The 221,895-nt window shown below is 66.1% G+C and carries 205 protein-coding genes, 3 tRNA genes, 3 rRNA genes and 4 pseudogenes (1 of these 215 cut by a window edge); 109 read left to right on the top strand and 106 right to left on the bottom strand.

All coding sequences use genetic code 11. The annotated features are described in order from the left end of the window. Nucleotides 1-373, top strand: the 3' portion of a protein-coding gene (locus tag ACZ5KP_RS07350; protein ID WP_460923013.1) for a LiaF transmembrane domain-containing protein. It extends 329 nt beyond the left edge of the window; 373 of the gene's 702 nt are visible here — the last part of the coding sequence; its start codon lies beyond the left edge, outside the window; it ends in the stop codon at nucleotides 371-373. Between the two features lie 31 nt (nucleotides 374-404). On the opposite strand, the gene pheT is transcribed toward ACZ5KP_RS07350, so the two are convergent. From pheT to ACZ5KP_RS07310, 8 genes are all read right to left on the bottom strand, one after another. Continuing rightward, nucleotides 405-2,273, bottom strand: a complete 1,869-nt coding sequence (gene pheT / locus ACZ5KP_RS07345; RefSeq protein ID WP_460923015.1) for a phenylalanine--tRNA ligase subunit beta — start codon at nucleotides 2,271-2,273, stop codon at nucleotides 405-407. Beyond that, nucleotides 2,274-3,806 carry a phenylalanine--tRNA ligase subunit alpha gene (gene pheS / locus ACZ5KP_RS07340; RefSeq protein ID WP_460923017.1) on the bottom strand — a complete coding sequence of 511 codons (1,533 nt, stop codon included), beginning with the start codon at nucleotides 3,804-3,806 and terminating at the stop codon, nucleotides 2,274-2,276. A 306-nt stretch (nucleotides 3,807-4,112) separates the two neighbouring features. Beyond that, complete coding sequence (locus ACZ5KP_RS07335; protein ID WP_460923019.1) at nucleotides 4,113-4,541, bottom strand: hypothetical protein; 429 nt, start codon at nucleotides 4,539-4,541, stop codon at nucleotides 4,113-4,115. 190 nt (nucleotides 4,542-4,731) lie between these two features. Further along, nucleotides 4,732-6,495, bottom strand: a complete 1,764-nt coding sequence (locus ACZ5KP_RS07330; protein ID WP_460923021.1) for a tryptophan--tRNA ligase — start codon at nucleotides 6,493-6,495, stop codon at nucleotides 4,732-4,734. Nucleotides 6,496-6,635: 140 nt separating this feature from the next. Further along, nucleotides 6,636-7,334 (bottom strand): YIP1 family protein, encoded by a 699-nt coding sequence (locus tag ACZ5KP_RS07325; protein WP_460923023.1) that lies wholly within the window; start codon nucleotides 7,332-7,334, stop codon nucleotides 6,636-6,638. A 65-nt stretch (nucleotides 7,335-7,399) separates the two neighbouring features. Next, nucleotides 7,400-8,104 (bottom strand): YIP1 family protein, encoded by a 705-nt coding sequence (locus ACZ5KP_RS07320; RefSeq protein WP_460923025.1) that lies wholly within the window; start codon nucleotides 8,102-8,104, stop codon nucleotides 7,400-7,402. 95 nt (nucleotides 8,105-8,199) lie between these two features. Next, nucleotides 8,200-8,898, bottom strand: coding sequence for a ribose-5-phosphate isomerase RpiA (gene rpiA, locus ACZ5KP_RS07315; RefSeq protein WP_460923027.1), 699 nt, complete (start codon nucleotides 8,896-8,898; stop codon nucleotides 8,200-8,202). 449 nt (nucleotides 8,899-9,347) lie between these two features. Beyond that, the gene (locus ACZ5KP_RS07310) at nucleotides 9,348-11,615 is read right to left on the bottom strand and encodes an NADP-dependent malic enzyme (protein ID WP_460923029.1); all 2,268 of its coding nucleotides are present in this window, start codon (nucleotides 11,613-11,615) and stop codon (nucleotides 9,348-9,350) included. A gap of 275 nt (nucleotides 11,616-11,890) precedes the next feature. On the opposite strand from ACZ5KP_RS07310, the gene hisI reads away from it, so the two are divergent. The 3 genes and pseudogenes from hisI to ACZ5KP_RS07295 all read left to right on the top strand — a co-directional run. Further along, nucleotides 11,891-12,286 (top strand): phosphoribosyl-AMP cyclohydrolase, encoded by a 396-nt coding sequence (gene hisI / locus ACZ5KP_RS07305; RefSeq protein ID WP_460923031.1) that lies wholly within the window; start codon nucleotides 11,891-11,893, stop codon nucleotides 12,284-12,286. A gap of 22 nt (nucleotides 12,287-12,308) precedes the next feature. Then, nucleotides 12,309-13,493, top strand: a complete 1,185-nt coding sequence (locus ACZ5KP_RS07300; protein WP_460923033.1) for a DUF7118 family protein — start codon at nucleotides 12,309-12,311, stop codon at nucleotides 13,491-13,493. Between the two features lie 73 nt (nucleotides 13,494-13,566). After that, nucleotides 13,567-13,761, top strand: a pseudogene (locus ACZ5KP_RS07295) (DUF7561 family protein); the annotation flags it as partial. A gap of 278 nt (nucleotides 13,762-14,039) precedes the next feature. Here ACZ5KP_RS07295 and ACZ5KP_RS07290 read toward each other — a convergent pair. Both ACZ5KP_RS07290 and ACZ5KP_RS07285 read right to left on the bottom strand, forming a co-directional pair. Beyond that, complete coding sequence (locus ACZ5KP_RS07290) at nucleotides 14,040-15,218, bottom strand: aspartate kinase (RefSeq protein WP_460923035.1); 1,179 nt, start codon at nucleotides 15,216-15,218, stop codon at nucleotides 14,040-14,042. A 114-nt stretch (nucleotides 15,219-15,332) separates the two neighbouring features. Then, nucleotides 15,333-16,568, bottom strand: coding sequence for an ATPase domain-containing protein (locus ACZ5KP_RS07285; protein ID WP_460923037.1), 1,236 nt, complete (start codon nucleotides 16,566-16,568; stop codon nucleotides 15,333-15,335). 165 nt (nucleotides 16,569-16,733) lie between these two features. Between ACZ5KP_RS07285 and ACZ5KP_RS07280 the strand changes: the two genes are divergently transcribed. After that, complete coding sequence (locus tag ACZ5KP_RS07280) at nucleotides 16,734-17,159, top strand: hypothetical protein (RefSeq protein WP_460923039.1); 426 nt, start codon at nucleotides 16,734-16,736, stop codon at nucleotides 17,157-17,159. 79 nt (nucleotides 17,160-17,238) lie between these two features. Here the strand turns inward: ACZ5KP_RS07280 and ACZ5KP_RS07275 are convergent, their stop codons facing one another. The 5 genes from ACZ5KP_RS07275 to ACZ5KP_RS07255 all read right to left on the bottom strand — a co-directional run bounded on the left by ACZ5KP_RS07275 (nucleotide 17,239) and on the right by ACZ5KP_RS07255 (nucleotide 23,362). Next, entirely contained in the window at nucleotides 17,239-17,898 is a 660-nt protein-coding gene (locus tag ACZ5KP_RS07275; RefSeq protein WP_460923041.1) for a CRISPR-associated protein Cas4, read from the bottom strand. A gap of 251 nt (nucleotides 17,899-18,149) precedes the next feature. Further along, complete coding sequence (locus ACZ5KP_RS07270) at nucleotides 18,150-18,752, bottom strand: conditioned medium-induced protein 4 (protein WP_460923043.1); 603 nt, start codon at nucleotides 18,750-18,752, stop codon at nucleotides 18,150-18,152. A 175-nt stretch (nucleotides 18,753-18,927) separates the two neighbouring features. Further along, nucleotides 18,928-21,246, bottom strand: coding sequence for a heterodisulfide reductase-related iron-sulfur binding cluster (locus tag ACZ5KP_RS07265; protein WP_460923438.1), 2,319 nt, complete (start codon nucleotides 21,244-21,246; stop codon nucleotides 18,928-18,930). A 199-nt stretch (nucleotides 21,247-21,445) separates the two neighbouring features. Continuing rightward, the gene (locus ACZ5KP_RS07260) at nucleotides 21,446-22,198 is read right to left on the bottom strand and encodes a MogA/MoaB family molybdenum cofactor biosynthesis protein (protein WP_460923045.1); all 753 of its coding nucleotides are present in this window, start codon (nucleotides 22,196-22,198) and stop codon (nucleotides 21,446-21,448) included. Between the two features lie 123 nt (nucleotides 22,199-22,321). Continuing rightward, a complete protein-coding gene (locus tag ACZ5KP_RS07255; RefSeq protein ID WP_460923047.1) occupies nucleotides 22,322-23,362 on the bottom strand; it encodes an A24 family peptidase in 1,041 nt (346 codons plus the stop codon). Nucleotides 23,363-23,791: 429 nt separating this feature from the next. Here ACZ5KP_RS07255 and ACZ5KP_RS07250 point away from each other — a divergent pair, with 429 nt between their 5' ends. The 3 genes from ACZ5KP_RS07250 to ACZ5KP_RS07240 all read left to right on the top strand — a co-directional run bounded on the left by ACZ5KP_RS07250 (nucleotide 23,792) and on the right by ACZ5KP_RS07240 (nucleotide 27,732). Then, nucleotides 23,792-25,189: a cytochrome ubiquinol oxidase subunit I gene (locus ACZ5KP_RS07250; RefSeq protein WP_460923440.1), complete on the top strand. Its 1,398-nt coding sequence runs from the start codon at nucleotides 23,792-23,794 to the stop codon at nucleotides 25,187-25,189. Beyond that, nucleotides 25,186-26,226: a cytochrome d ubiquinol oxidase subunit II gene (locus ACZ5KP_RS07245; RefSeq protein WP_460923049.1), complete on the top strand. Its 1,041-nt coding sequence runs from the start codon at nucleotides 25,186-25,188 to the stop codon at nucleotides 26,224-26,226. Before ACZ5KP_RS07250 ends, ACZ5KP_RS07245 begins: the two co-directional genes overlap by 4 nt. A gap of 96 nt (nucleotides 26,227-26,322) precedes the next feature. After that, nucleotides 26,323-27,732 carry a glycerate kinase type-2 family protein gene (locus ACZ5KP_RS07240; protein WP_460923051.1) on the top strand — a complete coding sequence of 470 codons (1,410 nt, stop codon included), beginning with the start codon at nucleotides 26,323-26,325 and terminating at the stop codon, nucleotides 27,730-27,732. 110 nt (nucleotides 27,733-27,842) lie between these two features. On the opposite strand, the gene fer is transcribed toward ACZ5KP_RS07240, so the two are convergent. From fer to twy1, 6 genes are all read right to left on the bottom strand, one after another. Further along, nucleotides 27,843-28,232, bottom strand: a complete 390-nt coding sequence (gene fer, locus ACZ5KP_RS07235) for a ferredoxin Fer (protein WP_460923053.1) — start codon at nucleotides 28,230-28,232, stop codon at nucleotides 27,843-27,845. A gap of 147 nt (nucleotides 28,233-28,379) precedes the next feature. Beyond that, nucleotides 28,380-29,306: a D-2-hydroxyacid dehydrogenase gene (gene ddh, locus ACZ5KP_RS07230; protein WP_460923055.1), complete on the bottom strand. Its 927-nt coding sequence runs from the start codon at nucleotides 29,304-29,306 to the stop codon at nucleotides 28,380-28,382. Nucleotides 29,307-29,997: 691 nt separating this feature from the next. Next, nucleotides 29,998-30,411, bottom strand: coding sequence for a DUF5809 family protein (locus ACZ5KP_RS07225; RefSeq protein WP_460923057.1), 414 nt, complete (start codon nucleotides 30,409-30,411; stop codon nucleotides 29,998-30,000). 21 nt (nucleotides 30,412-30,432) lie between these two features. After that, nucleotides 30,433-30,927: a DUF5810 domain-containing protein gene (locus ACZ5KP_RS07220; RefSeq protein ID WP_460923059.1), complete on the bottom strand. Its 495-nt coding sequence runs from the start codon at nucleotides 30,925-30,927 to the stop codon at nucleotides 30,433-30,435. 31 nt (nucleotides 30,928-30,958) lie between these two features. After that, the gene (locus tag ACZ5KP_RS07215; protein ID WP_460923061.1) at nucleotides 30,959-31,525 is read right to left on the bottom strand and encodes a GNAT family N-acetyltransferase; all 567 of its coding nucleotides are present in this window, start codon (nucleotides 31,523-31,525) and stop codon (nucleotides 30,959-30,961) included. Between the two features lie 116 nt (nucleotides 31,526-31,641). Beyond that, nucleotides 31,642-32,637 (bottom strand): 4-demethylwyosine synthase TYW1, encoded by a 996-nt coding sequence (gene twy1 / locus ACZ5KP_RS07210; protein ID WP_460923063.1) that lies wholly within the window; start codon nucleotides 32,635-32,637, stop codon nucleotides 31,642-31,644. Nucleotides 32,638-32,731: 94 nt separating this feature from the next. On the opposite strand from twy1, the gene ACZ5KP_RS07205 reads away from it, so the two are divergent. Beyond that, a complete protein-coding gene (locus tag ACZ5KP_RS07205; protein WP_460923065.1) occupies nucleotides 32,732-33,154 on the top strand; it encodes a universal stress protein in 423 nt (140 codons plus the stop codon). Nucleotides 33,155-33,205: 51 nt separating this feature from the next. Here ACZ5KP_RS07205 and ACZ5KP_RS07200 read toward each other — a convergent pair whose 3' ends face one another. Beyond that, nucleotides 33,206-34,411, bottom strand: coding sequence for an outer membrane protein assembly factor BamB family protein (locus ACZ5KP_RS07200; protein ID WP_460923067.1), 1,206 nt, complete (start codon nucleotides 34,409-34,411; stop codon nucleotides 33,206-33,208). 161 nt (nucleotides 34,412-34,572) lie between these two features. Between ACZ5KP_RS07200 and argS the strand changes: the two genes are divergently transcribed. Beyond that, complete coding sequence (gene argS, locus ACZ5KP_RS07195; protein WP_460923069.1) at nucleotides 34,573-36,381, top strand: arginine--tRNA ligase; 1,809 nt, start codon at nucleotides 34,573-34,575, stop codon at nucleotides 36,379-36,381. A 105-nt stretch (nucleotides 36,382-36,486) separates the two neighbouring features. Here the strand turns inward: argS and ACZ5KP_RS07190 are convergent, their stop codons facing one another. From ACZ5KP_RS07190 to ACZ5KP_RS07180, 3 genes are all read right to left on the bottom strand, one after another. After that, entirely contained in the window at nucleotides 36,487-37,251 is a 765-nt protein-coding gene (locus ACZ5KP_RS07190; protein ID WP_460923071.1) for a P-loop NTPase, read from the bottom strand. Nucleotides 37,252-37,480: 229 nt separating this feature from the next. After that, nucleotides 37,481-38,659, bottom strand: coding sequence for an inorganic phosphate transporter (locus ACZ5KP_RS07185; protein WP_460923073.1), 1,179 nt, complete (start codon nucleotides 38,657-38,659; stop codon nucleotides 37,481-37,483). Between the two features lie 123 nt (nucleotides 38,660-38,782). Next, nucleotides 38,783-39,028 (bottom strand): ferredoxin, encoded by a 246-nt coding sequence (locus ACZ5KP_RS07180; RefSeq protein ID WP_460923075.1) that lies wholly within the window; start codon nucleotides 39,026-39,028, stop codon nucleotides 38,783-38,785. A gap of 123 nt (nucleotides 39,029-39,151) precedes the next feature. Here ACZ5KP_RS07180 and ACZ5KP_RS07175 point away from each other — a divergent pair, with 123 nt between their 5' ends. Next, nucleotides 39,152-39,532 (top strand): Rid family detoxifying hydrolase, encoded by a 381-nt coding sequence (locus tag ACZ5KP_RS07175; RefSeq protein WP_460923077.1) that lies wholly within the window; start codon nucleotides 39,152-39,154, stop codon nucleotides 39,530-39,532. Continuing rightward, nucleotides 39,532-39,732, top strand: coding sequence for a hypothetical protein (locus ACZ5KP_RS07170; protein ID WP_460923079.1), 201 nt, complete (start codon nucleotides 39,532-39,534; stop codon nucleotides 39,730-39,732). The genes ACZ5KP_RS07175 and ACZ5KP_RS07170 overlap by 1 nt, the downstream gene beginning before the upstream one ends. 62 nt (nucleotides 39,733-39,794) lie before the next feature. On the opposite strand, the gene ACZ5KP_RS07165 is transcribed toward ACZ5KP_RS07170, so the two are convergent. Next, nucleotides 39,795-40,793 carry a PhoU domain-containing protein gene (locus ACZ5KP_RS07165; protein WP_460923081.1) on the bottom strand — a complete coding sequence of 333 codons (999 nt, stop codon included), beginning with the start codon at nucleotides 40,791-40,793 and terminating at the stop codon, nucleotides 39,795-39,797. A 241-nt stretch (nucleotides 40,794-41,034) separates the two neighbouring features. Between ACZ5KP_RS07165 and pstB (ACZ5KP_RS07160) the strand changes: the two genes are divergently transcribed. Then, a complete protein-coding gene (pstB, locus tag ACZ5KP_RS07160) occupies nucleotides 41,035-41,931 on the top strand; it encodes a phosphate ABC transporter ATP-binding protein PstB (protein WP_460923442.1) in 897 nt (298 codons plus the stop codon). A gap of 62 nt (nucleotides 41,932-41,993) precedes the next feature. Here the strand turns inward: pstB (ACZ5KP_RS07160) and ACZ5KP_RS07155 are convergent, their stop codons facing one another. Then, complete coding sequence (locus ACZ5KP_RS07155; RefSeq protein ID WP_460923083.1) at nucleotides 41,994-43,031, bottom strand: PhoU domain-containing protein; 1,038 nt, start codon at nucleotides 43,029-43,031, stop codon at nucleotides 41,994-41,996. Nucleotides 43,032-43,225: 194 nt separating this feature from the next. On the opposite strand from ACZ5KP_RS07155, the gene ACZ5KP_RS07150 reads away from it, so the two are divergent. Then, complete coding sequence (locus ACZ5KP_RS07150) at nucleotides 43,226-44,179, top strand: winged helix-turn-helix domain-containing protein (protein ID WP_460923085.1); 954 nt, start codon at nucleotides 43,226-43,228, stop codon at nucleotides 44,177-44,179. 87 nt (nucleotides 44,180-44,266) lie between these two features. Here ACZ5KP_RS07150 and ACZ5KP_RS07145 read toward each other — a convergent pair whose 3' ends face one another. Next, a complete protein-coding gene (locus ACZ5KP_RS07145) occupies nucleotides 44,267-44,620 on the bottom strand; it encodes an HVO_A0114 family putative DNA-binding protein (RefSeq protein WP_460923087.1) in 354 nt (117 codons plus the stop codon). Nucleotides 44,621-44,794: 174 nt separating this feature from the next. Here ACZ5KP_RS07145 and ACZ5KP_RS07140 point away from each other — a divergent pair, with 174 nt between their 5' ends. Continuing rightward, on the top strand, nucleotides 44,795-45,151 hold the full coding sequence (locus ACZ5KP_RS07140; RefSeq protein ID WP_460923089.1) for a DUF7718 family protein: 357 nt from the start codon (nucleotides 44,795-44,797) through the stop codon (nucleotides 45,149-45,151). Between the two features lie 46 nt (nucleotides 45,152-45,197). Here ACZ5KP_RS07140 and ACZ5KP_RS07135 read toward each other — a convergent pair whose 3' ends face one another. The 4 genes from ACZ5KP_RS07135 to ACZ5KP_RS07120 are packed head-to-tail and all read right to left on the bottom strand — an operon-like array spanning nucleotide 45,198 to nucleotide 48,891. After that, on the bottom strand, nucleotides 45,198-45,872 hold the full coding sequence (locus ACZ5KP_RS07135; RefSeq protein ID WP_460923091.1) for a DapH/DapD/GlmU-related protein: 675 nt from the start codon (nucleotides 45,870-45,872) through the stop codon (nucleotides 45,198-45,200). A gap of 23 nt (nucleotides 45,873-45,895) precedes the next feature. Continuing rightward, nucleotides 45,896-46,975 carry a phosphonate ABC transporter, permease protein PhnE gene (gene phnE, locus ACZ5KP_RS07130; RefSeq protein WP_460923093.1) on the bottom strand — a complete coding sequence of 360 codons (1,080 nt, stop codon included), beginning with the start codon at nucleotides 46,973-46,975 and terminating at the stop codon, nucleotides 45,896-45,898. After that, nucleotides 46,972-47,835 (bottom strand): phosphonate ABC transporter ATP-binding protein, encoded by an 864-nt coding sequence (locus ACZ5KP_RS07125; protein ID WP_460923095.1) that lies wholly within the window; start codon nucleotides 47,833-47,835, stop codon nucleotides 46,972-46,974. The genes phnE and ACZ5KP_RS07125 overlap by 4 nt, the downstream gene beginning before the upstream one ends. Nucleotides 47,836-47,862: 27 nt before the next feature. Further along, entirely contained in the window at nucleotides 47,863-48,891 is a 1,029-nt protein-coding gene (locus ACZ5KP_RS07120) for a PhnD/SsuA/transferrin family substrate-binding protein (RefSeq protein ID WP_460923097.1), read from the bottom strand. 234 nt (nucleotides 48,892-49,125) lie between these two features. On the opposite strand from ACZ5KP_RS07120, the gene phnG reads away from it, so the two are divergent. From phnG to phoU (ACZ5KP_RS07075), 9 genes are all read left to right on the top strand, one after another. Continuing rightward, nucleotides 49,126-49,569, top strand: coding sequence for a phosphonate C-P lyase system protein PhnG (phnG, locus tag ACZ5KP_RS07115; RefSeq protein WP_460923099.1), 444 nt, complete (start codon nucleotides 49,126-49,128; stop codon nucleotides 49,567-49,569). Next, on the top strand, nucleotides 49,566-50,141 hold the full coding sequence (gene phnH, locus ACZ5KP_RS07110) for a phosphonate C-P lyase system protein PhnH (protein WP_460923101.1): 576 nt from the start codon (nucleotides 49,566-49,568) through the stop codon (nucleotides 50,139-50,141). Before phnG ends, phnH begins: the two co-directional genes overlap by 4 nt. A 1-nt stretch (nucleotide 50,142) precedes the next feature. Then, complete coding sequence (locus tag ACZ5KP_RS07105; RefSeq protein ID WP_460923103.1) at nucleotides 50,143-51,438, top strand: carbon-phosphorus lyase complex subunit PhnI; 1,296 nt, start codon at nucleotides 50,143-50,145, stop codon at nucleotides 51,436-51,438. Further along, the gene (locus ACZ5KP_RS07100) at nucleotides 51,431-52,528 is read left to right on the top strand and encodes an alpha-D-ribose 1-methylphosphonate 5-phosphate C-P-lyase PhnJ (RefSeq protein WP_460923105.1); all 1,098 of its coding nucleotides are present in this window, start codon (nucleotides 51,431-51,433) and stop codon (nucleotides 52,526-52,528) included. Before ACZ5KP_RS07105 ends, ACZ5KP_RS07100 begins: the two co-directional genes overlap by 8 nt. After that, nucleotides 52,525-53,355, top strand: a complete 831-nt coding sequence (locus ACZ5KP_RS07095; RefSeq protein ID WP_460923107.1) for an ATP-binding cassette domain-containing protein — start codon at nucleotides 52,525-52,527, stop codon at nucleotides 53,353-53,355. The genes ACZ5KP_RS07100 and ACZ5KP_RS07095 overlap by 4 nt, the downstream gene beginning before the upstream one ends. Next, complete coding sequence (locus ACZ5KP_RS07090) at nucleotides 53,352-54,083, top strand: phosphonate C-P lyase system protein PhnL (RefSeq protein ID WP_460923109.1); 732 nt, start codon at nucleotides 53,352-53,354, stop codon at nucleotides 54,081-54,083. Before ACZ5KP_RS07095 ends, ACZ5KP_RS07090 begins: the two co-directional genes overlap by 4 nt. Then, complete coding sequence (locus ACZ5KP_RS07085) at nucleotides 54,080-55,339, top strand: alpha-D-ribose 1-methylphosphonate 5-triphosphate diphosphatase (RefSeq protein ID WP_460923111.1); 1,260 nt, start codon at nucleotides 54,080-54,082, stop codon at nucleotides 55,337-55,339. Before ACZ5KP_RS07090 ends, ACZ5KP_RS07085 begins: the two co-directional genes overlap by 4 nt. Continuing rightward, nucleotides 55,336-56,238, top strand: coding sequence for a sugar phosphate isomerase/epimerase family protein (locus ACZ5KP_RS07080; RefSeq protein WP_460923113.1), 903 nt, complete (start codon nucleotides 55,336-55,338; stop codon nucleotides 56,236-56,238). Before ACZ5KP_RS07085 ends, ACZ5KP_RS07080 begins: the two co-directional genes overlap by 4 nt. 120 nt (nucleotides 56,239-56,358) lie before the next feature. Beyond that, entirely contained in the window at nucleotides 56,359-57,039 is a 681-nt protein-coding gene (phoU, locus tag ACZ5KP_RS07075) for a phosphate signaling complex protein PhoU (protein WP_460923115.1), read from the top strand. A gap of 266 nt (nucleotides 57,040-57,305) precedes the next feature. Here phoU (ACZ5KP_RS07075) and ACZ5KP_RS07070 read toward each other — a convergent pair whose 3' ends face one another. Further along, nucleotides 57,306-60,467 (bottom strand): adenosylcobalamin-dependent ribonucleoside-diphosphate reductase, encoded by a 3,162-nt coding sequence (locus ACZ5KP_RS07070; RefSeq protein ID WP_460923117.1) that lies wholly within the window; start codon nucleotides 60,465-60,467, stop codon nucleotides 57,306-57,308. A 515-nt stretch (nucleotides 60,468-60,982) separates the two neighbouring features. Here ACZ5KP_RS07070 and ACZ5KP_RS07065 point away from each other — a divergent pair. Continuing rightward, nucleotides 60,983-61,180 carry a hypothetical protein gene (locus ACZ5KP_RS07065; protein WP_460923119.1) on the top strand — a complete coding sequence of 66 codons (198 nt, stop codon included), beginning with the start codon at nucleotides 60,983-60,985 and terminating at the stop codon, nucleotides 61,178-61,180. A gap of 65 nt (nucleotides 61,181-61,245) precedes the next feature. Here the strand turns inward: ACZ5KP_RS07065 and trpG are convergent, their stop codons facing one another. The 4 genes from trpG to trpD are packed head-to-tail and all read right to left on the bottom strand — an operon-like array spanning nucleotide 61,246 to nucleotide 65,409. After that, on the bottom strand, nucleotides 61,246-61,938 hold the full coding sequence (trpG, locus tag ACZ5KP_RS07060) for an anthranilate synthase component II (RefSeq protein ID WP_460923121.1): 693 nt from the start codon (nucleotides 61,936-61,938) through the stop codon (nucleotides 61,246-61,248). After that, nucleotides 61,935-63,707, bottom strand: coding sequence for an anthranilate synthase component I (gene trpE, locus ACZ5KP_RS07055; protein WP_460923123.1), 1,773 nt, complete (start codon nucleotides 63,705-63,707; stop codon nucleotides 61,935-61,937). Before trpE ends, trpG begins: the two co-directional genes overlap by 4 nt. After that, nucleotides 63,704-64,405, bottom strand: a complete 702-nt coding sequence (locus tag ACZ5KP_RS07050; protein WP_460923125.1) for a phosphoribosylanthranilate isomerase — start codon at nucleotides 64,403-64,405, stop codon at nucleotides 63,704-63,706. Before ACZ5KP_RS07050 ends, trpE begins: the two co-directional genes overlap by 4 nt. A gap of 5 nt (nucleotides 64,406-64,410) precedes the next feature. Beyond that, nucleotides 64,411-65,409 (bottom strand): anthranilate phosphoribosyltransferase, encoded by a 999-nt coding sequence (gene trpD / locus ACZ5KP_RS07045; RefSeq protein ID WP_460923127.1) that lies wholly within the window; start codon nucleotides 65,407-65,409, stop codon nucleotides 64,411-64,413. Between the two features lie 141 nt (nucleotides 65,410-65,550). On the opposite strand from trpD, the gene ACZ5KP_RS07040 reads away from it, so the two are divergent. Both ACZ5KP_RS07040 and ACZ5KP_RS07035 read left to right on the top strand, forming a co-directional pair. Beyond that, on the top strand, nucleotides 65,551-66,030 hold the full coding sequence (locus ACZ5KP_RS07040) for a hypothetical protein (RefSeq protein ID WP_460923129.1): 480 nt from the start codon (nucleotides 65,551-65,553) through the stop codon (nucleotides 66,028-66,030). A gap of 23 nt (nucleotides 66,031-66,053) precedes the next feature. Continuing rightward, nucleotides 66,054-66,182, top strand: coding sequence for a hypothetical protein (locus ACZ5KP_RS07035; RefSeq protein ID WP_460923131.1), 129 nt, complete (start codon nucleotides 66,054-66,056; stop codon nucleotides 66,180-66,182). Nucleotides 66,183-66,225: 43 nt separating this feature from the next. Here ACZ5KP_RS07035 and glmM read toward each other — a convergent pair whose 3' ends face one another. The 9 genes from glmM to ACZ5KP_RS06990 form a co-directional block, all read right to left on the bottom strand. After that, nucleotides 66,226-67,578: a phosphoglucosamine mutase gene (gene glmM / locus ACZ5KP_RS07030; RefSeq protein ID WP_460923133.1), complete on the bottom strand. Its 1,353-nt coding sequence runs from the start codon at nucleotides 67,576-67,578 to the stop codon at nucleotides 66,226-66,228. Nucleotides 67,579-67,652: 74 nt separating this feature from the next. Then, a tRNA-Arg gene (locus tag ACZ5KP_RS07025) sits at nucleotides 67,653-67,727 on the bottom strand. A gap of 534 nt (nucleotides 67,728-68,261) precedes the next feature. Next, nucleotides 68,262-69,413, bottom strand: a complete 1,152-nt coding sequence (citZ, locus tag ACZ5KP_RS07020; RefSeq protein ID WP_460923135.1) for a citrate synthase — start codon at nucleotides 69,411-69,413, stop codon at nucleotides 68,262-68,264. 199 nt (nucleotides 69,414-69,612) lie between these two features. Further along, nucleotides 69,613-70,599 (bottom strand): DUF7536 family protein, encoded by a 987-nt coding sequence (locus ACZ5KP_RS07015; protein WP_460923137.1) that lies wholly within the window; start codon nucleotides 70,597-70,599, stop codon nucleotides 69,613-69,615. A gap of 142 nt (nucleotides 70,600-70,741) precedes the next feature. Beyond that, entirely contained in the window at nucleotides 70,742-71,239 is a 498-nt protein-coding gene (hjc, locus tag ACZ5KP_RS07010) for a Holliday junction resolvase Hjc (RefSeq protein ID WP_460923139.1), read from the bottom strand. A 197-nt stretch (nucleotides 71,240-71,436) separates the two neighbouring features. Next, a complete protein-coding gene (gene eif1A / locus ACZ5KP_RS07005) occupies nucleotides 71,437-71,730 on the bottom strand; it encodes a translation initiation factor eIF-1A (RefSeq protein ID WP_259370403.1) in 294 nt (97 codons plus the stop codon). A gap of 139 nt (nucleotides 71,731-71,869) precedes the next feature. After that, nucleotides 71,870-73,033: a signal peptidase I gene (locus ACZ5KP_RS07000; protein WP_460923141.1), complete on the bottom strand. Its 1,164-nt coding sequence runs from the start codon at nucleotides 73,031-73,033 to the stop codon at nucleotides 71,870-71,872. Between the two features lie 192 nt (nucleotides 73,034-73,225). Further along, a complete protein-coding gene (locus ACZ5KP_RS06995; RefSeq protein WP_460923143.1) occupies nucleotides 73,226-74,131 on the bottom strand; it encodes a creatininase family protein in 906 nt (301 codons plus the stop codon). Between the two features lie 140 nt (nucleotides 74,132-74,271). Next, nucleotides 74,272-77,103 carry a methyl-accepting chemotaxis protein gene (locus ACZ5KP_RS06990; RefSeq protein WP_460923145.1) on the bottom strand — a complete coding sequence of 944 codons (2,832 nt, stop codon included), beginning with the start codon at nucleotides 77,101-77,103 and terminating at the stop codon, nucleotides 74,272-74,274. Between the two features lie 346 nt (nucleotides 77,104-77,449). On the opposite strand from ACZ5KP_RS06990, the gene ACZ5KP_RS06985 reads away from it, so the two are divergent. Both ACZ5KP_RS06985 and ACZ5KP_RS06980 read left to right on the top strand, forming a co-directional pair. Next, a complete protein-coding gene (locus tag ACZ5KP_RS06985) occupies nucleotides 77,450-77,773 on the top strand; it encodes a hypothetical protein (RefSeq protein WP_460923147.1) in 324 nt (107 codons plus the stop codon). Between the two features lie 143 nt (nucleotides 77,774-77,916). Continuing rightward, nucleotides 77,917-79,275 carry a DUF7405 family protein gene (locus ACZ5KP_RS06980; protein WP_460923149.1) on the top strand — a complete coding sequence of 453 codons (1,359 nt, stop codon included), beginning with the start codon at nucleotides 77,917-77,919 and terminating at the stop codon, nucleotides 79,273-79,275. Between the two features lie 27 nt (nucleotides 79,276-79,302). Here ACZ5KP_RS06980 and ACZ5KP_RS06975 read toward each other — a convergent pair whose 3' ends face one another. Further along, nucleotides 79,303-80,985, bottom strand: a complete 1,683-nt coding sequence (locus ACZ5KP_RS06975; RefSeq protein WP_460923151.1) for a CRTAC1 family protein — start codon at nucleotides 80,983-80,985, stop codon at nucleotides 79,303-79,305. A 234-nt stretch (nucleotides 80,986-81,219) separates the two neighbouring features. Between ACZ5KP_RS06975 and ACZ5KP_RS06970 the strand changes: the two genes are divergently transcribed. Beyond that, a complete protein-coding gene (locus ACZ5KP_RS06970; RefSeq protein WP_460923153.1) occupies nucleotides 81,220-82,158 on the top strand; it encodes a hypothetical protein in 939 nt (312 codons plus the stop codon). Nucleotides 82,159-82,456: 298 nt separating this feature from the next. Beyond that, nucleotides 82,457-83,218 (top strand): ThuA domain-containing protein, encoded by a 762-nt coding sequence (locus ACZ5KP_RS06965; protein WP_460923155.1) that lies wholly within the window; start codon nucleotides 82,457-82,459, stop codon nucleotides 83,216-83,218. Between the two features lie 54 nt (nucleotides 83,219-83,272). Here the strand turns inward: ACZ5KP_RS06965 and ACZ5KP_RS06960 are convergent, their stop codons facing one another. Next, complete coding sequence (locus tag ACZ5KP_RS06960) at nucleotides 83,273-84,373, bottom strand: Gfo/Idh/MocA family protein (RefSeq protein ID WP_460923157.1); 1,101 nt, start codon at nucleotides 84,371-84,373, stop codon at nucleotides 83,273-83,275. Nucleotides 84,374-84,890: 517 nt separating this feature from the next. Between ACZ5KP_RS06960 and ACZ5KP_RS06955 the strand changes: the two genes are divergently transcribed. Genes ACZ5KP_RS06955 through ACZ5KP_RS06935 form a run of 5 tightly spaced genes read left to right on the top strand, consistent with a single transcriptional unit; the run spans nucleotide 84,891 to nucleotide 91,050 of the window. Then, the gene (locus ACZ5KP_RS06955; protein ID WP_460923159.1) at nucleotides 84,891-86,678 is read left to right on the top strand and encodes an ABC transporter substrate-binding protein; all 1,788 of its coding nucleotides are present in this window, start codon (nucleotides 84,891-84,893) and stop codon (nucleotides 86,676-86,678) included. 27 nt (nucleotides 86,679-86,705) lie between these two features. Next, nucleotides 86,706-87,725, top strand: a complete 1,020-nt coding sequence (locus ACZ5KP_RS06950) for an ABC transporter permease (protein WP_460923161.1) — start codon at nucleotides 86,706-86,708, stop codon at nucleotides 87,723-87,725. Continuing rightward, nucleotides 87,706-88,845 carry an ABC transporter permease gene (locus tag ACZ5KP_RS06945; protein ID WP_460923163.1) on the top strand — a complete coding sequence of 380 codons (1,140 nt, stop codon included), beginning with the start codon at nucleotides 87,706-87,708 and terminating at the stop codon, nucleotides 88,843-88,845. Before ACZ5KP_RS06950 ends, ACZ5KP_RS06945 begins: the two co-directional genes overlap by 20 nt. Nucleotide 88,846: 1 nt before the next feature. Further along, nucleotides 88,847-89,926: an ABC transporter ATP-binding protein gene (locus ACZ5KP_RS06940; RefSeq protein WP_460923165.1), complete on the top strand. Its 1,080-nt coding sequence runs from the start codon at nucleotides 88,847-88,849 to the stop codon at nucleotides 89,924-89,926. Further along, complete coding sequence (locus tag ACZ5KP_RS06935; protein ID WP_460923167.1) at nucleotides 89,923-91,050, top strand: ABC transporter ATP-binding protein; 1,128 nt, start codon at nucleotides 89,923-89,925, stop codon at nucleotides 91,048-91,050. The genes ACZ5KP_RS06940 and ACZ5KP_RS06935 overlap by 4 nt, the downstream gene beginning before the upstream one ends. Nucleotides 91,051-91,188: 138 nt before the next feature. Here ACZ5KP_RS06935 and ACZ5KP_RS06930 read toward each other — a convergent pair whose 3' ends face one another. Further along, nucleotides 91,189-92,148 carry an AAA family ATPase gene (locus ACZ5KP_RS06930; RefSeq protein WP_460923169.1) on the bottom strand — a complete coding sequence of 320 codons (960 nt, stop codon included), beginning with the start codon at nucleotides 92,146-92,148 and terminating at the stop codon, nucleotides 91,189-91,191. Between the two features lie 95 nt (nucleotides 92,149-92,243). Between ACZ5KP_RS06930 and ACZ5KP_RS06925 the strand changes: the two genes are divergently transcribed. The 7 genes from ACZ5KP_RS06925 (at nucleotide 92,244) to ACZ5KP_RS06895 (ending at nucleotide 97,735) form a co-directional block, all read left to right on the top strand. After that, a tRNA-Ser gene (locus ACZ5KP_RS06925) sits at nucleotides 92,244-92,328 on the top strand. Between the two features lie 372 nt (nucleotides 92,329-92,700). After that, nucleotides 92,701-93,819 (top strand): ABC transporter substrate-binding protein, encoded by a 1,119-nt coding sequence (locus ACZ5KP_RS06920; RefSeq protein WP_460923171.1) that lies wholly within the window; start codon nucleotides 92,701-92,703, stop codon nucleotides 93,817-93,819. A gap of 2 nt (nucleotides 93,820-93,821) precedes the next feature. Next, nucleotides 93,822-94,823, top strand: a complete 1,002-nt coding sequence (locus ACZ5KP_RS06915; protein WP_460923173.1) for an FAD-dependent oxidoreductase — start codon at nucleotides 93,822-93,824, stop codon at nucleotides 94,821-94,823. Beyond that, nucleotides 94,816-96,012, top strand: coding sequence for a FecCD family ABC transporter permease (locus ACZ5KP_RS06910; RefSeq protein ID WP_460923175.1), 1,197 nt, complete (start codon nucleotides 94,816-94,818; stop codon nucleotides 96,010-96,012). The genes ACZ5KP_RS06915 and ACZ5KP_RS06910 overlap by 8 nt, the downstream gene beginning before the upstream one ends. Next, complete coding sequence (locus tag ACZ5KP_RS06905; protein WP_460923177.1) at nucleotides 96,012-96,974, top strand: ABC transporter ATP-binding protein; 963 nt, start codon at nucleotides 96,012-96,014, stop codon at nucleotides 96,972-96,974. Before ACZ5KP_RS06910 ends, ACZ5KP_RS06905 begins: the two co-directional genes overlap by 1 nt. 269 nt (nucleotides 96,975-97,243) lie before the next feature. Beyond that, complete coding sequence (locus tag ACZ5KP_RS06900; protein WP_460923179.1) at nucleotides 97,244-97,486, top strand: hypothetical protein; 243 nt, start codon at nucleotides 97,244-97,246, stop codon at nucleotides 97,484-97,486. 57 nt (nucleotides 97,487-97,543) lie between these two features. Next, complete coding sequence (locus ACZ5KP_RS06895) at nucleotides 97,544-97,735, top strand: hypothetical protein (protein ID WP_460923181.1); 192 nt, start codon at nucleotides 97,544-97,546, stop codon at nucleotides 97,733-97,735. 37 nt (nucleotides 97,736-97,772) lie between these two features. Here the strand turns inward: ACZ5KP_RS06895 and ACZ5KP_RS06890 are convergent, their stop codons facing one another. Both ACZ5KP_RS06890 and ACZ5KP_RS06885 read right to left on the bottom strand, forming a co-directional pair. Then, nucleotides 97,773-99,296: a 2-isopropylmalate synthase gene (locus ACZ5KP_RS06890; RefSeq protein ID WP_460923183.1), complete on the bottom strand. Its 1,524-nt coding sequence runs from the start codon at nucleotides 99,294-99,296 to the stop codon at nucleotides 97,773-97,775. An 850-nt stretch (nucleotides 99,297-100,146) separates the two neighbouring features. Beyond that, nucleotides 100,147-100,497 carry a DUF192 domain-containing protein gene (locus ACZ5KP_RS06885; protein ID WP_460923185.1) on the bottom strand — a complete coding sequence of 117 codons (351 nt, stop codon included), beginning with the start codon at nucleotides 100,495-100,497 and terminating at the stop codon, nucleotides 100,147-100,149. A 175-nt stretch (nucleotides 100,498-100,672) separates the two neighbouring features. Here ACZ5KP_RS06885 and ACZ5KP_RS06880 point away from each other — a divergent pair, with 175 nt between their 5' ends. Then, a complete protein-coding gene (locus ACZ5KP_RS06880) occupies nucleotides 100,673-101,854 on the top strand; it encodes a hypothetical protein (RefSeq protein WP_460923187.1) in 1,182 nt (393 codons plus the stop codon). A gap of 175 nt (nucleotides 101,855-102,029) precedes the next feature. Here ACZ5KP_RS06880 and ACZ5KP_RS06875 read toward each other — a convergent pair whose 3' ends face one another. The 4 genes and pseudogenes from ACZ5KP_RS06875 to ACZ5KP_RS06860 form a co-directional block, all read right to left on the bottom strand. After that, nucleotides 102,030-102,179 (bottom strand): UPF0175 family protein, encoded by a 150-nt coding sequence (locus ACZ5KP_RS06875; RefSeq protein WP_460923189.1) that lies wholly within the window; start codon nucleotides 102,177-102,179, stop codon nucleotides 102,030-102,032. After that, on the bottom strand, nucleotides 102,176-102,604 hold the full coding sequence (locus ACZ5KP_RS06870; protein WP_460923191.1) for an HVO_A0114 family putative DNA-binding protein: 429 nt from the start codon (nucleotides 102,602-102,604) through the stop codon (nucleotides 102,176-102,178). The genes ACZ5KP_RS06875 and ACZ5KP_RS06870 overlap by 4 nt, the downstream gene beginning before the upstream one ends. Beyond that, complete coding sequence (locus ACZ5KP_RS06865) at nucleotides 102,601-102,882, bottom strand: toxin-antitoxin system TumE family protein (protein ID WP_460923444.1); 282 nt, start codon at nucleotides 102,880-102,882, stop codon at nucleotides 102,601-102,603. The genes ACZ5KP_RS06870 and ACZ5KP_RS06865 overlap by 4 nt, the downstream gene beginning before the upstream one ends. Before the next feature lie 178 nt (nucleotides 102,883-103,060). Then, nucleotides 103,061-103,297, bottom strand: a pseudogene (locus ACZ5KP_RS06860) (hypothetical protein); the annotation flags it as partial. A gap of 82 nt (nucleotides 103,298-103,379) precedes the next feature. Here ACZ5KP_RS06860 and ACZ5KP_RS06855 point away from each other — a divergent pair. The 7 genes and pseudogenes from ACZ5KP_RS06855 (at nucleotide 103,380) to ACZ5KP_RS06825 (ending at nucleotide 108,369) form a co-directional block, all read left to right on the top strand. Continuing rightward, the gene (locus ACZ5KP_RS06855) at nucleotides 103,380-103,613 is read left to right on the top strand and encodes an antitoxin VapB family protein (protein WP_460923193.1); all 234 of its coding nucleotides are present in this window, start codon (nucleotides 103,380-103,382) and stop codon (nucleotides 103,611-103,613) included. Between the two features lie 2 nt (nucleotides 103,614-103,615). Further along, entirely contained in the window at nucleotides 103,616-104,008 is a 393-nt protein-coding gene (locus ACZ5KP_RS06850) for a type II toxin-antitoxin system VapC family toxin (RefSeq protein WP_460923195.1), read from the top strand. A 350-nt stretch (nucleotides 104,009-104,358) separates the two neighbouring features. Next, nucleotides 104,359-104,433 (top strand): annotated as a pseudogene (locus ACZ5KP_RS06845) (surface glycoprotein); the annotation flags it as partial. Between the two features lie 186 nt (nucleotides 104,434-104,619). Further along, complete coding sequence (locus ACZ5KP_RS06840; RefSeq protein ID WP_464761897.1) at nucleotides 104,620-106,659, top strand: BGTF surface domain-containing protein; 2,040 nt, start codon at nucleotides 104,620-104,622, stop codon at nucleotides 106,657-106,659. A gap of 153 nt (nucleotides 106,660-106,812) precedes the next feature. Continuing rightward, nucleotides 106,813-107,352, top strand: coding sequence for a cupredoxin domain-containing protein (locus tag ACZ5KP_RS06835; protein ID WP_460923197.1), 540 nt, complete (start codon nucleotides 106,813-106,815; stop codon nucleotides 107,350-107,352). A gap of 248 nt (nucleotides 107,353-107,600) precedes the next feature. After that, nucleotides 107,601-107,903 (top strand): toxin-antitoxin system TumE family protein, encoded by a 303-nt coding sequence (locus ACZ5KP_RS06830; RefSeq protein ID WP_460923199.1) that lies wholly within the window; start codon nucleotides 107,601-107,603, stop codon nucleotides 107,901-107,903. Further along, nucleotides 107,884-108,369 carry an HVO_A0114 family putative DNA-binding protein gene (locus ACZ5KP_RS06825; RefSeq protein ID WP_460923201.1) on the top strand — a complete coding sequence of 162 codons (486 nt, stop codon included), beginning with the start codon at nucleotides 107,884-107,886 and terminating at the stop codon, nucleotides 108,367-108,369. Before ACZ5KP_RS06830 ends, ACZ5KP_RS06825 begins: the two co-directional genes overlap by 20 nt. Before the next feature lie 13 nt (nucleotides 108,370-108,382). On the opposite strand, the gene ACZ5KP_RS06820 is transcribed toward ACZ5KP_RS06825, so the two are convergent. The 4 genes from ACZ5KP_RS06820 to ACZ5KP_RS06805 form a co-directional block, all read right to left on the bottom strand. Next, a complete protein-coding gene (locus tag ACZ5KP_RS06820; RefSeq protein WP_460923203.1) occupies nucleotides 108,383-108,913 on the bottom strand; it encodes an SRPBCC family protein in 531 nt (176 codons plus the stop codon). Nucleotides 108,914-108,976: 63 nt separating this feature from the next. Beyond that, nucleotides 108,977-109,804, bottom strand: coding sequence for an undecaprenyl-diphosphate phosphatase (locus tag ACZ5KP_RS06815; RefSeq protein WP_460923205.1), 828 nt, complete (start codon nucleotides 109,802-109,804; stop codon nucleotides 108,977-108,979). 502 nt (nucleotides 109,805-110,306) lie between these two features. Continuing rightward, nucleotides 110,307-110,633 (bottom strand): DUF5615 family PIN-like protein, encoded by a 327-nt coding sequence (locus ACZ5KP_RS06810; protein WP_460923207.1) that lies wholly within the window; start codon nucleotides 110,631-110,633, stop codon nucleotides 110,307-110,309. Continuing rightward, nucleotides 110,630-110,860 carry a DUF433 domain-containing protein gene (locus ACZ5KP_RS06805; RefSeq protein WP_460923209.1) on the bottom strand — a complete coding sequence of 77 codons (231 nt, stop codon included), beginning with the start codon at nucleotides 110,858-110,860 and terminating at the stop codon, nucleotides 110,630-110,632. Before ACZ5KP_RS06805 ends, ACZ5KP_RS06810 begins: the two co-directional genes overlap by 4 nt. A gap of 1,705 nt (nucleotides 110,861-112,565) precedes the next feature. Here ACZ5KP_RS06805 and ACZ5KP_RS06800 point away from each other — a divergent pair. After that, nucleotides 112,566-113,468 carry a hypothetical protein gene (locus ACZ5KP_RS06800; protein ID WP_460923211.1) on the top strand — a complete coding sequence of 301 codons (903 nt, stop codon included), beginning with the start codon at nucleotides 112,566-112,568 and terminating at the stop codon, nucleotides 113,466-113,468. A gap of 34 nt (nucleotides 113,469-113,502) precedes the next feature. Here the strand turns inward: ACZ5KP_RS06800 and ACZ5KP_RS06795 are convergent, their stop codons facing one another. Continuing rightward, entirely contained in the window at nucleotides 113,503-116,019 is a 2,517-nt protein-coding gene (locus ACZ5KP_RS06795) for a hypothetical protein (protein ID WP_460923213.1), read from the bottom strand. 147 nt (nucleotides 116,020-116,166) lie between these two features. Here ACZ5KP_RS06795 and ACZ5KP_RS06790 point away from each other — a divergent pair, with 147 nt between their 5' ends. Next, nucleotides 116,167-117,975 (top strand): ABC transporter ATP-binding protein, encoded by a 1,809-nt coding sequence (locus tag ACZ5KP_RS06790; RefSeq protein WP_460923214.1) that lies wholly within the window; start codon nucleotides 116,167-116,169, stop codon nucleotides 117,973-117,975. Between the two features lie 2 nt (nucleotides 117,976-117,977). Continuing rightward, complete coding sequence (locus tag ACZ5KP_RS06785; RefSeq protein WP_460923216.1) at nucleotides 117,978-118,979, top strand: alkaline phosphatase family protein; 1,002 nt, start codon at nucleotides 117,978-117,980, stop codon at nucleotides 118,977-118,979. A gap of 26 nt (nucleotides 118,980-119,005) precedes the next feature. Here ACZ5KP_RS06785 and ACZ5KP_RS06780 read toward each other — a convergent pair whose 3' ends face one another. The 5 genes from ACZ5KP_RS06780 to ACZ5KP_RS06760 form a co-directional block, all read right to left on the bottom strand. After that, entirely contained in the window at nucleotides 119,006-119,932 is a 927-nt protein-coding gene (locus ACZ5KP_RS06780) for a glycosyltransferase family 2 protein (RefSeq protein ID WP_460923218.1), read from the bottom strand. Between the two features lie 39 nt (nucleotides 119,933-119,971). After that, nucleotides 119,972-120,832, bottom strand: coding sequence for an O-fucosyltransferase family protein (locus tag ACZ5KP_RS06775; protein ID WP_464761892.1), 861 nt, complete (start codon nucleotides 120,830-120,832; stop codon nucleotides 119,972-119,974). 422 nt (nucleotides 120,833-121,254) lie between these two features. After that, a complete protein-coding gene (locus ACZ5KP_RS06770; protein WP_460923222.1) occupies nucleotides 121,255-121,743 on the bottom strand; it encodes an NUDIX domain-containing protein in 489 nt (162 codons plus the stop codon). 2 nt (nucleotides 121,744-121,745) lie between these two features. Next, nucleotides 121,746-122,705, bottom strand: a complete 960-nt coding sequence (locus ACZ5KP_RS06765) for a GDP-L-fucose synthase family protein (protein ID WP_460923224.1) — start codon at nucleotides 122,703-122,705, stop codon at nucleotides 121,746-121,748. After that, nucleotides 122,702-123,763: a GDP-mannose 4,6-dehydratase gene (locus ACZ5KP_RS06760; protein WP_460923226.1), complete on the bottom strand. Its 1,062-nt coding sequence runs from the start codon at nucleotides 123,761-123,763 to the stop codon at nucleotides 122,702-122,704. The genes ACZ5KP_RS06765 and ACZ5KP_RS06760 overlap by 4 nt, the downstream gene beginning before the upstream one ends. Before the next feature lie 432 nt (nucleotides 123,764-124,195). Here ACZ5KP_RS06760 and ACZ5KP_RS06755 point away from each other — a divergent pair, with 432 nt between their 5' ends. After that, complete coding sequence (locus ACZ5KP_RS06755; protein ID WP_460923228.1) at nucleotides 124,196-125,293, top strand: glycosyltransferase family protein; 1,098 nt, start codon at nucleotides 124,196-124,198, stop codon at nucleotides 125,291-125,293. A gap of 10 nt (nucleotides 125,294-125,303) precedes the next feature. After that, the gene (locus ACZ5KP_RS06750) at nucleotides 125,304-126,581 is read left to right on the top strand and encodes an O-antigen ligase family protein (protein ID WP_460923230.1); all 1,278 of its coding nucleotides are present in this window, start codon (nucleotides 125,304-125,306) and stop codon (nucleotides 126,579-126,581) included. Nucleotides 126,582-126,588: 7 nt separating this feature from the next. Here ACZ5KP_RS06750 and ACZ5KP_RS06745 read toward each other — a convergent pair whose 3' ends face one another. The 3 genes from ACZ5KP_RS06745 to ACZ5KP_RS06735 all read right to left on the bottom strand — a co-directional run bounded on the left by ACZ5KP_RS06745 (nucleotide 126,589) and on the right by ACZ5KP_RS06735 (nucleotide 130,457). Next, nucleotides 126,589-127,641, bottom strand: a complete 1,053-nt coding sequence (locus tag ACZ5KP_RS06745; protein ID WP_464761891.1) for a glycosyltransferase — start codon at nucleotides 127,639-127,641, stop codon at nucleotides 126,589-126,591. Between the two features lie 222 nt (nucleotides 127,642-127,863). Next, nucleotides 127,864-128,946, bottom strand: coding sequence for a glycosyltransferase family 4 protein (locus ACZ5KP_RS06740; RefSeq protein ID WP_460923234.1), 1,083 nt, complete (start codon nucleotides 128,944-128,946; stop codon nucleotides 127,864-127,866). Between the two features lie 65 nt (nucleotides 128,947-129,011). Further along, the gene (locus tag ACZ5KP_RS06735) at nucleotides 129,012-130,457 is read right to left on the bottom strand and encodes a sugar transferase (protein WP_460923448.1); all 1,446 of its coding nucleotides are present in this window, start codon (nucleotides 130,455-130,457) and stop codon (nucleotides 129,012-129,014) included. A gap of 189 nt (nucleotides 130,458-130,646) precedes the next feature. Here ACZ5KP_RS06735 and ACZ5KP_RS06730 point away from each other — a divergent pair, with 189 nt between their 5' ends. Genes ACZ5KP_RS06730 through ACZ5KP_RS06720 form a run of 3 tightly spaced genes read left to right on the top strand, consistent with a single transcriptional unit; the run spans nucleotide 130,647 to nucleotide 133,081 of the window. Beyond that, nucleotides 130,647-131,777, top strand: coding sequence for a DUF4330 family protein (locus tag ACZ5KP_RS06730; protein ID WP_460923236.1), 1,131 nt, complete (start codon nucleotides 130,647-130,649; stop codon nucleotides 131,775-131,777). Between the two features lies 1 nt (nucleotide 131,778). Next, on the top strand, nucleotides 131,779-132,621 hold the full coding sequence (locus tag ACZ5KP_RS06725; RefSeq protein WP_460923238.1) for a hypothetical protein: 843 nt from the start codon (nucleotides 131,779-131,781) through the stop codon (nucleotides 132,619-132,621). Nucleotides 132,622-132,625: 4 nt separating this feature from the next. Continuing rightward, entirely contained in the window at nucleotides 132,626-133,081 is a 456-nt protein-coding gene (locus ACZ5KP_RS06720; RefSeq protein WP_460923240.1) for a VanZ family protein, read from the top strand. A gap of 33 nt (nucleotides 133,082-133,114) precedes the next feature. On the opposite strand, the gene ACZ5KP_RS06715 is transcribed toward ACZ5KP_RS06720, so the two are convergent. Next, nucleotides 133,115-133,831, bottom strand: a complete 717-nt coding sequence (locus ACZ5KP_RS06715; protein ID WP_460923242.1) for a type 1 glutamine amidotransferase — start codon at nucleotides 133,829-133,831, stop codon at nucleotides 133,115-133,117. 91 nt (nucleotides 133,832-133,922) lie between these two features. Further along, the gene (locus ACZ5KP_RS06710) at nucleotides 133,923-134,135 is read right to left on the bottom strand and encodes a hypothetical protein (RefSeq protein WP_460923244.1); all 213 of its coding nucleotides are present in this window, start codon (nucleotides 134,133-134,135) and stop codon (nucleotides 133,923-133,925) included. Between the two features lie 148 nt (nucleotides 134,136-134,283). Between ACZ5KP_RS06710 and ACZ5KP_RS06705 the strand changes: the two genes are divergently transcribed. After that, nucleotides 134,284-135,408, top strand: a complete 1,125-nt coding sequence (locus ACZ5KP_RS06705) for a tRNA (guanine(26)-N(2))-dimethyltransferase (protein ID WP_460923245.1) — start codon at nucleotides 134,284-134,286, stop codon at nucleotides 135,406-135,408. 171 nt (nucleotides 135,409-135,579) lie between these two features. Continuing rightward, nucleotides 135,580-136,881: a YihY/virulence factor BrkB family protein gene (locus ACZ5KP_RS06700; RefSeq protein ID WP_464761890.1), complete on the top strand. Its 1,302-nt coding sequence runs from the start codon at nucleotides 135,580-135,582 to the stop codon at nucleotides 136,879-136,881. Between the two features lie 487 nt (nucleotides 136,882-137,368). Here the strand turns inward: ACZ5KP_RS06700 and glnA (ACZ5KP_RS06695) are convergent, their stop codons facing one another. Then, nucleotides 137,369-138,721 carry a type I glutamate--ammonia ligase gene (glnA, locus tag ACZ5KP_RS06695; RefSeq protein WP_460923248.1) on the bottom strand — a complete coding sequence of 451 codons (1,353 nt, stop codon included), beginning with the start codon at nucleotides 138,719-138,721 and terminating at the stop codon, nucleotides 137,369-137,371. Between the two features lie 475 nt (nucleotides 138,722-139,196). Then, a complete protein-coding gene (gene glnA / locus ACZ5KP_RS06690) occupies nucleotides 139,197-140,549 on the bottom strand; it encodes a type I glutamate--ammonia ligase (protein WP_460923250.1) in 1,353 nt (450 codons plus the stop codon). A gap of 119 nt (nucleotides 140,550-140,668) precedes the next feature. On the opposite strand from glnA (ACZ5KP_RS06690), the gene lrp reads away from it, so the two are divergent. Continuing rightward, a complete protein-coding gene (gene lrp, locus ACZ5KP_RS06685) occupies nucleotides 140,669-141,124 on the top strand; it encodes an HTH-type transcriptional regulator Lrp (protein WP_460923252.1) in 456 nt (151 codons plus the stop codon). Nucleotides 141,125-141,257: 133 nt separating this feature from the next. Here lrp and ACZ5KP_RS06680 read toward each other — a convergent pair whose 3' ends face one another. Together ACZ5KP_RS06680 and ACZ5KP_RS06675 are read right to left on the bottom strand one after the other, a co-directional pair. Beyond that, nucleotides 141,258-141,629 (bottom strand): 30S ribosomal protein S8e, encoded by a 372-nt coding sequence (locus ACZ5KP_RS06680; RefSeq protein WP_460923254.1) that lies wholly within the window; start codon nucleotides 141,627-141,629, stop codon nucleotides 141,258-141,260. Between the two features lie 102 nt (nucleotides 141,630-141,731). Next, nucleotides 141,732-142,592, bottom strand: coding sequence for a TatD family hydrolase (locus tag ACZ5KP_RS06675; protein WP_460923256.1), 861 nt, complete (start codon nucleotides 142,590-142,592; stop codon nucleotides 141,732-141,734). A gap of 169 nt (nucleotides 142,593-142,761) precedes the next feature. On the opposite strand from ACZ5KP_RS06675, the gene ACZ5KP_RS06670 reads away from it, so the two are divergent. Next, a complete protein-coding gene (locus tag ACZ5KP_RS06670) occupies nucleotides 142,762-143,202 on the top strand; it encodes an RDD family protein (protein ID WP_460923258.1) in 441 nt (146 codons plus the stop codon). Between the two features lie 114 nt (nucleotides 143,203-143,316). Then, nucleotides 143,317-143,766 (top strand): RDD family protein, encoded by a 450-nt coding sequence (locus tag ACZ5KP_RS06665; RefSeq protein WP_460923260.1) that lies wholly within the window; start codon nucleotides 143,317-143,319, stop codon nucleotides 143,764-143,766. An 8-nt stretch (nucleotides 143,767-143,774) separates the two neighbouring features. Here the strand turns inward: ACZ5KP_RS06665 and ACZ5KP_RS06660 are convergent, their stop codons facing one another. After that, nucleotides 143,775-144,281, bottom strand: a complete 507-nt coding sequence (locus ACZ5KP_RS06660; protein WP_460923262.1) for an NYN domain-containing protein — start codon at nucleotides 144,279-144,281, stop codon at nucleotides 143,775-143,777. 146 nt (nucleotides 144,282-144,427) lie between these two features. Between ACZ5KP_RS06660 and gcvT the strand changes: the two genes are divergently transcribed. Together gcvT and gcvH are read left to right on the top strand one after the other, a co-directional pair. Then, nucleotides 144,428-145,516, top strand: a complete 1,089-nt coding sequence (gcvT, locus tag ACZ5KP_RS06655) for a glycine cleavage system aminomethyltransferase GcvT (RefSeq protein WP_460923264.1) — start codon at nucleotides 144,428-144,430, stop codon at nucleotides 145,514-145,516. Between the two features lie 74 nt (nucleotides 145,517-145,590). Next, the gene (gene gcvH / locus ACZ5KP_RS06650) at nucleotides 145,591-145,974 is read left to right on the top strand and encodes a glycine cleavage system protein GcvH (protein ID WP_460923266.1); all 384 of its coding nucleotides are present in this window, start codon (nucleotides 145,591-145,593) and stop codon (nucleotides 145,972-145,974) included. 65 nt (nucleotides 145,975-146,039) lie between these two features. Here gcvH and ACZ5KP_RS06645 read toward each other — a convergent pair whose 3' ends face one another. Beyond that, nucleotides 146,040-146,393, bottom strand: a complete 354-nt coding sequence (locus ACZ5KP_RS06645; protein WP_460923268.1) for a winged helix-turn-helix domain-containing protein — start codon at nucleotides 146,391-146,393, stop codon at nucleotides 146,040-146,042. A 167-nt stretch (nucleotides 146,394-146,560) separates the two neighbouring features. Between ACZ5KP_RS06645 and ACZ5KP_RS06640 the strand changes: the two genes are divergently transcribed. Beyond that, complete coding sequence (locus ACZ5KP_RS06640; protein ID WP_460923270.1) at nucleotides 146,561-146,899, top strand: hypothetical protein; 339 nt, start codon at nucleotides 146,561-146,563, stop codon at nucleotides 146,897-146,899. A 65-nt stretch (nucleotides 146,900-146,964) separates the two neighbouring features. Beyond that, a complete protein-coding gene (locus tag ACZ5KP_RS06635) occupies nucleotides 146,965-147,291 on the top strand; it encodes a DUF7126 family protein (RefSeq protein ID WP_460923272.1) in 327 nt (108 codons plus the stop codon). Between the two features lie 630 nt (nucleotides 147,292-147,921). Here ACZ5KP_RS06635 and ACZ5KP_RS06630 read toward each other — a convergent pair. After that, nucleotides 147,922-149,613, bottom strand: coding sequence for an amidase (locus ACZ5KP_RS06630; protein WP_460923274.1), 1,692 nt, complete (start codon nucleotides 149,611-149,613; stop codon nucleotides 147,922-147,924). A 215-nt stretch (nucleotides 149,614-149,828) separates the two neighbouring features. Here ACZ5KP_RS06630 and ACZ5KP_RS06625 point away from each other — a divergent pair, with 215 nt between their 5' ends. After that, nucleotides 149,829-150,341: a DUF7126 family protein gene (locus ACZ5KP_RS06625; protein ID WP_464761896.1), complete on the top strand. Its 513-nt coding sequence runs from the start codon at nucleotides 149,829-149,831 to the stop codon at nucleotides 150,339-150,341. Nucleotides 150,342-150,409: 68 nt separating this feature from the next. Here ACZ5KP_RS06625 and ACZ5KP_RS06620 read toward each other — a convergent pair whose 3' ends face one another. Both ACZ5KP_RS06620 and ACZ5KP_RS06615 read right to left on the bottom strand, forming a co-directional pair. Next, on the bottom strand, nucleotides 150,410-150,874 hold the full coding sequence (locus ACZ5KP_RS06620) for a low molecular weight phosphatase family protein (RefSeq protein ID WP_460923276.1): 465 nt from the start codon (nucleotides 150,872-150,874) through the stop codon (nucleotides 150,410-150,412). 341 nt (nucleotides 150,875-151,215) lie between these two features. After that, complete coding sequence (locus ACZ5KP_RS06615) at nucleotides 151,216-152,121, bottom strand: YkgJ family cysteine cluster protein (protein WP_460923278.1); 906 nt, start codon at nucleotides 152,119-152,121, stop codon at nucleotides 151,216-151,218. 280 nt (nucleotides 152,122-152,401) lie between these two features. Here ACZ5KP_RS06615 and ACZ5KP_RS06610 point away from each other — a divergent pair, with 280 nt between their 5' ends. The 6 genes from ACZ5KP_RS06610 (at nucleotide 152,402) to ACZ5KP_RS06585 (ending at nucleotide 159,309) form a co-directional block, all read left to right on the top strand. Further along, nucleotides 152,402-153,544, top strand: a complete 1,143-nt coding sequence (locus tag ACZ5KP_RS06610) for a PstS family phosphate ABC transporter substrate-binding protein (protein ID WP_460923280.1) — start codon at nucleotides 152,402-152,404, stop codon at nucleotides 153,542-153,544. A 64-nt stretch (nucleotides 153,545-153,608) separates the two neighbouring features. Next, a complete protein-coding gene (gene pstC / locus ACZ5KP_RS06605) occupies nucleotides 153,609-154,661 on the top strand; it encodes a phosphate ABC transporter permease subunit PstC (RefSeq protein ID WP_460923282.1) in 1,053 nt (350 codons plus the stop codon). Beyond that, the gene (gene pstA / locus ACZ5KP_RS06600) at nucleotides 154,658-156,307 is read left to right on the top strand and encodes a phosphate ABC transporter permease PstA (protein WP_460923284.1); all 1,650 of its coding nucleotides are present in this window, start codon (nucleotides 154,658-154,660) and stop codon (nucleotides 156,305-156,307) included. The genes pstC and pstA overlap by 4 nt, the downstream gene beginning before the upstream one ends. A 6-nt stretch (nucleotides 156,308-156,313) precedes the next feature. Further along, complete coding sequence (pstB, locus tag ACZ5KP_RS06595) at nucleotides 156,314-157,213, top strand: phosphate ABC transporter ATP-binding protein PstB (RefSeq protein ID WP_460923286.1); 900 nt, start codon at nucleotides 156,314-156,316, stop codon at nucleotides 157,211-157,213. Nucleotides 157,214-157,220: 7 nt separating this feature from the next. Then, nucleotides 157,221-157,964 (top strand): phosphate signaling complex protein PhoU, encoded by a 744-nt coding sequence (gene phoU / locus ACZ5KP_RS06590; protein WP_460923288.1) that lies wholly within the window; start codon nucleotides 157,221-157,223, stop codon nucleotides 157,962-157,964. Between the two features lie 43 nt (nucleotides 157,965-158,007). Beyond that, nucleotides 158,008-159,309, top strand: coding sequence for an AbrB/MazE/SpoVT family DNA-binding domain-containing protein (locus ACZ5KP_RS06585; RefSeq protein WP_460923290.1), 1,302 nt, complete (start codon nucleotides 158,008-158,010; stop codon nucleotides 159,307-159,309). On the opposite strand, the gene ACZ5KP_RS06580 is transcribed toward ACZ5KP_RS06585, so the two are convergent. Further along, nucleotides 159,306-160,031 carry an enoyl-CoA hydratase/isomerase family protein gene (locus tag ACZ5KP_RS06580; RefSeq protein ID WP_460923292.1) on the bottom strand — a complete coding sequence of 242 codons (726 nt, stop codon included), beginning with the start codon at nucleotides 160,029-160,031 and terminating at the stop codon, nucleotides 159,306-159,308. The two genes, ACZ5KP_RS06585 and ACZ5KP_RS06580, sit on opposite strands and share 4 nt — an antisense overlap. Nucleotides 160,032-160,141: 110 nt before the next feature. On the opposite strand from ACZ5KP_RS06580, the gene ACZ5KP_RS06575 reads away from it, so the two are divergent. From ACZ5KP_RS06575 to ACZ5KP_RS06560, 4 genes are all read left to right on the top strand, one after another. Beyond that, nucleotides 160,142-160,558, top strand: a complete 417-nt coding sequence (locus ACZ5KP_RS06575; RefSeq protein WP_460923294.1) for an SRPBCC family protein — start codon at nucleotides 160,142-160,144, stop codon at nucleotides 160,556-160,558. A gap of 77 nt (nucleotides 160,559-160,635) precedes the next feature. Further along, entirely contained in the window at nucleotides 160,636-161,844 is a 1,209-nt protein-coding gene (locus ACZ5KP_RS06570; RefSeq protein WP_460923296.1) for a pyridoxal-phosphate-dependent aminotransferase family protein, read from the top strand. 352 nt (nucleotides 161,845-162,196) lie between these two features. Next, a complete protein-coding gene (locus tag ACZ5KP_RS06565; RefSeq protein WP_460923298.1) occupies nucleotides 162,197-162,865 on the top strand; it encodes a DUF7114 family protein in 669 nt (222 codons plus the stop codon). Nucleotides 162,866-163,037: 172 nt separating this feature from the next. Then, nucleotides 163,038-163,787 (top strand): PspA/IM30 family protein, encoded by a 750-nt coding sequence (locus ACZ5KP_RS06560; protein ID WP_460923300.1) that lies wholly within the window; start codon nucleotides 163,038-163,040, stop codon nucleotides 163,785-163,787. Between the two features lie 170 nt (nucleotides 163,788-163,957). On the opposite strand, the gene ACZ5KP_RS06555 is transcribed toward ACZ5KP_RS06560, so the two are convergent. Together ACZ5KP_RS06555 and ACZ5KP_RS06550 are read right to left on the bottom strand one after the other, a co-directional pair. After that, nucleotides 163,958-164,113, bottom strand: a complete 156-nt coding sequence (locus ACZ5KP_RS06555) for a hypothetical protein (protein WP_460923302.1) — start codon at nucleotides 164,111-164,113, stop codon at nucleotides 163,958-163,960. Next, the gene (locus ACZ5KP_RS06550) at nucleotides 164,110-164,424 is read right to left on the bottom strand and encodes a HalOD1 output domain-containing protein (protein WP_460923304.1); all 315 of its coding nucleotides are present in this window, start codon (nucleotides 164,422-164,424) and stop codon (nucleotides 164,110-164,112) included. The genes ACZ5KP_RS06555 and ACZ5KP_RS06550 overlap by 4 nt, the downstream gene beginning before the upstream one ends. Before the next feature lie 315 nt (nucleotides 164,425-164,739). Between ACZ5KP_RS06550 and ACZ5KP_RS06545 the strand changes: the two genes are divergently transcribed. The 3 genes from ACZ5KP_RS06545 (at nucleotide 164,740) to ACZ5KP_RS06535 (ending at nucleotide 169,892) form a co-directional block, all read left to right on the top strand. Next, nucleotides 164,740-167,658 (top strand): bacterio-opsin activator domain-containing protein, encoded by a 2,919-nt coding sequence (locus ACZ5KP_RS06545; RefSeq protein WP_460923306.1) that lies wholly within the window; start codon nucleotides 164,740-164,742, stop codon nucleotides 167,656-167,658. Nucleotides 167,659-167,742: 84 nt separating this feature from the next. Beyond that, a complete protein-coding gene (locus ACZ5KP_RS06540) occupies nucleotides 167,743-168,849 on the top strand; it encodes a DHH family phosphoesterase (RefSeq protein WP_460923308.1) in 1,107 nt (368 codons plus the stop codon). A gap of 365 nt (nucleotides 168,850-169,214) precedes the next feature. Further along, a complete protein-coding gene (locus ACZ5KP_RS06535; RefSeq protein ID WP_460923310.1) occupies nucleotides 169,215-169,892 on the top strand; it encodes a hypothetical protein in 678 nt (225 codons plus the stop codon). A gap of 14 nt (nucleotides 169,893-169,906) precedes the next feature. On the opposite strand, the gene ACZ5KP_RS06530 is transcribed toward ACZ5KP_RS06535, so the two are convergent. Both ACZ5KP_RS06530 and ACZ5KP_RS06525 read right to left on the bottom strand, forming a co-directional pair. Then, a complete protein-coding gene (locus ACZ5KP_RS06530; RefSeq protein ID WP_460923312.1) occupies nucleotides 169,907-170,272 on the bottom strand; it encodes a type II toxin-antitoxin system VapC family toxin in 366 nt (121 codons plus the stop codon). Further along, nucleotides 170,272-170,496, bottom strand: a complete 225-nt coding sequence (locus tag ACZ5KP_RS06525) for an AbrB/MazE/SpoVT family DNA-binding domain-containing protein (RefSeq protein ID WP_460923314.1) — start codon at nucleotides 170,494-170,496, stop codon at nucleotides 170,272-170,274. Before ACZ5KP_RS06525 ends, ACZ5KP_RS06530 begins: the two co-directional genes overlap by 1 nt. A gap of 500 nt (nucleotides 170,497-170,996) precedes the next feature. On the opposite strand from ACZ5KP_RS06525, the gene ACZ5KP_RS06520 reads away from it, so the two are divergent. Further along, a complete protein-coding gene (locus ACZ5KP_RS06520) occupies nucleotides 170,997-171,455 on the top strand; it encodes a hypothetical protein (protein ID WP_460923316.1) in 459 nt (152 codons plus the stop codon). Nucleotides 171,456-171,583: 128 nt separating this feature from the next. Here the strand turns inward: ACZ5KP_RS06520 and mdh are convergent, their stop codons facing one another. Beyond that, a complete protein-coding gene (gene mdh, locus ACZ5KP_RS06515; protein ID WP_460923318.1) occupies nucleotides 171,584-172,498 on the bottom strand; it encodes a malate dehydrogenase in 915 nt (304 codons plus the stop codon). Nucleotides 172,499-172,666: 168 nt separating this feature from the next. Here mdh and ACZ5KP_RS06510 point away from each other — a divergent pair, with 168 nt between their 5' ends. Then, complete coding sequence (locus ACZ5KP_RS06510; protein WP_460923320.1) at nucleotides 172,667-173,395, top strand: Sjogren's syndrome/scleroderma autoantigen 1 family protein; 729 nt, start codon at nucleotides 172,667-172,669, stop codon at nucleotides 173,393-173,395. A gap of 325 nt (nucleotides 173,396-173,720) precedes the next feature. Here ACZ5KP_RS06510 and ACZ5KP_RS06505 read toward each other — a convergent pair whose 3' ends face one another. From ACZ5KP_RS06505 to ACZ5KP_RS06495, 3 genes are all read right to left on the bottom strand, one after another. Then, the gene (locus ACZ5KP_RS06505) at nucleotides 173,721-176,483 is read right to left on the bottom strand and encodes an ERCC4 domain-containing protein (RefSeq protein ID WP_460923322.1); all 2,763 of its coding nucleotides are present in this window, start codon (nucleotides 176,481-176,483) and stop codon (nucleotides 173,721-173,723) included. Nucleotides 176,484-176,581: 98 nt separating this feature from the next. Further along, on the bottom strand, nucleotides 176,582-176,818 hold the full coding sequence (locus ACZ5KP_RS06500; RefSeq protein WP_460923324.1) for a hypothetical protein: 237 nt from the start codon (nucleotides 176,816-176,818) through the stop codon (nucleotides 176,582-176,584). Beyond that, on the bottom strand, nucleotides 176,796-177,407 hold the full coding sequence (locus tag ACZ5KP_RS06495) for a hypothetical protein (protein WP_460923326.1): 612 nt from the start codon (nucleotides 177,405-177,407) through the stop codon (nucleotides 176,796-176,798). The genes ACZ5KP_RS06500 and ACZ5KP_RS06495 overlap by 23 nt, the downstream gene beginning before the upstream one ends. Before the next feature lie 214 nt (nucleotides 177,408-177,621). Here ACZ5KP_RS06495 and ACZ5KP_RS06490 point away from each other — a divergent pair, with 214 nt between their 5' ends. Then, complete coding sequence (locus ACZ5KP_RS06490) at nucleotides 177,622-178,044, top strand: universal stress protein (protein WP_460923328.1); 423 nt, start codon at nucleotides 177,622-177,624, stop codon at nucleotides 178,042-178,044. A 52-nt stretch (nucleotides 178,045-178,096) separates the two neighbouring features. On the opposite strand, the gene ACZ5KP_RS06485 is transcribed toward ACZ5KP_RS06490, so the two are convergent. From ACZ5KP_RS06485 to hisH, 5 genes are all read right to left on the bottom strand, one after another. Then, a complete protein-coding gene (locus ACZ5KP_RS06485; protein WP_460923330.1) occupies nucleotides 178,097-179,305 on the bottom strand; it encodes an inorganic phosphate transporter in 1,209 nt (402 codons plus the stop codon). Nucleotides 179,306-179,450: 145 nt separating this feature from the next. Then, a complete protein-coding gene (locus ACZ5KP_RS06480) occupies nucleotides 179,451-180,098 on the bottom strand; it encodes a dolichol kinase (protein ID WP_460923332.1) in 648 nt (215 codons plus the stop codon). 73 nt (nucleotides 180,099-180,171) lie between these two features. Next, nucleotides 180,172-181,977 (bottom strand): glycine--tRNA ligase, encoded by a 1,806-nt coding sequence (gene glyS, locus ACZ5KP_RS06475; protein WP_460923334.1) that lies wholly within the window; start codon nucleotides 181,975-181,977, stop codon nucleotides 180,172-180,174. Nucleotides 181,978-181,994: 17 nt separating this feature from the next. Continuing rightward, nucleotides 181,995-182,849 (bottom strand): CBS domain-containing protein, encoded by an 855-nt coding sequence (locus ACZ5KP_RS06470; RefSeq protein ID WP_460923336.1) that lies wholly within the window; start codon nucleotides 182,847-182,849, stop codon nucleotides 181,995-181,997. Nucleotides 182,850-183,489: 640 nt separating this feature from the next. After that, nucleotides 183,490-184,161 (bottom strand): imidazole glycerol phosphate synthase subunit HisH, encoded by a 672-nt coding sequence (hisH, locus tag ACZ5KP_RS06465; protein ID WP_460923338.1) that lies wholly within the window; start codon nucleotides 184,159-184,161, stop codon nucleotides 183,490-183,492. Between the two features lie 158 nt (nucleotides 184,162-184,319). Between hisH and ACZ5KP_RS06460 the strand changes: the two genes are divergently transcribed. Both ACZ5KP_RS06460 and ACZ5KP_RS06455 read left to right on the top strand, forming a co-directional pair. Further along, nucleotides 184,320-185,048 (top strand): metal-dependent hydrolase, encoded by a 729-nt coding sequence (locus ACZ5KP_RS06460; RefSeq protein ID WP_460923452.1) that lies wholly within the window; start codon nucleotides 184,320-184,322, stop codon nucleotides 185,046-185,048. Beyond that, complete coding sequence (locus ACZ5KP_RS06455) at nucleotides 185,048-185,722, top strand: metal-dependent hydrolase (protein WP_460923340.1); 675 nt, start codon at nucleotides 185,048-185,050, stop codon at nucleotides 185,720-185,722. Before ACZ5KP_RS06460 ends, ACZ5KP_RS06455 begins: the two co-directional genes overlap by 1 nt. 49 nt (nucleotides 185,723-185,771) lie before the next feature. Here ACZ5KP_RS06455 and ACZ5KP_RS06450 read toward each other — a convergent pair whose 3' ends face one another. Together ACZ5KP_RS06450 and ACZ5KP_RS06445 are read right to left on the bottom strand one after the other, a co-directional pair. After that, complete coding sequence (locus ACZ5KP_RS06450) at nucleotides 185,772-186,026, bottom strand: glutaredoxin family protein (RefSeq protein WP_460923342.1); 255 nt, start codon at nucleotides 186,024-186,026, stop codon at nucleotides 185,772-185,774. A 73-nt stretch (nucleotides 186,027-186,099) separates the two neighbouring features. After that, nucleotides 186,100-186,333, bottom strand: a complete 234-nt coding sequence (locus ACZ5KP_RS06445; protein ID WP_460923344.1) for a DUF2061 domain-containing protein — start codon at nucleotides 186,331-186,333, stop codon at nucleotides 186,100-186,102. Between the two features lie 473 nt (nucleotides 186,334-186,806). Between ACZ5KP_RS06445 and ACZ5KP_RS06440 the strand changes: the two genes are divergently transcribed. The 4 genes from ACZ5KP_RS06440 to ACZ5KP_RS06425 all read left to right on the top strand — a co-directional run bounded on the left by ACZ5KP_RS06440 (nucleotide 186,807) and on the right by ACZ5KP_RS06425 (nucleotide 188,243). After that, nucleotides 186,807-186,974, top strand: coding sequence for a DUF7556 family protein (locus ACZ5KP_RS06440; RefSeq protein ID WP_460923346.1), 168 nt, complete (start codon nucleotides 186,807-186,809; stop codon nucleotides 186,972-186,974). Between the two features lie 165 nt (nucleotides 186,975-187,139). Further along, nucleotides 187,140-187,292 (top strand): 50S ribosomal protein L39e, encoded by a 153-nt coding sequence (locus tag ACZ5KP_RS06435; protein ID WP_248518094.1) that lies wholly within the window; start codon nucleotides 187,140-187,142, stop codon nucleotides 187,290-187,292. Continuing rightward, a complete protein-coding gene (locus tag ACZ5KP_RS06430) occupies nucleotides 187,289-187,567 on the top strand; it encodes a 50S ribosomal protein L31e (RefSeq protein WP_460923348.1) in 279 nt (92 codons plus the stop codon). Before ACZ5KP_RS06435 ends, ACZ5KP_RS06430 begins: the two co-directional genes overlap by 4 nt. 10 nt (nucleotides 187,568-187,577) lie before the next feature. Next, on the top strand, nucleotides 187,578-188,243 hold the full coding sequence (locus tag ACZ5KP_RS06425; RefSeq protein ID WP_460923350.1) for a translation initiation factor IF-6: 666 nt from the start codon (nucleotides 187,578-187,580) through the stop codon (nucleotides 188,241-188,243). Between the two features lie 115 nt (nucleotides 188,244-188,358). Here ACZ5KP_RS06425 and ACZ5KP_RS06420 read toward each other — a convergent pair whose 3' ends face one another. Beyond that, a complete protein-coding gene (locus tag ACZ5KP_RS06420) occupies nucleotides 188,359-188,868 on the bottom strand; it encodes a DUF8173 domain-containing protein (protein ID WP_460923352.1) in 510 nt (169 codons plus the stop codon). 130 nt (nucleotides 188,869-188,998) lie between these two features. On the opposite strand from ACZ5KP_RS06420, the gene ACZ5KP_RS06415 reads away from it, so the two are divergent. Continuing rightward, nucleotides 188,999-189,934 carry a winged helix-turn-helix domain-containing protein gene (locus tag ACZ5KP_RS06415; RefSeq protein ID WP_460923354.1) on the top strand — a complete coding sequence of 312 codons (936 nt, stop codon included), beginning with the start codon at nucleotides 188,999-189,001 and terminating at the stop codon, nucleotides 189,932-189,934. A 125-nt stretch (nucleotides 189,935-190,059) separates the two neighbouring features. Here the strand turns inward: ACZ5KP_RS06415 and ACZ5KP_RS06410 are convergent, their stop codons facing one another. Next, complete coding sequence (locus ACZ5KP_RS06410) at nucleotides 190,060-190,248, bottom strand: hypothetical protein (protein WP_460923356.1); 189 nt, start codon at nucleotides 190,246-190,248, stop codon at nucleotides 190,060-190,062. 176 nt (nucleotides 190,249-190,424) lie between these two features. On the opposite strand from ACZ5KP_RS06410, the gene ACZ5KP_RS06405 reads away from it, so the two are divergent. Further along, entirely contained in the window at nucleotides 190,425-191,276 is an 852-nt protein-coding gene (locus ACZ5KP_RS06405) for a 23S rRNA (uridine(2552)-2'-O)-methyltransferase (RefSeq protein ID WP_460923358.1), read from the top strand. Nucleotides 191,277-191,358: 82 nt separating this feature from the next. On the opposite strand, the gene ACZ5KP_RS06400 is transcribed toward ACZ5KP_RS06405, so the two are convergent. Beyond that, nucleotides 191,359-194,085 (bottom strand): twin-arginine translocase subunit TatC, encoded by a 2,727-nt coding sequence (locus ACZ5KP_RS06400; protein WP_460923360.1) that lies wholly within the window; start codon nucleotides 194,083-194,085, stop codon nucleotides 191,359-191,361. Nucleotides 194,086-194,196: 111 nt separating this feature from the next. On the opposite strand from ACZ5KP_RS06400, the gene tatC reads away from it, so the two are divergent. Beyond that, complete coding sequence (tatC, locus tag ACZ5KP_RS06395; protein WP_460923362.1) at nucleotides 194,197-195,477, top strand: twin-arginine translocase subunit TatC; 1,281 nt, start codon at nucleotides 194,197-194,199, stop codon at nucleotides 195,475-195,477. A 78-nt stretch (nucleotides 195,478-195,555) separates the two neighbouring features. On the opposite strand, the gene ACZ5KP_RS06390 is transcribed toward tatC, so the two are convergent. Together ACZ5KP_RS06390 and ACZ5KP_RS06385 are read right to left on the bottom strand one after the other, a co-directional pair. Further along, nucleotides 195,556-196,611 (bottom strand): quinone-dependent dihydroorotate dehydrogenase, encoded by a 1,056-nt coding sequence (locus ACZ5KP_RS06390; RefSeq protein WP_460923364.1) that lies wholly within the window; start codon nucleotides 196,609-196,611, stop codon nucleotides 195,556-195,558. 99 nt (nucleotides 196,612-196,710) lie between these two features. Then, nucleotides 196,711-196,908 carry a hypothetical protein gene (locus ACZ5KP_RS06385; protein WP_460923366.1) on the bottom strand — a complete coding sequence of 66 codons (198 nt, stop codon included), beginning with the start codon at nucleotides 196,906-196,908 and terminating at the stop codon, nucleotides 196,711-196,713. 274 nt (nucleotides 196,909-197,182) lie between these two features. On the opposite strand from ACZ5KP_RS06385, the gene ACZ5KP_RS06380 reads away from it, so the two are divergent. The 6 genes from ACZ5KP_RS06380 to ACZ5KP_RS06355 all read left to right on the top strand — a co-directional run bounded on the left by ACZ5KP_RS06380 (nucleotide 197,183) and on the right by ACZ5KP_RS06355 (nucleotide 203,938). Beyond that, nucleotides 197,183-197,488 (top strand): non-histone chromosomal MC1 family protein, encoded by a 306-nt coding sequence (locus tag ACZ5KP_RS06380; protein ID WP_460923368.1) that lies wholly within the window; start codon nucleotides 197,183-197,185, stop codon nucleotides 197,486-197,488. A gap of 1,052 nt (nucleotides 197,489-198,540) precedes the next feature. Then, nucleotides 198,541-200,011, top strand: a 16S ribosomal RNA gene (locus tag ACZ5KP_RS06375). 108 nt (nucleotides 200,012-200,119) lie between these two features. Then, nucleotides 200,120-200,191: transfer RNA gene (locus ACZ5KP_RS06370), tRNA-Ala, on the top strand. Nucleotides 200,192-200,399: 208 nt separating this feature from the next. Continuing rightward, nucleotides 200,400-203,322 (top strand): 23S ribosomal RNA (locus ACZ5KP_RS06365). A 126-nt stretch (nucleotides 203,323-203,448) separates the two neighbouring features. Further along, nucleotides 203,449-203,570: ribosomal RNA gene (rrf, locus tag ACZ5KP_RS06360) — 5S ribosomal RNA — on the top strand. The 16S, 23S and 5S rRNA genes sit together here with 1 tRNA gene alongside, the layout of an rRNA operon. A gap of 113 nt (nucleotides 203,571-203,683) precedes the next feature. Then, the gene (locus tag ACZ5KP_RS06355) at nucleotides 203,684-203,938 is read left to right on the top strand and encodes a DUF5789 family protein (protein WP_460923370.1); all 255 of its coding nucleotides are present in this window, start codon (nucleotides 203,684-203,686) and stop codon (nucleotides 203,936-203,938) included. Between the two features lie 416 nt (nucleotides 203,939-204,354). On the opposite strand, the gene ACZ5KP_RS06350 is transcribed toward ACZ5KP_RS06355, so the two are convergent. After that, a complete protein-coding gene (locus ACZ5KP_RS06350; RefSeq protein ID WP_460923372.1) occupies nucleotides 204,355-205,095 on the bottom strand; it encodes an ArsR family transcriptional regulator in 741 nt (246 codons plus the stop codon). Between the two features lie 181 nt (nucleotides 205,096-205,276). After that, entirely contained in the window at nucleotides 205,277-206,365 is a 1,089-nt protein-coding gene (locus ACZ5KP_RS06345) for a DUF7972 family membrane protein (protein ID WP_460923374.1), read from the bottom strand. 413 nt (nucleotides 206,366-206,778) lie between these two features. Here ACZ5KP_RS06345 and ACZ5KP_RS06340 point away from each other — a divergent pair, with 413 nt between their 5' ends. Further along, entirely contained in the window at nucleotides 206,779-207,624 is an 846-nt protein-coding gene (locus ACZ5KP_RS06340) for a M14 family metallopeptidase (protein ID WP_460923376.1), read from the top strand. A gap of 812 nt (nucleotides 207,625-208,436) precedes the next feature. Continuing rightward, on the top strand, nucleotides 208,437-209,366 hold the full coding sequence (locus ACZ5KP_RS06335) for an endonuclease/exonuclease/phosphatase family protein (protein WP_460923377.1): 930 nt from the start codon (nucleotides 208,437-208,439) through the stop codon (nucleotides 209,364-209,366). Between the two features lie 115 nt (nucleotides 209,367-209,481). Here the strand turns inward: ACZ5KP_RS06335 and ACZ5KP_RS06330 are convergent, their stop codons facing one another. Next, the gene (locus ACZ5KP_RS06330; protein ID WP_460923379.1) at nucleotides 209,482-210,240 is read right to left on the bottom strand and encodes an Lrp/AsnC family transcriptional regulator; all 759 of its coding nucleotides are present in this window, start codon (nucleotides 210,238-210,240) and stop codon (nucleotides 209,482-209,484) included. A gap of 301 nt (nucleotides 210,241-210,541) precedes the next feature. Between ACZ5KP_RS06330 and ACZ5KP_RS06325 the strand changes: the two genes are divergently transcribed. The 5 genes and pseudogenes from ACZ5KP_RS06325 to ACZ5KP_RS06305 all read left to right on the top strand — a co-directional run bounded on the left by ACZ5KP_RS06325 (nucleotide 210,542) and on the right by ACZ5KP_RS06305 (nucleotide 215,779). Continuing rightward, on the top strand, nucleotides 210,542-210,979 hold the full coding sequence (locus tag ACZ5KP_RS06325; RefSeq protein WP_460923381.1) for a universal stress protein: 438 nt from the start codon (nucleotides 210,542-210,544) through the stop codon (nucleotides 210,977-210,979). Beyond that, a complete protein-coding gene (locus ACZ5KP_RS06320; protein ID WP_460923383.1) occupies nucleotides 210,976-213,240 on the top strand; it encodes an amino acid permease in 2,265 nt (754 codons plus the stop codon). The genes ACZ5KP_RS06325 and ACZ5KP_RS06320 overlap by 4 nt, the downstream gene beginning before the upstream one ends. Nucleotides 213,241-213,638: 398 nt before the next feature. Beyond that, nucleotides 213,639-213,986 carry a helix-turn-helix transcriptional regulator gene (locus ACZ5KP_RS06315; protein WP_460923385.1) on the top strand — a complete coding sequence of 116 codons (348 nt, stop codon included), beginning with the start codon at nucleotides 213,639-213,641 and terminating at the stop codon, nucleotides 213,984-213,986. A gap of 100 nt (nucleotides 213,987-214,086) precedes the next feature. Then, entirely contained in the window at nucleotides 214,087-215,367 is a 1,281-nt protein-coding gene (locus ACZ5KP_RS06310) for an RNA-guided endonuclease InsQ/TnpB family protein (protein ID WP_460923387.1), read from the top strand. Between the two features lie 72 nt (nucleotides 215,368-215,439). Then, nucleotides 215,440-215,779, top strand: a pseudogene (locus ACZ5KP_RS06305) (hypothetical protein). Nucleotides 215,780-215,864: 85 nt separating this feature from the next. Here the strand turns inward: ACZ5KP_RS06305 and ACZ5KP_RS06300 are convergent. Then, the gene (locus ACZ5KP_RS06300; protein WP_460923389.1) at nucleotides 215,865-216,182 is read right to left on the bottom strand and encodes an RPA12/RPB9/RPC11 RNA polymerase family protein; all 318 of its coding nucleotides are present in this window, start codon (nucleotides 216,180-216,182) and stop codon (nucleotides 215,865-215,867) included. 308 nt (nucleotides 216,183-216,490) lie between these two features. Between ACZ5KP_RS06300 and ACZ5KP_RS06295 the strand changes: the two genes are divergently transcribed. Both ACZ5KP_RS06295 and ACZ5KP_RS06290 read left to right on the top strand, forming a co-directional pair. Then, nucleotides 216,491-216,685: a hypothetical protein gene (locus tag ACZ5KP_RS06295; RefSeq protein ID WP_460923391.1), complete on the top strand. Its 195-nt coding sequence runs from the start codon at nucleotides 216,491-216,493 to the stop codon at nucleotides 216,683-216,685. Between the two features lie 361 nt (nucleotides 216,686-217,046). After that, on the top strand, nucleotides 217,047-218,375 hold the full coding sequence (locus ACZ5KP_RS06290) for a hemolysin family protein (protein ID WP_460923393.1): 1,329 nt from the start codon (nucleotides 217,047-217,049) through the stop codon (nucleotides 218,373-218,375). A gap of 187 nt (nucleotides 218,376-218,562) precedes the next feature. Here the strand turns inward: ACZ5KP_RS06290 and ACZ5KP_RS06285 are convergent, their stop codons facing one another. Together ACZ5KP_RS06285 and ACZ5KP_RS06280 are read right to left on the bottom strand one after the other, a co-directional pair. After that, on the bottom strand, nucleotides 218,563-220,143 hold the full coding sequence (locus tag ACZ5KP_RS06285; RefSeq protein WP_464761889.1) for an acetolactate synthase large subunit: 1,581 nt from the start codon (nucleotides 220,141-220,143) through the stop codon (nucleotides 218,563-218,565). After that, complete coding sequence (locus ACZ5KP_RS06280; protein WP_464761888.1) at nucleotides 220,143-221,504, bottom strand: NAD-dependent succinate-semialdehyde dehydrogenase; 1,362 nt, start codon at nucleotides 221,502-221,504, stop codon at nucleotides 220,143-220,145. The genes ACZ5KP_RS06285 and ACZ5KP_RS06280 overlap by 1 nt, the downstream gene beginning before the upstream one ends. Nucleotides 221,505-221,895 lie beyond the last annotated feature (391 nt).

The raw sequence follows: 221,895 nt of genomic DNA, 5'->3' as shown, positions 1-221,895 counted from the left end.
CCGTGAAACCGGGGCCGGCGGGGATGGCGAGCTGACCGCGATCGCGCTGTTCGGCGGTGCCGAGCGCCGGATCACGACCGATCACTTCCTCGGCGGCGAGGTCGTCGTCGCCTTCGGCGGTGCCGAGATCGACCTCCGGGACGCCGCGATCGATCACCCGCCGGCGACGCTCGAGACGGTCGTCCTCTTCGGCGGCGCGGAGGTCCGCGTGCCCGAGCACTGGTCCGTCGAACTCGACGTCCTGCCGCTGTTCGGCGGCGCGAGCGACGAGCGGTCGCGGCGCTCGGAGGCGTCCTCTGCCCAGCGCAGCGACGGTACCGATCTGGTCGTGACTGGCGTGGCGCTGTTCGGTGGCGTCGAAGTGACCGACTGAGCGACCGACTGCGAGGAACGCGGCCGCCCGTTTACGCCAGGGCGTCCCGGCGGAGCTCGAAGGCGGCGACGGGCACTTCGAGGTCGTGCTCGACGAGCACCGCGGGGTCGATCTCGCCGATGACGCCGACGACCTCCCCGTCGATCACGACGTCGGCACACCGGCCGTCGAGGAAGCTCGGGTGCTCGGTCGGCGGCGTCTCCAGGCCGACGTCGAACGCGGACGTGAGCGCCTGCAGGCGGCCGCGGGCGTCTTCGTAGGAAGCGTCGTGGCCGGCGACGACGGCGGCGACGGAGCGGGACTCCGCGACGCCAGTCGGCTCGCTCGGATCGACGTCCGCGACGAAGCCGACCTCGGCGAGGTTCTGGGGATACTCGCGGTGGGTGTTGCCCTCCAGCACCTGTAGCAGGGAGGGAAGCGCCCAGGTCCGGAGGATCGTGTAGTCCTCGCTGTAAGGGGTCGCGATGGTGGGCGGGGCCGCGAAGCCGACCGCGTCGTCCGAGACGTCGCGGTCGGCGTGCTCGCCGCTGCGTTCGTCGATTTCGACGGTTCCGCCGGCCTCGAGATCCGTCGGATCCGCCGATTCGGCGACGGGGATCGGCAGCCCCATCCGCTCGAAGGTCTCGGCCTCGTTGGTCATGTGGAAGTTCAGCATGTCCTCGAAGCCGATGCCGACGAGCGCGTCGCGGACCGCCCGCTCGTGCCGGGAGCGCTCGTGGCGCCCGCCGAGCGTCGAGACGTCGGGGTAGCTGGCCTCGAGTTCGTTGAAGCCGAAGGCGCGACCGACGTCGTCGATCAGGTCCTGTGGGTGGAGCACGTCGACGCGGTAGGCCGGGATCCCGACCTCGTAGCCGACCGCGACGTCGCCCTCCTCGCCAGCGTCGCCGCGCTGGAGTTCGATTTGCTGGGCGTCAAGCCCCGACCGCTCCAGCAGATCGATCACCTCCGAGGGATCGAAGTCCAAGCCGATGACGGACTCGACGCGGTCGTGGGCGACGGTCTTCCGGTCGAGCGCGAGGTCGGGCCGCTCGATCGTCGAGCCCGCGTACTCGCCCGACGCGTCCGCTGCGTACTCCACGCGGACCGATTCGATCGTCGCGCCGCGCGCGTCCATCGCGTAGCAGCAGATCGCCAGCATCCGGTCGATCGTCCACTGGTCGGTGCCGGTCATCTCGACGAAGAGGTTTCGGGAATTCGCGGTCACCTCCGTCCGGCGGCCGTTGATCACCGGCGGGAAGGAGAAGAGTCCGAGATCGTCGTAGATCGCGGGCATGCGCTCGTAGTCGGCGACGAGGTCGGCGTACTCGCTGGCCATGTGGTGAGAGGAAAGCGCCTCGCCGGGGGTCATCTCCGCGTCACCCTCCAGTGGAACGAACGTGTCTCCATCGGGCTCGATACCGGTGTACTGGACGGTCTTCGTGGGCTCGGACGCGTCGTCGGTCGCCGCGGCGCCACCCTTGAGCATCGTCAGGTCGTGGACGCCGATGGCGCCCTTCGCGCGGCCCCGTCCCATCGTCGCGTGGAGCTTCTCCTGGAGCTGGATGAGCGAGTCGAGCGCGTCCTGATCGAGGTTGACGTCCCGGAGCACCGCGCCGGTGACGTAGGGGCGCTCCTCGGGCACCTCGCCGTCGACCTCGATGGTCCAGTCGGGATCGGTCGTGTTCGGGACGTGCGCGCCGCGATCGTCGCCGAACTGGTAGCGTAGCGAGCGGGCGATCCCCTCGACGGAGAGGCGATCGAGCCGGTCGGGGGCGAACTCGAGTTCGAGCTCGCCGTCCTCGGTGCGGCCCTCCAGCTCGAGGCCGAGCGCGAACAGGTCCTCGATCAGTTCGTCTTCGGGCTTGTCCTCGTGCCCCGCGAGGGTTAGCAGCTCGTCGGGGTCGATCTCGACGACGGGCATCTAATAGATCACCTCCGCGTTCCGCAGGAACTCCAGATCGGTCAGCGTCCCATGGATGTCACGGATGTCCTCCGCGCCGGTGACGAGCATCGCGAGGCGCTCGCCGGCCAGCCCCCAGGCCATCACGTCGGCCTCGACGCCGAGCGGTTCGAGCATCTCCTCGCGGAAGATCCCGGAGTTGCCGATCTCGATGAGCTCGCCCGTTTCGGGGTGCTCGCCGAACAGCTCGAAGCTCGGCTCCGTGTAGGGGTTGTAGTGGGGTTTGAACTGGACGTCCGTGATCCCGAACTGCGCGTAGAACTCCTCGAAGGTCCCCATGAGGTCGCGCGCGGAGAGCTCCTCGGCCATCACCCAGCCCTCGATCTGGAAGAACTCGAGCAGGTGGGTCGCGTCGAGCGTGTCGTTGCGGTAGCCCTTCTCGACGCTGAAGAAGCGCTGTGGCGGTTCGAGGTCGCCCATCGCCTCGCCGGCGAGGTGCCGTGCGGTGAGCGACGTCGTGTGCCCGCGCAGTGCGAGCGCGCGAGCGAAGTCCTCGTCCCACGGTGAGTGGTAACCGTCGCCGTACTCGCCGACGCCCTCGCGGTGGGCGCGTTCGACGTCCCCGACGAGCTCCTCGGGGAGGGACTCGATCTCCGCGGGCGTCTCCATCGCGAAGCGGTCCCAGTGGGTTCGCGCCGGGTGGTCCTGAGGCATGAACAGCGCGTCGTTGATCCAGAAGTCCGCGTCGACGTGTGGCCCCTGCATCTCTTCGAATCCCATCCCGACGAGCACGTCCTTCACGCGCTCGATGGTCTGCCGGAGGACGTGGGTTCGCCCCGCGGGCGGCGTCTCGGCCTCGGCCTCGACGTTGTACTCCGCGAACTCGACGGACTCCCACTCGCCGCTGGTCAGGAGCTCCGGCGTGACCTGCCCGACCGTCTCGGCCTCCTCGACGCCCTCCATCAGCGCGGTGACGCCGTCGTCGGTGAGCGTGACGGTACGCTCGGTCGCCTCGGAGCGCTCGAGCAGTCCGCGCCGTTCGAGGTCGTCCACGGTGTCGGCCTCGACGTCGAGATCGCGGACGTCGACGACGTCGTCGGCCGTCGCCGCCACAGCCGCCAGGCCCTTTGCCTCCTGATCGGCGTCGGGATCCGCGTCGGGATCGGCGCTCACCGCGCCGTCGTCGATCGAGCCGTAGCCCTTCCGTGCGAAGTTGGCGAGCGCGATGTCGACGGCGTTGCCGTCCAGGCCCGCAGCGCCGATGACCTCCCCGAGCGAGACGGAGTCTTCGGCGGCACCGGCGTCGATCGCGGCGCGGTAGAGCGCCACTTCGGGCAGCCCGTTCTCGAGGTAGGTCTCGCCCTCCTCGGTCGGCGCGACGCGTTCGCGCTCGACGCTCTCGACGGCGACGAGCCCGGCCTCCTCGAGGGCGAACGCGGCGCCCGTCACCGTCTCGAACGCGAGGTCGGTCTCGGCGGCGAGTGATTCGATCGACTGTGCTTCGTTCGCGCTCGCGGCGTTCAGTACCGCGACCTGTGCTGCTGGGAGTTCCATTGGTTGTGGTTCGTGGCTGCTGAGATCGCTCGGAAGCTGTGCCGGCACGCGCCGCGCGGGTCCTGCGTGCCCGTCGCGGCCGGAATCGGTCCCGGTCGGTTTCGTCCGGGCAGGCCGAGGAGGCCGTCCCGGAGTCCGCCGGCCGTCAGGCCGGCCCGAAAAAGACGAACCCCGTGGCCGCAGTCGCTGGGCGTACTGAACGCCGGTCCGTGGGGTTCGACGGCATACTCGTGGCCTCGAAACGCCGACGCAAAAGCGTTACGCGTCGGCTCCACACCGGCACCGGTGGCGGCGCTCGACGAGCCGTCACTCGCCCCGCCAGGCCTCGGGGACGGATTCGGGCAGTTCGCCCTCCTCCAGTTCCTCTGCGGCCGCGAGCGCGTCGGCGACGTCGCCGTCGTCGAGCGCGTCGAGATCCTCCGCGGAGAGCGTAGCGGGATCGTCGCTCTCGCTGGCCTCGATCGCTCGCTCGAGCTCACCGAGGACTGCTGGCGTCGTGGTGGACTCGCCGACCCGGGCCGTTCCGGACCGCTCGATTTCGTCGGCGGAGCGCCGTTCCGGCCGGTCGAGGCCGCCCTCGAACAGTCGGATCACCGCGCGATCGCTCCCGGCGTCCCGCTCGGGGGATCCGTCGCTGGCGACCAGCTCGTCGACCGAATCCGCGCCGTGTGCGTCGAAGACGGCGCCTGGATCGGCCTCGACGTTGCGGGCCGCGTCGGGGAGTCCGCGCTGCATGCCCACGCGTTCGTCGGGAGGGTGGTTAATATTTTTGGTCGTCAGACGTTGTTTTCTACATGATCGAAGAGGAATTTGCAAGCCTGCCGTCAGACGGATGGCTGACGTGGCGCTCTGGATTGGATCGTTCGGCTCGACGATCCCTCGAAAGATCGGCGGGTTGTGGGCTGAAACGACCCGATTCGACCGCTCAGGCGCGCTTGCGCGGGCTGTCCAGTTCGATCTCCAGCTCGTCGAGCTTCTCCTCCCACTCCGCGCGCTTCTCCTGGTGGTCCTCGAGGAACGACTCCATCAGCTCGGCTGCCTGTTCCTTGCAGCCCCCACAGAGGCGCTCGCCGCCGACGCACTCCTCGTAGACCTCGGTGGCGAGTTCGTCGTCGTCACCGGCCAGCAGGTACGCGTAGAGCTCGTAGACGGGACACTCGTCGGCTTCGCCACCGAGCTCCCGTTGCTCCTCGGCGGTCTCGCGGCCGCCAGTCGTCGCGGACTTGACCTTGTCGTAGCCCTCCTCGGGGTCGTCGAGCAGGCTGATGTGCGATGCGGGGACGGACGAGGACATCTTCCCGCCCGTCAACCCGGTCATGAACCGGTGGTAGATCGAGGAGGGAAGCTGGAACCCGTAGCCGCCGTGGTCGAGTTCGACCTCGCGGGAGACGTCCTCGGCCTCGGCGCGAGTGAGTTCGAAGGCGTCGACGTGCTCGTCGTACACGCGCTTCTCGCCCTCGATTTCCTCGATCAGCGCGTCGAACGCCTCGTCGGTGGCGTTGCGATCGAGGATCCGGACGCGCGGGCGGAGCGGCTCCTTGCCGGCGTTGTCCAGTTTCTCGACGGTGGACTCGAGGACCGCGGCCTCGCCGGTGCTGCCTGCGTCGTCTGCGCTCCCGTAGGCCAGCGCCGCGGCGTCGAGATCGCCCGCCGCGTTGGCGGCTTCGAGCCACGCCGCGGCCTCACCGCAGCGCGGTCGCTCGGGCTCCTCGGCGTAGGACTCCCGGGCCGCCCACGCGCGATCGAGCAGCTCCCGCTCTGCCGGGTCTGCCTCGAAGCTCGCGTAGGCCTCCGTGACGCCGAAGTACCGGACTCGCGCGGCGAGATCTCTGGCCAGGCGCATGTGGGGGTCCTGGTCGGGCCCGACCGGGATCACGGTCGGCTTCGGGCCGTCCACGAGCTGCGGGTACAGGATGTCCGCCATCTGGGTGACGACGGACTGCATGTGTGAGACGTCCGTGCCGCCGTGGAAGTCGTAGATCGCCTGGAGCTCCGAGAAGTTCGCCTCCGCGCCGAGTTCGAAGGCGAGATCCTGGACCTCGCGGTTCTCGGACTGGCGATAGAGGGTGCCCGCCTCGGGGTCGAACCCGAGCGCCAGGAGCGACAGGACGTAGTCCGTCGCGTGCTGGTCGATCTCGTCCCAGGGAATCTCCCGGGCGCTGTGGGCCTCGAGGTCGGCGATGAGGCCGTAGGCGTCGCCGCCCTGCTGCTGATGCCAGACGATCTCGTCGAAGACGAGCTTGTGGCCGATGTGGGGCTCGCCGGTGGGCATGAACCCCGAGAGCGCGGCGAATGGCTCGTCGTTCCGCATGGCGTCGGCGACGGCGTCGTAGTCGCGGTGGCCGAAGATGACGCCACGGCGCATCAGGTAGTGGGGATGCGGGACGGAGTCGAGGATCTCGTCGAACTCTTCGATGCCGAACTGGTCGAACAGCTTCCGGTAGTCCGAGACCGTCGCCGAGCCCCACGGATCGAGCGTGGTCTCGTCGGCGCCTTCGGCGGTCCCACCGTCGGAGCGAAGCTCCGACGAGGATCGCCTCGCCTCGCTCGGCTCACCACCGTCAGTGAGGATCGTCGGCGAGTCCGGCCCGCCCTCGGCGTCGGCTGTCCCCCGCCACCACGCCGGAGCGGTGGCGTCGCTCCGGTCGTCGCGCTGTGCGTCCGTCGAGTCGGGGGACCCGCGGTGCATATCCAAGTGGTGGCGGTGGATCGGCTAAAAGGGGTTCGCTTCCTCGCGCCGCGTTCACACGGTCTCGATCGCTGTTGGCCGACTTCGGCAGGCGCGGCGACCATCCGAGCGCCCGATCGTCGGCGGTGCGCTGCCGCCAGTCAGTGCGTCAGCACGGTGAGGATCATCCGAAGGAGCGGCGGCGTCAGCGCCAGCGTGAGCAGGAGGACGACCCCGCCGATCAGCGCCGCGGCGCGCCGGGAGAGCCCCCGAACCGTCCGGAGCCCCTCCATCCACACCCAGGCGCTCCAGACGACGGTGAGCGCGCCGAACACCTCGACGGCGACCCAGGGACTTCGGGCGGTCTCGACCGGCGCGACGACCCTGGCGGGAAACGTGATCCCGATCCCGGTGTCGAACCCCGCGATCGGGTACGCGAGGTAGAGCAGTGCGACCACCGCGAGGTTTCCGAGCGTCTGTGGCAGGAGTCCCACGCCCACGAGCGCCGCCGTCTCGCGGACGGATCCGGCGTCCGCGACCGGCCAGGTGAGGCCGTGGAAGAGGAGCCCGTAGATCGCCAGCGCCAGAAGGGGCGTCCCGACGGCGAGACCGACGATCACGGCGAAGTAGCCTGGAACCGCGATCGAGCTCTCGCCGGCCGCGTAGACGAGCGTGGGGACGCCACCCGGCACGCCGGCGTCGGTGGCGGTCCGCTCGATCAGCACGAAGACCAGCGGGATCGGCGCGAGCACGGAGAGGCCGGTCAGTCCCAGGACTGCGGCGGTCACTCGGCGGGACGGACCGTCCCCGGCGAAGAAGCTCGCGGGATCGAACAGCGCCTGGCGGAGCCCCGTTCGCATTGGGAGGCGATTCCCGCCGCCAGTATTTATCACTGGCTGGAAGCCGCTCGGACCCGCTGGGGTCCCTACAGTGCGCCGACGAGCCACCGGATCGCCATCTGGACCCCGATGGTCGTCAGTAGCGTCCACCCGAGCGGGAGCGCGACGACGGCCACCGCCTGCCGGGTCGATAGGTCACGGACGGCGGCCAGCCCCTTCGTCCAGACGTAGCCGGTCCAGAGGAGCGAGGCCGAGACGAAGAAATCGAGCAGGAGCCACGGCGAGTCCAGGGAGAGCGGCGCGACGACCACCCGCGCGGGGAAATTGATCCCGGTCACGACGGGGCGCGGTCCGAAGACGCCGAAGGCGGCGTAGCACACCGCGAGCGCGATCGCGCCCGCGGCCGTCAGCGGCAGGAGTCCCCAGACGGTGACGACGGCGGTCTCGCGGTACGATCCCTCGGAGGCGATCGGCCAGGACAGCGCGTGAAAGAAGCCGGCGTAGATGGCGACGGCGAGCGGCGGTACCACCAGCCCGACGACCAGCAGCGCGCCGTAGAGTCCCGGGACGCCGACGGAGGCGTCGCGGGCGGCGTAGACGAACTGCGGGTAGGAGCCGATGACGTCCCAGTCCACCGCGTCCGAACGGAAGGCCGCGACCTTCAGCGGCGCCGGGAGCAAGCAGACGACGATCGTGGCCGCGAGCAGCGCGGCGGTACGCCTCGGGGTGGCCTCTCCCTCGGCGAGAAACGCCGCGGGCTCGAACAGCGCACGGCGTAGCGGCTCCCACATCGTTGTCGTCAGTTTTCGAGGGCCCTACCTATCGTTTTCTGCTCGCGGCTGGCCCGCTGCGGGGCTGGGATCGTCTGCTGGCCGATGGCTCCCGCTCAGTGTTCCAGCTCCTCGACGCCGTCTTCTCGCCCGACGAGCACACGGTCCGCGAGCCCCACGAAGATGCCGTGTTCGAGGACGCCTGGGATCTCTGCGAGGTCGGTGGTCAGTTCGGACGGGGAGTCGATCTCACCGAACTCGGCGTCCAGAATGAGGTTCCCGTTGTCGGTGACGACGGGGCCGCTCTTGGCGCTCGCTTCGCGGAGCGTCGGTTCGGCGCCCAGTTCGCGTAGCCGCTCGGCGACGACGGTCCGCGCGGCGGGCAGAACCTCGACCGGCACCGCGGTGTCGAGCGTCGGGGAGAGCTTCGAGGGATCGACGACGACCACGAACTCCTCCGCTGCCGCGTCGACGAGCTTCTCGCGGGCGTGAGCCCCGCCGCCGCCCTTGATCATCGGCGGGGCGGTGGCAGGGGTGTCGGCGTCCGGTGCGATCTGGTCCGCGCCGTCGATCGCGAGGTCGACGCGTTCGACCTGGTCGAGATCGACGACCGGGATCCCCGCGTCGAGCGCGACCTCGCGGGACTGGTGCGACGTGGGTATTCCCCGGAGGTCGAGGCCGGCGTCGACCCGCTCGCCGATTGCGCGGATCGCGGCAGCGGCCGTCGAGCCCGAGCCCAACCCGACGACGTCGCCGTCGTCGACGAGGTCGGCGGCGCGCTCGCCGGCGCGACGCTTCAGCGTAGCTGCGTCCATGTGGCGGGGATGAACGGCGGCCTACATAGACGTTGGCTCCTGGGGGCTGGTTCTGGTGTAGAACGTGGGGATGCCGAATTGAACGACGCCTCCGAAAGCCCCAGGCCGCTCCAGTCGCGCGGCTCGCTGCGCTCCTCGCCCTTCGGGCTGCGGTGCTTGGGTCGCCGGGCTTCCCGGAGCGACCTGCCCCTTTCGATGCCCCGCCCACTGCACCTCGATCCTCCCCAACCTCTTGCGCTGCTCACTCAGTCGCTGACGCTCCCTCACTGCGCTGCTCATCCCTCGCGCGCTGGCTCGTTTGGCTGCTCGGCCGCAAAGGCCTCGCAGCCGCACGAGCGCGCGCCAACGTGGTTCACCCGGGTTTCGTGATTGATGAAAATCCAACCCGGGTATGAGCGGGAGGGGGATTCCGTGGGCGGCTGAAGAAGAAACAGCTCCGTTCTAGTCCCTCATTCCTCCTGCGCGTCCACCACAGCAACTCCGGCCAGGTTCACGATGTCTTTGACCTCGTCGCCGCGCTGGAGCACGTGGACGGGCTGGTCCATGCCGACGAGCATCGGCCCGACGGCCTCCGCCCCGCCGAGCCGCTGCAGCAGCTTGTAGCCGATGTTCCCCGCTTCGAGATTGGGGAAGACGAGCACGTTCGCGGGCTCGTCCAGTTCGGAGAACTCGTAGGTGCCCTCCAGGAGCTCCTCCACCACGGCCGTGTCCGCCTGCATCTCGCCGTCGACGGGGAAGTCGACGCTTGGATCCTCGCGGAGCTGCTTCGCGGCCCGGCGTGGCTTGACCGTGCCCTCCGTATCGACGGAGCCGAAGTTCGAGTAGGAGAGGAGCGCCGCGCGGGGCTCGACGTTGAACCGCCGTGCGAGCTCCGCGGTGTGGCGAGTGATCTCCTCGAGGACGGCCTCGTCGGGATCCTGATTGACGGTGGCGTCGGCGACGAACACGACCTTGTTCCGGAAAGTCAGCAGGTAGACCCCGGCGGCGTAGTCTGCGTCGGGCGCCGTGCCGATGATCTGCAGCGGCGGGCGGAGCGCCGATGGGTAGTGATGCGTGAGGCCGGTGAGCATCGCGTCGGCGTCGCCGGCGTCGACCATCACCGAAGCGAAGTAGTTCGAGTCCTCGATCAGCTCCTCGGCCTCGCTGCGGGTGACGCCCTTGCGTCGGCGTGCCTCGTAGAGCTTCTCGGCGTACGCCGCCTTCCGCTCGCCAGCCGCCTCGCTCTCGGGATCGACGACCTCCGGATCGTAGCGGAGGCCGAGTTCCCGGCAGGTGGCGTCGATGCGCTCCTCGTCGCCGATGAGGACGGGCTCGGCGATCCCCTGTTCCTCGAGCTGTGCGGCGGCACGGATGATCTTGTCGTCGCCGCCCTCCGCGAGCGCGACCCGTTTGGGATCGCTCTTGGCCTTGTTGAGCACGACGCGCATCATCTCGCGGGACTTGCCCAGCCGGGCTTCGAGGCGCTCTTCGTAGGCCTCGGCGTCGATCGACTCCGCGCGGGCCGCGCCGGACTCGATGGCCGCCTCCGCGACGGCAGGCGCGACTTCGAAGAGCACCCGCGGATCCAGCGGCTTCGGGATGATGTAGTCAGGCCCGAACTGGAGTGGCTGGTCGCCGTAGGCCTTCCGCACGGCGTCGGGGACGTCGGTTCTGGCGAGCTCCGCGAGCGCCTCCGCCGCCGCGACCTTCATCGGCTCGTTGATGTCCGTCGCCCGGACGTCGAGCGCGCCGCGGAAGATGAAGGGGAAGCCCAGGACGTTGTTGACCTGGTTCGGGTAGTCCGAGCGGCCGGTCGCGACGACGACCGTGTCGTCGCGGGCCGCCTTCGCTTCCTCGTAGCCGATCTCGGGGTCGGGGTTCGCCATCGCGAAGACGATCGGATCCCGCGCCATCGACTGGACCATCGCCTCGTCGACGATCCCGCCGACCGACAGGCCGACGAACGCGTCCGCGTCCGCCATCGCGTCGGCGAGGTCGCCGCCCTCCCCTTCCGTCGCGAACTCGGCCTTGTACTCGTTGCCGTCGCCGGCCGCGATGCGCTCCTCGGTGATGATCCCCGAGGAGTCACACATCGTGATCCGGTCGGGATCGACCCCCAGCGAGACGAAGAAGCGGGCAGTCGCGATTGCGCTCGCGCCCGCGCCGGAGAAGACGACGTCGAGCTCGGCCAGCTCCTTGTCGACGACCTGCGCGGCGTTGACCAGCGCCGCACCGGAGATGATCGCCGTCCCGTGCTGGTCGTCGTGGAACACCGGGACGTCCATCCGATCGCGGAGGGTCTCCTCGAGTTCGAAACAGGCCGGCGCGGCGATGTCCTCGAGGTTGATCCCCCCGAACGTCGGCTCCATCGCCGCGATCGCCTCGATCATCGCCTCGGGATCGTCGAGGTCCAGTTCCAGGTCGAACACGTCGATGTCGGCGAAGCGCTTGAACAGAACGCCCTTGCCCTCCATGACGGGCTTGGACGCCGCCGCGCCGATGTCGCCCAGCCCCAGGACGGCGGAGCCGTTCGAGACGACGCCGACCATGTTGCCCTTCGCGGTGTAGGTGTAGGCCTCTTCGACGTCGTCGTCGATCGCGCGGCAGGGCCCCGCGACGCCGGGCGAGTACGCGAGACTCAGATCGCGCTGTGTGTTGGTCGGCTTCGTCGTCGCGATCTCGACCTTGCCCGGCGGGTCGCTGCGGTGGTACTCCAACGAGTCGTCTTCGAGGGTCATGCCGGTAGGTCGTGGGCGGGTGTGAAAAATCCCCGACCGCACCTCGATTCGCGAGTAAATTCTCGACGAACGGAGGAACTGTCGGTTCGGGGTACTCCGAAAGCCCCAGAGCGCTCGGTACACCGTCGATCGAAGATCGACGGACCCTCGCTCGCTCCACTCGCGAGGACACCGTCGGAGCAAGCTACCTGCCGTCGGTGAGAAATCACGCCGTCACCGTCCCCGCCCGACGATCGAGGAAAAGACCTATTCCCGGCACACCCCTGCCTGCGAGCATGAGCGAGGACGCCCTCCAGATCGACGCCGACGGCGAGCCCGAACTCGACTTCGGGGAGTCGGGTCGGATCCCCGCGATCGCACAGGACGCCGACTCCGGCGACGTCCTGATGCTCGCTTACGTCACGCCGGAGGCCCTGGATCGGACCTGCGAGACCGGCCGGGCGCACTACTACTCGCGCAGCCGCGACGAGCTCTGGGAGAAGGGCGCCACCAGCGGCCACGTCCAGGAAATCGAGGAGGTCCGCGTGGACTGCGACGGCGACGCGCTCCTCTACCTCGTCGACCAGTCCGGGGGTGCCTGCCACACCGGCTACGAGTCCTGTTTCCACCGCACCGTCGACGGCGAGGTCGTCGGTGAGCAGGTGTTCGACCCTGACGAGGCCTACGAGTGACCACGCTCCAGCTACCCACGCCATGAGCGGACGCGATCACGCCGGCGACGCCGGCACGGCGGGTGCGGTCGAGCGCACGGGAAGTAGCGACGACGCCGTCGCAGAGCTCGAAGCGGCCGCCGAGGACTACCGCGCCGCCCAGGCCGCGATCGAGGAGGTGGGCCGCGAGACGCTGGAGACGCTCGACGAGCGCTACCGGACCGCCCGGAACCTCCTCGTCGAGTACCAGGACAAGGCGACCGACACCGGTGCACAGGAGTTCCTCAACTTCGCGCAGTTCGAGCAGCGCTTCTCCAGCCACGTCGAGGGGCTGGACGACGACCTCCCGCGCCGCGAGGCGTTCGAGGCGGCCATGGAGGCCGTCGACAAGACCCGGCTCAGCGAGGACGACTTCGATCGCGCACTCGACGCGCTCGATCCCGCGGCCGCGCTCGTCGAGCGGCTCGACGAGGAGGAGGCCGCCCGCGACCGGCTCGTTTCAGCACTCACGGCGGCCAGAAAGGCCAGACAGGACCACGAGGACGCGATCGACCGCTGCGAGCGGCTGCTCGAACTCGGCGAGGCGGACCTCGATGCGCCAATCGAGGAGCTCCGCGACCCGATCGAAACGTGGAACGACGCCGTTCGCGACGCGATCGACGATCTCCGGACCGACGCGTCGGCCCGGGAGCTGTTCGCCGTCCTCGAACGCGCAAATCGCTACCCGCTCGTCGACCTCGACGCACCGCCGGAGCCCCTCGCGGAGTACGTCGAACGCGAGCCGCCGGGCGACGAGTCCGTCGCCAGACTGCTCGAGTACGCCGACTTCTCGCGCTCGAAGCTCGAGCACTACGTCGACGATCCCGGCGCGTTCCGCAGCGCGATCGCGACCGAGCGCACCTACCTCGAACGGCTCGACGCGGACGGACTGACGATCGACTGGCCGCCGCCACCGGCCGCCGAAATTCCGTGGCTCGTCCGGGAGCTCCGCGGCGTCGCGGCCGGCCTCGTCGACGACGAGGCGATGGCTGCGCTGCGCGAGGTCGCGGCGCTCGCCCGCGAGGAGGACCGCTACGCCCGGCTCCGCGACGCCGCCGTCGCCAGGGACCAGCTCGACGACGACGCCCGCGAACGCCTCGCATCCGGTTCGGTCGAGGCCGAGCTGGCCGACCATCGCGAAGCCGTCGCACGGATCGACGACGCGATCGCGGCCGCGCCGGATCCCTGAATCTCGCCGAAGCCATCCGGCGACCTGCCGCCGGACCACAACGCATTTTCGCGGTCGCCCCTCCACTCCGACCATGGCGACGACGCCCTGCGACGGCTGCACTCGGCGGGTCTCCGTCGCTGGCGGCATCGCGAACCTCTGGAGCTTCGAGAAGGACACCACCGACGGGCTCACGCTCGAATTCGAGGACGGCAGCGAGCATTTCCTCTGTTTCGAGTGCATGGACGACCTTCCCGAGGAGCCGACGGCGGCCGACGTCGCCGCGCTCCCCGACAAACCACAGGACGAGCCGATCGACCGGGGCGACGCGGTGCCCGACGACCGTGGTGGGATGCAGTACGTCGGCATCGGAATCGCCATCGGGGCCGGCGTCGGCGTCGCGGTCGGCGTGGCGATCGGCGACCTCGAGTACGGGCTGACGACCGGCGCGGCGCTGGGCATCATCGTCGCGCTGGCGATCGAACGATACCGGGACTGAGCCGTCGGTTCTGGCGGCGATTCGACGCGAAACGAAGGGGTCCAGGTAGCGACGCGAAGACGACTCTCTCAGAACTGCTGCTGGACGATCTCGAGGGTTTCCTCGCGATCGTCCCAGTCGACGAAGATCGCGACGGAGGTCGCGGAGGTGATCAGGTCGCGGATGTTGATGTGGGCCTCGCCGAGCGGGTTGACGATGTCCGTCAGGACGCCGGGCTGGTTCGGGAGCTGTCCGCCGGTCACCCGGATGACGGCGACGTCGTTGGAGACGGTCACGCTCGAGAGGGGTTCCTGGGAGACGACCTCGTCGTGGAGCACCGCCTCGGCCGCTTCTGCCTGGGACTGGTCGACGTAGTACGTGATCGAGTCCATCCCGGAGGCGACCGCGTCGACGTTGATGCCGTTCTCGCCGAGTGCGGTCGAGAGCCGCTGGAGGATCCCGGGGCTGTTCCGGATCGCCCGCCCCGCAACGGTCATGCAGGAAAGCGCTTCCTCGCGCATGTCGACGAGGTTCCGGAACTCGCCCTCGATGCGGGTGCCACCGCGCAGGAGGTCGCCGTGCTGGTAGTGGGTCACGCGGACGTCCATCCGGTCGTCCTTGTAGGCCAGCGCGGAGGGCGCGACGACCTCCGCACCGCGGAAGGAGAGGTTCCGCAGCTCGTCGACGGTGATCTCGCCGACGTTCCGCGCGCCCTCGACGACCGTCGGGTCGCCGGTCATGACGCCCTCGACGTCGGTGACGATGACGACCTCGTCGGCGTCCATGTACTTGCCGAGCATGACGGCGGTCGTGTCCGAGCCGCCCCGGCCCAGCGTCGTGACGTCGCCGTCGTGAGTCTCCGCGAGGAAGCCAGTGATCACGGGGACGACGCCGTCCATGACGGCAGCGAGCGCCTGGGCGGCCTCGCGGGTCTTCTCGACGTCGAGCTCGCCGTGGACGTCGGTGATGACCGGCCAGAGCTCCGAGCCCGGCTCGAGGAACATCGCGTCGACCCCGCGGGATGCCAGCGCGGCCTTGAGCATCCGGACGGAGGTTCGCTCGCCCATGCTGACGATCTGTGCGCGGTCGGCCTGGTCGGTCTCGAAGGTGATGTCGTCGAGGAGGTCGTCGGTCGTGCTTCCCATCGCGCTCGCGACGACGGCCACCTCGTGGCCCTCCTCGACGGCGGCGGCGACCGTGTCCGCGGCTCGCTCGATCCGGTCGCCCGTGCCGAGACTGGTTCCGCCGAACTTCGCGACTAGGCGCATGCTACCACCGGAACCGTGCGTACCGTGCTCATGGGCTCTCGTATCCCGGGGGTCGGGATAACGCTGTCCATCCCGCGTCTCGACGGCGGCCGTCTCCACCGCTCGCGAGCCCGGTCATTCGTCGTCATCGGGTTTTCCACTCTCCTCCTCGTCGGACGCCGTCGGTCGTCCGGGCCCATCGCGTGGCGGTCCTCGCGGGTCGTCCGTACCGCTCGCGTCCGTCCCGTTCGCGTCCGTGCTGTCCGTGGCGGTCGCTTCCCGATCGGCACTCGCGTCGTCGGAATCCGTCGTCCCGGAGTCCGCTCCATCCTGGGCGTCGTCGCCCGCCTCGGCTCCTCGCTTCTTCTCGATCTCGGCCTGCGGATCGAAGGGGACGAGCCCCCGGCCGGCCGTGAACTCGTAGGCGATCCAGCGCTGGTAGCTCAGGACGCCGTCGAGTTTCCGCACGCGGAGCCGTTTGACGAGCCCGTCGTCGACGATCTCGCCGTCGAGCTTGCAGTCGACGAGCCCGTCGGCGACGTACGCCAGATCGTGGGGGAAGGCGTCGGCGTCGCCGCCGTAGGTCGCGCCGGCGAAGACTGGGACGAACCGCGCCTTGCAGACGTCCGCGCGGAGGTCCTTGACGAAGTCGTAGGCCTGGACGGGCTGGACGAGCGTGCCGAACTCCGTCAGCGAGTCGATCACGACGATGCCACACTCGACCATCCGCTCGGGGCCGGCGTCCCCGCCAGCGCTGGCGTCGCTCCGAACGGGCATATCGTCGCCGTCGAGGGCGCTCTCGAGCTTGTTGGTCACCTCCTCGGAGTCCGTGGGGTCCCGGACGCGCTCGGTCGCGGGCGCGACGGCTTCCGCGAGGTGCGCGTTCCACGAGCTCCCGTCCCCGTGGCGATCGCCTTTGTCGGCCATCCGGTAGCTGAAACAGTCCACGACCCGGAGCTGACCGGATTCGAGGTACGGCAACACGTTCCAGTCCAGCGTGACGAACCGCTCGACGACGGCGGCTGGCGGCTCCTGGAATGTCACCAGCACGGCGGGTTCCTCGCGCTGGAGCGCCCGCCAGACCAGCTCGGCCTGGAGCGCGCCGACGCGGGTGCCGGCCTGTGCCGAGCAAAGCAAGAACGCGTTCCGCGGACAGCCCTGTGGCAGCACCGCGTCGATCGCGGCGACGCCAGGATCGAACCGCCGGTGGCCGTGATAGCGGGTGAACACCCGGTCGGCGTCGAGCATCGACTCGCGGCAGTGCTCCGAGCAGAACACGTAGCGCTCCCCATCGATCTCGGCCTCGACCGTCCCCGACGATCGCGGGAGGCTGCAGAAGTCGCAGTACGCCGGCGTTGACTCGTCGCTCATGCCATTGTGCAACGCGGGGACGCACCAAAAACTGTGTGGCGTGCCATCGCACGACGCATCGCTGGGCCCGCTTCCCGCTCGACAGCCAGGTCGGGTCACTCCAGCTCTCTGTGGTGTGTCAAAGCAGCACAGACTTTTAGCCGCCTGACTCATTAGACTCGCGTAATGCAGGTTCGCGACGCCGTCGAGGACGACGCGACGGCGATGGCGGCCATCGCCGACGCACCGCAGGACGTCATGCGGAATCTGGTCCACGACCGGACGGTTCGCGTCGCCGAGCCCGACATCGTCGACGCGGATCCCAACGCCGACGCCGCGGGGACCGATCCCCAGCTGCTCGGGTTCGTGAGCTTCGACGCCAAACAGGACGCCGTCCACGTCACGCAGCTCGACGGCACCGCCGACGCCTGCGAGCGCCTGCTTTCGGAGCCCGTCCGCTTCGCCGAGCGCGAGCGGATGGCCGTCGAGTTGCTCGTCCCCGAGGCAGACGACGGCGTCGCGGCCGCGGCCAGGAGCCAGGGGTTCGACGACGTGGGCCCGGGGCCACGCTTTGAGGGCATCCAGACGACGCGCTACCGGCTGGATCCCTAGGCTGCCTGCTGCTGGCAGCTGAGCTTTCCCCCGCCGCTGTCGTCGGTACCATCCGTCCGCCGCTGCCAGCTCGCCCGACTCAATCTCCCAGCAGCGAGTGTAGCGACCGCGAGCGCACGCCGCACTCGCTGGCGTACTCGCAGGGCTCGCACTTGGCCTCGTTCTCGACGCGACTCGGCGGCCCTTCGAGCTCCGCAGCCGCTCGCAACGCGTCACGGTAAGCGGCCTTCCGCCGGGTCGTCAGCTCGATCTCCCGTATCGCGCCGTGGGCGGGGTACTCGACGACGGCGGACTCGACCGGTCGCTGACGCTCCCAGGCCAGCGACTTCGCCGCCGCGACCGCCTGCACGGAGTGGGGCTCCCAGACGCCGGCATCCGGGGGCTCACCCGGCGAGACGATCGCCGGCCGTGGCGGATCGCCGAGGATCTTGTGGGCGATCCCGTGGCAGTCCCGTCCCGCGAGGTAGACGTTCCGTGCAACGGGATCCACCACGTCTTCCCAGCAATCCAGGCGGTCGCGAGCACGCTCGAGTGCGCGCCGGTAGCGCGGCGGCGGTTCGTCGATCGGTAGCGTCGCGAGCGTCGCGTCGTCGGCAGCCAGGAGGTCGGGATAGCAGGTGGAAAGCTCGCGACGTTCGGCGACGCTCTCCGGCGGCTGGCGATCTGGCTCGCGCCGACGGTAGTACAGCTTGCGGGGACAGTAGGCGGCGACGCGGAGGTCGCTGAAGGCCACGGGCATGGGCCGGTTTCGCCGCGGAATCTGTCATAAAGGTGTGGCCGGCGCGGCGGTTGTGGTGTTGCCGCTGCTCGGCCGTACGGTGGTCTTGCAGTGGCTGTGTCGTAGACGTACGCGACCGAAGCGAGCGTTTCACCGTGCCGAACGAGCGTCGCGAGTGAGGTGCGGCCTTTTTTGGTCCAGATTTTTTCGAGGAGGGTTCCCGCAGGCCGCTCTACGAGCGGCCGAGGAAACCCGACGAGAAAAAAGGTGGGCTAAAAGGAAACGTCCGTCTCCATCCCCTCGGTCGCGTCGTCGAGGCCGTCCTGACGGGCCTCCTGCGTGAGGGGCCCGGCGAGGTCGGCGTCGCCGAGGATGGAGTCGAACTCGTCGCGGTAGCGGTCGTTCGCGCGGCGCGATTCGTCCTGGGCCGTCACGACCCGGCGATAGCGGCGGATCGTCGACTCGCTGACGTCGAACTCGTCGGCGAGGTCGCTGGTGGCGACGGTCTCCTCGCCAGCGATCCGGCGTCGGAACGACTCGACGTCGAAGGGTGCATCGAGGTCGCGATCCCGGAACAGGTGGAGGTCCAGCCGGGCGCGGAACACGGTGCGGCGCTCGACGTCGAGTTCGCGGGCGAGGTCGGCGTCGCTCGCGCCGTCGTAGAAGGACAGCGCGAGCTCGCACAGCTGCCCGTCGGAGAGATCGGTCTCGAACTCGTAGCGGTCGCGCATCTCGGCGACGAGATCGGCGAGGCGGTCGCGCGCCTGCTCGTCGTCGGTGAGGGAACCCTTGGTGGCGGCCTGGGACTCGGTGACGGTGTCGGAGTCCGTGACGTCCATGAAGATGTCACGGAGCTCCTCCGTTTTCTCGTCCATGGGGGTAGGCAGGTATCTGCGCCCGGCCACCTATATGTCTTCTGCAGCGGTAGCCGGTCCGCTGGGGATCGACGTTCACGAATGGGGATTTCTGCACGAGTTCGGCCCCGGAGAAACCGACATTGCACAGACGTCGCCCGGCGAGCAGCCGGCCCCGTCGATCCGGCCGCGTGGTTCAGTCGTCGTCGCCCTGGTCGGTGGCGTCGCTCCCGGCAGCGTCGTCGCCGTCGAGATCGAGCGCCTCGACCAGGAGCTCCGCGACGTCGACGACCTCGAGGTCGTCCTCGAAGTCGCCGGTCTTGCGGCCGTCCTCGAACATCGTCGTACAGAGCGGGCACGCGACGACGAACTTCTCGATCGCGTCGCCAGCGGCGGTGTCCTCCGTGGCCTCCCGCAGGCGCTCCTCGCTGGGTTTCGTTTCCTCCTCGAACTCCGTCCAGACGCCCCCACCGCCGCCGCCACAGCAGAAGGAATCCGAGCGATTCCGTGGCATCTCGTGAAGGTCGCAGCCGGCGGCGGTCAGCAGCTCCCGCGGGGGCTCGTAGACGCCGTTGTACCGCCCGAGGTGGCAGGGGTCGTGGAACGTGACGGTGTAGTCGAGCTCGTCGCCAGTCAGGCCGAGGTCGCCCCGCGCCTGGAGGTCCGCGAGCACTTGCGTCCAGTGTTTCACGTCGATCTCGCCGTCGGCGTTCCACTGGCCGTCGAACTCGAAGGGCATCACGGGGTCGTCGGCGAACTCGCCGAAGTCGACCTCCGGATACTCGTTCTTCATCGTGTTGAACGAGTGGGGATCGGTGCAGACGATCGTCTCGAACTCACACTCCTGGAACGTCTCGACGTGGTGGCCGGCGAGTTCGAGGAAGAGGAACTCCTCGCCGATCCGCCGGACGTCGTTGCCGTCCATCTTCTCGTCGTCGTAGAGGATACCCCACTCGACGCCGGCGGCATCGAACAGCTTCGCGAGCGAGCGGGCGATCTCCTTGTTACGGTCGTCGTAGCTCGGGAAGTCGCCGACGTACCAGAGGTACTCGACGGACTCCTCGCGGGCGTCCGTGGGCTCGACGTCGAGTGGGTCGGCCCAATCCCCGCGCTTGCTCTGGGACTCCCCGAAGCTGTTGCCCTTCTGCATGACGTCCTGGAAGACGTCCTGGACGTTCGGATCGACGGCGCCCTCGTCGACGAGCTGGCGGTTCATCCGCGTGAAGGAGGTGAGGTGCTCGATCTCGACGGGGCAGGCGTCCATGCAGGCCATGCAGGCCATGCAGGACTCCATCGCGTCGGCGTCGATCACGGCGTCGTCGGGGTCGGGCTCGACGGGCTCGCGGTTCGTGCCGGCCGTGGTCGGGCCGTCCGGGATCCCGGGAGCGGCGTCGCCGGTATCCGTTTCTCCGCTGGCGTCCGCGGCGACCGTGCCGCCGTCGGTCCGGAGCCCGCTCGCGTCGCCGACGATCGGGCGTTCGGGACCGCCCTCCTCGAGGGATTCGCGGTAAGCTTTCAGATCGAGGATCACGTTCCGCGGGTCGAGTGGGCGGCCCGAGGCGTTCGCCGGACAGACGGAGGAACAGCGCCCGCAGTTGGTGCAGGCATCCTGATCGAGCTGTTCCTTCCAGGTGAAGTGGTCGACGTCGGTGGCGTTCTCGTGGTCGAGATCGGCGGGGATCCCGGGCAGGCGACGTCCGGCGTCGTCGTCCTGGGCGACGACGTTCGCGAAGGAGGAGAGCATGTGGAACGCCTTGAAATAGGGAATCAGGGCGACGAAAGCGAGCGCGTGGATGGCGTGCAGCCACCAGATCGCGGGGTAGATCGCGGCAGCGTCGCTCGCGCTCATCCCCGCCGACTCGAAGGCCAGCGCGAGGCCGTAGCCGACGAAGCTCACGACCTCGAATTCGGGGATCCCGCGGCCGAGGATCCCCAGGCCCTCCAGCAGAAAGCCGCCGACGCCGAGGACGAACAGCGTCCAGATGAACGCGTCGTCAGCCAGGGAGACGCGGGGACCCCACAGACGCTCGCTTCGGACCCAGTAGCGCCGGTACATCGCCATCGCGACCCCGACGACGAACAGCAGGCCCATCGCGTCCATCACGACCTCGTAGGCCCGGTAGAAGTCGCCGACCCAGAACGAGGTGTCGAAGACGGTCCGCGCGATGTCCATGTCGATCGCGAGGATCGTCGTGCCGACGAACAACGTCAGGAACCCCCAGACGAGGAAGGCGTGCATCACGCCGGCGTAGGGATCGCGATCGAACAGCGGTGCGTTCGAGCCGACGGACTTCGCCGCCCGGAGGACCCGTCGCGGGAGTTCCGAGAGCCGATCCTGGGGGTCCGAGCGCCCGCGGCCGAAGCGCGCGACCCGCAGGTAGAGCCCCCGGAGAAAGATCGCGATCGACACCACCGCGAGCAGGTAGAACAGGATCTTGCCGACGGAGCTGATCTCGAAGAACGTCGGTCGCGTCACCTCGTCGCCGGACTGCAGGGGGATCGGTACTGCCCGCATCGCGTGAACGCTCGCTCCCGTCACTCCCCCAACCGCGTGCCCGACTGTCATGATTCCACACGCGGACCGGCGTGGCTTAAAAGTTCGCACCGAACTGCCAGAACCCCGCCACCATCCTGCGATAATTTACAATTTGTTTCGAGTTTTCGGGCGGCGCTGCCACCCCTCGGCCCCGTCGCGCTGGGGCGCTGTCGTCGCGTCACTCCTCGGTCTCGTGCGGGCGGGAGAGCCCGGCGAGGTGGCCGACCTCCGGCTCGATGATCTCCGCAGTGCCGAGCCGAGCACCGGCTTCGCTCCCGGGGAGACAGAACACCGGGACGCCGTCCGCGATCCCTGCCATTGCCCGGGTGGCGATCGCCCGCGTGCCGATCTCCTCTCGGGAGAGCGCGCGGAAGGTCTCGCCGAAGCCCGGCAGCGGCTTCTCGAAGAGCTGCCGGACGGCCTCCGGCGTCACGTCGTCCGGCGAGACGCCGGTGCCGCCGGTCGTGACCACCGCCTCCACGTCGCCGCGACTGACCAGCGAGTCCACGGCGGACTGCACGCCGTCGTAATCGTCGTTGACGAGCTCGCGGGTCGCGATCTCGTGACCCGCACCTTCGAGCACCTCGACGATCGCGTCCCCGGCGGCGTCCTCGTCGATCGTCCGGGTGCTCGAGACCGTGAGGATCGCCGCCGAGACCGTCTCGAGGTCGTCGGCGTGGTGATCGTGGGCGTGATCGTTCGACGGACCCTCGTCGACCCGACCGTCGGGAGCGCCGGACTCGTCGGCGTCGGGCGCCGCCTCCGCGTCTGCGTCCCCGGCCGCCTCGGCGTTCGCTGGTGCCGCTGCTCCGGGGTCCGTGGCCCCGTCGCTCTGGCCGTCGCTCTCCGCTCCGCTCTCGGAATCGCTCTCCGCTTCGCCCTCGTCGTCACCGAGCGAGCGTCGCGTGTCCCGCGACTGAAAGTCGACCATACACCGGGTTCCGCGGCCGTCGGGGTAAATGTCCGGACCGTCCGTGCCGGTGGCGACGGGTCGACGTTCTCGCCGTCACGTGAGTGATATGAATGCGAGCGGGAGCGAGCCTCGCCGTCGCGCTCAGGCCAGTCCCAGCGCGGAGAGCACGCCGAAGAGCAGGTCGCCGTAGCCGAGCGCGAGCAGGAGTCCGACACAGACGGGGACGATGAAGGGAATCCCCGGCGAGTACCAGACGGCATCGCGCTCGGCGACGACCTCGAGGCCGCCGCGGAGCGTCGCGGCGTCGGTGCCGTAGGCGTCGTTGCCGACGTCGTCGAGGAACGCCTGGGCGCCCCAGGGATCGTCGAAATCGGTCTCCGGCGGGGCCTCCGACTCGGCAGCGTCGCTGGCCCCAGTGCCGCCGTCGGGGAGCAGCGACTCCTCGGAGCGCACCGCCCCGTCGGTCGCCGGGTTGGGCTCCGCGGGGAGCGTCGCCGGATCGCGAAGCTCGTCGGCGTCGTCGCGAAGCTCCGCGATTCCGATACCGCGCCAGCGCAGGTACATCCGGAGTGCGTCGAGGTCGAGCCCGTTCCGGGTCCCTCCGTCCGGATCCTCCAGCAGGCGGCCGTGCGCCTCCGGGAGCGCCCGCCAGGATCGCTTCCGTCCGACGACCATCCAGCGCGAGTGGTTCCCCTGGAGGAGATTGAGGGCCCCGAGCGCGAGCGGGTAGCTCAACCCGACGAGCACCGCGTTCGTGAGGATCGTGAACGCGAACGCGCCGGCGGTCGTGTCGACGAGCGGGTAGACGGTGCCGCCGACGTGGTACTCGGGGAACGCCGGAAAGAGGATCGCGAGCGTCGCCAGCGCTTTGAAATCCGCGCCGCCGAACCCGCCGATCAGCCAGAAACCGTAGACCAGCGGGATCACGACGCCGATGCTCAGCGCCGTCCCGAGCAGGAACAGCCTGTAGGTGTTGCCACCCACGGCGCTGTAGTGGTGGAAATCGAGCGCGAGGAGGGCGGCCCCCAGCACCGCCAGCGGCGGCCAGAGGCGGTTGGGCACCCGCCGGACCTGGATGTCCGTCCACGCGGCCCAGACGAACGCCGGCACCGCGAGCAGGCGCAGCAGGTCCGTCGGTCGGGCGAGCACCGGCCCGACCTCGATCATCGACTCGTGGAACACGGCCGAAACGGTGGGTGGAAACCGTTTCAACGTTCCGGCTGTGGCGACGGCGATCAGGAGCCTCCGCCGGCGGCCGTCGCCACTGTCGCTGGAGCGTGCTGGCGCCGTCCCACTCGCGCCCCTCGTCCCCGAACATATTCCCGAACTGATTCTTACGGACCGGGAATCCCGGCACCGGTTAATGGTGCCCAGCCGAACGTCACGGTATGACGCGACGGCAGCTGGTCCCTCGCCGCGCGGCACCGCCCGGTCGCCCGCTGACGCATCCCCCGGCGTCTCGCTCGCCGATGGACGACGGTCGCTCCCTCCAGACCGATGGTTGATCCGACGCTCGCCCTCGCCGCCGACGCCACGCTCCCAGCGGTCGCGCCGCTGGCGACGGTCCTCGATGCGCTTCCCGCCTTCCTCTCGCCGGAGCTGGCGAGCCGGATGCAGTTCGGCTGGACGATCTCCGTCCACATCCTGTTCGCGTCGCTGTCGATCGGCCTGGCACCGTTCGTCGTCTACTTCACCTGGAAGGATGTCCGCACGGGCGCCGAGCAGTACGCCAGGCTGCGGGAGTTCTGGGTCGGTATCTTCGCGGTCGGCTTCGTGATGGGGACGGTGACGGGGATTCCGATGAGCTTCCAGTTCGGGACGAACTTCCCGCGCTTCGCGGAGGTCTCCGGCGAGCTGATCGGCGGCCCGCTGGCGTTCGAGGCGAAGATGGCGTTCTTCCTCGAGGCGGTGTTCCTGGGCGTCCTCCTGTTCGGTCGCGAGCGGGTCTCCGATCGCCAGTACGTGCTCTCTTCGGTGCTGGTCGGCGTCGGCGCGTGGCTCTCGGGCTTCTGGATCCTGGTCGTCAACGCCTGGATGCAGACGCCGCGGGGGTACGAGCTGGTCCAGCGGAACGGGATGCAGGTCGCCAAACTGACCGACCCCGCCGCGGCGTTCCTGAACCCGCGCTTCCCGTGGATGTACGTCCACATGATGAACGCCGCGGTGATCGCCGTCTCGCTGGCTGTCGCGGGCGTCGCGGCCTTCTTCCTCTGGCGACGGCGGGATTCTGAAGCCTGGGGGACGGCCCTGAAGATCGCGGTCGTCATCCTGCTCGTCTCCGCGCCGTTCCAGGCCGTCCACGGGGACGCCTACGCCCGCCACGTCGAGGACACCCAGCCCCAGAAGTTCGCGGCGATGGAGGCCCACTACGAGACCGGGCAGGCCGATCTGCACCTGATCGCGATCCCGAAGGACCCCGATGCGTTGACCGATCCGCGCGCGGAGAACCTCTGGACGGTGAGTTTGCCGGGGGTGGGATCGTACCTCGCCAGCGGCGGCGACTTCGACGCGGAGGTCCTCGGGTTGAACGAGTACGAGGAGAACCCGCCAGTGGCGATCGTCTTCTGGGCGTTCCGCTTCATGGTCGGGCTGGGCTTCCTGTTCATCGGGCTGGCGCTCTGGGGTGGCTATCTCGCGGTCAGGGGCCGGCTCACTGACAGCGATCGGTATCTCCAGGCCATGATGCTCGCCTCGCCGCTTGGCTTCGCCGCGATGCTCACCGGCTGGTACGTCACGGAGATCGGTCGCCAACCGTGGGTGGTCCAGGGCGTCCTGCGTACGGAGGACGCCGTCTCGACGAGCCTCGGATCGGCGGAGGCGACGGCGACGCTGCTGGGGTTCGTCGTCCTCTACGTGCTCCTGCTGGCCGCCTTCCTGTACGTCTGCAAGCTCCTCGTCGAAGCGGAGCTGGCGCGGGTCGAGGGCCGCGAGGGCCAGGACGCAGCCGCCGGCTCCGTCTGGTCTCGCGTCCCGATCCTCGGGACGGTCGCCGGGGGTGAGGACGAATGAACCCAGACGCCGTCGCCGACCTGTCCGTCGCGCCGCTCTCGCTCTTCGGCGACTCGTATCTCCACCCCGATCTCCCCGAGATCTGGTTCGGAATCGTGCTCGCCACGCTGACCCTGTACGTCGCCCTCGACGGGTTCGACTTCGGGATCGGGATGTGGTACGCGACCCGCGACAAGCACGACCGCGAGCAGTTCCTCGCCGCGTTCGGCCCCGTCTGGGACGCCAACGAGGTCTGGCTCGTCGCCTTCGGGACGACGCTCCTCGGCGCGTTTCCCGCGGCGTACGCGAACCTCCTGAGTCGGCACTACCTGCTCGCGATCGCGGCGGTGATGGCGCTGCTCCTGCGTGGCGTCGCCCCGGAGCTCCGCGAGCAACGCGACGACGAGGCCTGGCGCCGGAACTGCGACCGGCTGTTCGTCGCGGGCAGCACACTCTCCCCGCTCCTGCTCGGGACGCTCGTGGGTAGCTGGATCTTCGGCACCGGGACGCTCTCGCTCCCGGCGGTGCTGACCGCCCTGGTGGTGATCGCGCTCTCGCTGACGAGCGGGGCGGCCTACCTGGCCGCGAAGACCGAGGCGTCGCTCGCCCAGGAGCTCGCCCGCTACGGCCAGTTCGCGACGGGCGCGTACCTCGCGAGCGTGGTGGTCCTGCTTTGCACCGTGCTCGCGCTCGATCCTCGCGGTCTCCGCGGCGAGTTGCTCTCGGCGCCCGAGATCCTGCCCGTCGCTGCGATCGTCCTCGCGAGCGTCGGGCTGGCGGTCGGCGGCGTCGCCCTCTCGCGATCGGGACGCTACCGCTCCTGGTTCGCGAGCACTCTCGGGCTGGGCGCACTGCTCGGGAGCTTCGTCGGCGTGGTGCTCTACCCCGAGGTCTACCCGGCGACCGGGCTCACGATCACTGAGGCAACAGTCTCCCCGGTCGCGCTCAACCTCCTGACGATCCTTGGAGTGCCGGTGCTCGCCCTCGTCCTGGGCTACTTCGTCTACCTCTACTCGGTGTTCGGCGGCACGGTCGAGGGCGAGGGGTACGGCGAGTAGGGCGGTCAGCGGCGGGCACGACGCCCCAGTGGGCCAATTCCCGGGAGCGGAGGCAGGCATCCGTGCTTTCTTGGCCGCGTTCTCCGTGGTACCGGTATGCACGGCGAGGAGGCGACGACCGTCGAGGATCGGTCGGCACTCGACGGGTCGCCCGAGGCCGCGCTCGCCGTCGACTGCCTCCTCGCGGGGATCGACGCCGCGCGACCGGAGACGGTCCTCGCCGAGACCGTTCGCGTCGACGGCTCGACGCTCATCGTCGACGGCGAGTCCTACGACCTCGACGTCTTCGAGCGCGTGCTCGTCCTCGGCGGCGGCAACGCGGCCGGCCGGATGGCCGCTGCGCTCGAGGCGCGCCTCGGCGACCGCATCGACGACGGGATCGTGGTGACCGACGATCCCGTCCCGCTCGACGTCGTCGAGTCCGTGACCGGATCGCACCCCACGCCCGATCGCGCAGCGCTGGAGGGGACCGAACGCCTGCTGGCGCTCGCCGAGGACGCGGGCGAGGACGACCTGCTCCTGGGGGTCGTCACCGGCGGCGGGAGTGCGCTGTTGCCCGCTCCGGCGGGTGACGTCACGCTCGCGGACCTCCAGGCGCTGACCGAGTCGCTCGTCCGGAGCGGCGCCACCATCGACGAGATCAACGCGGTGCGAAAGCACGTTTCGGCCCTGAAGGGCGGTCGTCTCGCGCGAGCGGCTGCGCCCGCGACGACGGTCGCGACGGTGCTCAGCGACGTCGTCGGCGACGATCCCGCGACGGTCGCCAGCGGCCCGTTCTCGCCGGATTCGACGACGTACGAGGAGGCACGGGCCGTCCTCGATCGGTACGACGTCTCGGTGCCGGACTCCGTCGAGCGACTGATAGAACGTGGCGTCGCCGGGCGCGCTCCCGAGACGCCCGGTCCCGACGATCCAGCCTTCGATGCCGTCGACGTCCACGTGCTCGCCTCGAACGGAACAGCCGTCGAGGCTGCACGGGCCGTCGCCGAGCGAGCCGGCTACGATCCGCTCGTGCTCTCGACCCGGATTCGCGGGGAGGCCAGCGACGTGGGGACCGTCCACGGCGGCATCGCCGCAGAGGTGGCGGCGAGCGGGCGACCGGTGGAGCCCCCGGCCGTGCTGCTCTCCGGCGGCGAGACGACGGTGACGGTCGGCGACGCCGAGGGTCGCGGCGGTCCGAACCAGGAGTTCGCACTCACGAGCGCGCTGGAGCTGTCTTCCTCCTGTTCTCCCTTTTCGTCCGCTTCCGCCTCGGCGTCGGACTCGCCGGAGATCGTCGTAGCGGCTGTGGACACCGACGGCATCGACGGGAGCACCGACGCAGCGGGAGCGCTACTGTCGCCAGACCGTATCGCTGGCGGGAACGGTGGTCGTTCGGCTGCCCGGCGAGCCCTCGACGACCACGACGTCTACCCGTTTCTCGAGGACGCCGGTGCCTTGCTTCGGACCGGGCCGACGGGGACGAACGTGAACGATCTCCGGGTGATCGTGATCGGCGATTCGTGATTCCAGCGTGGCTCCGGCGTTGTGGCTGATCGATGGGTGGTGCTGCTATGCACGATCGGGAGAAACCGAGAAAATCGCTCCTGCCCGGAGAACGGGGCGGTGGAGCGCGCTCAGATGACGCGGTTCTGCAGGTAGTCGAGGTGCTTCGCGTTGTAGACGATCTTGACCTCGTCGGCAGCGGGGCTGCCGATGCAGGTCAGGCGGACGTTCTTCTCGTCGACCTCCTCGTCGGAGAGGATCTGCTGCATGTCCATGTCGATGTCGCCCTCGAGGACGATGGCGGCGCAGTTCGCACACGCGCCGGCACGACACGAGAACGGCCAGTCGTAGCCCTGGGCCTCGGCGGCCTCGAGGATGTACTCGCCTTCGTTGACGTCGAGGGTGCCGTAGTCCTCGTCGGAGAGGTCCATGTCGGCAGCCTCGCCGAACACGTCGTCGTCGTACATATCCCAGCCCTCGTCGTCCACCACGTCGTAGTTGAGGTATTCTACGGTAGGCATCAACCGGAAATTCTGCGCCCGCACTGTTCAACCTTGCTGTTCCGCGCTGTACGGCCGTCCAGATCCCTGGCAACACTTGTGATCGGGCTGGACGACCGGTAGCACCGGGCAGTTCGGCAGGCCACTGCCTGCGATCGCAGCACCGGCTCAGACGACCTGATTCCGGAGCGTCAGTCCCTCGCCCTGGCGCTCGACGTTGTCGATGACGATCTCGGCGACGTCCCGGAAGTAGTCCCGCGTCCGTGCTGCGGCGTGTGGCGTCACGATCACGTCGTCCATCCCCCAGAGCGGCGACTCCTTGGGCAGGGGCTCCTCCTGGAACACGTCGAGCGCCGCGCCGGCGATCTCCCCGTCTTCCAGCGCGCTCACGAGTGCGTCCTGGACGACGACGCCCCCGCGGGCGACGTTGATCAGGTAGGCGTCGTCGCGCATGGCGGCCAGCTCGGCGGGGCCGATCATCCGCCGCGTCGACGGCGTCAGCGGCACCGCGAGCACGACGAATTTCGCGTCCATGAGCGCGGTGTGGAGTCCCTCGTGCCCGTAGACCTCGTCGACGATCGGCACCGGATCCGGCGTGCGCCGCACGCCCCAGACGTCCATCCCCATCCAGGTCGCGCGCTCGGCGACGCCCTGGCCGATCGTCCCCAGCCCGACCACGCAGACGGACTCGTCCGCCAGCGTGAACGGGCGATCCCAGTCCGGGTCGGCCCACTCCTCACGATCTTGGGCGCTGCGGTACGCGTGGAGGTTCCGGGCGAGCGCGGTCATGTACCCAACGACCGTCTCGCCGACGCTCGCGCCGTGGATTCCCGTACTGTTCGTGAGGACGACGCCCTCGGCCTCGAACTCGTCCTGCGGGAAGCGATCGACGCCGGCCTGGATCGAGTGGACCCAGTCCACCGCGTCGAGGAAGTACTCGCGGTAGTCGAAGGTGACGACGCCGTCGCAGGCGCCCAGCGCGATGGGATCGTCGCCGATCTGCTCGGCCTCGACGCCGTCCGCGTCGTCGAGGAACGTCTCGAGCTCGGCGGGCGGGAACACCGCCTCGACGGACTCGTGGATACCCAGCTTCATCGTCCGGACGTGAGGCCGGGAACTATAAAATGGAACTGGCGGTTGAACGTCGTGGTTGGTTTTGGTAACTCTGGCATCAAGGCAGTGAGCTCCAAAAGCCCCAGAGCGCTCGATGACCCGGGCACCGAAAGACTTCGCTACGCTCGTCTTTCGAGGTCACACTCACTTCGTTCGCGTGACGCTCGCTGCGCGCTTCCCTCCTTCGCTACGCTCAGTCGGTGCAGTGCTTACGTCGCCCGGGGACAGCCGACCACCCTGCCCCTTTCGAAGCCCCACCCACCGCACCTCGATCCTCCCCAACCTCCTGCGCTGCTCACGTCGCTGGCGCTCGTTGCGCTGCTCGTCCCTCGCACGCTACGCGGCTGCTGACGCTTCCGTCGGAGCAAGCTCCGACGGCGTTCGCCTCGCTTCGCTCGGCTCACAGCCGCGAAACGCGCGCCACCGCGCCTTCCACCGAAATTAGACCACTCAAGAAACGATTCGGGTGGGACTCCGGAAGGGGCCGACCGCTCCGGGAAGCACGGCGACGTAAGCACCGCAGCCGACCGGAGGTCGGCAAGGAGCGCAGCGAGCCGCGCGACCGGAGCGGGAGGGGGCTTCCGTGGCTGTTCATAGCCCAAGTTCCACTCCAGCCAACGATCGCAGCCACACAACGACAAATCACAACCCCTCGCAGCCACCGATTCGACCGCTACTCGTCGGGATAGAACAGTGCCCGGTAGCACCGATTGAACGCCTGCCTGCGCACGGTCGCGACGGCGGCGTCCTGCTCCTCGTGGAAGGTCGCGGCGAGTGCGAGCCCGTCGAACTCGTGCCAGGCGACGTTGTCGACGTTCTCGTTGCCGGACTCGACGACCTCGCCGTCGTACTCGGCTCGCCAGTCCTCGAACTCCGCACTCGTGCCGACTGTCACGCTGAGGTTCGAGGCGAACATCGCGTCGCGAGTCGTCGCCACGACCTCCGGCGAGACGCGCTCGCGGAAGTCCTCGATCTCGAGCGCTCGCGCGACCTCCTTCGTCACCACGGAGGCCGGCGTCGCCAGCTCCTCGTAGGCGGCGCGGGCGTCGTCGGGATCGGCGGGTGCGAGCCGTCCGGTCGTCTCCATGGGCGATCCTGGCGCGTGGGGCTACTCGTCGCTGTCGGTTTCGGCTGCTCCGTTGCCGGGCGCGTCGCTGTCAGCTCCATCGTCGGGAGCCTGCTCGCTGTCAACGTCCCTCTCCGTAGCGTCGAGCATCTGCTCGGTGATCTCTCGGGCTTCGGCGAGCACTGCGGCCGCCTCGTCGCTAGTCCCCGCGGTGCGGCTGCCATCCCCGGATCGACCGCCACCGCCGCCGTGCTCGTGCCCGCCCTGGTGAGCGTGCCCGACGTCGGGGTGTTCGCCAGCGCTGTCGTCGACGAGGTCGTGTTCGACCTCCTCGGCGTGCTCGATCGCGACGGCGGCGATCTCGTCGGGGCTCGCCTCGTGCCAGTCCTCGCTCCCCTCGCCTGCGGCCGCTTCGGCGTGCTCGTCGAGCCAGTCCTCGTGCTCGCCGCCGCGGGTCATCGCGACGATCGCGAGGTGGTGAGCGAGATGCTCGCCGTCGGGCGTGAGCGTCTCACAGACCGGGCAGGCGTAGGCCATGCCCGAAAATCGGTCCGGCCGGGGAAAAATGCTACAGCTCCCGGGCGAGCACGAGTGCGTCCTCGCCGTCCTCGTAGTACCCTTCACGCCGGCGCATCGGCGAGAAGCCGAAGTCGCGATAGAGCGCTTGCGCCGGCTCGTTGTCCTCCCGGACCTCGAGTTTCACCGAAGCCGCGCCCTGGCCGGCGACCGTGACGATTGCTCGCTCCAAGAGCGTGCTCGCGATGCCACGGCGGCGGTGCTCGGGATGGACCGCGAGGTCCTTGACGTGGCCGAACGCCCGCCCGTGGTTCGGGGTCACTTCCGCGACGACGTAGCCGACGACGCCGCCGTCGTCGATCGGGTCGGTCCCGGTCCCTGCCGCTTGCTCTCCGTCCGCGTCACGTCCCGGAGATGCGCCGCCCTCGGCGCTCGCAGCCACGGCTCCCTCGGGCTCCTCGACGGCGACGAGAAAGCCCGGCGCGTCGACGAACCGCTCGAACGCCTCGAAGGGCCACGGCGTCGGGAACGCCGCTCGCTCGATGCGGTGGACGGCGAGCAGGTCCGCCCGCTCGACCTGGCGGACGTGGATGGCGTCGGTGTCGGGGGCGACCGTCACGTCGGAACCCTTCGCGGTCGCGAACTAAAGAGCCAGCGGTGAGTTCGTCGAGTGGCTCACTACGGCCTTCAGGCCTACGGCGGCGGCCGCTCGCCCATCGAGCCCGGTCCGACGCCTCAGTCGTCGGTCACCGCGGCACGGTCGCTCGGCCCAGGGGCGTCCCAGAACGCGGAGTCGGTCCGCAGCTTCGGTACCCAGGTGTCCTCCTCGCGGGCGAGCAGCGCGACGCGGGACGGTGGGCGGTCTTTCAGCACGTCGTGCTCGGGCAGATGCTCGCCGATCTCGCGAGTGAAGTCCACCACGTCCTCGTGCTCGGGCATGTTCGAGCGGTCGAGCCGGCCCCGCGAGTGCCCGACGTGCATGTAGGCTTTCAGCTCGATAAAGTCCGGATCCGCACGCTTGTAGAATGCGGCGTACCAGTCCGGATCGCGCATGTTGTGGCCGTCGACGAGCGTGGTCCGGAGGACGGTCCGCGTCTCGTCTTTCCGTGCGAGCACGTCCATCGTGTCGATCAGCTTCTCCCAGGCGCCGTCCTCGACGGCCTTCACCGTCTGGTCGAACGTCCAGCGATCCGGTGCGTCGACGGAGACGTACAGCTGCGTGGGATCACACTCCGCGAGCACCTCTGGCCGGGTGCCGTTCGAGACGAGGAACGTCGTCAGCCCCCGGTCGTGGAACGCCTCGATCAGTTCCGGGAGGTACGGGTACAGCGTGGGCTCGCCGTCGAGCGAGATCGCGACGTGGCGGGGTTCGACCGCCTCCTCGAAACGCTCCTGGGGCACGTTGTCGTTGCCCTTGTAGCCGCTGAGGAGCTCGCGCTGGAGCTCGATCGAGGCGTCGACGACCGCCTCGGGGTCGTCCCACTCGACGCCGTCGAGCTCGTAAGCGTGGCCGGCGTGGTCGCGCCAGCAGAACACGCAGCGTTCGTTGCACTTGACGACGGGCGTCATCTGGATGCAGCGGTGAGAGCGGATGCCGTAGAAGGCGTGCTTGTAGCAGGTCCCCTCGCCGTTGAGGGCGTTCTTGGTCCAGCCGCAGGTCTGGGCAGCGGTGTGGTTGACGCTGTGGTAGTCGGGGTCGTCGACCTGCTTGGGTCCGTCCGCGTCGCTCATACCCCAGCGTTGAGGGCGAGCGGGAAAAGCGGGCGGGTCCGCGGGCGGCCGTTCGGCAACCCCCTTTTTCACCCCTGCCCACATTCGTGCTAACATGTACCGCGTCCTGCTTCCCGTCGACGTGAACGAATCGCGGGCGCTCGCTCAGGCCGAGTACGTCGCCACACTCCCCGACGCCGCGAACGCCGTCGAGGCACTCCTCCTGTTCGTCTTCGACGAGACGTCGGACGACGTGCCCGACGAGCACAGGCGGTTCAACACGGCGACGCGCGTCGGCGCCGTCCGTCGGGCGAGCGAGCGTCTCGAGGAAGCGGGCGTCGACGTGAACGTCCTCGAGGAGAGCGGCGATCCCGTCGACCGGATCCTCGAGACCGCCGACGAACGTGCGGTCGAGTCGATCGTCGTCGGCGGGCGCAAGCGCTCCGCCGTCGGGAAGGCGGTCTTCGGCTCCGTCGCCCAGGACGTGCTTCGCGGGACGTCGCTGCCCGTCGTCGTTACCGGTTCCCGCGAGGAATGAGTCGGGCGGCCAGCCGACGAGCGGTGCCGATGCACTCGAACGCTCTCCCCCCTACTGGAGTGCGTAGAGCCGTTCCTCCTGCTTCGTGAAGATCGTCCCCGAGGCGATCGCGATACCGGAGTCGCCCGTCGCGGCGTCCGTCTTCCACCGGGGGGTCCCGTCCGTGTCGATGGCGTGAATGCCACTGCTCGAGCCGACGTACACCGTCTCGTCGGCGACGACTGGCGTACCGCAACTGTCGCCGAGTTGGACACGCCACTGTACGGTCCCATCGGACGCCGAACGGGCGGCGAGCCCGTCCGGATCGCTCATGTAGACGGTGTTCCCCACGACGGCAGCGTCGCTCGGATACGACTGCTCGAGTTCGTGGAACCACTGGACCGTTCCCGTCTGCGGGTCGAGGGCGTGGACGGTCCCCCGCTCCTCGCCAAAGCCGGCGAACGTCACTCCGACGACCCGCCCGTCCACGACGGCGTGTGACCCGCCGACTTGACGGTCGTCGTCAGTGCTCCAGACGGTGCTCCCATCGTCCGGTGAGAGTGCCCACGTCGTGTCGTGATTGCCAACGTAGAGCTGTTCCGGTCCCAGGGCCGGGGAGTACATGTGGCCCGGCGAGTCCGTTTCGAGCGTTCGGGTCCAGGCGGATTCCCCCGTCTCCCGTTCGATCGCGTACACCAGCCCGTTGGTATCGGTGACGATGACGAGTTCGTCGGTCAGCACCGGATCCGACGAGACCTCGAAGTCGGCGGCGTAGGTCCAGCGCTCGGTTCCGTCGGTGTGAAACGCGCGGACTCGAAAATCGTCACAGCCGAACGCGAGGAACTCCCCGTCGATCGCGGCGGTCGAGTGGATCCACTTGCCGGTCTCCACGGTCCAGTCCGTCTCACCGGAAGCAGCGTCGAGTGCGTAGAACGTACTGCCCCCGTTCCCCAAGAACACCTTCCCGTCCGCAATCACCGGCGTTGCCCCACCGTTTCCTGGCCCGATCTCACGCTCCCAGAGCAGCGACGGTCGTTGCTGCGGAGCGCTGACGTCGTCCGCTGCCCCGGAGTTTTGCCAGTCGTACTGCCAGGAGGGGTACCGCTCGGTGATCTCCGACCCGCTTCCACCGGTATCGTCGTCCTCCGACTCACTCCCTCCGGCATCGTCGATCTCCGGCTCACTTCCTCCGCCATCGTCGTCCCCTGATAGCCTGGAGCAGCCGGCAAGGAGACTACTGCCCGCAATCAGCAGTTCGCGTCGCCCGGGCCGTTGCATAGGTTCGACCGCCGTTCGAAAACCAATAAGCACACCGAAAGATCGGGGAACCGCCGAGCCGGATCGTCGCGCGGTCGTTGTCCGCTCCGCCGCCGGAACACCGGTGACGCCGTCGCGCCCATCCCGACAGCCTCAAACCGACCCCGAAAGTACCGCTCTCCATGTTCAGACAGCTTCGCGCGGAGGCCGCCGAGGCCATCGAGGCGGCCCTCGCCGCCGAGGGCTACCCGACTGGCGATCTCGGGTTGGAGGAGCCGCCCGAGGACGTCGACGCCGTGCTGGCCTCCAGCGTCGCCTTCCGGCTGGCGAGCGAGGCCGGCGCGCCGCCGCCACAGGTCGCCGGCGAGATCGTCGCTGAAATCGAGGCCCAGACCGACGACTGCGCCGACCTCGAGTTCGTCGATCGCGTCGAGGCTGCTGGCCCGTACGTGAACGTCTTCCCCGCGGACGCCTACCTCGCCGCGACCGTCGAGGCCGCGGCCGACGAGGCCTACGGGCACCTCCCCGATCGCGACACCTCGATGGTCGTCGAGCACACCTCCGCGAATCCGACGGGACCGGTCCACGTCGGGCGCGCACGAAATCCGATCATCGGCGACTCCGTCGCGCGGCTCATGGACTACGCCGGCTACGACGTCGACGTTCACTACTACGTCAACGACGCCGGCCGCCAGATCGCGACGTTCACCTGGGCGTACGAGACGTTCGACGAGGCGGATCTCGCCGACGCCGGCTACGCCGAGCCAGAACGCGACAAGCCGGACTACGACCTCGTCCGCTACTACCGGCTGGGCAACGCCTCCCTCGACGGCGAGCACCCCGACGCGGACGAGGCCGCCATCGAGGCCGCAGAGGACGAGATCCAGGCGATCATGCAGGGCCTGGAAGAAGGCGACGAGGCCACCTACGAGCGCACCACCGAGGTCGTCGATGCAGTGCTCTCGGGGATGCAGGACTCGCTCAACCGCCTTCCCGCGGAGTTCGACGAGTTCGTCAAGGAGACGCGGTTCATGTTCGACGGCTCCGTCGAGGCGCTGATGGAGCGGATGCAGAACCTCGAGGAGGCCGTCTACGAGGAGGAGGCCTGGCAGCTCGATCTCGCCGAGTTCGGCATCGAGAAGCAGTTCGTCTTCCAGCGCTCCGACGGCACCAGCCTCTACGCGACGCGGGACATCGCCCACCACGAGTGGAAGTTCGAGAACTACGACCGCGCGGTCACCGTCCTCGGCGAGGACCACAAGCTCCAGGCAAAGCAGCTCCAGGCGACGCTCGACCTGTTGGGCAACGACACGGACCGCCTCGACTCGATCCACTACTCGTGGGTGAACCTCCCCGGCGGCGAGGGGATGAGTACGCGAGAGGGCACTGGGATCGACCTCGACGACCTCCTCGACGAAGCCATCGAGCGCGCCCGCGCGGAGTACGAATCACGCGCCGCCGACCGCCTCCGCGACGACGACCTGAGCGAGGCCGACGTCGAGCGGATCGCCCGCCAGGTCGGCATCGGCGCGGTGCGCTACGACGTCGTCAGCAAGCAGCCCACGAAGGCGATCACCTTCGACTGGGAGCGCGCGCTGGACTTCGAGGCCCAGTCCGCGCCGTACCTCCAGTACGCCCACGCGCGTTGCTGTGGGATCCTCGACGAAGTGCGGTCCGCGGGCGTCGCAATCCCCGACGATGGCGGCGTCGACGCGGCGGCCCTGGAAGAAGACGCGGCCCGCGACCTGCTGCTCACGATCGGGCGGTTCCCGGCGGTCGTCGAGGACGCTGCCGAGGACCTCCAGCCCCACGTCGTCGCGACCTACGTCCGCACGCTCGCCGATCGATTCAACGCATTCTACCGCTCCTGCCCGGTGCTCGACGCCGACGGGGAGCTCCAGCAGGCCCGGATCGGCACGGTGCTCGCGGCGCGGACGACGCTCGCCAACGCGCTGGACGTGCTCGGCGTCGCCGCTCCGGAGTCGATGTAGGGTCGGGCGAAGGCGTCGGCGGTACGAGCCGGCCAACCGGGGAACGAATAGGAAACGAGAAACGGATCGAGGGTCGCGCAAATGGCGATCGATGCTGCGCCGCCGTCAGCCGTCGGTGGATTCTACGTCGTCCGGCACCGCTTCCGGTTTCGAGGCCCCGGTTCGATCCGCGAGCTGTGCGGCGATCCGGCGATAGCCGATGGATGCCTTGCTCTCGGGGTTCTGCACGACGAGTGGCACGCCGGCGTAGAGGCTGCCCCGCAGTGCAGCGTCTTCGGGCACCGTTCCGAGCAGGTCGATTCCGAGGTCCGCCGCCGCATCTTCGGGATCGATGGCGTCCGTGGCGCGGGTGCGCGTCACCACGAGACCGAGCACCTCGCCGTCGGCGCGCTCGACGAGGTCCATCGTCTTCCCCACGTCGTTGACGGCCGCCGGCTCGGGCGTCGCGATCAGGATGACGCCGTCGGCGACGCCGAGTGGAAGCACGGTCTCGTGGCTGATCCCCGCCCCGACGTCGAGGAAGACGTAGTCGAAGCGCCCGCGAAGGTCCTCGACGACGTCGCCGAGCCCGCGGGCGTCGGTCTTGGCGTAGCTGTCGAGCTCCTCGCCGGAGGGAATCGCGAAGATACCGCGAGCGACCTCGTATGTGGCCTCGGTCACGTCGGCCTCCTCGGCGAGCACGTCGTGGAGCGTCGCGTCGCCGGGATCCAGCGAGAGCAGCCCGGACATGTTGGCCATCCCGAGGTCGGCGTCGACGACCGCGACGCGAAAGCCGCCGCCGGCGATCGCCGTCGCGACGTTGACGGCCGTCGTGGTCTTCCCCACGCCGCCCTTTCCGCTCGCGACCGCGAAGACGTGCTGCTCGGACATCGGTTCTTCCTGAATTCGCGTGGGGCTGCCTAATAAATGCCGGCACGATCGGACGGGGAACCGTCGATCGTCGCGTTTGCCCTCCGAGCAGCGATGGGCTGGTCGGGGCGGAGGTACGTCGCTCGGAACGTCGACGCGTCGCTCGATGCGTCGATTCACCGATTGAGGAATCGCTACGTGCTCGGACAGCCAACGTGCCGATCGACAGTCGATCGAACGATCGGCCGCCTCACCACCAGAACGCGTACAGCACGGTGAACGCGGCGTAGGCACCGACCGTCGATATCACTGGAACGACGTTCTGCATGAGGATCACCCGGCCGGTGGTCTCGGGGTCGAACAGGTCCGACGCCTGCGGGATGTCGTCGGGTTCTTCTTCGCCCATCTCTGGCGCTGCCTCGCCGGGTTCGTCGGCGGCGAGCGCGCCGACGGAGACCCGCGGGGACTCTTCGCCCGTGCGAACGTCCGAGACGGTCACCGAGCGGGTCGCCCGCCCCCAGCCCAGCCCGATGATCGACATCGTCGCAATGACGACGAAGCTCGCGGGGATCCCCAGCAGCGAGAGCGCGACGACGATCGCCGAACTCACCGTCGCGACGACGATCGCCGCCGTCAGTGGCAGATCCGTGATGTCGTTGCCGAGCGTGTCGAGGGTCCGCCGCGCGATGGTGAACGCCCCGATACCGACCGCCACGCAGCCGATGATGATCCCGGGGTTCATCCCGAGTTCGCCGCTGCCGACCAGCGGCGCGATCGCGTTCGCCACGTTCGAGGTTCCCGAGGAGAAGGCCATCACGCAGCCGATGACGACGACGATGGTCGCCCCGGCGATCTCCTTGTCAGTGGTGTTCGGGCCGCGAACCGGCCGCGGGATCGTCCCCGACCGGTCCAGTTCGAGGAGTTCTCCCTCGGTGCTGTGGAGGGCGACCCACTGGTTGAGCGTCGGGTAGACGTAGCGGCCGATGACCCCGGAGACCCAGAACCCGACGACCGGCGCGACGATCCACCAGGTGACGATCTCGCCCATCACTTGCCACTGGAGCTCCCCGGTGGCCACGCCGAGCCCGGCGATCGAGCCCACGGCCGTCATCGACGTCGAGGCCGGCACGCCCGCGTAGTTCCCGATGAACAGCGCCAGCCCGATGAACAGCAAGACGACGATGCTGGCTTCCAGCGTGAACACGCCGGGGTCGCCGACGAGGTCGCTCCCGAGTGTGTCGACGACGCGCCGGCCGATCGTCCACGCGCCAACGAAGAAGAACACGGACATCAGCGCGGCCGCGGTCGCCTTCGAGATCACGTCCGCGCCCACAGCGGGGCCGAACGCTGGGCCGGTCGTCGAGCCGCCGATGTTGTACCCGACGAAGACGGCGACGATCAGCCCGACGATGAGGAGCGCTTCAGGCACGATAGATACCAGCCCCGGCGGGCTGTTAAGTGGTGCGTCTGCGAGCGGCCCGACGACCGACCGCGACCGCGCTTCCCCCGCACCGAGATCGGGCGAACGATTGCAGGGCCGGTTCGTGTCCGCTCAGGGAACGAGCTGCTCGCCGTCGTCGTCGTAGATCGCGATGGCGTCGACGGGGCAGGCCCGCGCCGCGAACTTCGCGTCGAGCTCCGACCCCTCGGGCACCTCGCGGACGAACAGGTCGTCCTCGGCCTCCTCGCTCTCCGCGAGGACGGCCTTGCCGGCGTCCTCGTCCTTCTCGAATGCGTCCCACTCCGCGACGCACTGGAACATGCCGATACAAACGTCGCGATCGTACTCGACGCGCATGAGCAGGGCTTGGCGGGAGGCGACCATAGGCGTGGCGACCGCCGCCGTTCGCGGTTCGATCGCCGTGCGAGCGCCACGGTTCCCCACGCCAGCGTTAAGGCCGAACCGGCCCGACAGCCGAGCATGAAGCGCATTATCGACACGAACGCGGCGCCGGAGGCCGTCGGCGCGTACAGCCAGGGTACCCGCACCGACGACATCGTCTTCACCGCCGGACAGATTCCCCTGACGCCGGACGGCGAACTCCTCGACGGCGAGCCCATCGCCGACCAGACGGAGCAGGCGCTGGACAACGTGGTCGCCGTGCTCGCCCAGGGCGGTGCCGAGCCCGAGGACGTGCTGAAGGTCACCGTCTATCTCGACGACATCGACGACTTCGACGCGATGAACGAGACGTACGCGGGCTACTTCGAGCGGGAGCCGCCGGCCCGGAGCGCCGTCGGCGTCGACGCGCTCCCGAAGGGCGTCGGCGTCGAAATCGAAGCGATCGCGGCGATCGAGTGATGGATCCCGCCCGAAAGAGCGCCCTCCTCTGGGGCGTGATCGGCGCGCTCGCCTTCGGCGTGCTCTACCAGGGGTACGGCATCGTCGGCGATGCGACCGTCGACTGGCCGGTGCTGTTCGGCGGGATGGTCGTCGTCGGTATCGTCTCGACGCTGCTCACCCCGCGAGCGGAGCGCCGGCTGCTCACAGTGCGGGAGTGACGGATACGCGCCGCAGGAATCGTCAGTAAGGTATCGAACGACGGTCGCGCCGGTCGGTCGGTTTAGGGCGGCTTCGGCGCGGCGTTCTGCAGTGCGGTCTCGGCGACGTTCCCCCCGTAGTCCGCGCTGCGGGAGAGGGAGTCGACGATCAGCCCGAGGTGCTGGGCCTCCTGGGGATCCTGCTCGCGCAGCAGGTCGTCGATGTGTCGGGCGTGCTGGTCGATGTCGAGGATCGAGTCCGTCGCGTCGCGGGCCAGCTCCGTGGATCGGTCGCTGTCCTCCTCCAAGAGCGCGTCCATCGCCGTGTCGATCACGTCGGCAGCGTCGTCGTGGAGCTCGGTGAGCGCGGTCGCGACGTCGTCGTCGATCTCCTCGAGCTGTTTCGAGAACTGGGCGATCTTGGCGGCGTGGTCGGCGATGCGTTCGAGCTGGCGAGCGCTCGAGTGGTAGTCGAAACAGACCTCGCGGGGCAGGCCGAGCTCCTCCGTTGCGCTCGGCGAGCGGAGCGTGGCGCGGAACACCCGCGAGACGACGAACCAGAGGCGATCGACGTCGTCGTCCCGGTCGACGACGCTCGCCGCGACGTCGTCGTCGTTCTCGAGGAGGCCACGGACGGCGTCCTCCAGCATGCCGAGCGCGATGAGGCGCATCCGCGTGACCGCGTTGTCGACGGACAGCTCCGAGGAGTCGAGCAGGTCCTGGACGACGACGCGGTCGCTCGTCTCCTCGATGACCTCGACGCCGACGAGCCCCTGGGCAGCGTCCCGGATCGCCTGGCGCTGGTCGGCAGAGATCGCGTCTCCCTGCAGCGTGATGACGTCGAACCCGCTGACGTACATCGTCATCACGGCGCGCGTGAGCCGCTCGCCTTCGAGCCCGCCGACGTCGAGCGTCCCCTCGGTGCGGCCGGACTCCCGGCGCGGCGTCAACACGAGTGCGTTGGATTCGTGGTGGAACTCGACCTCGCTCCCGGCCTCGACGCCGTTCTCGGTCGCCCACTCCTTGGGAAGTGACACCGTGAACGTCGACCCCCCGGTGAGCTGGACCTTTCGCGTCTCCATACCTGGGAGTTAGACTGGAGGTCCATAAGTCCACGCTATCATATATAGCGCCAGCTATTGCCTTCCTGTCACCAGAACGGGGCGCTACGCCTGTATTCGGTACGTCCCTTCCAGTAGCGGTATTTGTCTCTATATATGGATATGGAGCGATAATAGTAGGGTATTTAGACCAATGGCCGCAACCGTCGGGCGAGCGGACCGACTCCGCGGCGGGGCGGGCCATTCCGCGCTGGATCCAGTCATGACCGACACAGCACCACCGACGACCTCCGAGGCGGACGGGGACGGGGGAACGGATCGGGACGCGTCAGCCGGCGACGACGCCGATGACGACGTCCTCATCGACACCACGGTCTCGACGGCGGACGACGGCGGGACCGTCCACCGGGCCGACACCGTTCTCGCAACGCGCGAGCTCGAGGTCCACTACGGCGACGAACAGGCGCTCAAACCCACCACGATGGAGATCCCCGAGCGCCGCGTCACGGCGATCATCGGCCCATCGGGCTGTGGGAAGTCCACCTTCCTGCGGTGTATCAACCGCATGAACGACCTCATCGAGGGCTGTTCCGTCGACGGCGAGTTGCGGTTCCGCGGGAAGAACGTCTACGACGACGACGTCGATCCCGTCGCGCTCCGCCGGACGATCGGGATGGTATTCCAGAAGCCCAACCCGTTCCCGAAGTCGATCCGGGACAACGTTGCCTACGGCCTGGAGGTCCAGGGCAAGGAGGCCGACGACGAGAAGATCGAGCAGGCGCTCAAGCGGGCCGCGCTCTGGGACGAGGTCAAGGACCAGCTCGACTCCTCCGGCCTCGACCTCTCCGGTGGCCAGCAACAGCGCCTCTGTATCGCCCGGGCGATCGCGCCCGACCCCGAGGTCCTCCTGATGGACGAGCCCGCGAGCGCGCTCGATCCCGTCGCGACCTCGAAGGTCGAGGACCTCATCGAGGAGCTCTCCGAGGATTACACCGTCGTCGTCGTGACCCACAACATGCAGCAGGCGGCGCGGATCTCCGACCGCACCGCAGTCTTCCTCACCGGCGGCGAGCTCGTCGAGTACGACGACACCCAGAAGATCTTCGAGAACCCCGACGACGACCGCGTCGAGGACTACATCACGGGCAAGTTCGGGTAGCGCTCCGGGACCGACGACCGTTCCCGGGCGGCTGACGCGGTGCCAGCGTTCTTCTCCGATCCTCACCGATCGAGCGCTGGCGTCGGCGTCTCGTCGACCGACTGGCGCGAGACCTGCTGGATCGCGATCCCGCCCACGTTGGCGCCGTACTCGGCCGTCCGGCGGAGGCTGTCGAGTACCAGCCCGACGGTGTGGGCCTCGCCGGGAACGTCGTGATCGTAGAGTTCCCGATCCAGCGTCTCGATCTCCTCGACGAGGGCGTCCCGTCGCGCCAGCGCGTCGTTGGCCGTCTCGACGGCACCGTCGGCGAGCACCACGCTCGCCGCGTCGTCGACGATGCCGCGTGCGTCCGCACCGAACGTCTCGAGGCGGTCGTCGAAGCCGTCCGGGAGCCCGGCGTCGGGATCGAGTGCGAACCGGGCGATCTTCACCGCGTGATCGGCGACGCGCTCGAACTGCCTGCACGCGTAGTAGTACTCGAAGAGGTCGTCGCGGGAGTGATCGAGCTTCTCGACTTCCTGGAGGTCCGTCAACGCTCGTCGGAAGTGCCGGGTCACCATCGCGAAGAGCTTGTCCGCTTCGGCGTCGCGGGAGACGACGCGCTCTGCGAGTTCGCGGTCGTTCTCGACGACGGCGGCGACGGCGTCCCGGTGCATCGCCAGCATGACGAGCCGGAGTCTGAGCGCGCTCTTGCGAACGTCGACGTTCGTCGCGTCGATGAGGTTCGTGAGCTCGATTCGCGTGTCCGAGGCGTCGAGCAGTTCGAACCCGGAGAGCTCTGCGACGGTCGTCGCCACCGCTCGACGGCGCTCCTCGCCGTGCCCGGAGCGATCGAGCAGGACGACCTCGTCGAACCCGACGGCGTGGAGCGCGCGGATCCGCTCGCGGACGGCGTCCGTGCTGGTCGTCGAGACGTCGACCGTCGCAGACCGGTCCGTAGCGTCTGCGGTGCCCGAGGGCTCGACCAGCAGCGAGCCGTCTCCGTTGGGATGCAGAGCGAGGACCGAGCCGGCAGCGATCCCGTGTTCTTCCGCCCAGGCCTTCGGCAGCGAGACGGTGTAGGTCGTCCCTCCGGAGAGCTGGACCTTGCGGGTCTCCATGATCGAAGCATCTGCGGGACCCCCCGTTACCGTTGCTATGAGTGGAACGTGCCGGTGCTAACCGGTACATATCGGTACCGTGGCCTCGCTGATCGGGACGAACACGGGGAGCGCGTCGGTCTCCACGGACGAGTCCGGACCCGTCCGGACAGTCTGTGGGGCACACTCATGGACGGGCCCCTGCCACGAGCGCTATGTCCCGGCAAACGTGGCACCGTCCGCGGGACGCCACAACACAGGGCCGCGACGCGACGCTCGCGCAGGTGATCGAGACCGTCGATCGGACGGCACCGTCGACCAAGGCCGAGCTGGCCGAGGCCGTTGGCATCTCCGAGCAGTACTGCTCGGAGCTCCTCCAGGAACTCAAACGCGAGGCGGTCGTTCGGAAAGCCTACGTCGTCGACGACGCCGCAGTCTACGCGACAGCCGGCGGCGTTTCCCAGTTCTTCGACGGCGAAGCGGGGTCCAGCGACGAGTCCGACGGCGTCCACTCGCCAGTCGGTGCAGGAGCCGCCGGTGCTCCGACCGCGTCGGAGGTCCGACGTGGCCGCGCAGTGCTGGACCTCCTGGAGCGCCTGGACGAGGTGACTGCAACGCAGTACGAGGCCGTCCAGCAGTCATACGTCGGGGAGACGCCCGACGAGCCGCCGGGCGCTCTGGAGTCGCTCACGAACGAGCGCTACTTCGCCGTCATCGACGAGCTGAAATCCTACACGCTGACGACCGACTGGCCGGGAAACCGCGTGGCATCGGACCTCGCGACGATCGCGACCAACCTCGAGATCGTCGGGGATCGCGCCTGTTTCATCGCCGACGTCGTCGACGAACGCGACGTCACCGCGACGGGCGTCGTCGACGAGCGCGTTCGCTCGGTGTTCGACGCCGGCGCGGAGATCAACCGACTGTTCGGCAAGGTGTGCTTCGAGGCCGACCTCGACGCCTTCGAGCCGCTCCAGGCCACCGAGGAGGCCGTCCACCGCGACCTCGACGAGCTGTTCGAACTCGTCACCGCCTACGATCGGGACGTCTACGCCTACCTCGTCACGGTCACCCGCGCGCTCGAGCGAGCGATCTACTACTGGGTCGACGCCGCCGAGATCGCGGTGCGGCTCCACGCCGGCGTCCAGCCCGAGCACGCGCCGGTGTGAGCGGCCGTCGCGATTGTCGTCGAGGGACTCCGCGAATGGCTCCTTTCGGAGTGCCAAACGACGCGGCGACGGGCAACACTACAGCGTTCAGATCGGCTCGACGACGACGTGCTCCTGGACGAGAACGGGCCGTTTCGCACGTCCTGATTCCTCGTACTCGACGATTCCTCGCTCGGCGAGGGCAGCGAGATCTCGGCTCACCTGGCCTGGATCTCGCCCCACGCGACTGGCGAGGTCCCGGACCGATTCGACCGCCTCCGACCGGATCGTCTGGATCAGTTCGAGGCGTTTTGGCGTGAGAGCGAACGCAGCCGTCTCCAGGCTGACGACCTGCACGCCCTCCATCCCGCCGCGAGCGAGCGCCCGTGCGAGTTCGGCGCGGCGTTCGACCCGGTCGTCGCTCCGTGCTCCGTCGGCTGGCTGTGAATCTGGCGTCGACATCGTCTTTCTTCTTACTGTTGAGTTACAACCTCAACACTAAAAACGCTTTGCCGGTCTACGGGGGTTGCTGGTTCTCCAGCGAGCGATTCGCCGAACCGTCTCCCATTTGGCCACCGCAGGTTTATCCGCGATACCGCATCTACTGATCGTACAGCCGATCACGAGGCGCTCCCGATGCCAGACGCTCAGTTCACCTACGACTACGAACTCGGCGAACTTCGAGAGACCGTCTTTCGTATCGGTGCTCGTCACGAGCCCAGCACGAATGACGTGAAGTCCTTCGCAGTGGTTTGTTACTTCTCTCTGGACGACGGTACGCGAGTGGAAGTAGCCAAAATCGACGACACGCCTCACGACGACTTCGATATCCACCTCGATCGCTACTACCGAGAACTCGGTGCGACCGTGAAACACGACGATTTCGACGTCGAAAACTGCTGGGAAGCGGAGTCGTATCTCAGGGAACACTGGCGACGGTTCGCCAGAACGTACCTCGAGAACCACGGAAAACGCCTCCGGGCGGACGGATGAGATCCGAGTCGCGTCGAAGAATTGGGTGCTGTCGAGCCGTGGCTGACTAGTCGCTGTCGACCGTCTCCGCGACGGACTGCGCAGCCGGCGCGTAGCGATCGAGGAACGTCTCCAGCTCCCGGAACGCCTCGAGACGATCGCCGAGCGTCTCGTGGTCCCAGTCCCACCACTCGGTGGCCTCGATCCGGGCGGCCGTCTCGGGGTCGAAGCGACGCCCGATCGGCTCGGCGGGGACGCCGGCGACGATCTCGTAGGGAGCGACGTCGTGGGTCACGACAGCGCCGGCGCCGACGACGGCACCGTTACCGATCGTGACGTCCGGGAGGACGATCGCACCGTGGCCGAGCCAGACGTCGTGGCCGATCTCGACGGGCTGGTCGGCGCGCCACTCGAAGACCTCGCTGCCATCGGAGTCGGCGAGGTCGTACATCGCGGATCGGTAGGTGAAGTGGTGGGCGGTCGGGCGTTCGATCGGGTGGTTCGTCGGGCCGAGACGCACGTCGGCCGCGACGTTGCCGAACCGTCCGACGGTGGCGAAGTCCAGCTGGACCCGCTCCATCAGGTAGGTGTAGTCGCCGATTTCGGATTCGTTGAGTCGACAGCCAGCCCGGACCTCCGTCCACTGCCCCAGCTCGCTCTCGGAGATCGAGACGGGGTCGTGGATCGTCGGCTCCGGGCCGAGCGTGCGAACGCGGTCGGGGCCGTGGGATTCGACGTACATCGGTGGAAGGAGTCGGCGACGGATTAGCGCCGCCCCATCGTCGAGCCGACGATCTTCCGGGGCGCTTTGGCGAAGGTCTCGAGGATCCCGGTGGTCTCGACCTCCTCTTCCTCGCGGAGTGCCGAGCGGACCCGCTGGCTGATCAGCTCGACCGAGCCTGCCAGCAGGAAGACGAGGATGATGCAGGCCATGGTGTTCGCATAGTGGAACGTCATGCGCTGCGTATTGAGCACGTAGCCGAGCCCGCCGCCGCCGATGAGGCCGAGGCCGATGGCAGCGCGAACGTTGTGCTCCATGTCGAACGCGATCCACGCGATGAACTGCCGGAACACCTGGCTGAGCATCCCGAAAGAGATGACCTGTGAGCGGCTGGCGCCGGTACTCCTGATCCCCTCGATTGGCCCGTCGGCGATCTCCTCGAGCTCGTCGGTGAACAGCCGGCCGAGATAGCCGATCGTGTCGATGGTGATCGCGAGGACGGCGGTGAAGGGCGTCACCCCTGCCAGCGGAATCAGGATGATGAACCAGACGAGCCCGGGGATCGCCCGGATCAGGCTCATCGTCGCACGGAAGACGAAGTTGAATGGATAGGGAACGACGCGCTCGCTGGCCATGACGCCGAAGATGAGCGCGCCCGGCAGCCCGAAGACGGTGCCGGCGAAGGCGATCCCGAGGGTCACGAACGTCGCGCCCCAGACGATCTTGTACCCGGTCAGCTGGGCGCTGATCGTGCCGCCGCTACTCGCCCTCACGTCGAGCACCAGATTCTCTGCCCTGATGAACTCGTAGTACTGGACGACGTCGACGAAGGGGACGCCGAGTTCGGTTCCCGGAATCGCGTACGTCGTCGGTGGGAAGTACTCGGTGAGTGCCTCGGTGAACTGGGACCACTGCGCGACCAGCTCGGCGAGTGAGAAGCCGGTGATCGAGAGGCTGAAATAGAGCAGCCCGAGGCCGAACGAGATGCCGAGTAGCGTCCAGAGCCTGCGCCTGGTTTTGCGCCACTTGAGCTCCCGGAGCTTCCGGTCGATCGCGGAGTCGCCGATCGCCGCGAGCCCGAAGTACCGCCTGGCTCGCGTGATCGCGCCCGGCCGCGTGCTCACGCCTCGACCCTCCGTTCCTGCTCGGGCGCGTCGGAATCGTCGTCTGCACCGTCCGGATCGCCGACGACGCCGGCGTCCGCTGTAGCTCCGTCTTCGCCACCCACCATCGGGGCAGTCGCGTCCTCCATCTCCGCGAGTCCGACGGTCTCGACGCTACCGTAGAGTTCGTCGACGCGCTCGTCGGTCAGGTCCTCTCGGCGCACGTCGAAGGCGAGCTGGCCGTCCCGGAGGCCGATGAATCGCTCGCCGAAGTGGGCCGCGATGTTCACCTGGTGCAGGCTGACGAGCGCCGTCACCTGATGGACGGTCGCGGCCTTCTTCAGGTAGCCCATGACCGTCTCCGCGCTGGATGGATCGAGGCTCGCGACCGGTTCGTCCGCCAGCAGGAGCCGGGGATCCTGGACGAGCGCACGGGCGATCCCGACGCGCTGTTGCTGGCCGCCGCTCATCTGGGAGACGCGCTGGTGAGCCTCTTCGAGGAGCCCCACGGTCTCCAGCGCGGAGAGCGCTCGGCGTTTGTCCTCCCGGGGCTGCCACTGGAACAGGCTCCGAATCGTTCCCGTCCGTTCGAGGCCGCCGGTGAGCGCGTTCGCGTACGCGGAGACGCCCTCCACGAGGTTGTGCTGCTGGAAGATCATCCCGACGCCGGGCTGGGAGCCCGTGACCGGCTCGCCGTCGAGGAAGATCTCCCCGCTCGTGGGCTCGGTGAGTCCGTTGATACACCGGAGCAGCGTCGACTTGCCCGCGCCGGACTCGCCGAGCAGGACGACGAACTCGTCCTCGATCTCGAAGGAGACGTCCTCGAGCGCGACGACGTCTCCGTACTCCTTCGTCAGGTTCTCGACTGTTAGCGTGCTCATGAGTTGAAGGACTGTGTTGGCCAGCGACTACTCCGCGAGGTCGATGCCGACCGCGTCGAGGCGATCGATCACGGGCTGGTAGTCGTCGATCGTAGTGTCCTCGAGGGTCGTGAACGGCAGTTGCTCCTCGTTGTAGTCCTCGGGGTAGTACTGCTGGATCTGCTCGGCCGTGGAGTTGATGAGGATGTCACCGATCTCGCTCTTGTAGTCGGCGTCCCACGTCGCCCGAGCGTAGACCGGCTGTTTCGGGATCGGGAAGGAAAACCAGAACGGCCGGAACGTCGGACTCTCGTTGCCGATCGTGTCGAGTGCCGCGCTCTTGTCCTGGACGCGCTGGGGCAGTTCGGCGTCCTGTGAGATGTGTGGCATCCCGTTGCCGCCGTAGGTCACCGCGGCGTCGGCCTCGTTCTCGCCGAGCCGGATGAGCGCCTGCTCGTGGTTCGTCCACGTGCCACTGAAGTCGCCGTTGTCCTCCTCCGGGGCGTCGCCGATGTCGAGACCAGCCTCCATCAGCGCGTAGAGCGCGAAAATGGAGCCGCTGGTGGAGAGCCGGTCGGCGAAGGCCATCTCTTTCCCCTCGATGTCCGTTCGCTCGTCGATGCTCGAGTCCTGGTGAGTGAGCATCATCGAGAAGTAGAAGGCCGTGCCACCGGTGACGGTCGTGCCGTAGACGTCCATCAGGTCCGGATTCGAGATCAGCGTCACGTCGTCCATTCCGATCTCGGCCTGCTCGCTCTCGAGGGCGGGCCGGACCGCGGAGTAGTCCTGTGGCACCTGCATCTCGACGGAGACGCCATCGACCTGGTCCTCGACGAGTGCCCGCATCGGCTCGTAGCGCTGTCGAACGTCCGATGGCGTCCCCGGCGTGAGCACCATCGTGATCGTGTCCGAGCCGCTCGCCGATCCGAGAATGTCGGTACAGCCCGAGAGCGCGGTCAGGCCTGCGATCCCGGCCGTCCCGCCCACGACGAACTGCCGTCGGCTGAGATCGCCGCGGTTCGGTCCATCGTCTGCCCCCGATACCCCTGCGTCTGGTTCGCTGTTGTCGCCAAGCATCGGGTGGACGCTGCGAAAGGAGTGGAATAACCGTTGGCTGCGTAGAGTCCGGAGGGACCTTCCCTCGTACAGCGATCGGGGGTTCGACCCCACGAGCGGACTGCTGGGTCCGGACTGGTCCATATGCGTCCGGACTCCCGAGCGTGGCCGGTGGGTCTCGCAGTTGCTCCATGGAGGGGATAGAGAGTACCCAGCGAAGCCTTACGCTCCCCATCTGGCTGGGTCGAACCGAGCATGCACGACCCCCCAGACCGATCGAAGCGCTTCGAGCAGATCGCCGTCTGCGACGGCGACAGCCTCGAACGACTCGCAGACCAGGTCCTGTCCGACGACCCGTCCTTCCGGGTCCTCCAGGAACCGCGCCCGCAGCTCGTGATGCAGCGGATTCGCGAGCCCGTCGAACACCGCCCGTTCAATCTCGGCGAGGTCGTCGTGACGCCGGCCGAGGTGAGCCTCGACGGGACTCGCGGCTTCGCGATGGTTCCCGGCAAGGCCGAGCGGAGCGCGCTCTCCGGCGCCGTCGTCGACGCAGCGATCGCCGCCGGCCACCCGATCACGCCGGAGGCCGCGACGGCGCTGGCCGATGCCGAGCGAGAGCGGAACGCCGAACGCGAGCGTGAGTGGGCGGAGAGCAAGCACACCACCGTGACTTTCGACACGATGGAGGACGAGCTGTGAGAGCGCTCGGCCTCGATCCAGTTCACGACACGCAGACGACGTTCCGGGCGCTGTGCGACGCGACGAGCCGTCCTGGAACGGTCGTCGAGCTGGACGCCACCCCGGCGGATCACGCCGTCGTCGCGACGCTCGTCGACCACGAGGTGACGACGTGGACCGACGACGACCGACTCCGCTCCGCTCTCGAGAGCGAGGGCCGCTTGGAGGAAGCCCCCGCGACGGCGGCCGACGTCGTCCACACCCGCGGCGTCCCGGAGTGGGACGTACGTGACTGCGTGCGCGGAAGCCTCGTCGAACCCAGCCAGGGCGCGACAGTCGTCTACCGCGTCGAGACGATCGTCGCCGTCGACGACGCGCCGGTCGAATCGGCGCTCGACGCCGACCTGACGACGATCGAGCTGTCCGGTCCGGGCGTCGACGGCACCCGGCGAGTCGCGACGGACCTACCTGCCTCCGAGTTCGAGGCGCTCGCAGACGCACAGTCGACCTACCCGCGGGGCGTCGACGCCTATTTCGCGACAGCGGAGCAGCTGACCGCGATTCCTCGCTCCGGCGAGCTGGAGGTGGCGTAGCATGGGCTACGTCGCAGTCAAGGCCGGCGAGGAGCTCATCCAGCGCGCCGCCGACCTCTTCGAGAAGCAGCGCCTCGATGGCGAGACGGACGCGCTCTCCGTCGAGCAACTCGACGAACAGACTGGACGGCTCACCGCGCAGGCGATGAGCGAGGGCGGACTGTACGCACCGCGACTCGCCGCGCTCGCGGTCAAACAGGCCCAGGGCGACACCGTCGAGGCGTCGTTCCTCCTTCGGGCCTACCGCTCCACCCTCGAACGCTGGGACGAGACGGAACCGATCTCGCCCGACGAACTGTTCGCGACCCGCCGGGTCTCTCCAGCGTACAAGGACGTTCCCGGTGGCCAGATCCTCGGCCCGACGAAGGACTACACCCAGCGCCTGCTCGACTTCGACCTCGAGGGGGAGGGCGGCACCGACGGCGAGGACCCGACCGACCCCACAGCCGACTGGGACCTCCCCGACGAGGAGCCGACGACGGTCGAGAACGTGATGGCGGTGCTCCGCGAGGACGGGCTGGTACACGACCCCGAACCCCCCGACGACGTCGACGGGAGTACGCCGGACGAACGGGACGGAGACGACGACCGAGCCGGCTCGGGCTGGCCGGAACCGACCGATACCACGCGCGAGCCGGTGACCCACCCGGTGAGCCGCGACGCAGTCCTGCAGGAGCTTGCCCGGGGCGAGACCGGCGCGATCACCGCGCTCGGCTACTCCTCCCTGCGGGGCTACGGCCAGGTTCACCCGACGATCGCGGAGGTCCGGGTCGGACGGCTCCCCGTGCGGATCGAGCACCCCTACACCGGCGACCAGGTCCGCGTGACCGAGATCGAGGTCACCGAGTCGGAGGCGATCGTCCCGGTTTACGCCAAACGCGACGACCCGCAGTTCGCCTTCGGCTACGGGCTGACGTTCGGCCGGAACGAGCGGAAGGCGATCGCGACGACGATCCTCGACGCCGCGATCCAGCTCGACGGGGAGGACGAGCCCGCGGAGGACCCGGAGTTCGTGCTCGACGTCGTGAACGGGATGGACTCCTTCGGCTTCATCGAGCACCTGAAGCTCCCGCACTACGTCACCTTCCAGAGCACCCTGGATCGCATCCGCACCATCCGGGAACAGAAGGGGAGGTCGGAGGCAGCGAAATCGGCGTCGGCGTCTGCTTCCGAGCCCGAGGAATCGGACGTCGGAGCTGCGGAGGAGGTAGCGGAGGAAGTAGAGGAGGAGAAGGAGGAGGAGGAGGAGGAGGGGGAGGAGGCGGCCGCCGCACCGGAGGTGAGCGACGATGACTGACGGTGACGTGCCCAGCGGGGCACCCGAGCCGACCGCCAACGGCGGGACCGATGCGGACGGCACTGTCTCCACCGCGCACGCCGACGCTGGTACGTCCCTCGCCGCGGATTCGATCGACGCGGCGATCGACGACCTCGCCGACGACGGGCTCGCTGGCTACAACTACGCCTACCTCGACGAACACACGAAGCGCGAGGTGCGCCGCGCGATCCTCAAGGGAATCGCCGTTCCTGGCCACCAGGTGCCCTTCGCCTCGCGGCCGATGCCACTGGCCCGTGGCTGGGGTACCGGCGGTATCCAGGCCTCGCTCTCCTTGCTCGGCCCCGACGATTCGTTCAAGGTCATCGACCAGGGCTCCGACGAGAGCGTCAACGCCGCGAACATCCGCCGGCTCGCAGAACGGACCGCGTCGGTCGAGACGACGACGGATACGACCGACGCCGACGTGATCCAGACGCGCCACCGGATCCCCGAGGAGGTGCTCGACGACGACCAGATCCTCGTCCTCCAGGTGCCGATCACGGACGTCCTCCGGAAAGTCGACTCCTCGGACGCCGCGAACCGCCGCCGGCACGCCCACGCGAACTACGGCAAGATGTGGGTCCACCTCTACGAGAACGTCGTCGAGTGGGGCGAGATCCAGATCGCCAGTCGCTACCCGACGATGGTCGCCGGGCGCTACCTGATGGATCCCTCGCCGATTCCACGCTGGGACGTGCCGAAACTCGACGACGCGGACAACCTGTTCCTGTTCGCCGCGGGCCGGGAGGCGCGGATCTACGCTGTCCCGCCCCACACCGACGTCGAGCCGCTGGCCTTCGAGGACCAGTCGTTCCAGGTCGAGCGCTTCGACGAGGGCTGTCGATCCTGTGGTTCGACGGACACCTACCGCACGGAGATCGAATCCGACGGGACCGAGTCCGACGGTGGCGACCGATTCGTCGTCTGCAACGACACGAGCTTCTGCCAGAAACGCCAGGAGGACCCCGAGATCGCGAAGGACCACCACCTCGATCGCGACGGGGTCGAGTGGGGGCCGGGGACGGCGGATGGCTCTGGGGCCGAGAACGCAGGGGGTGAGTCCGAATGAGCCTCCTCGAAGCCGAGGATCTCGCCACCGTCTACGGCACGACCTGCGGGAACTGCGAGGCGCTCACTGGTGACGAGGCGGGCACGAACCAGTGCCCCGAGTGCGGCGCAGTCGTCGCTTGCGCCGACGTCTCGCTCGACGTCGAACCGGGTGAGGTGCTCGGGATCGTCGGCGAATCCGGTTCGGGGAAGTCAAGCGTCGCCGAACTGCTCGCCCTCGAACGGAACGACGCCGCCGAGACGGCCGGCGAGGTCCACCTCGACGGCCACGACGGCAATCTACTCGACGCAGACTACGAGACTCGCCACTGCCTCCGGACGAACGAGATCGGGCTCGTCCACCAGCACATCCGCGAGGGGCTGGAACTCGAGTTTACTGGCGGGGGCAACGTCGCCGAGAAGCTCCTCTCGGCGGGCGAGCGCAACTTCCGCGACGTCCGCGAGCGCGTCGAGGACCTGTTCACCGAGACCGAGGTCCCGGTCGACCGGATGGACGACCCGACGAACACCTACAGCGGCGGGATGCAACGGCGCGTCCAGATCGCCCGAGCGCTCGCAACCGATCCCGAGGTCGTCGTGCTCGACGAGCCGACGACGGGCCTCGACGTCTCCGTCCAGGCACGCGTGCTCGACATGTTCCGGCGCATCCAGCGCGAGCAGGACGTGGCGGCCGTCGTCGTCAGCCACGACCTCGGCGTCGTTCGTCTGCTCGCCGATCGCACGCTCGTCATGCGCCACGGGCGGGTCGTCGAGACCGGGCTCACGGACCGCGTGATGGAGGATCCACACCACGAGTACACCCAGACGCTCATCAACTCAGTCATATGACCGACGTCCTCACCGTCGAAGGGCTCTCGAAGACCTTCGACATGCACGTGCTCGACGACAAGCGGGTCGTCGGGCTCGACGACGTATCGTTCGCCGTCCGCGAGGGGGAGTTCCTCGCGATCGTCGGCGAGTCCGGCAGCGGGAAGTCCTCGCTGCTGAAGTGTCTCTACCGGACCTACGAGCCGAGCGGCGGCTCCGCGATCTACCACCCGACGGAGACCGATCTCGCGACCGCCGACGACCGGACCGTCATGCAGCTGCGCACCGAGTCCGTCGGCTACGCCTCACAGTTCCTCGAAGAGATCCCACGAGTCCCCGCTGTCGACGTCGTCTCGCGGCCGCTCCGCGAGCGCGGCGTCGATCCCGAGGCAGCCAGAGAGCGCTCTCGGGAACTCCTCGCCGCACTCGAACTGCCAGCCGAACTCTGGGACGCCTACCCGGCGACCTTTTCGGGGGGCGAACGCCAGCGCGTGAACCTCGCGGCCGCACTCGCTCCCGAGCCGGACCTCCTCCTGCTCGACGAGCCAACGAGCGCGCTCGACCCGGAGACCCGCGAGGCGGCGATCGAGCTGCTCTCGGAGGCGACCGACGCCGACACGACCGTCATCGGCGTCTTCCACGATCGCGACGTCGTCGAGCAGGTCGCCGACCGCGTGGCCGTGCTCGATCAGGGGGTTTGCCAGCGAATCGTCCCGGTCGAGACGTTCGCCGCGGAGGTGGTCGCATGAGTCAGCGCGGCCAGCAGTCGGCGACGCCAGACGCGGAGCGGGCGACCGACGTGCAGGACGCTCCCGACCGCGTCCTCACGATCACGAATGGCCGGATCGTCACGCCCGACGCCGTGATCGAGGGCAGCGTCCGGGTCGAAGGGCGCGAGATCGTCGCGATCGGCGACGCCGCTCCCGCCGACGCGGCCGCGGCCCACGAGGCCCCGGACGCCGCCGAGGCTCCAGACGGCGACGCCGCCACCACGATCGAGGCCGACGGCCGGTACGTGCTGCCGGGACTCGTCGACCTCCACGGCGACGACATCGAATCGCACCTCCACCCGCGCTCCGGCGCACGGATGGACACGCACATGGCGCTGGCCTCGGCGGATCGAGCGAACGTCGCGGCGGGGATCACGACGAAGTTCAACGCGATCTCCTTCGAACTCGATCCCGACGCGGATCGCTCGCCCGAACTCGGCGCGGAGCTGACCGAGGCCATCGATCTGGCCGACGATCTGCTGGCCGACCACCGGCTCCACGCGCGCTGTGAGGTGACACAGCAGGCCTGCGTCGAGGCCGTTCTCGAAGTCGTCGACGCCGGCCACGCGGATCTCGTCTCCGTGATGAGCCACGTGCCCGGCAAGGGCCAGTTTCGGGACGTCGACGCCTTCCTCGACTACTACCGGAACTCCAACGATCACACGCTCGAAGAGGCCGAGGAGAAGATCGAGCGCCGCGGTTCGATCGACATGGCGACGCTTCGGGATCGCGTCGAGACGGTCGTCGATCGCGCCCACGAGGCCGGCGCCGTCACCGCCTCCCACGACGACGAGAACCCCGAGGAGATCGCGTCGCTCGCCGAGGCGGGCGTCGACATCTCGGAGTACCCGATCACGCTCGAGACCGCCGAGCGCGCGACCGACGCGGGGATGGCAGTCGCGATGGGTGCGCCGAACCTCGTGCGCGGCGAAAGCCAGTGGGGGAATCTGAAATCCCGAGAGGCGATCGAGGCCGGCGTCGTCGACGCACTGGTGGCGGACTACCACCCGATGTCGATGCTCGCGGCGGCGTTCGTAGACACCGGCGAACCGCTCCCCGAACGCGTCGCCCGCGTGACCGCGAATCCCGCCAGGGCAGTGGGGCTGTCCGATCGCGGCCGAATCGAGCCCCGCGCTCGCGCCGATCTGCTCGTCGTCGATCCCGAGCCAACCCCGACCGTCGCCCGGGCGATCGTCGCGGGGGAGCCGGTCTACCGCGCGGAGGGGTCGCCGTGAAGCCCGACCGCGCTGGCCCCTCCCACGACGAGCCCGCCGGCTCCGCCGACGCGACTGCAGCCGGATCCGACGACACGACCGCAGCCGGATCCGCCACTGCGAATCTCGGGGCAGCGATGGACGTCCGCTTCGGTGCGTCCGTCGAGGAGTTCCTCGCCTACGTGACCGAGTTCGGCCTCTCCCACCTCGAACTGAAAGCGGAGTATCTCCACGGCCATCCGGACGCTCCCTCTCCGGAGCGCGTCGGCGAACTCGCCGACGCGTACGACGTGACGGTGACCTACCACGCGCCGTTCCGGGACTTGAACCCGGGTAGCTTCAACGACGCCGTCCGGGAGGCTTCCGTCGAGCAGGTCAAGCGAACCCTCGACGACGCCGTCGCGGCCGGCGCTGGCGCCGTGGTCGTTCACGGCGGCGCCGTCCCCGAACGCTATCCGCCGTGGGTCCGGGAGAAGGCGAAGCGCAACGCCAGGCTCTCGCTCGCGGAATGCGCCGAGTACGCCCAGCTCGTCGGGATGCCGCTGTGTCTCGAGAACCAGCCCGTCGACGAGGAGAAGCGCCGGTACACCACGTCGCCCCAGGATCTCGAAGCGATGCTCGCAGACGTCTCCGTTCCGCCGCGCTATCTCGGCGTCACGCTCGACGTCGGTCACGCGAAGGTCAACGGCCACGACTGGCGCGAGTTCGTCGATCGCTTCGGCGACCGCATCCACGTCTGCCACCTCCACGACAACGACGGCACCGGCGACCAGCACCGGCCCCTCTCGGAGTACGAGGAGATCCTCGAGACGGTGCCCGCGGCCTACTTCGCCTTCGAGATGAAGTCGCCTGCCGAGGTCGCCCAGTGCGTCGGCGTCGAGCACGACGCCGTCGACGCGGCGCTGGGAGCCCCGGAGTGAGGCTGCAGTCCCGGCGCGGGCTCGCTATCGGCAGCATCGCTTCGCCGGGGCGACACGGTTTCGGCTTTCCGGTGTCGCTTCCACGGAAAGGCTAACAAGGCCGACCGACGCAGGCGAGGTATGGCCAGAGAATCGTACCAGGAGAAACTGGACGACCTCCGCGACGACGTACTGTACATGAGCGAGCTCGTCCTCGAGCGGCTCCGCGACGGGCTCGACGCCCTCGACCGCAAGGACGAGGAGCTCGCGCGCGACGTGATCGAGGGCGACCACGAGATCAACCAGCTGTATCTCGATCTCGAACAGGACTGCATCGACCTGCTCGCACTCCAGCAGCCCGTCGCCGGCGACCTTCGGTTCATCGCCTCCTCCTTCAAGGTCATCACCGACCTCGAGCGCATCGGCGATCTCGCGACCAACCTCGCTGGCTACGCCGAGGACGCCGAGCAGGACCGCTACCCCGACGTCGACGTGCAGTCGCTCGGCGACGCCGTCATCTCGATGGTCGAGGACGCGATGATGGCCTACGCCGAGGAGGACACCGACGCCTGTTTCGAGATCTCCGACCGCGACGACGAGATCGACCGGCTGTGTGAGAGCGCCAGCCAGACCGTCGTTCGCGACCTCATCGAGCGGGAGGTCGGTCCCGATCCGCCCCAGGAAGAGATCGAGACCATCCTGCAGGACGTCTCCCGGCTCCTGCTGACGATTCGCGACCTCGAGCGGGTGGGCGACCACGCCGTCAACATCTCCGCGCGGACGCTCTACATGGTCGAGAGCGACGACGAACTGATCTACTAGAACCCACCTTTTTTGCGCTCGGGTGTCCTCGCTCGCTTCGCTCGCTGTGGGCACCACTCGCGCAAAAAATCTGGACCAAAAAAGGCGCGGACTCGTCGCTTCGCTCCTCGTCCGCGTGAACCGCTCGCGTCGCTACGCTCGCTCGCGGATGCTGGCGTAGTTTCCGGCGGCTTCGGATGTACCTCGAGATCGATCGGTCTCGCTCGTCGGCTACCGAGTGAAGCGAAGAGAAAACAGCTCGACGTTGTCCGCGTCAGTTCAGCCGTCTAGCACTCCGACCAGCCACAGGACTCGCAGGTCTTGCAGCCTTCGGAGTAGTAGAGTGAGAGTGCGCCGCAGTCGGGGCACTCCGGACTCTCACCGGCGTCGATGAGCTCCTGCTGGTCGCCGCCGGAATCGGCCTGGGCGCGCTCGACGCCCGCGGAGGCCTCGGTGGCTCCGGCACCGGCCGCCACAGCGCCACCGTCAGTTTCGGGCTCGGGCGCGGCGGCCTCCAACTCCTCGTCCGGCTCCTCTTCGCCGGCGGCCAGCTCCGTGAGGTTCTGCTGGTCGGGGTAGGCCTTGTCGATCTCGTCGTCGAGGTACCGGCGCATCGCGGTGCCGATCGCGTCGGGGATCGACTGGATCTGCTCGCCCTTGTCCCAGGCGACCTTCGGGCTGCGGATGCCCTGGAGCTCGTCGGCAATCTCCTCGGGGTCGACGCCGCTGCGCAGTGCCGTGGAGATCGTCTTCGCGAGCGCCTCGGTGAAGGAGGCCGTGAAGCCGCCGGAGTTGCCGATGTTGGCGAACAGCTCGAACGGCCGGCCGTCCTCGTCCTCGTTGATGTTGACGTAGAGCTTGCCGTAGCCCGTGTCGATGCGCTGGGTGACGCCGTGGAGGACGTCCGGGCGCGGGCGCTTCTCGGCGTACTGGTCGGCGAGGTCGGGCGAGGTGTCGAGGATCTCGGCGACGTCGGACTCGACGGCGTCGCGAACGGCGGGTTCCTCGAGGAACTCGCCGAGGTCGCCGAAGATCTCCTCGATCTGGGCGATGATCTCCTCGGCGTCCATGTCCGCGAACTCGGCGTTCTGGGCGCGCGTGGTGAGCACCTGCTTCGAGCGGGTGCCGTCGCGGTAGTAGGTGACGCCCTTGCCGCCGTGGTCGTAGATGTACTCGAAGACCTCCTTGGCGTCGTCGACGGTCGACTCCGGCGGCGCGTTGACCGTCTTCGAGATCGCGGAGTCGACGCCGGCCTGGCAGGCGCACTGGATCTCGGCGTGCTGCTTGGCCGAGAGCGCACCCGTCGTCACGAACAGCTCGCCGATGGCGTCGGGCACCGTCGTGAGCCCGGTGACGCCGTCGAACTCGTTTTCGGCCATCTGCTCCTGGGCCTCCTCCTTGACGGCCTCCACGTCGATGCCGTTCTCCTCCAGGACGCGCAGGAAGTAGTCGTCGAACTCGACGAGCATCTCGTCGCCCTGCACGTCGTCGGAGACGTTCTTGTAGTAGGCGACGTTGTAGATCGGCTCGCAGCCGCCGGTGGTGTTGCCGACCATCGAGGTCGTGCCGGTCGGCGCGATCGTCGTCGTGTTGTGGTTGCGGATCGGGAAGCCGTCGGCCCAGTCGTCGGCGTCGAGGCCGGTCTGGTGCTCGAACCACTCGCGGTACTCCGTCGGGTCCGCGAACTTCGAGTTGTCCCACTCCGCGAACGGCCCGCGCTGGGTGGCCAGCTCGTGGCTGGCCTCCTTCGAGCCGTGGTTGATCGACTTCATCAGCTGTCGGGCGACCTCGTTGGAGGCGTCGGAGCCGTACTCCATGCCCAGCTGGATGTACAGCTGCGCGAGCCCCATGACGCCCAGGCCGATCTTGCGCATCTCCCGGACCTTCTGCTCGATCTCGGGCACGGGGAAGTCGCTCATCGTCACGACGTTCTCGAGGAAGCGGGTGCCAAGCGCGATGCGGCGCTCGAACTCCTCCCAGTCGATGGACTCCTCGAGGAACGCCTCGATGGCCGCCGCCTCGGTGTCGAAGCGGTCGGCGTGTTGCTCGGACCAGACGCGCCAGTCCGGGGCGTCAGTCGCCGCGATCGTCGAGAGGTTGATGTGGCCGAGGTTGCAGGCCTCGTACTCCTCGAGGGGCTGCTCGCCGCAGGGGTTCGTCGCGAGGATGCGGTGGTCGGGGTGTTCCTCGACGTCGAAGGAGTGCTCCTCGTTGATCCGCTCGAGGTAGACGACGCCGGGTTCGCCGTTCTCGTGAGCGCCTTCGACGATGTCCGTCCAGAGTTCCTCGGCAGGGATCGACAGCTCCTCGCCGACCTCGACGTACTCGCCGAGACCGAACATGTCGTAGAGCTCCTTCGTCTCCGCCGTCGCGATGTGGGCTTCCCCCGTGCGGGGATTGGTGAAGGTGAACTCCTCGTCGTTCTGGAGCGCCTCCATGAAGCCGTCCGTGACGCCCACGGAGATATTGAAGTTCGAGAGGTGGCCCTCGACGGCGTTCCGGAGGTGCTCGGGCACGCGTCCCTCCTCGTCGATGAGCTCGCGGGCCTCGTCGAGCGCGTCCGCGAAGGAGTTGTGGGTGAAGTCGTCGGGGTCGTTCAGGCGCAGGGTGTTCGCCAGCGAGACGTCCTTGTTCTTCGCGTGGATGAACTGGATGACGTCGGGGTGGGAGACCCGCATGACGCCCATCTGCGCGCCGCGGCGGGCGCCTCCCTGGGCGATCGTCTCGCACATCTGGTCGAAGGTCCGCATGAAGGTGATCGGACCCGACGCGATACCGCCCGTCGAGCCGACCGCGTCGCCGTAGGGTCGCAGCCGCCAGAATGCATAGCCCATGCCGCCGCCGGACTGGAAGACCTGCGCGGCCTCCTTGGCCGTCTCGTGGATGTCGTCGATGTCGTCCTCCGGCGAGTCGACGAAACACGCGGAGAGCTGCTGGAGCTCGTCGCCGGCGTTCATCAGCGTCGGCGAGTTCGGCATGAAGGAGAGGTTCTCCATCGCGTCCTGGAAGGCGTTCGCCGTCGACTCGACGTGCTCCTGGATGGCCCCGGGAAGCTCGGGAACGAGCGTCTCGTAGGCGAACTTGTTGACGTTGTACTCGGTGAGCGTCGTCTCAGCGTCGCTCCCTGCCGTGGTGCCCTTGCCGAAGACCTCCGCGGCGAGCTCGTCGCGCCGGGGGTGGTCGGGTTTGAGCTGGTCGGGCGTGACCGTGACCTCGACGTCGCGCTTGCGCGCCTCGAAGACGGACTCCGCCAGCGCGACGTTCTTCGCGACGCGCTCGAAGAGGTCCTCCTGCTGCTCGATCAGCTCGCCGTCCGCGTCCTTGCGGAGGTAGCGAGCGGGCAGGATGTTGTGATAGGCGTTGCCGGTCAGGCGCTCCTCGAGGGTGTCGCCCTCGACGCGCTTGATCGGGAGCGTGACCTCGTCCGCGGAGTGGCCGGGCTGGCTCATGCCGAGCCTCCCGCGCGAGCGATCCGGTGTCGTCGGTCGGTTTTGGGTGGTGTTAGGGACATCATTCTGGGTGTCGTTGACGGAGACTTCCTTCTGGGGCATCCCACATAAAGTATGCGTACCGTATCGTGGCGCAAATCGCAGTACGGCGTGGGGTCTCGCAGATACTGGTGGTTAAGCGGTTCTGACCCCCTGCCCGCACCCCTGTCTGTCGTCGCCGCCGTCGCTGTATCGGTCGTACGTGAGCCCCGCACATAAGGCTCGGGAAAGGAGAGTGAAAGTGGACGTTGCTGGCAGGCACCCGATGAGGAAAGCGGAGAATCGCATGCGGGCGTCGAGGAATGCAAACGGGAGGAAAAACCTCTCGGTCGGCGAACGTGTGACAATTTGCCCCCTTCGTTTCTACTGGAGAACGCACCACGGCGACGGTGCAACTGCCCGGAACTGTGCGTGAACGTCCGGTATCGGTTCGAATCCCCACAAGATAGATGCCACGTCAGGTTGGACCCCTGGGTATGGAACCAGTCACACTGCTCCAGTCGATCCCCGGGCCGCTCGACTCACAGTTCGGCCGCCTGCTGATCGCGCTGGTCGTGGTCGCGCTCATCGTCGTGGTCGGGCGAACGGTGCTCTCCGTCGCCTGGAAGCTCCTCTGGATCGCGATCGTGGTGGTCGCGGCGCTGTTCGCGCTGAGTCTGCTCGGGCTGGTCTAACGCCACGCCCCGCGCGAGCGTCGACCCCCCGTCTGCGGGGAAGCTCCGTACGAACTCCCCCCGAGCTACAGTCCCTCGAGGAAGTTCTCGATGACGTCGTGCCCGGCAGCGGTGAGCACGCTCTCGGGATGGAACTGCACGCACTCGATGGGGAATTCGTGGTGGCGAATTCCCATCACCAGCTCCTCGCCGTCGGACGAGTCCGACGAGCAGCCGCTCGCGTCGCTCGCGGCGACGTCGTGGTCGGTCGTCGCGGTGATCTCGAACTCCGCTTCCGGCACCTCCGTCGCGACCAGCGAGTGGTAGCGCCCGCCGCGCATCCCCTGGTCGAGCCCCGCGAAGACGCCCTGATCGTCGTGGTCGATCGGGAACGCCTTGCCGTGGATGGGCTCGGGCGCGCGCCCCACGGTGCCGCCGTAGGCGTAGACCGCTGCCTCCAGTCCCAGGCAGACGCCGAGCGTGGGCACCTCGGGGCTGATCTCTGTGAGCACGTCGAGCGTGACGCCCACGTCCCGATCGTTCTTCGGGTGGCCCGGCCCGGGCGAGATGACGATCGCGTCGGGGTCGATCTCGCGGATCTCCGCGAGCGACGCGGTGTTCTTGACGACGGCGGTGTCGGCGTGCTCGCTGACGTACTCGACGAGGTTGTAGGTGAAGGAGTCGAAGTTGTCGACGAACAGGACGAGCGGTCGATCGGCGTCCTCGGCGGCGTCGGTCTCCGTGGCTGCGGACTGCTCGTTCCGGTCGCTCGTGCTCATCGTCCCACCTCCGGTTCGGTGGCGGGGCCATCCCCGTCGCCCCCGCCCTGCGCGGAATCGGTCCCGGTGTCGCTGTCCTCGGTCGCGTCGCCGTCGGGGTCCGGATCGGCGTCCTCGATGCGCTCGAGGGCGGCCAGCGTCCCGTCCATCTTGGACTCGGTCTCCTCGAACTCGGCGGTGGGATCGCTGTCGGCGACGATGCCGGCGCCGGCTTGCACCGTGATCCGGTCGAGCGGGTCGTCGCTGGCGGTCGCGTCCACGTCGAGTTCGGCCGCGGTCGGCACGTCGGCTGGATCGAGCCCCGACTCGACCGTCGCCGTGCGGATCACGATCGCGAAGTCGGCGTCGCCGCTCCAGGAGTAGTAGCCGACGCCGCCGCCGTAGGGCCCCCGGGGTGCGAGCTCCAGATCGTCGATGATCTCCATCGCGCGGATCTTCGGGGCACCGGAGAGCGTCCCCGCGGGGAAGGTCGCCCTGGTGGCATCGAAGGCGTCCGACTCGGGAGCGAGCGTCGCCGTGACGGTCGATTCGATGTGCTGGACGTGGCTGTACTTCAGCACGCTCATGAACTCGTCGACGCGCACGGAGCCGGGTTCGGCGACCCGCCGGACGTCGTTGCGTCCGAGGTCGACGAGCATCGTGTGTTCCGCGCGCTCCTTGTCGTCGGCGAGCATCTCGCCGGCCAGCCGCCGGTCGTCGACCGGTCCCGTTCCGCGCGGGCACGTGCCTGCGATCGGATTCACCATGACCTCCTGGCCCCGCACCGAGACCAGCGTCTCCGGGCTCGCGCCCACGATCGCGAGGTCGTCGTGGGCGAGCAGATACATGTACGGCGAGGGGTTGACCTCCCGGAGGGCAGCGTAGAACCCGATCGGATCCACCGAGCCGTACAGCTCCCGTTTCCGGGAGAGCACGCCCTGGTAGATGTCGCCATCGAGCACGTGTTCCTTGGCCGCCCGGACGGCGTCCTCGTACTCCGCCTGGGGCCCCGCGACCTCACCGGCGCGCTCGAACCCGCCCGTTTCGGGCGGTGCGGCGTCGGCGAGCAGCCCCTCCACGCGCTCGGCCTCCGCCGCGAGCGCGTCGTAGATAGCGCCAGCGTCGTCCTCTGGTCGGACGACGGGCGTGAACACGAGCTCGATCGTCCCCTCGACGTCGTCGAAGGCGAGCACCCGCGTCGCCAGCACGAACTCGGCGTCGGGGAAGCGCGACTCGGGCCGTTCCAGACCGACCTCCTCGAGCCACAGGTCGTAGACCGCGTCGTAGCCGAGGAAGCCGACGAGCCCGCCGTCGAGCCGCTGACGGTTCCCGTGTTCGAACCCGGCTTTCCGCACGTCGGGCATGGCGGCCCGCAGCTCGTCCACGGTATCGCCACCGTTCGTCTCGATCAGCTCCCCATAGCGCTCGTCGCCGAGCACGTCGACCTCTGTTCCGTCCGGGCCGACCGTCACGACCGCTTCTGGATCGTAGCCGACGAAGGAGTATCGAGCGTGGCGATCCGTCGTGGCGTGACTCGGGCGGAACGCGCCGTCGGGGTCGCTGGCAGCCGTCTTCCCGCCGCTCTCGAGCAGGAACGCGTGATCGGCGGTGTCCGCGTCGGTGGTTCGCCCGGTCAGCGCTGCGTAGGCCGCGAGGGGCGTGACGTCGGTGTCGAGGTCGGTCGCGACGCGGATCACTGCGGGTCGCTCCGCAGCACCGCTCTCCTCGCCGTCGGATCCCTCGCCCGCGGCGTGGGCCACGAACGTCTCGCGGTCCATCGAGAGCGTCATCGCGATCCCTCCGTCGCCGCGGCCGTCGCGTCGGGCACCGCCTCGCGAGCGTTCCGGACGAACGCGGACAGTGCGTCGTGGTCCTTGACTCCACCTGACGACTCGACCCCGGACGCCACGTCGACGCCGAAGGGTCGGACGGTCTCGATGGCGTCGGCGACGTTCTCCGGATCGAGGCCGCCGGCGAGGATCACTGGCACGTCCAGGTCAGCGGTCGCCTCGCGGGTCGCGTCCCAGTCGTGGGTCCGGCCGGTGCCGCCACCGCCGTCCGCAGCGGGGGTATCGACGAGCAGCGCGTCCGCGGCGTCGGCGTAGGCGGGCAGAGCTTCCTCGTCCGCGCCGATCGCGGCGATCACGTCGACGTGGACGCGCTCGCGGAGATCGGCGACTGCGTCGGGCTCCAGCGTGCCGTGGACCTGGATCGCGTCGGGACTCGTCCGGCCGATCAGCTCGACGGCGTCGCCGACGGTTTTCGGCATCGTCACGAGCACGCCCGTCGCCAGCGGCGGGACGCCAGCGAGCAGGTCGGCGGCGTGCCGGACGGTGACCTCGCGGGGCGTCTCGACGTCGACGTCCGTGATGACGCCGACGGCGTCCGCGCCCGCGGCGACGCTCGCGGCGAGGTCGTCGCCGTCGGTGTGGCCACAGATCTTGACGCGGGGCCGGGCGTTCTGCCCGGGAGCGGTCGATTCGTCCATCGCGTTCACGCGCCCCCACGGAGCGCGTCGAGGCGCGCCGCGGCCTCGCCGGAGTCGATGGCCTCGGCGGCGCGCTCGACGCCGGCCTCGATCGAGTCAGCCTCGCCGGCGACGTAGATCGCCGCGCCGGCGTTCGCGAGCACGACGTCCCGTTTCGGCCCGGTCACCTCTCCGGTGAGGATCCCCTCGAGGTCCTGTGCGTTGAGCTCGGGCGTGCTGCCGGCGATCTCCGAGACGGGTGCGCGCTCGAGCCCGATGTCCTCGGGCTCGATCGTGAACTCCGTGACGTCGCCGTCGCTGACCTCGGCTGCGACGGTTTCGTCGTGGATCCCGATCTCGTCGAGCCCCGCGCCGTGGACGACGAGCGCGCGCTCGACGTCGAGATTGGCGAGGGCGTTCGCGAGCACTGGCACCAGGTCGGGGTCGTAGACGCCGACGACCTGTGCGTCCGCGCCGGCGGGGTTGGTGAGCGGCCCGAGGACGTTGAAGATCGTCCGGACGCCAAGTTCCTTGCGCGGGCCGATGACGGCCTTCATCGCGGGGTGGAACGCGGGGGCGTGCATGTAGCCGATGTTCTCGGCCTCGATCAGGGCCTCGACGGCGTCGGGGTCGGTCTCCATCTCGACGCCGAGCTCCTCGAGCACGTCAGAGCTCCCCGAGGAGGAAGAGACCGAGTAGTTGCCGTGCTTGGCGACGGGGACGCCCGCGCCGGAGACGACGAACGTGCTCGTCGTCGAGACGTTGATCGTGTCGTAGTCGTCGCCGCCGGTGCCGCAGGTGTCGACGAGGGGCTCCCCGCCGGGATCGATCGTCTTCGCGGCGGCGCGCATCCCCTCCGCGAAGCCGGCGATCTCAGCCTCGGTCTCGCCCTTGGTTCGTAGCGCCGCCAGCAGGGCCCCGATCTGGGCCTCCGTGGCGTCCTCGAAGACGGCCGTGGCTGCTTCGCGGGCCTCGGCCTGTGTCAGATCCTCTCCGTTCGCGACGCGTTCGATGTAGTCTTCCATGAAAGGTCACCAGTGATAGTATCCGGCTTGTAATGGACAAATCAGTCCATTGGGTTAAGCGTGTCGGAGGGGCGTGAGGGAGTGGCGTGGGGGCGCCGGACGTCCGCAGATTTACGTGCGAAAGCGAGGCCATCGGTGTCCGTGACCGACGGCGACGACTGGGAGAGCGTCCGGCTCGAAGTGATCCATGGGGAGGCTCGGTCCGTGCTCGAGTCCCAGAACGAGACGATGGCCGACATCGACGACAAGGCGATGAAGAGCGTCCGGTTCAACGCGATATTGATCGGTCTTCTGCTAACCGCACAGCGGATCACAGGATCTGACGTCTTCAACCAGACGCTCCTCCACGCATCACTGGGATCGCTGGTCGTGTCGGCCGTCGTTGGGATCGTCACGTACGGTGAATCCAACCTCTACGTAGGACCCGGAGGGACGTACTTCGAGCAGGCACTCGAGGCGTCGGCGGCCGAGCGTGGATGGGACAGCGACCTCATCGAGGGATACGCCGGGATGATCTTCGAGAACGAGGAGACGATCGCCTGGAACTTCTGGCTCCTAACGGTAACACAAGCGACACTGGTAACGGGCGTCGCAACTGCAGTCCTCGCCACAGCTATTTAGGCGACCACGCACTATCTCGATTCATGAGCGAAGAGGCACGCGAGAAGGCCAAGCGGTGGGGCCTGAAGAGCGGGAAGGGGCGCCAGCTCCTCTCTCGGCTCCTCGGCCGGCTCGACGACGAGCCAGAGGAGCCGTCCGAGTCCGAGCACTAGTCGCTCGCGATTTATTTTTCCAGCTAGTGCCGGTCGCCGATGGCTACGCGGCCTCCAGCACCGCCACCGCCTCCTCCAGAAGCGTCTCCGCCCGCTCACGATCCCGCGCTTCCGCGTACGCCCGCACGAGTGGCTCCGTGCCGCTCTCCCGGACCAGCACCCAGGCGTCGCCGTAGTCGACGCGGTAGCCGTCCGTGGTGTCGAGCCGGCCGTCCTGGCCCTCCGCCCACGTCGTCGCCGCGGCGAGCATCCGGTCGCGCTCCTCGTCGCCCTCGTACTCGAGGTTCGCCTGCACGAACTGGTAGTCGTCGTAGGGCGCGACGATCTCGCTGGCAGGCCGCTCGACGACGAGTTCGAGGAAGCGCGCCGCGCCGTAGGCGCCGTCGCGGGCGAGCCGGTAGGGCGGGAAGAAGACGCCGCCGTTGCCCTCGCCAGCGATGGGCACCGAGCGGCCAGCCTCGCGGAGCGCCCGGACGCGACTCGAGAGGAAGGTCGCGCCGATCGGCGTCAGTTCGAGACTGGCGCCAGCGGCCTCGACGGCGTCGACGACGCGCTGGGAGACGTTCACCGCCGAGACCATGGCGTCGTCGGGCCCGAGCTCCGCCGAGGCGAGGGCCGCCAGCGACGCGTCGGCGTCGATGGGATTGCCGCGCTCGTCCACGAACACCGCGCGATCCGCGTCGCCATCGTGGGCGATGCCGAGGTCAGCGTCGGTGGCACGGACGAGCCGCGAGAGATCCCCCAGCTCCTCTGGGACCGGCTCCGGCGCTCGCCCGGGGAAGCAGCCGTCGTGTTGGGCGTGGACCGTCACGACCTCACAGCCAAGCTCCCGGAAGATCGCCGGGCTCGTCTCGCAGCCAGCGCCGTTGCCGGGGTCGATCGCGACGGTCAGGTCCGCCGCGGCGATCCGCTCGCGATCGACCGCGTCCACGACCGCCTCGACGTACCGGTTCGCGGCGTCGTCGGTCCGTCGCGACGCGCCGACGGCCTCCCAGCCGACCGGCTCGAACGTCTCCTCGATCAGCGTCCGCTCGACGGCCTCCAGCGTCTCGACGGTCAGCCCGCCGCCGTCCGCGGCGACGAGCTTCAGCCCGTTGAACGCCGGCGGGTTGTGCGAGGCCGTGACCAGCACGGTCGGCACCCCCTCGCGCTCGGCGTGGGCCTGCGCCGCCGGCGTCGGCACCACGCCGAGGCGCTCGACGTCGCAGCCGACGCTGGCGAGGCCAGCCGCGACCGCGTCCGCCAGCATCTCCCCGGAGAGTCGAGTGTCGCGTGCGATCGCGACGGTGTCGGCGTCCCAGACCGTGCCCGCGGCCTGGGCGACCTGCGTTGCGAATCCCGGATCCATCCCCTGGTTGACGACACCGCGTACGCCGCTGGATCCGAAGACGTCCATACGCGAGGGGTTCACCTCCGTGGGGAAAGCGGTTGCGACGAGAGACGGGGCGTGATACGCGAAGTAAGAATGAGCGGGCACGATGGGATTCGAACCCACGACCGTCCGGTTAGAAGCCGGACGCTCTGTCCGAACTGAGCTACGTGCCCTGGACGTGCGTTATCCGACCCGCTCAAAATGTGTTCCGCTCGAACCTTGTCAGAAGTCGAGCTGGTGAGGCCAGAACTCAGGAGACAGCGGACCCCACGGAAGCCCCCTCCCGCTCGCCGCACCTAACTCGCTGCGCTCCTCGCTCCCTTCGGTCGCTACGGTGCTTGCTTCGTTACGCGCGGCGAGCGGTCGGCCCCTTCCGGAGTCCCACCCGTTGTGGTTTGGGTCGGTCGTAGCTCGGTGGATCGTCCACCTGCTGTAGCGCGATGGACGATCCCCCCAGCTAAGCGGTGGCCGAACCCCACCGGGCTTCGCTCCTCCAAATTCGGCACCGGGTGGGACTGGAAGGGGCCGACCGCTCGGCGATCGTACCGACGTAAGGACCGCAAGGAGCGCAGCGACTGAGGACCGCAGCGAGGTAGGATCGTCGAGCGGGAGGGGGCTTCCAGGTAGTTCGTCGCAGGCAAGTCCGCGGAAGCGGTCGCTACGCTCCCAAATCCGTTAACAACAGAAAACCACGAAATACAGCCGCTCTACCGCTCCTCAATCGGCGTCCACTCGGCGTCGTCCGGGCCGATGTACCGACCACGCGGGCGGATCAGCCGATTGTCTTCCTGATACTCGAGCACGTGCCCGACCCAGCCACCGACGCGGCTCATCGCGAAGATGGGCGTGTACATGTCGACGGGAATCCCGAGCTGGTAGTACACCGTCCCGGAGTAGAAGTCGACGTTGGGGGCGATGCCCTTCTCGACGAGCCCCTGCTCCTCGGTGAGGTACTGCTCGATCGTGGTGGTGTAGTCGTACCACTTCTCGTCGCCGTTGGCCTCGGCGAGCTCCGCACAGCGCTCCTGGAGGATCTTCGCGCGGGGGTCCTTGACGTTGTAGACGCGGTGGCCGAAGCCGGGGATGCGCCGGCCCTCGTCGACGGCGTTTTTCACCCACGCCAGTGGGTCGCGGTCGCTCTCGTCGACCTCGATGAGGACCTCCATGACGTCCTGGTTGGCGCCGCCGTGGAGCGGGCCGGAGAGCGCGCCGATGCCGCCGGTGACGGCGGAGTAGACGTCGGCCATCGTCGAGGCGATCACCATCGCGGTGAACGTCGAGGCGTTGAGGCCGTGGTCGGCGTGGAGGATGAGCGCCTGGTCGATCGTCTCGGCGGCCACCTCGTCGGGCTCCTCGCCGGTCAGCATGTAGAGGAAGTTCGCGGCGAGGCCGAGGTCGGGATGGGGATCGACGGGTGACTCCTCGAGCCGGTAGCGTTCGAACGCCGCGAGGATCGTCGGGATCTTCGCGGTGATGCGGCGGCTCTTGCGGAGCGTGGCGTCGAGATCCTCCGGATCGGCGTCGTCCTCGGGCTCGCTCGCGGAGAGCGCGGAGACGGCGGTCCGCAGCGCGGCCATGGGCTCCTCGTCGGCGGCCGCCTGCCGGCGGACGATTTCGAGGACGTCGTCGTCGATCTCGCGTTCCTCCTTGATGGAGCCCGCGAACGACTCGAGCTCCTCGCTCGTCGGGAGCTCGCCGTGCCAGAGCAGGTACAGCACTTCCTCGTACGTCGCCTCCCGTGCGAGCGTCTCGATCTCGTAGCCCCGGTAGATCAGCCGCCCGGCGTCGCCGTCGATCGAGCTGAGCCCGGACTCGGCGACGAGCACGCCTTCGAGCCCTTTCTGCACGTCCTCGAGCATATGCCACCGATACCCGGTGGTTCCTGAAAAGGGTTGCCAATCCCGGCACGAACTGCACGTTCGTCGCCATTGTTCCCCGTTTCTGGCGGACGAACGGTCACCACTCTCTCCGATTCGTGGCGATCTCGGCTACCGAACGCCCTCGCCGCGACGAGACGTTGCCGATCGTCCAGTTCCGGCGGACGGCGGCCTCGCGGTGTTACTCCCGGGCTGGCTCCGCGTCGGCGTCCGCATCGATCTCGGTCGTCTCCCTGTGCTCGGCCGCTGCCCAGCAGCCCTGCCCCGCGATTACCCAGCCGAGTCCGGCGGGCACCAGTGCGACCGCGAGCCCGATGGCCACCGCGGAGGCGTCGATCGACGTCAGCCAGTCCCAGCCGCCGAGCGCGACGAGCCAGGCGACCCCGAGCGTCGAGCAGAGCCCCCCGACCGCGAGCGATCGGCTCCGCCAGCGCGGCAGGCGCCCCGACCGCGCCCCGATCGCGGCGAACGGAACGACCGCAGCCGTGGCGAGGACCGCACCGATCAGGAACGGCGTCACCGCCGCGTCGCCGTCGGTGGTCGTCATCGGCGCGGCGTCGCCGGTCGCGTTCGCAGCGGCGATCAGCAGGCCGATCAGGACGACCCAGTAGGCGGCCCGCTCGACGCGGCGCAGCCGATCGTCGAGCGCAGCCCCCGCAGACGTGATCGCTGCGTGGAGCCCGATCGTCCCAAGCAGGAGCGCGAGGCTCGCGAGGCTCGTCAGGTTCCGCAAGAAGATCACGTCGAGCCGTCCGCCGTCCACCAGCGCGGCGGCCACCGGTGCGAGGAGCCACCCTCCCCCGCCGAGCATCGCGAGCACGCCACCGCGGCGGAGCCACGCCGCCCCGTCGAGCACCGGCTCGAGGAAGGTCTTGATGCTCAGCGCCGCGGTGATCACCGCGGCCGTCGTCGCCGCCAGCACGAACGCGAGCCCGAGGTAGTAGCCGCGTGCGCCCGCGATCGACGCGTCGAACACCGGGTAGCGTGGGACGTAGAGGATCGCCGCGAGGCCCACCCCGACGGCGAGGCCGACGCGAGCGTGCCGCGTGACCCGGAGCGCCCCGAGGAGCGTCTCGTGCTCGCCCTCGGCGGCTCCGGCGGTTCCGTCGTCGCCGCTCACGTCGTCCGCGTCGCGGTCGGTCCGGCCCCCGGCGTCGGTTCCGCTCACTGGGGGGAGCTTTCGGTGGCACGCCCAAAGCGCCGTCGGAACCGAACGCACCGGCGGCCGTCGCCCCCGCCGATCTGGGGGTGCCGATCGGCAGATCGCTGGCGGCGGTCGATGGCCGCGTCGCCGATCGGGGCGATCCGGTTCAGTCGTCGATCATCGCCGCGCCCTCCTCGGGCTCCAGCGTCCCGTCCGCGACCGCCTGGAACACGTCGAGGACGTCCGGCGCCGGCTCGTCGTCGGTCGTCGGGCCGTGGGCGAGCAGATCGTCCATGGTCTCGCCGTCCTCGATGGCGGTCTCCTTCTTCACGCGTCGGTTCGCGCTGTCGGTGGCGTAGAGGTCCGCCGGGTGGAAGAAGTACCACTCTTCGCGGTCGAAACGCGCGGCCACGCGCGGGCGAGCGCCGAAGTTCTGTGCGAAGAAGATCAGCGCCTCGATCTCCTCGCCGGTGAGGTAGATCGGATCGCCCGCGCTGGATTTCGCCTCGATCGCGTAGAACGCCTCCCCGTCGCCGGCCAGCACGTCCGGGAGCTCCCGCTCCGTGGCGGAGCCCGACGCCGGCGCCCGCATGACGGCGAACCCGGCGGCGTCGAGCTCGTTGACGAGCTCACGCTCCCGGCGGTCGCCCTTCGCGTTTGACATGCCAGCAGGTCGCCGCCCTACGGGCATAAACCCGTGGTCAGCGCGGTGGAAGTGATGCAGGGGCGACGTCGGGAGAGCCGCCACCTCGGAGTCCGGGCGCGGGGCGGCGGCGCTACTCGTGCCTGGAAACGATCGTCCGATGGCTGCGAGATCGGCTAGCTGCGAGATCGCGTTTCGACGTTTTCGTCGCGGCCGCGTTACGCGATGTACCCCTCTTCCCGCAACGTCTCGGCCTGCGCCTTTTCGTAGCGCCAGGAGATGTCCGCCTTCTCGTCCTGCCAGTCCCAGGGCTCCACGAGCACGACGTCGTCCTCGCGGATCCAGATCCGCTTTTGCATCTTCCCCGGGATCCGTGCCGTCCGCTCGACGCCGTCCGCACACCGCACCCGCACCCGATTCGCACCCAGCATCTCGAGGACCTCCGCGAACACCTCGTCGTCGTCGGGCATTCGCACGTCCTCGACGCTGGCGGGGCCGTCCTCGTCGCTCATGGGGGTGCTTTCGCAGGCGGGCGATTTAACTCTTGATTCTACGACTGGGATTTTGTAGCGGTTCTATCGCCGAGATTCCGCGGGTCCGCTGGGCGTCGATTCACGGCTCGTTCCACCTGGCGACGGATCCACCCGCTCTCTAGAACCACCGGAAGACTGCCTGTCGCAGCCGGACGGTCAGCGGTCGTCCACCGGAACTCGGCCGCACCCGGATGTCGTCGGTCCCGAGCAACGCGACGCCCGCAAGCACGACCAGCCCGCCGATCACCAGATCGACGAGCACCAGCGCCAGCACCGGATGCACGTCGTGGGCCGCCTCGATCGCGCCCGGCGGGAGCACGAGCAAGTAGCGGTGCTCGGCGACGTGCCGGTAGTGGACGCCCGTTTCTTCGGGCGCCTGGATCCTCGCGGTCGCAGTCTCCGTCGAGCGCCCGCCGACGGTTACGCGGTCGGGTCGGACCCCGACGCCGTCGGAGCGGGGCTCCATCACGGCGACGGTCGGCACGAATCCCGCGTTGTTCACGTCGTACTCGACGGTCGCGGTCTCGCCGGGCTCGACGGAGAGCGGATCGTCGGACGGCTCCTCGGTGCTCTCGATGCCGAACTCCTGCACGCCGCCGGGAACGACCATCGCGGCCGTCGCGAGCAGGACGACGACGATCGCCACGAGGCCGACGGCCGACCACAGCTTGATCACGTTCTCGCGGTCCGTCCGCCGGTCTGTGATCCTCGCCCCTCGCCCGCCGCCTGCCGCGGCGAGCGCGACCAGCGCCAGTCCGGCACCGACGAGCAGGAAGCCGAAGCCGCGGGGACTCGTCGCCGCACCGAGCCCGAACGTGTCGGCGAGCGTCGTCCGAACGCCACCGGCGATCGAGCCGATCCCCTCGACGATCGTTCCGAGGAACGGAATCGTCACGACGGTCCCACCGGCCTGGAGCGCCTCGGCCTTGACCTGCTCGTCGGTGACGATCGGCTCGGGCCCGTCCTGATCGGTGAACGGGTTGTTGTCCCCTTTCGTGACGTAGCCGTCCTCGCGGACCTCGACGACGCGATGGGTCGTCAGTCCGCCGCCGTCGAGCTCGCGTGCCTCGTAGACGATGACGTCGCCCTCCTCGATATCACCCGCGAGCGGCTGCGGGATCGAGACGAAGGCGTCGCCCTCGTCGATCGTCGGCTCCATGCTGTCGGAGCTGACGTACCCCAGGAGGATCGGCGTCCCCAGCAGGTGCCCGACGACCAGGCAGAGGACGATCACCACGAGGACGACGGAGGCGATCCTCCCGGCCCACTCGCGAGCCGTCACGGCTGGATCCCCCGTCCTCGCGCCCCCACGCGACGCATTGGAGACAGCGTACGGGGGATTTGCTGTTATACCTGTTGGGCGAGCGACGCAAGGAAGTGGTGCGAATCGGTCGCACGCGAGCTGTGTGGCGATCACGCTGATCGAGCACAGCGAGCGAGTGAGAACGAACGGGAGCGAACCGGGCGACCGCTCCTACCGTGCGGTCTCGTGGAGCTCCGCGAGCAACGCCGCGAGCTCACCGGTGACCAGTTCGTAGATCGCCTCGCCCGTCTCCTCGCTCCCGACCTCGGGCTCGCCGATCGCGCCGCTGTCGGTGTACGCGTCGAACGACCGGTAGGAGCTCACGGGGCCACCTTGCAGGAGGTCGGCGCTGGAGCGGTCGTAGGCTGGCTCGAGCGGCGTCGCCGGCTGGTCGTCGCCGACGAGTTCGGGATGGAGATGCGCCATGAGCGAGGTTTCGAACTCGCCGCCGTGGGCCATCCCACCCGGGTCGCTCTCGCGGACGCCCTCGAGCAGCCCTGCGGCGAGCTGGAAGTAGGTCACGCCGACGACCTCCGCGTCGGGGTTCGCGACGCCGATCTCGCTCACCGCGCCCTCGATGAGCGCCGCGTTGCCGCCGTGGCCGTTGACCAGCAGGATCGCGTCGAACCCGCTGCCTGCAGCCCCGTCGTCCCCGGCGTCCGCGCCGGCAGCGGCTCCGCCGGCCGACGCACCATCCAGCGCGCTCTCGGCAACGTCCTCGAGCACGCCCAGCAGCCGCTCGAACCCGATCGTGAGCGTGCCGCCAAAGGGCAGGTGGTGTGGCGAGTACCCCGTCCAGACGACTGGCGCGACGAGCGCCGGGACGCCGCCGTCCCGATCGCGATCGGCGTCCGCGGCTCCAGTCGCCGTCTCGCCGTCCGCCGCTCCACTCGCTCGCTCGACGCCGCCGTGCGCGACGGCGTCCGCGAGCAGGCTATCCGTCGCGACGGGCAGGTGCTCGCCGTGTTGCTCGACGCTCCCGACGGGAACGACGAGGACCGATCCCGGCTCCTCGGCGACGGCCCGGATCGCGGGCGCCGGATTCGCCGCCAGGCTGGTCGCTGGATCGAGTTGCATAGCGGGGAACGGACGCTCTGGGGCAAAGACCTGCCGACGTGGACGGAGCCCCGCTACGAGAGGCGGTGGAACCGATCAGGTAGCGAAGCCAGGACGGACCCAGAAAGAATCGTCTCGAAAACGAACCGCGTCGCAGTCGGTTACTCGCTACCGACGTCGTCCTTGATCTCGACGGCCAGCGCGTCGCCGATGCCCTCGACCTGCGCGAGCTCGGCCTGGGTCGCCGCGCGGAGGTCGGCCACGGTCTCGTAGCCGGCCGCGCGGAGCGCGTCGGCCTTCGTCTCGCCGACGCCAGCGACGTCGGTGAGCGCGCCCGCTGCGTCCGCGGCAGCGTCGTCAGCGGCACCGTCGCCGTCCGCGGACTCCTCGTCGAGCCCGTCGACGACGTCGCTGCCCTCGGGGCCGCCGAACTCGAAGACGTCCTCATCCTCCGCCGCGTTGGCGTCGGAGTCGTCGGCGTCCGCGTCGTCGCCCGGTTCGTCACCTTCCTCGGGTTCGGCTGCCGGTGCGGCGGCAGGTTCGTCGACGCCACCTTCGGGCTCGGCCGCGGCGTCGGCACCGAACTCGTCGGCCTCGACGCCGGGCTGGAAGGCGTCGATGTCCTCCTCGACGTCCTCGATGTCCTCGTCGGTGCCGTCGTCGAGCCCGTCGCCCTCGGGGAGGTCACCCTCGAGCTGCTCGCCGTCGAGCATTCGGGTCTCGTCTGTCTCCGCGTCCGCGTCGGTGTCGAAGCGGTCGAGCGCCTCCGAGAGGCGAGCCGCCTGCTCGGAGAGGTCGCTCGCGGAGTTCGACACTTCCGTCAGCGCCGTGGTCTGCTCCTCGGCGGCTGCGGCCACGGACTCGGACTCCGCGGTCGTTTCCTCGCTGATCGTCGCGGCCTCGTCGACCATCGCGACGACCTCCTGGGTGGAGGCTGCCTGCTCCTCGGTCGCGGCGGAGATTTCCTGCACGCCGGTGTTCGTCTCGGCGGCGTACTCGGCAATCTCCTCCAGCGCCTCGACGGCGTTGGCGACCTGTTCGCTCGCCTCGTCGACGTCCGCGCTGGTCTGCTCGACCTCCTCGGCGGAGCGCCGGGTCTGCTCCCGGATGCCCTCGAGGCGGTCTTCGATCTCCTCGGCCGCGTCCTTCGCGTCCTGGGAGAGCTCCTTGACCTCCTGGGCCACCACGCCGAAGCCGCCGTCGCCCTCGCCGCTGGTGGACCGGGACGCCTCGATGTTCGCGTTGAGCGCGAGCATGTTCGTCTGGTCGGAGATCTCCTGAATCCGCTCGATCAGCTCGTCGATCTGGCCGACCTCCTGTTCGAGCTGGCCGATCTCGTCGACCGCCCGGCTCGACTCGTCTTCGATCTCGCGCATGCTCGCGATCGCGGCCTGTGCCGCGTCGCGACCTTCCTTCCCCGTCTCGGCGGTCCGCTCGGCGATGTCGGCGACCTCGTTGGAGGAGGCTGCGATCTCCTCGGTCGTCGTCGAGAGGTCGGACATCTCCTGGTTGACGGACTGCAGCGAGTCGTTCTGGCGTTCCGCACCGGCGGAAATCTCCTGGACGGAGTCGCTGATCTGCTCGCTGGCGGAGCGGACCTCCTCGCTGGAGGCGGTCACCTGCTCGGAGGCCGTCGCGACCTCCGCGGCGAAGGCGTTGAGCTCCTCGACCGTGCCCTCGATCTCCGCGAGCATCTCGTTGAACTCCTCGGCGATGTCCTCCATCGCCTCGTTCTCCGTCGATGCGTCCATGCGAGCGGTGAGGTTGCCCTCGGCAGCCCGCTGCATCACGTCGCTGTAGGAGTCCGCGGTCGCCTCCAGTTCCTCGTTGATGCGCTGGATGCGCTCGCGCTCTGCTTCGGCTTCTTCGCGTGCGGACTGGGCCTCCTGGATCTGCTCCCGGAGGGACAGGCGCATGCTGTCGAACGCCTGGTAGAGCTGGCCGATCTCGTCCTTGCGTCCGGACTCGAGGTCGACGTCGAGGTCGCCCTCCTCCATCGACTGGGCCTTCGACCGGAGCCGGCGGAGCGGCGTGACGGTCTGGCGACCGAGCACGACGCCCATGATACCGAGCGCCAGGAACGCGACGGCGACGATCAGCAGGACGTTCTGGCCGACGGTGTCGCGGACCGCGTAGGCGTCGCTCTTGGGAACGGTGGTCATCGCGACCCAGTTGTCGGCGTTCCCGGCGCCGTCGACCGGCGCGTACGCACGGAGCGCGTCACCGCCGCTGGTGAACTGCACCGTCCCGTCGTCGAGTGCGGTCTGGATCGCTTCGAGTCGGTTGCCGTCCTCGATCGACCCCTCCGCGGTTCCTCCGCGGGTGAGCACGTAGTTCCCCTCGCCGTCGACGATGTCGCTCGTCTGGGCGCTGTCACCTGCGCCGCCAGCGCCGCTCTGCTGGAGCTGCTCGACGCGCGTTCCCAGCGAGGCGTCCATCACGACGACGCGACTGGAGTTGGTCGGCGTCCGGGCGGCGAATCCGATCACCTGAGTGCCCGGGACGGAGCTGGACTCGTAGCTCGTCTGGGAGGTCCAGAGGGAACCGCCGCTGGTCTCGCTCTCGAGATCGGCGGAGCCCCACGGGTCCTCGACGCTCTCGATGGGCTGCCCTTCGATGTCGGGCGCCGTCGAGAACATCACCTCGCCAGTAGATAGATCGAGGACGTGTATCGCAGCGTACCCTTGCAAATTCGGCTGGTAAGCCGGTATCCGGGACGCGTCACCGTTCGGGACGGTCTCGAGGTTCGCGACCGAGCGCGTCTGGTAGCCCATCGCGCTGGTCCACTCGTCGAGCGAGTCCGCCTGCATCGACGCGCTCGTTTCGAGGTTCTCCTGCGTGCTGTCCTCGATAGTCGTGTTAACCTGTGCGTACCCCACGTACCCCACGATCCCGATCGCCAGCAGGACGAAGAGAATCGAGACGACGAACTTCGCCGTGTATCGACGCTGGATGAACGACGGGACGAGAAGCGAGGAGAGTTTCGGTGCCATGATTGCTCACGACCCTCCGGGAATTGGCATGTAGTAGGGAACGCTTTCGCCCGATATTAAAGGTGTTGGCTTGCTGAGTGCTGCCCGATCGTTTCTGCTCGAGTCGGTAGCACACCCCGCGCTCGCGTCCCCGCTAGCGATGTTGCAGTCCGGTGAAGGCGCGCGTACGCGTCCGTTTCACTGAACGGACGTGGAGTACCACGGCGGATCGGACGGACGACTCGGTAATATCAAATTTCTATTACGTGGGTGGCTTCGGTTCCGGAGCCCCGCCGGCGCCAGCACGAGGCCGATCGGGCTCGCCGGCGGTGCCCGAATTTATAACCGATCGCCGACGATGCCCGGTATGTCCAGCGACGGATCTCCCCGGGAGCACGATCCAGCCTCGGAGCCGCGGGATCGGATCGGACCGAGTCAGAGCGGGTTCTGGCCGCGCTTCTGGTTCAACGTGTGCCAGTTCTCGGAGTACTACTTCATGCTCCTCATCATGCTGACGGTGTTCGCGGTGCTCAACGCGATCGCGATGTCGCTCGCCGAGCAGTCCACCGCGTCGTTCGTCATCTCGGTGATGGTGTTCGTGCTCCTCGGCACGACCGGCGCCGGCGTCGCACTCGTCCTCTGGCAGTGCAACCGGATGCGCGCCCCGCAGGTCGAGGACGACGAGTCGTAGCGCGCTTCAAACTCCCTGCTCCTCTCGGTTCCGCCCGGAATCCTCCCCGACCTCGCACCGCCGGATCGGTCTGATCTCACACCGTCGGTTTCTCCCGCGAGCGTACAACACCCATTTATCCCCCTGCTCCATACTGTGTGCCCATGTCACGTGATCGGTTCGACGCGATCCCGCGGCGCCAGCTCGTCCGGAGTGCCGTGGCGATCGGCGGGGCCAGCGCACTGTCGGCGTGTCTCAACGTAGAGTCGGGAGCCTCGAACGCCCCGGGGAACTCGACCAACGCGACCGATTCCGATCCATCCCCCGAAGACCAGAACTACCCGAAAGGTCCCGAGGACCTCTCGACACTGCCCGAGCGCCAGCACGCCTGGAACGCGTATCTCCGACGTGCGCCCTCTGGCAACACGAGTCTCCCGGAACAGCAGCTCGTCCTGTTCTACGAGTACACCGGCTCCGTCCCGCCCACGACCGCGGAACGAGCTGCGGTCGAGGACACGTTCAAGTCGATCGAGCGCGCCTACCAGCGCGGCACCGGCGGCGACACGGGGGCGACGTGGGCCCGTGGACTCCTGTTCATGCTCGGCTACGCGCCGACCTACTTCGATCGCTTCGACGAGTCGCTCCCGGCGGACGTCGACCTCCAGCGACCGGCGGACGTCATCGACCGACTCGGCGAAGACGAGGCCACGCCCGAGGAGGCAGACGTCGCCATCCTGCTCAACAGTGACTTCGGCGGAATTCCGCTGTCCGTCGAGGAGGTGCTCAACGGGAACCTCGACGCGATCAACGGCGTCACCGTCGAGGGGGACTTCGCCTCCGTGTTCGAGCAGATCGGCCGCCGGCCCGCTGTCGTCGGCCGCGGCAACCCCGCGGCGGAGCTCGACCACCCCAAAATCAGGGAAGAATCGCCGCTCTCGATGGGGTTCAAGTCCGGTTTCGACGACTCGAACGCACCCGAAGACGCGGTCACGTTCGAGGACGGCCCGTTCGCCGGCGGCACGACCCAGCTCGTCAGCCGCCTCGGCATCGACCTCGATAGCTGGTACGAGCTCGACGACCAGGCACAGGTCACCCAGATGTTCGGGACGAGCTACGACGAAGAGCAGGTCGGCGACACGGCCGAGGATCTCGGCGCGCACAGCGGCATTACCGAGGAAAACACGGAGAACCTCGACGAGAAGGCCGAGGCACACGGCCGGCTCGGACACACCCAGAAGACGGCCCGCGCGCGCGACGATTCGTTCGTACCGAAGATCCTCCGCCGCTCGGAGGGGAACGTCTCCGACCCCGAGCACGACGCGGGGATGAATTTCACGTCGGTCCAGCACGGGATCGAGGAGTTCGTCGCAACGCGCGAGGCGATGAACGACCTCGGCTCCGACGACATCGACGCCCACCACAGCGGCATCGTCGACTTCCTGACCGTCGAGCGCCGTGGCACGTATCTCATCCCGCCGCGATCCAAGCGCGCACTGCCGTCTCCCCAGCCCGACGGGGAGTGACTGGTCGGGCGGGCACCTCGCTGCGGTTCAGTCCTCGTACTCGAGTCGCTGCTGGATCCCCTCGGGCGTAATCCGGATCCGGCCGCCGGCGGGAACGTCCTCGAAGGTTCGTTCCGTCCCGTCGGGCCAGACCACGCGAAGCTCGTCGACCGCCTCCGCGTCGCCGAGCCCCACGTGGAGGACGCTGCTCTCCTGTGACTGGAAGTCCGCGCGGGCGTTCGAGACGAACTGCTGGGTCTCGCCGTTCGACGTGGCGTAGAGCTTCGCGCCGACGGCGGTGCCGGCGTCGCCGCCGTCGACGACGACCTGGAGGCTGTTGCCCTGCTCGGCCTGGTTCTCGTAGAACAGGTACTCGTCGTCGTAGGTCGCGACGGCGAGGTCGAGCGAGCCGTCGAGGTCGTAGTCGATCCGGCTCATGCCCCGCCCGTCGGCGCTCTTCAGGCCGATCTCGCCGGCGTCCTGGCGGTAGAACTGGCCGTCCTGCTGGAGCCAGACCATCGGGAGGTCGTAGATGGGGTTCTCTTCGTCGAAGGTCAGGACCGTCTGGGTGGTGTGGAACGCGTCGCGTTCCCCGTCGCTGTCGAGGTCCGCGAGCGCGGCCGCCCAGCCCCAGCCCCCTTCCGCGACCCCCACCTGGTCGCCGACGTCGTCGTAGCCGTCGCCGGTGGGCTGGAGGAGGTTGTTCCCCTGTAGCCGCTTCCCGAGGCGGATCGAGAAGAAATCGGAGATGAGCTCCCGCTGGGTCGGTGGGAGCTCGCGGATCCGATCGCGCGGGAAGAAGATGTTCGTCACGAACAGCTCCGGCCGGTCGTCGCCAAGCACGGTGGCGACCTCCGAGGACATGCCGTTCCGGTCGGTGGACGAACCCATCGTCTCGCGGGTGAACGTGCCGTCGCCGTCGTTGTAGTAGATCGTGTCGTTGTAGTAGTCGTTGGCGACGTGGATGTCCGGCAGGCCGTCGTCGTTCAGGTCGGTGAAGCTCGTCGCGAGACTCCAGTGGTGGCCGCGGCCGTCGGGGCCGATCCCGGCGTCGTCCGCGCGCTCGAAGCCGTCGCCACAGCTGCCCCGGTAGAGGGCGTTGGGATTGCCGTTGTCGGTCTCCCAGTAGCTGTTCTGCCACGCCTGCGGCGTGTTCTCCGACCAGAGGCCGTTCTGGGCGACGAACAGGTCGAGACAGCCGTCGCCGTCGTAGTCCGCCGTCGTCGCGGCGACCGGATTGGCGAACGCGTCGTCGAGCCCCACGTCCCGCTGCTCGAACGATCCGCCCTCGTTCTCGAGGAAGATCGGCGTCCCCGAGCGCGGGAAGAGGAGGAGGTCCTCGCTGCCGTCGTTGTCGCGGTCGAGCCAGAGCGCGCTCTGGATTCGTCCGGCGTCCGGTGTGGAGACGTTCGGCAGGGCGCCGGAGCGTTCGAACCCGTCGCCGGTGTTGTGGAACAGCGCTGGCGACTCGCCGCCGAGCACGAGCACGTCGTCCCGCAGATCGCCGTCGTAGTCGGCGACGTAGATGCCGTCGTTGCCGTTGCCGGCCCCGCTCTCAACGGAACTGTACTCGAACCCGATCTCCCCGGAGACCTCGGCGAAGGACAGGTCCGTGGCGTTCGGCGCCGGGCCCGTCGCTCCGTCGACCGCCACGGTGCCGGGGACCGTGATGGCACACCCTGCCAGAAAGACTAGCAACACCACTGCGATGCCCACGGCGACCGTTCGCATATCCCATAGAGATTTGACTGCTGCTGATAAGCTTGTTGGAGTGATCGCCGTCCGCGGTCCCGGGGTCAGACCGCGTTTTCCACCTGTTCGCTGCCCCGGGGAGACCGTTGCAGTCCCGAATCGAACGGTCGCGTCCGTCTCCGAACGAGCCGCCGCCGTCCGTCCCAGAATCACTCGCCTGCCATCTGTCTCGGATCGTGAGGTACTTGGTGCTGTGTCAGTACCTTCCCAAGCATGTCAGAGGAACCACCGGACGACGAGCATCTTCTCGAAACAGTCCGGGAGGATCCCACCTCGGTCGAGGTCGACGCGATCGTCAAACTGCTCGACCACGAGATGGGTACGTTCCGGAACATCGGCCTCATGGCGCTCTCGACGATCGCCTCCGAGCATCCGGACCGTGTCGTCGACCACGTCGACGTCGTCATCGACCACCTCGAGGACGAGTTCCCCGTCGCGGAGAGCACGGCCGCACAGGTCCTCTCTCGCATCGCCCCCGAGTACCCAGAGGCGGTCCGCCCCGCGATCCCGCGACTCGTCGAGCTCCTCGACGAGATGCCGCCCCTGACCGGCTACCGGGCCGGCCGAGCGATCGGTCCGCTCCTCGAACACTACCCCGAGGACTTCGCGGCGGAGGTCGACAAACTCCTCGCGATCACGGACGATCTCCCCGACACCGGCGTTCCGACGGAAGCTGAGCTCGACGAGATGGAGCCCGAGATTCGCGAGAAGGTGATGGATCAGCTCTCCGCTCGCGGCGACGAGGTCGAGCACGACATCCAGCGCGTCTACGGCATCCGCGAGATGACGCTCCACGCGCTCGTCGAGGTCAGCGAGGTCGATCCCGAATCGCTCGTCGGTCGACTGACCGAGATCGAGCAGGCCTTCGACGCGGATCCGCCGATCGCCCGTGGCGCTGCGGCCGACGTCGTCGCGAACGTCGCCAAACACGATCCCTCGGCGGTCGAGCCCGTCATCGACGACGTGATCGAGATCGCACGCACCGACATCCGCGTCGCCCGCGTCCACGCGATTCAGGCGCTGGGCTTCGCCGAGGCCCCCGAGGCCGTCGAGCCGCTCCGGGAGGTCGCCGAGTCTGACGAGGAGGCAGTCTCCGAGGAGGTCAAAGAGCTCGCCACCGAGACCGCCGACTTCATCGAAGCACAGAACTAGGTCGCCGTTATTTCTCTCTCGAGGTACAGCTCTAGCGTTGGTACGCGGATTCGTTGCCCGCTGTGTATCTCGTCGTTGCGTCTCCGTTCACTCGCCGGCGGGACCCTGTTAGGGCGCGTAGATCACGACCCCGTCGTTTTTCGCGACCTCGATCCCCCACCGCGCCGTCGGGATCGATCCGCAGATCGACCCGCTCCTGTCCCTGTCCGCAGCACCGTTGCCGCCGCCTTCGGCGCTTCGCTACGGTCGCCTTGCCGGTTCGCCAATCAGTTACGCCGGCGGGTCCCCAGTCCCGACCATGACGACGGAGACGAACGCGACGACCGTCACGATCTGGAACGAGTACGTCCACGAGCGCGAGAACGACACCGTCGCCGAGATCTATCCCGACGGGATCCACGCGGTGCTGGCCGACGCGCTCGAGAACCGCGGCTTCGAGACGAGGGTCGCGACGCTCCAGCAGGACGAACACGGACTCACCGAATCGGTCCTCGCGGACACCGACGTGCTGACGTGGTGGGGCCACGCCGCCCACGACGAGGTCCGCGACGATGTCGTCGACCGGGTGATCGAGCACGTCCACGACGGAATGGGACTGCTCGTCCTCCACTCGGGTCACTTCTCGAAGCTCTTCCGTCGCCTGATGGGAACGTCCTGTGGGCTCCAGTGGCGTGAAGCCGCCGAGCGCGAGCGCGTCTGGACCGTCGCTCCGGGCCACCCGATCGCCGAGGGGATCGACGAGTGTTTCGAGATCGAGGCGGCGGAGATGTACGGGGAGCCATTCCGGGTCCCCGATCCCGACAAACTCGTCTTCACCTCCTGGTTCGAGGGCGGCGAGGTGTTCCGCTCGGGCTGTTGCTACGAGCGCGAGGACGGCCGGATCTTCTACTTCCGACCGGGCCACGAGACCTACCCCGTCTACCACGACGAGACCGTCCAGCACGTGATCGGGAACGCCGTCGAGTGGGCCGCCGCTGGCGGTCGCTCCGACGTGCCGGATCTCCGAAGCGTCGAGCCGCGAGAGGACATCGACACGAGCGACGAGCGAAGCGTCCACTGACTGCGGACGTCGTTTGGGGCCCTCTCCCTCCGCTGGTTCCGACGAGACTGCGGACTACGCCCCGGCCTCGTCGGCGGCCGTTTTCGCGTCCTCGAGGACGCGCTGGACCTCGACGACCTCGCCCGTATCGGCGCTCTCGACGGCGGCGAACACCAGCGCCATCGCCTGGAGGTTCGCGCGGGCGTTCGTCTCCATCGGCTCCCCGCCAGCACACCAGTCGGCGAACTGTTCGACGAGCCACGCGTTCGACCACTTCGCCTGCTCGTCGAGGTCGACCGGATCGCCGTCCTCGAAGCGTTCGTTGCCGATGCAGCCCTCGGCCTCGCTGTCGTACGGAAACGCCCGCAGCTCGTGGCCGTCGAGCACGAGGGTCGCGTCCGTGCCGTCGACGCGGACGTGCTCGTCGCCCCAGCCGTTCAGCATGGCCGCGTTGGTGTTCTGGCCCTCGTAGACGACGCTCGTGCCGTTCTCCATCACGAGCTGGACGTTCGCGTTCGGCTCCGCGGCAAAGTCGGAGTGCTCCGGGTTCCACGCGTGGCAGTAGACCGTATCGGCGCGATCGCCGGCGAGGTCGGCCAGCAGATCGAGGTGGTGGACGGCGCCGTCGACGAGCAGCGGGTGCTCCTTGAGGTCGTAGAGTCGCGGCGTCGCCCAGCTTCCGTAGGATCGAGCGTTGACTGCGTAGCGGCTGTAGACGTTGTCGACGTCGCCGGCGTCGCCCGCCTGGACGGTCCGCCGGAGCGACGTGACGTCCCGTCGATACCGGTGGCTCATGGTGACGCCCATCTTCAGGCCAGCGTCCTCGACGGTCCTGACGAAGCGGACGGCGTCCTCCATGGTGTCCGCCAGCGGTTTCTCGGTGAGGACGTCCAGATCGTGCTCGACTGCCAGGTCGATCAGCGGCTCGCGGGCGCTCGGTGGGACGACGAGCGACACGGCGTCGGCGTCGACCGCCGCCAGCGCCTCGGCGGCGTCCGTGAAACATCGCTCAGGCTCCAGGTCGAGCGCGTCGACGGCATTGGTCAGCGCGGCTTCGTCCTGGTCGACCGCGGCGACGACTTCGATCGTCCCGTCTGCCACGTTCGGTGGCAGCGTCTCCCGACACCAGTGCTCGCCCTGTCCACCGGTACCGATCTGCACGAGTCTCAGTGTCACACTCGCGGCTTCACGAACAGTCGCGTTCACTCTGACGGTCTCGGCAACGACGATCGCGAGGTACGGTTTGCCACACAGTTGCCGGGCAGACGGAAGCGTCGTCTCGAGTCCGAACGCGTTCGTGCGTCCGGCGCAGGCAGGGTAACGTGCTCACCTGACCGGCGCTGTCGAGAGCACCGCGTTACTCCCCTAGCGCGGCCGCGTTCGACGTATCTACCGTTGCCCTCGTCCTCGCTCTCGTCCCAGATCCGAATGCACCGAATTCCGGCTGTTCGTGACGGCGACCTACCGGCGTCACCGCGGCCGCTCGTCAGGCGGAAACCGGGCTGTGCGTCTCCCGAGGACTCCCAGCGAGCCTTGCCGGATTCCTGGTCTCGACGACCGGTCTCATCTGGTGGTGAAAGCCGGATGCTACCGAGTGACGGTACCTGCCGATCTCGGCCCGCTCAGCGCCGTTTGCTACCGACCACCGACATATGAAACATTTATGTATGTGTGACCATGACTGAGTGATCGTATGGCAGATAGCCATTCAAGTGGGGACTATAGCGACGTGGTCTCCCGACGGAAATTCGTATCGCTCGCTGGAACAACGGGAGCAGCAGCCGTCGCGGGTTGCCTCAGCGGTGACGGGGGCGGCGGTGACGACGGCGGCTCCGGTGGCCCGTACGACTACGAGGACGAGAACATCTGGTTCGAGACGGCCTCCGGCTCGTTCGCCGTCGACACGTTCCAGTACAACCCCACGGTTGGCTGGAACATTCCTCACAGCCAGTTCGGCGTGTTCGCACGCTGGACCCAGTACGACTACATCAACGACGAGTTCATGCCCCACCTCATCACGGACTGGGAGCACACCGGCGGCGCGTTCGTGTGCACCATGTCCGAGAACTTCACGTGGGGCTCCACCGGGAACTCGATCACGGCTGAGGACCTCGTTCTCCAGCTCCAGATCCAGATCAACAACGGCGACCAGCTCGGTGAGCTCAGCGACAACATCGAGGCCTCCGGCGAGTACGAGCTCACGGTGAGCTACCCCGAGGACACCCGCCAGGACTTCGTTAAGTACTCCGTCCTCGACCGGCAGGCCGCGTTCGCGCCGTCGATCTGGGAGGGCGAGGCCGACAACGAGTCGCCCGCCGACGTCGAGGTCACTACTCCCGATCCGTCGGGTCCCCTCGCACTCACGTCCCGAGAATCCAACTTCCACCGGTACGAGCCCCGTAACGGACTCGAGGACTACGCCGACGACCCCGTCGCCGGCAACCACTACAACTGGAATGGCTACGACGTGGGTTACCGAGACTCCAACAACGCGTTCCACTCTTCCTTCGAGGCAGGCGAACTCGACGGCGTTCACAGCCTGTTCGCGGACCCGGAGACGCTCGACCGGTTCCCCGACACCATCCGTCAGTTCCAGATCCCCGGCGGCTTCGGGATGGGTATCTGGCCGGACCACTCCGACGAGCCGTGGAGCATCCGAGAGGTCCGCCAGGCGCTCTACTACTCGCTCGACCGCAACGCGATCATCGAGAACGTCGGTGCGTCGACGAAGGTCGGTCACCCCACCCCGACGGGGCTGACCGCTGCGACCGTCGAGACGTACCTCGGCTCCGAGAACCCCGAGGGCTTCAACACCTACTCGCTCAACACCGACAAGGCCGAGTCGCTGCTGTCCGACGCCGGCTACTCGATGAGCGACATCAACTCTACGATGACGTACCCCGCACCGTGGTCCGACTGGGCCGTCGCGGCGCAGGGCGTCCTCGACCAGGTGCAGAACGCAGGCTGGGGCATCGAAGGTAACGGGAACTCCAACGGACCCGGTTCCTACGCTGCCAACCTCGGCGACGGCTTCGACCTCGCCGTCGACCAGCACTCCCAGAGTGGGAGCCAGGCCAACATCCCGTACTTCAGCCTCAACTACATCCTCCGCAACACGCTGCGCGAGGAGGACAACTCGCACTTCGCTCACTACGACAAGAACGAAGTCGAGATCGACGGCGACACGATCAACATCGACGAGACGCTGGAGGCGCTCTCCTCGGCATCCTCGGGCGAGCGTGAGCAGTACATCCGGGATCTCGCACTGATCGTCAACAAGGACGTGCCCGTCATCTACATCATGGAGAAGTACGAGCAGTCCTTCATCGACACCGCGCAGTTCGACATCCCGCCGGAGGGCGAGGTCGGATCGCACGGTTCCGTCTTCTGGCCGCTCTGGTGGCTCCCCCAGGTCAACGAGAAGCTGGGCTCCGCCACCGAGGAAGCGACGGACGGCCTGATGAAGGCACGAACCAACTGATCGCCGCGGGCCACTTTCTTATTTCCAATGAACTGGTACGTAAAACGGACCGGGCAGGCGCTGTTCACGCTCTGGGCAGTCGCATCGCTGGCGTTCTTCCTGACGCGGCAGATGCCGGGGGATCAGGTCGCGACGTACGTCGATCAGGTCATCCAGAACAACCCCAACATCGACCCGGAGATCGTCCGAAAGAACATCGCAGAACAGCTGATGATCGACCCCGATGCGCCGTTCCACGAGGCGTATATCACGTACTTCGGGGAGCTACTCTCTGGGAACCTGGGCTACTCCATCGAGGCCCAACAGAACCTGAACTCGCTGATGGCGGAGACCGTCCCGTGGACGCTGTTCGTCATGGCCATCGCGACGTTCGGCCTCTTCGGAATCTCGCTCGCACTTGGCGCGATCATGGCCTACAAGGAGGGGTCCCTCTTCGACCTCTCGAACACGCTGGTGGGCATGGTCACGACGTCGATCCCCTACTACGTCGCCGGACTGCTGTTGATCATCTACATCGGCTATGGCGACGGGATCATCACGCAGCACTTCCCTGTGCGGTACAAGCTGCCTAACGGCGTCGACCCGGGTTTCACCCTGGCGTTCATCAGTGGTGCATTCAGGCACGCGACGCTGCCAGCACTGTCGTACGTCATCACGGCGTACGGGCTGCTCGCGCTGTCGATGCGTGGTAACAGCATTCAGGTGCTCGGCGAGGACTACGTGCGCGTCGCACAGCTCCGAGGACTCCCCGACAGGCGCATCGCGCTCCGCTACGTGGGCCGCAACGCAGTGCTCCCACTCTACACGAGCCTGCTCCTGTCGATCGGGTTCATGCTCGGTGCGTCGGTCATCCTGGAGCAGATCTTCCAGTATCAGGGCGTCGGCTGGTGGATGGACCGCGCCGTCCAGTACACCGACATCCCGCTGATGATGGCGATCTTCCTGATGATCACGGTGAGCGTCGTCATCGCCACGTACATCGCCGACCTGACGTACGGCTATCTGGATCCGCGGATCAAATCGGGTGATGAAGGTGAAGCCTACTGAGGAAGACACGACGGACGACGTTCGCACCGACGGCGGTCAGATGTTCGACGACGCCGAAGCGACGGACGTCGGTCCCGTCCAGGAGTACAAGGAGGTCCTCTACGAGGGCCTCGTCGCGCCCGCGAAGATTGCGTGGTCGGACTGGCGAACGAAGAGCGGCCTCCTCATTCTGGGGTCCTTCGTGTTCATCGCCATTCTGGTGGACCTCCACCAGAGCGGCTACACGATCCTGAACGACTTCCTCGGCGTCGTGGGGTCGCCCTGGGAGCTCACGCGACCGTCGAGCGCCTACGGCTGTGACCCCGACGGCAGTAACTGCGTCGCCGGGTACGAACGAGGTCGCATGCCGTTCGAGAACTGGCAGACGCCGCTCGGGACCGACCCCGAGGGACGAGACATCTTCGCCGGGATCGTCTGGGCGACGCCGCGCATGCTCCGGATGATCATGGCGGGTGGCGTCTTCTCGATCGTCGTCGCGACGATCGTCGGCACGGTCGCGGGCTACAAGGGTGGTGTAGTCAACACGATCCTGATGACCCTGACCGACATCGCAATGTCGATCCCCGGCCTCCCGCTGGTGATCGTCCTCGTCGCGATTCTCGACCCGACGAACCCCTACCTCATCGGGGTCGTCGTGACGATCAACGTCTGGGCCGGGCTTGCCCGGACGATCCAGTCCCAGGTGCTCTCGCTGCGCGAGCAGTCCTACGTCGAAGCGTCCCGGACGATGGGCGTCGGGACGCCCACGATCATCCAGAAGGACATCCTGCCGAACCTGATGCCGTACATCATGGTCAACTTCGTCTACTCGGCACGTCGGGTGATCTACGACACGGTGGGGCTGTACTTCCTGGGCTTCCTGTCGTACTCGACGATCGCGAACTGGGGCGTGATGATGAACTGGGCATATGCCCAGCACAGTGCGCTCGCACCGAGCGGCCCGCGGTACCTCATCATCGTCCCGATGGCGCCGATCGTGTTCCTCTCGTTCGGCCTCATCCTGCTCTCGCAGGGTACCGACCGGCTGTTCAACCCGCGCGTGCGGACGCGTCACGAGGGTGACACAGTCGAAGACCACGAGATGGACGACGACGACAGTGTCCAGCCGGCAATGGCCTAATATGAGCACGCACAACACACCAAACGAGAGTGGAGAGATGTACAGCGCCTCGGAGACGATAATCGAGCTCCGCAACACGGAGGTCGTCTTCGACATGAGCCGTGGCGTCTCCCGCGTGCTCGACAACGTCGACCTCGACATTCGCCGGGGGGAGATCCTCGGCATCGTCGGCGAGAGTGGCAGTGGCAAGTCGATGCTCGCGTCCGCGATGCTCGACGCGGTCGTCGACCCGGGCATCCTCTCTGGGCAGATTACCTACTACCCGGAGGACGGCGATCCCGTGAACGTCCTCGGGCTGAGCGACGAGGAGCTCAGGCGGCTCCGCTGGGAGGACATCTCGATGGTCTTCCAGGGGGCGATGAGCTCGTTCAACCCGACGATGTCCGTCAAGGGTCACTTCGTCGAGACGCTCGAGGCCCACGACTACGACCGCGAAGAAGGGATGGAGCGAGCCCGGGAGCTGCTCTCGGACCTCTACCTCGATCCCGAGCGCGTGCTCAAGTCCTATCCCCACGAGCTGAGCGGTGGGATGCGACAGCGCGCCCTCATCGCCCTGTCGGTGGTCCTCGAGCCGGATCTGCTCGTCATGGACGAGCCGACCGCGGCACTGGACCTCCTCATGCAGCGGTCGATCCTCTCGCTGCTGGAGGGGCTCAAGGAGAAGTACGACCTCACGATGGTGTTCATCACCCACGACCTGCCGCTCGTCGCCGAGCTGGCACACCGCATGGCGGTGATGTACGCCTTCGAGCTCGTCGAGAAGGGGTCGACGGAGGAGATCCTCCGGAATGCGGCCCATCCGTACACGCGAGCACTACTGAACTCGACGCCGAACCTCGACGCACCGCTCTCGGAGATGACGTCGATCGAGGGGTCGGCCCCGGACCCGGTGAACGTCCCCGAGGGATGTTCCTACCATCCGCGGTGTCCCCTCGCCGACGAGCAGTGCGTCGCGGAGTCGCCGGACTTCCACGAGGTCAGCGACACCCACCAGGTGGAGTGTTTCCACTGGGAGGACGCTGCCGAGGCGATTCCGTTCAACATCGAACAGCAACCGGTCGAGGAGAGTGAGGCACGATGAGCGTCGACACACATCCCGAATACGCCGATCAGGAACCGCTCGTTTCCCTCGAGGAAGTCGAAGTGCACTTCGAGGAGAGCAGCGGCCTGTTCGACTTCAGCGAGCCCGAAGTGGTTCGGGCGGTCGACGGCGTCGACCTCGACATCTACGAGAAGGACGTCGTCGCACTCGTCGGCGAGTCCGGCTGTGGGAAGACCACGCTGGGCAAGACGACCATCGGCCTGCAGCGGCCGACCGGCGGGAGCGTCAAGTACCGCGGACAGGACGTCTGGGACGCCAAGGACGGGAAGGGTGACGTCGAGATCCCCTACAAGGACATCCGCTCGTCCCTCCAGATCATTCACCAGGACCCCGGTTCGTCGCTGAATCCGAACCGTCGGGTCATGAAGATCCTGGAGGCCCCGCTCAAGCGCTGGCAGAGCCAGATGAGCGCGGGCGACCGCCGCGGACAGGTGCTCTCGATGCTCGAGGAGGTGGGGATGACGCCGCCGGACGACTACGCCGGCCGCTACCCCCACCAGCTCTCGGGCGGCGAGAAACAGCGCGTCGCGCTGGTGCGGGCCCTGCTGATGGACCCGGACCTCATCCTGGCCGACGAGGCCGTCAGCGCGCTCGACGTGTCGCTTCGCGTCGAGATGATGGACCTCATGCTGGACCTCCAGGACAAGTTCGACACGTCGTTCGTGTTCGTCTCGCACGACCTGTCGAACGCGCGCTACTTCGCGGCCCACAGCGGCGGCCGCATCGGCGTGATGTATCTCGGCGAGCTCGTCGAGATCGGGCCGGCCGAGAAGATCATCAACAACCCCCAGCACCCCTACACCAAGGTGTTACGCTGGGCGACGCCGGACCTCGCACCGGATAGCTCGGGTAGCGACAAGCCGCCCGTGCGCAAGATCGACATTCCGGACCCGAAGAACCCGCCGCCGGGCTGTCGGTTCCACACTCGGTGTCCGGAGGCCCGCCAGGTCTGCATGGAGCAGACCCCGCCGGAGTACACCACCGAGGAGTTCCACGAGACCAAGTGCTTCCGGGAGGACGACTCCCACGAGTACTGGTCGAGTCCGCAGATCACGGACGAGGCGGACGGCGGCGGCGACCTCTACTCCGAGGCCGACGACTGATCGCCGTCTTCTTCTCTCGGTTTCGACTGTCGATCAGCGGCTGCGCTCGCGCAGTTTGTGTGCTACTGCCCTGGAGACGTGTCCGAGCGACAGGCTCGGCGAGCGCGTGGAAGCGCGGACGAGAAAGACGGCGTTACGTCAGGCGGTCGGCTCGACGGTCGGCACCGGGACGCTATCGAGGACGTCCTCGACGATACCGTCGAGTTCGACGCCCTCGACGGCCGCCTCCGGCGTGAGCACGAGCCGGTGGGCGAGGACGGGGCCCGCGACGTGGCGGACGTCGTCGGGCGTGACGAACTCGCGTCCCTCGATCACGGCGCGAGCCCGCGCGGCCTCGAACAGCCGCTGGGTGCCACGCGGGGAGACGCCGGTCTGGATCTGTGGCCGGATCCGCGTCGCCCGGCCCAGCGCAGCGACGTACTCGAGCACGTCGGGGTCGACGTGGACGTCCTCGGGCACGTCTCGTAGCTCCCGGACGGTCGGGCCGTCGAGGATGGGCTCGACGGTCGGCGTCTGGTCGCTCCTGCCGGCCCGGCGGCGGAGCAACTCGAGTTCGCCTTCCTCCTCGGGGTAGCCGAGCGTCGTCTTGACCAGGAACCGATCGACTTGCGCCTCTGGAAGCTCGAAGGTGCCCTCCTGCTCGATCGGGTTCTGGGTCGCGATGACGAAGAAGGGGTCGGGCAACTCGTGGGTGTCGCCGTCGACGGTCACCTGCTCTTCCTCCATCGCCTCCAGCAGCGCGGCCTGTGTCTTCGGGGGCGCCCGGTTGATCTCGTCGGCGAGAACGACGTTCGCGAAGATCGGCCCCTCGGTGAACGCGAAGCTTCCGTCGGACTCGTCGAAGACGTGCGTCCCGGTGACGTCGGATGGAAGCAGGTCCGGCGTGAACTGGATGCGGGAAAACTCGAGCCCGAGCGCGGTCGCGAGGGAGTTCGCGGTGAGGGTCTTCCCGGTCCCCGGAACGTCCTCGAGGAGCACGTGACCCCGGGCCAGCACTCCGGTCAGCACGGTCTCCATAAACTCGCGGTCGGCGACGACCGCTTCCAGTACCTCGTCTGCGACGGCGCCCGCTCGCTCGCTTGCCTCCTCGACGTCCATACTCGCATCCCGAACCGGGAACAGTTGATTCTTTCTCCGGATCCGGGTGCCCGAATCGAAACGATTACACCCTTCAGCGGGGTACGGTGATCCGAGCCGAGGTAGCCTAGCCTGGCCAAGGCGGTTGCCTCGAGAGCAACTGTCCTCACGGACTCGGGAGTTCAAATCTCCCCCTCGGCGCTTCTCCGACGTCTCGACCGCGAGCGTAGCGAGCGGTCCGGTCGGAGAAGCGCCAGCTCGGAGATTTGAAGTAGACCGAACGCGCGCAGCCATGCGAGCACGTTCGGGCGTAGTTCAAATCTCCCCCTCGGCGTACTGCTTCGCGAACCGCCGTGAGCGAAGCAGAACTCGTCGGATCGGAGATCCGACGGCCGCTTCTTCGACGCTCCATGGCGAGCGAAGCGAACCGTACGGCCGGCGCGATCGAACGGTCCCGCTCGCTCTCGGCCATCGAGCCGGTGCCGTGGCCGGCCACCGACCTTTCTCTCACTGTTGTTTTTGGCTAGCCAAAAAACCGAAATCCCTTTATTGGTTTAGGCTGGCCAAAAACATATGGCAGACGATCGGAACAGCGGAACGGGATCGACGAGACGAGAACTGCTTGGAACAGGAGCCGCGGTCGCTACGGCCGCGACAGCAGGTTGTCTGGGCGGGGCGATCCCCGGCTCCGAGGACGGCGGCGAGGGTGCCTACTCGGTCGCGATGGAACCCGTGGGCGAGGTCGAGTTCGACGGCGTTCCCGAGACCTGGGTCGCGAACAACGGCAGCTGGGCGGACATGGGGATCGCACTCGGCCAGGCGCCACCCGAGGCGGTCTGGCTGACGGGCCGGTACCACACGAAGTACTACGACGCCATCCCGGGGCTGGAGGTCGACAAGAGCGACATGACCTCGCTGTCGGACAACGGCGTGGACAAGGAGCTGTTCTACGAGTTCGGGGCCGACGTCCACGTCATCGACCCGAACTTCCTGACGAACCGGTTCCCCAACTGGGAGTCCTCCGACGTCGTCGAGGTCAGCCGGATCGCGCCCTTCTTCGGGAACAGCATCTTCTCGACGGGCTACGACTGGCACGAGGGCTACCCGTACCTGTCCCTCTACGAGGCCTTCGAGAAGCTCGCAGCGGTCTTTCAGGAACGAGAGCGCTACGAGGCGTTCGTGACGCTCCACGACGAGTTCCAGTCGAACGTCACTGACGTGGTACCTACGGACGACGCGCCGTCGGTCGCCGTGATGTGGGGAGCGGGCGACCAGCCGGAGTCCTTCTCGCCGTACATCGTCGGCGAGGGGACGAGCTTCAAGCACCTCCGGGAGCTGGGCGTCGACGACGCCTTCGCGGAGACGGACGTGAGGGACTTCCACTCGAGCCGCGGCGCGATCGACTTCGAGACGTTGCTCGACGTCGATCCCGAGGTCATCCTCCTGCGCGGGCAGGAGGCCAAGTCCGCTACCGAGTTCCAGGACACGGTCCTGTCCTTCTTCGAGAACCACGACACCGCACGACAGCTCACAGCCGTCGAGAACGGCGACGTCTACCGCGCTGGCGGGCTCTACCAGGGCCCGATCACGAACATGGTGCTGACCGAGCGACTCGGTACGGCCCTCTACGGAATCGAGGAGGACCTGTTCGACCACGAGCGCGTCGCCGAGATCGTCGACGGGGAGATCTGAGAATGGCCGAGGCGTCCGACGCATCGACCCGGGACGGCCGTCAGGACGTCGCCATCGTCGGCGGCGGGCCCGCGGGCTGCGCCGCGGCCGTCTTCGTGGCGCGGTACGGGCTCGACGTCGTCGTCTACGACTCCGGCCCGTCCTCGCTCCGCCGGTGTGCGTTCCTCGAGAACTACCTCGGCTTCCCGGGCGGTCTTGACGTCGAGACGTTCCTCGACCTCGCGCAGGCCCACGCCAGCGAGGCCGGCGCGACGATCCGCGAGTCTCGCGTCGAGTCAGTCGAACGCGTCCAGGCCGACGCGCTGGGCGATCTGGAGCCCGATACGCTGACCGATCCGGACGCAGTGGTGCCCTTCGAGCTGACGCTCCACGACGGATCCACCGTCCGTGCGGATCGCGTGATCGCCGCGACGCGCTCGGGAGGCGAGTATCTCCGCCCGCTCGACGGCGACGCGATGTTCGAGGAGCACGAACACGACGGCGACGTTCACGAGCACTTCGACGGCGATTACGCGGACGCAGACGGCCGGACGCCGATCGACGGCCTCTACGTCGCCTCCCCCGCTGGCGAGCGCGACGTGCAGGCGATCGTCGCGGCCGGACAGGGTGCCCACGTCGCCCGGCGGCTGCTGGCGGACTGGCGCCGCGCCGAGGGCTACCCCGAGGGGCTCGACGAGGTGTACGACTGGCTCCGTCCCGAATCGGAGTTCGCCGGCGACTGGGACGGTCGCGATCGCTGGCGGGAGTGGTTCGAATCACGGCTGCCACCGGAGGCCGATACAGACGAGGACGACGACCTCCGGGCGCTCCGCGAGGCGTACGTCGATCAGGCGCTCGCGACCCGCCGGTCGCCCGAGGCCGTGGAGCGGCTGACAGCGGAGAGCGTCGCGCCGCTCGTCGAGACGATCGGCACGGACCGGGTTCTCGCGGCGATCGACGACGACCGCCTCCGGGAACATCTCGAGGCCGACCAGGAGCAGCCGGAGGGATCGATCGATGGCTGAGCGGCCGACGCCAACGAACGGCGAGAGCCAGGGCAGCGGTTCCGGCGGCGACACCGGGCTGCTCGGCGACGTTGCGTCGCGGTTCGCGTGGGTCGATCGGTCACTCGTCGGGCTCTGTCTCGCGAGCTCCCTCGTGGTGGTCCTCGCGGGGCTCGTCCAGGTCCGCTACGGCGCCTACGACATGACCATCGCGGAGGTCATCTGGGCGGTGCTGGACCCGAACGTTCTGCTCGATCACCGCTGGATGCTCAACTTCCTCGTCGGCGAGGATCTGATGCGGCTGCTGACCGGGTTCCAGGGCGAGCTGCCAGAGCTACCGCCGGAGACGCTGATCGTCTGGACGATCCGGATGCCGCGCGTGGTCGTGGCGGCGCTCGTCGGGATGAACCTCGCGCTCTCCGGCGCGATCTTCCAGGCGGTGACCCGCAACGAGCTCGCGAGCCCGTACATCCTCGGGGTCTCCTCGGGGGCGGGACTGGCCATCCTGCTGACGCTCGTCATGTTCGCTGGCCTCTCCGCGTACCTCCCGATCATCGCGGCGGGCGGCGGGGCGCTCGCCTTCCTGATCGTCTACGCGATCGCGTGGCAACACGGCACGTCGCCGGTCCGGCTGGTCCTCGCTGGCGTGATCGTCGGCACCGTCTTCCAGTCGCTCCAGACGGCGCTCTTTTTCTTCGCCGACAACATCGGCGTCGTCCAGTCCGCGATCCAGTGGACGACGGGCTCGCTGACCGGCGTCGAGTGGGAGGAGGCCCGCGTCGTCCTGCCGTGGACGGTCGTGGTCACGCTGTTGACCCTCGCTGGCGCCCGGCAGCTCAACGTCCTCCAGCTCGGCGAGCGGACGGCGAGCTCGCTGGGGATGAACGTCGAGCGCATGCGCTTTGCGCTCTCCGGCGTCGCCGTGCTCGCCGCCTCGGCGAGTATCGCCGTCGCTGGCATCGTGAGCTTCGTCGGCCTGATCGTCCCCCACGTCGTCCGCTCGGTCGTGGGGTCGGACTACCGGAAGATCGTCCTCGGCTGTCTGTTCGTCGGCCCAGCGCTGATGGTCGCCGCCGACGTCGGCGCGAGGCTCTTCTTCCCGATCGTGATGGACGTGAACAAGCAGATGCCCGTCGGCATCGTGACCGGTCTGGTCGGCGGGCCGTACTTCCTCTACATGATGCGCAGAAACGACCTGGGTGAGATCTGATGGCACAGCACGCACTCCAGCCGCCGGCCGAGCCGCCGAGCACGCTCACGTCGCGGGTGATCGGCGACGAGCCGCCCCGGCGACGACGCGCGGCCTCGACGGGCGAGACGGTGACCGACCGCGACGGGGCGCTGACCGACGTGAGCGACGAGGCCCGAACGGACGCGAGCACGTTCGACGCCGACGGGCTCGTCATCGGCTATCCGGGACTCGACGAGCCGGTCGTCGAGGACGCGTCGATCTGTCTGCCGCCGGGCGAGGTCACCGCGCTCGTCGGCCCGAACGGGAGCGGCAAGAGCACGCTGCTCGGCGGGCTCGCCGACCAGATCACGCCGGAGGCCGGCACCGTCCACGTCGACGGGACGAACCTCACCGACCTCGACGACAAGGAGCTGGCCCGGAAGCTCGGCTTGCTCTCCCAGGAGAACGTCTCGCCGGGTGCGCTCTCCGTCGAGGAGCTCGTCGGCCACGGCCGGTATCCCCACCGCGGGTTCTTCGAGGCGATGACCGCCGACGACCAGGAAGCGATCGACCGCGCGATCTCGCTGGCCGGCGTCGAGCACCTCCGCGAGCGCGACCTCGGCCAGCTCAGCGGCGGCCAGGCTCAGCTCGCCTGGATCGCGATGGTGCTCGCCCAGGAGACCGACGTCCTCTTGCTCGACGAGCCGACGACGTTCCTCGACCTCCACCACCAGCTGGAGGTCATGGACATCGTGCGGACGCTCCGCGACGAGTGGGCGGTCACCGTGGTTCTCGTCCTGCACGACATCGACCAGGCAGCCCGCTTCGCGGACTACATGGTCGCCCTCGACGACGGCGAGGTGTACGCAAGCGGCCGGCCAGCCGACGTGGTTACCGAACAGCTGCTCGCGGACGTCTTCGGCGTCGAGGCCCGCGTCGGCCAGAGCGAACACGGCCCGCGGATCACGCCGCTGCGCGCGCTCGAGGACGAGGAAGTGTAGCGACGCGGGCGACCACCGCTTTCTGCGCGACCGGCCGCATCCGCCGGGGTTTCGTGCGGTTGGACATTCACAGGGTGGGAATGGAAGGGGCCGACCGGTCGTGGCTTCCGACGAAGTAAGCACCGCAGGGAAGGAGCGTCGGCGACTGACCGAGGAGCGCAGCGAGGCAGAAGCCGCGAGCGGGAGGGGGCTTCCAGGCTGTCTTCGTCTGCGGAATTGTTCACCGTCTGGAATCGAACTTTTCCCTCCCCAGACCGTCCGTTCGATCGATGCGTTCGAGACTCGTGACCGCGGCGGCGGGGATCGTCGTGAGCCTCCTTCTCAGCGCCGCCCTCTGGTGGGTGTTCGGGACGTTCGCGTTCTTCCTGTTCGTGCCGTTCGTCCCGTTCCTGTTCCGCGGATCCAGTCAGCACCAAACCGAAGAGTCGGTCGCCGAGTGCCCGGCCTGTGGGTTCCGGACGGTCGACGAGTCCTACGACTTTTGCCCGCGGGACGGAACGCGACTCGAGTAGCTGATTCTCCTGCGTTGGATCACCACCGATTTCCCACTCGCCCGCCGACTCTCGCGCATGGACGAACGACGCCAAACGATCCTCGGGGGTATCTGGCTGGCCGTCGCTATCCTCGCGTTCGTTGCCGCGGACTTCGGCGGATCGCTACTCTCGACTGCCGTCGGGCTGTTCGCCGTCGGCCTGGCGGTGTGGCTCGCGGTGCTCTACCTCTTCGACCCGTGGGGCATTCTGGAGCGCTATCACCCCTGAGCGGAGAACGGCCGAGATCTTCCGCGAATACGGCTGCTCAGTCGTCGGCGAGCAGCGCTTCGGTGTCGTCGTCGCTGGCGAGCAGCCGGTCGAGCGCCTCGACCATGGCCTGCACGCTGGCGGTCGTGATGTCGGCGTCGGAGGAGCGCACCGAGACGGAGCGGTCGCCGCGGGACATCTCCACCTCGACGGTGACGACGGCGTCGTGGCCGCCGGTGATCGCGTCGACCTCGTAGGAATCGAGGCTGGCGGTCTGCTCGCCGAGGACCTCCCGGACCGCGGAGATCGCGGCGTCGACGGGGCCGGAGCCCGTCGCCGCGGCCTGGTGTTCCTCGCCGTCGACGCGGAGGCGGACGCTCGCGGTCGGGGTGCCGCCGCCGCTGGCGGCGGTCATGTCGACGAGTTCGACGCGGCGCTCGCGCTCGCCCTCGGTGACCTCCTCGGCGATGGTGAGGAGGTCGGCGTCGGTGACGCGCTTGCCCCGATCGCCGATGGCCTTCACGCGCTGGACGATCTCGTCGAGCTCGTCGTCGCTGGCCTCGACGCCGTGCTCTTCGAGGGCTGCCCTGGCGCCGGCGCGGCCGGTGTGCTTGCCGGCGACGATCCGGCGCTCGCGGCCGACGGTCTCGGGCGCGTAGGGCTCGTACATCGCGTCGTCCTTGAGCGTCCCGTCGGTGTGGATGCCGGACTCGTGGGTGAAGGCGTTCTGCCCGAGGACGGCCTTGTTCGGCGGCAGGTCGATCCCGGTGGCGTTGGCGACGGTCTGGCCGAGCGCGTACAGCTGCTCGGTCTCGACGGTCTCGATGCCGTAGACGTGTTCGAGCGCGATGGCGATCTCCTCCAACGCGGCGTTGCCCGCGCGCTCGCCGACGCCGTTGACGGTGGCGTGGACGAGGTCCGCGCCGGCGTCGATGGCTGCCAGGGCGTTGGTGACGCCCAGCCCGAGGTCGTCGTGCGTGTGTGCGCTGGTGGGCCCGAGTTCGGAGAGAGCGGAGACGACCTCGTAGGCGCGCTCGGGGCCGGCGTGGCCAACGGTGTCGGCGTAGCAGACCCGGTCAGCGCCCGCGTCGAGCGCGGTGGCCATCAGCTCCTCGAGGAATTCCAGGTCGGCGCGGGAGCCGTCCTCGCCGATGACCTCGACCCAGAGGCCGTGGTCCGTGGCGAACTCGATGAGTTCGGCCGTCGAGGCGATCACGTCCTCGCGCGTGGAGTCGACTTTCGTCTCGACGTGGCGATCGCTCGCGGGCACGACCAGGTTGATGCCGTCGACGCCGCAGTCGAGCGCGAGCTCGACGTCGGACTGGATCCCCCGACAGAAGCTGGTGATCGTCGCGTCGAGGTCGAGATCGGTGACGCGCTTGATCGTCCGGCGCTCGCCCTCGCCCGTGCAGGCGGAGCCGGCCTCGATCACGTCCACCTTTGCGCGGTCGAGCGCCTGCGCGATCTCTGCCTTCTCCTCGGGCGTCAGCGAGACGCCCGGCGCCTGCTCGCCGTCGCGCAGCGTCGTGTCCAGGAGCGATACGTCCGTCTGGTCGTCGATCGGTCTGTCGGAGAAGCCCACGGGAGAATCAGTTGCCGGTGTGCCGGCGAATTTCGCGTCCAGCCGCCTCGCGGCGACTTCCTCTATCCTCGTGCGTCATGCAATTGGCGACGCAGCACGTGCGGATAAACCTCACGAAAGCGCAGTTCTGGGTGTTCGTGTGGATTCGTGGCGTACGTTCGAATTCTCGGGTTGCGTGTTCAATCTGACTACTAGGGAAATCACGGAGCAGTGTGGGAACAGGCTGGACCGCGACCGCTACGGAAGCCCCCTCCCGCTCGACGATCCTGACTCGCTGCGCGCTTCCTTCGCTCGCTACGCTCGCTCAGTCCAGTGCTTACACCGACAGACTCGCTCCGCTCGTCTGTCGAGGTTCGCCTCGCACCGAGAGACTCACTCCGTTCGTCTCTCGAGCCCTCGTTCGCTACGCTCACGAGGACGCTGCTCGGCTCACCGTCGTCAGCTATCGCCGAGCGGTCGGCCCCTTCCGGAGCCCCACCCAGTTGATTGTCCACCGATCGCGACACCCCGGTGGTCCACGTCGGCGCGCGCTGGCGCGGTCGCGAGCCCCGAAGCGGGCGAGCGGCCGTCGGCAGCGAGCGCGCGAGGGCCGAGCAGCGGAGCGTAGCGAGCAGCGCAGAAGGTTGGGGAGGAATGAGGCTGGGTGGGGCATCGAAAGGGGCAGGGCTCTCGGCTGTCCCCGGGCGAAGCAAGCACTGGACCAACTGAGCGTAGCGAAGAAGGGAAGCGCGCAGCGAGTCCCGGGTTACCGAGCGTCCTGGGGCTTTCGGAGGCTCCTAGCTCCGCCACCATATCACTGCAGTACTCAGCAATCGAAGCACGCGCTTCCCAAGTGGATCGATTCGACCGCTCACTCCTCGACGACGAGGCGATCCCCGACGTCGACGTCGGCAGCGGCGCCGGGAGCCAGCTCGATAAATCTGTCACCGCGCCCGCGCGCGTGGCCGGTCCACGCGGCGAGCGTCTCGACGCGCTCGACGCGGTCGTCGACCGTCCAGACGACGTCGAGTGGGGTGCGAACGAGCACCATGTGGGCGCTCCGGGTCTTCGGGGTGCCGAATTCGAAGACGAGCGCGTACTCCTCCGGGATCGAGGACCGGCCCATGAGTCCGATGCCCTTCGAGAGAATCGAGTCCGCGACCTCGACGTCCGTTGCGATGGGCTGGGGATCGCCGTCGGTCGGCTCGTGAACGACGCGCACTCGTGGTGGGAGGGCGAGGGACTCCAAAACGGTTGTGCCCGCTGGCCGCTCGCCGCAACGTGACGATCACGCCGCAGCCCTCCGAAATCCGTCGATAGCGGCTCCAGAACGCTGCCCCGGTCTCTCCGGACCGACGGCCGAACGTTTACATGAGCGCGGTCCCCACTCGGAAACAATGCCTGCACTCGCCTCGTGTTACTTCTGTGGAGAGGCCGTTGGCGCCTCCCTCGACGAGTACGACCTCCCGGAGGACGCACCGGCCGACGACCAGGTGACGGTCACCCTCTGTGCTCGCTGTGAGGGGAAGCTGAGCGAACTCCTCGGCGAGCTTTCGCTCCCTGCCGCCGGGGACGCCCCTGCGCCGGTGTTCGAGGCCGACGCCTCGACGGCGGCTGCGGACTCGTCGACGGAGGACGCCGGGGAGCCCAGCGCCGCCGACCAGTCGAGTACCGACGACCAGCCGAGCGACGCTGGGGTGCCCTCGTCCACGATCGCGCCCGATTCGACTGGCGATCCCGACCTCGACACCGTCGCCGGCGAGCAGGAGCCGATCTTCGCGGACGACGACGGACCGTTGCTGGACGACGAGTCGGAGGATGACGCTGACGACGAGGCGGAGCAGTTCGAGGCAGCGGACGGCCCGTTCGGCGAGCGGGCGGGCGACGACGCGGACGCCGATCCGACCGACGCCGGTTCCACTGCGGACGGTGCGCCGGGCGACGACGATTCGGAGTCCGAGCCGGTGACCTCGTCGACCCACACTGACGGCACTGACGGTACTGACGACACGGACGGTACTGACGACACGGACGGCACTGACGGCACGGACGACACCGATGACGACGGTCCGATCGCGGCACCGCCCGCAGCCGAGTCCGAGGACGAATCCGCTGGCGGGGAGGCCGAGAGGGACTCCGACACCGACGCCAAATCCGACTCTCCGCAGCGTACCGACGCCGCGACGAGTCCCGACGCAGCCCACGGTGCGAAGGACGAGGAGGCTATGGACGACGAAACGGACGACGCCCGCGAGCCGGCCGCCGTCGGGGCCAGTTCCGGCGGCGCTGGAACCACGAGCAGGGGTGCCGGCACTGAGCCCGGTGCCGCCAAAGCGGGTGGCCCCGCCGCGGCAGCGAGCGCGACCGACGGCCCGCTTGCCGACGTCTCCCCGCGGACCTACAACCGCGTCGTGCGGCTCCTCCAGAACCGCGAGTTCCCCGTCGACCGGGCGGACTTCGAGGCGCTGGCGACCAGCGCGTACGAACTCGACCACGGCGAATGCGCGGCGGCACTCGACGGCGCGATCAAGAAGGGGCTGCTGGAGGAGCGTGGTGGGGAACTGCACCGGCCGGAGTGAGCGGATCGCCAGCTTCAGTCCTCAGGTAGCGTATCGGCTTCTTCGATTGCGCGTTCGTAGCGCTCGTCCCCGATCCAGAAGCCCTCGGACCGGAGTTCGGGTAGCACCGGCGAGGAGTCGTCGACGGTTTCAGCCGCGTGTGGCGTCGATGTCCTCCTTCAACTCGGCTTCGGTGTTAATGGCATTCGACGCTGCGCTCCCCCAGGAGCTGGTGGAACTCCGTCCGCGAACACCCTGCGAGCTCTCTGGCCTTCCCGACGGAGAGATACCCCTCCCGGTACAGCGAGACTGCGAACTCCAAGCGGAGCGACTCACTGGCTGTCACGCCGATGCCCCTGGAACCTCTCCGTTCTCCGCCGACCGGGGGAACGCAATCGAGAGGCGCACGTTCTCGGCGCCGCCGCGGAGGACCGGACGCTTTCGCTGCCCCTCGGTCTCGAACTCGACGACGCCCAGCGATTCGAGCTCCTCGAGATTCCGATGCACGTCTCGGTAGTCGCGTTCGACGACTTCGGCCGTCTCGCGAATGCTCTCGGGGTGCTCCGTAGCGATCGCTTCGACGAGTTCGAGGTTCGAGGTACGCACGAGCCGATCGACCTCGTCGAACGCCTCGAAGTTCAGGACGAACCGGGCGTCCTGTTCGATCGATTCGTCGCGCTCGCCGGCCTCGGCACGTCGCAGTCGCTCGCGGGCAGCCTCGCGGTGATCGTCGCGCTGTTTGAACGTTATCTCGAGCGTGTTTTCTGTCATGGGAGTTGTTCGATTTCGTCGACGAAGCGGTCCCGAAGGGCCAGCATCCCCGGGAACTCAATCTCCGTCACGTCCTCTGGTGTGTGGCGTTCGTGCCGCCCAGGTGTTCGATTCTCGTTGTCATAGCGGAGGATGGTGCCACGTCCGTCGGTGTAGCCGAAGTGGAGGGCGTATCTGTAGCCGCTGGGATACGCCGGATCGTCGGTCAGGATGATCTTCCGTCGGACGACCCGTTCGCCGAGTCTGTCCTCGACGTCCTCCACCACCCTGTGGACCATCGCGTATGCTATGGTATGATCCCCATCGCAATAATAGTATGGGATCTTTCCCATAGGGACAGTCCGATTCGATTGCTGGCCCGTCTCTCACGAACGGACCACGTCGCCGGTCGCCCGAACGTTCGAGTTTGATCGGCGTGACGCCCTCGACTGAGCAGCAATCATCCACAGTTGCTTCGGACGCCGTGATGCGGAGGGTTGCCCGCCCGAGTTCGTCTTCGACCGTGGCACCGGTCCGTTCGATGGCCGTCTCGACAGTCGTTCCGGGCTCCGAAACGCCGGGCAGGAGCGTGACTGGCTCGTTGCCGGTGCTTCCCGAAGCCGTTCGACCGCTGGATCGACGTATTCCGGCGTCGTGATGTCTCGAAGGAGCCACGACGTCCGTCGATCCACGACGAACTATCGGGCTGTACATCTGATTGTTGCCCTCCCCAAGGAAGTAGTTCAGGGTGCATTCAGCGAAACCCATTTCTGCTGCTGCATACAACTGTATGCACATGTCGAAGAGCATCCGCCTCTCCGAGGATGCTTACGAGCGACTCGCCGCGCACAAGCGCGAGGACGAGACGTTCTCGGACGTCGTGCTTCGCCTCGCCGGGGAGCGATCGCTCCTCGAGCTTCGAGGGCTCCTCGACGACGAGGAGGCCGACGCTCTCAGGGACGCCGTCGAGGAGCGCCGCAAGCGTCGCACCGGGGAACTGGACGCGATCGGAGACCGAATGGGTCGATAGGCGTGTTGCTCGACACCAGCTTTCTCATCGACGTGATGAACGACGATGACGGCGCGATTGAAACGGCACGGGAACTGGAACGCGAGCTGGTCCAGCAACGGATTTCGGCGATGACGCTCTTCGAACTGTACTACGGTGTCTCGAAGTCGATGCGTTCGGAGGAGGAGCGCGAACGCGTACGCGACGTTCTCGCCTCGAAGCCCGTTCACCCTGCAGATACCGCAGTCATGAGGAAAGCCGGTCGCATCGCTGGCGACCTCGCGAACGACGGGACACCCGTCGCTGACGGCGACGTGATAATCGGCGCGACCGCGACGATCGTCGACGAGCCAGTGCTCACGCGGAACGTCGCCGACTTCGAACGGATGGACGGCGTCGCGATCGAGACGTACTGATCTCGACTCACCGGCGTTTCCGTGTTTTGCGCCTCCGCGCGTGCGCACGCAGCAACGGCCTACTCGCCAGGACCAGCGCATCCACGCCCGTTCAGGACCACTTCCGGTCGCGAAACGAGCCTCGACCCGGAATTCGAACACCGCCGATTCTCACCGCAATCGACTTCCGAAACCCCCCGACGGCGGCGGCATTGCGCGCCGAATTTTGCGCGAAACGACGCCCGCAATCACACAAAGTATTTAACGCGACCCCATATATACTTCCACTGTACCCCTACCAAAGGGTAGCATCAGCGAGTAACTCCACTTTGGATCAAAGCTGGTGGTGCCGAACACGATAACACACAACTATGACAAACGATACTTCATATCGCCAAAAGGGACGCGCAGTGTTCCTGGCAGCGATTATGGTTCTCTCCATGGTGGCTGGGGCTGCTGTCCTGACAGGCAGCGTCGCAGCGAACCATGATGGCGATGGTGACGCTACCATCATTGAGAGCCAGAATCCACGTGTCTTCCAAGGACAAGAATTGGCATTCGACCTGAGTAACGTAACCGGTAGTAGTAACACTGAGTACACGATCGTCGACTCGAGTGGCTCGACGCAAGGCGTGTTCACGACCGGCGCCGACGGTCACGCCGTCGTCTCGACGGCCACTCTGGCTGACGGACAGTACGAGGTGCTGGACACCGACGGCGACAACGTCACAAAGTTCCGCGTCACCACGCAGAGCTTCGAGGCGTCCGCCGACGGGTCCACGATCACGCTCGACTCCAGCAATCGTGGCGGTCCGTTCCTCGTGAACGTTAGCTCCGACGACCTCACTGACACGGAGATTGAGGACGCCCTCGGCGCCAACTCGGACCAGCAGCTGCAGGTCTGGGGCGGACTGAACAACGAAACCACGGTCGAGATCAACACCACCGTCCTCGACGCTGGTAACTACTCGGTCCAGTTCGACGTCGCCGACACCACCGCGAGTGCGTCGGCGAACTTCAGTGTCGACGCCGGTCTCGATGAGGACGCCACCTTCGGTGCCCAGCAGTACTCGGGCGTCGTCGGTGACAACATGACGTTCACCATCGAGCCGTCCGGTTCGCCGGGCGAGGTCTTCCTCAACATCTCGGCTGACGGTGGTTACTACGACGCCACGCTCAACCTGAGCGACGTCGGCGGTGACCCCGTCACCGTCACGTGGAACACCCATCTCGCGAGTGAAAACGGTAGCAACCTCGGCTTCTCCGCCGAGAACGCAACTGTCGAAGGTGTCTACACGTTCAGCGGTGACGCGATCACCAACAGCGACCACCTCGTGAACCAGCAGGCGGACTTCGAGTTCGAAACCTACGTCAACGACCCCATCAACGGTGAGGGCGAGTTCCGAGACGTCGCTGCAGTTCGTCTGACCGAGCGCTCCACCGACGGAGCAACCGTCTGGACCGCGCCTGGTCCCGGTGCTGACGGCTTCTCGCACTCCGACACCAGCGGGGCTCTCGCTGCCGCAACTCAGACCGACACCATCGCCGCTCAGGACCTCCTCATCGTGGAGGTCGAGGCGAATGGTATCTACGGCTACATGAACGATCAGGTTGGCACCTTCAACCAGACGGGCGGCCTGAACCTGACGCTGTCCCAGACCGCAAGCGGCCCGTACGGATCTGCTGATTCCGTCCACATCGGGGACATTGCTGGCAGCGCCACCCTCGTTCAGCAGCCCGACAACGGCACGTTCTACGTGCTGATCGACTCCACCAGCGTTCCTGGCCTCGCGACTGGCGAGAGCTGGGACGCCACGTTCTCGATCCACGAGTCCAACCCGTACGTTGACTCCGAGGAGTCCGTCAACGACTCCTTCAGCTACGCACAGCGTAACATCGAGATCCAGGGTCTCAACGACAACGACACCCTCGTGCTGCCCGCCAGCTCGGACGCCGAGCTGACGGCAGAGACCAACGTTGCACCCGGCACGTCGGTCAACTCTCGAATGAACTTCCCGTTCCAGTTCGTCACGGCCAGCGGCGAGGTCGCTGAGGACGGAACGTTCACCGCGACCGTTGACCTCTCGGCCTTCGACTCTGGTACCCAGTTCACCACGCGCGTTAGCGCGCCGAGCTCGGCTACTGAGCATTCGGTCGACTCCGTCATCGGCACTGGTACCGGCACCATTCCTGCCTCCTTCAGCGTCGAAGCGAGCGCAAACGGTCCCGTTACCGTCGGCGATAGTGCTTCCCTCGAGTACACCATCACGAACGATGGTGACGAGGCAGGCACGGTCAACTACACCGTCACCGTCGGTGGCGAGGAGGTCGTCTCCAACTCCACCGAACTCGAAGCTGGCGGCTCCGTCACGATGACCTACGAGGACTTCGACACCGGCTCCGCTGGTGACATCTCCTGGGAGGTCTCCACTGGCGACGACGCTGCCTCTGGCACGCTGACTGTCAACGAGGAGTCCACCGGTGACGACGGCGGCGACGACGGTACTGGCGACGACGGTACTGGCGACGATGGTACCGGCGACGACGGTACCGGCGACTCCGACGGCGACTCCGACTCCGACTCTGACGGCGGTCAGCCCGGCTTCGGACTCGTCGTTGCACTGTTCGCCCTGATCGGTGCTGCGCTCCTGGCGCTGCGCCGACAGAACTAACGCGGTAACCACCCGCTGTTGCGGGGAATTCATTTTTTCGGACGCTACGACCGAACAGCTACAGCAGTCGGTTCGATACTGCGGCCCCGCTATACTACGGCCCGGTCCGACGAAACCAACATATTCAGTAGCGGGCAGTGGTTAGCCCCGAACATGGATCACAACGCCGCGACGCTCGACCGTCGGACGCTCCTTCGAGGTGCGGCCGGCGCGACGGCAGCCGCGGTCGGTGGGGCGGCTGCCACCGGTTCGGCGGCGGCACAGACACAGGAAATCGTCGTTGGCCCCGAGGGCGACATGTTCACGTTCTCGCCCTCCAGCGTGACGATCGCGCCCGGCACCACTGTCACTTTCACGTGGGAGACCGACGGCCACAACGTCTCGCCCACGAGCATCCCCGACGGCGCGAGCTGGGAGGGCCATCCCGAGGTCGTCGGAAGTGGTTCCACCTACGAGTTCACGTTCGAGACCCTCGGCACCTACGAGTACCAGTGTGATCCCCACGCCCCGGGGATGGCCGGATCCATCGAGGTCGTCGAGGGTGGTCCCAGCGCAGGACCTGTCAACACCGGGCCGCCGGAAGTCTCATCGGCGGCGATGAGCCTCACTACCGGGCTGCTCGGTGCGTTCGGCGGCGTACTCGGGCTCACGTTCTACTTCATGAAGTACGGCGGCTCCGACGACGAGGAGTAACGCTGGCGAGGTCTACAGGCTGCCCTGCGGAACGAGGCAAACTGGACGTGCGACCTGTCCGTTTCCTTCCTGCCCTTCTTATCGGAAGCCGAGCAGAGCGTTTGCTGACCAATGGCAATCGTTGCAATCGATGGCACAACGCGCAATCTCTCTGTCCGTAGTGCTCTCGCTCGTATCGCGGCCTCCTGTTGTTTCCCCACCACAACGCTTACCGGGCTCCGGGTCCAATCACACGGTGACGCCGCGGAATGCCGGTGAAGGCGTTCGAGGCGGCCGACGAGTTCCCGGTCGGTGATCGCTGGGAGGCCATCGCCTGGTCGGTTCCCGAAAGCGAAGCGTTCCCGGAGGGCGTGAAGTACAGCTTCCAGTATCTCGGCCCGGACGACGAAGCGATACTGCGCTACGACAACGCGAACGACGCTCACGGCGTCGGTCGCCACCATCGACACCATCGCGGTACGGTCGAGGGAATCGAGTTCGACGGGCTGGCCTCCCACGTCGAGCGATTCCTCGAGGAGGTACACACGATCCATGACCGAATCTACGACTGAGCATCCACGCGAACTGCCCGATACCGTCGAGTTTCCGTCGACGCTTCGCATCACCTCGAAACCGTTCCAAGCGGCCGCAGCGAACACCGTTGCACGCGCGGAACGCTGGGAAAGTGGTGAGGCAGTTCCTCACGTCGTCAACTTTCAGGACGCCAGCCGTCTCCAGCGCGTCCTCACACCTCGCCGACTCGAACTGATCCGGAGCCTCATGAACGCATCTGCGGACAGCATTCGTAATCTCGCGGACCGACTCGATCGCGACGTGCGGCAGGTCCACGACGACGTGCAACTCCTCGGCGACTATCGCATCGTCCACTTCGAGACAGATGGCAACGCGAAGCGCCCAGTCGTCCCCTACGAGACGGTTCGAATCGAGGTCGAACTCGAGGTATCGTCGGCGGAAAGCACCGGATCGTCCGGGGGCGATTCGGACTCCTCGGCCGGTAGTTCTCCACCAACGGCGTGATCGGGCTCCGATACTACTTTTCTCTGCTGATCGACAGCTCGACGGCCCGCGGCTCGCCCTCCAGATCCGCGACGACCCGCTCGACGATCGCAGTCGCTTCGGAGCGAACGACGGGGATCACGCGGTCGACGATCGCCCCGGTCGGCACGAGCGCCGGGAGCCCGATCGCCTCGGCGCTCTCGGGATCGTAATCGACGACGAACCGGACGCAAGTGATCGGCGGGTCGCCGTCGGGAATCGGCACCTCGACGTCGCCAGCGGCCCCGTCCTCGATCACCCAGGCGCCACGCGCCCGCAGCTCGGAGACGAGCTGCCAGTCGATGCGGGTCGGTCTGTCGAGTGCGGTCACGCGGGAGGTCCCGGTGTGGGAGAGTCGCCACCAGCCGACCGTGATATCGTACTCGGTTCCGGGGCCGCCGTCGCCACGCTGCGCTACTGCTTCGAGATGCTCGGAGTACTGCGCGTAGGCGGTGAAGTCCGTGAGGAAGTCGAACACCGTCGCCCGATCGACGAACACGTGCGTGGCGACCTCGAGGTGCTGCACGGTCTGGCAAGGGCAGCGGCGTGTATAGGGCTGTGGGCGGGGATCGTGCGGGGTCTTCAGCCGTTACCCGACTGCGACGATCAGCCCGCCGCCGAGGATCGCCAGCCCACCAAGGCCGAAACAGACCGCCCAGAACGGGATCCGCTCGACGATCGACAGCAACGCGTCGATCGCCAGATAGCCGACCACGACGCTCACCCCCAGCGCCACGACCGCGCTCCCAGCGCCGATCTCCGGGAACCCGCCGACGTCGAGCACGATCAGCGTCGCAGCGCCGACGCCAGCGGGGATCGAGAGGAGGAAGGACAGCCGGAACGCCGCCGGCCCGTCGTGCCCTTCGAACAACAGCGTGCTCGTCGTCACGCCCGACCGGGAGACGCCGGGGAGGACCGAGAACCCCTGTGCGGCCCCGACGACCACGGCGTCGCGCAACGACGGCTGTTCGCGCTCGCCCAGTCCGACGGCGTCGCTGTACAGCTGCAACAATCCAGTCGCGATCAACAGGACGCCGATCGCCGCGATCAGGACGCCGCCCGTGAGCTCGCTGGCGACGTCGATCGCGAGGACGTACAGCGGGATCCCGACCAGCCCGGTCATCGCCGTCGCCACGAGGACGAATGAGGGCTCTGCGCTGGACTCCTCGAACGCGGTTCGCGGCCGCCACTCCGGAATCGTCTCGATGGCGTCAATCACGTCCTCGCGGTAGTAGATCGCCGCCGCGAGCGTCGTTCCGAGCTGCAAGAAGAGGGAGAGCTGGATGGCGACGTCGGCGGACTTGCCGGCCGCAGTGAAGAACACGGTGAGGTTTCCCTGGCTGGAGATCGGGAGCCACTCCAGCGTTCCCTGGAGGAGCCCTGCCAGCACGGCCATCAGCAGCTCCTCCAGCGTCATTGATTGGAGGTTTCCCCGAACTCACATAACGCCGACGGAGTTCGGCGGTGTCCCGCGGATGGCGTCGTGATCGAGATCGTCGGGCTCGCTCTGGACGACGATCGTATCCTGCTCTGGAAATGGACGAGCGAGCCGATCGGCCACCAACTCGTCGAGTGACTGGAGACGACGGTCGAGGCAGGGGAGTGGGCAGGCGATCACGGAGTGGATCTGCGGTACGTGCTGACGGCTATGTATCAGTTCGATTCGGGTGCGGGGACTCGGATTGAACAGCAGACAGCCACGGAAGCCCCCTCCCGCTCGACTCGGGCGGCTCGCTGCGCCCTTCGGCTCGCTACGCTCGCCTCCAGTGCTTACGTCGCCGGCCTTCGTCGAGCGGTCGGCCCCTTCCGGAGTCCCGCCCTGGCAGTTGTGACGGCAGTCATCCGCCCGGTGGAACACTTCATCCCGAGAAACCCCGGTGGACAGTACAGATGTCCGAGGCTGCAGTGGTGACGTGTACCTATACGTACCCAATCGAATGATCATCGTCGGGTCTCGCCTGTACGTGTTCATCGACGGCTTTTACCACGTCACCAATCTGTCGCCCAGCCTGTTGCACGTAGAGCACCCCGCAATGGTCCATGCCCTCGCCTTCGACGAGTGAGAGAAAATCGTCGTCGAACGTCACCAGTAGCCAGTCGTTCGAAACCGCATATTGCAACTGCTCCTCGTCGGGGTCGCCCAGGGTTCCTTCCTCCCTTGCCGTGTGCACCGTCCACCCGCGTCGACGGAGGCCATCGGCGACTGGAATCCAGATACTTTCGTCGCAGTACAACGGCCTCGTCATGCAGAGGCCGACTCCGAGGACGGGGACCGGAAGTCGTCGATGTGGTCGTAGTAGTACGCCAGTGCCCGGTGGACGGCTGCGAGCGTGAGGTCGGGATATAGCTGCGTGATCTCGTCCGGATCGTAGCCGCTGTGTTCGTACGCCGAGGCGACATCCCGCACGCGGATTCCCGTCCCTCCGATCGTCGGTGCACCGTCGCTGTGGTCGGTATCCTGAACGATCTCCATACCACAGGTATCGCCCGTACCGTCTTGAAATATGGGGTCGCCGGGGTTCTCCAGGTGCCGTTCCCGGAACGAAGCGACATCTCGTGACGGTGGAGGGAACGGTTGGAATCGGCAGTCAACTCGACGAAAGGGACAGCAGACCGCCACGGAAGCCCCCTCCTGCTCGTCAGTTTACGCTCGTTGCGCTCCTCAGTCAGTCGCTCCGCTCCCTCCTTGCGGTGCTTACGTCGCCTAAACCGACGACCAGTCGGCCCCTTCCGAAGCCCCACCCGGATTGAATTCCCGCCGAGCGCGAAACCCCGGTGGACCGCCCCGGCGCGCGCTGGCGCGGGTGAGCCGAGCGGAGCGAGGCGAACCTCGTCGGAGCTTGCTCCGACGGTGCCGCGAGCCCCGTTGCGGGCGAGCGGCCGTCGCCAGCCAGCGCGCGAGGGCCGAGCGATGCTGGATCGGAGATCCAGCAAGTCTGAGGCTTCGCCTCAGGCAGCGCAGCGGAGCGAGGAGCGCAGAAGGCTGGGGAGGAATGAGGCGGGTGGGGCTCCGAAAGGGGCAGGGCGGTCGACCCATCCCCGGCGACGTAAGCACCGCAGCCCGAAGGGTGAGGAGCGCAGCGAGCCGCGGACGGTCGAGCGACCTGGGGCTTTCGTGGCTGTTCGTAGACCAAATCCACCCGTCCGCACTGTTCCATACAGACGAGCTATGGAACGATGTAACTGCCATTACCCAGCACGAGACTGCTGGCGACGGATCGGCGGCAAATCCATACACATCCCATCGGGCACCGGCGGTTTCGTAGAAGCAATGAATGCAGTCCCCGATAGTGGCGGCATCATCGTGTGGGACGGATGGTCCGAATTTGCTTCGCAGATTACGGTTCCTGACACGCAGTCCAATCTCTGCGTCGTCGGTTCCCACAAAGAAGACGGACATCTCGCCAGTTCGTTTTCTGATTCAGCGTTGTTCGACTTCGAAGTGAACGGCGCATCGGGGCCATCCCGATGGAGAGGGTGGGATGCGACACGTCTTCGACGGGCTATCGTTCTTCTGCAATCGAAATAATGTGTCTGCCAGCGTCGGGTTTATGACCGAATCCCAAACCCAGGACAGGACCCTCAAATCGTGGTTTAACGATCTCTATATCAGTGAGTTCCCTGGTTGAGGATTCGATACTGGCGGGAATATCGTCCGCATCAACAACTGCGATATTGAATACTGCGACGGTGCGGGGATCGTGTTCACCAACGGCGACGTTCGTGCCCTCGATACGACGATCAACAATTGCGCAAGGACCGACGCCGAGGCGGGACTTATCTTCACATACAAGGCTAGGGCGTGACAATATACCGGAGGGGAAGTGACGCTTTGCGACGAGAACAAGTCTTCATGCGTGGAAGTGTCTTTCGACGATACAGGACAGGGAACTTCGGCGGGAACGTCGTCATTGGATCGAAGCTGGCGGCACCCCAAATCAGGGCGCACGCCGTCCATATGACTTTGATTTTGCGTTTGATAACAAACTCATCAATGTATTCGGCCAAGAGTATCAGTATGTCAGGACTACAACCATGCAAACACTCGGGTTGGTATTGCAGACGATAACAGCCCGAAGGCGCTATTTGACGCATAATATGATTCCCGGGTTCTAAACCTCTGACACTCACTCAACACCGAAATACAGAGTTAAGGACCGTAGCGGTATTTGGATAGTATGGACAAGGGTATCCTGTATATCGGAACGAACAAAGGCTATCTTGAGCAAGCAGCCGTTTCTGCACGCTCTGCTCGCAAGGTATCTCACATCCCGATAGCAGTCATTACGAACAGTTCATTGCGAACAACCGCCGAGTCTATGGACTGTTTTGATTCAGTGGTTACAGTACCGGATTGCAAATTGCATGATGATGTTCGCGATAAGGTCCACCATATGGGAAAATCACCATTTGACAGAACACTCTATCTGGATGGCGATACCAGTGTTTTGAAAGATATCTCACAGATGTTTGAGATGTTAGATCGGGTTGACTTGGCCGGTTCTCAAGCCCCAATTCGGCCGGTCGTAGAACTTGAAACCGTTCCCCATTCGTTCACAGAATTAAATACAGGAGTTCTTTTGTTTGACAGTAGCCCGGAAGTTGAGGAGGTATTTTCGGACTGGCGTGAAAACTTGCGTGAACAGATTGAACACGGTCGGCCGGATGCTGAGGTGTCTATTGGAGGAGACAGTCTTGACGATATACCATTCGGCCGTTATCACGGACAACCGCCATTCCGAGAGGCAATCTATATGAATGACATACATGTTGGAATATTACCTCCAGAGTACAATTTCAGAGGGCTCGAGAGGGTTTTTGGTCCCGTGTACATTTTGCACAATGTAGCCGATACTGATAGAGATAAACTGCGAAGGAAAGTGAATGAAAATGAAGGTGGCAGGGTATATATACGAGAGCGTGGGACGATGTATTACGATAGCGGCCGATCTATCTCCATCAATAACAACATTACAAACAGGCTGTACTGGCTTGTAGCCGATTCAGATAGACTCCGCAACATAGTGGAGAAAACCGGTCTAAAGAAACCACTGAAATCCCTTTTGGCTTTCTCTCGTTAGATGAATGTACTGAACGCTACAGTGCGCCCAGTGTTCAGCTGGCGGCGGACACCGTCCGCCCCTCGTGGACGTCGCTCTGAGACACCGTCACCGTCTCGTTCCCGACGGTGTACTCGCCGGGGTAGGCAACGCGGAGCGTGGCGATTCCGGTGGCGTTGGCGGTGGCCGTGCGCTCGTAGGTGAACGCGGCGTCGTCGACGGTGACGTTCGTGGAGGCTGTGATCGTGGCATTGGCGGCGGCGTTCGTCTGGATCGTCGCGCCCTCGACGACGGCGAAGGCCCTGGTGTCGTGCTCGGCGTAGATGAGCTGGTAGTGGGCGGTGGGCTGGTCGCCGGCGCCGTACTCCTCGTAGAGCGTGTGGTGGACGGTGCCCTCGGCGGAGTCCTGATCCTCGAGGACGACGTAGCCGACGCGATTGCGCAGTTGGTCGTACTGTGTGTCTGGATCCGAGGCACTGAGGAAGGATTCGTAGTTGTTCTGCGCGTAGGCGTAGCTCGACGCCTCCCCGTTGACGAAGAAGTTGTACATCCGGTTGTGGCCCCACTGACTGAGGACGAAGTTTCCGGGATACTCGTGGTCGAGTCGCTCGTCGTACTGCTCGATCGCCTGCGACGCGCCGTACTGCCCGTCGTCGTACGTGAGTTCGCCGATCAGTCCGGGGACGAAAATCAGGTTGAAGACGAGTACGAGACAGAGGATGCCGACGGTGTATCCGATTGCCATCTTCTGTTCGGGGAGTTCGATCGAGGCGCCGTCCGGTGATCTCTCTGCGCCATCGAACGGTGTCGGTCTGCGGACGAGGTCGATGGCCGAGAGGAGATAGACCAGCGCGATGGCGCCGAACAACGCGACGAAGATCGCGAGCTGCCCGGCGAACCGCACCTGGATCGCCGCAAACACGAGGAACCACCAGGTAAAACAGACTGGGACCAGCCAGCCTGGCTCGTAGCGGCGCACGACGATCCACGTCGCGAGGCCGAGCGGAATCACCGCCAGGAAGAAACCGAGACCGAGCTGCGTGAGCGGCCCGAAGACGAACGCCTGCTCCGGGGCGAACAGCGAAGCGGTTTCGGTCGCACTCTCCCGGAAAAAGAGGGCGTCCATCCGCTCACGAATCCGATCGACGTCGTCGGGACGGAGCGACCGGTAGCCGAACGCGCCGCCGACGGCGACGAGGGCCTCGGCACCGATCAGGCCCGGAATCGGGAGGTCGAACCGACGCCAGAGTTCTGCGAGACCGATCACGGTGACGCCGCCGAGAACGACGAGCGCGGGGGTGAACGCAACGAACGCGTCGTGCCAGCCCCACCGGAGGTGGGCTGCCGCGGCGAGCACCGCACCGCCGCCGAGGCCACCGACAGTTGGGGCGAGCGTTCGGGCGGGCGAGAGCCCGGCGTTCGCGTCCGCAGCGGCCCGGAGGGCGACGTACGTCGCGACGGGGAAGAACACGAGCGAGGAGCCACCCCAGGCGTGGACGGACGCCGCGACGGCGACCGCGAGGATCGCTGCGACGGCCCAGGACCGGCGGGCGCGGACGTGCGCCGACATGGCTCGCGAAACGGCAGCATCGTCACCCAGATTTGCGTATCCGGTAGCCTCGTTTTCGGCCGCAGCCGTAGCCCGGTCGTTCGGCGTTCCTGAAGAGGACCGCTCGGCTGAGGCCGCTGGGCCGCGGAGTCGACGGTGGAGATCGACAGCCAGCCACGTCAACGCCAGCGTGAGTACACCGAGCCAGAAGTACTGGTGAGCTCGGTGTTCGAGGAAACCAGCGCTGGTGTACACCGCGTGGACAGGCGCGACGCCGAGGAGGAGCACTGACGCGAGGCCGATCCGGACGTCGCCAGTGAGCAGCGTGGCGAGCCTGTACACGGCAATTGCGAGGAGGAGTGTCAGCACAATCGGGAGCCACGCCGCGACGGCGTCGGCGGTGCCCGAGGAGCCACCGAGCAGTTCCGTGATCCACCAGTTCGTCGCATGCGTCAACGGGCGAATCTCCGCTCCGCCCGATATTTTTGACAAAACGCTCGCGTCGAGGGGCCCATTCGATTCGGCGAGGAGGTGCCGTTGCCAGTAGCGGTAGTAGTAGGGATCGTTCCCGGGCGAGACGACGTCGCCGTTCCGGAACACCGACGCGTAGCCCACGAGCCTCGCAGCGGCGACGACTGCGAGGGCGGCGACAAGTCCGAGTGCAGCGCGGCCGTCGATCGACGGGAGGGTGAGCAGCTCGCGGTCGGCAGTACTGGTGTTGCTGCCGAGAGCGGATTCGTCGGTGCTCGCGGTATCAGGTGCAACAGTGTCGGTGCCTGCCTCCGATTCGATGACCGTCAGAGTGGCGTCGCGATCCGCGAGTCTGTAGTCTCCATCGTCGGTTTTTCTCGCGATATCACGGGAGACCATCTCGCCGAAGCGGCCCGAGTCCAGCGGTGCGTCGTCGAAGGTCCACGGTCCCCGCTCGTCGATCGCGACGAGGTCCTCGAGGTTGGATTCGGCGTCGGGGTGATCCTCGAGGAACGATCGGGTGGCCTCAGCCACCCGTTCGGGGGACTCCATCGGGAAGACAAGGGGACAGGCGGTCCTTTTACGTTTCGTCTCGGCGGGCGTGCCGGAGAGCAGCGTGTACTGAGAGGCCTCACAATCCGCAGACGGCGAGCACCGGAACGACGATTATAAAGCCGCGAAAACGTCAGTTATTCAGTAATGAGTGAGGCCGACGGGATCAGTCGCCGCGAGCAGTTCCAGGCGCTCGTGAGAGTTGCCAAATTCCGTCCGCGTCTCACGGTTGCGATCATCGTCGGCGGGGTGTTTGCTGCGCTACTGGAGGGCGTCGGGCTGGGGTTCATCTTGCCAATCGTGGAGATCGTCCAGTCTTCGGGTGATCCCGCGGAGCAAGCCGACGGGATGTTGGGAGTGTTCGTTTCTGCGTACCAGTTCCTCGGAATACCGTTCGAACTTGGATTTATTGTCATCGGGGTCAGTCTGATTTTGACCGTCCGCTGGACGATGACCTTCCTCGTGCGGTGGCTTCGGAGCGCGCTCGCGATCGATTACACGCGGGACCTCCAGAAGCGCGCGTTCGACCGCGCCCTCGACGCGCGGATCGAGTACTTCGACCAGGAGGGCTCCGACGACATCCTCAATGCGATCGTTACGCAGGCCGAGTACGCGGGGCGGACGATACGGTACGTGATCAACTTCCTCGAGCAGGGGTTTCTGGCGGCGATGTACCTCGTCGTCGCGTTCGTCATCGCACCCTATCTCACCCTCTTTGCGCTCGTCTTCCTCGGTGGTTTCGCTGCGCTGTTCCGGTACGGCATCGAATCGGGCTACGACCTCGGTGACGAAGTCGCTGACGCGAACGAGGGCGTCCAGCAGGCTGCACAGGCCGGGACGCAGGGAATCCGGGACACGAAGGTATTCGGGCTCAAAGACGAACTCTACGACGACTTTCTCGGGGCAGTGAACAAGTTCGCTGGTGCGAGCATCAGATTGCGACGGAACGAGCAGGCGATTCAGAGCTTCTACAATCTGCTGACGGCGGTGTCCGTGTTCGTACTGATCTACGTCGCGATTACGTTCGCTGACCTGTCACTCGGTGCGCTCGGCGTGTTTCTCTTCGCGATGTTCCGTCTCGGCCCCAAGGCGAGCGCGTTGAATTCGAAGTTTTACCGTATCGAAAACAATCTCCCCCACCTCGTTCGGACCCAGCAGTTCATCGACGAGCTGGAGCGACAGCGGGAGCCCTCCGGAGCGTCGGAGCCGGTGCCCGACGAGGTGGACACTGTCGAGTTCGACGACATCAGATTTTCCTACGAGGGCCAGGACGACGAGGCACTCTCCGGCATTTCGTTCGAGTTCGATAAAGGGGAGTTCGTGGGATTCGTCGGCCAGTCTGGTGCTGGAAAATCGACCATAGTATCGATGATCGCTCGCATGTATGAACCCAAATCGGGCGAGATCCGAGCGAACGGGCGTCGGATTCACGATATGGACATCGATGGGTGGCGATCGAAGATCGCGATCGTGCGACAAGATCCCTTTATCTTCAACGACACCCTGAGGTACAACCTTACTATCGGGAATAGAGCCGTTTCTGAGGATGAACTCGACCGAGTGATTCGGATCGCCAAGGTGGACGAATTCTTCGATGAGTTGCCGGATGGATACGAGACACGACTTGGGGATGATGGCATCCGACTGTCAGGAGGACAGCGGCAACGAGTGGCACTGGCACGGGCACTACTGAAAGATGCGGATATACTCATACTAGATGAAGCAACTAGCGACCTCGACTCAAATCTGGAAAAGCAAGTGCAGCAGGCAATCGAGAATATGGAACGAGACTATGCAATCGTCACAATAGCACATCGGTTGTCGACTGTTAATAATGCGGACACGATTTACACCATTGAAGAGGGACAAATTACGGAAATGGGTGGCCATAAGGAACTCATGAATCTGAATGGGAAGTACACTGAGCTATATAACATCCAGTCAAGTGATAGGTAACCATGAGCTTAGTTCAAAGAGCATTAAATACATTCTACGAGGAGGGCCCGATTGTTTTAGTAATAAAAGTGTATAATTATGTGGTCAATAAGTTGTCGCCAAGCCCGACCGTAACTGACAATTCAATCCCTTCTCCGCTATGGTCTCTAAAATACATATATAATATAATATTTAGATTGAAGTATGGTCCGGGTGTGGACATTACCTCTGAAGATTGGGATACACTCATTTTACTAGATGCCTGTCGGTTCGACGACTTTCAGGAAATAAACACACTTTCTGGTGAACTTGAACAGCGAATCTCGAGGGGTGTGGATAGCCGCGAATTTATTGAAAATAATTTTGTGGCAAGGGATCTATCGGACACTGTCTATGTAACTGCAAACCCCCATGTTCACCGGATTGGAGATGATGTCTTTTGCGAGATTATAACTGAACCGCTTTCGAATTGGAACACTGATCTTCAATGCGTTCCTCCAGGGGAAGTTACAAAAGCAGCAATCAATGCTCATAATGAGTATCCGAATAAGCGCATCATCGTACACTACATGCAACCGCATGACCCCCCGCTTGGGCCAACCGCCAATGAAATTCGATCTACCTTGAATATTAATGGTCCAAGAGCTAAGGAGCAATGCCAAGGAAAACGAATAATGGAGTTGGTTGCTGCGGGAGAGATACCTGTGGACAAGGCCCGTAAGGCGTATAGAGAAACTCTCAAGATTGTTCTTGATGAAGTTGACTGTCTCCTTACTGATGTATCTGGGAAAGTCGTTATTAGCTCTGACCATGGTGAAATGTTTGGTGAACGACCGTATTTTTTCCTTGGCCCTCTGTATGAGCACTATAGAAATCCGAAAACAAGAGAGTTATGTGAGGTACCTTGGTTCATTGTCAAAACTGATGGCAAGCGGAGAGAGATCAAACGTGGCATGACGACCAAACAATCCGCCGCCAATAATGCAAATATCCAAGAACAATTGGAAGCCCTCGGATATAGATAGTGTGGAATATAGTAAAGTCTGAAATATCAGCGCCGCATTTCTTTGAGTATATTTGGGACGATAAAGCTTGCCTGCTTTCTCAATCTGAATTTGTTTTCATGGGTGATCTTCAACCATTTATAGTATTCAAAGAGGAACTGTGCAATATTGCGGTCCTCCTTAGCTGCACGTATAGAGAGCTCCAATATGAAACTCTCCATTGATTGCGTTACTTTTACAAGTTGCTGCCTGGACAATTTTCTTTCAAGTAATGGCAGATTCTTTTGATATATGTATTCGCTCGCATCCCGCAACTCAGAGATGGGTGTACGATTTGATATACCAGAACGATGTTGACGATATTCAGTTAGAACACCGGGGCAATATGCTGCTTGAGTATCTGCAGCAGTACGTATCTTCATGTCCCAATCTTCATACAGATTAAGATTTTCGTCATATAAACCAGCTTTGTGTAAGGTATCTAGGGATACTAATTCGTTCCGGTATAAAGAGCCCATCGGCCAGTCTCGACTAGCGTTTTCTACTAGTATGTCCCCGGAGGGAGGATCGCATTCGTCAAACCAAGTGACCAATGAATTTCCGTCCTCATCAATATTTTTGACATTTGAAAATACGATGTCTGCTCTGGGGCAACTACAATACATATCATGCTCTTTCTCCAGCTTTTCAGGCACAAACCGATCATCTCCGTCAAGAAACGTTACTAATGGGCCCTGTGCTTGTTGGAGTGCAAAATTGCGCATTTCGGGTATATTATATGTATTATCAATAAAATATACATTTACACACTCATATTTCTCATACTCCGATATTATCGCTTGCGTGCCGTCCGTTGAACCAGCATCAACGATAACAATTTCATTTGGACTTTGACTCTGGGCAAGAACGCTCTCAATAGCTGTAGATATGTAATCAGATTCATTAAAGGAGGTTACTATAACAGAGATATCCATGATTAAATTTCTGAGTTGCAATGGATCTAAAGTATCATACTACATAATGGCTTCGCCCATTATTGGATGGTCAAGTGAATCGAATAGCGGATCTGACAGGTACTCAAATCCGCTCGAGATAACTCCTGAGTGAAGTGGGACAATTGGTATATCACCTAAGAATGCAGCAAATGTGCTAAATGTACTTGGCGGGGCAAGAATAACGTCACACATCATCAGTTTGGTAAAATCCATCATGTAGTGATCACTATTATGGGATCCACCAGTCTCAAGATACTGTGTTTCAGAAAATCGACTCTTCACTTGTTCTTCATCAGATGCAATCAGATATCCAATTGATTGATCCTGATTCTCATCCGAGAACACGCGCATCAGCTCACGGTACTTCTCCGTTGAGAGATAGAATTTCCCCCCTTTCCATTCCTCATAATCCGTCTGACGAATATGAATGCCAACTAATATATCGTGATTCATTTTCAGTTTAGATATCCAATCAGTCAATGGCGCTACATATTTTGTCCCCGGCATCATCATTTCGCGGATTGTCTCTTTGTGCTCATTTACGAGCTCCCATGCACGAACGTTCCATCCAGCGATTATTGTATAATCATATCCATCAATAAAGCTATTCAAATTTTGGTATGTAAATTCGATTGATGAATAATGCTGCCCAGGTATATCGAACGGGAGATGAGGATCTCCCCCAATCAAACTTTGCGAATCCTTTCGATATGTTGCGGTCCGGTGTAATGCAGGAATTCCAATTCTCTGTTTAATCCAATCTGGTAGGATTGATGTAATACTGCCACTATTCCAAAACAATTCCGCAGTCGTTTTGTAGAAAATATCATTTATATTATTTACAGTAAGGGATAGGTCCGGACGGGCATAGTCACCCATATACCTCATTATTGACAAATTTATTATATTGGTGCTAGTAAATTCAAGATTTAATGCTAAAAGATTAGAATGTGTGATGAGTTGATTCCCAAGCCTCCCGCCCCCGTGAGAATAAATCAAATCCGTCATGGATTGGCATAGAACGGGCTAACGCTATTAATATTGTCGTAGATGTTGTTCACAATTGTCGAATCTTGGGAATATTTGACGCGGATACTCGTTAGATGGTTAGCCAATCAGCAGTATCTGCGATTTGGATAATTATATCATTTTCCTTTTCCCCTTCTCCCCGTGTTTTGCCCTTCCTGGATTTATTGTTAGATAGCCCCATTCGATTTTGATAGGACATTTTTGATATACATTTCTTGCAATTGTGATGGAAGTTCTGAGAATGAATAATTGCTAATTACTAAGTCATGGACTTAACGAAGGCCTGCATCTTTCAGATATGCCTCAATGTGGGGATGCAACAACTTCGGAGGGGATTCGAATACTTGAACATCTCTATGTTGGTCGTCGCTAACCACATCGCAGTTTGCCGCAGAAACGACGTATGCATGCGCGATATATTGCTTTCCTCCGCTCTCAGGGACGTCGGAAGCCTCATAGAAATGGTCGTACACTCCGAGTGACCGTTCGATCGTCACCTCGATTCCCAGCTCTTCCTCGGCAATTCGATGCACAGCCCCCTGGATCGGTTCGCCTTTCTGGATGCGACCTCCGGGAACGAACCATTCCCCCTTTGCAGGCTCATTCGCCCGTTTTCCCAGCAAAATTCCTTCGGGACAGTTGACAACGAGATCGACTGAAGGTATCGGCATCGACTGGACGATTGTTCTCCACGTCTCGTCGTCGATATACGCTTCTCGCTCCACGAGGTGAGATCGATCAGACGGATCGGCGTCAGCCATCGTCAGTCACTCCGATGCTGCTCGTACCACTTGATCGTCGCCTCGAGGCCGTCTTCGAAGTCCGTCGAAGCTTCCCAGTCGAATCGTTCTCGGGCACGCGTGGTGTCGAGTCTCCGTCGCGGCTGTCCGTCCGGTTTCGAGGTGTCCCACGTTACGTCGCCTTCGAAATCGGTCAGGTCGACGATCAACTCGACGAGATCCTCGATACTGATCTCGTGACCGCTGCCGAGATTGACTGGATCGCTACTATCGTAGCGCTCAGTCGCATCCAGAATACCTTCAGCAGCGTCCTTGACGTAGAGGAACTCCCGCGTCGGTGTTCCCGTTCCCCAGGCTGTAATCGAGTCCTCGTCGTTCTCCCTTGCCTCGATACTCTTTCGGATGATCGCAGGGATCACGTGGGACGTCTCCAGATCGAAATCGTCGCGGGGACCGTAGAGGTTGACTGGCATCAGATAGATGCTGTCGAAATCGTACTGCTTGCGATAGGCGCGGGACTGTGTCAGAAGTGCTTTCTTCGCGATCCCATATGGAGCGTTCGTTTCCTCGGGATAGCCATGGTAGAGGTCGGCCTCGTTGAACGGGACGTCGGTGTGCTTGGGATACGAACAGATCGTCCCGAGAATCGTGAACTTGTCCACGTCGAATTGGCGAGCTTGCTCGATGAGCTCGATCCCCATGATCGCGTTGTCGTAGAAGTACTGTCCGGGATTCTCCTTGTTCGCGCCGATCCCACCGACGGTCGCGGCGAGATGGATAACCGTGTCTGCACCGGAATCTTCGAAGGCTCGTTTGATATCTCCTTTCTCCCGCAGATCGTACGTGTCGCTTCGCGGGATGAATATCTCGACATCCTCGGATCGCTTTTCGAGCTCTTCGACGAGATGGCTTCCGAGGAATCCTGCCCCTCCTGTGACCATCACCGTTCGCCCATTCCAGAAGTCCCGAGTCGTCTCGGTCATCGCCAGTCCACCCGCCCGTACCAGCTGCTGGGGTTGTTCGCGTACCAATCGATGGTGCGGCGAATTCCCTCGCGCCAGGACACTTCAGGCTCCCAGCCAGTCTCTTCGTGGAGTTTCTCGTATCCGACGAGCAGCTCCTCGACGTCGCTGTCCCCGGGCCGAAATCGGTCTTCGTCCTGAACGATTTCTGGGGTTTCCCAGTAACCGTGTTCCGAACCGACCTCGAGGATCGTATCCGCCCACTCCTGCATCGAGATGTTCTCGCCGTAGCCGTAGACGTACTGCTCGCCTGGGGTCCCCTCGAGCGCGACATGCAGGTGGCCTCTGACGCCGTCAGCGGCGTAGCACATGTCCCGCTTGGGCTCGAGATTCCCGAGTTCGACTATCTCCCGTTCCAGGGCTTGCGTGATGATCGTCCCGGTGATGTAGCGAGGATTTTGTCGTGGTCCGTAGTTGTTGAACATACGGGTCGTAACAGTCGGCAGCCCGTACGCGTCGTGGTAGTTCATTGTGAGGAAGTCCGCGGCGAGCTTCGACGTCGCGTAAACACTCGTCGGATTAACCGGCGAACGCTCGCTGAGGAGAACGCGACCGTCTTCGTCGAAGTCGTGGTTCTGTTCCATCTCTTCCTTCACGTTGCCGTACTCCTCGCTCGTCCCGGCAGTATCGAACTTCGCGATGTCGAGATCGAGGTCAACAGCTGACTGAAGGAGATTCAGCGTTCCATTGACGTTCGTATCGACGGTCTCGTACGGTCGATCCCAGGACTCGCCGACGTGCGCTTGGGCAGCGAGGTGGAAAATCAGGATATCACTGTACCCCTCGAGTGTCGCCAGTGCTTCCGAGACTGAGTGTTTGTCCCGGAGGTCCCCACGGTGGACTGTGATGTCGTCAGTCTGGTGTCTGATGTTGTTCAGTTCACCACTCGATGTCGCGCGCACGAAGACGTGGACATCCGCTCCACACTCAACTAGCCGATCAACGAGATGTGAGCCAATAAAGCCGTCAGCACCGGTGACGAACACCGGCCTATCCGATAACTGGGATTTGAGTTGCATTGATTAATTAGTCCCAATGGGGAGAGTTGTAGTTTGTGATTAATCGGAACCGACAATTGTCCATTGCTGCATTTGACCCCACTTCAACGTCCTCCTCCATGTGGTAGCTGAATTCGAGCAGTACAACTTCTTCTGATGTATATGAAAAATGTTGCATATCTTATCATTATATAGCAGACTTGTTGAGAGGCACGTTATTAGCTAGACCGATCAAATAGACACTCCAGCGGCATATGTCCGTACATTTTCCAGTTCAACTAACTACTGCTCACTTTCCTGAGGGATTGTAAGCAATTTTTATGCCGAAACTCTACCAATTCTAGGGGATCAACTGGTTTATAAATGCGCATTTCATAAATCTCCAGATACACCGTGAGTGAGCCCCGAATCGGGATACTCAATCTGTCTTCCCACGAGAACTACGTGCGAGATGTGAGTGAAATCGCCGCTGAAGTAGGTTCGGTTTCTATCTATACTACCCCTTCGATCCATGAGAGAGTAGGGGATTTTTCTCATTTCGATGACTCCCGGATCCAATGGGTTCTACAAGAACACTCAGAGTCCAAGCCTGAGTTTCTGGCCCGAATAGAAGAGAGAACCGAAGTTATCGACTTCTTGATTGCATTCCCGTTTTACGGTCATATTCTCGATTACACGGCCTATGCCAGGTTTGATCCACATTGTGAATATCTTCTATTTTCCTTCGATCTCAACGGCATGATTGGGAGAAATCCTGCACTGACGACCAAAGTATATAATTACATAAAATACCCGCTTAAAAAGATCATCCTCCGTCGGATTGATCGGCTTCTTGTCGAGTATGCGCCCATCGCGGAATACGTGGGTTCAGAGAGGCCCTCAATCGATGTAAACTCATTTACTCCTGTTCTTTACTCGAATTCCGGCGATTCGTACGCATTAACCGGGAGAGAACATCAAGGCAGTCCGACAAATATCACGATAACGACACCAGGGATGATTGACTCGACGAGGCGTGACTATCACGAACTAATCGATGCACTTGATAAGTTGCCCCGGGGACAACTTGAAAAGGTTGAACTAGTGTTGTTGGGAAAACCGATCGGAAAATACGGTTCGACAGTGATCAAGCGAACCGAGAGTCTGAAAGACGATGGTATGGGGTTAGAGTATTACACTGACTGGATTCCGACTGACACGTTCGAACGGAAACTTCGGGCCACAGATTTCCTCGTTAGCCCCCTTCGTACTCAGCGGACAATCGACGGTTTTACTGAACAGTACGGTACGACCAAGGGTTCCGGGGCAATCTCGGATGCTATTTCCTATGGAACACCCCTAATGCTTCCATCCTGGTTTGATGTTCCTGAGCGGGCAGAACCTGCCATCCATACTTATAAGAATCGCACAGACTTATCTACGATACTTACCGGACTACTACAAGACGAAATGCTCCGCCAAGAATGGTTTGAGAGTGCGTTGCGGGCCGCAGAACGTTACACCAAACCCAGGCAAAGCGATTACTTGCGGCAGATTATCTGCGAGACCTAAGCAACTACATATGAATAACGACCAGTCAGTATCGATTTATCGATCACTCTCCCCTGAGTTCAGCCGCCGAGACGAAATTATCTCTGGACTGGTATTTGCAGCCGTGACATTGCTAATCATCTTCTCGGTCGAGTTCCCAATTGAGCTGGGAATCTCTGAATACGAATCCATCAATACAGAAGATTTCGCGGTCGTATTTCTCTTGCTCTGGTTCGCTAAACGAGTACTACTCGGGGAGGAGAGAGCTGTGGGTCCACTGCTTCCCACCGTCACGGCAATGCTAATCATTGTAACCGGTTGGATAGTGCTGACGTTTGGGATTGCAGCGATTAGATCCCCAAGTCCAGTGGCTGCAAGTGCACTCTGGGTCATGAAGTGGTTCGAAGTAGTTCTCTTCTTTATTTGCATCCAACATCTCATGCGCCCATATTCCGCGTCTGTTGTGATTAAGTCGATTGTGGCCGGTGGCGCACTCTTAGCAGGATATTCGGTTTATGCGAGCCAGCTCTTGGCTGTCCGGCGTGTTCGAGTATTTTTTAATAATCCAAACACCCTCGCAGCGTTCTTTATTCTTGTCATTACACTTTCGATCGGTGGAGCGATTGCAAACCGGGGGCTACCTCGGTATGGCTATTCATTGGCGGGGATTTTGACAGGTGGAGCCATGCTCACTACTTTGTCTAGGTCAGGAATGATTGGCCTTATCGTGGCAATGTCCCTCTTGGTCGTGTTGCACTACCGCGATCTCACCGGCCGTGCACTTGCGGGGTTGGTCGGCGCAGTGGTCACTGTCGGCTGGGCAATGGCATATATGCTCCAAGATCGTCTGGATCGGTTCGTAGAATGGGTGCGAATTTCTCCTGATGGGGTCGCGCTTGCCAGTGGAACGGCAGCGGAGAGTTTCAGGATACGACTTGAGTTGCTCCGGAAGTCATTCGACCTTTGGATTGAGCAACCGATCTTCGGATATGGGTGGTTCGCTTCACCGAGCCGGGTGGGTTTTCTCGATAACTTTTACTCTATTCTGATCGTCGAGCTGGGCTTACCAGGCTTAATACTCATGCTTGGACTCTATGCAGCAGTTCTACGGTCATTGATTCAAGCGGGAATCAGAGGTTCCTCGCACCTTTCAAACGCGGTCGTGGCATGGTTTATCGGCCTACTTGCGATGAGTATCGGCGGAGCATTCGCCAGATCTCCACAGATGATGATGCTTTGGACACTTTTGCTTGTAGCCGTCTGGATTGCCTCTGAAGGCGGTTTTTGGGAGGATTGGAATCCGGCATAATTGCTACTTAGTCTGCAATTAGCCGTTGCGCAAATTCGCCCCACGTGTGACCGTGAGCGTGGCCTGCCTCTCTAGCACGTTCACCCATTTCCGCCCTTTTGTCGTTGGATAGATTGTATAGCCGTTCGATAGCCCTCCCGACCGTCCTTGGTGTGGGTTCATTCACTAATATTCCTACATCTTCGTCCTCAACGAAAGAGAACTCTTCGCCACTTGTCGCAATGACGGGTATTCCATTCGCCAGATACTCGTACACCTTCATTGGACTCCCCGCACGAGCCGGATCAATAACGCCGTAACAAGCGTCAGAAGCCCTGATATACTCTGGGACTTTTGAGGGATCTATGAACCCATGAAATGTCGTCGCAGTACTAATCCCGCTGCCTTGGACGGCTGCTTGAACTTTCTCGTACTCCGGCCCAACTCCGACAAGCGATAGACCGATGTCGATGCCGCTCTCTCGGAGATTCGCAACCCCCTCGATCAGCGAAGGAAGACAGTGGTACTTCTTGAAGCTCCCGACGTAGCACAGTGTGAATTCGTGCTCAGATGTGAGGTGTACAGTCTGGTCCAGCGGATCCTTTGATCGAAGAATTTGGGGCACATCAATTCCGTGAGAAAGCACTTCGATTTTTGGTTCGCTCAAGGGAAGTGAATGAATCCACGTCTCGACATCGGAATTTACTACGTAACACCGTTCTGCAGCCTGTATATTCCAAACGGAAACGAGATCTGATAGGAGAATGTCGAGGGGAAGGACTGAGAGATTGTCGACTCCGTGGCCGATCTCTCCTTCAACGAGAATTCGGTACCGGGTGCCGTGTCGGCGAGCTAAATATGGAGGAATAAGGAGCGATGGCCGTAGAGTAGATAATAGAATGTCGATTGCCTCGGTGTGGAGGATGGTCCGCAGCTGACGATAAAGTATTCTCTGGATCCGAATGTGCCATCGAATCGACCTGTTCGCCTTTTCAGGAAGCATCTTGATATCACTACAAGCGGCACTGAGTTCGGCTGGTAGTTCTTCCGTTGGCTCCGGACAAATGAGCGTGAGGGACACGTCGTCCCGTCCCGCGAGGGCACTTGCGACATTCCGCGAGTACACATTCTGGCCTGAGGCACCTGTCGGATCTACCAGTGTTACGAATACGACGTTCATATTAGAGATTTTAGATGTGGGTGTCCCATGGGATCTCGCGCTCAAGAGTATTCAACCACGCCACTTTAGGGAAGAGGCCAGCGAATCATGGTACTTAGGGACATCGGATTGGAAACGGGGCGATCAAAGTGAGGTGAGCAATGCTGTCGTCTCTTCAACCGTGTCCTGCCAGCGGAAGTCCTCTACGACCCTTTCCCTGCCCTCCGACCCCAATGACGACGAGCGATCGATCATCCGGGTAATGGAATCAGTATAAGCGGATATTTCCCCGAGTTCGACAGTCTCACCGCCGCTTTCGACTATCGGAGCGGTATGCTCTAGATAGCTCGATACTACTGGAATGTTCGAAGCGAAGGCCTCGAGCACCGTTCGAGGCAGGCCCTCCGCACGACTCGGTAACAGCAAGACATCTCCAGATCGATACACAGATGGCATCTCGTCGTAAGGCACGTGTCCAAGGAACTCGACACGATCACCGGCCGTTTTCCCGAGTTCGGATCGCAACGGCCCGTTGCCAGCGATATACAGTTTTGCATCGAGTGATTCGGGAAGACTCTCTACGGCCCCGATAGCGGCATGTGGATTCTTGCCTTCAACGAGCCGACCGACGAATAGCACGACGGGACCGTCGTGATCGATCAGCTCACTTTCGGGTCCTTCCGGCGTGAATCTCTCCGTGTCGATGCCGTTCGATACCACCTCGATCTGACTCGACACGCCCAGGTCCCGCACCCGCTCGCGATCCGCCTCGGTGTAACAGAACACGACGTCGGCCCGGTTGAAGGTCCACCGACCCAGCGTCCGCAGATACAGATCGAACACCCATTCCGGTGCGGTCTGGGAGTACAGCCCGTGATTCGTGATCGCCAGCGGCGTCTCCCCGAGCCGGCGTTTGAGCGCCGCGAGATTCGTCGAGAAGTAGAGGTGCGAGTGAGCGTGGACGACGTCGAACTCCTCGGCGTCGCGCAGGTAGTTCGCCACGCCTGCGGAGATCTGGTTCCCGAGCAGCTCCACCGTTGGATCGTATCGGACGATGGTGTAGCCGTCCCGTTCTTCGACGTGTGAAAGGTCGGGATCCTGTCGGACCGTCAGCACCGTCACGTCGTGGCCCATCGCCGCCTGGTCCCGACTCAACGCGTGGATGTGGTAGGGACCGCCACCCTTCACGTCCGGATAACACTTCTGTGCAACGCGAAGGATACGCATTCGTTGGGCAGTGGGCGACCCGCGGCTAATCAGTTCTCATTTCACTGCACTTCCGCCAGTATCCTCTACTCCCCACTGCGGACGGCCCGATTGACGTCGATCAGCACCTTCCACACCTGCCGCACCACGATCTTCACGTCGAACCAGAACGACTGCCTTCGGATGTACTCCAGGTCGTACCGGAGCTTCGTGTTCGGATCGGTGCTCTTGACGTCGTTGATCTGCGCCAGGCCCGTCAGCCCGGGTTTGACGAACCACCGCTTGCGCCAGGACGGCGAATCCTCTTCCAACAGCAACTCCTCTTCCGTCCAGACCGCTCGCGGCCCGACGACGCTCATGTCGCCGACGAGGATCGACCACAGCTGCGGGATCTCGTCGAGGTGCGTGCGCCGGAGGAGCCGCCCGAAGCGCGTGATGCGGTCGTTCTCGTCCTCCTCGGTCGGCTCGGCGGTCTCGCCCTCCGGGACCATCGTCCGGAACTTGTAGATCGAGAACGGCTCGCCGAACACCGCGGTCCGCTCCTGGCTGTACAGCACCGGGCCGTCGCTGTCGAGTTTCACGCCGAGAGCGATCAGTGCCATCACGGGCGCGGCGAAAAACAGTCCGACCGCCGAGAAGCAGACGTCGAACGTGCGCTTGAACAGGTGATCCTGTGGGTCCCAGGGCGTGATGTCCACGTCGACCACCTCGCCGACGGCGTCGGTGCCGACGAGCACGCTGTCGGCGTAGTCGCGGTGGACCTTCGCCCCGACGCCGTGCTCGTAGCAGGCGTCGAGCGCGCCGAAGAACTCCGCGCGGTCGGCGTTATCGAACGCCAGCACGACGGTGTCGACGTCCTGCTCGACCAGGACGTCCTCGATCCGCGCGAGGCCACCGAGCCGAGGGAGTGCTCCAGCCGGTGTCCCGGCCGAAGCTGCGGCATCCGGGACCGTCGACTCGGCCGCTGCTACGCCGCCATCGGCGACCGTCCCGTCAGTATCGAACGCGACGATTTCTGGACACAGATACCCGATGATCGGATCGTCGACCGCCCCGACGATCGTCCGGATCTGGTCGGGATCGTCGCCGACGACGATCGTCCGCCCGGGCTCGTCGGTCGGCCGATTGCGGATCCAGACGAACCACAGCGGGATCGTCACGCACAGGATGGCGACGGTCATCACGAGCGTCGCCCGCGGGAGCCGATGCGACCACTGGAAGTAGCCGATCGTGGCGAGCGCGAGCCCGGCGACGATCACGCGCTTCTGGGCGAAGATCACCGTGTCGAGGATCCGCCGCGGCCGGGGCTTGTACAGCGGAATCAGGCTCGTGGCGACGGTGGCGGCGCTGAGCGGCACCGCCCACCGCAGCGAGTCCCGATCGAGCACGGTCGCGTTCAGGCGGTTGAACAGCGGCACGTACGAGGTGAACAGCTCCTGGACGGGCGGCTGGTTCGCCAGCAACACCGCGGCGACAGTCAGCGCCACCGCTCCGGCAGCGCTGGCGACTCGATACTGCCACCCGGTTCGCATCTCGATGCCCGTTCCGTCCCGCATTCGTTTAAACCCTTTGTCACGAACGCCCACGCCGTCGCTCGAGCACGGGAACGTGAGCGTCGCGACCGGGATTCCGGCCCGTGGCGACTCGTCCACGTCCCCGACATGACAACGATTATTATCCAGCGCCCGATTCCTCCCGCCAATGCGACTGTCAGGTGACCAATGGAGCTCCTAGACGACGAGGGGAACCTCTTCGGCGTCGTGAACGTCGTCGACGCCCTCGTGGTCCTGCTGATCCTCGCCGTCGTCGTCGCCGGGCTCGCCGTCGTCGGCGTCTTCGGCGGCGAGGAGGGCGAGTCGGCGACCCGGTACGCCACGGTCGACCTCGGCGAGCAGCCCGGCTACGTCGCCCAGGCGATCACCGAGGGCGACCGGATGGTCCTCGCGAACGGCCAGAACGTTACGGTGACCGACGTCTACCGCGCCCCGACAGCGGGCGGTACGAACCCCGACCGGGCGCACGTCCTCGTGCAGACGAGAGTCAGCGGGACGCTCACCGAGGCCGACGGCCGCGACGACCCCGTCTTCCAGTTCGGTGGCGATCGGATGCGGGTCGGCAGCCAGCTCGCGCTGGACACGTCCGAGTACACGGTGAAGGGTACCGTCGCTGGGATGTCCCAGTCGACCGCCTCGCTCCCGACCACCGAATCGCAGGTGGTGATCGAATCGGACGTCACCGAACGGATGGCGTCCACGATCCAGCCCGGTGACGAGTACGTCCTCGCCGGCGAGACGATCGCGACGGTCGAGACCGTCCGGTCGTACGCTGCCGACGGCGACAGACGTCGCGTCCAGCTCGGCGTCACGCTCGCGGCGATCGAGCAGCATGGGCAGTCGCTCTTCGGAATGCGGCCCCTCGCCATCGATACCCGGATCGGCGTGTATACCAGCAGTTACGGACTGAACGGGACGATCATCCACAGAGGTGGACTCGAACCGCCTGGAGAGACGACCACGACCGGCGTCGAACTCGAGCTCTCGAACGTCCCTCCGGACCGAGTGGGCGGACTGAGCGCAGGGATGACCGAAACCGAACGTGGCCGGACCCACGCGACGATCCAGTCGATCGACACCGAACCCGCCGAGATCATCCTCGAGAGCGACGACGGCAACGTCTACGCCCGCGAACATCCCACGAACGTCGACGTCACGATCGAGGCCGACCTCGAGACCCGAGACACCGGTGTCGGTCTCCAGTTCCACGGCGAGCCGCTCCAGCAGGGCCGCACCGTGACGCTCGACTTCGGCACCGTCGAGATCGACGCCGTCGTCGCAGCCGTCGACGCCTCCTGAGATGCCCGCGCTCTCGTCGCTCGCCCGCGGCTCCGTGCTCGTCCGAACGGCGAGCCACGCGACCGGTCGCCTCCGGACGGCGTTTCACGCCTCCCGCGTCGGCAGTGTCGTCCACGGCGTGCTGCTGCCAGTCCGATCGTTCCTCGAGCGATCTGGCCGCACGGAGATGGACCCACGCTCGGCTCGCGACGCGCCAGCGATCCGCAGCCTCCGCGGCTCGACGCTGGCCGCCGTCGGGCGCCACGTCGACGCCCGATTCCGGAGTGCGGCGGCCGAATCCGTCCTCCGTCGAACCGCCAGCACGTCCGTGGCCGTCGCCCGCAGTTCGTGGCTGTACCGGTGGCTCACCACCGAGCCGGAGCCGGACGTCGTCGTGATCGACCTCCGCAAAACCTGGAGCGTCGGGCCGCCGCTGGCGGTGATCGATCGGACGGTCGACGCGATCGTCCCCGGCGTGGAGGGGGCGACCGTCGTCGAAGCGATCGAGCGGACCGGCGACGCGCTCCGTCGCCGACCGGTCGCGATCGCCAGCGCGATCGTTCTCTGTGCCGTCGCGTTCGGACTCCTGCTGACGCTGCTCCGTGGCGATCCGACCCGAACGACCCTCTTCGGCCAGCTCGTCGTCGCGGCGCTCGCAGCGGTCGGGCTCCGATCGCGAGCGACGCTCGCCGATCTCCGCGAGACCAGGCTCGCCCGCACCCTCGTCGCCGTGCTGGAGCCGCCGGAGCCGCCCGCCGAACGCACCGACCGCTCGCCCGGCGGCCAACGATCGGCAGACTCCGACGAATCCGACGAAAGCGTCGCCCCCGAAGCCGACGAGTACCCCGACGACGGGGAGCGTTGAACCCATGGCCGGGCCATCCCCTGGCGATCCGAACTCGGCCACGAACCGGCCGAACCTCCGGCTCCCGCTGCTTCCGACCGTCGTCCGCTGGTTCGGCGTCCTCGCCGTCGCCGCGACGATCGCCGTCTACTCGACGATCTCGACGGCAGCGACCGGCGACGTCGCAGTCCTCGACGTCGCGATCTCGTACGTCCTGCACGTCGTAGCCTATGCCGGACTCGCACTCACCATCGCGTACGCGCTCGTCGACGCCGGGCCGTCCTGGCGACGACGCGCTCTGACTGCGTTCGCGCTGGCTACCGCCTTCGGTCTCGGCATCGAGCTCGTCCAGGCGACGACGGCCGACAGGACGCCGTCGCTTCTCGACGCGACTGCCAACGCAGCGGGTGCGACGATCGTACTCGGCTGGTACGCCCTCGAGCGACGGTGCGCGTTCGTCCCGCTGGGCGACTGGGTATGAGTTACCGGGAGCCCGATCGTCGAAACGACGCCGTCAGACCTCGGCCCGCTCCCCGCCGTCGAGCTCCGTCTCCGCGACGATCGCGAGGAAGTTGTCGAAGAGCTGCTTGGCCTCGCAGGCCGCCGCGTAGTTCTCGGCGTCGATCGAGTCGAGTGCCTGCTCGACCAGCTCGTCGCTGGCCTCGCCGTCGCGCTTGCCCTCGGTGACGCGGCGAGCGGTCCCCTGGTCGTACTCGGGGTGGAACTGGACGCCGTAGACGTCACCGATCTGGAAGGCGTGGATCGAGCGGTCGTTCCGGGCGAGGAGCTCCGCGCCGGGTGGCAGCTCGACGACCTCGTCGGAGTGGGTCGCGAACGCGGTGAACGAATCGTCGATCCCCTCGAGAAGTCTGGAGTCCGCGGTCGTGCGCTCGATCGTGGCGTAGCCGAGCTCGTACTCGTCCATCGCGGCGACCTCGCCGCCGAGGACGTCCGCGAGGAGCTGGTGGCCCCAGCAGACCCCGAGGACGGGCAGCCCGCGATCGATGGCTTCGGCGACCCACTCCTTGATCGCCGGGATCCAGGGCTCGTCCCAGTAGACCGAGGCCCGCGAGCCGGTGACGACGACGCCGTCGAACGCGAACGTCGTCGGGACGTCGCCCTCGGTGACGTCGTACTCGACGAGGTCGGCGTCGAGCTCCCGGCGGAAGTTCCGGCGGGTGTCCTCGTTGCCGTGGGAGGCGTCGAGCACGGCGAGTCGGGGTCGCGTCATTGACAGGGATACAGGCGGTCACGGGAAAAGGGCGTTACGCTCCGCGACGCCGGTGGCGGCGGGCTCCCCGGGTCGGTCTCCCTCGCGTCGGTCACTCCGGCGTCGGTTCCTCGACCTCGTCGAGCGCTGGCCGCCGACGGAGGTAGAGGAGGATTCCCAGCCCGATCGTGAGCGCGAGGACGCCGGCCCACTGGTCGCCGTCCATCCCGCGCCGGGGCGCGTCGCGGTACACGTAGGTGATCGATCCCCACGTGAGGAGGACGACGGCCGCGATCGCCGGCACGACGATCGGGTAGTAGGACACGCGTAGAACGCGGCGACCGCCGCTCAAAACGCTTGCGCGTTCGGAACGCGACCACCGCCAGCCCCTCTCCCGATCGCGCACCCCCGGCGACACGAACCGCCGACGCCGTCCGGCAACGCTTTTCGGTAGGGCACGACTTCCCGAGAGCATGGAGGTCACAGAGGGTGCGGTGACGATCGAGGTGCCCAGCACCTCCGAGGAGGAAGTCGGTGACGACGTGTTCTACAACCCGAACCAGGAGCTCAACCGCGACCTCACGATCGCGGTGCTCCGGGCCTACCGCGAGCGCGAGCCCCGTGCAGCGTCCTATCTCGACGCCATGGCAGCGAGTGGCATTCGTGGCGTCCGGGCCGCCGCCGACGGCTGGGACGCGACGCTCTGTGACCTCGACGCCGACGCGATCGATCTCGCCCGCCGGAATCTCGATCTGAACGACCTCGACGGGACGGTCCTCCAGCGCGACGCGCGGGCCCACCTCCACGAGTCCCTCACCGACGTCGTCGACGTCGATCCCTACGGCTCGCCGATGCCGTTCGCGGACGCGGCGCTCGCGAACACCCGCAACCTCGCCTGCGTGACCGCGACGGACACGGCACCGCTCTGTGGTGCGCACTTCCAGGCCGGCGTCCGCCGGTACAGTACGGTCCCCCAGAACACGGAGTACCACCGAGAGATGGGCCTGCGCGTCCTCCTCTCGGCGCTCGTCCGCACGGCAGCCCGCCACGATCGCGCGGCGCGGCCGATCTTCAGCCACGCCACGCGCCACTACGTCCGGTGCTACCTCGAACTCGAGAGCGGCGCCGGGCTCGCCGACGACTGCGTCGACGAGCTGGGCCACGTCGCCCACTGCGAGGACTGCCTCCACCGGGTCGCCGAGCGCGGTCTCCACGCTACCTTCTCCGCGCACGACTCCCTCCCCGAGCGCTGTCCTGCCTGTGACGGCGAGCGCGTGTTGATCGCGGGGCCGATCTGGCTCGGACCCGTTCGGGACCCGGAATTCGTCGAGACGGTCAGCGAATCGGTCACCGACGAGATGGACACGGCCGAGCGTGCCCGGGACCTGCTCGACACGATCGCCGGCGAACTCGACGAGCCGACCCATTACGATCAGCACCGACTCTGCAAGGCGTGGGGTCGCCCGGCGAGCGGCATGGACGAGTTCATCGAGCGACTCCGCGACGCCGGATTCGAAGCGAGCCGGGCGCACTACTCGGGCACGGCGTTCAAGACCGACGCGTCGGTCGACGCGATCCGCGAGGCGACCGGGGAGTAGCTGGCCGAATGCTGCGTGGGGCGTTCGAAGGCACCGGCTACCGCGGCCGCGGTAGCGGGTGAATCCCCCTTTCTTACAGTCTCCCGGCGCGTCGTTTCCGACGTGTCCGACGTTCTGCACCGTTTCGGCCGGGGAGCTCTCGCGGTGGTCCAGACCGCGAGGAACGCCCAGATGACGTTCCTGGCCGCTGCCGTCGCGTACTACGCGTTCCTCTCGCTCGTACCGCTGCTCGCGCTGGCGCTCGTGATCTCGACGGCGATCGGGGGCGAGGCGCTCGTCGAGCGGCTGCTCGCCCGGACTGACGCGGTGTTGACGCCCGAGACGCAGGATCTCCTCTCCGAGGCGCTCGTCGGCGGCGAGGGTCGCTTCGGGGCGACGGCGTTCGGTGCGATCGCGGTCTCGTGGAGCGCGATGGGGGTGCTTCGCGCGCTCGACACGGCGTTTTCGCAGGTCTACGGCACCGCCGACGAGACGACGTTCCTCGGCACGATTCGCGACGGTATCGTTGTGATCGCCGCGATCGTGGTCGGTGCGACCGCGATGGCAGCTGTGGTGGTCGGCGTCGGGGAGCTTCCCCTTGGGCCGCTCGCGACGCCCGTCACGATGGTCCTGGGTGTTTCGACCCTGACCGTCATTTTCCTGCCGATGTACTACGTGTTCCCGGATTTTCCAGTCAGCGCTCGCGAGGCGTTCCCGGGGGCACTGACGGCCGCGCTCGGCTGGATGCTCCTCGGTGCCGGGTTCTCCTTTTACGTCGAGATTGCCGCGAGCGCGGCGCTCTACGGCGTTCTCGGCGGAATTTTCCTGCTGATCACGTTCCTCTATGCGGGCGCGTTCGTCGTCGTCGCCGGCGCCGTCGTCAACGTCGTGGTTGGACCGGATCGGCAGCTACAACAGGGTAGCAGTCCTGGCCCCGGATTGACGACGACCATGGCAGGCGCTCCAGGCTCCGGCACGGACGACGAGGAGTCCTCCGACGGCGTAGAAGGGCCCGCGACCGGCGCCGGCAGCGACGACGCCGCGGGTGCGGACGACGTTGCCGGCCAGGCTGGCGATCGAACCGTCGGCCAGGACGCCGCGGAGTTCGATCCCGGTGAGCGAACCCCTGAAGAGGCGCGTCTTCGCGAAGAGGTCGCCGACCTCCGTGCCGAACTCCGTGATTTCCGCGACGACGTCGAGGATCGCACCGTCGAGCGCGACACGGTCGAGAGCGATCTCCGGCGGTACGTCCGCCAGCGCGTCCGGCGCGGGCACGCGCGGGGCTGGGGCCCCTATCTCGTCCTCCTCTACGGCACCCTCATGACGGTCGCCGCCTTCTACTTCCTCTCGAGTGGCTGGGCCATCCTCGCGATGCTCGTCATCTGGCTGTCGACGCTGGGGCTCTACACGCTAATGGTGCTGATCGGCGCAGGTCTCAATCTGCTCGGCCTCCCGGGACGACTGCGCGATCGGATCGGGGACTGGAGGTCCTAAAGGACCTTTTTTGCGCTCGGGTTTCCTCGGCCGCTCTTCGAGCGGCCTGCGGGAACCGCTCGCGCAATAAATCTGGACCAAAAAAGGCCGGCGGCTCGCTCACAAACCGCGTTCGCTCGCCGCCGGAGAACCGCTCGCGTCGCTCCGCTCGCTCGCGGATGCTCGCAGCCGTTGGCCGGCTGGTCTCTCCGCCGGTGGTGTTGAACCGTCGGCACGCTGCCCGACTGATGGACCTACCACGCTCCAAGATCGATTCGTAATTCGTGACAGTAGCGGGCTGACTGTCTGTCGACGTCAAGATGATTCCCCGCCGCCGTGCTGTGCGGTCGTGTGATTGATAGAGAGAATCGTCCGCGAGCGCCGGAGGCGCGAGCGGTTCCCCGAGCCGAGCGAAGCGAGGCTCGGCCTTTTTTGGTCCAGATTTTTTCGAGGAGGGTGCCCGCAGCGCCAACGGCGCGAGGACACCCGACGAGAAAAAAGGTGGGCGTTAGAAAGTTTCTAGGTACTGCTCCTTCTCCCACTCCGAGACCTCGGCGATGTACTCGGAGTACTCGGCCTTCTTGGCCTCGATGAACTTCTCGGAGACGTGGGGGCCGAGCGCGGACTGGACGACCTCGTCCTCCTCGAGGGCCTCGACGGCCTCGCCGAGGTTGCCCGGCAGCGTCTCGATGCCGTACTCTTCGCGCTTCTCCTCGTCGAATTCGTAGATGTTCTCCCGGACGGGATCCGGGCAGTCGAGGTCGCGCTTGATGCCGTCGAGGCCGGCCTGCAGCATGACGGCCAGCGCGAGGTAGGGGTTACACGACGGGTCGGGCGAGCGCAGCTCGATGCGGCTGGCTGCGGGCACGCGCGCCGCGGGCTTGCGGACGAGCGCCGAGCGGTTGGTGTCGGACCAGGCGACGTAGATCGGGGCCTCGTAGCCGGGCACCAGGCGCTTGTAGGAGTTCACGGTCGGGTTGCAGACCGCCGTGATCGCCGGGGCGTGCTCGAGGATGCCCGCGAGGAAGCTGTAGGCCTCCTCGGAGAGGTCGAACTCGTCGTCGGCGTCGTGGAAGGCGTTCTCGCCGTCTTCGAACAGCGAGAGGTGCGTGTGCATGCCGGAGCCGTTGATGTGTGCGATGGGCTTGGGCATGAACGTCGCGTGGACGTCGTCCTGGGCCGCGGTGGCGCGGACGACGGAGCGGAAGGTCGCGATGTTGTCCGCCGTCGTCAGGCCGTCGTCGTACTTGAAGTCGATCTCGTGCTGGCCCTCGGCGACCTCGTGGTGGGAGGCCTCGACCTCGAAGTCCATGGACTCGAGGTTGTAGATGATCTCCCGGCGCAGGTCGCTGGCGAGGTCCTTGGGCGCGAGGTCGAAGTAGCCACCGGCGTCGTGGGTGATCGTCGTCGCGCGACCGTCCTCGTCCTCCTCGAAGGCGAAGAACTCCGGCTCGGGACCGGCGTTGAGCGTGTAGCCCATGTCCTTTGCCTCCGCGAGTGCGCTCTTGAGCACCGTCCGCGGGTCGCCGACGAACGGCTCGCCCGTGGTGGTGTTGATGACGTCACAGATGAGACGGCCCGCGGCGCCGTCGTCGTCCTCGCGCCACGGCAGCACGGCGAACGTGGCCGGGTCGGGCTCGAGGCGCATGTCGGACTCCTGGATGCGGACGAACCCCTCGATGGAGGAGCCGTCGAAGTAGATGCCCTCCTCGAAGGCCTTCTCGGCCTGGCTGGCAGGGATTGAGACGTTCTTGACCGTCCCCAGGATGTCGGTGAACTGGAGGCGAAGGAAGTCGATACCCTCCTCCTCGATCTCTTCGAGAACTGCTTCGTCTTCCGGCGTGAGGTTTCCGGTTGCCATGTCGATCTCCGGATGAACGATAGAGACGGGATATTAAACGACTGACTGAGCGTGCAATTCTTCCGAACTGCGCGAAAACAGTGGACGAACGTTTCGAACTCTCCGCGAGGCCCGATCGGTTCTTCTACACCGCCTCTGATGATGGGTATATTTCGGTCGTTCGTCCACTCGGCCGCCGTTCGATGACTGGACGGTCGGAAATTCGTCCGGCATTGCGTCGCTCGCGGCGGGGGTTCGGCATCGCGTGGGTCGTTCTACCAATGTTCGAGTGCGCACGCGAGAACGTGTTCCGCTGCGGTTGCTGTGCGGTGCGGTCCAGCGAGAGTGAGAGAATCGTCCGCGAGCGCCGACGGCGCGAGCGGTTCCCCGAGCCGAGCGGAGCGAGGCTCGGCCTTTTTTGGTGGAGATTTTTTGCGGGAGTGGTGCCCACAGCGACCGAAGGGAGCGAGGACACCCGAGCGCAAAAAAGGTCCGTTCAGAAGGTTTCCAGATACCGGTCGATCTCCCAGTCGGAGACTTCGGCCTTGTACTCGTCGTACTCGGCTTGCTTGGCTTCGACGAACTTCTCGGCGACGTGCGGGCCGAGCGCGTCGGTGACCACGTCGTCGTCTTCGAGTTCGGCGACGGCCTCGCCGAGGTTGGCGGGGAGCGTCTCGATGCCGTACTCCTCCCGTTTTGCCTCGTCGAACTCGTAGATGTTCTCCCGGACGGGATCCGGACAGTCGAGGTCGCGCTCGATGCCGTCGAGACCGGCCTTTAGCATGACGGCCAGCGCGAGGTAGGGGTTACACGACGGGTCCGGCGAGCGCAGCTCGATGCGGCTCGCGGCCGGCGTCCGTGCGGCGGGCTTTCGAATCAGCGCCGAGCGGTTGACGTCCGACCAGGCGACGTAGACGGGCGCTTCGTAGCCGGGCACCAGGCGCTTGTAGGAGTTCACGGTCGGGTTGCAGACCGCCGTGATCGCCGGGGCGTGCTCGAGGATGCCGGCGACGAACTGCTTGGCCGTCTCCGAGAGGTCGAACTCGTCGTCGGCGTCGTGGAAGGCGTTCTCGCCATCTTCGAACAGCGAGAGGTGGGTGTGCATGCCGGAGCCGTTGATGTGGGCGATGGGCTTGGGCATGAACGTCGCGTGGACGCCGTTCTTCTGTGCGGTCGCGCGAACGACGGAGCGGAAGGTCGCGATGTTGTCGGCAGTCGTCAGCCCGTCGTCGTAGGTGAACGCGATCTCGTGCTGGCCTTCCGCGACCTCGTGGTGGGAGGCCTCGACGTCGAAGTCCATCTCCTCGAGGTTGTAGATCATCTCTCGCCGGAGGTCGCTGGCGAGGTCCTTGGGCGCGAGGTCGAAGTAGCCGCCGGCGTCGTGCGTGATCGTCGTGGCGCGGCCGTCCTCGTCCTGCTCGAAGACGAAGAACTCCGGCTCGGGACCGACGTTGAGCGTGTAGCCCATCTCGGCGGCGTCGTCGAGGGCGCTCTCGAGGACGGCACGGGGATCGCCGGCGAAGGGCTCGCCGGTGGAGGTGTTGATGACGTCACAGATGAGCCGGCCCGCGGCGCCGTCCTCGTCCTCGCGCCACGGTAAGATTGCGAACGTGGAAGGGTCCGGATCGAGACGCATGTCCGACTCCTGGATGCGGACGAACCCCTCGATGGAGGAGCCGTCGAAGTAGATGCCCTCCTCGAAGGCCTTCTCGGCCTGGCTGGCAGGGATTGAGACGTTCTTGACCGTCCCCAGGATGTCGGTGAACTGGAGACGAAGGAAATCGATCTCTTCAGCTTCGATCTCCGCCAGAACGGCCTCCTCTTCGTCAGTGAGCGTACCGGGTGTCATCGATGGATGGATCGACGGACTGCGCTACTAAAGTGCTGATGATCCGCTAAATTGTCCCTGTTGGCCACTAAACTGGATATTCGTAAAGCTATTGTACGTGCCTTTCGTCGTTCTGGTTGATGACGTACGAAAATCTCGATGCCAAGTTGGTGAATGAACTCCTCGGAGACGGGCGGGCGAGTCTCCGCAGCTTGGCAGAGGAACTGGACGTCTCGGTCACGACCGTCTCGAACCACCTCGGCGACCTCGAAGACGGCGGCGCCGTGCAGGGATACACGCCGATCGTCGACTACTCGCAGATGGGCTTCGACGTCACGGCGATCCTCCAGTTGAAGGTCGAGGGCGACGCCCTTCCCGAAATCACGGACCGACTCGACGGCGAGAAGCAGATGGTGTCCGTCTACGAGGTCACCGGGAACTACGACATCATCGCCGTCGGGAAGTTCAACGACACCGACGACATGAACGACCAGATCAAGAAACTGCTCACGGATCCGGACATCAAGGAGTCGAACACGTCCGTGGTGCTGAACGCGGCATCCGAAAACGAGCAGTTCCAGCTCGAGACCGAGTAACGCTCTGCGGCCGGCGGCGTGGGCCGCCACAGCCCGTCCTCCCCGATCGATTGCGGTCGATCGGAACCACTCCATCGCCCAGAGCCGGGGCTCCGCTCCTCACGGGAAGCGAATCGGAGAACGACGACGCTGCTTACTCCAGCGCGACCGCGTTGACCTGGCCGTCCTGGCCGGGTCGGGAGACGACGCGGGCCTGGCCGGCGTCGGTCTCGATGACGGCGCCCTTCGTGACGATGTTTCGACGGACGTAGTTGGGGTTCGCGTCGTTCTCGACGACGTCCTCGATCTCGGCGGCGACGGTCTCCTCGCCGTCCGCGACGCTCGCGACGTCGGTGCTGAGCGCGCGGACCTTCTCGGAGTTGCCGCGGGCGTCGACGACCTTCAGCCGCTGTTCGCCGACCTCGGTCTCCGTGGGTTCGGTCCCGATCTCGTGCTTGCGTCGCTTGCGCTTGGGCCGCCGGCGGCCGCCGGTCCGGCTGCGCGTAGAGCGTCCGTGTTCGACCATAGGGACGAAATCGCCGAGCGGACACTTGAACCTCTCGAAAGGGCGACGTGACGATACGGGCGCCAAAACAGGGGTCCACCGCCGCACACCGACGCCGCTCGCTCACCGGTCGAGCGTCGCCTCGGTGTCGACGCCGTACACCGCTGCTGGCGTCTCGACGTGAGCCGTCCGGATCGCGTCCTCGTAGCCGTCGTCGAGCAGCCACTCGACGCGGCGCGGGACGGTCTTCGGGCCCATCACTGCGCCCGGTCGCTCCGGATCGTCGAGGAAGTCCGTCTCCATGAGGAACGGTTCGTCCTCGGCCTCCGCACGGTCGGCCGCGCGCACGAGTTCGTCCTTGTCACAGATGACGCTCGGGATCGGCCCATCGAGCCGCCCAGCCGCGTAGTGCTTGACGACCTGGCCACGCGGGAGCCCCGCGTCTTCGGCCAGCTCCGCGACCGTGGAGAAGTCCTCCCCGGACTCGGCGTGGAGCTGGACGGCACAGCCGAGCTCCGCGGCGGTCTCGAAGGCGTGGCCCATGACGGCGTTCGAGGCGTCCCAGACGGCGTCGGGCACGTCGTAGTGTGGTCGGCCGGACTTGAGAGCGAGGGCAGGGCCGTCCGCGACGTACTCCGCCGCGACGTCGATGCCTGACTGCATGAGATCGCGAGCCGTCGCTGGATCGAATCCCCGGTCGTCGACGAGCTTCGAGACGAGGCCGGGGTGGACGCCCAGCACCGGCCACGCCCGGCCGGGAAGCACCTCGCTGGCTCGCTCGACGACGTCGATCGTGGACTCGAAGCCGACGCGGAAGTCGTCGGGCTCCTCGACGGCGACGTCGTAGTGCCAGGAGGGAAGGTTGCAGACGAGCAGGTGGGTGCCGCCGGCGTCGGCGAAGGTCTCGACGGCTTCGACGCCGCGGCCGCGCTCCGCGGAGAGGTGCAGGTGGTCGTCGAGCACCGGGCCGTCGTAGGCTGTCATGGGCGTGGGTTCGGCGTCGGTCGTGGAAAAGCGCCGGGGTTGCGAGCGGTCCTGGTCGCGAGCGTGGGCGGTTCGCGATCCGTCGAGCGTACTCACCACTCGCACGCCGACGTTTGCCGTCCCTGGAAACGGTTTTGTACCCCGCCTTCGTCGCCATCGATCCGTAGCGATGGTTGGAGATATCTCAGCAGGTGGCTCGGCCGGGTACAGAACCGACGTCGTCGGTTCGCGGGCCGTCGCGCAGGTCGTCGACTGGATCGTGGCCATCGTCGTGACGTTCGGCGTTGCACTGCTCCTCCTCGAGACCGGCGTTCAACCGACGCGGGGGGCATTCGGACTCATCGCAGGCACCAGCGCGTTCCTCTACAACGCCCTGCTCGAGGGGTTCTGGGGCGGGCAGACGGTCGGCAAGCGCCTGGTCGGGATTCGAGTCCGGGGTCAGCGCGGAAGCGACGTCTCGGTCGGCCAGGCGTTCATCCGAAATATTCCCGCGATCGTCTCGCCCGGCCTGTTGCTCTACCTCGTCGCGTTGCTCTCGATCGCGATGGACGACAAGAAGCGGCGCGTCTTCGACCACGCCGCCGGAACGATCGTCGTTCGGGGGTCCTGACGCTCGAAGGGTGGACCGCGCTGGTCCACACTGTCGTGCGCAGGCACGCCACAGTGCACCAGTCCGTACTCTCCGTAGCTGACCTTTTTGTGAGCGTAACCGGTCCGCCGTCGCGTGAGTAGTCAGTCATCCCTCGTCTCTGCGTTCGATACCCGCGTCGTCGGCGATCGCGTGGTCGCACAGATCGTTGACTACGGCTGCGTTTTCTGTGCGATGCTTCTGGTGCTGGTGTTCTGGGGGTACACCTGGGATGGACTGCTGGATCTGTCGCCTCCCGAATCCCCACTCGATCTGGTCGTCCTGTCGATCGGGTTCTGCTACAACGTCGTCACGGAGGATCTGTGGAACGGCCAGACCGTCGGGAAACGGCTCGTCGATATTCGGGTTCGAAGCGACGGGGGTGGCCGGGCATCGCTCCAGCAGATTGCCTTGCGGAATCTCCCTGCACTCCTCTGGTCGAACGGGCTGATCTACGTGGTCGGTCTGCTCTCCGCCACCGTCGACGAGCGGAACCAGCGAAACTTCGACAAGGTCGCCGATACGGTGGTCGTCGACGCCGACTGAGGCCGTAGTCACCGCTCCTCGAGCACCACGGCCTCGTCGGCGGCGTTCGCGAGCGCGTCGGAGTTCCCGTACTCGCCCGGCGAGAGCGCGACCGTTCGGATGCCGTCCTTCCGTGCGGCCTCCAGTACGGGCTTGAAATCCGTGTCGCGGGAGGCGAGCGCGAGCACGTCGATTTCTCCCGCGCCGATCGCGGCGGTGGCGTCGACGGCGAGGCGGACGTCGACGTCGCCGCTGGTCACGACGACTTCGAATCCGCGTGCTTCCGCGGCCTGGATCAGGCTCGCGGGCGCATTCTCGTCGAGGTAACACCGCGAGACGGCGAGCGGGCCGTGGGCGCTCCCGGCCTCCCGGACGTCGTCGAGGTCGACGGAGAAGTCCTCCCGGAGCACGTTCGGGCCGTCGACGAAGAGGCCGACGCGGGGTTCGACTTCCCCCCGATTTCCTGCTCCGCGGTTTGGGGCGCCATCGCTGTCGGCTCCATCGCCCGATCCGAACAGTCCGCGGAGCCATCGCATGCCAGCGTCTGCGAACGGGTCGCGAATAGGGGTGTCGATGCGACGCAGCGGGAGATCGGTACTGCTCCCCCTCGCCGGGGCCGACTGCGACAGGCCGTCACACACCGATGAAAAGACATTACCCCGCGGCGACGGAGGAATCTACTATGGCAGAGCGGACGCCGCCGTTGCACGACGAGCACCGTGGCGCGGACGCCGAGTTCACCGACTTCGGTGGCTGGTCGATGCCCGTGGACTTCGGAGGCATCCGTGCCGAGCACGAGGCCGTCCGCGAGTCGGTCGGGCGCTTCGACGTCTCCCACATGAGCCAGCTCGTCGTCGCGGGGCCGGACGCCACCGAGCTGATGGACCGGCTGACCACGAACGACGTCGCCGCGCTCGACGTCGGCGACGCGCAGTACGCCGCGATCACCGACGAGCGCGGCGTCATGCTCGACGACACCGTCGTCTACCGACTGTCCGACCGGCAGGGCCAGCCCGCCTACCGGTTCGTTCCCAACGCCGGCCACGACGAAGAGATGGCCGATCGATGGAAATCCCACCGCGACGAGTGGGGGCTCGCCGCCGAGGTCGATAATCGGACCGGCGACGACGCGATGCTCGCGATCCAGGGCCCCGACGCGATGGCGACGATCGCCGAGGTCGGCGAGGACGTCTCGGATCTCGGACGCTTCGAGGCGCGCTGGGCCGACGTCGCCGGCGTCGAGTGCTGGGTCGCCCGCACTGGCTACACTGGCGAGGACGGCGTCGAACTGATCTGTCCGGCTGCGACGGTGGCGGACGTCTGGGAGGCCTTCGATTGCCAGCGTTGCGGGCTCGGCGCGCGCGACACTCTTCGGCTCGAGGCCGGGCTGCTCCTCTCAGGCGAGGACTTCGACCCCGATGAGAATCCTCGGACGCCCTACGAGGCGGACCTCGGCTTCGTCGTGGACTTCGGCAGCGAGTTCGTCGGCCTCGACGCGCTCGCCGAGCAGGCCGAGGAGGGCGTCGCCGAGCGGATCGTCGGCTTCAGCCTCGAGGAGCGCGGCGTCCCCCGTCACGGCTACGCGATCGAATCCCCCGACGGCGAGGAGATCGGCGAGGTGACCAGCGGGACGATGAGCCCGACGCTCGAGGAGCCGATCGGGCTGGGCTACGTTCCCACCGACCACGTGGAGCCGGGCACGGAGCTCCGCGTCGTCGTCCGTGGCGACCGGAAGGACGCGACCGTCCGCGAGCTTCCCTTCCTCGAGTAGTCGATCGGCGGTGCCGGACACACGGATTTACTATCCACCAGCAACGAGACCACAGCAACCGAGGATTTCCACCAATGAGCTTCGACACTCCCGACGACCGGCGCTATCTCGACTCGCACGAATGGGCACTCGAAACGGACGGCGTCGTCCGGATCGGCATCAGCGACTTCGCACAGGACGAGCTCGGTGACGTGGTGTTCGTCGAGTTCCCCGACGTCGGCGACTCGATCGCGGCGGGGGAAGCCTTCGGCGTCGTCGAGTCGATCAAGGCCGTCTCGGACCTCTACGCGCCCGTGAGCGGCGAGGTCGTCGAGGTCAACGACGAGCTGCTGGACCGCCCGGAGCTCGTCAACGACGATCCCTACGACGAGGGCTGGATGCTCGCCGTCGAGCCCGACGACGAATCGGAGCTCGAGGCGCTCCTCGACGCCGAGGCCTACCGCGAACAGGTGGAGTAGGCGCGCCGTTTTCGGATGTACACGGGCTCGTCGGCGAGCGTCATCGCGATCGCCGACGGGACCGATTACGCACCGTCTGGCCCGGGGCCAGCGGCGTTCATCGCCCCGTCGAGGCGGACGATCGCCTCGCTCACCTCGCAATGGGGGTCGAACGAGTAGCGCTGGGGTGAACTGCCCTCCACCGGCTCGAGCACCCCGATCTCGAGCAGCAGGTCCAGGTGACGGCTCACGGACTGCCGGCTGACGTCGGCCGCGGCCGCGAGTTCCGTCTGGGTGAACTGGCTGTGTGGTGGACGGTCGAGGAGCGCGTCGACGATCTTCGCGACGCTCTCGTGTCTCGCGAGGACCAACCACCCCGTCGAGCCCCGTTCGTCGTCTGGGTGGTCGGTTTCGTCGGTGTTCTGCTGTAGTTCACTCATGGTGGGCCGGTCGCCGCTCGCTATCTCGACGGCGCGTCTCACGATACGACCCGATCCATGTTAAATTCGTTGGACGTGGACGTTACTCTGACGTAGCATTGCCAGTGCTCCGGTTTTTGCCCGATGGCGCGGCGAACCCGTCGCATGTGCGAGCGCGTCGGTCTGAAGTGTCGGTTGCTCTGGAAGCTCGCCCGCCGACACGGCTGGGTGCTCCAGTCGCGGAATCGACGCTCGTTCGGTCCGCGCTCGACCCGTCGTCGCAGGGTCGGGGAGACCGTCTCGTCCAGGAACTCGTCGAGGAACCCTACGTCGATCGCGCCCGGGACGACGCTCTCTTCCCGAAGAACGATCCAGACTCGCAGGCCCTCGCCGCCGTTCGACTCCGTGAGACGTGGGGATACTCGACGCTACAGATCGAGGCGACGCTTTCCCGGTTCGAACAGGCCGGCGGGTTCGCCGCCTACGACGAGACGGTGCTCCGGCGCTCGCTGCCCAGCTGGGGGTGACCCACGTCCACACGACCGACCGCGTGTAACAAGACACATTGCCGAGGCGGCTGTCTCCTCTCGACATGACTCGCGCTGTACTCGTCGGACCGGACGCGGACGGACTCGGTGACGCTCTCGAAGCCGTCGGCGTCGTGGTCACCCGCGTCGGCGACGTCGCGACCCGCCCGGATCTCGAAGAAGCCGGTATCGTCGACGCCGAGCTGCTCGTCGTCACCGACGTCGAGGAGGCGACGACCATCCCGATCGCGACCGACCTGAATCCCGATATTCGCGCCGTGATGTACGACCGCGCCGCGCTGCCGGAGTTCGTGAGCGCGCAGACCGATCTGGCGGTCGATCCGGAGCTTCTCGGCCCCGAGGACGTGGCGGAAGCGCTCGCGGAGGGGTGACGGTTCGAATGGGCGGACGCTTTCCGTTGCTTTCTTCGACTACTGACTAACCCACGAGATCTGCCGTGGAGCTTGGACAGCAAACCGCTACGGAAGCCTCCCGCTCGACGGATCTCACTCGATGCGCGCTTCGCTCCCTTTGGTCACTGCAGTGCTTACATCGTTACATCCGACGAGTGGTCGGCCCCTTCCGGCGTCCGCCCCTGGATTCCCCCAATTATCGCGAGACCCAGATGGATCACCCCGGCGTCGCGTCGGCCGGAAGCGACCTGGCGTGAGTGTCTCAAGACCCGGAGAGCGGGTCGCGATGACTGGCGGTGTGCTCACGGAGCATGGGGTTCACTCTCCCATCAGCCACGACGGTGTCGGTCCTTCCGCGGAGGAGGGGTCCGAGTTCATCGGCTGCCAGCACGTCTGTGGGTATTGGTGGCAAGGACCGGTCAGAGCGTCGAGAGTGGCCATTGATTCCGATTGGGCGCCATCATCCCTGCAACGGTCGCCGGAACGATTTCCGGTAGTCTCCGCATCTGTTTGAGCCACCGGCCAGGTCGCGTTCTGCTCCACCGCGAACCTTACCCAACTCGAAGGATCCCCTCCGTCGACTCGCCCGGTCACTTCGGACCTGTGTCCTCAGAGCGTGCCGAACCCCTCCGGCGGCCGGCGGTGCCCGGTGGCTTGCTCGAAGGAGTACGCTATCTCCAGGAGTCGGCCTTCCGAGAATGGGCGACCGATGAGTTCTAGACCAACGGGCAGTCCGTTGTCGGTGAATCCCCCGGGAACGGTGACGGCAGGTAGGCCCGTCCCGGCACTCAGCGTACAGTTTACGCTGTCAGCGGGCTGCACTGGGACCTCGCCTTCCTCCTCTGGAATCTCCACCGGGGGACCAGATACCGTCGGATAAACGAGTGCGTCGAGGTCTTCCTCGGCCATCGTCGCCAAGAGCTGCTGTTTGTTCCCCGGTTCCGTGTCGGCGTCGTCCATCGTCCGATAGTAGTCGCGAGCAGCCAGAGCCTGGAGGTACTCCAGATTCTCGTCCATGCCCTCAATACTGACGGCGAGCGTTCCCTCCATGGAAGACATGATTCCGGGATGGAGGTTTTCGGGCTGGTCGACCAGTGCCTGTAGGTCCTCGGGCGCTTCAGGGTCGTCCAGCGTGGACAGGTAGTCGTTGAGTTCCCGATGAAACTCCAGGAAGGTGAGACTGTTGTCGTCTGGCGGGACCTCGATCGGATCAACGACATCGGCGCCTTCGGCCGACATCGTCTCGATGTTCGTCTCGACGACGTCGGTTACCGCCTGACGGGGGCTCTCCTCGTGGAGGTACTCACGGATCACGCCGATACCGGCGCCATTGAGGCCGTCCTCGTTCAGGAAGTCCGTGTAGCTCGATGGGCCGTCTTCGTTGTCACCGTCCTCACCGATCGCAGTCGTCACCGGGGGGTCCCCGTCGACGGGCACGTTACCGACGGTTCGAGCGGTCGACGGGTCGGCAGGGTCGTAGCCGACCATCACGTCGAGCATCACGGCTGCGTCGGAGACCGTCCGGGTGATGGGTCCGCCAATGTCCTGTCGTTCCGACATCGGCATGATCCCGTCTCTGCTAATCAAGCCTAACGTGCCACGGACACCGACGGCGTTGTTGAATGCGGCCGGGACACGGATCGAACCGCAGGTATCCGACCCCGTCGTCAACGTGGCAAGGTTCGCGGCGACCGAGGCACCACTTCCTCCGCTCGACCCACCGGAGACGTGCGATAAATCGTACGGCGTCGGCGTCTGGCCGCCGAGGGAGCTGTAGGTCTCCCACCGCCAGGCGAACTCATGCATGTTGACCTTGCCGATGATGATACCGCCGGCCTCGCGGAACCATTGAACGGTCGTGGCGTCGTCCGGCGGGTGCACGCCTTCGAGAGCGAGGGATCCCCCGGTCGTGGGCATGTCTCCCGTATCGAAGTTGTCCTTGAGTGCGATGGGGATCCCATGAAGCGGGCCGGCGGGTCCCGACTCCTCGAGCTCCGCGTCCAGTTCCTGGGCCCTTTCAAGGGCGTCGTCGTTCACGTGGAGGAAGGCGTTCAGTTCGTCCCCGTAGGCCTCGATACGATTGAGATACCGCTGGGTCAACGCCTCCGCAGAGAGGTCTCCACTTGCCATCGCGCTGTGGATTTCCGAAACCGTCGCGTCCAGGAACTCGAACTCCTCACTGGACGGTGCGTCCCCGTCCTCAGCCTCACCCGTCTCGTTCTCTCCGGAGTTGTCCGAGGACCCCAGACATCCCGAGAGCAGGGCCGCACCGGACGCGCTCAGCACGCCGAGCGATTTCATTGCGACTCGTCGCGATACCGTTCGACTGTCAGCATCGTGTCTTCGTTCCATTCTGCAACCGTCGCGTGCTCTCCACCTCAGGGGAATAAGAACTCGCCATATATCGATAGTATCTGATAATCTTCCTGTAAGAAGCTAAAATTCTATAGAATAGTTGTGGGAGCACCTTATTACTTGGAGTATTCGTATAATATCAGATAAACCTATTTCGTTGAATCGCAACACCGCCACTTCACAGGATTCACGACGCCAGACCGGGTTCCGAAGGCCCGCTGCAGAGCTCCCCGACGCTACACGATTTCGAGCCTATAATCGCGCCCCTCGGTCGTCGAATCGGTCAGTCACAGCTGGGCGTCTTACGAGCGCCACGCTGGACTTTTACCCTCCTCGCCGAACGCAGGAACTGTCTCCCCACCGGCCAGTGCCGCCCACTCGTCGATACCGCCGTCGACCCAGGATTCGCCCTCGTCCAACTACTCCTTCGCCCGCTCGCGCCAGCCGTCGCTGACGGCCAGAGTCCCCGGCGCCGACGCCGCGGGATCCGTCGGGGGCTTGTTGTCGAGGAGGCGACGACCATCCCCATCGCGACCGACCTGAACCCCGACGTTCGCGCAGTAATGTACGACCGCGCCGCGCTGCCCGAGTTCGTGAGCGCACAGACCGATCTGGCGGTCGACCCGGAGCTGCTCAGACCGGAGGACGTGGCGGCAGCGCTCGCGGAGGACTGAGGGGTCGCGAGCTGCTGATGAGAGTCCCGTCGCTCTCGCCGTTCGAATCACTCGACGAATTCCAGCACTCACTCCCCGCTGCCGACTTCGAGATCGCTGCTGACCTCGTCGAACAGCGTGCGAACGTTCCCCTCGATCTCGTCGCGAATCTCCCGGACGCGCTCGGGCTCCTTGCCGTCGGGATCGTCGAGCGCCCAGTCTCGAATATCGACGTCTGCCCCGACCTCGCCCACGTCGAGCGTCGAGCAGCCCATCGTGGCGACGTAGTCACAGGACCGTAACTCCTCGATCGAGATTTCCCGCGGGGTGCGCCCGGCGAGGTCGAACCCGGCGTCGGCCATCGCGTCGACGACCTCGTCGTGGACGTGGTCGGCCGGGTCGGTCCCGCCGGTCAGGATCTCGACGCTGTCCTCTAGCCCGCGTCGCTCCCGTTCGCGCTCTGCGAAGGCCGTCGACATCTGGGAACGGCCGGCGTTCTGGACGCACATGAAGGCGATGCGAATCGGGTCGGCTGCGTCGGTAGTGGGTGCCATGAGTCTGGAAGCCGTCAGTGGGTCGATCGCGTCGGTGGCGCCTGCGCCGTCACGAGCTGTGGCCTCGACGCGACGCCCCTCGGCCTGTCGCCCGGCGAACGACGACTCGCTCGGTCGCGCCGTCGCATACCGATTGGCGACGCTTCGATTGAAGGTTCCGGTTTGGCGGTCATTCTCCCTCTTGTGCTCCTGTATTTGGATATATGTCTGATTATATCGGCACTTTCGCGTATATAGCGATACTACTTCCACTCGCGTTCTCCCTCCACTCGCGTTCGCTCTCGGACGCCGTGCTCGATCCGCGCCGCTGGTGGGCAGCGTGCTCGACGTGATCAGAGCCGTCAGTCCCACCCGGGGGTCTCGGGAGCTCCACGAGCGGCCTCCACGCGTTCGCCGAGCCCGGGATCGGCCGGTTCGTCTCCGTTCTCGTCCGCCAGCTCCTCCCACTCCTCGATCGCACCGCTCACCCACGACTCCCCATCGTCGAACGCCTCGCGTGCGCGCTCGCGCCAGTCATCGCTCACGGCCAGCGTTCCCGGCGCGGACGCCGCGGCGACGGTGGCGAACGTCCGCCGATCCGCTCGCGTCGCGGTGTCCGTTGCGATCCGTTCGACCGTCCCAGCGAGCGCTTCGGGCTCCGGGTGTGCGAACAGCTTCGCACCGAGGGCCTCCGGGCCGAGCCCGACGCCTGGCGGATCCGTGGGGGGTTCGTCGTCGAGCAGGCGCTCGCCGCCGCCGGCTTCCTCGACGCGCTCGCACTCGGTGTCCTGGTCGAGCAAGAGGTTGAAGCCCGGATACGCCGCGCAGGCGTTGGGGTAGAGCTCGGTGTCGTGGATCCGGCACTGGAGGGTCTCGGGATCGAGGAACGCACAGGTCGGGAGCCACGTCGGCTCTTCGCGACCCGCCGGGGCGACGGGTTTGGGGGGTTTCCGGAGCCCGACGTAGAACACCGGCCGTCCGTTCACGCCGGCGAGCGAGTAGCCGTCGATCTCGACCGGTGCGGTCGTGGCGTCGTCCTCACCGTCCTCCTCACCGTCGTCCTCGGGAAGCGTCCAGAGTCGGGGCCGCAGGGCGTCGCCGTGGCCCGCCTCGAGCATCGCCCGGATCTCGTCGCGCTCCAGCGGGACGAAGTTCGTGGATTCGTCGAGCGGCTGGCGCTCGCCAGCGTGCTCGGGATCGTCGACGTCGGGTGCGAGCGCGTGCCAGTCGACGCAACAGCCGGCACAGCCCTCACAGTCCACGCGCATACGAGACGTTCGGGCTCGCCGGACAAAAGGATCGTCACGGGCCGGACGGAACCGCGGTCGGCGGCTAGCCGGGCGACCGGCCCGCTCGGCATCGGACCGTTTCGACCCGTGGTATTCGGCTGGTGGACGCGGGCCGGTCAGTAGGGATACGTAGTATCAACAGAGGGCTATATAGCTCTCGCCACCGCTCGAATCCGGTGTGTATAGGGGGTTAACGGGGTGTATCTCCCCGGACCACTATTATAAACTGTCTTACTATTAACCGGGCTGTTCTCACGTGATGGCACGCGAGTCAGCGTCCGATTCCGACCTCGTATCGCGGCGAAAGATCATCCTCGGCACCGGCGCTGCGGGCGCAGCGATGCTGGCTGGCTGTTCGAGTGGCGACGGGGGCGGCGACGACGGAAACAACAGCGGCGACGGGCAGGGCCAGGACAACTCCGGCGACGGCACTGCTGGCAGCATGGACACGAGCGTCCTGACCGGCGACGGCTCCTCGACGGTGTTCCCGATCACGAACGACGGCGCGAGCTACTGGAACTCCAACCCCGAGGCCGGCGACGGCGACTACTGGCCCTCCGAGTGGGCAGACGAGTACGGTACGGACATGCGCCTCGCGGACTACTTCGCCCAGCAGTACGGCTACGAGCCGACGGGCAAGCGCTCGAGCCCGCCGTTCCGCGTCTCGATCGCACTCTCCCACTCCGGGACCGGCATCGAGGGCGTCATGGAGGAGCGCGTCGACATCGGCGACTCCTCCGCACCGGCAGCGGCCGAGCTCGCCGGAAGCGACCCCAGCGAGGAGACGCTCAACAACTTCGTCGACCACGTCGTCGGCGTCGACGGCCAGCCCATCGTCGTGAGCAACGAGATCGCGGACGCGGGCGTCGAGTCGATCACAATCGAAGAACTGCGGAGCATCTACCGTCAGGAGATCACCAACTGGAGCGAGCTCGGTGGACCGGACCGCGACATCCTCGCACTCGGTCGCGCGGCGAACTCCGGAACGGCGACCTCGTTCCGCTCGAACGTCTTCGGTGACCCCAACGCCGACACCAGCCCCGACCAGCGCTTCGGCCAAAACCAGCAGCTCCAGCAGGCCGTCTCCCAGGCCGACAACGCGATCACTTACATCGCGCTCGCGTTCGTCGAGCCCGACGGCGGTACTCCGCCCGTCGACCTGGAAATCGACGGCACCACCTACTCCTACGGCGAGAACCTCGGTGCAGCCGAGTACCCGCTCTCGCGGGACCTCCACGCCTACACCTGGCAGGACACCTCCCGGAAGGAGGCCTGTTTCATCAACTTCCTGCTGAGTGACTTCGGCCAGGAGACGTTCGTCGCCGGGAACAACTACTTCCAGCTCCCCCAGGACCGCCTGGAGACCCAGCGCGAGAAGGTCGCTGCGTCGAACTACGAGTAGCGCACTCGCCTCACAGTTTTTGTTCGCCACGCATGGACGACACCACCATTCAACGGACGGGATCATGATCGACGAGTACAGCTCCCGAACACCCGACGGCGCGATCACGATGCATCTGCTGATGGGGGTGCTCGTCCTCGCCGTGGCGGTGCTGTTTGCACTGGGCACCGGACTCGCCAGCGTCCCGCTGCTCGGGCTGATCGCGGTGACTGCCTACGGCTGGATCAGGTACGAGGGCGAGACCGCGAAAGCGCTCACGCTGTTGGCGACCGCGCTCACCGTGTCGATCCTGGCGCTGATCGTGGGCTATCTCATCTGGCACTCCCTGCCCGCGATCGAGAAAGTCGGGCTCGAACTGTTCACCGGCGGTACCTCGTGGGACGCGGAGGCCAGCGGGGACACGGGCTCGTTCTCGCTCACGCCGATGTTGATGGGGACGGCGCTGACCACCCTCATCGCGACGGCGATCGCGGCGCCGCTTGGCATCGCTGGCGCGGTGTTTCTCAGCGAGCTGGCACCCCCGAGAGTCCGGGCCGTCGTCAAGCCCGGCGTCGAGTTGCTCGCGGGAATCCCCTCGATCACGTACGGGTTCGTCGGGCTCACGCTCGTCAATCAGTACTTCTTCATGCAGTTCCAGACGCCCGCGATCGCGTCGTACTTCGCTGCCGGGCTGATGATCGGGCTGATGGCGCTGCCGACCGTCGTCACGGTCGCCGAGGACGCGCTCTCCTCCGTCCCCGAGTCGATGAAGGGCGGCTCGCTCGCGGTCGGGTCGACGGAGTGGCAGACCACGAAGAGCGTCACGCTGCCAGCGGCGCTTTCCGGCGTCTCCGCCGCCGTCCTGCTCGGCGTCGGCCGGGCGATGGGCGAGACGATGGCGGCGACGGTGATGCTCTCTCACACGAAGGGGTTCCCGAGTCCCTTCTTCGACGTGTTCTCTCGCTGGGGCGAGACGCTCACCACCGTGATCGCGTTCGAGGCGCCGAACGCGGGCGGGCTCCACGAGAGCGTGCTGTTCGCCGCCGGCGCCGTGCTCTTCTTCACGGTGATGAGTCTGAGCATCGCCGCACAGTGGATCGAGTGGCGGATGCACCGCAAACTGGGTGGTGACGCGTGAGCACGATCGATCGGCGCTCCGTCGTCACGGGCGACGCGACGGTTCGACGCGCGCTCGCGCTCCCGGCGCTCGCAGCGTCCCTGCTCTCGGTGATCGTCGGCTGGCTGGCACTCCTCCAGCAGGTCGGCCATGGCGATCGCTATCTCGGCGTCACGGTGCTCGACCTGCTCGCTGGATCGCTGCTCCTGCAGGGTGCCGTGATCCTCGCGATCGGCGTCGGTAGCTACGTCGGCGCGATCAGAGCGACGCCGGACGCGTCCGCGGGCTCGTTCACCGGAACCGTCGTCGGGCTGGTCTGGGGCGTCGTCATTTCCGCGATCGTGACCGTCCACCTCGGCGTCTCGCTGGTCTACTGGGCCGCGGGCGTGCCGCTCCCAGCCGGGCTGCTGGTCGGCGTCGTCGGTGGCGTCCTCGCCTTCCTGGCGACGGTGCTCCCGCGCGAGGACGTGGGTGCGTCGATCCCGATGGGACTGTTCCTGGCCCCGATCGGCCTCGCGATGCTCGTTGGTCCGCTCGAAACCCCCTGGACCTGGGAGCCCGGCTGGACGGAGGCGGTGTTTCCCGGCAGCGAGGTCCTGCCGTTCCTCGTGATCGTCGGCTCGCTACTCGGCTGCTGGACGCTGGCCAAGATGGAGGAAGGTTTCGGTGCGAGAGGCCGCGAACGTGGCGCATTCTACCTGATCGGCTGCTCGATCGGTGGCATGCTCGGCGTGCTCGGCATCCTCATCTTCTTCATCGTCAAGAAAGGGTTGGACACCCTGCTGACCGGTGCGGGGTTCCACGGGATGGGCGGGCGGCTCGTCCTCCCCTACGTACCGTTCGACGTCCCGTGGGTCGACGTCTCCCTCCCGTTCCTGCTCAACGTGCCGGGCAGCCTCTTCGTCGAGGTTCCGGGCGTCTGGCCCGCGGTCGTCGGCACGATCTGGCTGGTCATCGGCGCGGTCGTGATCGCCGTGCCGATGGGGATCGGCGCCGCGGTCTTCCTGACCGAGTACGTCGAACGCGGCCGGATCACGCAGGTCGTCGAGGTCGTCACCAACGGGCTCTGGAGCACGCCGAGCATCGTGTTCGGGCTGTTCGGGATGGCGTTCCTGCTCCCCCGGCTCAGCAACGGCGGTCGCTCGATGATCGCCGGGCAGGTCGTGCTTGCGTTCATGCTGTTGCCCCTGGTCGTGATCACGAGCAGAGAGTCGATTCTCGCCGTCCCCGACGAGTACCGCGACGCGAGCGCCGCGCTCGGCGTCTCGCGCTGGAAAACCATCCGGAGCGTCGTGCTCCCGGCGGCGATGCCCGGCGTCATTACGGGCGTCATCCTCGGCGTCGGCCGGATCGCTGGCGAAACGGCGCCGTTGCTGCTCGTGTTCGGCGGAAGCCCCTACCCGCAGCAAGACTGGCAGATCATGGAGTCCTGGCAGTTCAGCCTCCAGCCGCCGTTCGTCTCGAACCCCGAGCTGACCCGGCGGGGCACCGCGCTCCCCTTCCAGCTCTACACCTCGATCACCTCCGGCAACGTTCCCGGAGAGACGTTCACCAACACCGAGTTCGGGTGGGGCACCGCGCTTGTCCTCCTGATCGTCGTGATGGGATTCTACGCGATCGGCGTCGCCAGCCGGCTCTACTTCCAGCGCAAACTGAACTACGAGTGATCACCGATGACCGAAGCCAAAGCCACGCAGACGACCGACGCACAGCGATCGACCACCACCGGCGAGACCGAGGAGCGCGTCGAGGACCACTGGCGCAACTACGAGTTCGCCGGCGAGCCCAAGCTCACCGTCGAGGACCTCGACGTCTACTACGGCGACGAGCAGGCGCTCCAGGGCGTCTCGATGGAGATCCCCGAGGAGAGCGTCACCGCGCTCATCGGCCCATCCGGCTGTGGAAAATCCACGTACCTGCGCTGTCTCAACCGGATGAACGACCGGATCAAGAGCGCACGTGTCGACGGCTCCGTCGCGCTGGAGGGCCAGGAGCTCTACCAGGACGGCGTGGACCTCGTCGAACTCCGCCGCCGGATCGGGATGGTGTTCCAGTCGCCCAATCCGTTCCCGAAGTCGATCCGGGACAACGTCTCCTACGGCCCGCGCAAGCACGGCGACATCTCGACGGGGCTGCTCCCGAAGCTGCTCGGCCGGGACAACACCGCCGAGCGCGACGAGCTGGTCGAGCGCTGTCTGCGACAGGCGGCGCTCTGGGACGAGGTCGAGGACCGCCTCGGCGACAACGCCCTCGGGCTCTCCGGCGGCCAGCAACAGCGGCTCTGCATCGCCCGCTGTCTCGCCGTCGATCCCGACGTCATCCTGATGGACGAGCCCGCGTCGGCGCTGGACCCGATCGCGACCGCGAAGATCGAGGACCTCATCGAGGAGCTCGCCGAGGACTACACCGTCGTCGTCGTGACCCACAACATGCAGCAGGCGGCGCGGATCTCCGACCAGACGGCGGTGTTCCTCACCGGCGGCGAACTCGTCGAGTACGGCGACACCGACCAGGTCTTCGAGAACCCCGAGAGCCAGCGCGTCGAGGACTACATCACCGGCAAGTTCGGGTGATCTCGCGGTGCCCCGCGAGTCCTTTCAGGACGACCTCGACCGGCTCCAGGCCGACGTCGTCGGCATGGGCGATCACGTGCTCGCCCAGCTCGACGACGCCCTGACGGCGCTGGAGACGGCCGACGCCGACCTCGCCCGCGAGGTCGTCGACGGCGACGCCGCCGTCAACGAGCGCTACCTCGACCTCGAGGCGCGCTGCGTCGACCTGTTCGCGCTGCAACAGCCCGTCGCGAGCGACCTCCGGTTCGTCGCTGCCTCGTTCAAGATCCTCACCGATCTCGAGCGCGTCGGCGACCTCGCGACGAACCTCGGCCAGTACGCGCTGGCGGCGGGCGACGACGGCGGCCCGCTCCTCGTTGCCTCGGCCAACGACGCAGGGGCGGCGGAATCGGCGACCGTCGATGCACCGCCCGCGAGCGTCACCGAGATCGGCCGGGACGCCCAGGCGATGTTCGTCGACGCGATGGCGGCGTTCGAAAACGACGACGCCGACGCCTGCACCGAGATCGCACAGCGCGACGACGCGCTCGACGTGCTCTGTCAGCGCGCGGGCGAGGAGGTCGTCCGGGAGCTGCTCGCGACCGGGACGGATCCGGAGACAGCGACGGAGTGGGACGTCGAGGCTGCGCTCGACGACGTCTCACGGCTGCTGCTCACGATCCGGGACCTCGAACGCGTCGGCGACCACGCGGTGAACGTCGCCGCACGAACGTACTACATGGTCGAACACGACCCGACCCTGATCGTCTGATGACGACGAACTTCCGACGCCCGGTACGACGCGCACGATTCCCATGACACGCGAAACGCGCAAGATCCAGAAGGTCGGCGGCTCGACGTACAGCGTCTCGCTGCCAAAATCGTGGGCGGAGGCGCAGGGACTCGCCGCCGGCTCGCCCGTCACCGTCTCCGCCCATCCCGAGGACGTCCTCGTCGTCGAGCCCGGCGAGGGCGAGGAGTTCGCCGAACGCACGGTCCGCGTCGAGCAGACCGATCCCGATCGACTGGCGTCGATCGTCCGGGCGGCCTACGCCGGCGGCCTGGACGCCCTCGAGATCGAGGCAACGGACGTGCTGACGCGGGAACAGCGCCGCGCAGTCGGGCGGGTCACCGAGGAGCTGCCCGGCTCCGCCGTCGTCGAGGAACGCGAGGACCGGATCGTGGTCCGCGTCCTGCTCGACGGAGCGGAGGTGTCGATCGAGCAGTCCGTTCGCCAGCTCGCGTTCGTGACGACGGCGCTGCACCGGGAGGCGATCGAGGCGTTCCTCGGTGAGGCGGGCGCCGAGGCGGATTCCTCTTCATCCTCTTCCACCTCATCTTCCTCGTCAGCCACCTCATCCTCCTCTTCACCCTCCTCATCCTCGTCAACCACCTCCTCCCCCGATTCCTCCGCTGACGCCGACGAGCCGCGGGGATCGACGCCCGATCCGGCCGATCGCCACGCCGAGGCCGACCGCCTGTTCGCGCTCGTCGACCGGCACTTCCAGCGCGGGCTCTCCCGCGTCCTGACCGTCGATGGACTCGACGCCACCCGGCGAGAGCTCGCCGACTGCCGCGCGACTGCGCGGGAGCTCCAGCGGATCGCCGCCGACGCTCGTCGGCTCGGGTCGCTCTCGATGCGCGACGAAGCCGGCGATCGTGCCGCAAATTCGGCTGCGCCGGCGCTCCGCGATCTCGGCGAGCGGGCCTGTGACGTGGTCGAGAGCGCGACCGCCACGGTCGCGGGCGACGCCGACGCCGCCGGGGCGCCCGCGGTGCTCGACCGTGGCGAGCGACTCCGCGACGACGTCGTCGCGGCCGAGCAGGAGCGTCTCGCCGCCGGCAGCCATCCGGAGGCCCGGGCGCTCGCGCTCTGTCGCCGGACGGTCGATCACGGGTTGGCGATCGCGCGGCTCGGCCTCCGGGGCGCGATTCGCCGCGGCGAACTGGCTGCGCTGCCGACCGCCGCCGATGCGCACTCCTCGGGGTCCGGCACGATCCTGGAGGAGGTTTCGTCGAACGGCGGCGAGCCCGGCGAGCCGGTCGATCCGATCGACGGCGACGGTGCGGTGGACGCGGAGCTGTCGGACGCGGCATCCGACGCGGACGGCGACTAGCGAGACTGGCGCGCTGCGTCCCCGTCTCGGTTCTCGAACAGCTCCCCGAACGCCTGGGCTTCCCGCTCCTCCTGCGTCGCTCGATCCACGTCGTCCCTGAGCCGCCGTTTCACCGTCCGGAGGGCCGCCGGGTCGACGCCAGCGAGTTCCGCGGCGACTGCAGTGATCTCCGTGGATCCATCGACGATCCGTGAAACGAGCCCGATCCGCAGCGCTTCTGCCGCGTCGATCACCCGGCCCGAGCACGCGAGGTCCATCGCGTCGCCAAGCCCGCAGACCTCGCGGAGCCGGACCGTTCCGCCCCACGCGCCGAAGAGGCCAAACTCGACGCCGGGCTCGCCCAGCGTCGCCGCCGGCGTGGCGACGCGGAGGTCGCAGGCGAGCGCGAGTTCGAGCCCGCCACCGCGCGCCGCGCCGTCGATTCCAGCCACGACGACCGGCTCCGACTCGGCGATGGCCCGTGCGACTCGCTGGCCGTGGCGGGCGAACGCTTCGGCGGCGTCCCGGTCGGGCAGTGCGTTCACAACGTCCAGGTCCGCGCCAGCACAGAAGGCGTCCCCCGCACCGCGGAGCAGCACGACGGGTTCGCTGGCGTCGGTGACGGCGGCTTCGAGCTGGCCGAGCCCCGCCGGTGTCAGCGCGTTTCGGCGCTCGGGGCGATCGAGCGTGATCGTGCGGATGGGGATGCCGGCGTCGGTGGTCCGCGTGCTCGTCCTGATCATGGCTCGCACCTGGGCCGGTGGTGGCTTTGGTGTTGTCCCAAGAACTCCATACACAGCACTCCCTGCTCGTAGTCGGGAGCCTTTACGTCTCGGCCGCCGAACCACGAGCCATGGTCGTGGAGGTCGAGCGCGTCGTGGAGGTCGACGCCGCCATCGACGAGGTGTGGGAGATCCTGTCGGATCCGGCGCGTCGGGCCCGGGCGATCAGCGTCGTCGACTCGTTCCGGGTCGAGGGCCAGGAGTACGTCTGGCAGGTCGAGCTCCCAATTCCGCTGGTCCGCCGGACGATCTCCGTGCGGACCCGCGACGAGGAGCGCGATCCGCCGACGTTCGTCCGCTTCGTCGGCAGGTCGAAGGCGTTCACCGTCGAGGGCGAGCACGAGCTGACGGCGCTGGAATCGGGGACGCGGGTTCGATCCCGGTTCGCGGTCGACGGCAAGCTGCCAGGCGTCGAGCGGTACTTCGAGCGCAACATCGACGACGAGCTATCGAATCTCGTGGGATCGATCAATGCGAAAGGGGTCTGAGCGGCGCTTTCGGGTCGTACACCCATTCATTCGCCGGGACCCCCTGATTTAGGGCGCTGGGGGTTCAGCACCCGCGCATGCCCGACGACCGAGCCAGCGATGACCCAGCCACGCCCCCCGCGGTCGGCGAGCTCACGCCGCCGAATCGCACCCTGATGGGACCGGGACCGAGCGACGTCCATCCCCGCGTCCTGCGTGCGATGAGCACGCCGCTCGTGGGCCACCTCGATCCGTCCTTCGTGGAGATCATGGACGAGGTCCAGGAGCTGCTGCGCTACACTTTCCGGACGGACAACGAGTGGACGATCCCCGTCTCCGGCACCGGCTCGGCGGCGATGGAGGCCGCGATCGGCAATACGGTCGAGCCCGGCGACACCATGCTCGTTCCGACGAACGGCTACTTCGGCGGCCGGATGGCGTCGATGGCGGAACGCGCCGGCGGCGAGGTCGTCGAGGTCGACGCGCCGTGGGGTGAGCCGCTCGACCCCGACGACGTCGCCGACGCCCTCGCGACCCACGAGCCGGACGTCTTCGGGTTCGTCCACGCGGAGACCTCGACAGGCGCGAAGCAGACCGACGTGCCGGAACTCACCGCGGCCGCTCACGACCACGACGCGCTCGTGATCGCCGACACCGTCACCTCGATCGGTGGCGTCGAACTGCGCGTCGACGAGTGGGGGATCGACGTGGCCTACGCCGGTCCGCAGAAGTGCCTCTCCTGCCCGCCGGGTGCGAGCCCGCTCACGCTCAACGACCGCGCGATGGCGAAGGTCCGCGATCGCGACGAGCCGGCCCGTTCCTGGTATCTCGATCTCTCCCTCCTCGACGACTACTGGGGCGAGGAACGCGCCTACCACCACACCGCGCCGATCACGAACGTCTACGCGCTCCGAGAGGCGCTCCGGCTCGTCGCCGAAGAGGGCATCGAGGCCCGCTGGGAACGCCACCTGTCGATGGCCGGCGCGCTCAAGGCCGGGATGGAGGCGATGGGGCTCGGGCTCAACCCCGAGGACGAGTACTGGCTCCCGAGCCTCAACGCGGTTCGCGTCCCCGACGGCGTCGACGACGGCGCCGTGATCGAGACGCTCCTCGAGAACTACGACCTCGAGATCGCCAGCGGCCTCGGCGACCTCGAGGGAGACGTCTTCCGCATCGGCTGCATGGGCCACTCCGCGCGCCCGAAGAACGTCACCTACGTCGTCGACGCCCTCGGCGAGACGCTCGAACGGATGGGCGCCGACGTCGACGCTTCGGCTGGCCGGGACGCGACGCTCGACGCGCTCTAACGTCCGGTTTCGCGCAGTTTGATTTCCCACGTGTTTCGTGGGACTGCTCGGCCACCGCCGAACGCGAGCGTTCACAATCCACCGGGGCTTCGCGCAGTTCGACAACATCCACCGGGTGGGACTGGAAGGGGCCGACCGCTCGTCGTAGCTAACGATGCAAGCACCGCAGCCGACCGGAGGGAGGCGAGGAGCGCAGCGAGTTAGCTGCGTCGAGCGGGAGGGGGCTTCCAGGCGGTTCTGCGCGGTGGAGCCACCTGCCACCCCGACCCGATCACCACCACCGTCCCGTACTCGCCCCGTTCCCTGCAGCGTTTCCAAAGGTCTTTGCCCGCAGTCCCCCAACGCCACGGCCATGGAGGAGGCCCCGCGCGTCCGCGAGGCGCTTCGGGAGTCGTTACGCTCGATCGATCCGGACCCGTTCCGGGCGCGTCTGGAGCGGACGCTCGAGGGGCGCCCGCTCACGCCGGGCGTGCTCACGGTCCGAACGGCCCGCGCGATCGACGGCGCGGTGTCCGCCGAGACTGCTGCCCACCGCGCCGCTGGCGTCCAGCTCACCTACGAGGGCCTCCGGCTCACCCGCAGACTCGTCGAGACCGAGCCCTGGCCACCCGCCGGCGAGGGCGATCCGGACGTGGACGTCGTCGCCGCGGAGGTGCTCGTCGCGAAGGGGCTCAACCAGCTCGCACACACCGGCGTCCGGGGACGCGTCGTCGAGATCATCCGGCGGTTCGGACGGACGCACTCGCGGGGCGCCGAGGAGTCGCCAGCCGGTGACGCCGCGGAACCGACCCTGGAAGCGGACTTCGTCGTGCTCGCGATCGCTGCGGGCGCGGATCTCGCCGTCCAGACGGTGCCGCCGGGGCTGATCGAGTACGCCAGGGAGCTGGCTGCGGACATCGACGCCGATCCGCTCCCCGACGACGACCGGATCGCCGACGTCGACGGGAACGTCGAGCGGATCGTCGCGGCGGTCGAGCCGTCGGCGGAGGACCGCTCGCGCTCTTCGACGATGGATCCCTGAGCGGGTTCCTTCCTCGGAACTGCCGTCGTATCGTCCAGGTACCGCAGCCTGTGGCCAACGGTGCCATACCGGATCGCTCCTGTGGCGAGCAGTCCGGGGTCCGTCACGACACGTTCGTTCCAGTCCTCGACCGTCGGTCAGGTTTTTGCGTCCGGGGTGCTATGTGCCACCTATGGGCATCCTAGCACGCGCGTCGTACGTGGTCCGGTCGAAGGTCAACGCGGCGATCGGTCGTGCGGAGGACCCCGTCGAGACGCTCGATTACTCCTACGAACAGCTCCAGGACGAACTCCAGGACGTGAAGCGTGGGATCGCCGATCTCACGACCCAGAAGAAACGCCTCGAATCCCAGCGTCGGCGCCTCGAGGAGAACGTCGCGAAACACGAGAACCAGGCGCGGCGGGCCGTCGAGCAGGATCGCGACGACCTCGCGCGCCGGGCGCTGGAGAAGAAGCGCACGAAGACGACGCAGATCGAGGAGCTGGGCCAGCGCGTCGAGGAGCTCGAGGCCACCCAGGACGAGCTCGTCGAGAAGAAGGAGCGCCTCCAGGAGCGCGTCGAGCAGTTCCGCACCCGGAAGGAGACGCTGAAGGCCCGCCACGAGGCCGCCGAGGCCAGCACCCGCGTCTCGGAAGCGGTCACGGGCGCCGGCGAGGAGCTCTCGGACGTGAACCGCGCGATCGAGCGCGCCGAGGACCGCACCGAGGAGCTAGAGGCTCGCTCGGCGGCACTGGACGAGCTCGAGGAGGAGGGCGTGCTCGAAGATCAGCTCACCGGGCGCTCCTCGCTCGAACGCGAGCTCTCGGAGCTTTCCGAAGAAGACGAGATCGACGAGGAGCTGGCCGAGATCAAGGCCTCCGTCGACGGCGCGACCACGGACGGCGACCGGCCGTCCGGCGACGCGGTCGACGGGAACGCCTAGACGATACTCGTCGGGCGGGCAGCGGTCGGGACTGCACAGTGCGGTCCGGGAACGCTCAGGGCGGTCCGGAAACACGCGGGGCGATCGTCAACGGGACCGTCCGGCGGACAGTCGATTCGGCTTCACTGGGCACTGCCGTCGGTTTCGGCTCCGATCCACTCCACCAGTAGCTACGGCGTGGCCGCGACGACCCCGTCCGACCAGATCCAGGCGTGTTCGTTCATCGGATCGGAGATGACACCGACCCGTGACTCGCCGACCTCGTACTCGTCGTACTCCTCTCTGATCTCCGGTGTGGCGTGCTCGCGCTCGGTGGAACCGGTCACGACCGATCACCCGCGCGAATCTCGTCGCCGTCGACGGTCACGCCGCCGTCGCCCTGGACCTCGACCGCGTGGCCCTCGTACTCGAAGACGATTTCGACGCTGGCGTCCGTCCGGAGGAGTCGGTTGAGGGCGTCCGTGTCGACGGTCTCGTAGAGCGGTGCCATCGTCGTCGGGTCGCTGCCGGTCGCGTCAGCGATTGCAGTCGCTACGGCGAGACTCGGGGGAGCCGTGGCGGGACTGGAGTCGGAAACGTGTCCGTCGTTCTCGTGGCTGGGCTGTACGTCTGCTTCGTCGGTCGTTGCAGCTTCCATGTATTGGTCCTGTGGGGGAGGACGGCTATCGGTGTGTTCGGTACGTGTATTTGCCCCGCATCGTCCGGGGGGTATAGATATTGGATCCGGACCTGCCCGCGCTCGAGGAACGGCCGACGGGGCGGGGGTGAGTCGCGGTCCATCTCTGGCTGCGTTCGCGCCGCCGGTGGGAACTACCCCGCCCGTTTCCGACGCCAGTCGGTCGGCGTCCGGACGGCAGCCGTCGGTTCCGGGCGGGGAAACCGTATCTTACCGTTGCCGGGAACCGTGAATCGTTCCCCCTCGTAATGAGGCAGTGGGCCGTGGGTGCTCGACATGGTTTCGGCCCCCCCTCGCGGTGGTGCCCGCTCTCGCGACCACGCTATCCGCCGATCGGTCGCGACCTCCGCCGTGCTCGCACTGCCGGTGCTCCTCGGCCTCCTCGTCGGTCTCCTTCTCTTCCTTCTCTTCCTTCTCATTGATTTCTTCCCCCTCTTTCTCCTTCTCGCGCTCTCCAGCTCCGGTACCGCCGGGTTCGCGGACACACAGCTGCTCGCGATCGTGCCCTCCAGTGCAGTCTCGCTCCAGTTGCTCGCGGTTCCAGGAACGCTCGGTCTCGTGGCCGCGGGTGGGAGCGACGTCGAGCGGCTCATCGCCGGCGTCCGCCGGATCGCCGACGGCGACGTCGACGTCGCGTTCGAGCTGGATCGCGACGACGAGCTCGGCCAGCTCGCACGCGAGCTCGACGAGATGGCCGATGCCGTCCAGGCGCGCGAGGCCGAACTCGAACGGGAGATCAGGTACACCGAAGACGTGCTCGACGGCCTCGACGACATCTTCTACGTGCTCGACCGTGACGGGGAGTACCGCCAGTGGAATCGCGCGATCGCCGACGTCACCGGCTACGATCCCGAAGCCGTCGCGTCGATGTCGCCACTGGACTACTTCGATGGCGAGGACGCGACGACCATCGCGAACGCCATCGAGGAGGTGTACGAGACCGGGCACGTCCGCGTCGAGGCCGACCTGCGGACGAAATCCGGCGAGTCGATCCCCTACGAGTGGATCGCGACGCGGCTCACCGCTCCCGACGGCACGCCGGTCGTCGCGGGGATCGGCCGGGACCGTTCGGATCGCGAGGACCGCGAACTGGAGCTCGAGCGGACGAGATACCTGCTGCGGCAGGCCCAGGAGATCGCCCACGTCGGCGGCTGGGAGCTCGACGTCCGCACCGAGCCGTACACGTTCGAGGGCACGGACCAGTTCTACGCGATACACGGGGTCCCGCCCGACGAGACGGTCGATTTCGAGAACGTTCTCGAACTGTACCATCCCGACGATCGGGACCGAATCCAACGACTGATCTCCGAGGCCATCGAGAACGGTACGCAGTACGACATGGAGGTCCGACTCTCGCCGAGTCGGACCGGTGATCAGTGGGTGCGTGCGATTGCGGAGCCCGTGGTCGAGGACGGCGAGGTCGTCGCGCTTCGTGGCTCCGTCCAGGACATCACGGATCGGAAAGAACAGGAGCTACAGCTCCAGTCGCTCCACGACGTGGCTCGCGATCTCCTCGAGGCCGAGTCGCACTCGACGATCGCCGATCGGATCCTGACGGCTGCCGTGAACGTGCTCGGCTTCCCGTGCGTCGCGATCTACTTCGTCGACGAGGACGCCGGCCGACTCGAGCCCGCGGCGCTGTCCGAGGACTTTCACTCGATTTGCCACGACCCCGGCGCGAGCTACGCCGCCGAGAACGGTTCCGTGCTCTGGAAGGCGTACGTCGCTGGCGAGGCCCTTGCAGTCGACGACGCGGACTTCGCGGACGTTCCGGTGGACGTCGACGACGCCCACACCGGCCTCGTCGTTCCGATCGGGGGACACGGCGTCTTTCTCGGCATGACGGAACGAGCGGACGTCGATCAGGACGATCGGCGCGTCGCCGAGACGCTCGTCGCGACGATGGAGGCAGCGCTCTCCCGGCTCGACACCGAGGCGGCGCTCCGGGAGAATCAGACGCAGCTCGAGTCACAGAACCGGCGGCTTCGGCGGCAGATCCAGATCACCGAGATCATCCGGCGGATCGACCGGTCGCTCGTCGGGGCGGGCACGCGCGAGGCGATCGAGTCCGCGGTCTGCGAGCGGCTCGTCGAGAGCGACGACGTTGCGTTCGCGTGGATCGGCGCGTCCGACGACACCGACGAGTCCCTCGTCCCTCGGACGTGGGCGGGCGAGGGGCACGAGTATCTCGACGCGATCTCGCTCTCGTTCGACCAGCCGGCGCCCGACCCGGCCGTTCGCACTGCCGTCTCGGGCGAGTCGGCGGTGGTCGGCTCCGTCGTGGAGTCGGTCACCGCCGAGCAGTGGCGAAAGCACGCGCTCGTCTGGGAGTTCTCTTCGGCGCTCGCCGTCCCGCTCGATCTCGAGGAGTACAGCTACGGCGTGCTCGCGGTGTACGCCGCCGAGCCGGACGCGTTCGGCGAACTCGAGCGGTCCGTCTTCGAGGAGCTCGGCGAGAGCATCGCGAACGCGATCAGCGCCGTCGAGGCCCGGCGTGCCCTCTACGCCGACGAGTTCGTCGAACTCAGGTTGCGCCTCGACGGCGAGGAGGAGTTCCTCGGCCGGCTCGCGCTGGAGTCGGGTGCGACCCTGGACTACGTCGGCCTCGCGACCCACGCCGCCGACGAGTCCCGACTGTTCTTCGAGGTTACCGACGCCGAGCCGGGAGCCGTCCGGGCCGTGCTCGAGTCGCTCCACGTCGTCACGGCGTACCGGCAGATCGGCGAGTCCGGGGGAGCGACCCTCTTCGAGGCGACGGTCGCCGGGACGGTGCTCGCCGCGCGGCTGGTGAATCAAGGCGGCGTCCCGCGGGGAATGACTGCCCGGGGAGACGTCCTCGACGTCGTCGTCGACGTGCCGACCGCGACGGACGTCAGGGAGTTCGTCGACACCCTCGGAGAGCGCTACCCCTCCGTCGAGCTGCTGGGTCGGCGCAACGTCAGTCGAGACGTCCGGACGCGCCAGGAGCTCGTCGCCGGCCTGTTCGACGAGCTGACCGATCGGCAGCTAGAGGTCCTCCGGACGGCCTTCTACGCCGGCTTCTTCGAGTGGCCCCGGGAGTCGACCGGCGAGGAGGTCGCGGAGCTGCTCGACGTCTCCCAGCCGACGGTCAACCGGCACCTCCGGCACGCGCTCGCCCGGCTCCTCACGCAGCTCTTCGAGGAGGAGCCGACTGCGATCGCGCCGGCGTCGTAGGGGGAGCGATCCGCCGCTGGGTTCGTGCGGCGGACCGGCCAGCCCGATCGGCGGACTCTTGGGGTTCGCTCCGCTCGACCTCGTATGGACGACGATCTCATCGACGACCGCGATCTGCCGCCGGAGCGCCGCTCGCTGCTCCCCGGCGAGGGCTTCTTCGTCCCCGACTCCTTCGAGGAGGAACTCGAAGCCCAGGAAGCAGCGACCGCGCTCGACGGCGTCTCCGTCGCCGTCGTCGCCGACCCCGACGCCGACGGCCTGGCCTGCGTGGCGCTCCTCCGGGAGGTCTACGGCGAGGCCGCGCTGATCCCCGCCAGCCCGCACGACCTCGAGGACGGAATGGAGTACGTCGCGGAGTACGGCGAGGACGACGTTCGCGCGTTCGTCTGTGACCTCTGTCCCGATCGCTTCGAGTACGTCGAGGAGGAACTCGCCGACCTCGTCGAGACCGCGAGCGAGGTCCGCTGGTTCGATCACCACCAGTGGGACGACGACGTCGCCACCGCCGTTCGCGACGCCGGGGTCGACCTCGTCGTCGGCGACTCCGAGGAGGAGTGCACCGCCGACGTCGCCCTGCGCTCCCTCGATTACGACTTCCCTGCCCACCTCCGCGAGCTAGCCGAAGTCACCCGGGACCACGACCTCTGGATCAAGGAGGACGAGCGCAGCGACGACATCTCCGACTACTCCTACTGGGTCGAGGACGAGGAGACCTACGTCGAGGTCGTCGGCGAGCACGGCCCCGATCTCCCCGAGGAGACGATGGCGATGCTCGCCGAGCGCCGCGTCGAGAAGGAGGACCTGATCGAGCGCGCGCTCCGCCGGGCCGAGTTCCGCGAGATCGGCCCCTGGACCGTCGGCGTCACCTACGGCCGCTGCTCCCAGAACGAGGTCGCGGAGGCCATGCGCGAGGAGGGCGCCGACGCCTCCGTGATCGTCAAGCCCTCCGGCCCCGCCTCCATTCGTGGCACCGAGGAGTTCCAGCGCGCTCACGAGGTCGCGGGCAAGGTCAACGGCGGTGGCCACCCGAAGGCGGCGGGCTGCAAGCCCGACGTCTACGACGACATGATGGACTACGCGCATCACTGGACGACCCAGGGTGCGGTGACGAAGCAGGCGATCCTGGACGCGTTTCGCGAGGTTGCGGCTGAAGCCGAGGCGGAGGATTCCGTGGAGTCCGACGACTCGTAGACCGGCGATTCTCCCCCGACTATTGCTGCCCGCTGCGCCGCCGACTACCGCGAGCTTTCACGGTCCACCGGGGTTTCGCGATCCTGGACAGACCACAATCGGGTGGGACTGGAAGGGGCCGTTGACGGACTACGTCCGTCTGCTCGGGAGACCTCTGGTCTCCCGGTGACCGGTCGCGTTCGCTCGCGACGCCAAGCACCGCAGCGAAGGAGCGAAGCGACTGAGCGAGGCGCGCAGCGAGCGAGCGGACGCGAGCGGGAGGGGGCTTCCAAAGCCTGCTGCTCACTTTTCCATCGGCAAACGCACCCACACGCGACGGTACACCCGATAGAAGACTTATGCCAGCCACGTCAGATGGCACTCATATGGATCGGTCCCCCTCCCGCCGAGCGTTCGCCGCGCTCGCTGCCTCCGCCGTCGCCGGCTGCGTGAGTCTTCCAAATGGCGATTCCTCGAACGACGGGCCAGCGAACGAGAGCGATACGGAAAACGGCAGTTCGGGCATTCGAGATCGCGTCCAGACGAACTGCACCACGTCGCTGGCGTCGCCGGATCCCTTCCCGGATCTCCAGATCGAGTCCGACGACGTTCCCGCGGACGCGGAGGTTGCCACGTGCGTCGAGCCCGTCGAACCCTTCACGGACGACGCTCCGGCCAAGCTCGCGGTGGAGTTGGCGAACGTCAGCGACTCGTCGGCGGAGTACAGCTTCGGTGTCAGTCCGCCGTGGGGTGGCCTGTGGTCCGAATCGATGGTTGACGGTTCGATGCTCTGTCTCGTTCCGGACGACCGCGAGTACGTTGCGCGCCCCGAAGAAGTGATTCCGGCGCGACCCACGGACGGCTGCTGGCGTGCGGAATCAGTGATCGAAGTAGAAGCTATCGGGCTCACTCAGACGGTCGATCCTGGCGAAACGATCCGGGAGGAGTACACGATACTGGCGACCGAGGACAGCCCCTGTCTTACCCTGGGATCGTACCGCTTCGAGGAGGCGTACGATCCAGTCTCCACCGCCTGGGGGTTCGATATCACGCTCTCGGCGTGACCGCATGCAGCGGCTCACTGTTCTTCGAGCGGCACGCGCTCACAAACGTCGTCGTACGATCGATCGCTCGATACGATCGGGTCGCCGTCAGCGGCGACGGCGTGCAGCGCATCGAATGGGGTCAGTCCTCGATCGCTCACGTAGCTCGCGGCTGCGAGCACACGCTCCTCGTCGCCACGGATCTCTAGGAGCGCACTCGCGTCCGTTACAGTTCTCTCGACGTTTCGATCCTCTCGGTACGCGACGAGCATCAGTTCGACCAGTGTGTGCTGAGAGGTCCAGAGATCGCCGCGGTGGTTCCTGAAAACACGTTCAGCCGGTTCAGAGAGCCAGTCTTCATCTTTGATGAGTGCGAGCAGAAAGTCGGCTTCCGCGTACATCACTCACCTGCGTCTTCGATTGCGCTCGATCTACCATCCTCGCGAAGCTCTTTGACGGACTTGTCCACGTCGGCGAACTCCGCTCGAAGTGCCGCGAGCGGGTCCTCCGAAACCGGAAGCAACACCAGCTGTTCGCCTCGCTCGACGAGCCGGAACTGGTCGCCGTACTTCTCGCGAAGCTCTTTTGGGAGGTAGATCCGCCCGTCTGTCGCGTCCACTTCCATAGGCGTCAGTAGCTCGCCCTCTCTGATAAGGGTTCACCAAAATATGGCTGTTTTTGGAGAAAATTCCTCTATCTTGGAGTTGACGACCGATCACCCGCCATACTTCCGTTCCTATCAGCTACCCCGCAAAACCATTATGCTCGATGCCGTGCCAACCCCCAACACGATGACCCAAAATCGCTCCCACGTCTCGGAGTGGGCGTCGTTCGTCGGCGAGCGGGTCCCGCAGGAGTACGAGGAGGGCGACGCGTCCGGCCGACGTGCCGAGTAGCTGTTCGTCGCGAGTTGTCCCGTTCCGCCGATAGAACACCACGCCCCACGAAGCCAATCGCCTACGATCAGGCGACGTTCTCGTACTGCTCGGCGAGCTTTTCGGCCGCGTCGTCCATCAACTCCTGCTCGTAGGCGTCGAGCTCCCACTCGACGACTGCCCCACGTGCCGGTCCCCGTCCCCTGTGTCCATCGGTAATATGATGGTCTGCCCGCTTCTATCTCTGGATATGACTCGGGTCGACAGGGATTCGTTCGTCCGAGACGCCATCGTCGGGACGCTGACTGTCGTTGGCTTGTACGGTCTCGGAATGAGCGTCCAGATTCCACCCGTCCAAATCCCTGCCTATCTCCTGATCGTGGGGTTCGACCTGCTGGAGGTGGCGTTTGGCTCTGTGGGAACGTATTACGATGTGGTGTTCGCCGCGTATCTCCTCGGAGTCGGCGTCGTGGGTGCCGCCACCGCCCACGTCATTCGAAACCAGGCTGATGCAACCGGCATTCCCAAGTGGCGGTTCGCCGTCGCCAGCGTGTTCGTCGTCGTTGGAGGGGCCGCGCTGTTTTTCGCGGTATTCATCTCCCCTGAAGCCGGTCGAATCTCCGTCCTCATTACGGGAACGACTGCGGTGGTATTGCTGGGATTGGCGGGCTGGCTCACTGGATTGCTCGATGCTCCCACGGCTACGTGAGCAGCGACAGCCTATTGCCCAATTGCCAGCGTGCTATCGCAATCGAAGTCGATTAACGGAGTTGGCAGGTGGTGAAATCGGTACAATGCACGTATTTGGGAGCAGTCCCAAATTGGTCGACAGACCTGTCAGGCGATCTCGTCGTACTGCTCGGCGAGCTTTTCGGCCGCGTCGTCCATCAGCTCGCGCTCGTACTCGTCGAGCTCCCACTCGACGACCTCTTCGACGCCGTTCGCACCGAGCTTGACGGGGACGCCGAACGCCGTATCCTCGTAGCCGAACTCGCCGTCGAGGACGACCGAGCAGGGGAGCACCTCGCCGGTGTCCTCGAGGATGGCCTCGACGGTGTGGGCGACGCCGGTCGCCGGGCCCCACTGCGTGGCGCCCTTGCGCTCGATGACGTCCATCGCTGACTCCTGGAGCTCGCCAAGGATGGCCTCCTTCTGGTCGCCGTCGAACTCGGGATCCATGCCGTCGACGCGGAGCTTCGAGAACATCGGGACCTGTGCGTCGCCATGCTCGCCGAGGATCGTCGCCTCGACGTTCTGGACGGGCGTCTCGAAGCGCTCGGAGAGGACGTACCGGAAGCGCGCTGAGTCGAGCCGGCCGCCGAACCCGATGACCTGCTCGCGAGCGCGATCGCCGGTCTCGTAGAGGTGCCGGTTCAGCAGGTCGACGGGGTTGGAGGTCGTCACCGTCACGAAGTCGTCGCTGTGCTCGGCGAGCGAGGACTCGATGTCGTTCATGATCGGCGCGTTGTCGCCGGCGAGGTCGATGCGCGTCTGGCCGGGCTGGCGCGGGATGCCGGCGGTGATCACGACGACGTCGGAGCCTGCCGTCGCAGCGTAGTCGCCCTGTCTGACGCGTGTATTGGAGTCGTAGGCGATGCCGTGGTTGGTGTCGGCCGCCTGGCCGATCGCCTCGTCTTCCTTATCGGGGATGTCCACGAAGACGAGCTCGTCCACCACGTCCCGGAGCGCGAGGTTGTAGCCAGCGGCGGCACCGACCGTCCCTGCCGCGCCAACGACGCTCACTTTCGTCATAACTACGTGCAGGTTCTCCACGTCACGTGTTAACGGTGTCGCCGATTCCCGCGTTCGCGTCGACGGTGGTGCTCGTTCGTGGCGACGGTCGCTCCTGCGGGCGCAGCCGATTCGGACTCCTCGTCCCCGGTCGGCGCGCTTTTCATGCTCGAACCCCTGCTCGGGCACATGAGCGACGCTGACGACGCCGGCCCAGACGACTCGGGGTTCGACAAGGAGGCCGAGCGCGAACGGCTCCGCGAGAAGTACGAGGCCGAACAGGCCGACCGCGAGGCCGCCCAGCAGATGAGCGACCTCCTGCTCAAGGGCGCGACGATGACCAACGCCCACTGTGGCAACTGTGGCTCCCCGATCTTCCGCTCCGACGGCCAGGAGTTCTGCCCGAACTGCAGTGGGCAGGCGGCCGGGGCTGACGCCGGACAGGCCGAGACGGGAGCGGGCCAAGCGCAGCAGGCAGGAACAGCTGCCGAGCCCGCGGAGGCTGACGCCGGGTCCACAGGCGCGACCGAGCAGCAGACCTCACCCGACGAGCAGCTCGCGAACGTGATTTCGAGCGACGGTGACGACGCCGCTCCTGACCAGCCCTCCGAGACCGGGGGCACCTCGATGGCAGACCGGGCCGTCGCGTCGGTGCAGTCCACCCAGCAGGAATCCTCGGCGAGTCAGTCCGGAGACGAATCTGCCCAGCAAACCGCAACGCCGACCGCAGATCAGTCGACGACGCCTGCCACGCCACCGGCCGGCGGCGATGCCACCCTCGCCGACGCCCAGCAGTCGCTGCTGAACGCGATCACCCAGCACGCCCGCGCGGCCACCGACGCAGATCCCCGAACGGCGCGCGACCATCTCGAAGCGGCCAGCGAGGCCGCCGAGGCGCTCGCCGAAATCTCCCAGTAGCGTTCGGATTTTCCACGCTGTCCGCGACCTGACGACCGACTTCTAGCGCGAGCTTTCACAGTCCACCGGGGTTTCGTGACTCTCGACAGGCATCGGGTGGGACTGGAAGGGGCCGACCGCTCGTCGTAGCTAACGATGCAAGCACCGCAGCCGACCGGAGGGAGGTGAGGAGCGTCGTTCGAAAGACGCAAAGCGTCTTTCGTGATCACGAGAGAGCTTTGCTCTCTCGGACGACAGCGAGTTAGCTGCGCCGAGCGGGAGGGGGCTTCCAAGCGGTTCGCTGTCGTTCGATTGCCTTACTCTCGTTTGATCGAGATCCGCACTCCTACTGCCCGGTGTACTCGCTCTCGACGACCTCGAGAATCCGCTCGACGGTGACCTGCCCGACGCCGTCGACCTCCAGCAGCTCCTCTTCGTCCGCAGTCATCACGGCCCGGACGCTCCCGAAGTGGGAAAGCAACGCCCGCGCGGTCACGGGGCCGATCTCCGCGATCGAGGCGATCACGTACTCCTGTTGCTCGCCGAGCGTCTTCGATTGCTTCTCGCCGTGGACGGAGATCTCGCGGTTTCGCTCGCCCTGCTCGCGCTGGGCAATCGTCGCCAGGAGTTCGACGGTCTCGTCGGGGTCGTCGCTGTGCATGACCGAGAGGCCGTAGTCCACCGCTAGCGAGGTCAGGGCGCCGCGGATCGCGTTGGGGTGGACGTCCCGGCGCTCGTAGACGCCCTCGCCCTCCAGGACGACGACGGAGCGCTCGTAGTGCTGGGTGAGATCCCCGGCCTGTTCGAACAGCGAGCGGTCGCTCCCCAGCAGCGTGTCGAGGAAGTCCTCGACGGTCTTGCGCTCGACGGCGACGCGGTCCGAGCAGACGTAGTCGCCGACGGCCAGCGTCTCGAGGCGCGTCTCGATCTCGTCCTTGCGGGAGAGGTCCCGGGCGATCGACGATTCGAGCTCGCGCTGGTCGATGACGACCTCGATGGAGTCAGCGTCGGGGTCGGGGACCTCGACGGTACCCTCGGGCTCGGCCGTGCCAGAGTCCCCGTCGCCGGATTGGAGATCGGTCTCTTCCGTTTCCTCCGTACTTTTCTCCGTACCGTCCTCCGCACCGTCCCCTGCACCTTCCTCCGCACCTTCCTCAGGGCCGCTTTCCGCCGTCTCGCCCAACCCCTCTGTTTCACCTGAAGCATGCCCATTGTTACCACTGCTCACATCTCCACTTTCCGAACTGTCCGTGGCGTCGAACGACCCGAGGTCGGCCTGCCCGTCGGCATCTGTCCCACTGCCTGCATGCGATTTCTCGGCGTCGCTGCCGCCGTCAGACGCACGTCTGACGCCCGCCGACCTCGATTTCTCGACAGTTTCGGCCGTCTGACGGTCGTCAGACGCCGGTCCACCCGAAACGGGGGTTTCTGACCCCTCGCTGGAGGACGTATCCGGCACCGACGTCGGTCCCACTGACCCCGCTCCATCACCTGCAGCGGGGGCCGCCTCGGGGGCCTCGCCCGTCGCGAACGCGTCGAGTCCGGACTGCTCGAGCCGGGCGTCGATCTCGTCGGTCATCCCCTTCAGCTCGGTCAGCTCCGCGGCCATCTCCTCCTCGCGACGCTTGGCGATCCAGAAGAACGCCTCGTCGCGGGTGTCCTCGGCCATGAGCACGACGACCTTCCCCCTGGCCTGCCGCCCGGTCCGGCCCTTGCGCTGGATCGAGCGGATCGCCGTGGGGACCGGCTCGTAGAACAGGACGAGATCCACTTCGGGGACGTCGAGGCCCTCCTCCGCGACGGACGTCGAGACGAGCACCTCGAACTCGCCGGCGCGGAAGGCGTCGAGGGTCTCCTGTTGTTCCTTCTGGGTCATCCCGTCAGATCCTTCCTTGTCGCCCTGCCCGACGAACCGCCGCGTGTCGAAGTGTTCGCCCAGGAACTCCGTGAGCACCTCTGCGGTATCCCGCGATTCCGTGAACACGATCGCACGCTCGCCGTCATCGATGCCGAGCGTCTCGGCGATGCGCAGCCGGGCCTCCGAGAACTTCGGATGCCGCCCGTCGAAGTCGTCGACCCGGCGGATCGCCTCCTGGACGGTGGGATCGGAGACGAAGCGCTGGCTGGCCTTCGACGCGCCCGAGGACCTCGCCTGCTGGCGCTGGCGCTCGAAGTAGCGCTCGACGGCCTCGATGGACTGGGTCTCGACCACCTCGTGGGCACGCCGGAGCTTCATGATCTCCGCGTGGATCGACATGCCCTCGTAGCCCTCCGACTTGTCCTGGTCGATGAGGTCCTGGAGCTTCCCGCGGAGTTTGTTCAGGTCACGCTGGGAGAGGTCCGCACTGCGCTTTTTCGTCACGCCAAGCTCCCGCAGGCGCTCCAGGCGCTCCTCGATCACGTCCGCGAGCGCGTCCCGTATCTCGATCAGCTCCTCGGGCAGCTCGACGGTGTCCCATTCGAGGTCGGTGTCGTGGGTGAACCGGTCGACGTCGGCGTCCTCCTCGGTCATCACCTCGACCTGCCGGAGCCCGAGGTTCGCACAGACCGTCAGGATCTCCTCCTCGTCGCCGCCGGGCGAGGCGCTCATTCCCGTGACGAGCGGCCGCTCGGCGTCCTCGTGGTAGCGCTCGGCGATGTAAACGTAGGCGTAGTCGCCGGTCGCGCGGTGGCACTCGTCGAAGGTGAGGTGGGTGACGTCCGCGAGATCGATCCGGTTGCCGATCAGATCGTTCTCGACGACCTGCGGCGTCGCGATCACGATTTTCGCGTCATCCCACAGCGCGGCGCGATCGTCCGGCCGCACTTCGCCAGTGAATACGACGATCTCGTCGTCTGGTACCTCGAGGGCCTCCCGGTAGAACTCCGCGTGTTGCTCGACGAGGGGCTTCGTCGGCGCGAGCAGCAGGGCCTTCCCGCCGGCCTCGTGGAGCCGGCGGGCCGTCACGACCAGCGAGACGGCGGTCTTGCCGAGCCCGGTCGGCAGGCAGACCAGCGTGTGGCCGTCCATCGCCCGCCCCGCGAGCTGGAGCTGGTAGCGCCGGCGCTCGAGCACGCCGCTCGTCAGCATCGGGTGCTCGATCGACGCCACCGCCTCGCCATCTGTCATCGTCGCTGCTTGGCCGTCGGCGCGCAAAAGGGTTCCCGTACCTCGGTGGAAGTAATGTCGTAGAAGTCGTGATCGGCGCCCAGTGTACCGACGGGTTCCTACTCGGTCCGCCGCTGGCGTCGATCCAGCTCCGCGGCAAACGCGGCCGGGTCCGTGTCGCCACGCTTGGCGGCCTCACGTGCAGACTCCAACTGCGAGTCGATCAGTTTGTTCTGCTGGCGCGACCACTCCTCGTCGTCGTGGGTGCGGACGTACTCCGCCCAGCGCTCGACGAAATCGCGTCGCTCCTCGGCCGACTGCTCCCGCATCTCCTCAGTTTCCTCGGAGCTGATCATAGTAGTCCTCGACCGCCAGGTCCTCTACGTACGTTTCGAGGCGATCCGTATTAAGCTGGTCCTCGAACGTCAGATAGAGGTGGAGCGCGTCCTCGAAGTCTTTGCCGGCGGTACTTCCTGCGGCCTGCGCCAGCTGGAGCTTGTACGCGATCTGTAGTTCGATACCGCTGATCGAAACAGCTGCGTCGCCGATCTCGGCGGTGATCGACGTCGCCAGCGCTTCCCGTTCGAGATCGTTCGACGCGAGCCAGACCTCGAAGTTCGGGACCATCACGCCGTCTTCGGCGATCCGGAGCCGCTCGCCCTCGGGCAGCATGTCCGACAGCCGATCGAGGGGCATCGCCATCCCCCAGTACCCCATTCGTTCGAACCGATCCGCGAGCGCCGACAGCTCGTCGCTATCTAGCGGTTCGAGAACGACGTCGACGTCCTCTGTGCTTCGAGATCGTCCTGTCAAGATCGACACGTAGCCACTGACGATGACGTATTCAACGCTGTGGTCGTCGAGGACGGACGTGAATTCTACCACGTCGCGATCCAGCGTTGATAGCTCGCGGGAGAGGACGAGCCGCCCGTCGATCAGGTCCATTGGGTGTCCATACTGACCGGGGACAATAATCCCTGGCGCTCGTGCCGCTGTGGACGCAATCTGCAATAGCGCACGCGCATCGATCTCCCGACTGCCCCGAGTACCTCGATCGGCCATCGCTACCGGAGTATTTTGTGACGAGCAGAACACCGCCCTGTCGGGGATCGATGCCACGGGGAGCAGTTACAAGCCGTCCCGTCGCCAACGACGACCTGTGGCAACGCACGTCCTCGTCGTCCTCGACGGCTCGCCGCAGGCCGAGGCCGCCCTCGAGCACGCGCTCGCGGAGTTCGACTGCAGGGTCACCGTCCTCAACGTGATCACGCCCGTCGACGCTGGCATGAGCGAGGGGTCGATCCTCGAACCCGACGACGAACGCCAGCAGGACGCGCGGGAACGCGCCGAACGGCTCGCGCGGGAGGCCGACGCGACCGCACCCACGATCGAGCCGGCCGTGGTCGCCGACGAGCCGGTCGACGCGGTCCTCGAGTTCCTCGAAGCGCACGAGAGCGTCGACCACGTCGTGATCGGCGGCCACGGCGGCCCGCGTCACGAAATCGCGGAGCGCATCCTCGGCACCGTCGCCACGGAGATCGCCGACGCCACCGAGGTGCCGGTGACGATCGTGCGGTCGTAGTCGCCCGACCGCCAGTCCTCGCCGCAGACTCGACGCTCGCGGACGCCTTCTCTCACTCGAAGCCCAGGAGCACGGTCAGCAGTTGGTAGAGGCCATACCCCGTCGCCAGCGAGCCCGCGAGCGTGATCAGCCAGAACGCGACGGTCACGCCGATCTTCCGCCGGGAGACGCCGGCGCTGCCCGCCGCCAGGCCGCCGCCGATGACGCCGGAGATGACGATGTTGTTGAACGAGATCGGGATCCCGAGCGCGATCGCGAGCTGCGCGATGACGAACCCCGGGACGAGCGCCGCGATCGACCGGCGCACGCCGAGCTGGGCGTACTCCCTGGAGGTCGCCTGGAGTAGCCGCGGCGCGCCCATCCAGGCGCCGGCGAGGATCCCAACGGCACCCAGCGAGAGCAGCGCGATCCCGGGGAGGCCGAGCTCCGTGCCGTAGAGGTTCTCGAGCGGTCCGGTGGCGAGGCCGACCTGACTGCCGCCACTGGAGAAGGCGACGAGGCTCCCCAGGAGCACGAGGAAGGTTCGGATCCCGTCCTCGACGGAGGCCTGGGTCCGCCTGCGGACGAAGACGAACGCGGCCAGGGCGATCAGGAGCGTCGCGAGGACGCCGCCGATCGTGAGCGGCCCGATCGCGGGGCCGCCGACGGCCCGCGACACGACCCCGGCGATCGAGCCCTGGCTCTCGCCGGGTGCGGCGGGAATCACGCCGAGCTGGATGCGGCTGACGATCGCGCCGACGAGGCCCGCCAACAGCGGGACCCCGACCGTCTCGGGAATGTCGTCACGCCGAAGCAGCGTCGCCGTCCCGTACGCGAGCCCGCCGGACATCGGCGGGACGAGCAGCCAGAAGACGACGATCTCGCTGTAGACGGCGGTGGCCGGGTCGCCGCCCAGCGAGAGCCCGACGCCGACCATCGCACCCGTCGTCGCGAACGCTGCCGGCACGGGGTAGCCCGTGTAGACGCCCAGTGCCATGAACCCCGCCGCGGTCAACAGCCCGGCAACGGCCGCGAGCGGCGTGATCTCCACGCCGAGGATCAGGTTCGAGCCGACGGTCTCGGAGATGCTCCCGCCCTGGGTCAGCGCGCCGAGCGCGGCGAGGATGCCGATGAGGAAGGCCGCTCGCATCGTCGAGATCGCGTTGGCCCCGATCGCCGGCGCGAACGGCGGCGAGTTGCTGTTCGCGCCCAGCGTCCAGGCCATCGCGAGGCCGGCGATCGTCGCGAGCCCGACGAGGGCCCAGAAGGTGAGAGCGGCCATGAGGTCTCACGGAGACGCCGGCACTGCCGTGGATGGTGGATTCAGCCGTCGCCGCAATCAACCTACCGCCGCTTCGCTGGCGGCTGAGGGAGTCGAAACGACGTCGATCGTCCCCGCAGCGTCACGGCTTCGAGCACGCCGACGATCAGAGGATCCAGACGGGCCCGTACGCGAGCAGCAGTGCGATCGCCGACGCAGCGGCGATCGGGATCGTGAGATTGTCGTCCACGACGTAGCCGCGGAACTCCACGAACACTCCGTCGGCGAGGCTCGCAGCGACGCCGCCCGCGGCGGCGACCGGGGGCGTGAGGAAGGGGAGCCCGACCGCCAGACAGACGAGGAACGCGCCGACGAACGCGCGCGGTCGCTTGACCGGGATCGGATCCGGGCCGCCGAGCACGCCGCCGACGGGATCCGCGACGGCGAGCATGAACATCGCCGGGATCGCGACGCGAGCCGGGAACGCGACGGCGACGATCGCCATGCCGAGGACATAGAGCGCATACCCCGCGACCTTCTCCGATTCGTACTCGCGAGTGAGATGCTCGTAGGCCCACCAGGAGAAGCTGGTCCGGAGGCGGACGAGTTCGAGCCCGCCGACGATCGCGACGCCGGCGACGAGCAGGAGCTGCAGCCAGACGTACGGAAGTCCGAGCACGTACAACAGCGGAATACTGGCCCCGCTGAGGTGGAAGAGCCGCCGACCCAGTTCGCCCTCCAGGTGCTCCCTGGCCACCTCTGTGGCTCCTTCGGGGCTGGCGTCGGCGTCGTGGGGGTCGTCGTATTCGGCCATGTGGCGTCCTCGTTCTCAACGTCGTCGACGCCGGAGTGGGGCGTGACGATCGATCCGTCGCGGGCCCGCCGCGCTACTCGGCCACCGCGCTCTCCTCCGCGATGGACTCGAAGGACGCCGCGCCGTCGCGCAGCCCTCGACAGAGTCGGGCCAGTTCGTCGGCAGCGACGCGAACCTGGTCGGTCGAGTCCCGCTCGCGGATCGTCACGGTGCCGTCTTCCAGGGTCTGGTGATCGACCGTGACGCAGAAGGGCGTTCCGACCTCGTCCTGGCGGCGGTAGCGACGGCCGATCGCACCGGAGTCGTCGTAGTTCACGGCGAGGCCGGCCTCTCGGAGGTCGTCGGCGATCTCGCTGGCGCGCTCGCCCATGCCGTCCTTGTCCATCAGCGGGAAGACGCCGACGGTGGTCGGCGCGACCTCGGGATCGAGCGCGAGGTACGCCCGCACCTCGCCGTCGATCTCGTCCTCGCGGTAGGCGTGCTCGACGAGCACGTAGAGGAGCCGGTCGACGCCGAAGGAGGGCTCGACGACGTGCGGCCGGAGGTGCTCGCCGGCCTCGGTGACCTCCTCGACGGCGTAGCCGGTGTGTTCGAAGGGGACCTCGTAGGTCTCACCGTCCACGCTCACGTCGACCGTCCCCGCCGGCTCGGCCCCGGCCGCGTCGAATCGGCCGGGGGACTCCGCCGCGAGCGTCTCGAGCGCCTCGGCGACCTCGCTCGCTGCCCCGCCGAACGACGGTCCCAGCTCGCTCATGTCGGGATCGACGGTGGCCTGCTTCGTGGTCTTCGGCTCGTCGTACTGTTTGAACACCGTGAACTCCTCCTCGCTGTACTCGGCGTGCTTCGAGAGGTCGTAGTCCGATCGGTAGGAGAAGCCGGCCATTTCGATCCAGTCGCCGGCGGCGAACCCCTCCGCGTCCCAGCAGTCACTGGAGTAGTGGGCGAGCTCGCCGGGGAGGTGCTGGCGGAACCGGAACCGGTCCATGTCGACGCCGACCCGATCGTACCACTCCTTCGTGCGGCCGAGATAGTAGGCGATCCAGTCGCTCTCGACGATCCCCTCCTCGACGGCTTCGGCGACGGTCGCTTCGATCGGCTCGCCGTCGTCGGCCTGCTGCTCGGTGACGGGGTAGAACGTACACTCGACGTCCGCTACGGCGTCGAGGTCCGGCTCGTCGACTTCGGGATCGATGAAGTGTTCTAGCTCGGCCTGCGTGAACTCACGCGTGCGGATGATGGACTTCCGCGGGCTGATCTCGTTGCGGTAGGCGCGGCCGATCTGCGTGACGCCAAAAGGGAGCTGTCCCCGGGCGTACTGCTTGAGCCGGGGAAACTCGACGAAGATGCCCTGGGCGGTCTCGGGCCGGAGGTAGCCCGGCTGGGAGTCGCCGGGGCCGATGTTCGTCCCGAACATGAGGTTGAAGTCCTCGACGGGCTCGCCGGCGAGCGCGGCGCCGCAGGTCGGGCAGGCGACCTCGTACTCCCGCAGCAGCTCCTCGACCTCCGGGATCGGCAGCGCTTCGGCGTCCTCGACCTCGGACCCCGGCGCGTCCTCGATCAGGTGATCGGCGCGGTGGCTCTCGCCACACTCCGCGCACTCGACGAGCATGTCGTCGAAGGTGTCGAGGTGGCCGGAGGCCTCGAACACTGCCTCGGGCATGATCGTCGGCGCGTCCACCTCCTGGTGGCCCTCCGCGATGGCGTAGCGCTCGCGCCACGCGTCCTCGACGTTCTGTTTGAGGCTCGCGCCCTGCGGGCCGTAGGTGTAGAAGCCGGCGACGCCGCCGTAGGCCTCCGCCGTCTGGAAGAAGTAGCCCCGGCGCTTCGCGAGCTCGACCACGTCCTCGGCCACGTCCGCGACGTCTTCGTGAGATGGCATAGTATGAGTACTCCGCGTTAGGCCTCGGCGATGGCCGCGAGCAGATCGACGTCGCGGACGATGCCGGCGAGGCCGTCGCCGCTGACCAGCGGGATCTGCTCGACGTCGTGGGTGATCATCGCCTGGGCGGCGTCCTGGGCAGTCTTGGACTGGGAGATCGTCACTACCTCGGCGGTCATGAACTCAGAGACCGGGCCCTCCGGCAGTTCGACGTCCCGCGTCGTCACGGACCGGCTGCCGACGCCCTTGATCCCCTCCCACATCCAGTCGTCGTCCTGGTCGGCGAAGGAGTTGCCAGTCTTCGTCTCGCCCTCGACGACCTCCGCGACCTCGATGACGTCCTGCTCGGTGAACACGCCGGCCATCCCCGCCTCGTCGTCGAGCACGACCGCGTAGGGCATGTCGGCGTGGAAGAGCTGGCGTTCCGCGACCGCGAGCGGGGTTCCGGTATAGGCCGTGATCACGGAGCGCGTGGCGATGTCCCCCGCAAGCGCGTCGCCGGGCACGTCGCCCTCGGCGATCGCCTTCACGACGTCAGTGACCGTGACGATCCCCTCGAGTTCGCCGTCGACGACGGGGATTCGACGGGCGCTCTCGGCGACCATCAGCGCCGCGGCCTCGCGCAGGTCGGCACCGGCGGTCGTCGTCGGCACCTCCTCCATCAGGAGGGCGAGCTGGTCCTCGTCGGGCTGCTCGATCAGCGTCTCGCGGGAGACCAGACCGCGGTAACGCTCGCTGCCGTTCTCGACCTTCACGACGGGGACCGACGAGAAGGCGCCTTCGCGGAGGTGCTCCAGGGCGTCGTCGCGACTGCCCGGCAGCTCGACGGTGACGAGCTCCGAGCGCGACGTCATTGCGTCCGAGACGTTCATGCCCCGCCGTAGGTCCAATTCCGGCATAAACCCCGTGCTTTGGGCGACCTGTGGCGGCGTGGTGGCTTCGCATTCAGATCACCGACCAGTGGACTCGATCGGCGTTGCGTGCTCGTTGCTCGACTCGACGACTAGGAACTCAGTTCTGAGCGCGGGAGCCGGCTTGACTGCAGACCGCTACGGAAGCCCCCTCCCGCTCGACTCGGGCGCCTCGCTGCGCGCTTCCCTCGCTCGCTCCGCTCGCTCGGTCCAGTGCTTGCGTCGTCGTCCTTCGTCGAGCAGTCGGCCCCTTCCGGAGTCCCGCCCTGGGAACGGTTCGGGGAGCGAAGTGCGGCGGAAATCGGGCGTTCTCAGCACGGTGGATCGCCCACCGGAGCCCGCTCGAAGGACGATCCACTGGAGCGAAAACCCTCCCAAAAACCACCGGGTGGGACTGGAAGGGGCCGACCGGTCGTCGCAGGTACCGAAGCAAGGACCGCAGCCGACCGTCGGGAGGTGAGGACCGCAGCGAGGTAGCTGCGTCGAGCGGGAGGGGGCTTCCAAGCGGGTTGCCGTCCAAGTCACTCCGCGGTTTGCATCTGCAACATTCAGTAGTCGAAGCACGCAGGAAAACGGATACAGAACGACGACCGAACGCACGCTATCGATCGGCGCAGATGTCGACGAAGTTCCGCAGGATCGTCAGGCCAGTCTCGCCGCTCTTCTCGGGGTGGAACTGCGTGCCGAACACGGTGCCGTCCTCGTTGGCGACGACGCTCGCGAAGTCGAGGCCGTAGTCCGTGGTCGCCACGACGGCGTCCTCGTCGTCGGGGACGGCGTAGTAGGAGTGGACGAAGTAGGCGTACTCTCCGTCGACGCCCTCCAGGAGCGGGTGGTCGCGCTCGACGTTGATCTCGTTCCAGCCCATGTGGGGGACCTTCTGGCCCTCGTCGAAGCGGCGGTTCGTCCCCGGGATCAGGTCGAGCCCGCGGGCGTCGCCCTGCCCCTCGCGTTCGGCCTCCTCGCTGTCGGTGAGCAGCATCTGCATGCCGAGGCAGATCCCGAAGACGGGCTGGCCGTCCGCGGCGGCCTCGAGCAGGTCGTCGCGGAACGGGCCGGCGTTCTCGACGCCCTCGCGGAACGCGCCGACGCCGGGGAGCACGATGCCGTCGGCCGCGCGGATCGCCTCGCGGTCGTCGGTGATCTCCACGGCAGCGCCGGCGCGTTCGAGGCCGCGGGTGACGCTACGGAGGTTCCCCAGGCCGTAGTCGACGACCGCGATCTCGGCGAGCGCGTCCTCGCTGGCGTCGGCCGCGACCTGCTCCTGGCTCATATCGCTGAGTTGGCGATCGGACGGCAAACCGCTTTCCATCGGTGCAACGCTGGCCAGTCGCGGGAGGCCTCCTGCACGCCGATCGGGGCAGGCTGCCTGCTGCCCTGCGAACACGCCTCCGACGCGAGACTTATTGAGCCATGGCGCCAGGCGTTGGCATGGTGCCGACGCTGGTCGCCGCGGCGATTGCCGCGCTCCTCGCGGCGGCGTTACTCGGCCCGGCGTTCGACCGTCGGTCGCTCGGGATCGTCGTCCTCGCGGGCGTCCTGCCGGATTTCGACGCCGTGGTGAGCCTCGTGGTCTACGGCGCGACGAACGCTGCCTTCCACACGCTTCTCGTCCCCGCTATCGCCGGAGCCGTCCTCTACTGGGATACGAACCGTCGCGAGACCTCCTGGCTCGGCCAGCACTATGGCTGGCGGGGGATCCGAATCGCCTGGGTCGCGCTCGCGGCGTATCTCGTGGCCGGGATCGGCCTCGACCTGTTCAGCCCCGAGGGCGTGAACCTGTTCTATCCCGTTCACGACCGGTTCTACGCGGTCACCGGTCGGCTCGTCTACTCCACCGAGGACGGGCTGGTCCAGACCTATCTGACGATCGGCGGTGACGGGTTCCTCGCCGTCGGTTCGCCCGGGACGACCGCCACCCACCACGTCGAATCCTGGATCAATCCGACGCCCGGCACCGGCCTCGAGCCCGGCGTCGAGCGTCGGCTCCCACTCGTCGAGCAGGGGTGGCAGGCGATCGTGGTGATCGCCGCGATCGTCGTCCTCGCGATCCGCGCGTTCGGGTTCGGTCGTACTCACGGTGCCGGGTCAGCGTCCGATCGCATCGCCGACACTGACGGTGCCACGGATCCACCGCGGCGATCGGAGGTGGACCGCTGATGCCCGCGACGACCGTCCACCTCGGGTTCGGGCTGCTCGTCGCCGCAGCGCTACTCCCCCGCGAGCGCTTCGACCGCGCGCTGCTCGCAGCGTTCGCGGCCGCGTTGATATTCCCGGATCTCGATTCGATCCCCGGCTGGTGGCTGCCTGGTGCCCACCGGGCGATGTTCCACACCCTCGTCCTCGTGGGTCTCGTCGCGGCGGTCCTTTTCTACGACACCCGCATTCGCGAGCGGTCCTGGCTTCGCGAGCGCGTGGGTCCGCGGGCGGTGACGGTCGCGTGGGGCCTCCTCGCCACCCACCTGCTCGCTCACCTCTTCCTCGACTGGTCCCACCTCTCGGGGATCAACCTGTTCTATCCGCTCGCCGACCAGTTCTACACGCTCGAGGGGAAGCTGGTCTACTCGACGGCCGACGGCTGGATCCAGACGTTCGTCGAGTTCGGGACCGGCGCGGACGGCGGCATCGACGTCGGTCAACAGGGCAGCACAGACGACATCCACGTACCGACGCCGACCGATCCCTCGCCCGGTAGCGGCGTGGACCGGAACGTCGAGCGGATCGCACCGATCGCCGTCGGTGGCTGGCAACTCTACCTGCTCCTGCTCGGGCTGTTCACCGTCGGCGCACGGCGGCTGCAGGGCGACCCGCCGAACGGTACGGAAACGGAGTGACGAAAGCAGAATCCGGGCGCCTCTGGGAGTCTCCGGGTGCCCGGGGCGTTCAGGCGCTCGCCTGCGGGGCGAGCGTCTGCTCGACGTACTCGAGGAGGTTGTCGGATTCGGACATCGTCACACCCCGGTCCTCGTCGACGAGCACCGGCACGCCGCGCTGGCCGGAGACGCGCTTGACCTCGTTGCGCTGGGAGTGTAGCGCGTCGACCCAGATCGTCTCGTAGTCGTTCCCAGCGTCGTCGAGGGCGTCGGCGACTTTCTCACAGAACGGACAGCCGTCGAGCTGGTACAGCGTGAGCGACATGGGAACGCCAAGGGACCCCCGCACAGTAGCAGTTTCGGTCGGGCGAGTGGCGGTCGGCGGCTTCCGGCGACCCTCACGACCCCTGCGTTCCCCACGAAATCCGCGCCCAGAGCCGCTCGTACCCGAAGTACGTGCCCGTCTTCACCACGTTCGCGACGAGCCCGATGTTGAGCGCGGCCATCGCGTCGTTCGTGAACGCGAACGCGACCGCGATCGTAATCGCGACCATCAGCACGCGATAGCACAGCGTCTTCACCAGCGACCGGGAGAGCCGCTGGTTCGCGCCTGCGAACGCAGATCCGAACATGCGGCTCACTCTCTGCGGGGTCGTAATCAATCCTCCGCGAGAATCCTGGATCAGAAACCAAATTTAGTTTCGTCGGAACGAAACGTTCGTCCCACCGACGCTCGGAGCACGTCCCCTCTCCGCCCGTTCGATTCGAGAGCAGCAGCGGTTTGCAGTTCTGACCAGTTCGAAGGCGACGGCCGATCGGAGAAACCAGTCAGGCCGGACCAGCACGGTTCCGAACGCGCCGGAACGCCGTTCGAACGCAGGACGATCTCTATTTATTTTCTTCCAACAAGAAAGAATAAAACGTGCAGACGTAACGATTGTTCATGTCCGATAGGCGCCGGAAAAATGACCGATACGAGTCGATTTCTTCACACAAGTGACGACACGTCCGGGTAAGTACGACAATATAGGGTGAGCGTACACCGCTGATCGGCGACCGAGTCCGATCCGGAGCGTTTATCAAGTCCCGTTCGGTACCTACTCACATGGCAGTCGCACCAGGCCACGCAGACGACGGCCCCGACCGCGAGGTTATCGGGTCGCTGGACGACGCCGAGGACCAGGCAGCCTACGTCATCGCGGACATCGCGACAGAGGAGGCCTGGGTATCTATCGACGCCGAGGCGGCTCCGGCACTCGAAGAGATGCGATAGGACGATCCTACTTGCCGTTCGTTTTTTTTTTTTCGACCTGTGGCGGTCTCCTGTTCCGTCGCTCCGCCAGCAATGGGGAGCTCCAGCACCGCCGTCCCGGCGACTCGACCGGGCGGACGCGGAAGAACAACGTTTTAAGAATCGGGGCGAAACGAACACGTCACCATGAGCAAGAAGTCCAAGGCCCAGAAGAAGCGCCTCGGGAAGCTGGAGCGACAGAACTCCCGCATCCCGGCGTGGGTCATGCTGAAGACGGACCGAGACGTCACCCGCAACCACAAGCGCCGGAACTGGCGGCGCTCCTCCACGGACGAATGAGCGCCAGCGACTTCGAGGAGCGCGTCGTGACGGTGCCACTGCGGGACGCCGCGGCGGCGCCCAGCCACCAGCGCTCGGACAAGGCGATGAAGCTGATCCGCTCCCACCTCGCCAAGCACTTCTCCGTCGAGGAGGACGCCGTCCGGCTGGACGCCTCGATCAACGAGGCGGTCTGGGAGAACGGCAACGCCAGCCCGCCGCGCAAGCTCCGCGTTCGCGCCGCCCGATTCCAGGAGGAGGGCGAGGGCGTCGTGGAAGCCGAGCACGCGGAGTAGGACTCTACACTTGCTCCGGGCCTCATTCTCCGGATCGTCGTACGTCGGCGTCTTCGCACGTGCGGCCGCCGGCCACCTGCTGATCCGGCCAGACGCAGAGACAGACCTCCAGCACGCCATCGCCGACGAACTCGGGCTCGAACCGCTCCCGACGACGATCGGCGGCTCCGGCACCGTCGGCTCGCTCGCCGTCGGCAACGAGCGTGGGCTCCTCGTGAGCAGCCGCGCGCTCGATCGCGAACTCGACGCGCTTCGGGACGCGCTCGACGTCCCCGTCGCGGAGCTCCCCGGCCGCATCAACGCCGCCGGCAACGTCGTGCTCGCCAACGACGCCGGCGCATACGTCCACCGCGAGCTCGATCAGGCGGCCGTCGACGTAATCGAGGAGACCCTCGACGTCCCCGTCGAGCGCGGCGACGTCGCGGGCGTCCGCACCGTCGGCACCGCCGCCGTCGCGAACGACCGCGGCGTGCTCTGTCACCCGAAAGCCACCGACGAGCAGCTCGACCACCTCGCTGCCCACCTCGACGTCCACGCCGACATCGGGACGATCAACTACGGTGCACCACTGGTCGGCTCCGGGCTCCTCGTCAGCGACGACGGCTACGTCGTCGGCGAGGACACGACCGGGCCCGAGCTCGGTCGGATCGAGGACGCGCTCGGCTACGTCGACTGACGCCGGGTTCCGTCGGCGCCGTTCGTCGAGGGATCTCGATCGCGGCTTTTTCGGCGGTACTCTCCCTGATCGGAGCTCGTTTCGCTGACTCACAGCGTGATCGCCGGGACGCCCGCTATCCCAGCCAGCTACGCAGCACTGCGCCGAACCCGGCGGCGCCGATCACGAAGGACACGAGCCCGCCGATCCCCGTCAGGACGAGGAGCCCGTTGACCGCGCTGCCGACGAGCAGCGGCGTCAGCCAGCCGTCGTCGTGGCCGACGAGCCGGTCGCCGATCCCGACGTAGGCGATCGCTGCGCCGACGGCCCAGAGGACGTACGCGAGGATGGCCAGCGGGATCAGGACCAGTATCCCGACGATCGTCAGCACCAGCAGCACCATCACGAGCACCAGGGCCACGAGCGCGATCAGTCCGTAGACGGCCGAGCCGACGGGCTCGTCGACGAGGTCGCGGATCCGTTGCTGGGTGTACTCGGGGAAGACGAGGATCATGATGCCGCCGACGATCAGTGTGCCGAGGAAGGCGCCGACGGCGCTGCCGAACAGCCCCGTACCGATCTCGGTCTGGCTCTGTGCAAGGGTGCCGAGCGCTGGGGCGAACGCAACGAGTGGTGCGGGGAGCATCGACAGCGAATTCGACCTCCCGCCTCAATAGCAGCCCCTCCGTATCCGACTGGCGAGCGAGGTACGCCGTCGCTACGTCCGGTCGCTCACCGGCACAGCGGTTTTCAGGTGGGGGCGTCTCGTCTCCAGCATGGACGCGAGCGACGACGCTGGCGACCCCAACGAGGAGCCCGACGGTCTCGACGAGCGCTACGTCGCGGCCTTCGACGTCGTGCGGAGCCCCGCGCGCGTGGACATCCTGCTCGCGCTCGCCGAGCAGGCCAGCGTTGATCCCGATGCGCCTGCACTGTCCTTCTCGGCGCTGCACGACCGGGTGGACATCGACGACTCCGGGCAGTTCAACTACCACCTCGACAAGCTCCGTGACCACCTCGTCCACTCGACCGAGGACGGCTACCGGCTCTCGCCGCGCGGCCACGAGGTCGCGGGCGCGATCCTCTCGGGAGCGTTCGCCGCGGGCGAGGATCTCCCGGCGGAGCCGCTGGCGGGGGCCTGTCCCTACTGCGACGCCGACATCCAGGCCGCCTACGAACAGGGGCAGATCGTCGTCGAGTGTGCGAACGACCACACGCTGTTCACCAGCAGCGTCCCCGACGATCTGGCGACGGAGGCGTCGCTCGCCGACGTGCTGGAGGAGGTCCGCGCCCGCGCCCGTTACAAGCTCCAGATCGTGCTCGAGGGGACCTGTACCTACTGCTACGGTGACGTCGAGTGGTCGGTCACCCACCGGGACGACCATCCGGAGCCGGTCCTCTACGAGGGCCGGTGTACGCGGTGTGGCGTCGGCTACAGCGCGCCGCCGAACTACGCCGTGCTCTTTCACCCCGCCGTCGTGGCCTTCTTCTGGGAGCACGGCGTCGACGTTCGATCGATCGTCGCCTGGGAGATCGCCGACTGGACCGTCGACCAGACCCTCCGCTCGGAGGATCCGGTCCGGATCGAGGTCGTCTTCGGCACCGACGACGCACGGCTGGCGGTCACGATCGACGACGCGGCGGCGGTCGTCGACGTCGAGCAAACGCCGCTCGAGGAAGCGGGCACTTCCGAGAGCGAGGCTGGATCCTGAGCAGTCCGTGGGTCCGTTCGACCGTGGGCTGCTGCCCGAGCGCTGGCTACTGGCTCCGTCGTGGAGTTACTCGAATTCCGGTGAAAAGGCAGATTCCGTCGGCGGATCCGGACTGCGGTCGCCCGTCAGTTGCCGCGAGCGTGGTGAGCGAGGTGGGCACCGACGGCGCCCAGTGCGGCAGCGGCGGCAACGCCGGGATGGGAGACCGCGAGCAGGATTGCGACGACCAGCGCGACGAAGGTGAGCAGGCCGCCGAGCGTTCGCCGGTCGGTCACGGACGATTCGTAGCCGTGGGGAGAGACGGTCGATTGCATGTACCTACACCTCGGGGCGACAGCCCCATAAGTATAATCTGAAGGACATTTCTGTAGGCGACGTTACTGAAATTCGCTTCTGTAACCGTCTCGAACGCGGACCGCCCTGTGCGCCGGCGCCGCCGCGCCGCGACGGGAACGAAGCCCGTTTACGCCCGCCGGCACTACCGGGGACGATGACCGGGAAGGACGAGTACTACAACAGGGCGAAAATCGAGGGCTACCGCGCCCGCTCGGCCTTCAAGCTCAAACAGCTCGACGAGACCGCGGGGCTGTTCGGCCCCGGCAACGTCGTCGTCGACCTCGGTGCGGCGCCCGGCGGTTGGCTCCAGGTCGCCGCCGAGCGCGTCGGTCCCGACGGCACCGTGATCGGCGTCGACCGCCAGCGTATCGACGACCTCGAGGATCCCGAGCCGCGCGTCGAACTCCTCCGCGGGGACCTCACGGAGGAAGACACCCGCGACCGGATCCGCGAGATCGCTGCGGAGGTCACTGGCAGCGGTTCGTCCGCGGCAGGCGCTGCCGACAGCGCCGACTCACACGACGCCGACGCCGTCGCACCCGGCGCCGTCGACGTCGTGCTTTCCGACATGGCCCCGAACGTCTCCGGCCAGTACGAACTCGACCACGCTCGATCGGTGCACCTCGCACGGCAGGCCTTCGAGACCGCGAAGACGGTGCTCGGCCCCGGCGGCGACTTCGCTGCGAAGGTGTTCCAGGGCCAGGACCTCGAGGCGTTCAAGGCCGACGTCGACGACGCCTTCGAGTACGCGCGCACGGTCGTGCCGGACGCGACCCGGGACAGCTCCTCGGAGGTCTACGTCGTCGGCAAACATCGGCTCACTGCGCCGGTCGAGGCTGGCGAGGAACTGACCGTCGAGGTCGTCGACGAGGGATCGGAGGGCGACGGCGTCGCGCACGTCGAGGGGTTCACCGTCTTCGTCCCCGACGCCGCCGTCGGTGACTCCGTCGCCGTGCGGATCGACGAGGTCAAACCACGGTTCGCGTTCGCCGAACGCGTCGACTGAGCGTCGCTGATTTTTCGCTTCGTTCCGCGCGGGCCACTGTGGCCCATGCGCACCTGCTCGGGGCCGCGATCGACGGCGACGGTTACGACGTCTTCGAGGCGCGCCCTCGTCCGAGTAGCCGCCACGGTGCCGTGAGCAGCCACAGCAAGACCAGCCCGGCCAGATATGCGACCGAGACGGGGATCGCGAAGACGAGCATCGTCAGCACGCCGCCCGGCGTCACTAGCGTCGCCACGATGAACGTCACGAGCACGACGTGGCGCCAGTACTTGCGCATGCTCTGGAAGTAGATCAGGTCCGAGAGGTGGACCAACAGCATGGCGATCGGGATGTTCAGGAAGAAGCCAAAGCCGATCGTCATGAAGAAGACGACCCACAGCAGGCTCTTGATCCGGTAGGAGACGACCATCCCCGAGGAGACGGCGTCGGTGACGAGATAGGAGATGACCTCCGGTGCGATGACGAAGAAGCCGACGATCGCCCCGGTGAGCGTTCCGACGAGGAAGATGTACCCCCACATCAGGAACGCCCAGCGTTCGCCGGACCCGGGCGCGATCCCGCGCTGTTGGAGCGCCGGCCACGCGTAGTAGAGGAACAGCGGCAGCGTCACCAGAATCGCCACCACGCCGCTGAACTTCACGATGAAGATCAGCACCTCGACGGGGTGGAGTGCGATGACGACGTCGGTGGCGTCGGTCGCGCGCTGACCCGGAGCGAGCGCGTCGTTGGGCACCTCCGAGATGAACACCTCCATGATCTGCTTGATGCCGACCGTGTAGAGGTAGGCGAAGCAGGCGGTGAACACGCCGATGAACGTCGCGACGATGACGAACATCCGAGAGCGCATCGAGTCGAGGACGAACCCGATGTCGTACATGTAGCCGCCGATCTCGTCCTCGTCGCGCTCCTCGCTGGCGAAGGAACTGAGCATGCCCCCGGCCGTGTCGCTCACGAGCCCGCCGAACGCACCTTCGTCGCCGTCGTCCCCGCCACCGACGCCCGCGAGGAGCCCCTCCACCTCGGCGTCGTCCTGGGAAGTATCCGTGCCGTCGCTCTCGCCGCCAGCGGCCCCTGCCTCGTTGACCTCGTCCCAGCGCTGGAGGACGCGCTGGCCTTTCTCCTCCTGACCAGCTTCCATCGCATCGCCGGCGATGTCGATCGCCTCGTCCTCGTCGATGGCCTCGAACGCCTCCGGCGGCGCGGCGTCGACGCCCGCAGCGTCGAGCTCTCGCAGATCCAGGTTCGCGGGATCGCCGGTGACCGGTTTGTCCTCGACGTCGCCCGCCTCCTCCCAGCGCTGGAGGATCAGCCGCCCTTTCGCCTCCTGGCCGTTCTCCATCGCGGCGCCCGCGATCTCGACGGCCTCGTCCTCTGAAAGCGCGGCGAAGGTGGCCTCGGGCGCCTCGGCGACGCCGTCTGCGGAGAGGCCGTGGAGGTCGGCGGCGTCGACTGCAACGTCGCTCTCCTGGGCTCCGGACTCGACGCCTTGCTCCTGGGCCGTTTCCCAGCGCTCGAGGACGAGTCGCCCCTTCTCCTCGTCGCCGGCTTCCATGGCTTCGCCGGCGATCTCGACGGCATCGGACTCGGACAGGTCGGCGAACGCGACCAGCGGCGCGCCGCGGACGCCCTCGGCGTCGAGGGCCCGGATATCGACGTCGCTCGGGTCGTCCTCGGCGTCGCCCTCACCGACGCCGACGTAGGCCCGGGAGATGACGGGCATCCGCAGTACGGAGACGAGCCCGTAGCCGAGCGCGATCGCGCCGCAGACGAGGCCCATCGCGAGCCCGGACCTGATCCAGGTCACCGGGCCCCCCCGCTCGACCTGGGTCGGGAACTGGAACTCGCCGAAGAACGGGATCGAAGTGCGTTCGGGGAGCGGCCCAAGTGCCGCCTCGCCGACGACCTCGGCGTGTCCAGACCACAGCGCGACGGCGGTGCCGACGCCGCCGAGAACCGCCGCTGCGACGATCAGGTAGCCCTTCCGCCGGAACGTCCCGGGTTCGACGGGGCTCCCCTGGACGCCCCCGCGATGGACGTTCGTCACGACTTTCGCGAGCCCCAGGCTGAACACGTAGAGCGTGACCAGCGGGATCGCCCACATGATCTGGGTGAACGGATCGGGCGGGGAGAACACCGCACCGAAGATGAAGATGCCGAGAACCGCGTACCGCCACTTGTCCCGGAACGTCTCGTAGGGGACGATCTCCGAGTAGGAGAGCACGCTCATCAACAGCGGCAGCTGTGCGGCGAGCGCGAAGGAGATCGTGAGGAGCAGGAGGAACTCCGTGAACCGGACGATCCCGTAGCTGGGTTTCGCGCCGGCGGCGTAGGCCTGCTCGGCCAGGATCTTGAACATCAGCGGGAAGAAGACGGCGTAGGCGTACACCATGCCGACGACCGCCAGCGCCAGCGAGAGTGCGATGAACCCGTAGAGCTTGCCCGACGTCACCTCGACGCCACGGTCTTCGATCCGGCCGACGATGGCCTTTCGGGCGAGGTAGAGCCCGAACACCACGGCGAGCGCGATCCCGACGATCGCACCGATCTTGATCTGCATCAGGATCACGTCGAACGGCGTCCGCGCGATGATGTCGACCTCCGCCGCGACCGCGTCGCTCATCTGGGCTTTCGTCACGGACTCGAGGTAGTCCCAGATCCACCACCGCAGGGAGAGGATCGTTCCCAGGAAGGCGACGACGAAGACGAGGAACACCTTCTTCAGCTCGCGCTGGAGCTCCGAGAGCATCCCACCGATGGTCTCCCGGCCAGCGTTGACCGCGCGGGCGGTGTCCTCGTCGACGACGCTCATAGTGGGCGAAGCTTGCAAAGTCCCAGTTATCAATCTTCTTCCTCGACCACGCGCGGGCACGGCGACGAGTCGAAAAGGCCTATAATAGCCCGTCTGCGAACTACGGGACGAATGACCGACGAGTCGTCCGACGACGGCGATTCCCGTAGCGGTGCCCGGGGAGCGTCGTCCGACGACGGCTCCGAGCCCTCCTCGCCGCCGGACGACGCGGACGAGTCCGAGCCGGTCGACGAATCGGCCTCCTCGACCCCCGGAGACGACGGATCCGGCGGCGAGCCGCCGGATTCCGACGACGCATCCGGCGACGAATCCAACGGTGAGCCGGCGACTTCCAACGACGAATCCGACGGTTCCGGTGACGCCACCGACCACGACGACGCCGAGACAGAGGACGATACCGCGGTCGACCAGAGTGAACCGGGGGACACTCTCGGCGGTCGTCCCGGCTACACGGAGGACCACGTCACTGCGGCGGACGACGCGGACGCCGATCCCACGAGTGCCCGCGCACCGACCGGCGCGGACGCCCCTTCACCCACCGAGGACACCGCCACCACGGACGTCGGTACTACTACCACTGCATCGCCCGCCGGTGGGGACGGCGGGGGAAGCATTCTCTCGGGCGGAATCGGTGGCTCCGCACCGCCGGACGACGAGGAGATGCCGCTCACCGAGCACATCGAGGAGATGCTCACGCGGCTCGCGATCGTGGTCGTCGTCGCGTCGCTCGCGACGCTCGCCGTGTTCCCCTTCGTGAACGACATTATCATCCAGATGTGGTACGACGTCCACGCTGGATCGGTCGAGGCCTGTCGACCCAATCCGCAGGGCGAGAACTGCGTGGCGCCCCACGTCTACGGCCCGCTCGAACTCGTCCTGACGCGCATTCGCGTCGCCGGTCTCGCTGGCCTGCTCGTCTCGCTTCCCCTCGGCGTCTACCAGATCTATCGGTTCATGCGCCCGGGGCTCTACCCCCACGAGCGCCGGTACTACCTCGCGGCCGTCCCCTTCAGTCTCCTGCTGGGCATCGTCGGCATGCTGTTCGCGTACTTCGTCATGCTCCCGCTGTTCTTCGAGTACCTCATCAGCTACACCGAGGGATCCGCGGATCTCGCCTTCCAGCTCGCGGACACGATGAACCTGATCTTGCTGCTAATGGGGATGCTGGCGATCATCTTCCAGATCCCGCTGTTGATCATGCTCGCGATCCTGATGGGGATCACCACCCGGCAGTGGCTCGAAAGTCACCGGCTCTACTTCTGGGGCCTGTTCTTCGGCGTCGCCTTCCTCTTCGGCCCGGACCCGACCGGGATGGCGCCGGTCCTGCTCACGGCGACGATGGTCGCGCTCTTCGAGGGGACTCTCCTCCTCCTGCGCTGGACCGGCCGGTGACGCCCTGGGTGGCGATCGCGCTTTCTCTCTGCGGCCGGTGATCGAAACGGGCCGCGCGGCCTCACCACCGGCGCGGGCTTACAGGTCGGTACCGATCGCGTCCTCGACCGTCTCGAACCCGTCGCGCTCCAGGAGTTCGAGCAGTCCGCGATTGATGTCACGCGCGAGCGCGGGCCCCTCGTAGACGAGTCCGGTGTAGAGCTGGACGACGCTCGCACCCGCACGGAGCTTCCGGTAGGCGCCCTCCGCCGACGCGATGCCGCCGACGCCGATCACGGGGACGTCGACGCGCTCGGCGACGAACCGGATCCGTTCGGTCGCCCGGTGCTCGAGTGGCGCACCCGAGAGTCCGCCGTCCTCCGCTGCGTTGGGGTTCCGGAGGCTCTCGGACCGCTCCGTCGTCGTATTGACGGCGATGACTCCGTCGAGGTCGAGATCGCGAACTACCTCGAGCGCGTCCGCGGTGGCGGCCTCCGATAGGTCTGGCGAGAGCTTGACCAGCAGCGGCGACGCACCCTCCTCGCGCAGTCGGGAGAGGATATCGACGAGCGGCCCGCGATCCTGGAGCTCTCGGAGCCCGGGCGTGTTCGGACTCGAAACGTTGACGACGAAGTAATCCCCGGCGTCGGCGACCGCGTCGTACGTGTAGGCGTAGTCGTCGGCAGCCTCGGCCAGCGGCGTGGACTTCGACTTGCCGACGTTGACGCCGATGGGGACGTCCGGGAGGGTGGCGTCGTCGAGGCGGTCGCCGATCGCGTCCGCACCGTCGTTGTTGAACCCCATACGGTTGATCAGGGCGCGGTCCTCGGGCAGCCGAAAGAGGCGTGGTCGCGGGTTCCCCTCCTGGGCCTCCGCAGTGACGCCCCCAACCTCGACGTGGCCGAATCCGAGCGCAGCGAGGGACCGCGGGATCTTGGCGTTCTTGTCGAAGCCTGCGGCGACGCCGACCGGCGTCGGAAACGAGCACCCGAACGCGTCGACGCCGAGCCGGTCGTCCTCGACGCGGTAGCGTCGGCGGAGCAGGCGCTCGACCGGAGTCCCCTGGACGGCGCCGAGACCGCTGTAGACGACGTGGTGGGCGGTCTCCGGTGGGAGTCGAAAGAGCAGCGGCTTCGCCAGGGAGTACAGGTTCATTGCTCGAAGCAGTGACCGCGACCGCAATAAACGCCCGGAACTCCGCGATCGACCGGCAGTGGGGAGTCGATGCGACGGTCCTGTTTCGGCGTCGACCGCTCAGAACTCGTGTTCGACGTCGTCCTGGTCGGCTTTCTGAATGATGATCTTGTCCTCGCGGACGCGCACGAAGACCTCGTCACCGATCGCCATCCCCGCGACGGCGAGTTCGTCCTCGTGGAGGTTGATGTGTACGTTGTGGTACTCGCCGTCTTCGTCTTTCGCACCACTCGGGCTGAGCTTCTTTTTACGGACCATCGCGGTCTCTCGTTCCGACTGTTCGCCGCAGCACGTACTTAAGTGTTGTTGGACGCCCGATCCGCCGTCTGGCCGAGGGCTTGCGGTCCATCGGCCGCGCGCCGGCCGTTGCGGGGTGGGATATGGCCCGAAAATCGGCCGTCGTCCCCGGAATTTCCCCGTCCTCCGGCTGTCCGCCGGGGAAAAGATTAAATATGGGGCGCTCCCGTCTGGCGATCTCGGGGATATCTTTATGGTGGGGAGTGTGTTCCATTCACACGGAGGTTTGGAACCCATGGTACGTGAAGACGGCAAACGAAACTTCGCACTGCGAGACGGGGGCGACGAATCGAGCGTCTTCTCCGGAAACACGCCGCGGCAGGCCGCCCTCAAGGCGGCGCGGCGCCTCGAACCGGCTCCGTCGGAGTCGGCCGCGAACGAGACGGAGCTCCGGCTCCGCGAGAAGGGAACCGACAAAGTCCACATCTACGACGGCTGGGCCTGGGAGGAGGAGGCCCCCGACGACAGCCCTAACTGGATGCCGGGGGACATCACCGAGGCGAACGTCTCGAAGAAGGGGATCGAGCATCTCGACGAGTGACGTCAGGACGTAACTGATCTTTTGTGCGGCCCATCGGACGACGAGCGGCTGCGCTCTCGGGTCGCTCTCCCTGTAGGGTCGATGCTCTTCTCTGGTTTGTCCTCATGCGCGCCCGCACGTGCCCACGCGAACAGACTCGGTTGTCGCCCGTTCCGGTCGAGCCCCACCGGAGCTCCGATCGCGGGTGAGCCGCACGCGATCCTGTCCCGTGACTCGGTCGGGACGACGGGCTTTTTCGACCGCGTCCGCTGGACTCGAACGCGCGGATCCCACCCGGCCAGACGCCGCAGGACGCGCGGGATGACCGGTCGGCCTCCGTCCGCGTGACATTTTCGGCCGCGCTCGCGTCGAGAGCACCAGCTCTCGCCTACATGCGGGCGGATACGAGTGGTCGCCGCCGAACGTTCGGGCCCCGTCGGTTCGTGGGACATCGGAGCATGGTACCGCGAATCGAACGGGGGGTCGGTTCGACGGCCTTAAGTGTAAACCCGGATTCGAATGGAATGCACACGACGCGGCGCGCGGCGCCGCAGCCTTCGGCTGTATACCGGCACGAAGGAGCACGCCCGGACCGGCGGCCAGGTCGATCCCGACCAGTGGCGCGTTCGGACACGTTGCGTGTCCAATCGCGACACGCGCCGTCCCGGTCCACAGCCCTTAAGTATAACAGGGCATTCGGATCAAATCCGGAAACCGACCGACGGCGGTCGGAGATCTCGCGGACACGATCCGAATGCCTTATATGTGAACGGGCATTCGGGTGTGAATGCGAACGCGACGTCGACGGGGCGTTCAACTCGCTCCGTTGCACGGACCCACGTCGGGGCTTCGAAGGGTTTATCCCCGGACGAAGCCCTACGTTGAGGTCCGAAGGAAATGAGGATCCCGCCCCTGCGGTCCGCCGTAACAGACGGGATCTGATGTTAGCCTTGGTAGTTCGGCGACATCCGGCCTGTTGGCCGATCGTCGCCGATCTTGGACCATATGCAATGTTCACGTGGTGTCTTTGACACCCGTGTTCCCGCCTAACCCGCCTCCATTACGGAGGCGACATTCCGGTTGATCCTGCCGGAGGCCATTGCTATCGGGGTCCGATTTAGCCATGCTAGTCGCACGAGTTCATACTCGTGGCATATAGCTCAGTAACACGTGGCCAAACTACCCTGTGGACCAGCATAACCTCGGGAAACTGAGGCTAATTCTGGATATCGCCCACATCCTGGAGTGGAGTGGGCGTGAAACGTTCCGGCGCCACAGGATGTGGCTGCGGCCGATTAGGTAGACGGTGGGGTAACGGCCCACCGTGCCCATAATCGGTACGGGTGATGAGAGTCAGAGCCCGGAGACGGTATCTGAGACAAGATACCGGGCCCTACGGGGCGCAGCAGGCGCGAAACCTTTACACTGCACGAGAGTGCGATAGGGGGACCCCGAGTGCGAGGGCATACAGTCCTCGCTTTTCACCACTGTAAGGTGGTGGTGGAATAAGTGCTGGGCAAGACCGGTGCCAGCCGCCGCGGTAATACCGGCAGCACGAGTGATGGCCGATCTTATTGGGCCTAAAGCGTCCGTAGCCGGCCAGACAGGTCCATCGGGAAATCTGCACGCCCAACGTGCAGGCGTCCGGTGGAAACCAGTTGGCTTGGGGCCGGAAGATCCAGGGGGTACGTCCGGGGTAGGAGTGAAATCCCGTAATCCCGGACGGACCACCGGTGGCGAAAGCGCCCTGGAAGGACGGACCCGACGGTGAGGGACGAAAGCTAGGGTCACGAACCGGATTAGATACCCGGGTAGTCCTAGCTGTAAACGATGTCCGCTAGGTGTGGCGCAGGCTACGAGCCTGCGCTGTGCCGCAGCGAAGGCGCTAAGCGGACCGCCTGGGAAGTACGTCTGCAAGGATGAAACTTAAAGGAATTGGCGGGGGAGCACTACAACCGGAGGAGCCTGCGGTTTAATTGGACTCAACGCCGGACATCTCACCGGCACCGACAGCAGTAATGACAGTCAGGCTGATGCCCTTACTCGACGCTGCTGAGAGGAGGTGCATGGCCGCCGTCAGCTCGTACCGTGAGGCGTCCTGTTAAGTCAGGCAACGAGCGAGATCCGTATTCTTAATTGCCAGCAACGCCGTGAGGCGGTTGGGTACATTAGGAAGACTGCCGCCGCCAAGGCGGAGGAAGGAGCGGGCAACGGTAGGTCAGTATGCCCCGAATGTGCCGGGCGACACGCGGGCTACAATGGCCGAGACAGTGGGATGCAACCCCGAGAGGGGGCGCTAATCTCCTAAACTCGGTCGTAGTTCGGATTGCGGGCTGAAACCCGCCCGCATGAAGCTGGATTCGGTAGTAATCGCCGTTCAGAAGACGGCGGTGAATACGTCCCTGCTCCTTGCACACACCGCCCGTCAAATCACCCGAGTGGGATCCGGATGAGGCCCGGTTCCCGGGTCGAATCTGGGTTCCGCAAGGGGGATTAAGTCGTAACAAGGTAGCCGTAGGGGAATCTGCGGCTGGATCACCTCCACAGACCGGGACCTGGCGATCAGCCAGGCCCACCTATCCGAGATCGTCGACGCCGCCCATCAGGCCGGACGCTAACGAACTACCAAGGCTAACGTTCCCCGAGAGGGGTGGGCCCATAGCTCAGCGGTAGAGTGCCTCCTTTGCAAGGAGGATGCCCTGGGTTCGAATCCCAGTGGGTCCATGCCTCGGGACGATCGGAAACCGTGCCCCTTAACTGTGGGACGGCGATACGATTGGATCCCGACTGACCGATGCACCGCCCCGCGCAAGCGTGGGTGGGAAGGGTCGATGCACGCACCGCTCACACTAGGGCGTGCAAATGACACCGTGTGTACGTGCGATCCAGACGTCCACTGGGTCCGTGCAGCGATCGGACCCGACGTCAGCAGACTGCGTGGCTACTATGCCAGCCGGTGGATAGCTCGGCTCGAGAGCCGACGAAGGGCGTGCCAAGCTGCGATAAGCTCGAGGGACCCGCACGGAGGGGAAGAACTCGAGATACCCGAATAGGAATCCTCACCGCAATTGCTTTGCGCAATGGGGAACGCCGAGAACTGAAACATCTCAGTATCGGCAGGAAGAGAAATCAATTACGAGACGTCGTTAGTAACCGCGAGTAAACGCGACACAGCCCAAACCGAAGCCCTCACGGGCAATGTGGTGTTGGGTCTGACTCTCATCGTTCGAAACGGTTCGTGAAGTCTCCTGGAACGGAGCACGATACAGGGTGAAAGTCCCGTAACGAGCTCGAGTACGACGTGCGTCAGTACCAGAGTAGCGGGGGTTGGATATCCCTCGCCAATATCCCAGGCATCGACTGGGAAGGCTAAGTACTCCTCGAGACCGATAGCGAACAAGTAGCGTGAGCGAACGCTGAAAAGCACCCCAAGAAGGGAGGTGCAATAGGACTTGAAATTGGCTGGCGATGGAGCGACGGGGCACGAAAGGTCCCCTGCAAAACGACAGTAGTGCGAACTACCAGTAGGAAGCAAGGGAAGCCGGTGTTCCGTCGTACGTTTTGAAAAACGGACCAGGGAGTGTGCTGGATTGGCGAGTCTAACCCGATTATCGGGGAAGGCGTAGGGAAACCGACATGGCCGCAGCGCTTTGCGCAAGGGCCGCCGTGTTCAAGCGCGGGGAGTCAATCCGGCACGACCCGAATCCGGGCGATCTATGCGTAGGCAGGGTGAAGCGTGCCGAAAGGCACGTGGAGGCCCGCTAGGGGTGGTGTCTTACAATACCCTCCCGTGATCTACGTATAGGGGTGAAAGGCCCATCGAGCCCGGCAACAGCTGGTTCCAACCGAAACATGTCGAAGCATGACCGTTACCGAGGTAGTTCGTGGGGTAGAGACACTGATTAGCGGCCCGGACCCCGAGAGGGGTCTGACCGCTTGTCAAACTCCGAACCTACGGACGCTGTCGACGTAACGAGTCCGGTGTGCGGGGTAAGCCTGTGCACCATGAGGGAGACAACCCAGAGTCGGGTTAAGGTCCCCAAGTGTGGGTTAAGTGCGATCGAAGGTGGTCCCGAGCCACAGACAGCCGGGAGGTGAGCTTAGAAGCAGCTACCCTCTAAGAATAGCGTAACAGCTTACCGGCCGAGGTTCGGGGCGCCCAAAATGATCGGGGCTCAAACCCACCACCGATACCTGACCGTGCCCGTCACAGGGCAACTGTGTAGGTTGGCGCTCTGATCGGATGGAAGCTCGGGCGAGAGCTCGCGTGGACCGATCAGTGACGAAAATCCTGGTCATAGTAGCAGCGTTAGTCGGGTGAGAATCCCGACGGCCTCAAGAGTAAGGGTTCCTCGGCACTGCTTATCAGCCGAGGGTTAGCCGGTCCTAAGTCTCGTCGCAACTCGAGCGAGACAAATTGGGAAACTGGTTAATATTCCAGTGCCGTCGTCCAGTGAAAGCCGACGCTTTCGGATCGACCATGCCGGGCACTCGCCCGGTCGAATCACCGAACGCCGTGGAAGCCGTCATGGCACGAAGCGGCCGAATAGTGAGATAGCGAAAGATGGTTCAACCGAGAGCCCGTGAAAAGGTGAGGACGACGTCCGTACCGAGATCCGACACAGGTACTCTGGCGGCGAAAGCCAAGGCCTGTCGGGAGCAACCGACGTTAGGGAATTCGGCAAGTTAGTCCCGTACCTTCGGAAGAAGGGATGCCTGCCCCGCAACGGGGCAGGCCTCAGTGACTCGGACGCTCCGACTGTCTACTAACAACATAGGTGACCGCAAATCCGCAAGGACTCGTACGGTCACTGAATCCTGCCCAGTGCAGGTATCTGAACACCCCGTACAGGGGGACGAAGGACCTGTTAACGGCGGGGGTAACTATGACCCTCTTAAGGTAGCGTAGTACCTTGCCGCTTCAGTAGCGGCTTGCATGAATGGATTAACGAGAGCGTCACTGTCCCAACGTTGGGCCCGGTGAACTGTACGTTCCAGTGCGGAGTCTGGAGACCCCCAAGGGGAAGCGAAGACCCTATGGAGCTTTACTGCAGGCTGTCGCTGGGACACGGTCGCTAGTGTGCAGGGTAGGTAGGAGTCACTACACAGGTACGTGCGCCAGCACGCCACCGAGACACACATGAAACACTACCCACTAGTGACTGTGACCCTCACTCCGGGAGGAGGACACCGGTAGCCGGGCAGTTTGGCTGGGGCGGCACGCGCTTGAAAAGATATCGAGCGCGCCCCAAGATCACCTCACTCGGGTCGGAGACCCGAGGAAGAGCGCAAGAGCACAAGGTGGTCTGACAGTGTCGAGCACAACAATCGACACTGACGCGAAAGCGTGGTCTAGCGAACCAATCAAGGTCCTCAATGGGCCGGATTGATGACAGAAAAGCTACCCTAGGGATAACAGAGTCGTCACTCGCAAGAGCTCATATCGACCGAGTGGCTTGCTACCTCGATGTCGGTTCCCTCCATCCTGCCCGTGCAGAAGCGGGCAAGGGTGAGGTTGTTCGCCTATTAAAGGAGGTCGTGAGCTGGGTTTAGACCGTCGTGAGACAGGTCGGCTGCTATCTATTGGGGGTGTTTTGGTGTCTGACGGGAACGATCGTATAGTACGAGAGGAACTACGATCGGTTGCCACTGGTGTACCGGTCGTCCGACAGGGCGAGTGCCGGGCAGCTACGCAACACGGGGTAAGGGCTGAACGCATCTAAGCCCGAAACCCACCTGGAAAAGAGACACCGTTGAGATCTCCCGTATAATACGGGGTCGATAGAGACGGGGTGTACGCGCCGAGGCAACGAGGCGTTGAGCCCGCGTCCACTAACAGATCGAAGCCACACATTCATACCGCATTGCTGACGTTCGTTCCATCGTTGGACGGACCCAGGCGTTAACTGGATCGCACGTACTACACGGATTACCGACGCAGGAGCCTTACCGCGTCGCGGTTCGATTCCGCGAGTCGGCGTTAAGGCGGCCATAGCGGCGGGGTCACTCCCGTACCCATCCCGAACACGGAAGATAAGCCCGCCTGCGTTCCGGCGAGTACTGGAGTGCGCGAGCCTCTGGGAAATCCGGTTCGCCGCCTACCACTCATTCAACCCTCGCACAGCAACAGCGCTGTGCGGGGGTTTTCGTATGCGTAGCAGTGTGGTACGCAATTGCATAGCGCGTTCTTTTGTCGGTCGGGCCCGAATGGCCCGTATGCGCGAGGTTCCCCTGAACGAGCTCGACGTCCTCCTCGAGGAGCTGTCCTACCCGGTCGATCGCGACGCGGTTCGCGAGACGTACGAGGACGTGGTATTGTTGTACGCCGACGGCACCGAACGGCTCGTCGACGTCCTGGATCGCACGGCGAGCGAGCGCTTCGAATCGCCGGACGACCTCTCGATGGAGGTGTTCAGTGAACTCCCGGTCGAGGCGGTGGGTGAGCCCGGGCAGTCCGAGGGCGAGGGCTAGGGAATTTGGGTGCGATTGCAGGATCGATCAGCGATCGACGGGAACTATTCGACGTCTCGAATACCGAGAGATCAACGATCTCTCGACATCGCGGCTGCGCCGCGATAGCCCTCGGCGCGCTCGCGGTCGCTCAGCTCGCGTGTCGCTCACTTCGTTCGCTCCCGCTCGCTATGGCCGAGGGCTCCCGTTGGTCAACGCTGGTGGGGATCGGCGTCTCTCCGTACTCGGCCTCACAGCGTTCTACACGCCTCGTGATCGGGGCTTCGAGGCCCGTTAGCAACGCACGGAGCCGGGCTGTCATCGTCTATGACGCCCCGATATCCGGATGGCTGTACTGGACGGTCGCGGGGGTCGAGTTCGAGGACGTGATTGACACCACCTCGTAGCGGGCGGTCGTCGTCCCGCGAGAACGGTTGTCAGGACCCCTCAGTGTCGTCCGTACGCCCGTCAGCGGAACTCTCGGGGAACTCGTCAGCATCGTCTTCGGCTGGCAGCTCGACGTCCGCGTCGACGTCGATATCGACGCCGTCGGTGCCGACTTCAGCATCGACCGATCCTTCGACTTCGGCTTCGCCGTCACTGGTTTCGACGTCGAGTTCACCACCGCCTTTCCCCTCGACGCTGGCCCTCTCCTCGTCGAGTTCGACCTCACCTTCGACGTCGGTCTCGGCGTTCACTTCGGCCTCGCCGGCTTCTGCCGCCACGGACGAACCGGAGTCGATCTCGATGCGAGCCGACTTCTCGCCCGCGTCGTCGCGAGCCGCACTCGCGAGACTGTCGCGGACCGGATCGACGGCCACGCCCAGAAGGTCGCTCGGCGGCACAGCACCGTACTCGAACGCTGCTCCCTCGCCATCGTGCTCGCGACGTTCGGCGGCGTTCTGTTCGACGAGTTCGTCGAGCGTATTCCCAACCGACGTGGGGTGGAGCCCGATGCCCGCGGCAACGTCCTCACTGGTGCTCCAGTCGTTCTGCCTGAGATATACGTAGACGCGGGTCCGCGTCTCCGTGTCCAGCAGCCACGAGAGAACGTCTACTACGCCCTCGTCGAACCCGGCTCTCGCCCGGTCCACCAGCTGCTCGAGACGATCGCCGATGGCGTTCCAGTCGCCCCGTCGATCGTCCTCGGTGTCGATGTCGTCACCTTTGCCAGACATGTCCCTTCTTTGAGGACAGAACAGTCTCGGCCGGAAAAGGCCTGTGACGAGGGGCCCGTCCGGGCCGAGTGCGATCTGGTACCCCTCGGCTTCGGTCGCCTCTCGAGACGTCGTTCCCTCATCAGCCCCATCCAGGCCACGCTTGAGCCCACGATGGTGCGCATCGAGAGCGGCGGCCGCGCTATTCGCTCTCGTCGTCGTCCGCGTTCTCCCCGCTCTTCGCTTCGGTGTCGCCCCAGTCGAGGTCGCGGGACCGGTCGGTCTCCCGGAGGATGAACGGCCCGATGGAGAGCGTGCGCTTCGTCACGGTGGCGATACGAAGGATGTAGGACAACAGGAACGCGAACGGCAGCAGGCAGATGGCCACGCCCGCGCTCACCACCAGGATGAGCGTGCGCGCGCCGAACACGGTTCCGGGGAACAGCGACGGTTCGAGGTAGACGACGCCCGCGACCGCCGCGAGGAGTGCGGGCAAGGACGCGTACAGCATCGTCCGGGAGAGATCGATGAGCGCCCACTGGAAGTACAGCGTCTTGAAGTGCTCGCGCGCCGGGCCGAACAGTTCGAGCGCGTCGATGAGTTCGTCGAACGCCTGGTGGGCTTCCTCGGTGAGCACGTCCTCGTTCTCCGCGCGAATGCGGCGCGCCGCGTACAGCTTCCACGAGTAGTTGTAGTTCAGCGCGGAGAACACCACGTCGAACTCGCCGAACTGGGAGCCTTCGAGATTGCTCTGGACGGCGTCCGCGTTCCCCTTCACGTTCTCGGTGAACTCGGCCACCTGGTCGTTGAGGGTCTCGTCGTCGATGGTCGCGATGGCGTCCTGGAGGGCGTCCGTCTGTCGCTTCGTGAGCTTCACGATCGCCCGGAGGAACGCCGAGGGCTGGGCGGGACTGACGGGTTCCTCGATGACGTCCTCGACGTCCTTCCGGAACGCCATCGCTCCCTCCATGCGTTCGCGCTGGTCCCCGACCGGCCCCTGTTCCTGTGAGAGAACGAGCTGGCTGAGCGTGAGCACGAGCGTGACGCCCGTGATGATGGCCGTGAGCAGCCCCTGGAACAGCGTCTCGATGGGGTCCCCGTGGGTGAACAGCGCCGGCGTCCCGGTCGGGTGGAGGTGCCCGATGATGACGAGCGCGAGGAACACGCCGCCCACGATTCCGGCGGCGACCAGCCACCGGTTCGCGTTCAACAGTAGCCAGAACTTCCAACTGTTCTCCGGTACCCGCTCCCGCATCGTGTCGCTCGGGCGACTCCCTCCATTGTCGCTCATACCACACGCATTCCGCTCACGGGTGAAAGTGCTTGAGGGGCCATCGAGGAGACCTCACGACCGAACCAAGCCACTCACAGTCGCGGACCACGAGTACTGCCACCGACTCCCGACACGAGAGTCATCGGAACGACCGCCGTCGCCCTGCGTCAGCCTGCTGTCGCGCTCCACAGTTCGCGGCGCGCTGGCGCCCAGCGCCTCCGACGGATCGATCTGGGCCTGCCTTCGCTCCCGGTGGGTCGACACGGCACGGTCCGCGCCGGTGATCGAAGCTCGAGGGCCACGTGACCGTGCCCGGGTGGATGGAGTAGCCAGGTGACAGTGGTAGAAGGCGGCGTGATGGAACCACGCTCCGCTTCGGACGATCGGACTGGCAGGGGGACTTTCAGCGTGCAGCAGCTACGTTCGCCCGGATGTTCGATCGGGATATTGCCCCTGACGTCGTGGAATTCGGCCCGGGCGACGCGGATCTCGCCGTGGTCTGCAACGTGCACGGTGACGAACCGACGGGCGCCCGTGCGATCCATCGGATCCTCGAATCGTCGCCCGACTGTGAGAAGGGGGTGAAGTTCATCGTCGCCAATCCACCAGCGTCCATCTCGCATCGCCGCTCGCTCGACGTGGACATGAACAGGGTGTTCCCGGGTGACCCGGAATCCGACGACCGCGAGCGGCGCCTCGCCGCCCACCTCGTGACGGAGACGGCCGGCTGCGATACCATCTCCGTCCACACGACCCACGCGACCCCCGAGCCGATCGCATTCGTCTCGGAGGGGGATCCCCGCTCGCTCGAGATCGTCTCCCAACTCCCGATTCCATACGTCGTCAACGAGACGCCAGTCGTCGACGGGTCGTTCAGTTCGACTGACGGGGTCGTCTCCATAGAGGCCGGGAAGGTCCAGCAACCGAGTGCGGTCGTCAAAGCCGAGATGGTGATCCGGGCGTTCCTCTACAACGAGGGTGCGATCTCGGAGGAGCCCCCGACGCATGCGTCACCGACGAACTACTTCGAGATCTACGACGAGGTCGAGAAGCCGGTCGGGGACGAATCGTACGAACTGCTCGCACGAAACTTCGAGCAAGTCGGGGCGGGAGAAGCGTACGCAAAATCCACCGATGGGATCCTCCTCGCCGACGAACCGTTCGTTCCGATTCTGATGTCACACGCTGGATACGACGAGATATTCGGCTACCGGGGACGGAAGATCGGTGACTCCGTCGAGGATGCCAGGGAGGCGTGGCTCGGTGAAGGGCGGTGACTGGACGCCCGCCTCCCGATGGAGTCTTCCCTGTACAGCATCCAGTCGCTGTACTGCCCATCGACCGTGGACCGTCGTCGCCACAATTTTTTGCTACGCGTCGAGCTGCAAATATATCTCCTCCAACGGGACGACAGCTGCGCCCCCGATTGCAGCCGGGGTCCTCCTCGCTGGGACGGCTGCCCGAGACGTCACACACGGGTTCGAAATCCGGGCGGCGCTGGCGGCCTCTCCGCGGTCGCCGTCGGTCTCGGTGTGCTGACCGGCCGCAGTGGGTTCGAATCGTCGGACGACCTCTGATGGAGCTCTTTAGCGAGCTGCACGTCGAGGCGGTGGGTGAGCCCGGGCAGTCCGAGGGCGAGGGCTCGGGATACGCTGTCGAGTTCGATGATCCGGCCGAGGACCGCTAGCAGACTATGGTATCTCGAAAGCCCTCGGCGCGATCGCGGCCGCTCGCCGACATATCGCACCGCTCTCCACACCGCCCGCGGTGCGATAGTGGCCGACGAGCGACCAGGCTTCGCGCGACCGCGCCTCGCCCTTTCATTCCACCAGGCGTGTGGACAGGCCGAGTGTTGGGTGGCCTGATGGCGCTTCGGTGCCGGTCGTCCTTGATCCCCGGAGCGTCGCGGTGCGTTCGGTCTCACTTCTGGCGCGGGTATTGGGCACTGCACTGCCGGAATCCGTTTGTCGCATCGAGAGCCCCGTATTCACCAACGAACGGCTGTCTCTTTCCCTCCATACGTGGAGATGAATTCGGCATATGCTCTTTCGGGGGCAGTTTTATTTTGGATCGTAGAGAGGTCCTTCGCATGGCCTTCAGTTCTGAGTTCCGTGTTCTCTCGTGGAATGTACAGGGGGCTGTGCCGCCGAATGGGAGCATTGAACGAATAGAGAATCAGATCGAATTTCTCGAGAAAGCGGTGAATCTTCCCGATCTGGTGCTGTTGAATGAGGTGACGACGATCCAACGGGAGCGCTGGCAGGAGTCCTTGGCGGAGATTGGGTACGGAGAGATCGTTGATACCCTCGAGTGGGCTGCGGAGCTACGGGAGAGTACGGTTCCGCCACACCAGGATTACAACCACGTGAATGGGAATCTCATTGCGCTGCACGAGTCGAGCGATGCGTCCGAACTGACCAGGTTGCGTCCGAGCATCCGGTACGGGCCGTGGGAGAACGCTGATCTGAAGGACTGGGATACGAACCTCCCCGAAAAGATACTCAATGCCACGGTCACCCTGGATGGGCGTGAGATCGAACTGTGGAATGTACGCGCAGTCCCTGGCAGTATGCACGGTGAAGAGAAGATCAAGATTCTGGAGAACACATACAACCGGATTTTGAAGGGAACCGAGTCGCCCTGCATTTTGGCGGGGGATTTCAACGCCCCGAAGGAGGAGTTAGCAGATGGGACAACGCTTCCCTGGCGGCACGGCGAGGAGGGCGAACTGGCTCGGCGGTGGGGGGAAGCAGAACTGAATATTCTTTGCGGGCTTGAGGAAACGGGGATGGTCGATATCTTCCGAGCACAACACGGGTACGACGAGCTCGATATTCTGGATGTAAGTCATGCCACCCAAACCGAACATCCGGAATCAGTCGCCCCAGCCGAGGTCGAGGGCAAACGGTTTGACCACATGATTGCCTCCGAAGCACTCGATCCACAGGACTGCTACTACGACCACGCTGGATTTTCGTGTAGTGATCACGCCCCTCTCATCGCCGCATTCAACGCATAATCGGTCACCATTCTGAATACGCGCGTTCTCTGCAGCACGACTCTCAACACCGATCACAGACAGTGGTTTCGACCGCTGGTGCGTGGGAGACGACCCCGCTCGAGATCCTCGCTTGCTACGCTCGCTTCGCTGCGGTGCCGCCGAACCCGTCGAGGGTGTCGTTTCGGATCCCGACCGCGGAGAACAGGGAGACGAGATCTCCGGGTCGAATCTCGGTGTAGCCGTTCGCCGACAGCACCTCCTCTCCGCGTTCGATCGCGACCACTAACACGTCCTCGCCGAGCAGCCCCTGCTCTTTGGCCTCCGCCAGCGTTTTGCCGGCGACCGGGGCGTCCTCGGTGACGGTCAGGTCCACGACCTGTGCGTCGCCGACGAGGCTCAACACGTTCGTCGCCGGCTGGGAGTGTGTGGCGTCCGTCGGGCCGTAGGGCTGGTAGGGCTGGTGGTACTCTTCCTTGATGAGGCTCTCGTCCTCGATGGCGATGCCGAGGTCCTCGATCTCGCTGGCGATGCGCTGGAGTGACGTGGTGTCCTCGCCGATGGCTTTCACGTGGAGGCCGTCGTCGCCGGACATCACGTCACGGACGTTGACCACGCCGGAGATGTCGAGGATCTCCCTCGCGAGCTGATCGCGTTCGGAGACGCTGGCGCTACAGACGAAGAGGCCGGTGAGGAGGCCGTCCGCGCGCTCGTAGTCGATGTGTGCGGGATAGCCCCGAATGATGCCGTGCTGTTCGAGCTGATTGAGGCGGTTCCGGACGGTGCCCGCCGACACGTTCAGTTGCTCGGCGATCTCGGTCGCCGTCGTGTTCCGGGCGTCCGATCCGAGATAGTACAGCGCCAACCGGTCGATCTCGTCGAGACGATACCCCATTGTTGTCCGTTGTTCGTTCGCTACCACAATTGACCTTTCTATCGTTCGATTGGACGTGACCGGGTTCCAGCGCTACAGTCCGTAGGATGCGATTTCGGTCGAGCCACAGTTGGGGCACTCCGCCTCCGGCTCCTCCATCGTCGTCCCACAGTTCCGGCACTCGTGAACCGCCGCTGTCTGCCCCGAGACGAATTGGCGGAGACGACGAATTACCACGCTAATATTGCTTCAACACACGCCAACTTATAAGTCTGGGTTCGGGGAGTGGGTATTTTATATGCGCAGGCGGATAGTGGCGGGTATGAATCCAACCACAGCCGACGATCGGGACCTCCTCGCACACGTCCTCCTCCCGGTCGCCAACGAGGCGGACGCACGTGCCAGCGCACGGGCACTCGAATCCTACCGGCCCGAACGCGTCACCACACTTCACGTGGTCGAGAAGGGTGGCGGCGCCCCGGACAAAACACCGGTTTCGCAGTCCGAGGCACTCGCCGAGGAGTCCTACGACGCCGTCCGCTCGGTCTTCCCGGACGCCGACGACCACACCGCGTATGCTCGGGACGTCGTCGGTGCCATCTTCGACGCCGCAGCGGAGATCGACGCGACCGCCATCGCGTTCCGCTCTCGTGGCGGCAACCGAATCATGCAGTTCCTCTCCGGCGACCGCTCGCTGAAGCTCGTCACACAGGCGGACCGTCCGGTAATCGCGCTGCCGCGAGCCGACAGCGACGGATGAGCGACGACGAGCTCGCGAAGGACCTCGGGCTGATTTCGGCGATGACGATCGGCATCGGGACGATGATCGGTGCCGGCATCTTCGTGCTGCCCGGGGTCGCCGCGAACGCCGCCGGCCCCATCGTCGTCGTGTCGTTCGTCGTCGGCGGCGTCATCGCGATGGTGAACGCGCTCTCCGTCTCCGAACTCGGCACCGCGATGCCGAAGGCCGGCGGCGGCTACTACTACATCAACAAGGCACTCGGCCCGATGTTCGGCTCGATCGCCGGCATGGGCGACTGGATGGGGCTGGCGTTCGCCTCCGCGTTCTACTGCATCGGCTTCGGCCAGTACCTCACGGTCTTCGTCGGCCTCCCCGGCGTCGCCTTCCTCAGCCCGATTCAGGTCGGCGCACTGTTCGCGGGCGTCATCTTCGTCGCGGTCAACTACGTCGGCGCGAAGGAGACCGGCGGCGTCCAGACCGTCATCGTCACCATTCTGCTGGCCATCCTCGGCGCGTTCGCGCTCGCCGGCTTCACCACCTTCGACTACGGTACCCTCGCCGACGACGGCGGGCTCACGCCGTACGGCACCGGGGCGATTCTGCCCGCGACGGCGCTCGTGTTCGTCTCCTTCCTCGGGTACGCGAAGATCGCGACCGTCGCCGAGGAACTCAAGAATCCCGGTCGGAACCTCCCGATCGCCATCCTCGGCAGCGTCGGCATCGTCACCGTCGTGTACGCGATTCTCGTCACGACGATGCTCGGCGTCATCCCGTGGCCGGAGCTCAGTCAGGACGCACCCGTTGCGCAGGCCGCCGAAGTCGCGTTCCCGTCGTCGCTCGGTCCCGTCGGTGGCGTCGCGGCCGCCGCCGCGTCCGTGATGACCATCGGCGCGCTGCTCGCGACCGCCTCCTCCGCGAACGCCTCGATCCTGGCGTCCGCGCGCATCAACTTCGCGATGGGGCGGGACAAGATCGTCACCAACTGGCTCAACGAGATCCATCCGAACTACGCGACGCCGTACCGCTCCATCCTCGTCACCGGTGGGCTGATCGTCGTGTTCATCGCGGCGCTCGGTCAGGAAATCGAGGTGCTCGCGAAGGCCGCCAGCGTCCTTCACCTCATCGTGTACGCGTTGATGAACGTCGCGCTCATCGTCTTCCGGGAGGCCGACGTCCCCGAGTACGACCCGGAGTTCACGGTGCCGCTGTACCCGATCACGCCGATCTGTGGCGCGGTGCTTTCACTCGGGCTCGTCGCGTTCATGGACGGCCGAGAAATCGCACTCTCCGCGGCGTTCGTGATCGCGGCGCTCGTGTGGTACTTCGTGTACGCGCGCAGCGAGACGACGAAGCAGGGCGTGCTCTCGAACTACATCCGCAGCCGCGAGGACGAACTCCCCGACCGGGTCGTCGAGGCCGCCGACACCGTCGCGCCGACCGGCGACGAGGGACCGACGATCATGGTCGCGCTGGCGAACCCGCGCACGGAGAGTGCGCTCATCACGCTCGCGAGCGCGCTCGCCCAACACGAGGGCGGCCGCGTGCTCGCCACGCACATCGTCACGGTGCCCGACCAGACGGCGCTGGAGACCGCGGCCGAGCACCGCGACGGCATCGACGCCTCCTCGGCGGAACTGCTCGCCGCGGCGAAGGCCGACGCGGCGGCGTTCGACGTTCCCATCGAGACGCGGACCATCCTCTCACACCGTGGCATCGAGGAAGTGTTCGACGCCGCGCGCACGCACGACGCCGACACCGTCGTGATGGGCTACGGCGGCACGCAGTTCGCCGGCGGGCGCGCCGAGGGCGCGCTCGACGAGATCACCCACGACCTGCCGTGTGACTTTCTCGTGCTCGACGGCCAGCCCCTCGATCTCACGGACGTGCTCGTTCCGACCGCGGGCGGGCCGTCCTCGGACCTCTCCGCGGAAGTCGCCCGTGCGCTCCGCGAGACCGTCGGCGTGGACGTCTCGCTGCTGCACGTCGTCGACGCGGGCGAAGAGGACACCGGTCGCGAGTTCCTCGCCGACTGGGCGGCCGGCCACGGACTGGCGGACGCAGATCTGCTCGTCGAGACGGGGGACGTAGGAGCGACGATCGGCGACGTCGGCTCCCGATACAGCCTCGTCGTCGTCGGCGCGACCGAACGTGGACTGCTGTCCCGCATCGTCCGCGGGTCACTCGCGTTCGACACCATCGCGGAGCTGGAGACGCCCGTACTGCTGACCGAGCGACCCTCCGCGCGGTCGCTCCGCGAGCGGCTGTTCGGCAGTCGGTGAGCTAGTTGTCTCCGGCTCGAACGTCGTCCTTCGAGTCGGTCCGGAGTAGATCTGTCCCGGGCGAGTGGATCGTGTGTTTCCTCGGGAACGATCTCATGCTGTGTTCGCGCCACGTATGCGGCAAGGGGGTCAAACTACCCAGTGTCTGGCAGAAATAGGGGAACCGACGCAGCGGTTGTATCTCTCACGGGGACCTCATTCTGCCGTCTCGATCATTGAAGTACTTTGGCAGATCGATCCCCGCTCACGTTGGCGCTGGCTCGAGCCACTGCGTACCGTGGGTTCGGCACTCGAATCGCAGTGACATCGGGCTGGTTCCAGGAGCCCGCTGCTCGTCGAGCACGGACGGCGCCAACACGACCGAACGACTTATTATAGATTATTACTATCTATTACACATGCCGATCGAGATCGATCAGTTCGAAAGTGGCCCCGAAGGTGCTCTCGATCTCAAGGAGGGAACGCAGCCGCATACCGTTCTCACGTTCCTGGCAACGAACGACGGGCAAGCGTTCACGCAGACCGAAATTCACGAAGCGACCGACATCCCCCGGGGGAGTGTCGGTGTCGTCCTGTCACGCTTGGAGGAGCGGGATCTCGTTCGCCACCAGGGACGATACTGGGCGATCGGGGAGGATGAACGTCTTGCGTCCTACGCTGCGCAGGAGGCTGCGAGTTCGTCGTCGACGACAGACGACTATTACGGAAGTTCAAGGAGAAAGTCCCGCCGTTCAGGGCGGGGATGAATCCGACAATACACTACACAAACTACCTCTCGATGGCAGACTGGATATTCCACGCTGCGTAATCCATCCTTTCAAGTAATTATACCGACACACGTTACATATGGCGAACGAGGTCGTCACTCGCACCTACACTGCTTCCATTCGGAACCAGCAACAGGTGTCCGACGACCTCGACGCCCTCGGGTTCGCAGCCTCGAAACTCTGGAACGTCGGTCGGTGGACAATTAGTCGTGTCTGGGATGAAATCGACTACATTCCTGAACACGACGAACTCACCGCGTACCTCAAGAGCCACGACCGCTACGATGACCTGCATTCTCAGTCAAGTCAGCGAGTCCTTCAAGAACTCGCTGAGGCGTTCAACGGCTGGTACGGCAAACGACAACACGGAGACACGAGAGCGAACCCGCCGACGTACCGCAAACTCGGCGACGAACACCCGCGTTCGACAGTCACGTTCAAAGACGCCGGCTTCACACTCGACACCGAGTACAATCGCGTCCGACTCTCGAAGGGCTCGAACCTGAAAGAGCACTTCTCGGACTTCAGCCTCTGTGAGTACCAGACCCGGCCCGACGTTGCGCTCTCCGCCGTGGAGAGCGTCCAACAGGTTCGGGCAGTCTGGACGGGCGAGGAGTGGGAACTTCATTTCGTCTGCAAGGTCGAACTCGAAGCCGCCGAATCTCCCGGCGAGAAAACTGTCGGCATCGACCTTGGCATCAGCAATTTCGCCGCGCTCGCCTACGAAGATGGGCACGCCGAGTTGTACCCGCTGAACTGTCTGAAGCAGGACGACTACTACTTCAGCAAACAACTCGCTCGCTGCGACGGCTCGGATTCCGAGCAGGCGAATCGGTTGAACCAGAAGAAATCGGCTCGTCGCACCCACCACTTCCACGCGCTCTCGAAACACATCGTCCAACGATGCGTTGCCGACGGCGTGGGGACGATCGTGATTGGCGACCTCTCGGGCATCCGCGAGGACGAGGAGGACGGCGAGTCGAAGGACTGGGGGAGGCACGGCAACCTCGACTTGCACTCGTGGGCGTTCGACCGGTTCACGGACCTCCTCGAATACAAAGCCGAGATGGAGGGTATCACGGTGGCGGAGATGTCAGAGCACGATACGTCCAAGACGTGTTCGTGCTGTGGGCAGAAATGCCGCGCGAATCGCGTTGAGCGCGGGTTGTACGTGTGTGACGAGTGCGGGATGACGGCGAATGCAGACGTGAACGGTGCGGAGAACATCCGACAGAAAGTAACTCCGAGTCTCGCCTGTGACGGGGGAGATAGGAGTAACGGCTGGTTGGCACAGCCATCGACGTACTTGTTTGACAAGGAGACTGGTGCGTTCGCACCTCAAGAACAGGTCACGTCGTAAACCACAATATCCCAACGCGGTCGGGAATCCTCGCTCTTCAGCGCGGGGAGGATGTCAAGGTGAATCGGACGGATGACGGAGCCGCAGTATACCCGTGGAACGGTCGTGAAGGGGCCAGCTCTGCTCGGGCCCCACGACCATCGACCATACGTTTGCTTAGTGCAGACTCTCCCCGTTCCGCGACGAAGAAGCTGTCTACGGGGTCGTCACGACAACGCGCCGCTCGGCAGCAATTCCACTCGCCGACGCGGACTTCATCGGTGGAGGACTTCCCCGCGAGAGTTACGTCAATCCCTGGGTCCTCGTCACGATCAAACACGCCGATATCGAGGCGATAGAAGGCCACGTAGACGAGGCGACTGTCGACAAGATTGCCCGAGAGGCGGCTACGCACCTGGGTGCGCTGGACTGAAGGGACGGCTTCGGGCATGGCGGTGCCCGAATCGACCGTCTCGGTCGAACTGAATCGAAGTGGAGTTGCTGCAAGAGACGCGCCGTCAGGACTCGCGCCACTTGTGGCCCCACTCGATGCAGGTGAACAGCCGGACCTCGTAGGAGCCGCCCGGTTTCGGCAGCATCTCGTACTCGGCCCGGTCGCTGTCGCAATCGTCCGCCGGACAGGGCGCCTCCATCGTCTCGGTGGCGCCCTCGGTCGCGTCGGCCACGGCGGGTGCCCCGTCGTCCCGCTGCTCGTCCTGGGTCGTCATCGCCGCTTCTGCGTGCGCGTCCCGCGGCGCCTCGTTTCCACAGGAGCGACACACCCACGTGTCGCCCTCCGTGTGCATGATCGAACCACACTCCTCACAGAACTGCATCTACCGGAGGCTGACGCGGTTGCCGGATACGTGTTCCTCTCCGATCCGCCGTGGATTTCGGGCAACCGTTCGTGGCTGTCTGTGCTGCGGTATCGACGCGACAACGGGCGACGTTCGATCGTGCCCGACAGCTCTCGACTGGCAACGGGGTGTGCGATGGGCTCCGTATCTGGGGGCGAGAGTGGTCGACGTCGTCGGAATTGGCGGGACGACTCCTCGCCAGGCAGGTACCTGCCGCTCGTCAGCGATAGTTCTGAATCTGAAACTGGAGAGAAGCATATTTGTATGATGTAGCGAATCCGTCAAACGTGTCAGAGCAGCCCTCCAAAAACTCGAACGGCCTCGTTAGCACAGAAACCAAGATTACGGGACTCTTCGTCACCGTCGCTCTCGTATTGGTGTTCGGTACAACGGCTGTAACTGACAGTCAATGGGTTCACATCGCCGTGCTCCTCGGCGTTGGCGTCGTCGTCCCGACGCTCATCAACGAATGGCGTGCCTGATCGGATCACGGCCTCGCCACTCACACTGGTAGCGCCGTGAGCTGCTTTCGATTCCCCGCGCACGAATCGGCTGTTCAGGCCAGTCCAGTTGCCGCGATGGGGTGACATCCACTGCGAGATATGTGGCCCCTACGCAACACTCCCGCTGCACCCGATCGATAGTTTGGGTGGAATCCCGTACAGCAGCGACGACGTACGACAGCGCTTCCACTGCACTGTCTCGGGCGGGAACGCTTCAGAACTGCTTCGACGATCACACGGTTACCCCGCTTCGATCTCATTACTCCCTTTTAGTAGGTGGGCCGATACGTCCTCCTATGAACACTCGACAATCGACCACCCGCCGCTTCCAGCCCCGCCGATGGTAGACGTCGCGCTCTCGCTGGCGCAGGTCGCCCTCGCGCTGGTGCTCGTCGCACTCAACGGCTTCTTCGTCGCTGCGGAGTTCGCGTTCGTGCGGATTCGAGGCACGTCGGTCGAACAGCTCGCCGAGGATGGCCGGACCGGTGCGAATACGCTCCAGGAGGTGATGGCGAACCTCGACGACTATCTCGCGACCACGCAGCTCGGGATTACCATCGCATCGCTCGGATTGGGGTGGGTCGGCGAACCCGCAGTGGCGGCGCTTCTCGAGCCCGTACTGGCACCGATCCTCCCGGCGAGCCTCATCCATCTCGTCGCGTTCGTGGTCGGTTTCAGCGTCATCACGTTCCTCCACGTCGTCTTCGGCGAGCTCGCGCCGAAGACGCTGGCGATCTCCCAGACCGAACGCCTCTCCCTCTTCCTCGCCCCGCCGATGAAGCTCTTCTACTACCTGCTCTATCCGGGGATCGTCGTGTTCAACGGCGCCGCCAACGCGTTCACCCGGGCACTCGGCGTCCCACCCGCCTCCGAAACGGACGAGACGCTCGGCGAACGGGAGCTGCTCCGGGTGCTCACCCGATCCGGCGAGGAGGGAGACATTGACCTCGCCGAGGTGGCCATGATCGAGCGGGTGTTCGATCTCGACGACGTCGTGGTGCGCGAGGTGATGGTCCCTCGACCGGACGTGGTGAGCGTCCCGGCAGACGCCTCGCTCTCGGAACTCCAGTCGATCGTCCTCGAGGCCGAGCACACTCGCTATCCAGTGCTCGACGCCGAGGACGCCGATCAGGTGGTCGGCTTCGTCGACGTCAAGGACGTGCTGCGAGCCGAGGTGGAGCCCGGGGACAGCGAGGTGGCCGGTGACCTCGCTCGCGATATCGTGATCGTCCCCGAGACGATGCGGTTGAGTGATCTCCTGCGACAGTTCAGGGACGAGCACCAGCAAATGGCCGCCGTGATCGACGAGTGGGGCACGTTCGAGGGAATTGCGACGGTCGAAGACGTCGTCGAGGCGCTCGTCGGCGACCTCCGGGACGAGTTCGACGCCGAGGGGCGTGAACCATCGATTCTCCAGCGCGACGACGCCGGGTACGACGTCGACGGCGGCGTTCCCCTCTCGTCGATCAACGACGTGATCGAGGGGGAGTTCTCGAGTGACGAGGTCGAGTCCATCGGTGGACTCGTACTCGAACGCCTCGACCGAGCCCCGGCCCGTGGCGATCGAGTCGAGATCGCCGGGCACGTCGTCGAGGTGACGAGCGTCGACGGGACTCGAATTTCGACGGTCCGTATCTACGCTCGGGACGGTGCGGACGACGAACTGTGACCATCGTCGCATCTCCCCGCCGAGACGACCACATCTCGTCCGGGCGATTCCCCTGCCGGTCGGCAGGAAATCGATTCTGGGCAACTGCGTCGGTCTCGTTGCCCCTGGCTTGAGGGATGGCTAACGCCACCGCGGACCCGACTGGCTGGGACCCGGTGCGTCGCGGAACTGCGAGTGGTCCCCACGCTCACGCGATCGGAATCTCCACCAGCGCCATCTCCCCGCCGACCGCTTCGGAGAGCGCCGTCTCGAGGTCGCCCCTCGTCTCGGGCCGGTACCCCTCGATACCGAAGCTCTCCGCGAAGGTCACGAAGTCCGGGTTCGTCAGTCCCGTGCCGAAGGACTCCCCGGTGTGATCGCGCTGCTTCTTCGAGATCAGGCCGTAATCGTCGTCGTTGAAGACGACGATGGTGAACCCACAGCCGGTGCGGGTCGCCGTCTCGATCTCGGCGGCGTTCATGAGGAAGCCGCCGTCGCCGGTCGCCGCGACGACGTTCGAGTCCACCGCCAGATCCGCCGCGAGCCCGCCCGGAACGGCGATGCCCATCGATGCGAGCCCGTTCGAGATGATGCACGTGTTCGGCTCGTACGTCGGGAATCGCTGGGCGATGGCCATCTTGTGGTTGCCGACGTCCGAGACGAGCACGTCCTCGTCGGCCATCGCCTCGCGCAGCACGGGGAGGACGCCCTCGAGGGTGAACGGCGCGGTCTCCCGTGGGGTCTGGTCGATCCCGTCGACGATTCGCTCTCGGAGGTCGGCGTACCACCCCGTCTCGAAGGACGCTCCGGCGGAGCGGTACCACTCGGTCAGGGCCTCGAGCGTCCGGCCGTTGTCGGCGATCACTTCGACGTCGGGGTCGTACGCCTCGTACACCTCTGCGGGTTCGCTGTCGACGTGGACCAGCGGGACGGTCCCGTCGTTCCAGTCGGCCGGGTCGTGTTCGGCGATGTCGTAGCCGACGGTGACCACGAGGTCCGCACGCGAGATGGCCTGCGCTGCCTCGCCGTCGGTGCCGGAGCCGAGCGTCAGCAGCGATCGCTCGTCGGCGTCCGAGACTGCTCCCTTCCCCATGTACGTCGAGACGACGGGGACGTCGGTCGCCTCGACGAACGCGCGCAGTTGCGTCGCGGCCTGGGTCCGGACGGCGCCGTTGCCGGCGATCACGATCGGGCGATCCGCACCCTCGAGGAGCTCCTGGACGCGACCGAGCGTGTCGGGATCGGGCGCTGCAAACCGGATGCGGTCCCGGGCTTCGAGCGGCCGCGCGTCGGTCTCCTCGCTCGCGACGTCCTCCGGGAGCTCCAGGTGGGTCGCGCCGGGTTTCTCGTACTCGGCGACCTTGAACGCCTTCCGGACGGACTCGTGGACGATGTCGGGGCTGTCGAGCTGCGTGTTCCACTTGGTGACCGGTCCGAACGTCCGCAGCACGTCGATGGCCTGGTGGCTCTCCTGGTGGAGGCGTTCGAGCCCGCCTTGCCCGGTGATCGCGACCAGCGGGCTCTTGTCCAGGTGCGCGTCGGCGACGCCCGTCAAGAGGTTCGTCGCGCCCGGGCCGAGCGTCCCGAGGCACACGCCCGCGTCGCCGGTCAGGCGGCCGTGGACGTCGGCCATGAACGCCGCGCCCTGCTCGTGGCGGACCGGGACGAAGGTGACCGTGGAGTCCCGGATCGAGAAGAGGAGATCCTCCAGCTCCTCGCCCGGAACGCCGAACACGTGATCGACGCCCTCGCGTTCGAGCGCGGCGACCAGCAAGTCGGAGGCCTTCATCACTCCACCCACACCGTCTTGCGGTTGACGAACTCCGTGATCCCCGGCTCGGCGAGCTCGCGGCCGTAGCCCGAGTCGCCGACGCCGCCGAAGGGGACCCGCGGATCGGACTTGACGAGCTGGTTCACGTAGACGCAGCCGGCGTCGATGCGACCGGCGACTCGCTCGCCCCGCTCGCGGTCTTCGGTCCAGACGCTCGCCCCGAGCCCGTACTGCGTGTCGTTGGCCTTCCTGACTGCCTCGGCCTCGTCGCCCACCTCGTAGACCGCGGCGACGGGACCGAACGTCTCCTCGTCGTCGACGGGACAGCCAGGCGGAACGTCGGTCACCACGGTTGGTGGGTAGAACGCGCCCTCGCGGTCCATGGGCTCGCCGCCCGTGACGACGGTCGCCCCGGCAGCGACGCTGTCCTCGACCTGGCCGTGGAGCTCCTCCATGAGGCCGGCCCGGGCCTGCGGGCCGACGTCGGTGTCATCTTCGGTCGGATCGCCGACCGCGAGCGACTCGATCTCGTCGACGAACGCGTCGAGGAACTCGTCGTAGATGTCGGTGTGGACGACGAACCGTTTCGCGGCGATGCAGGACTGGCCGCCGTTCTGGTTGCGCGCCCACGCGCCGGTCTCGGCCGCAGCGGGAACGTCGGCGTCGTCGAGGACGACGAACGGGTCGCTCCCGCCGAGCTCCAGCACCGTCTTCTTGAGCTGCTCGCCGGCCGTCGCGGCGACGGATCGGCCCGCCGGCCCGCTCCCGGTCAGCGTCGCCGCCCGGACGCGGTCGTCCTCGAGGACGCCCTCGACGCGGTCGGAGGGGATCAGCAGCGACTGGAACACGCCCTCGGGGTAGCCGGCCTCGCGGAACACCTCCTCGATGGCGAGTGCACACCCGGGCACGTTCGAGGCGTGTTTCAACAGTCCGACGTTCCCGGCCACGGTGTAGGGGGCGGCGAACCGGAACACCTGCCAGAACGGGAAGTTCCAGGGCATGACCGCGAGGACCGGCCCGAGCGGCTCGTACTCGGTCTTGACCGTCGTTCCAGGCGGGCTCGGGTGATGGTCGGGCTCGAGGTACGCGCTCGCGTGCTCGGCGTAGTGATCACAGGCCCAGGCGCACTTCTCGACCTCCGCGATCGCTTGCGTGATCGGCTTGCCCATCTCCCGCGTCATCGTCTCCGCGTACTCGCGTTTGTTCTCGCGGAGCACCTCGCCCGCGGACGCGAGCAGCTGCTCGCGGTCACGGATCGAGCGGTCGCGCCAGTCCTCGTAGCGCTCGGCCGCACGCTCGAGCGTCGCCTCGACTTCGCTCTCGGTGTGTTCGTCGTACGTTTCGATCCGGTCGCCGGTCGAGGGGTCGACGACGTCCATGGGGCCTAGCACGTCGGGACACAGACGTATGAACGTTCAGCCGATTCCGCTTGCTATTGGTGCCTGGCGACGGCCGGCGTGTGACATCGGTAGCACTAGGTGGCGGTACGGGTACGGCGGTCAATCGCCTCGGCGAGCTCGCGAAGGGCCTCCATGGGCTGGGGTACTGTATCGACGACGAAACGTCAGTCCTGCAACCGCGCAACAGTTCTGCCGGTCTCCTCACTACGCGTGAGATCGAGGCGTTCCTCGAGTGTTCGGACGGTACCGCAAACGCCCAGAAGGCCCTCGGCGCGCTCTCGGTCGTCTCAGCGGACATATCGCCGAATTCGAGGCGATAGATCGCACTTTCTCTAATAACTCTGACTCAGTAGCCCAGTCGATGATAATC

This window comes from Salinarchaeum chitinilyticum (assembly GCF_055390775.1).
This window is presented reverse-complemented; position numbering and strand designations above follow the sequence as displayed.

What these genes read in the sequence shown, in the direction of transcription:
- pheT (WP_460923015.1), bottom strand. Translation starts at nt 2,273, where the DNA reads ATGCCCGTCGTCGAGATCGACCCCGACGAGCTGCTAACCCTCGCGGGG.
- pheS (WP_460923017.1), bottom strand. Translation starts at nt 3,806, where the DNA reads ATGGAACTCCCAGCAGCACAGGTCGCGGTACTGAACGCCGCGAGCGCG.
- ACZ5KP_RS07335 (WP_460923019.1), bottom strand. Translation starts at nt 4,541, where the DNA reads ATGCAGCGCGGACTCCCCGACGCGGCCCGCAACGTCGAGGCCGATCCA.
- ACZ5KP_RS07330 (WP_460923021.1), bottom strand. Translation starts at nt 6,495, where the DNA reads ATGCACCGCGGGTCCCCCGACTCGACGGACGCACAGCGCGACGACCGG.
- ACZ5KP_RS07325 (WP_460923023.1), bottom strand. Translation starts at nt 7,334, where the DNA reads ATGCGAACGGGGCTCCGCCAGGCGCTGTTCGATCCCGCGAGCTTCTTC.
- ACZ5KP_RS07320 (WP_460923025.1), bottom strand. Translation starts at nt 8,104, where the DNA reads ATGTGGGAGCCGCTACGCCGTGCGCTGTTCGAGCCCGCGGCGTTTCTC.
- rpiA (WP_460923027.1), bottom strand. Translation starts at nt 8,898, where the DNA reads ATGGACGCAGCTACGCTGAAGCGTCGCGCCGGCGAGCGCGCCGCCGAC.
- ACZ5KP_RS07310 (WP_460923029.1), bottom strand. Translation starts at nt 11,615, where the DNA reads ATGACCCTCGAAGACGACTCGTTGGAGTACCACCGCAGCGACCCGCCG.
- hisI (WP_460923031.1), top strand. Translation starts at nt 11,891, where the DNA reads ATGAGCGAGGACGCCCTCCAGATCGACGCCGACGGCGAGCCCGAACTC.
- ACZ5KP_RS07300 (WP_460923033.1), top strand. Translation starts at nt 12,309, where the DNA reads ATGAGCGGACGCGATCACGCCGGCGACGCCGGCACGGCGGGTGCGGTC.
- ACZ5KP_RS07290 (WP_460923035.1), bottom strand. Translation starts at nt 15,218, where the DNA reads ATGCGCCTAGTCGCGAAGTTCGGCGGAACCAGTCTCGGCACGGGCGAC.
- ACZ5KP_RS07285 (WP_460923037.1), bottom strand. Translation starts at nt 16,568, where the DNA reads ATGAGCGACGAGTCAACGCCGGCGTACTGCGACTTCTGCAGCCTCCCG.
- ACZ5KP_RS07280 (WP_460923039.1), top strand. Translation starts at nt 16,734, where the DNA reads ATGCAGGTTCGCGACGCCGTCGAGGACGACGCGACGGCGATGGCGGCC.
- ACZ5KP_RS07275 (WP_460923041.1), bottom strand. Translation starts at nt 17,898, where the DNA reads ATGCCCGTGGCCTTCAGCGACCTCCGCGTCGCCGCCTACTGTCCCCGC.
- ACZ5KP_RS07270 (WP_460923043.1), bottom strand. Translation starts at nt 18,752, where the DNA reads ATGGACGAGAAAACGGAGGAGCTCCGTGACATCTTCATGGACGTCACG.
- ACZ5KP_RS07265 (WP_460923438.1), bottom strand. Translation starts at nt 21,246, where the DNA reads ATGCGGGCAGTACCGATCCCCCTGCAGTCCGGCGACGAGGTGACGCGA.
- ACZ5KP_RS07260 (WP_460923045.1), bottom strand. Translation starts at nt 22,198, where the DNA reads ATGGTCGACTTTCAGTCGCGGGACACGCGACGCTCGCTCGGTGACGAC.
- ACZ5KP_RS07250 (WP_460923440.1), top strand. Translation starts at nt 23,792, where the DNA reads ATGCAGTTCGGCTGGACGATCTCCGTCCACATCCTGTTCGCGTCGCTG.
- ACZ5KP_RS07245 (WP_460923049.1), top strand. Translation starts at nt 25,186, where the DNA reads ATGAACCCAGACGCCGTCGCCGACCTGTCCGTCGCGCCGCTCTCGCTC.
- ACZ5KP_RS07240 (WP_460923051.1), top strand. Translation starts at nt 26,323, where the DNA reads ATGCACGGCGAGGAGGCGACGACCGTCGAGGATCGGTCGGCACTCGAC.
- fer (WP_460923053.1), bottom strand. Translation starts at nt 28,232, where the DNA reads ATGCCTACCGTAGAATACCTCAACTACGACGTGGTGGACGACGAGGGC.
- ddh (WP_460923055.1), bottom strand. Translation starts at nt 29,306, where the DNA reads ATGAAGCTGGGTATCCACGAGTCCGTCGAGGCGGTGTTCCCGCCCGCC.
- ACZ5KP_RS07225 (WP_460923057.1), bottom strand. Translation starts at nt 30,411, where the DNA reads ATGGAGACGACCGGACGGCTCGCACCCGCCGATCCCGACGACGCCCGC.
- ACZ5KP_RS07220 (WP_460923059.1), bottom strand. Translation starts at nt 30,927, where the DNA reads ATGGCCTACGCCTGCCCGGTCTGTGAGACGCTCACGCCCGACGGCGAG.
- twy1 (WP_460923063.1), bottom strand. Translation starts at nt 32,637, where the DNA reads ATGAGCGACGCGGACGGACCCAAGCAGGTCGACGACCCCGACTACCAC.
- ACZ5KP_RS07205 (WP_460923065.1), top strand. Translation starts at nt 32,732, where the DNA reads ATGTACCGCGTCCTGCTTCCCGTCGACGTGAACGAATCGCGGGCGCTC.
- ACZ5KP_RS07200 (WP_460923067.1), bottom strand. Translation starts at nt 34,411, where the DNA reads ATGCAACGGCCCGGGCGACGCGAACTGCTGATTGCGGGCAGTAGTCTC.
- argS (WP_460923069.1), top strand. Translation starts at nt 34,573, where the DNA reads ATGTTCAGACAGCTTCGCGCGGAGGCCGCCGAGGCCATCGAGGCGGCC.
- ACZ5KP_RS07190 (WP_460923071.1), bottom strand. Translation starts at nt 37,251, where the DNA reads ATGTCCGAGCAGCACGTCTTCGCGGTCGCGAGCGGAAAGGGCGGCGTG.
- ACZ5KP_RS07180 (WP_460923075.1), bottom strand. Translation starts at nt 39,028, where the DNA reads ATGCGCGTCGAGTACGATCGCGACGTTTGTATCGGCATGTTCCAGTGC.
- ACZ5KP_RS07175 (WP_460923077.1), top strand. Translation starts at nt 39,152, where the DNA reads ATGAAGCGCATTATCGACACGAACGCGGCGCCGGAGGCCGTCGGCGCG.
- ACZ5KP_RS07170 (WP_460923079.1), top strand. Translation starts at nt 39,532, where the DNA reads ATGGATCCCGCCCGAAAGAGCGCCCTCCTCTGGGGCGTGATCGGCGCG.
- ACZ5KP_RS07165 (WP_460923081.1), bottom strand. Translation starts at nt 40,793, where the DNA reads ATGGAGACGCGAAAGGTCCAGCTCACCGGGGGGTCGACGTTCACGGTG.
- pstB (WP_460923442.1), top strand. Translation starts at nt 41,035, where the DNA reads ATGACCGACACAGCACCACCGACGACCTCCGAGGCGGACGGGGACGGG.
- ACZ5KP_RS07155 (WP_460923083.1), bottom strand. Translation starts at nt 43,031, where the DNA reads ATGGAGACCCGCAAGGTCCAGCTCTCCGGAGGGACGACCTACACCGTC.
- ACZ5KP_RS07150 (WP_460923085.1), top strand. Translation starts at nt 43,226, where the DNA reads ATGTCCCGGCAAACGTGGCACCGTCCGCGGGACGCCACAACACAGGGC.
- ACZ5KP_RS07145 (WP_460923087.1), bottom strand. Translation starts at nt 44,620, where the DNA reads ATGTCGACGCCAGATTCACAGCCAGCCGACGGAGCACGGAGCGACGAC.
- ACZ5KP_RS07140 (WP_460923089.1), top strand. Translation starts at nt 44,795, where the DNA reads ATGCCAGACGCTCAGTTCACCTACGACTACGAACTCGGCGAACTTCGA.
- ACZ5KP_RS07135 (WP_460923091.1), bottom strand. Translation starts at nt 45,872, where the DNA reads ATGTACGTCGAATCCCACGGCCCCGACCGCGTTCGCACGCTCGGCCCG.
- ACZ5KP_RS07125 (WP_460923095.1), bottom strand. Translation starts at nt 47,835, where the DNA reads ATGAGCACGCTAACAGTCGAGAACCTGACGAAGGAGTACGGAGACGTC.
- ACZ5KP_RS07120 (WP_460923097.1), bottom strand. Translation starts at nt 48,891, where the DNA reads ATGCTTGGCGACAACAGCGAACCAGACGCAGGGGTATCGGGGGCAGAC.
- phnG (WP_460923099.1), top strand. Translation starts at nt 49,126, where the DNA reads ATGCACGACCCCCCAGACCGATCGAAGCGCTTCGAGCAGATCGCCGTC.
- ACZ5KP_RS07105 (WP_460923103.1), top strand. Translation starts at nt 50,143, where the DNA reads ATGGGCTACGTCGCAGTCAAGGCCGGCGAGGAGCTCATCCAGCGCGCC.
- ACZ5KP_RS07100 (WP_460923105.1), top strand. Translation starts at nt 51,431, where the DNA reads ATGACTGACGGTGACGTGCCCAGCGGGGCACCCGAGCCGACCGCCAAC.
- ACZ5KP_RS07095 (WP_460923107.1), top strand. Translation starts at nt 52,525, where the DNA reads ATGAGCCTCCTCGAAGCCGAGGATCTCGCCACCGTCTACGGCACGACC.
- ACZ5KP_RS07090 (WP_460923109.1), top strand. Translation starts at nt 53,352, where the DNA reads ATGACCGACGTCCTCACCGTCGAAGGGCTCTCGAAGACCTTCGACATG.
- ACZ5KP_RS07085 (WP_460923111.1), top strand. Translation starts at nt 54,080, where the DNA reads ATGAGTCAGCGCGGCCAGCAGTCGGCGACGCCAGACGCGGAGCGGGCG.
- phoU (WP_460923115.1), top strand. Translation starts at nt 56,359, where the DNA reads ATGGCCAGAGAATCGTACCAGGAGAAACTGGACGACCTCCGCGACGAC.
- ACZ5KP_RS07070 (WP_460923117.1), bottom strand. Translation starts at nt 60,467, where the DNA reads ATGAGCCAGCCCGGCCACTCCGCGGACGAGGTCACGCTCCCGATCAAG.
- ACZ5KP_RS07065 (WP_460923119.1), top strand. Translation starts at nt 60,983, where the DNA reads ATGGAACCAGTCACACTGCTCCAGTCGATCCCCGGGCCGCTCGACTCA.
- trpG (WP_460923121.1), bottom strand. Translation starts at nt 61,938, where the DNA reads ATGAGCACGAGCGACCGGAACGAGCAGTCCGCAGCCACGGAGACCGAC.
- trpE (WP_460923123.1), bottom strand. Translation starts at nt 63,707, where the DNA reads ATGACGCTCTCGATGGACCGCGAGACGTTCGTGGCCCACGCCGCGGGC.
- ACZ5KP_RS07050 (WP_460923125.1), bottom strand. Translation starts at nt 64,405, where the DNA reads ATGGACGAATCGACCGCTCCCGGGCAGAACGCCCGGCCCCGCGTCAAG.
- trpD (WP_460923127.1), bottom strand. Translation starts at nt 65,409, where the DNA reads ATGGAAGACTACATCGAACGCGTCGCGAACGGAGAGGATCTGACACAG.
- ACZ5KP_RS07035 (WP_460923131.1), top strand. Translation starts at nt 66,054, where the DNA reads ATGAGCGAAGAGGCACGCGAGAAGGCCAAGCGGTGGGGCCTGAAGAGC.
- glmM (WP_460923133.1), bottom strand. Translation starts at nt 67,578, where the DNA reads ATGGACGTCTTCGGATCCAGCGGCGTACGCGGTGTCGTCAACCAGGGG.
- citZ (WP_460923135.1), bottom strand. Translation starts at nt 69,413, where the DNA reads ATGCTCGAGGACGTGCAGAAAGGGCTCGAAGGCGTGCTCGTCGCCGAG.
- hjc (WP_460923139.1), bottom strand. Translation starts at nt 71,239, where the DNA reads ATGTCAAACGCGAAGGGCGACCGCCGGGAGCGTGAGCTCGTCAACGAG.
- eif1A (WP_259370403.1), bottom strand. Translation starts at nt 71,730, where the DNA reads ATGAGCGACGAGGACGGCCCCGCCAGCGTCGAGGACGTGCGAATGCCC.
- ACZ5KP_RS06995 (WP_460923143.1), bottom strand. Translation starts at nt 74,131, where the DNA reads ATGCAACTCGATCCAGCGACCAGCCTGGCGGCGAATCCGGCGCCCGCG.
- ACZ5KP_RS06990 (WP_460923145.1), bottom strand. Translation starts at nt 77,103, where the DNA reads ATGGCACCGAAACTCTCCTCGCTTCTCGTCCCGTCGTTCATCCAGCGT.
- ACZ5KP_RS06985 (WP_460923147.1), top strand. Translation starts at nt 77,450, where the DNA reads ATGTCCAGCGACGGATCTCCCCGGGAGCACGATCCAGCCTCGGAGCCG.
- ACZ5KP_RS06980 (WP_460923149.1), top strand. Translation starts at nt 77,917, where the DNA reads ATGTCACGTGATCGGTTCGACGCGATCCCGCGGCGCCAGCTCGTCCGG.
- ACZ5KP_RS06975 (WP_460923151.1), bottom strand. Translation starts at nt 80,985, where the DNA reads ATGCGAACGGTCGCCGTGGGCATCGCAGTGGTGTTGCTAGTCTTTCTG.
- ACZ5KP_RS06970 (WP_460923153.1), top strand. Translation starts at nt 81,220, where the DNA reads ATGTCAGAGGAACCACCGGACGACGAGCATCTTCTCGAAACAGTCCGG.
- ACZ5KP_RS06965 (WP_460923155.1), top strand. Translation starts at nt 82,457, where the DNA reads ATGACGACGGAGACGAACGCGACGACCGTCACGATCTGGAACGAGTAC.
- ACZ5KP_RS06955 (WP_460923159.1), top strand. Translation starts at nt 84,891, where the DNA reads ATGGCAGATAGCCATTCAAGTGGGGACTATAGCGACGTGGTCTCCCGA.
- ACZ5KP_RS06950 (WP_460923161.1), top strand. Translation starts at nt 86,706, where the DNA reads ATGAACTGGTACGTAAAACGGACCGGGCAGGCGCTGTTCACGCTCTGG.
- ACZ5KP_RS06945 (WP_460923163.1), top strand. Translation starts at nt 87,706, where the DNA reads ATGAAGGTGAAGCCTACTGAGGAAGACACGACGGACGACGTTCGCACC.
- ACZ5KP_RS06940 (WP_460923165.1), top strand. Translation starts at nt 88,847, where the DNA reads ATGAGCACGCACAACACACCAAACGAGAGTGGAGAGATGTACAGCGCC.
- ACZ5KP_RS06935 (WP_460923167.1), top strand. Translation starts at nt 89,923, where the DNA reads ATGAGCGTCGACACACATCCCGAATACGCCGATCAGGAACCGCTCGTT.
- ACZ5KP_RS06930 (WP_460923169.1), bottom strand. Translation starts at nt 92,148, where the DNA reads ATGGACGTCGAGGAGGCAAGCGAGCGAGCGGGCGCCGTCGCAGACGAG.
- ACZ5KP_RS06920 (WP_460923171.1), top strand. Translation starts at nt 92,701, where the DNA reads ATGGCAGACGATCGGAACAGCGGAACGGGATCGACGAGACGAGAACTG.
- ACZ5KP_RS06915 (WP_460923173.1), top strand. Translation starts at nt 93,822, where the DNA reads ATGGCCGAGGCGTCCGACGCATCGACCCGGGACGGCCGTCAGGACGTC.
- ACZ5KP_RS06910 (WP_460923175.1), top strand. Translation starts at nt 94,816, where the DNA reads ATGGCTGAGCGGCCGACGCCAACGAACGGCGAGAGCCAGGGCAGCGGT.
- ACZ5KP_RS06905 (WP_460923177.1), top strand. Translation starts at nt 96,012, where the DNA reads ATGGCACAGCACGCACTCCAGCCGCCGGCCGAGCCGCCGAGCACGCTC.
- ACZ5KP_RS06900 (WP_460923179.1), top strand. Translation starts at nt 97,244, where the DNA reads ATGCGTTCGAGACTCGTGACCGCGGCGGCGGGGATCGTCGTGAGCCTC.
- ACZ5KP_RS06895 (WP_460923181.1), top strand. Translation starts at nt 97,544, where the DNA reads ATGGACGAACGACGCCAAACGATCCTCGGGGGTATCTGGCTGGCCGTC.
- ACZ5KP_RS06880 (WP_460923187.1), top strand. Translation starts at nt 100,673, where the DNA reads ATGCCTGCACTCGCCTCGTGTTACTTCTGTGGAGAGGCCGTTGGCGCC.
- ACZ5KP_RS06870 (WP_460923191.1), bottom strand. Translation starts at nt 102,604, where the DNA reads ATGACAGAAAACACGCTCGAGATAACGTTCAAACAGCGCGACGATCAC.
- ACZ5KP_RS06865 (WP_460923444.1), bottom strand. Translation starts at nt 102,882, where the DNA reads ATGGTCCACAGGGTGGTGGAGGACGTCGAGGACAGACTCGGCGAACGG.
- ACZ5KP_RS06855 (WP_460923193.1), top strand. Translation starts at nt 103,380, where the DNA reads ATGTCGAAGAGCATCCGCCTCTCCGAGGATGCTTACGAGCGACTCGCC.
- ACZ5KP_RS06835 (WP_460923197.1), top strand. Translation starts at nt 106,813, where the DNA reads ATGGATCACAACGCCGCGACGCTCGACCGTCGGACGCTCCTTCGAGGT.
- ACZ5KP_RS06830 (WP_460923199.1), top strand. Translation starts at nt 107,601, where the DNA reads ATGCCGGTGAAGGCGTTCGAGGCGGCCGACGAGTTCCCGGTCGGTGAT.
- ACZ5KP_RS06825 (WP_460923201.1), top strand. Translation starts at nt 107,884, where the DNA reads ATGACCGAATCTACGACTGAGCATCCACGCGAACTGCCCGATACCGTC.
- ACZ5KP_RS06815 (WP_460923205.1), bottom strand. Translation starts at nt 109,804, where the DNA reads ATGACGCTGGAGGAGCTGCTGATGGCCGTGCTGGCAGGGCTCCTCCAG.
- ACZ5KP_RS06810 (WP_460923207.1), bottom strand. Translation starts at nt 110,633, where the DNA reads ATGACGAGGCCGTTGTACTGCGACGAAAGTATCTGGATTCCAGTCGCC.
- ACZ5KP_RS06805 (WP_460923209.1), bottom strand. Translation starts at nt 110,860, where the DNA reads ATGGAGATCGTTCAGGATACCGACCACAGCGACGGTGCACCGACGATC.
- ACZ5KP_RS06800 (WP_460923211.1), top strand. Translation starts at nt 112,566, where the DNA reads ATGGACAAGGGTATCCTGTATATCGGAACGAACAAAGGCTATCTTGAG.
- ACZ5KP_RS06795 (WP_460923213.1), bottom strand. Translation starts at nt 116,019, where the DNA reads ATGGAGTCCCCCGAACGGGTGGCTGAGGCCACCCGATCGTTCCTCGAG.
- ACZ5KP_RS06790 (WP_460923214.1), top strand. Translation starts at nt 116,167, where the DNA reads ATGAGTGAGGCCGACGGGATCAGTCGCCGCGAGCAGTTCCAGGCGCTC.
- ACZ5KP_RS06785 (WP_460923216.1), top strand. Translation starts at nt 117,978, where the DNA reads ATGAGCTTAGTTCAAAGAGCATTAAATACATTCTACGAGGAGGGCCCG.
- ACZ5KP_RS06780 (WP_460923218.1), bottom strand. Translation starts at nt 119,932, where the DNA reads ATGGATATCTCTGTTATAGTAACCTCCTTTAATGAATCTGATTACATA.
- ACZ5KP_RS06775 (WP_464761892.1), bottom strand. Translation starts at nt 120,832, where the DNA reads ATGGGTGACTATGCCCGTCCGGACCTATCCCTTACTGTAAATAATATA.
- ACZ5KP_RS06770 (WP_460923222.1), bottom strand. Translation starts at nt 121,743, where the DNA reads ATGGCTGACGCCGATCCGTCTGATCGATCTCACCTCGTGGAGCGAGAA.
- ACZ5KP_RS06765 (WP_460923224.1), bottom strand. Translation starts at nt 122,705, where the DNA reads ATGACCGAGACGACTCGGGACTTCTGGAATGGGCGAACGGTGATGGTC.
- ACZ5KP_RS06760 (WP_460923226.1), bottom strand. Translation starts at nt 123,763, where the DNA reads ATGCAACTCAAATCCCAGTTATCGGATAGGCCGGTGTTCGTCACCGGT.
- ACZ5KP_RS06750 (WP_460923230.1), top strand. Translation starts at nt 125,304, where the DNA reads ATGAATAACGACCAGTCAGTATCGATTTATCGATCACTCTCCCCTGAG.
- ACZ5KP_RS06740 (WP_460923234.1), bottom strand. Translation starts at nt 128,946, where the DNA reads ATGCGTATCCTTCGCGTTGCACAGAAGTGTTATCCGGACGTGAAGGGT.
- ACZ5KP_RS06735 (WP_460923448.1), bottom strand. Translation starts at nt 130,457, where the DNA reads ATGCGAACCGGGTGGCAGTATCGAGTCGCCAGCGCTGCCGGAGCGGTG.
- ACZ5KP_RS06730 (WP_460923236.1), top strand. Translation starts at nt 130,647, where the DNA reads ATGGAGCTCCTAGACGACGAGGGGAACCTCTTCGGCGTCGTGAACGTC.
- ACZ5KP_RS06725 (WP_460923238.1), top strand. Translation starts at nt 131,779, where the DNA reads ATGCCCGCGCTCTCGTCGCTCGCCCGCGGCTCCGTGCTCGTCCGAACG.
- ACZ5KP_RS06720 (WP_460923240.1), top strand. Translation starts at nt 132,626, where the DNA reads ATGGCCGGGCCATCCCCTGGCGATCCGAACTCGGCCACGAACCGGCCG.
- ACZ5KP_RS06715 (WP_460923242.1), bottom strand. Translation starts at nt 133,831, where the DNA reads ATGACGCGACCCCGACTCGCCGTGCTCGACGCCTCCCACGGCAACGAG.
- ACZ5KP_RS06705 (WP_460923245.1), top strand. Translation starts at nt 134,284, where the DNA reads ATGGAGGTCACAGAGGGTGCGGTGACGATCGAGGTGCCCAGCACCTCC.
- ACZ5KP_RS06700 (WP_464761890.1), top strand. Translation starts at nt 135,580, where the DNA reads ATGACGTTCCTGGCCGCTGCCGTCGCGTACTACGCGTTCCTCTCGCTC.
- glnA (WP_460923248.1), bottom strand. Translation starts at nt 138,721, where the DNA reads ATGGCAACCGGAAACCTCACGCCGGAAGACGAAGCAGTTCTCGAAGAG.
- glnA (WP_460923250.1), bottom strand. Translation starts at nt 140,549, where the DNA reads ATGACACCCGGTACGCTCACTGACGAAGAGGAGGCCGTTCTGGCGGAG.
- lrp (WP_460923252.1), top strand. Translation starts at nt 140,669, where the DNA reads ATGACGTACGAAAATCTCGATGCCAAGTTGGTGAATGAACTCCTCGGA.
- ACZ5KP_RS06680 (WP_460923254.1), bottom strand. Translation starts at nt 141,629, where the DNA reads ATGGTCGAACACGGACGCTCTACGCGCAGCCGGACCGGCGGCCGCCGG.
- ACZ5KP_RS06675 (WP_460923256.1), bottom strand. Translation starts at nt 142,592, where the DNA reads ATGACAGCCTACGACGGCCCGGTGCTCGACGACCACCTGCACCTCTCC.
- ACZ5KP_RS06670 (WP_460923258.1), top strand. Translation starts at nt 142,762, where the DNA reads ATGGTTGGAGATATCTCAGCAGGTGGCTCGGCCGGGTACAGAACCGAC.
- ACZ5KP_RS06660 (WP_460923262.1), bottom strand. Translation starts at nt 144,281, where the DNA reads ATGCGATGGCTCCGCGGACTGTTCGGATCGGGCGATGGAGCCGACAGC.
- gcvT (WP_460923264.1), top strand. Translation starts at nt 144,428, where the DNA reads ATGGCAGAGCGGACGCCGCCGTTGCACGACGAGCACCGTGGCGCGGAC.
- gcvH (WP_460923266.1), top strand. Translation starts at nt 145,591, where the DNA reads ATGAGCTTCGACACTCCCGACGACCGGCGCTATCTCGACTCGCACGAA.
- ACZ5KP_RS06645 (WP_460923268.1), bottom strand. Translation starts at nt 146,393, where the DNA reads ATGAGTGAACTACAGCAGAACACCGACGAAACCGACCACCCAGACGAC.
- ACZ5KP_RS06635 (WP_460923272.1), top strand. Translation starts at nt 146,965, where the DNA reads ATGACTCGCGCTGTACTCGTCGGACCGGACGCGGACGGACTCGGTGAC.
- ACZ5KP_RS06630 (WP_460923274.1), bottom strand. Translation starts at nt 149,613, where the DNA reads ATGAAATCGCTCGGCGTGCTGAGCGCGTCCGGTGCGGCCCTGCTCTCG.
- ACZ5KP_RS06620 (WP_460923276.1), bottom strand. Translation starts at nt 150,874, where the DNA reads ATGGCACCCACTACCGACGCAGCCGACCCGATTCGCATCGCCTTCATG.
- ACZ5KP_RS06615 (WP_460923278.1), bottom strand. Translation starts at nt 152,121, where the DNA reads ATGCGCGTGGACTGTGAGGGCTGTGCCGGCTGTTGCGTCGACTGGCAC.
- ACZ5KP_RS06610 (WP_460923280.1), top strand. Translation starts at nt 152,402, where the DNA reads ATGGCACGCGAGTCAGCGTCCGATTCCGACCTCGTATCGCGGCGAAAG.
- pstC (WP_460923282.1), top strand. Translation starts at nt 153,609, where the DNA reads ATGATCGACGAGTACAGCTCCCGAACACCCGACGGCGCGATCACGATG.
- pstB (WP_460923286.1), top strand. Translation starts at nt 156,314, where the DNA reads ATGACCGAAGCCAAAGCCACGCAGACGACCGACGCACAGCGATCGACC.
- ACZ5KP_RS06585 (WP_460923290.1), top strand. Translation starts at nt 158,008, where the DNA reads ATGACACGCGAAACGCGCAAGATCCAGAAGGTCGGCGGCTCGACGTAC.
- ACZ5KP_RS06580 (WP_460923292.1), bottom strand. Translation starts at nt 160,031, where the DNA reads ATGATCAGGACGAGCACGCGGACCACCGACGCCGGCATCCCCATCCGC.
- ACZ5KP_RS06575 (WP_460923294.1), top strand. Translation starts at nt 160,142, where the DNA reads ATGGTCGTGGAGGTCGAGCGCGTCGTGGAGGTCGACGCCGCCATCGAC.
- ACZ5KP_RS06570 (WP_460923296.1), top strand. Translation starts at nt 160,636, where the DNA reads ATGCCCGACGACCGAGCCAGCGATGACCCAGCCACGCCCCCCGCGGTC.
- ACZ5KP_RS06565 (WP_460923298.1), top strand. Translation starts at nt 162,197, where the DNA reads ATGGAGGAGGCCCCGCGCGTCCGCGAGGCGCTTCGGGAGTCGTTACGC.
- ACZ5KP_RS06560 (WP_460923300.1), top strand. Translation starts at nt 163,038, where the DNA reads ATGGGCATCCTAGCACGCGCGTCGTACGTGGTCCGGTCGAAGGTCAAC.
- ACZ5KP_RS06550 (WP_460923304.1), bottom strand. Translation starts at nt 164,424, where the DNA reads ATGGAAGCTGCAACGACCGACGAAGCAGACGTACAGCCCAGCCACGAG.
- ACZ5KP_RS06545 (WP_460923306.1), top strand. Translation starts at nt 164,740, where the DNA reads ATGGTTTCGGCCCCCCCTCGCGGTGGTGCCCGCTCTCGCGACCACGCT.
- ACZ5KP_RS06540 (WP_460923308.1), top strand. Translation starts at nt 167,743, where the DNA reads ATGGACGACGATCTCATCGACGACCGCGATCTGCCGCCGGAGCGCCGC.
- ACZ5KP_RS06535 (WP_460923310.1), top strand. Translation starts at nt 169,215, where the DNA reads ATGGATCGGTCCCCCTCCCGCCGAGCGTTCGCCGCGCTCGCTGCCTCC.
- ACZ5KP_RS06530 (WP_460923312.1), bottom strand. Translation starts at nt 170,272, where the DNA reads ATGTACGCGGAAGCCGACTTTCTGCTCGCACTCATCAAAGATGAAGAC.
- ACZ5KP_RS06525 (WP_460923314.1), bottom strand. Translation starts at nt 170,496, where the DNA reads ATGGAAGTGGACGCGACAGACGGGCGGATCTACCTCCCAAAAGAGCTT.
- ACZ5KP_RS06520 (WP_460923316.1), top strand. Translation starts at nt 170,997, where the DNA reads ATGACTCGGGTCGACAGGGATTCGTTCGTCCGAGACGCCATCGTCGGG.
- mdh (WP_460923318.1), bottom strand. Translation starts at nt 172,498, where the DNA reads ATGACGAAAGTGAGCGTCGTTGGCGCGGCAGGGACGGTCGGTGCCGCC.
- ACZ5KP_RS06510 (WP_460923320.1), top strand. Translation starts at nt 172,667, where the DNA reads ATGAGCGACGCTGACGACGCCGGCCCAGACGACTCGGGGTTCGACAAG.
- ACZ5KP_RS06505 (WP_460923322.1), bottom strand. Translation starts at nt 176,483, where the DNA reads ATGACAGATGGCGAGGCGGTGGCGTCGATCGAGCACCCGATGCTGACG.
- ACZ5KP_RS06500 (WP_460923324.1), bottom strand. Translation starts at nt 176,818, where the DNA reads ATGATCAGCTCCGAGGAAACTGAGGAGATGCGGGAGCAGTCGGCCGAG.
- ACZ5KP_RS06495 (WP_460923326.1), bottom strand. Translation starts at nt 177,407, where the DNA reads ATGGACCTGATCGACGGGCGGCTCGTCCTCTCCCGCGAGCTATCAACG.
- ACZ5KP_RS06485 (WP_460923330.1), bottom strand. Translation starts at nt 179,305, where the DNA reads ATGGCCGCTCTCACCTTCTGGGCCCTCGTCGGGCTCGCGACGATCGCC.
- ACZ5KP_RS06480 (WP_460923332.1), bottom strand. Translation starts at nt 180,098, where the DNA reads ATGGCCGAATACGACGACCCCCACGACGCCGACGCCAGCCCCGAAGGA.
- glyS (WP_460923334.1), bottom strand. Translation starts at nt 181,977, where the DNA reads ATGCCATCTCACGAAGACGTCGCGGACGTGGCCGAGGACGTGGTCGAG.
- ACZ5KP_RS06470 (WP_460923336.1), bottom strand. Translation starts at nt 182,849, where the DNA reads ATGAACGTCTCGGACGCAATGACGTCGCGCTCGGAGCTCGTCACCGTC.
- hisH (WP_460923338.1), bottom strand. Translation starts at nt 184,161, where the DNA reads ATGAGCCAGGAGCAGGTCGCGGCCGACGCCAGCGAGGACGCGCTCGCC.
- ACZ5KP_RS06460 (WP_460923452.1), top strand. Translation starts at nt 184,320, where the DNA reads ATGGTGCCGACGCTGGTCGCCGCGGCGATTGCCGCGCTCCTCGCGGCG.
- ACZ5KP_RS06455 (WP_460923340.1), top strand. Translation starts at nt 185,048, where the DNA reads ATGCCCGCGACGACCGTCCACCTCGGGTTCGGGCTGCTCGTCGCCGCA.
- ACZ5KP_RS06450 (WP_460923342.1), bottom strand. Translation starts at nt 186,026, where the DNA reads ATGTCGCTCACGCTGTACCAGCTCGACGGCTGTCCGTTCTGTGAGAAA.
- ACZ5KP_RS06445 (WP_460923344.1), bottom strand. Translation starts at nt 186,333, where the DNA reads ATGTTCGGATCTGCGTTCGCAGGCGCGAACCAGCGGCTCTCCCGGTCG.
- ACZ5KP_RS06440 (WP_460923346.1), top strand. Translation starts at nt 186,807, where the DNA reads ATGGCAGTCGCACCAGGCCACGCAGACGACGGCCCCGACCGCGAGGTT.
- ACZ5KP_RS06435 (WP_248518094.1), top strand. Translation starts at nt 187,140, where the DNA reads ATGAGCAAGAAGTCCAAGGCCCAGAAGAAGCGCCTCGGGAAGCTGGAG.
- ACZ5KP_RS06430 (WP_460923348.1), top strand. Translation starts at nt 187,289, where the DNA reads ATGAGCGCCAGCGACTTCGAGGAGCGCGTCGTGACGGTGCCACTGCGG.
- ACZ5KP_RS06420 (WP_460923352.1), bottom strand. Translation starts at nt 188,868, where the DNA reads ATGCTCCCCGCACCACTCGTTGCGTTCGCCCCAGCGCTCGGCACCCTT.
- ACZ5KP_RS06415 (WP_460923354.1), top strand. Translation starts at nt 188,999, where the DNA reads ATGGACGCGAGCGACGACGCTGGCGACCCCAACGAGGAGCCCGACGGT.
- ACZ5KP_RS06410 (WP_460923356.1), bottom strand. Translation starts at nt 190,248, where the DNA reads ATGCAATCGACCGTCTCTCCCCACGGCTACGAATCGTCCGTGACCGAC.
- ACZ5KP_RS06405 (WP_460923358.1), top strand. Translation starts at nt 190,425, where the DNA reads ATGACCGGGAAGGACGAGTACTACAACAGGGCGAAAATCGAGGGCTAC.
- ACZ5KP_RS06400 (WP_460923360.1), bottom strand. Translation starts at nt 194,085, where the DNA reads ATGAGCGTCGTCGACGAGGACACCGCCCGCGCGGTCAACGCTGGCCGG.
- tatC (WP_460923362.1), top strand. Translation starts at nt 194,197, where the DNA reads ATGACCGACGAGTCGTCCGACGACGGCGATTCCCGTAGCGGTGCCCGG.
- ACZ5KP_RS06390 (WP_460923364.1), bottom strand. Translation starts at nt 196,611, where the DNA reads ATGAACCTGTACTCCCTGGCGAAGCCGCTGCTCTTTCGACTCCCACCG.
- ACZ5KP_RS06385 (WP_460923366.1), bottom strand. Translation starts at nt 196,908, where the DNA reads ATGGTCCGTAAAAAGAAGCTCAGCCCGAGTGGTGCGAAAGACGAAGAC.
- ACZ5KP_RS06380 (WP_460923368.1), top strand. Translation starts at nt 197,183, where the DNA reads ATGGTACGTGAAGACGGCAAACGAAACTTCGCACTGCGAGACGGGGGC.
- ACZ5KP_RS06355 (WP_460923370.1), top strand. Translation starts at nt 203,684, where the DNA reads ATGCGCGAGGTTCCCCTGAACGAGCTCGACGTCCTCCTCGAGGAGCTG.
- ACZ5KP_RS06350 (WP_460923372.1), bottom strand. Translation starts at nt 205,095, where the DNA reads ATGTCTGGCAAAGGTGACGACATCGACACCGAGGACGATCGACGGGGC.
- ACZ5KP_RS06345 (WP_460923374.1), bottom strand. Translation starts at nt 206,365, where the DNA reads ATGAGCGACAATGGAGGGAGTCGCCCGAGCGACACGATGCGGGAGCGG.
- ACZ5KP_RS06340 (WP_460923376.1), top strand. Translation starts at nt 206,779, where the DNA reads ATGTTCGATCGGGATATTGCCCCTGACGTCGTGGAATTCGGCCCGGGC.
- ACZ5KP_RS06335 (WP_460923377.1), top strand. Translation starts at nt 208,437, where the DNA reads ATGGCCTTCAGTTCTGAGTTCCGTGTTCTCTCGTGGAATGTACAGGGG.
- ACZ5KP_RS06330 (WP_460923379.1), bottom strand. Translation starts at nt 210,240, where the DNA reads ATGGGGTATCGTCTCGACGAGATCGACCGGTTGGCGCTGTACTATCTC.
- ACZ5KP_RS06325 (WP_460923381.1), top strand. Translation starts at nt 210,542, where the DNA reads ATGAATCCAACCACAGCCGACGATCGGGACCTCCTCGCACACGTCCTC.
- ACZ5KP_RS06320 (WP_460923383.1), top strand. Translation starts at nt 210,976, where the DNA reads ATGAGCGACGACGAGCTCGCGAAGGACCTCGGGCTGATTTCGGCGATG.
- ACZ5KP_RS06315 (WP_460923385.1), top strand. Translation starts at nt 213,639, where the DNA reads ATGCCGATCGAGATCGATCAGTTCGAAAGTGGCCCCGAAGGTGCTCTC.
- ACZ5KP_RS06310 (WP_460923387.1), top strand. Translation starts at nt 214,087, where the DNA reads ATGGCGAACGAGGTCGTCACTCGCACCTACACTGCTTCCATTCGGAAC.
- ACZ5KP_RS06300 (WP_460923389.1), bottom strand. Translation starts at nt 216,182, where the DNA reads ATGCAGTTCTGTGAGGAGTGTGGTTCGATCATGCACACGGAGGGCGAC.
- ACZ5KP_RS06290 (WP_460923393.1), top strand. Translation starts at nt 217,047, where the DNA reads ATGGTAGACGTCGCGCTCTCGCTGGCGCAGGTCGCCCTCGCGCTGGTG.
- ACZ5KP_RS06285 (WP_464761889.1), bottom strand. Translation starts at nt 220,143, where the DNA reads ATGAAGGCCTCCGACTTGCTGGTCGCCGCGCTCGAACGCGAGGGCGTC.
- ACZ5KP_RS06280 (WP_464761888.1), bottom strand. Translation starts at nt 221,504, where the DNA reads ATGGACGTCGTCGACCCCTCGACCGGCGACCGGATCGAAACGTACGAC.